The sequence below is a fragment of the Klebsiella sp. 10-1 genome (assembly GCF_009758445.1).
Taxonomy (GTDB): Bacteria; Pseudomonadota; Gammaproteobacteria; order Enterobacterales; family Enterobacteriaceae; genus Klebsiella; species Klebsiella scottii.
The window spans coordinates 515,486-746,171 of the sequence record NZ_WQRE01000003.1; the positions used below are offsets into that span (position 1 = coordinate 515,486).

Consider the following 230,686-nt stretch of genomic DNA (forward strand, 5'->3'; position numbering starts at 1 on the left):
CGCTGAGCGAGAGAGTGCAGTTTGTCTATAAAGCGACCAATTACTACACGCCTCAGTCTGAACGCAGTATTCTCTGGAATGACCCAACGATAAACATTCAATGGCCAAACCAGGATGTATTGATTTCCGATAAAGATAAAGTCGGTGCATTGTTCCTTGATGCTGAGGTCTATGAATGAGTTTTGTCGTTAATCAAACCCGGGAGCTATTTAAGTCACTCATTTCTAATCGACGGTTAATTTACACATTAACTCGTCGTGAAGTGATTAGCCGGTACCGCGGTTCAGTATTAGGGTTGCTGTGGTCATTTTTCACACCTGTCCTTATGCTTGTGGTATACACATTTGTATTTAGTGTCGTATTCCAGGCAAAATGGAGTGAGGGGAGCACGTCGCGTACGGCATTTGCATTGGTTCTGTTTTCAGGGTTAATTATATTCAACTTGTTTTCTGAATGTATTAATCGGGCGCCGACTATAATACTTGCAAATGCGAATTATGTGAAAAAGGTAATATTTCCATTGGAGATATTATCTTGGGTGAATTTATTTGCAGCATTATTCCATTTTTCAATTAGTTGTCTGGTATGGCTTATCTTCTATATTGTAGAAGTAGGCATGCCTCATATCACCATCCTTTTGCTACCGGTTATCCTCCTGCCATTAGTTTTGATGATTATGGGGCTGAGCTGGTTTTTAGGTTCTTTAGGTGTATATTTACGTGATGTTAGCCAGATAGTTGGTATAGTCACAATGGTGCTAATGTTCTTATCGCCAATCTTTTTCCCGACATCTGCACTTCCCGAATCAGTAAGGCCACTGTTATTACTTAATCCACTGGCTCAATTTATTGAACAAGCCAGAGATGTAATGTATTGGGGGCGGGTTCCAGAAATTAGACCGTATTTAGTTGGGTTAATTGTTAATGCAGCGATTGCATGGGCTGGATTCCTTTGGTTCCAGAAAACACGGAAAGGGTTTGCAGATGTCATCTGATAATATTATTGAGATAACAGGTTTAAGTAAGTGTTATCAAATTTATGACTCACCAAAAGATCGTTTGATGCAGATGTTCTTTCGATCTCGTAAACAGCTTTACCGTGAATTTTGGGCTTTAAAAAATGTTAGTTTTTCCCTTAAAAAAGGCGAAACGGTTGGCATTATCGGCCGAAATGGCTCGGGCAAATCTACTTTGCTGCAAATGATTTGCGGAACACTAACACCCACAGATGGTACGGTGAAGGTTAATGGCCGTATTGCTGCATTGTTAGAGCTTGGTGCGGGGTTTAACCCTGAGTTTACTGGTCATGAAAATATTTTTATGGCTGCGTCTCTATATGGCTTGACAAATGAACAAATCAGACAAAGGTACGAGAAGATTCTGGCTTTTGCTGACATCGGCGATTATATCGATCAGCCAGTAAAAACCTATTCAAGTGGGATGTATGTCCGTCTGGCTTTCGCGGTTATCGCCCATGTTGATGCTGATATACTGGTTATTGATGAAGCCCTTGCTGTTGGTGATGCGGTTTTCACCCAGAAATGCATGCGATTCATCAGAAAGTTTAAAGAGAATGGCACTTTACTGTTTGTCAGTCATGATACCCAATCAGTAATAAATTTATGCGATAAAGCAATCTGGATCCATAAAGGTGAAATGATTGCTTCGGGCAAAGCTAAGACTATTACAGAAAAGTATCTACAGTATACCTTACAAGAGGTTTACGGTGATGAAACCAAACTTGATGATATTAAAAATAATAAACAAGATGATGTTTCTACTGAACAATCACAACTTGCCATTGCTGAAAATTCGACTGCTAATGATACTTTCGACTATAACTCTCAATACGGTATTGATAACAATCTATCAGATGCTAATGGTTGGAAAACCGGTGCAGGTGAAATTATCGATGTGTCATTCAGTGATGTGGCTACCGGGAGCACCCACCACCTGTACAAAGGTGGTGAAAAAGTCAAACTATGCATTACTGCGATTATAAATGAGCAATTCGACTCACCGATATTAGGTTTTCTGGTTAAAGATCGTTTGGGCCAGGTGTTATTCGGAGAGAACACATTGCCATTCACCAATAAAAATGCATTTTCTGTAGGTGCGGGTGAGAAAATGACCGCTGAATATGTGTTTACATTGCCGATGCTGCCCAATGGGGAATATTCGATGATGGTCTCATTGGCTAATGGTGATATAAACAGCCATGTTCAGCACCACTGGCTACATGATGCTTTGATAATCAATGTCTCTTCAAGTGATGTGCGTTGGGGACTGGTCGGTATTAAGTTTGATGATGTGAAACTGGAAAAAGAATGAAAAATTTAATTGAGCTCTATGATGAGCATAACGGAAAATCATCAGATAAGTGGGATATTTATCTCCATACTTACCACCAGTACCTTTTCAGTTCCAGAATGTCTGTCAAGAATTTTCTAGAAATTGGTGTACAAAATGGTGGCTCACTAGAAATATGGCGCAAGTATTTCCCAGTCGCCGAGAACATTATTGGTTGTGATATTAATCATGATTGTGAAAAATTAAAATATAATGACGATGCGATTAAGATTGTTATTGGGAACTCGTCAACTGAAGATGTAAAAAAACGGATTCAGTATATTGCACAATCATTTGATTTGATTATCGACGATGGTTCGCATGATTCATCCGACATTATTAAATCATTCTTGCTTTACTTCCCTCTGGTTAATGAAGAGGGAATTTATATTGTTGAAGATTTACATTGTAGCTACTGGGAAAGCTTTGAAGGGGGACTCTATGACCCATTTTCTTCAATGGCATTTCTTAAAAAATTAGCCGATGTGCAAAACCATGAGCATTGGGGGATTGAGTTAAGTGCTAACGAATTCTTACAACCTTTCTATGAACACTATGAATGTGAACATTTAGGCCCCATTGACTATAGCGAAATTCATTCAGTTACTTTTATAAACTCCCTATGCATCATTCAAAAGGGTAAAGCAAAGTCAAATCTTCTCGGTGTTCGACATATTGTTGGTGACGAAGAGATAGTTGTCCAAGGTAATAAGGCCCACAATGGTACTTATATGCCTGCAATGCTGCAGACTCATAATTTTTGGAGTTCATTACAGCTCCATCCAGAAATGGAATGGCAGAAATTAGTTGTTGCAGAACAGAATATGACTAAAGAGATTCTTGCTCAACAGAAAAGACTGAAAGAACTTCAAAGCCATATAGGTAAACAAGAACAGCATATTCAAGAAGTTAATACCGCGCTTGAAGAAAAAGAACATCTCATCCAACGCCTGAGTTTTGATAATCAGGCGTTGCGGGAATCGACCAGCTGGCGTATAACCAAACCAGTACGCTTAGCCATGCTTAACCTCCGCCGGGCCAAAAAAGCGGCCAAAACCATAACGCATGTGACGAAAACTCACGGTGTTGCTTATACCTACAAAAAAGGGATGGCGGTATTTAAGCGTGAAGGTATTTCTGGCGCAATACAGCGAATCAGGCATGTCGCGGCATTCCAGGGTATGCAAGCAGTACGCGTTCAGAAGGAATTACCTGCAATTAGTCTCGATGCCACTAAGATATTGAGCCTGCGAGTATTGATCATCGCGGAGCTATCAATACCTCAGTGTCGTAAGTATCGTGTGGACCAGAAAGTTGAATTATTTAAAAATCTCAATATACCTGTAACAGTGCTTAACTGGCATGACTGGCAGGCATGCATTGATGCGCTACAAAGCCATTCCTTAATTATTTTTTATCGCGTACCAGCATTTGATAGCGTTCATAGTATTTTCGATGAGTGCGATAGACTTAATCTCCCGACGTATTGGGAAGTCGATGACCTTATCTTTGATGCTGAAGTGATGAGGAATAGTCGTACCTTAAATGAGCTGGATAAAGATGTCTTCCAGGGTTTACTGGATGGTGCCCATTTATACAAATCGGCATTGTCACGTTGTAAATTTGCTATCGCATCAACGCCTCATCTTGCAGAAGAAATGGTCGCTGCCGGTGTAAAACATGCGTTTGTTGTTGAAAATGCGCTTGATCCAGAAACCGTGGTGACAGCTTCTTCGTTACCAGAAACACGAAAAAGTAGTGAAGACAATATCATCCGAATCGTCTATGGTTCTGGAACCAGCACGCATAACGTTGATTTCCTTGAAGCTTCTGACGCGATCCTGGCGATTCTTAAAAAGCATAAAAATGTTCATTTCCGCTTGATTGGAACTTTAGAGTTACCAAAAGAATACAATGTTGTGCAGGCGCAGATAGAAAGAATAGAATTTTGTCCGTATACGGATTACCTGAAAATTCTTAATGAATGTGATATCAGCATCGCACCGTTGGAAAACTATGTATTTAATGATTCAAAAAGTAATATTAAATATATTGAAGCCTCAATTTTAGGTGTTCCATGTATTTGTTCACCGCGACCTAATTTTTCAAATGTGATTAATCATGGCGAAAATGGGTTCTTGTGTGATAGCACGGAACAATGGGTTTCAGTGATTGAGGAATTAGTGGATTCTGCCGAGTTACGTCATGCTGTTGGTCTGCAGGGTAAGCAGACTGTACTGGCACGCTACTCCCAGGAATTTATCGCCAAAAATCAGGTTATGCCGCTGGTTGATGATTTTAATCATCCTGTGGAAACTGCTAAAAAGCAGATTTTATCCGTAAACTGTTATTACGGGCCACGTTCTTTTGGCGGCGCCACTGTTGTTGCTGAAGCACTAAATAAGCGCTTAAATACAACTGAACAGTTTGATATTCATGTGTTCACGGCGTTAAATCAAGATTATGGTCAGCTAAATAAACTGCGCCGCTATGAGTTTGATGGGCAAGACTGCTACGGTATGGTTATTCCAGACGTACTGCCATCGAAAAAGCAGATCGTGAACAATGACATCGATGCGGAATTTACACATGTTCTCGATCTGGTTAAGCCGGACTTAGTACATTTTCACTCGATTCAGGGACTCGGCGTTACTATGCTTGACATTTGTCATCAGCGTAATATCCCTATTGTTGTTACCGCCCATGATTACTGGTGGCTATATGAACATCAATTCATTCTGAGTTTTGATGAAAAACATAAGTTCAGAGGCTTGAGTAAAAAATTAGACAGCGGTCATCATCTTGATAATAACGATGACTATTATCAAATGAAGAAAAGAAGTTCATTGAAACTTGCCGATGTAATACTTTCTCCAAGTCTTTTCACCTCAGAGGTGTATAAAAGCGAAGGCTATGACAATGTTCGTCTGAATAAGAATGGCGTCGCTGCTCCTTCATCAGAACGAGTTCGTTATCCACATCAACCGTTGAAGTTTGGTTACGTGGGTGGAAACACGAATATTAAAGGTTTCCATCTGATCAGGAAGGTATTTTCTAGCATTCCGGCGAGTCAGGCATGCTTAGTCATAGTTGATAATACTCTCAATCTTGGTTTCCCATCGTTTAGTCAGGACGATCTTGATGGTATCAATTCTGTCGAGGTAGTGCCGGCATTTACTCAAGCTGAAATTGATGATTTTTATGCCGGTATTGATGTTTTACTTTATCCAACACAATCCAAGGAGAGTTTTGGTTTGACCGTTCGCGAGGCCCTTATCCGTGATGTATGGGTCATTACCAGTGATGCTGGTGGGGCGGCAGAGGATATCATTGTTGGCGAGAATGGGTTAGTGATTCCATTCAATAATGAAAGTAAAGATTTATCTAAGGCTGTGTCAGAAACGATTGAGTATTTTGCGAAGAGAGATTCTTCGAGCCCCCTTACTCTCCCTCATTCTCACATTCGAAATTTTGATGAGCAATATGAAGAGTTGTCTTCAATTTATTTGGATGTTTTAAAGTAAAGGGCCTTTGGCCCTTTTATGGATATTACTTGTGAGTAATGAAATTCTTGCAATTACGATAACATTTAATCCTGAAATTGAACGTTTAGAGACACAGATTCGACAATTAGATAGCAGCGGTGTTGATATTTTGATTGTTGATAATGGGTCAGACAATAGCGCTGAGATTTCAGCGCTATTACAGCAAGAAACAGCAACTGTGAACCTCCGTTTAATTGGTAGCAATGTTGGGATTGCGACTGCTCAGAACCATGGGATTGAGTATGCCAGGGCACAAGGCTACAGGTATGTTCTCTTGATGGATCAAGATAGTATACCTTCCGATAATATGGTCGATATACTTTATCAGGCACTTCGGCTGCACGATGATGCTGCTGCTGTTGGTCCTGTATTTATTGATAGCAATGGCGCCAAACACTCTCGCTTTATTCGCGTAGAGGGGCTTCGGGTGAATAAAAACCTTGAGGCCGATAGCTCCGGATGTGTCGATGTTGACCATTTAATTGCTTCCGGGTCATTAATACCAGTCGAAGTTTTTGAAAAAATTGGTGGCATGGATGACTCGCTGTTTATTGACTATGTTGATGTTGAGTGGTCACTACGTGCACGCCATCAGGGGTTACGCTGCTACGGCGTATTAAATGCTGGTATGACGCACTCATTAGGAGAGCGCCGGGTTGCAGTCTTCAATCGCAGTGTGGCTATCCATGCTCCTGTGCGTCATTACTATCAGGTGCGTAATGCAATATTGTTGTATAAAAGAAATTATATCCCGGTTAACTGGAAGTTTCTGGATGCCTATAAGTTAGTTGCTAAGTTAGCTGTTTTTATTCTCTCAGCTGAAAATAAAAGCTTGGAGATAAAAATGATTTCAAAGGGGTTTCTTGATGCTTTCAGGAATATCAGCGGGAAATATAAGTGATAACTGCAGTGGGTATAATGTTGTGGACAAAGAAGTATCTGTTAAAATCTCGATTGTTACTTATTATATCGATGGTGATATATTCTCGTTAGTAGATTCCTTTCTCATCGCAGCACAAAAAACACCCTATTTGAACTATAAATTTGCGATTATTGAAAACGGTTATAAAGAGAAAACAGAAATACATCGACAGGTTGAAAAGCAATATCCATTCTGTACTGTCACTATTACTGGTGAGAATTTAGGGTATGGTCGCGCTCATAATTTAACTATCGATTCAGACTTTGATTACCATCTGGTGTTAAATCCTGATATTGAGTTTGCACCTGATTCTTTACGTGTTGCATTCGAATTTATGGAGCAAAACACACATTGCGGATTGCTATCACCACAGTGTCATTGGAGAAATGGCGACCGTCAGTATCTGTGTAAAAGATATCCTGATGTATCTGTTCTGTTGATTCGCGCTTTTGCACCAAAATTTATTCAGGACATGTTCAGAAAGAAGCTAGAATATTATTGCATGAAGGATGAAATGCAGGCTGAAACCATTCTATGGAATCCGCCAATTGTCACTGGTTGTTTTATGCTTTTTAGAACTTCAGTGCTGACTGCTTTAGGGGGCTTTGATAAAGACTTCTTTTTATATTTTGAAGACACTGATTTAAGTCTAAGAGCCAGTAAAATGACGGATGTGGCCTATGTGCCTGAAGTTAGGATGCTGCATCATGGCGGAAATGTATCGAGAAAAGGAATTAAACACATTCTCTTCTTTACGTCATCAATGGTGAAGTTTTTCAGAAAGCATGGGTGGAAGATTTTATAATTTTATTTTCCATGTATATTGTTAACTTTTTATTAAAGGATGTTGGGGTTGCCCCAACATCCTTTTTTCTTATTTATGCCGACTGCGCAAATTTTCTATCACTGCCGTCAAATCCAGCTCCTGATCCTGCAGCAGCACCAGCAGATGATACATCAGATCCGACGCTTCGTTCTTCAGCTCAAACTGGTCATGCACCGTCGCGGCCAGCGCCGTTTCCACGCCTTCTTCCCCGACCTTCTGCGCAATGCGCTTGGTGCCGCTGGCGTACAGCTTCGCGGTATAGGAGCTCTCCGGGTCGGCGTGCTTCCGCTCGGCCAGCAGCTGCTCCAGCTGATACAGAAACAGCCACTGGTGTCCCGCTTCGCCGAAGCAGCTGGACGTGCCCTTATGGCAGGTTGGGCCAATCGGATTAACCAGCACCAGCAGGGTATCGTTGTCGCAATCCGGTGTGATGCTCACCACGTTGAGGAAATTGCCGGAGGTTTCGCCCTTGGTCCACAGACGCTGTTTGGTGCGCGACCAGAAGGTCACTTTCCCGCTCTCTTCGGTCTTCGCCAGCGCTTCCTGATTCATGTAGCCAAGCATCAGTACCTCGCCGGAAATAGCGTGCTGTACGATGACCGGCATCATGCCGTCGGTTTTTTGCCAGTCCAGCTGTTCAGTTAACATACCCTAATCTCCACGCCCTGTGCTGCCAGGTACGCTTTCAGTTCGCCAATATTAATAATCTGTTTGTGGAACACCGATGCGGCCAATGCGCCGTCGACGTTGGCGTCGCGGAAGGCTTCAAGGAAGTGTTCCATGGTGCCGGCGCCGCCGGAGGCGATCAGCGGCACGTGGCACACGGCGCGGACTTTACTCAGCTGCTCAAGATCGTAGCCGTTACGCACGCCGTCCTGGTTCATCATATTCAGCACGATCTCTCCGGCCCCGCGCTTCTGCACTTCCTCTACCCAGTCGATAGTTTCCCACTGGGTCACCCGGGTGCGGGCTTCGTCGCCGGTGTACTGATTAACATGATACTTGCCGGTATCGGCGTCGAACCAGGTATCGATGCCCACCACGATACACTGCACGCCGAAACGATCGGCGAGGCGGGTAATCAGCGTCGGATCTGCGAGGGCAGGGGAGTTAATCGAAATCTTGTCTGCGCCAAAAGAGAGGATCTGCGCCGCGTCTTCCAGCGATTTAATCCCGCCGGCGACGCAGAACGGAATATCGATAACTTCCGCCACCCGGGAAACCCAGCTTTTATCGACCACCCGCCCGTCGCTGGAGGCGGTGATATCGTAGAATACCAGCTCATCCGCGCCTTCATCGGCGTAGCGCTTCGCCAGCGGGACGATGTCGCCGATGATTTCATGATTACGGAACTGCACGCCTTTCACTACCTGGCCGTCGCGAACGTCGAGGCAGGGGATTATCCGTTTTGCCAGCATTGAATGGCCTCCGTTACGTTGAATTTATCTTCCAGCAGCGCGCGGCCGACAATGACCCCGCGTACCCCGGTTCCGCGCAGCGCGGCGATATCGTTAAGATCGCCGATGCCGCCGGAGGACTGGAACGCGACCTGCGGATAGCGAGCGCACACCTCTTCATATAAAGAGACGTTGGAACCGGCTAAGGTGCCGTCGCGGGAGATGTCGGTGCACAGCACGTGCTGCAGGCCAACCGGCAGATAGCTTTCCACCAGCTCCTCAAGGGTTACCCCGGAGTTTTCCTGCCAGCCGCTGACCGCCACCTGCTTATTACCTTCGGCATCGATGCGCACGTCGAGCGCCAGCACCAGATGCTGCGGGCCGAAACGTTTGAACCAGCCCTTCACCGTCTCCGGCGATTTCACCGCCGTAGAGCCTACCACCACGCGCGCGACGCCGGCATCCAGCAGGGCCGCGACATCCTCTTCCGTACGCACGCCGCCGCCGACCTGCACCGGAACGTCAACGCCGGCAACCAGGGTTTTGAGCAGCGAAATCTGACGCTTTGCGGGATCTTTCGCGCCGGTGAGATCGACCAGATGCAGCACTTCCGCGCCCTGGGCGGCGTAGGACTGCAGGCGCGGCAGCGGATCGTTGCCGTAGTCGCGCTGCTGGCCGTAATCGCCCTGGTGGAGACGGACAACCGTACCGTCAATTAAATCTAAAGCCGGAATTATCATCACATCTCCAGGAAGTTTTTCAGCAGCTGGGCGCCGGCGCTGCCCGAGCGCTCCGGGTGAAACTGTACGCCAAAAAAGTTATCTTGCTGTACCGCAGCGGTGAACGGCTCGCCGTAGTTGCACTGCGCAATGGTGTGCGGATTGACCGGCATCGCGTAGCTGTGGACGAAATAGAAATAAGCCCCGTCCTCGATACCGCTGAACAGGCGATTCCCCGCTTTCGGGTACACGCGGTTCCAGCCCATATGCGGCAGCGGCAGCCCGTGGTCGGTCATCTTCGGCACGTCTTCGGCAATAATGCCCAGCAGATCGACGCCGTTGCTCTCTTTGCTGCGCCGGCCAAGCAGCTGCATGCCGAGGCAGATCCCCAGCACCGGCTGGGTGCAGGCCTTAACCAGCTCAATCAGCTCGCGGTCGCGCAGCTGGTCCATTGCCGCCTGGGCGGTGCCCACGCCGGGTAAAAACAGCTTGTCGGCGCGCAGCACCACGTCCGGATCGCGGCTCACCGCCGGCTGATAGCCGTGGCGGAGAATCGCCGATTTCACCGAATTGAGGTTGGCGCATCCGGTATCGAGGATCACCACGTTCATTACAGCACCCCTTTCGAAGATGGCAGCGTGTCGCCCTGCACGCGGATCGCCTGACGCAGCGTGCGGCCAAAGGCTTTAAACAGGCTCTCGACGCGATGGTGGTCGTTCTTGCCCTTGGTTTTCAGGTGCAGAGTCACCGCCATAGTGTAGGAGAGCGAGCGGAAGAAGTGTTCAACCATCTCGGTGCTCAGGTCGCCGACGCGCTGATAGGCGAAGTCCGCCTTATATTCGAGGTGCGGGCGCCCGGAGATATCCAGCGCGCAGCGGGCCAGACACTCGTCCATCGGCAGCACAAAGCCAAAGCGGCTGATGCCGCGCTTATCGCCCAGCGCCAGCTTCAGCGCTTCGCCCAGCGCCAGGCCGGTATCTTCCACCGTGTGGTGATCGTCAATATAGAGATCGCCGCCGACGTTAATCTCCAGGCGGAAGCCGCCGTGGGTGGCGATCTGATCGAGCATATGATCGAAAAAGCCGACGCCGGTGTGGATTTTGCTGCCGCCTTCGCGATCCAGCCAGACTTTTACATCGACCTGGGTTTCTTTGGTGATGCGCTCAACGTGGGCATAGCGGTCGCGGCGGGTAAGCTGCTCGCAAATGGTCGGCCAGTCGAGGGTCTCGCGGTCGTAGCGCAGGCCGATAATGCCCATATTTTCCGCCAGCTCGATGTCGCTGGCGCGATCGCCGATGACGTAGCTGTTGGCTCTATCCAGCACGCCCTCTTCCAGCCACGGCAGCACCAGCTGAGTTTTCGGCTTGCGGCAGTCGCAGCCTTCCGTCGGCAGGTGCGGACAAATCAGCACCTCTTCAAAGTTCACGCCCTGGGAAGCAAATACCTGCATCATCAGGTTGTGCGGGCCGTCAAACTCATCCTGAGGCAGGCTGTCGGTGCCCAGACCATCCTGATTGGTGATCATCACCAGCCGATAGCCTTCCTGCTGCAGCTTCAGCAGCGCAGGGATCACCTGTGGCTCAAAGGCCAGCTTTTCAAAGCGGTCTACCTGAAAATCAACCGGTGGCTCGGAAATCAGCGTACCGTCACGGTCAATAAAGAGAAACTTCTGGGTCATACATTCTCCGCAGTCAAAGCGTCAATCACGCGCTGGCTCTCTGCACGGGTACCGATAGTGATACGCAAACAGCCGCTTAATGAGGGTTGTTTATTCTGGTCTCGTAAGATAATGCCCTGATCCCACAAAGATTTAAATACCGCGCTGGAGGCTTTAATGCGCGCGAGGATGTAGTTGGTCTCGGAATCGAAAACCTGCTCAATGCAGGCGATGCCGCGCAGCTGGCCAATCAGGTACTCACGCTCGTCTACGATCTGCGCGACGCGGGCGCGCATGGCGGCAATACCCTCGGCGTTGAGAGCCTGGGCGGCGATATCGGCGACCGGCGTGGAGAGCGGGTAGGGGGCGATGACCTTCATCAGCAGGCTAATCACCTCGGCGTTAGCCAGCGTAAAGCCGCAGCGCAGCCCGGCGAGGGCAAAGGCCTTCGACAGCGTGCGCAGCACCACCAGATGCGGGTAGTCGCTCAGCCAGCCGGCCAGCGTCGCCTGCGGGCAGAACTCGATGTAGGCTTCGTCGGCGATGACAATCGCCTTGCCGCGGGTCATCTCCAGCAGCGCGCGCATATCGTCGGGGTTAATCACCTGCCCGGTCGGGTTGTTGGGGCTGCAGACAAAGACCACCTTCACGCCGTCGAGATTGGCGGCGATGCCGGGGAGATCGAGCTGCCAGTCGCTCAGGCTCGGCACCGTCCGGCGATCCACGCCGAAGGTTTCGGTACTGACGCCGTACATGCCGTAGGTTGGCGGGCAGTAGAGCACCGCGTCCTCTCCCGGCTCGCAGAAGGCGCGGATCACCAGCTCAATGCCTTCATCGGCGCCGCGGCTCACCAGAACCTGCTCGGGCTTAACCCCGGCATACTGCGCGTAGTTCGCAATCACCGCTTTCGGCTGGCCTTCCGGGTAGCGGTTCAGCGTTTGCTGAGTTAGCTGGAATTCAACGGCGGTCGGGAATTCGTTGGCGTTGAGCCAGACGTCGCCTTTACCGCCCAGGCGGCGAGCAGACTGGTATGGCGTCAGGTCACGGACGTTAGCGCGGGCTAAATCTTCGATGCTCATGCTTGCTCCTTAAGCGCTGCAACGCGCAGCGTAACGGCATTTTTGTGGGCGGTCAGGCGCTCGGCGGCGGCGAGAATTTCAATCGTTGACGCCAGGGCGGAAAAGCCTTCGCGCGACAGCTCCTGCACCGTCATGCGCTTCTGGAAATCCGCCAGGCCGAGGCTGGAACAGGTGGCGGTATAGCCGTAGGTCGGCAGCACGTGGTTGGTGCCGGAGGCGTAATCGCCCGCCGACTCGGGCGACCAGTCGCCGAGGAACACCGACCCGGCGCTGGTGATGCTGTCGACCAGCTCGCGCGCCCTGCGGGTTTGAATAATCAGGTGCTCCGGGCCGTACTGGTTGGAGATCTCCACGCACTGCGCGAGGTCGCGCGCCACGATGATGCGGCTGGCTGAGAGCGCCTCGCGAGCGGTTTCCGCCCGCGGCAGCTCCGCCAGCTGGCGCTCAACGGCCTGCGCTACGCGGCGGCCCATTTCGGCATCCGGGGTCAGCAGAATAACCTGCGAATCCGGGCCGTGCTCGGCCTGTGACAGCAGGTCTGACGCCACGAAGTCCGGCGTCGCGCCGCTGTCGGCAATCACCAATACTTCGGACGGGCCGGCGGGCATATCGATCGCCGCGCCGTCGAGACGCTGGCTGACCTGACGTTTAGCCTCGGTCACGAAGGCGTTACCCGGGCCAAAGATTTTGTCCACTTTGGCAATCGATTCGCTGCCAAAGGCCAGCGCCGCAATCGCCTGAGCGCCGCCGACGTTAAAGACGTTACGCACGCCGCACAGCTGGGCGGCATAGAGAATTTCATCGGCGATGGGCGGCGGCGAGCACAGAACCACCTGCTGACAGCCGGCGATGCGCGCCGGCGTCGCCAGCATTAATACGGTAGAGAACAGCGGGGCGGAGCCGCCGGGAATATAGAGGCCGACGGAGGCGATGGGGCGGGTGACCTGCTGGCAGCGCACGCCCGGCAGCGTTTCAACGTCCACGCCCGGAAGCTGCTGGGCGTTGTGGAAGGTTTCGATATTGCGTACCGCAACCGCCATAGCCTGCTTGAGCTCGTCGCTCAGGCGCTCGCCGGCGGCGGCAATCTCCTCGTCGCTGACCTTCAGCGCCTTGACGTCGGTCTTATCAAACTTTGCGCTGTACTCGCGCAGCGCCGCGTCGCCGTTTTGTTTGACGTTATCAAGGATCTCAGCAACGGTACGCGTGATGCTGTCGGAAGCGGAAATCGCCGGGCGCATTAATAATTGTTGCTGTTGTTCGGCGCTACAGCTATTCCAGTCGATGATTGTGTTGAAGCTCATGATAGTTTCCCCTGTTTACTCTTTGAGACAGGCCCGGTGGGGCCCGTGCTGGCTGGATTACTCCATCATCTTCTCAATCGGCAGAACCAGGATCGAGCTGGCGCCGAGCGCTTTCAGTTTTTCCATGGTTTCCCAGAACAGGGTTTCGCTGCTGACCATGTGCATCGCTACGCGCTGCTTATCGCCCGCCAGCGGCAGGATCGTCGGACGCTCGGCGCCCGGCAGCAGAGCCACGACTTCTTCCAGGCGCTCGGTCGGCGCGTGCATCATGATGTATTTCGATTCCCGGGCCTGGATCACGCCCTGAATGCGGGTCAGCAGGCGGTCAATCAGCTGCTGTTTGGCATCGGCGATTTCGCCGTCGCGCTGAATCAGGCAGGCTTTGGAGCGGAACATCACTTCCACTTCGCGCAGACCGTTGGCTTCGAGGGTCGCGCCGGTAGACACCAGGTCGCAGATGGCGTCGGCGAGGCCCGCGCGCGGGGCGACTTCAACGGAGCCGTTCAGCAGGCAGGACTTAAACGAAATTCCTTTCTGATCGAGGTAGCGCTTCAGCAGGTGCGGGTAGGAGGTGGCGATGCGTTTGCCATCCAGCGCCGACGGGCCGTCCCAGCGCTCATCCGCCGGCGTGGCCAGCGACAGGCGGCAGCCGCCGAAATCAAGACGGCGCAGGGTGAAGTAGCGCGGGTCTTCGCCCTGAGCGCGGCGGCTCAGCAGCTCTTCTTCCAGCACGTTTTCGCCGATAATCCCCAGATCGACCACGCCGTCCATAATCAGGCCCGGGATATCGTCATCACGCACGCGCAAAATATCGATAGGCATATTTTCTGCCAGCGCAATCAGGCGCTGAGTGTGCAGATTCACTTTGATGCCACAGCGGCTCAATAATTCGCGTGAATCTTCGCTCAGGCGGCCTGATTTTTGAATAGCTATGCGTAAACGGCTGTTGTCTAACATTCTTGTTTTCCTCTTATACCTGTCTGAATCTGTCCGAATTTAATTCAAAAAAAAGCCCCCGGAAGTAAATCTTCCGGGGGCTCTCTTTGCGTTCATGCACCTCTGGAAGATCCAAATGTCTTCCAGCACACATCGCCTGAAAGACTAGTCAGGATGATGGTGATGATGGTGGTTTTTAGATTGAACGCAGTTCATAAAATTCTCTTTGAATGACTATGCATTTGATGCCTTTTAACCTAAACCAGTTCAGCGGCATAAAGCAAGGGCTTTTTACTATCATTAATTCATTTCATATTGACCGAAGAAATTGTCAGCTGCCGCCGGCTGGCGTAGCCTTAAGTCAGCACAGCGAAAGAGTCAGGAGCCAGGATATGAAAAAGGTCGCGATTGTCGGATTAGGATGGTTGGGTATGCCCCTTGCGCTGTCGTTGATGGCGCGTGGGTGGGAGGTGACCGGCAGTAAGACGACGCAGGATGGCGTGGAGGCGGCACGGATGTGCGGAATTGACGGCTATCCGCTGCGTCTTGAGCCCCAGCTGGTTTGCGACACGGAAGATCTGGATGCATTGATGAACGTTGATGCGCTGGTTATCACCTTACCGGCTCGCCGCACCGGGCCGGGGGAGGATTTCTATCTGCAGGCGGTACAGGAAATTGTGGATACCGCTTTAGCCCACCACGTGCCGCGGATAATTTTTACCAGCTCAACCTCGGTGTATGGCAACGCCAGCGGCACCTTAAAAGAGGGGGCCCCCCGAAATCCGCAAACCGCCAGCGGCAGGGTGCTTAAAGAGCTGGAGGACTGGCTGCATAACCTTCCGGGGACCTCGGTCGATATTTTACGCCTCGCCGGGCTGGTGGGGCCCTCGCGCCATCCGGGACGTTTCTTTGCCGGTAAGTCGGCGCCGGACGGCCAGCAAGGGGTCAATCTGGTCCATCTGCAGGATGTTATCGCCGCGATTGAGCTGCTGCTGCAGGCCCCGAAGGGCGGACACATCTATAATATATGTGCGCCAAAGCATCCCGCTCGCGGCGTCTTCTATCCGCAGATGGCCCGCGAACTTGGCATTCCGCCGCCGGTGTTTGCCGATAATCCGGACGGCGGTAGCGGCAAGATTATCGACGGCAACCGTATCTGCTATGAGCTGGGGTTTGAGTATCAGTACCCGGACCCGCTGGTCATGCCGATGGAATAATCAGTCAGCGGGAAATCGCGAACCGTAAGGGGGCGGCGATGAAACCACTGCTGGATGTCCTCGTTATTCTGGATGCGCTGGAAAAAGAGGGGAGCTTTGCCGCAGCGTCGGCAAAGCTTTATAAAACGCCCTCCGCGCTGAGCTACACCATTCACAAGCTGGAAAGCGACCTCAATATTCAGCTTCTTGACCGCAGCGGACACCGCGCGCGCTTTACGCCCACCGGGCAGCTGCTTCTGGAAAAGGGGCGCGAAGTGCTGCACACCGCCCGCGAGCTGGAAAAACAGGCGATTAAGCTGCACCAGGGCTGGGAAAATGCGCTGGTCATTGCCGTGGACGCCACCTTTCCCTTCTCTTTACTGGCGCCGCTGGTGGGCCAGTTTTACCAGCAGCACAATCTGGCGCAGCTGCGCTTTTGCCGCGAGACGCTAACCGACCGCTGGGAGGCGTTGGTTGAAGGGCGGGCGGATATCGTGCTGGGGGCGTTAAGCGACCCGCCGGCTCTTGGCGGCTACGGTTTCAGCCCGCTGGGCGAGCTGGAGCATGTTTTTGTCGTCGCGCCGCAGCATCCGCTGGCGCAGATGCCGGAACCGCTGAGCTGGCGGGTGATGAAGCGCCAGCGGGCCATTATCTGCGGCGGCGGCTGGCCATCAGCCGACGATCGGGAGCATCTGGCCGCGTTTGATTTTCCCGGCCAGCTGGAGCTGGTTTCCGCCGGTCTCGGCTGGGGCTATCTGCCGCGATACCTGGCGCAGCCCCAGCTGGACCGCGGCGAGCTGATAATGAAAGAGGTCGCCGCCCATCAGCCGATTCATCGGGCGTGGATTGGCTGGCAGGAGGACGCTTCCGGCCTCGCCAGCGGATGGTGGCAGAATGCAGTTTTAGCAAATAATGCTATTGGCAGGATATACAATACTAAAATCGTATGAATATTAGGATGTTAAATAATTCCTACAATTATTTGGCTCTTCAACGGCTTGTCATCCGGCCAGTAAATGTTGCAAAATACGCGGCCTGAAAAACAGAAACTAGCCGACGCTTTTTAAAGTGTCGGTTATTTTTTTGCTTTAAAGACACATCATTCAATACCAAGAGGCCGGGCTTCGTACCGGATAGATATTTACTAAAAACCGACAGTTGTTGTCGCTGAGGAATACACAGAAATGGGGCAATTTTTTGCTTACGCGATGGCTTTCGCCGTAAAAGGGGATGACCACAATGTCGCATAACGCTACTCCAAAAACCTCTCGCGTGGAATTACGTAAAACCCTTACGTTGATTCCGGTTGTCATGATGGGCCTGGCCTATATGCAGCCGATGACGCTGTTCGATACGTTTGGTATCGTCTCTGGATTGACTGACGGTCACGTTGCGACGGCCTACGCCTTCGCGCTGATCGCAATTCTTTTCACGGCGCTGAGCTACGGTAAACTGGTTCGTCGTTTTCCGTCGGCAGGCTCCGCCTACACCTACGCTCAGAAATCTATCAGCCCGGCCGTTGGCTTTATGGTTGGCTGGTCATCGCTGCTCGACTATCTGTTTATGCCGATGATCAACATCCTGCTGGCGAAGATTTACTTTGAAGCGCTGATGCCTTCCGTTCCGTCGTGGATCTTCGTGGTTGCGCTGGTCGGTTTTATGACCGTATCCAACCTGCGCAGCATCAAGGCCGTGGCGAACTTCAATACCCTGATTGTGGTTCTGCAGATGGGTATCGTGGCGGTTATCGTCGGCCTGATTATCTACGGCGTCATGCACGGTGAAGGCGCCGGTACGCTGACCAGTACCCGTCCGTTCTGGTCTGAAGGGGCCCACGTGGTGCCGATGATTACCGGTGCGACCATTCTGTGCTTCTCGTTCCTCGGCTTTGACGGTATCTCTTCTCTGTCTGAAGAGACCAAAGACGCAGAGCGCGTGATCCCGAAGGCTATCTTCCTGACCGCGCTGATCGGCGGGATGATCTTCATCGGCGCCTCTTACTTCCTGCAGCTGTACTTCCCGGATATCTCGCGCTTTAAAGATCCGGACGCGTCGCAGCCTGAAATCATGCTGTACGTAGCGGGCAAAACCTTCCAGTGGGGCGTGCTGATCTTCTCCAGCGTGACCGTTCTGGCTTCCGGCATGGCCGCACACGCGGGCGTTTCCCGTCTGATGTACGTGATGGGCCGCGACGGCGTATTCCCGACCAGCTTCTTCGGCTACGTTCACCCGAAATGGCGTACCCCGGCGTTTAACGTCCTGCTGGTGGGCGCGATTGCGCTGCTGGCGATTAAATTCGACCTGGTGACCGCGACGGCGCTGATTAACTTCGGGGCGCTGGTGGCCTTCACCTTCGTTAACCTGTCGGTGATTTCACAGTTCTGGATCCGTGAGAAGCGTAACAAGACCCTGAAAGACCACATCAACTACCTGGTGCTGCCAACCTGTGGCGCGCTGACCGTAGGCGCACTGTGGGTCAACCTGGAACAGAGTTCTATGGTTCTGGGCCTGATTTGGGGCACCATCGGCCTGGTTTATCTGGCCTGCGTGACCCGTCGTTTCCGCAACCCGGTTCCGCAGTACGAAGACATTGCCTGATCGGGCGACAGGATAAAAAAAGCCGGGGGGAGACCTCCGGCTTTTTTGTTTCCGCTACTTCTGCACTTCCTGGCGCATCACTCTGAGTAGCGTATCCAGCAGCCCGGGAAAACGCGCCTCCAGATCCTCCCGGCGCAGCGAAATCATATTCTCCCGCCCCTGCGGGCGCTGCCATATCACGCCGCTATCGCGCAGAACGCGCCAGTGGTGGGTCATGGTGGACTTCGCGACGTCTTCATGGCGCAGGGCGTTGCAGCTCTGCTCGCTGCCGTCGGCGAGGATGCGAATAATCTCCAGCCGCATCGGATTCCCAAGGGCAAAAAGAACATTTTCAAGGCGGATTTGTTCACGTTCGGGGTGATTGGCGATCATAATATTCCTGTGTCGGCGGTTGCTCTGTTCCGCGGAACAGCAGCCCGTATCGGCGGTTGGCCGGTAATATACCCAAACTCAATCGCTAAAGCCACGCGCGCTGCCGCAGCTTCACCAATAGTAACGATAGCAAAAATAGTTCTAATATACTCGTACAGTTGTACTATGATAGATGCCGTTGAACGAACCGCGGCCATTTCGCCGCTCACTGACAGTCAAAATGACTAAGGACGCATCATGCCCCGACCCATCCCCCTCGAACGTTATCGCAACATCGGTATCTCCGCGCATATCGATGCCGGTAAAACCACCACCACTGAGCGCATTCTGTTTTATACCGGAATGAGCCATAAGCTGGGTGAAGTACACGATGGCGCGGCAACAACCGACTGGATGGCGCAGGAGCAAGAGCGCGGGATCACCATAACCTCCGCCGCGGTCAGCTGTTTCTGGCCCGGTATGGACCGCAGCTTTGAGCCGCACCGCATTAATATCATCGACACCCCAGGGCACGTCGATTTTACGATTGAAGTCGAACGCTCCATGCGGGTGCTGGATGGCGCGGTAATGGTCTACGACTCCGTGGGCGGCGTGCAGCCGCAGTCGGAAACCGTATGGCGGCAGGCGAATAAGTACCAGGTCCCGCGGCTGGCCTTCGTCAATAAAATGGACCGCCCCGGCGCCGATTTCTTCCGCGTGGTGCAGATGATGATCGACCGCCTGAAGGCCAACCCGGTACCGGTGGTGATTCCCGTCGGCGCCGAGGAGCATTTCGTTGGGGTCGTGGACCTCATCAAAATGCGCGCCATTTTGTGGGACGATGCGACCCAGGGGATGACCTTCAGCTATGCGCCGGTGCCGGATGAGCTGCTGGCAACCGCCCGCCAGTGGCGGGAGAAAATGGTCTCAGCGGCGGCGGAAGCCAGCGATGAGCTGATGGACAAATATCTGGAAACGGGCGATCTGAGCGAGGCTGAGATCGTAGCCGGGCTGCGTAAGCGCACCGTTGCCGGAGAGATCCAGCCGGTGCTGTGCGGCAGCGCCTTTAAGAATAAAGGCGTCCAGCGGATGCTCGACGCGGTCGTCGAACTGATGCCTTCCCCGCTGGATATCCCGGCGATTCAGGGCGTTGATGAGAAAGGCCGGCCGGCAGAGCGCCATCCTGCTGACGATGAACCGCTCTCAGCGCTGGCGTTCAAGCTGATGACCGACCCCTACGTGGGCCAGCTGACCTTTATCCGCGTCTATTCTGGCACCCTGAAGAAAGGGGATGCGGTGTATAACCCGGTTAAAGGTAAAAAAGAGCGTATCGGCCGCATCGTGCTGATGCACGCCAACGATCGCCACGAGGTGGACGAGCTGCATGCCGGCGATATCGCCGCCTGCGTCGGTCTAAAAGACGTCACCACCGGCGACACGCTGTGCGATCCGAACGCGATCGTTACCCTGGAGCGGATGGAGTTTCCGGAGCCGGTGATTTCGCTGGCTATCGAGCCGAAAACCAAAGCGGATCAGGAGAAAATGGGCATTGCGCTGCAGCGCCTGGCGGCGGAAGATCCGTCGTTCCGCCTGCACACCGACGAGGAGTCAGGCCAGACGATTATTTCCGGGATGGGCGAGCTGCATCTGGAAATTATCGTTGACCGGATGCGACGCGAATTTGGCGTTGAGGCGAATATCGGCCGCCCGCAGGTAACCTACCGCGAGACGATCCGCAAAACGGTGAAAGAGGTGGAAGGCAAATTCGTCCGCCAGTCCGGGGGTAAGGGGCAGTACGGCCACGTGGTGCTGACTCTCGAACCGCTGGAGCCCGGCAGCGGCTTCGTATTTGAAGATGCCACCAAAGGCGGGGTGGTGCCGCGCGAGTACATTCCTTCGGTGGAAAAGGGCCTGCGTGAAGCGATGGGCACCGGCGTACTGGCAGGATATCCGGTGGTGGACGTCAAAGCGACCCTGACTTTTGGTTCGTACCACGACGTCGACTCCTCGGAAATGGCCTTCCGCATGGCGGCCATTTTCGGCTTCAAGGAGGGCGCGCGCAGGGCCGACCCGGTGATCCTCGAACCGGTGATGCATGTGGAAGCGGAAACGCCGGAAGAGTACGCCGGTAATATTATGGGCGATCTCTCCTCCCGCCGCGGCATGGTGCAGGGGATGGAAGAGCGCTTCGGCAGCCAGATTATTCGCGCCGACGTGCCGCTGGCCGAGATGTTCGGCTATTCCACGACGCTACGCTCGATGTCCCAGGGGCGGGCGACCTACAGCATGGAGTTCCATCATTACGCGGAGGCCCCGCGTAACGTGGCGGAGGCGATTATCGCCAGCCGCGCGAAAGGGTAAATAACCGTTCCCGGCCTGCGCCACGCTGAGCCGGGAATTTATTTATATTAAACAATATCCTGCGCGTACTGCCACAGCGCTTTCACTAGCGTCAGCTTTTCATTATCGTCAGCATACTGCTGCTGCAATGTCTGCAGCTCATCGGCATAAGCCTGCAAAAACTCCGGCGTAAACACCTCCCGACGATGCTCTAACCAGCGCTGCTGCTCGGCTTCATCGAGGCTGCCGGGGAAGTTTCGCGCGCGATAGTTAAACAGCAGGTGTTCGATACGCGGATCGGCGAAGGTAATGTCCAGCGCCGGCAGGTTGCGCGGCTCGGTCTCCAGCACAATCTTCATCGCCGCGCGGTCGGCATCGCTGAAGAAGCCGTTATAGAGCTGAGTATCGACGTTGTCGGAAGGAACGAACGGCTCCGCCTCGGCAAAGATCGCCACCACTTTTTCCCGCACCTGCGGCTGGCCGCGCAGCAGCTGCAGGTTATCCAGACAGCGCTGACGGTTGATGCCCAGACGCTCCGCGTCTTCCGGGCGCAGCGTATTGGCCTTGGCCAGCACCGGGCATTTGTTGAGGTGGACCAGCTTGACCGGTACCGCCGGCAGGTCGCCGAGGTCGGCTTTTGCGGTATACAGCCGCTCGCGCAGCGCGTCTGCGTCCAGCTCCAGCAGCGGCGACATATCGCCGGCAAGGTCAACCATAATCACCGCATTGCGATTATCCGGATGCCAGGCCAGCGGAGCCACCCAGCTGGTGTTGCCGCGTGCGGCGCCGAACATTCCGGAAACGTGGACCAGCGGCGTCATCTGCGGCACGTCAATCAGCGTCGCCAGCTTGCGCTTATTGCGGAAGGTGTAAAGGTAGTCGAACAGGCGAGGCTGTCGGGTTTTGACCAGTTTCGCCATGGCGATAGTGGCATACACGTCGGCCATCGCATCGTGGGCGTTACTGTGCTCGATGCCGTTGGCCACGGTCAGATGCTCAAGGCGAAAGCTGGGCAGGCCGTCGTCGTTTTCCGGCCAGTTGATGCCTTCCGGGCGCAGCGCGTAGCAGGCGCGCATCACGTCCAGCAGATCCCAGCGCGAGTTATCGTGCTGCCAGCTCCAGGCGTAGGGATCGTAGAAGTTGCGATAGAAAATATTGCGGCTGACTTCGTCATCGAAACGCACGTTGTTGTAACCCACAATGCAGGTCTTTGGCACCGTGAACAGATCGTGAATGCGGCGGGCAAAAGCGGCTTCATTGTCGCCCTTGGCGATCGCTTCCTGCGGCGTTATCCCGGTAATCATCACCGCCTGGGGCTGCGGCAGATAGTCGTCAGCCGGCTTGCAGTAGAATACCTCGGGCTCGCCGATAACGTTAAGATCCGCATCGGTGCGGATAGCGGCAAACTGCGCCGGCCGGTCAAGGGACGGGCGGGTGCCAAAGGTCTCGTAGTCGTGGAACAAAAATCCGGGCTGGTTGGCGCTATCTTGCATAGTCTGTCTATTTTCCGTGGTGGTTGGCGTCCATACGCTAAATCGTTCGGGGTGAGCCACAAAGCCAGCGCACGTGCAGCTTGAAGTATGACGGGCTATGGTAAACGATTTGTCCGGCCATCAGAAGGGCATCGGCCGCGCAGCGCGTTTATCGTGTCATATTTTCTTGCAATTAAACCATGATATGAAAGGAGAATTTCCGTAAAAAGGACGGCGGATCTGTAAATCTTGAGGATATGCCGTTGAAAGGCCGTTTTTTTATTGCTGTAACTTTGCTCGCTTCGAGCGTTTCTTGCGCCTTTGCCGCGAATGATTTTCCCGTCACCGTGACGCCGCCTTCCATTCAGGCAGGCTCCTGGGTGCTGATGGACTACACCACCGGTCAGATCCTGACCGCCGGTAACGAACATCAGCAGCGTAACCCCGCCAGCCTGACGAAATTAATGACCGGCTATGTGGTCGATCGCGCCATCGACAGCCATCGCATTACCTTTGACGATATGGTCACCGTCGGCAAAGATGCCTGGGCGAAGGGCAACCCGGTATTCGATGGTTCATCGCTGATGTTCCTCAAGCCCGGCGATCGGCTTAGCGTCCGTGATTTAAGCCGCGGGCTTATCGTCGACTCCGGTAACGACGCCTGCGTGGCGCTGGCCGACTACGTTGCCGGCGGCCAGCCGCAGTTCGTTGCCCTGATGAATGAATACGTACAAAAGCTGCACCTGCAGGACACCCATTTTGAAACCGTACACGGGCTGGATGCGCCGGGGCAGCATAGCTCGGCCTACGATCTGGCGGTCCTGTCTCGGGCGATTATTCACGGCGATCCTGACGTGTACCACATGTACAGTCAGAAAAGCCTGACGTGGAACGGTATTACCCAGCAGAACCGCAACGGTCTGCTGTGGGATAAAACCATGAACGTCGATGGCCTGAAAACCGGCCACACCTCCGGCGCCGGTTTTAACCTGATTGCCTCCGCCGTCGACGGCCAGCGTCGCCTGATAGCGGTGGTGATGGGGGCCGAGAGTCCGAAAGGGCGCGAGCAGCAGGCGGCCAAACTGCTGCACTGGGGCCAGCAAAACTTCGATACCGTCCAGGTCCTGCAAAAAGGTAAAAAAGTGGGCAGCGAGCCTATCTGGTATGGCGATAAGGACCAGATCCAGCTCGGCACCGACCAGGACTTCTGGTTAGCGCTGCCGAAGTCGGAGGTTTCGCGTATTAAGGCCAAATATGTGCTGGATCAGAAAGAGCTGGAGGCGCCGATCGCCGCCAATCAGCGGGTCGGGGAGATTTCGCTCTACGACGGCGATAAGGTCGTGGCCCACTGGCCGCTGGTGACGCTGGAAAGCGTTGGCGAAGGCGGCCTTTTCTCGCGTATGAGTGATTATCTGCACCACAAGCTCTGACCTTCGTGCCGCTCTCTCCCGGAGCGGCATCTTTTCCCGCAGCGCGCTGTTGTGGCGCTGGTTGGCGATTCGTTTAGTTTCAGTCAATTACCTTACCTGCTCACCTTTAAGGAAATACGCCGGCGCCCGTGCGCCTGAAATGGAGCTGGGAAGATGAAATTTTTCGCGCGTAGTGCGCTTTCTCTGGGACTTCTTGCCGTTTTTAGTCCCGCAAGCTTAGCCTCTGGCCTGGTTCTGGCCGATAACGACTTCCGCAATGATTTAGCCTGGTTATCCGATCGTGGAGCCCTCTCGTTGAGTTTATCGACCTGGCCCCTGAGCGAGGAGGAGATCGGCCGCGCGCTGGCCAACGCTCATCCGGCAACATCCACAGAGAGGGTGGTGCTGGGCCGGGTGAATCAACGGCTGAGGTCGCTAAAAGCCGACGTGCGCGTCACCGGCTATAGCTCAACCGACAAACCGGGAACGCCGCAGGGCTTTGCCGGGTCTTATCCTGCCGACCAGTCGCTCTCCATCGCGCTCAATAACAGCGGCGAATGGTGGGATCTGCACCTGCAGGGCAACGTTGAAGGAGACAAGCGCATCGGCAATAGCTCCAACGTTAACGCCAACGGCGCTTACGGGGCGCTGAAGCTGTGGAACCAGTGGCTGGCGTTTGGCCAAATTCCGCAGTGGTGGGGGCCCGGCTATGAGGGGAGCCTGATTCGTTCCGACGCCGCGCGGCCGATGACCGGTTTTCTGCTGCAGCGCGCCGAACAACGGGCTCCGGAGAACGCCTGGCTAAGCTGGATTGGCCCCTGGCAGTACCAGCTTTCCGCCAGCCAGATGAGCCAGTACGCGGCGGTACCGCATACTAAAATTTTTGGCGGCCGCCTGACGGTATCCCCCTTTACCTCGCTGGAGCTGGGCGCTTCGCGCATTATGCAGTGGGGCGGCGAGGGGCGGCCTTCCTCCTTTGGCAGCTTCTGGGAGGGGCTCACCGGGCGCGATAACACCGGCGATTCGGCGGACGATCCGGGCAATCAGCTGGCGGGCTTTGATTTTAAACTGAAGCTGGCGCCGACGACGGGCTGGCCGGTGAGCGTCTACGGGCAGATGATCGGCGAGGATGAAGCCGGGTACCTGCCGTCCGCCCACCTTTACCTCGGCGGCGTCGAAGGGCATCACCAGTGGAACAGTAGCGCGATTAACTGGTACCTGGAGGCGCACGATACCCGCTCGAATATGGGGCGCACCAACTACATCTATAACCACTTTATCTATAAAGATGGCTACTACCAGCAGGGTTATCCGTTAGGCGACGCGATGGGCGGCGACGGGCGTCTGTACGCCGGTAAGGTCGAACTGGTGACGGAGGAGAATCAGCGCTGGAGCGCGCGGCTGGTTTACGCCGAGGTGAACCCGAAAAATCAGCGGATTAATAAAGCCTTCCCGCACGCCGATACCTTGAAGGGCGTGCAGTTAGGCTGGAGCGGCGACGTGATGCCCACCGTGCGCCTCAGCACCTCCCTGTGGTATACCGACGCTAACCACAGCGACAGCGACGATCTGGGCGCCAGTGTCGGGATTGAGCTACCTTTTAGCCTGTAACCGCCGGCGGCGTTTTTCGCCGCCACGTCGTGCCTCTTCCCAGCGCAAAGCAGGCCAGCGGCAGAGGCAGGGTGACGATCAGCAGCATCCACAGCAGGGTATAGACCGCGTCAACGCCGTCGTTTTGCAGGTTGGTATAGAGTTTTACCGGGATCCCCTGGGGGAAATAGGCAAAGATCATCACAATGCCGAACTCGCCGACGGCGCGTACCCAGGCCAGCGCCACCGCGGAGGCCAGCCCCGGCAGCGCCATCGGCAGGGCTAGAAAGCGAAAGCGATTCCAGCCCGTTGCCCCCAGCGTTTGTCCGGCTTCAAGGATCGCTTTCGGCACCGTGGCGAAGGCGGAGCGGGCGACCACGATAAAGTAGGGCAGCGCGCCGTAGACCTGCGCCATGACAAAGGCGGCGGGATTGTTCACCAGCGTGACGCCCATTCGCGTCAGCCATTGTCCGGCCAGCCCGTAGGGGCCATAGGCCGAGACCAGTAAAATCCCCATCGCCAGCGGCGGCGTCAGCAGCGGGATCATCAGCAGCAGCTCCGCCAGCAGACGCCGACGACCGCTGGCCTGCGACAGCCACCAGGCGGTCGGCAGGCCTATCGCCACGATCGTCGCCAGCGCCAGGCACCCCAGCCCCATCGACACGAGGATCGCATCGTCGTCCCGCCAGGCCAGCCGCAGATGCTGCCACGGCGTGACGCTGATTAGGGTGAGGAAGGGGACGCTGAGCAGCAGCAGAGCCGGCAGCGCGAGCCAGCCGGCAATGCGCCCGGCGCGTTTTACCTGGCGTATAGGTTTTCCCCTTTTGCCGCGGCGTAGCCGTACTGTTTAAACAGCTGCTGCCCCTGAGCGCTCTCCATGAACCGGATGAATTTTTTCCCTTGTTCCACGCCGTTCGGCGCGTTTTTCAGCACCGCGGCGTAGAAGACCAGCGGCTGAGTGTGCAGCGTCTGGTCTTTACCAGCGCTGTCCTTAATGGTGAAGCTGACGGTGTCATACCACTGTTTCGCCATTGCCGGGTTGCTGAGGTTAATCTCATCGGGCAGCGCGACGTAGGGCAGGTGGGCGGAGAGGACTTCGCTTTCGTAGCCCGCCGCGGCGTCAACCTGGCCGCTCTCCAGACGGCTTAGCAGGCCGCCCTCCTGGTGGGTCTGCGCCGGGTTTTGCAGCTCGCCGAGGATTTTTTCACTGATGCCAGGCTGGCGGTAATACTTCTCGGCCAGCAGCAGGGTAAAGACGATATTCTGGCCCTTAGGATCGACGTACGGGTCGGTGCGGCCAAAGCGGACGTCTTTCTGCGTCAGCAGCTTCAGCCACGAGGCATCCTGGTTTTTATTCGCGGCGGCAAACTGCGCGGCATATTTCCCTTTGGGGCTCCAGGCGACCACCATGCTGGTGCTGGCGACCGGGACAGCATCGTCAATCAAGCCGGCGTCTTTCAGGATTTGCATCGGGCCCGGGGTAATGGAGACGAAAACATCGGCGGTCAGCTTGTGGCTTGCCAGCAGGCGCGCCATGCCGTAAGCGCCCTGGCCTTGGCCCTGATAATCGCCGTTTTGCGCTTTGGCAAACGCCGGGCCTAGCCCCTGATCCATCACTTTACCCATCGAGCCGGCATAGGTGACGCGAATATCCTGAGCCATAGCCGCGGGGGCGAACTGCAGTGCCAGCATTGCTGCCAGCGCAAACTTCATTTTTCCTTGCATCGGTAGTTCCACTCGTTATGTTTTTATTTACATAACGATTATCAATAATCAGCGCGGCGAAAACAATTTATGCGCAGGCGGCATTGAGGTGCGGTTGAAGTATCGGTTCTGCGTGTCGGCTTCCTGAATGATTTTTCAGCACCGGCCAATGGCGACTCTGTGAATCCGCGCACATACTGTTTTTTGGCTGCCTGCTACATTGCATGTATATTTATACAGTATTTCTTATCAATAGCGGAGGCAATATGAACTACAGCGTTAAGTCCCTTGGTGCGCGTAAAATAGCCGGTTTTCATATGGTTGGGCCTTGGGAACAGACCGTTAAGCAGGGTTTTGAACAGCTGATGGCATGGGTCAGCAGTCGCCAGATCCCGGCCCGGGAGTGGGTCGCCGTCTATTACGACAACCCGCAGCAGGTGCCGGCGGAAAAGCTGCGCTGCGACACCGTGGTAACGGTGGACGACGACTTCGTCATTCCAGCCAATAGCGAAGGCGCGATCCTGACCGAGATCGCCGGCGGAGAGTACGCTTTCGCCAGCGCGCGGGTGCTGAACCATGATTTCTCCACGCCCTGGCTGCAGTTCTTTGAAAGCCTGCTGCAAAGCAAAGAGCACCAGCTGGCGCCAAAACCCTGTTTTGAGCTTTATCTTAACGACGGCAATCACGACGGCTACTGGGATATCGAAATGTACGTGGCGGTTGAGCGTATCGGCAGGTAGGCGCTTATCCCCGGAGTGAACAAGGTTTCTTACATTAGCGTGATGCTTGCGGTGAAAAAGCAGTTACAATTGGCCTTTTCTTCTTAGCGGAGAGGGTCGTGCGCGCTGATAAATCACTTAAGCCTTTAGAAATTCGTCTGTATCGCCATTACCGAATCGTGCACGGCATACGCATCGCGCTGGCTTTTGTTCTCACCTTTTTACTGGTACGGCTGCTGAACGTACCGGAAGGCACCTGGCCGCTGATTACTCTGGTGGTGGTGATGGGGCCGATATCGTTCTGGGGCAACGTGGTGCCGCGCGCGTTTGAGCGGATCGGCGGCACCATCCTCGGCTCCGCGCTGGGGCTGGTGGCGCTCAAGCTGGAGCTAATCTCCTTACCCGTTATGGTGCTGTGGTGCGCGGCGGCGATGTTCCTCTGCGGCTGGCTGGCCTTAGGGAAAAAACCGTACCAGGCGCTGCTGATCGGCATTACGCTGGCGGTGGTGGTAGGGGCTCCGCCGGGAGACATGAACACCGCGCTGTGGCGAAGCGGCGATGTTATCTTCGGTTCCCTGCTGGCGATGCTGTTTACCGGCATCTGGCCGCAGCGGGCGTTTCTGCACTGGCGTATCCAGATGGCAAATTACGTCACTGCCCTTAATCGCCTGTATCAGGCCGGGATCTCGCCAAACCTGGTCGAGCGTCCGCGGCTGGAAAAACACCTGCAAAAGGTCCTGAACGACGTGGTGAAAATGCGCGGCCTGATTACGCCGGCAAGCAAAGAAACCCATATCCAGAAGGCCATTTTCGAGGCGATTCAGACCGTCAGCCGTAACCTGGTCTGTATGCTTGAGCTGCAGGTCAACGCTTACTGGGGCTCGCGGCCGGGGCACTTTGTGATGCTAAATTCCCTTACGCTGCGCGAAACTCAGCAGATGACCCAGCAAACGCTGCTGACCATCGCCCACGCCCTGTATGAAGGCAACCCGCAGCCGATCCGCGCCAATACTGAAAAGCTTAATGAAATCGTCGCCGAACTGCGTCAGCTTATCAAAGAGCATCCGGGCGAAAACCTCTCGGAAACGCCGATACACGGCTACGTCTGGCTGACGATAGAGCTGGCGCGCCAGCTTGAGCTGCTGTCGAATTTGATCTGTCGGGCGTTGCGTAAATAAAAGCCAGATGCGCGAGAACGACCACAGGTTGCTTCGATTCAGCAGCATTTAGGGGTATGATAACCCTAAAGGAAAAAACATTGTCATCAGCGGCTGCTAACAGTTATGTTAGCCCTATATTGCAGTCGCTTTAGCGAATCCGAATCTCAAATATTAGGGGTATAAAAATGGAAACAACTAAGCCTTCTTTCCAGGACGTACTGGAGTTTGTTCGTCTGTATCGTCGTAAGAACAAACTGCAGCGTGAAATTCAGGACGTTGAGAAAAAGATCCGTGATAACCAGAAGCGCGTACTGCTGCTGGACAACCTCAGCGACTACATCAAACCGGGCATGAGCGTTGAAGCTATCCAGGGCATCATTGCCAGCATGAAGAGCGATTACGAAGATCGCGTTGATGATTACATCATCAAAAATGCTGAACTCTCTAAAGAACGTCGCGATATCTCCAAAAAGCTGAAAGTGATCGGCGAAGCGAAGGTCGAAGAGTAATCTCCCCCGACCCTGCCCGGCGGCGGTTCTCGCCGTCGGGAGTTCTCCCCGGCATTCCCTCTGAACGACTCCTTTCTTCCGTATGGCGAACCGCCGTATAACGCAGGCTGCTGGCCTGAACGTAGAAAAATATGCGCGCAACGGTCCGCTCCCTTTTAGCGCTACGAGGAACATCATGGACACACTTTCGGCCCTCATTGCCGACATTCCGCAGCCGGATCGGGCGGCGATGGCCCAGGCGCAGCAGCATCTTGACGGTTTATTAAAACCCCCCGGCAGCCTGGGCCGCCTGGAGGCGCTGGCCGTGCAGCTGGCTGGAATGCCGGGGCTGAATGGTCAGCTGCGGCTGGCAGAAAAAGCGATCGTGGTGATGTGCGCCGATCACGGCGTCTGGCATGAGGGCGTGACTATCTCACCCCAGGCGATTACCGCGATTCAGGCGATAAATATGACCCGGCAAAATACCGGCGTTTGCGTCCTGGCGGCGCAGGCGGGGGCAAAAGTCCGGGTTGTCGACGCCGGGATCGATGCGGAGCCGATCCCAGGCCTTGTCGACTTAAAAGTGGCGCGAGGCAGCGGCAATATTGCGCAAACGGCGGCGATGAGTCGCGAACAGGCAACGACGCTGCTGCTGGCGAGCATCAGCTATACCCGCGAGCTGGCGTCTCAGGGCGTGACGCTGTTCGGCGTTGGCGAACTGGGAATGGCGAACACCACGCCGGCGGCGGCGGTGGTGAGCGTGCTCACCGGGCGCGATGCGCAGGATACCGTCGGCATCGGGGCAAACCTGCCGCTGTCGCGGCTGGCGCATAAGGCGGAGGTGGTGCGTCGGGCCATTGCCGTCAACCAACCGCAGGCGGAGGATGGCCTGGAGGTGCTGGCGAAGGTTGGCGGTTTCGATCTGGTTGGCATGACCGGCGTCATGCTGGGGGCCGCATCCTGCGGGCTGCCGGTGGTGCTGGACGGCTTTCTCTCCTGTGCATCGGCGCTGGCGGCCTGCCGTATTGCGCCGGCCGTTCATCCCTATCTGATCCCCTCCCATCTGTCGGCGGAAAAGGGCGCGCGCATTGCGTTTGAGCATCTGCAGCTTGAGCCGTATCTGGATATGGGGATGCGTTTGGGTGAGGGGAGCGGCGCGGCGCTGGCTATGCACCTGGTAGAGGCCGCCTGTACGGTGTTTAACGAGATGGGGACCCTGGCGGAGAGCAATATCGTCCTGCCGGAGAGCCGTTAACCGCCAATCAGGGCGCCGTCAGGCGCCCTGTTGCTATCCGGCCTACAGCGCTTTTTGCCACACGCTCTGCGGCAGCAGATAGACCTTGGCCTCGGCCTTCATGCCATCGGTCACGATATGGTGGATGCCGCTGGTCATCACCGCCAGCGTAACGTCAAACGCGTTCAGGCTATCGCCAAAACCGGCGGTCAGGTTGAGCATCGAACCGTTGGCCATCAGGTAAACGGTTTTACCATTCATTTGATAGGCGTTGATATACGGCATAACCTCTTCATGGCTGAACTGGCGCAGGTAGCCGCAGTCAATCTCTTCCGCAACGTGGCCGACGTTAAGGATAAATACCCCGTCTTTCGCTTTATCCAGCGCGCTGCTGTTAACCACCTTTTTAGCGCCGGTTGCCGTGGCGACGACGTCAGCCGAGGCAATGGCGTCCTGCAGTTCGACGACATGCCAGCCGTCGTAAGCCGCCTGCAGGCGACGGGCAGGGTCGAGTTCGGCGACCATCACCTGGCCTCCAAAGGCTTTTGCGGCGGCGGCAACGCCCTGGCCCACCAGGCCATAGCCGATCACCAGCACCTTTTTCTCATGCAGCGTGAGATGGGTGGTCTGGAAGAAGGTGTGCCATGCTGTCAGGCCGACCATGTGGCGGTTATGCAGGCCCTCTTTAACCGGCAGATCGTCCCAGTTAAAAATCGGATAGCCCGGGCGAATATCGCCCAGCCGGCTGACGCCGGAGCCGGTTGCTTCCAGCCCGGCCACGATATTGCCAAATTCGCCGCGCTGGTGGAGCAGGGTGGTGATATCGGCCCCCATTTCACACAGATGCGTCGGCCCCCAGGCGATGGCCTTTTCCCACGACTGCCGCCAGTCGGCATCGCTCATATCGCGCCAGGCGCTGGCTTCTGCTCCGCGCGCGACCAGCCAGCTGACGACCTCGTCCTGTACGGTGGTCGGGTTACAGGTTGTTAAAAATACCTGCGCGCCCTTTTCCAGAATGCCCTGCACCAGCGGGATCATTTTCATATCCAGATGCATACAGCAGGCTAGTCGAACCTGGCTCAGGTCGGGAAGTGCGGCAACCTGGCGCAGAGTGCGCGGCATGTTCTGGCTGGCCCATGCCACTTCTTTCTCTAAATTAATATTATTATTCAACGTATTATGCCTTCAATCCGTAGAGTGGGTGAAATCCCGAACGAGGATGATTCTAGCGTAGTAAGGTGAAATCACATAGCCGGGGTCAATGGCTGCCGGTCAGAGGACGCGAGGGGGATAGGCATGATAAAAACGTGGTTGTTAAAATATGGTTAAAAAAAGAAAATAAAATATAAGAAATTTATATGACCTGAGCGAGCAGTGAGATGTTAAGCGTTTTACCTTCCGCGGTGTTTTCGCGGATCCGCATTTTTATCGGCCGCCTGAAGCCTCATGTTCTTCCGGTTGCCAGAAAGCATATTCTCCTCGGCTCCATCGGCGCGGGGACGGGGCTGGCGGTCACCAGTATGTTCAGCCACTGGCTGCTGGGCGAAGTCAATCTGTGGTTTATCGCCCCGATGGGCGCCTCGGCGGTGCTGCTGTTTGGCGTACCCAGCAGCCCGCTGGCGCAGCCGTGGTCGATTGTCGGCGGCAACGTGCTGTCGGCGCTGATCGGCGTTACCGTTGGCGTGCTGGTGCCTGACCTTGCGTTGGCCTGCGGTCTGGCGGCCGGACTGGCGATTGCGGGCATGTATTTTCTGCGCTGCCTGCATCCGCCGGGCGGCGCCGTTGCCCTGACGGCCATTCTCGGCGGGGCCGGCGTACACAGCGAGGGCTATTACTTTGTGCTGACGCCGGTGCTGCTGAACTCCGCCATGCTGGCCCTGCTGGCGATCGTTTTCAATAACCTTGTTGGACGCCGCTATCCGCATCCGCTGGCGGCGGAAGAGGTGAAAAGCAAGGTCGTTCCGCTGGGGCTTTCGGTGACCCGGGAGGATATTCACGCCGCGCTGCTGGATGGTCAGTTCCTGGATATTGACGAAGATGACGTTCAGGAGCTGCTGGAAAATATCGAACAAAAAGCGCGCCGGCGCATGGCCGCTGCGCCGAGGGCGTAACGCCGCCGTCTGCGTGGGGCGGCGGTGAGCGGCTAAAGCTCGCCGGTCAGATACTGCGCCACGCCGCGGCCAAAACTCCAGTCGCCTTTTTGATTGCTTAGCACCGAAACCATCAAATCATCGGGACTCAGCCCGCAGTGTCCCTGCAGTTCGGCGAGCAGCGTCGCGTAAAACAGCTGTTTTTGTTCTTCGCTGCGTGGGCTGGTGTACACCCTGACCACCACCATCTTTTGACTTCGCGTCAGGCCTAAACCGGTGTCCTCAATCACCATATGGTGAGGCTTGTTTTCATGAACAATCTGGTAGCGATCGCGTTCCGGCACCTTAAAGGCGTGCAGTACGGCGCGGTGGGCGGCATCGAGCAGCGTTTTTATTTCATCTTCACTGCGACCTTCAATCACATCAAATGTCAGTAGCGGCATGGCAGGCCATCCTTATTATCCTGTGTACGATGAGTGGGCAAAACCGATGCTATCCAATGTGACAACGGGCAAAAACCGCTATATTTGAATTCATTGTTTTTACAGGTGAACAATCGAGATGAGCGATCCGCGCCCCGACGTTTTCTGGACCCATTTGTACTGGCTTACGGTGCTGGAAGAGCAGAAAAGCTATACCCGCGCGGCGGAAAAGCTGGCGGTGAGTAAATCGGCAGTCAGCCAGAAAATCAGCGAGCTGGAGCGGGTAACCGGCAAGACGCTGGTGCACCGGACCACCCGCAGCGTGACGCTGAGCGAAGACGGGCTTAGGCTGGTGGCGGAGCTGAATGCGCCCTTCGGCCAGCTCCGCGATATCTTTAACGGCAGCCGCGATGACGAGGGGCCGCTGCGCGGCACGCTGCGGGTTACGGCCCCGGTCGCCTTTTCCCGCCAGCAGCTGGTCCCGGCGATTACCCCTTTTCTGCACCAGCATCCGCAGCTGCAGCTGCAGCTGGAGGTCACCGACCGGCTGGTATCCCTCGCCAGCGAGGGATTCGATCTGGCGATTCGTCACTGTCGTCGCGAGGCGCTGCCGGATACCCATGTCGCGTGGACGCTGTGTCAGACCGCCACGCTGGTTGTTGCCTCGCCAGAGTATATCCGCCGCTTTGGCGTCCCGGACTCCCCCGATGCGCTACGCCACCACCAGTGCCTGACCTACCCGCGCGGTTCGCAAAGCCCTCAGTGGGCGTTTGAGTCTGAGGACGATCGCGCCGGGCGCGTGAGCGTCCCGGTGCGCGGCCCCTTTGCCACGAACAATAGCGAATCGCTGCGCGATGCGGTGCTGTCGGGGCTGGGGATTGCGCTATTGCCCGATTTTAGCGCCCGGGAGGCGATAGGGCGCGGAGAGGTGCAGGAGCTGCTGCCCGGCTGGCGGCCGGTGGACGTTTTTGCCGGCAGTCTGTACGTGATCCGCCCCTACGCGCCGCGCGTATCGCGGGCGGTAGAGACCTTCAGCCGCTATCTGAAAAGTAGCTTCAGCTGAGATTTTGCAGCTCGGTCGCCAGCGCCTGGCGGAAGCGGGGAAGCAGATCTTTTTCGCCCGGCAGGCGCTGCGCGAGAGTGATGGTTTTATCCGCGCGGTAAATCCGGCCGCTGCCCAGCTGTGACTCAAAATCATTGGCCGCCCGATGTGCGGCGATCGGATCGATATCGATCAGGATCACCGCGTGCGCGAGAACGACATGACCGCGGCCCTCCGCCATCGGCCGCCAGTACTGCGCGGTACCGGCAATTTTACGCGCCTGCTCCCCATGGCCGCAGGCAAGGTTATAGCGTCCGTCGCAAAACGAGCCGCTCACCGCCTGAAAATGGGCATCGACGCCAAAGGTCGCCAGCGCGCGCTGCAGCAGACCGCACAGCAACAGATAGATCGGTTCAGCGGCCTCGCCCAGCGGCTGATAGACCGGCCAGGCAAGGCTGAGATTAACAATCCCCGGCCCCTGCGGCACGAGACCACCGCCGGAGCGACGCAGCCACACCGGCCAGCCGCGCCCGGCAAAGCGTTCGCTAACGGCGGAGAGCTGGCTGAATTTTCGGTAGCTGCCGGGGACGACGAATCCCTGCGGAGCATGCCACAGCTGGGCCAGCGCTTCGCCGCTACGGGCCCGCTCGAACAGCGGCAGCTCGGCAAGCGTCGGGTCGGCGTAGTAGTGCAGCGGCAGCTGTTGATGAATGAAGCGCTGCGGCCAGCAGGCCGCTCTGTTGTCCTGAATCATGGAGTCTCCTTATGGACGACGGTTTCCCGTCGTCCCGGGCGCTGTCAGACGTGCTGAGGCTTTTTCATCAACATGGCCGTGATGGCCGAGAGCAGGCAGCCGGCGGTCAGATAGATAGCAACGCTGTGCCAGGAGCCTCCGGAGAAGGTGACCAGCGCGGCGGCGATGAAGGGCGTAAAGCCGCCTCCGACGACGCTGGCGACCTGGTAACCGACGCCGGCTCCGCTGTAGCGGTAGCTGGCGCCGAACATTTCGGTGAACATCGGCTGCTGTACGCAAACCACCATATCGTGGGCGATATTCGCCAGCATCAGCGCGAAGAACAGGATCCAGAAATAGGACTGGCTTTCGAGGGCCATAAAGAACGGGAAGCCGCTTAGCGTACCGATCAGCGCGCCGGTAATATAGATGCGCCGACGGCCAAAGCGATCCGCCAGCCAGGCGAAGCAGGGAATGGTCAGGCAGCTGATCCCGCCAACAAGCAGGCCGATGTTAAGGAACAGCTCGCGCGGCAGGCCGAGATTTTGCGTGGAGTAATTGAGGGCGAAGGCGGTCACGATATACATCGTCAGCAGCTCGCACAGGCGCAGAGCGATAATCAGCAAAAAGGCGCCGGGATGACGGAATAACGCTTCGACTACCGGCAGACGCTTTTTCGCCGGCAGGGGCAGATTTTTCTGCTGCTGATGTTCAAACTCAGCCGATTCGCTCATGCCGTTGCGGATCCACAGCGCCGCCAGCACCAGCACGACGCTGAACAGGAAGGGAAGACGCCAGCCCCAGCTCAAAAATTGTTCATTGCTGGTATTGGCGCTGATTAGCGAGACCAGGCCGGTTGAGAGCAGCAGGCCGACGCCATAGCCAATCTGGACCCCGCTGCTGTAGAAGGCCTTTTTATTCTTCGGCGCGCTTTCGACGGCAAGCAGCGCCGCTCCGCCCCATTCGCCGCCGACGGCAAAACCCTGGATCGCGCGCAGAATCACCAGCAGCACCGGCGCCCACCAGCCGATTTGATTGAACGAGGGCAGCAGGCCAATGCAGGCGGTGGCGATCCCCATCATCCAGACGGTCATCATCAGCATCCGCTTGCGCCCGAGGCGGTCGCCAAAATGGCCGAAGATAATGCCGCCCAGGGGACGAAAAAGAAAACCGACGCCAAAGGTGGCAAAGGCCGCCAGGGTGCCCATTGCCGGGCCGATCTGCGGGAAAAACTCCTTGTTGAAGACCAGCGCGGCGGTGATGCCGTAAAGTAAAAAGTCGTACCAGTCGACCACCGCGCCGGCGAAGCTGCCCCACGCCGCTCTTCGCGCGCGATGAAGTGAGTGGGCTTCCCCGACGGGGCGAGGGGATATAAGCGTTGAGTCCATACCTGTCCTGTCAATCTGTTCTGATGTTACGTTATCGTTATTGGAATGAGACGCACTCTTAGCGGCGCCATCAAAGAGACTACCGCGCCGCCGGACGAGAGAAAAGATTTTTACCCATCGTCATGCATTAACGGCAAAAAATGTGCATTCTACGGTCAGTGATAAGCCGGCGATCGGAAGGTTCTGAAATTCGGCGTTCTTTTTTAATTGAACAGCTCACAACCTTCCGATGACATCTTTTAAGAATTGCCGTAAATGGTTTACAATTAACATATCTCCAATGTCGGAAATGGTGAGTTAAATGCGTTTACTTTTCGCAGCTTTATTTTGTTTCATGATTTTACCAAATGCATTTGCAGAAAAACTGCCCGCACCTACGGGCAAGCCCGTTTTAACCATTTCCGGTCTTATTGGAAATACAAATGAAGGCGATACCGCCGTGTTTGATCTCGCGGCATTAGAGAAGCTGGGCATGCAGACCGTGGAAACGACCACCCCGTGGTACTCAGGGAAAGTGCGCTTTGACGGAATTTCCCTTAGCAAGCTCATGGACTTAGTCGCAGCAAAGGGTCAGTCGGCGAGGGTCATCGCCCTGAATGACTATACGACGATTGTGCCCATTGATGATTTCCATAAATTCCCCGTTATTTTGGCTTTAAAAATGAACGGTGAATATATGCGGGTCCGCGATAAGGGCCCTCTGTTTATTGTTTATCCCTACGACAGCAGCCCTGATTTACAAAATCAGATCTATTATTCTCGCTCGGCGTGGCAGGTTTCGAAAATTATTATTGAGTAATAGCCTGTCCTGCCAGGCGTAATTGTTGGATAGAGTTTGGACACCGGCAGGGCTTAGGGACCAGGGCGTATACGGCGTACGCGGGGGTTTTGAGCTCTGCCCAGGAGCAAACTGATAAATAAAATAGCCTAATGGGATAGGCTCTAAGGGTTTGATCTTGAATCGAATACTCACTGCCATTATTTTGTCGCTTTTCGTTATCACCGGATACATTACCTATCTGGTGCATGAGCGACAGAGCGAGCTGCAAAAGTTGACCCGTTACACGGATTCGTGGTCAATCGCGCAGATAGTCTCTGAGTATATGCGGCTGGAAGCGCATCTAGGCTCCTATGCCCTGGGCGTCGAAGGCGTCGATCGCGATGATGTCCGGCTGCGTCTGGAGATCATGATGGGCCAGATCAAACCTCTGCAGCAGGGGGAGCCGAGTGAGTTTATTCGTAAGGATGCGGGGCGTCGGGCGACTATTGAGAGCCTGATCGCTATTCTGTATCAGCTTGATGAGCAGCTGGATACCATCACCCCGCAGCGGATAAAGCCGATTTTGCATAAGATGGGCGAACTCGACGGCCCTATGACCGGGCTGGCGTCAATGTCGCTGGCGCAGGATATTAATATCGTTAACCTGACCCACGATAAAATACAGAACCTCTATTTTATCTATTCGATAATTTCCATTCTGCTGATCACCATGTGTATTTCTTTAGGGCTGTTAATGCTGCGGCAAAATAACAACCTGCGCCGCGCCCACGTCCGCATGAAGCTGCTGGCGAACGATCTGCAGGCATCAAAAGAGAAGCTCCAGGTGCAAAACCGGCGTTTGCAATACGATGCGTACCATGACTCCTTGACCGGCATGCCGAACCGGCTCTCCTTCTGGCAAAAATTGCAGGAGATCGTCAATCAGGTTCGGCCGTACAACGGTTCCGCGGTGGTTATGCTGTTCGATCTGGACAATTTTAAGGACGTTAACGATACGCTGGGCCATGATTCCGGGGATAAGCTGCTGCAGGATCTTGCCAGCCGTCTCTCCTTTTTCCGCAAAACCTCCGAAACCCTCTACCGGCTCGGAGGGGACGAGTTTGCGCTGGTCTCCTGTGATTTAAGCGAAGAGCAGGCTCTGGCGCGGGCGATGGTTATCCGTGAAAAGATCAGCCAGCCGTATCAGGTTTATGATTCGTTGATTAATATTGACGCGTGCATCGGGATTGTTATTTCTGACCGGGAAACCCGTACCGATTATTTATACAAATGCGCCGATCTTGCGCTTTATGAAGCGAAAAAAGAGGGGTCGGGTACCGTCCAAATTTTCCGCCCCGGGATGCTGCAGCGTCTGCAGGAGAATAAGTCTTTTGAGGACGATCTGCTGCAGGCGCTCGATAACGGTGAATTCCGCGTTTACTACCAGCCGATTGCCGATACGATGAGCGGCGAGATTTATGGCTATGAAGCGCTGGTGCGCTGGTTCCATCCGGTGCGCGGCATGGTGCCGCCGACAATATTTATTCCCGTCGCCGAAAAAATTGGCATGATTAACCCGCTCGGAGAGTGGGTGCTTAAAACCGCGTGTGAGGAAGCGGCGAGCTGGTCGTCACCGCTTAAAGTTTCGGTGAACGTATCGCCCGTTCAGCTGATCAACAGTTCGTTGACCGATACCGTTATCGCGGTACTGAAGCACACGGGGCTGGACCCGCATCGGCTTGACCTCGAAATTACGGAATCAGATGTGTTTAATGAAAACACGCGCTCTTTAGAAATCCTCAGCCAGCTGCGCGAGCTGGGGATTCAAATTTCTATTGATGATTTCGGTACCGGATATTCCTCATTATCGCGCCTGAGCTATTTCCCGTTTGATAAGATTAAAATCGATCGCTCATTTGTCATTAATATTCCAGCACAGAAAGATGATTTGGATATTGTCCGGCTGATTATCAGTATGGGTAAAAGCTTACATATGCGCATCGTGGCGGAAGGCGTCGAGACGGATGAGCAGTTAAAATCTCTCCAGCAATTAGGTTGCGATTTGGTACAGGGCTACCTGATTGGCAAACCCGGCCCGCTGAACACCGCCGGTAATAAATAGTTGAGATGCTTTATTTATCGCGGATCTGTTAATACAGATCCGCCTTGTCGTATATTCAATAAATATAATCCTTGTTGGGTATAAATAGGGGTAGGGGGAAATTTCTTAAAAAATAATACCCTCAGAGATTAAAAGGGGTATATCATATGCAATATATTTTCCCCGTTCCCGACCGTGCTCAATGGTACGGAAAGAGAGGCCGAATCATGCAGCGTATCGTTATTCCGACCCACTACGTGCATACCCGCACAACCCCGTTATGGACCAAAGAAACGGCACCGGCGTCAATCTGGCAGCGGCATCTTGATGCCGGAACGCGGCAGGGCGTTTACCCTCGCCTGGCGGTCATGCAGGGCGCTATACGCTATTATGGTTATACGGATGAAACCGCGCCTGAACCTGTTGAAACGATGACGATAGAGGCCGGCCAGTTCGGCGTCTTCCCGGCGGAAAAATGGCACCGTATTGAAGCGTTGACGGAAGATACCGTCTTTAACGTGGATTTCTACGTCGATCCTAAAATTCTGATAGAGGGATAAAGCTGAACTTATGAACAGTGAAAATAAAGGTTATTCATTAGCTGTTATTAATGGCAACAATGATGAAAAACAAGCAAAAGTCTATCTTAAACCCATGGCGCTTTATGTTCCCGATATTGCGGTTCAGGCCGTAGCAGAACTTATTGGTTCGCTGTCGGTGGATAACCAGCAGGGTAAAGGCTTTGTTCTGTCGGTGACGAATAATAATAACGGCGTATCGGTAGATAAAGAGTTTGCAACCCTCGTCGAATTACAGGACCCGCTCATTGCCGCCGATGCGGTAAAAGACCTGGTTAATATCGTCCGCGGCTATGAATCGGATGAAGAGACCAACGTCTGCGGCTGGTAGCCTCGGCATCGATAAATCAGGCAGGCCTCCTCGATGTCTGCCTTTCCCCCGGACCGTTATCCCACCTTGCATCATTGCCCTTAGATATTGTCCCGCCAGGCTCTCTTGTTTTGCCGTTCCCTCTTGATTTTAGTAACTAACTGGTTCGTTATGTGATGGCGATCGTATTTACCCAACGTGTTCATTTCTATAATCCTTTGTTGAGCAAACTGATGCTCAATTTAGGTGGGTTTTACGTTTTTCAGACAAAGCAAACAACGAGGTCGCTGAGATGAATCAACCCGACAGTCGCAAACTGTCCCTCAATACCGCTACGGTGCGGCAGAAATGGAAACTTAATCAGATCGTTGAGGGCTGCGCGCGACATGAGATCCGCGGCATCGCGCCGTGGCGCGACCAGGTCCAGACGCTGGGGCTAAAAGAGTCAGCGCGTCTTATCCGCCATCATGAGCTGGCGCTGAGCGGCTATTGCCGCGGGGGGATGTTTCCCGGCAGCACCGCGCAGGAGCGCCGCGATAAGGCGCTGGATAACCGGCGGGCGGTGGACGAAGCGCTGGAGCTTGGCGCGCCTTGCCTGGTGCTGGTGGTTGGGGGGCTACCCGCAGGTTCGAAAGATTTGTCCGCCGCCAGGCAGCAGGTGCGCGATGGTTTGAGCGAACTGCTGGAATACGCGCGCCCGCTTGGCATGCCGCTGGCGATTGAACCCCTGCATCCGATGTATGCCGCCGAACGCGCCTGCGTAAATACCCTCGCGCAGGCAAACGATCTTTGCGATGAGTTAGGGGATGAAGGGCTGGGTATTGCGGTCGATTTATATCACACCTGGTGGGATCCGCAGTTTCAGCCGCAGATTGAGCGGGCCGGCGCGGGCCGGCTGCTGGCTTTTCATATTTGCGACTGGCTGGTACCGACTACGGATATGCTGCTGGATCGGGGCATGATGGGCGATGGGGTTATTGATATCCGCAGCCGTCGCCAGGCGCTGGAGGCGTTAGGCTATACGGGCCTGCATGAAGTGGAGATTTTTTCGCAGAATAACTGGTGGCTGCGGGAGCCGGATGAGGTGCTGGCGATATGTAAACAGCGCCACCGCGAATTCGGCTAAGGGAGTGATTTTCCCAGAGTCGACCGCTCTGGGAAATCGCGCTGCGCCTCAGCGCTCAGAGGCCGTAAATCGTTAGCAGATTTTGCATTCGCCGGGACGCCAGCGGCGGATTTTGCAGCAGGCCGGCCTGGTCGGCGAGGCGGAAAATTTCAGCGTAATGGCTAATCTCCCGCGCTGACTGCATTCCTCCGGCCATCGCGAAATGATGCTGATGACCGTTGAGCCAGGCCAGGAACACGATGCCTGCTTTATAATATTGCGTCGGCGCCTTGAAGATTTCCCGCGACAGGGCCACGGTAGGATCCATCAGGCGGTAGTATTCGCCGCTGTTGCCCAGCGCCAGTTCGTTAAGTGCGGCGGCGGCAACCGGGGCGATGGCATCGAAAATGCCTAACAGCGCATGTGAATAATAGCCATCTTCTCCTGCGATCAGCTCGGGATAGTTGAAATCATCGCCGGTGTACATTTTAACCTGTGGCGGCAGGCGCTTACGGAAGGCGACCTCTTTTTCCTTACTCAGTAGCGAAATCTTGATCCCTTCCACCTTATCGACGTTGTTGCCGATTATCTCAAGCACGGTATCGGCGGCGGCGTTGAAATCTGCCGATCCCCAGTATCCGCTCAGCGCGGGATCAAACATCTCCCCCAGCCAGTGAAGAATAATTTTGCCCTTACTTTGTTCAAGCAGGCGGTTATACACGGCAAGGTAGTCCCGCGGCGATTTTGCCACCGCGGCTAAGGCCCGGCTGGCCATCAGGATAATTTTACCGTCATGCTTCTCGACCAGCTCCATCTGCTCTTCATAGGCGGCGATGACCTGCGCCAGGGTTGTCGCGTCTGCCGCCGCCAGCTGATCGGTACCGACTCCGGCGGCAAGATCGGCGCCCGGTACGGTTTTCGCCTCCTTCAGAGAACGCACGATCAGCTCTTGCGCGATATGCCAGCTTACCCCCATGCCGCGCTGAGCGGTGTCCATCGCTTCGGCAATATTAAATCCCAGCCGCCACAGATGGTGGCGGTAGGCCAGCGTCGAGTCCCAGTCAATGCGCGGATTGTTCAGCCAGTCCGCGCCCTGATGGCGGGGATCGATAACCACGTGTGCTGCGGCGTAGGCAATACGATTAAACGCGGGAGTGATGGCGCAGGAACGTTCTTCCGTCGTCACAAGGCGGTAATTCGCGATGGAGCCTTGCGGCGTGGGCAGGTCGATTTTAAGCATGTTAACTTCTCCATTAAGTATCCATTTGGTTACTTTTAAGGTGTACTTTTTGCCCAGGTAAAAGTCAAGGTATTCGCGGCCAAAGTGATAACCGGAACAGCCTCCTGTGATCGGGTGGCGGCCTTTACCTGCAATATTTGTCGATGAGTTAACAACAATTATTTAACGGTATTGACAGCAACATTTATCCAATGTAGTAACTATCTGGTTATTTAATTATTGCGTTTGGATGTCGCAAAAAACAGGCGGCATGAATAATAGCCGGCAGGAGAATGACCATGTATTTGACTGAAACCCATCAACAGATCCGCGAAATGACCCGTAAGTTTGCCGACGAAGTGATTCGTCCTCAGGCCGAAGAGCTGGACAGAGAAGAGCGCTTTGCCGCCGAGATCTATCAACAGATGGGTGAGCTGGGATTGTTTGGTATCACCGTTCCGGAAGAGTATGGCGGCGTTGGGCTGGATGCTGTCGCCTACGCTGTGGTGATGGAAGAGCTGTCGCGTGGCTATGCCTCGATTGCCGATCAGTGCGGCCTGGTGGAGCTGCTGGGGACGCTGCTGTCAAAATATGGTAACGATCCGCAACGCGCCCAATGGCTGCCTGGGCTGCTGAACGCGTCGCTGAAAGGGGCCTATTGCATCACTGAGGCCGGCGCCGGCTCTGACGTTTCGGGAATTAAAACCACCGCCACGCGCACCGAAGAGGGCTGGGTGCTGAACGGCAGCAAGCTGTGGATCCATAATGCGCCGGTCGCCGATGTGGCCTTCGTCCTGGCGCGCACAGATAAGGAAGCCGGTCACCGCGGTATGAGCATCTTTATTGTCGACTGCTCGCGCGACGGCGTTTCGCGCGGCGCTAAAGAGCACAAGATGGGCCAACGCTCGTCGCAGGTCGGCGAACTGCACTTCAGCCAGGTCAGGCTGCCGGCGGACGCGCTGCTGGGGCCGGAAAACCGCGGCTTCCATATTATGATGAGCGTGCTGAATAAAGGGCGGGTGGGGATTGGCGCGCTGGCGGTAGGCATTGCGCGTGCCGGTCTCGAAGCGGCGATTGAGTATGCGAAACAGCGCGAACAGTTTGGCAAGCCGATTGCTGATTTCCAGGGCGTGCAGTTTATGCTGGCAGATATCGCCAAAGATACCGAAGCCGCTCGCCTGCTGGTGCATAGCGCGGCGTATAAAATTGATACCGACGCCCCGGATACCTCGATTGCCTGTTCAATGGCGAAATGTTTCGCGGGCGACGCTGCGGTACAGCACAGCGGCAACGCGGTACAGATCTTTGGCGGCGGCGGCTATATTCGCGGCGTGGAGGTGGAGCGTCTGTACCGTGATGCCAAGATAACCCAAATCTATGAAGGAACTAACCAGATCCAGCGCATGATTATCGGCCGCAATTTGCTGGCGTAACGCCCGTCGCCCGCCGACACGGCACCTTAACCGGGATAAGGCTGATCACCTCAGGTGACCAGCCTGTTTTTATGGTTTCGTGGGCTGGCATGATGCAGGTAAATGGTGAATCCGACGTTTTTCCCATACCCGCTGCGGGTGAAGGGTACGGAGAAGCGTTTCGCTCGCCCCATGACCCCGGCATATGCGATGGGGGAGGCCGAGCGGAGGCAAAGAAAACCCCGGCGCTGCCGGGGTGGGGAACAGATCACATATTCGGATAGTTGGGGCCGCTGCCTCCTTCGGGCACCGTCCAGAGGATATTCTGCAACGGGTCTTTGATGTCGCAGGTTTTACAGTGCACGCAGTTCTGCGCGTTAATCTGTAATCTGGGATTTCCCTCCGGGGCGATAATTTCATAAACGCCCGCCGGGCAATAACGCTGCGCCGGCTCGGCAAAACGCGGCAGCGTTTCCCGCACCGACAGTTCGGCGTCTTTGAGCTTGAGATGGCAGGGCTGATCTTCATCGTGGGACGTATTTGCCAGATACACGGAAGAGGGCTTATCAAAGCTCAGCTGGTTATCCGGCTTCGGATAGCTAATGGGCGTGCTGCGTTCGGCCGTATTCAGCTGCAGGTGATCCGCCCTGCGGTCGTGCAGCGTGAACGGCAGCTTTCCTTTAAACCAGTTCTGATCGATATAGTTAAGTGCCCCGCCTGCCAGCGTACCAAAACGGTGCAGCAGCGGACCGAAGTTACGCGACTGCCGCAGCTCTTCCCCCAGCCATGATTCGCTAAACGCCTGCGCGAAATCATCCAGCTCCCGTTTCTCATCGGGGGCTTGTACCAGCGCCTGATAGACCGATTCGGCGGCCAGCATGCCGCTTTTCATCGCCGTGTGGCTGCCCTTAATCTTGGCGAAGTTGAGCGTTCCCGCATCGCAGCCAATCAGCAGCCCGCCGGGAAAATGCATTTTGGGTAGCGCATTGATGCCCCCTTTGGTGATGGCGCGCGCGCCGTAGCAGAGACGCTTTCCGCCGCTGAGGGTTTCGCTAAAGGCCGGGTGATGCTTCATGCGCTGAAACTCATCGAACGGACTTAAATAAGGGTTGCGGTAGTTAAGATCGACAATCAGCCCGACGACAACCTGATTATTCCCCGTATGGTACAGAAAGCTTCCTCCCGACGCGCCTTCGCTCAGCGGCCAGCCGGAGGCGTGGATAACCTCTCCGGGCCGGCTTTTTTGCGGGGCGATCTCCCACAGCTCTTTTATCCCCAACGCGTAGTGCTGCGGATCGCGGCCGGCATCAAGCTGATAGCGGGCGATCAGCTGTTTGCCGAGATGGCCGCGGCAGCCTTCGGCAAAAAGGGTATATTTCGCCAGCAGGTTCATGCCTGGCGTAAAGCCCGGCTTCTCTTGTCCTTCTGCATTGACGCCCATATCGCCGGTGGTGATACCGGCGACGGCGCCCGCATCGTCGTACAGGATGCTGGCGGCGGCAAAACCGGGGAAAATATCCACCCCCAGCGACTCTGCCTGGCGGGCCAGCCAGCGGCAAAAATCCCCCAGGCTAATGACGTAATTACCGGCGTTATGCATCGGGGCAGGGATAAAGGCCGCCGGGATCTTCCACGCTTTTTCGCCATCGCGCAGCAGCAAGAGCTCATCTTGCGTTACGGGAGTCGCGAGCGGCGCGCCGAGCGACTGCCAGTCGGGAAAAAGCTCCTTGAGCGCCCGGGGTTCGAAAAGCGCCCCGGAAAGAATATGTGCCCCAATCTCGGCGCCTTTTTCAATGACGCAAACGCTCAGCGGGCGCTGCTCCTGCTGCGCCATCTGCATCAGCCGGCAGGCTGCCGACAGCCCGGCAGGACCGCCACCGACGATGAGGACGTCAAATTCCATCGTTTCACGTTCCACCATAACCTCCATCTTTCGTTGCCTGCCCCTTGCTCATCAGAGTTTCGCCACCAGCTGCGGCACAATCTCGAACAGATCGCCCACCAGGCTGTAGTCGGCGATTTTGAAAATGGGCGCCTCTTCGTCGCTGTTGATGGCCACGATGACCTTGGCATTACTCATTCCCGCCAGGTGCTGAATCGCGCCGGAAATGCCCACCGCGATGTAGAGCTCCGGCGCGACAATTTTGCCTGTCTGCCCGACCTGCAGATCGTTGGCGACCATCCCGGCGTCGACCGCCGCGCGCGATGCGCCGACGGCGCCGTGCAGTTTGTCGGCAAGCTGTGCGATCAGCGCAAAGTTTTCGCGGCTGCCCAGCGCGCGACCGCCGGAGACCACCACGCGGGCGGTGGAAAGCTGAGGGCGGTCCGATTGCGCCAGCTCTTCATGAATGAAGCGAGAAACCGGCGGATTATCGACGCGGCTGATGTGCTCAATCGGCGCGGAGGATTCGCTTTTTTGCGCCGCCGGGAAGCTCGATACGCGCAGAGTCAGCACCGTCAGCGGGTCGAGACTCTCGACGGTGGCGATAGCGCTGCCCGCATAGATGGGGCGTTTGAACACGCTGGCGCTGACCACCGCAATCACGTCGGAGATTTGTGCGACGTCGGCGAGGGCCGCCACGCGCGGCAGGATGTTTTTCCCGTTTGAGGTGGCGGCGGCAAGGATGTGGCTGTAACCCTCGCGCAGGGAGAAGATCAGCGCGGCGACGTTTTCGGCCAGCTGGTTTTTAAAGACGCTATCGTCGGCGAGCAGCACCTTCGTCACGCCTTCAATGCGCGCCGCCTGTTCCGCGACCGTACGGCATTTTTCGCCCGCCACCAGCAGCGTAATCTCGCCGCCCAGCTCCCGGGCGGCGCTCACCGCGTTATAGGTTACCGCGTTGAGCTGGTTATTATCATGTTCAACAAGGAGTAAAGTCGCCATATCAAATCACCTTCGCTTCGTTTTTGAGCTTGTTCAGCAGTTCATCGACGCTTTCGACACGCACGCCGGCCTCGCGCGCTGGCGGGGCCTCGACCCGTAACAGCGCCGTATGCGGGCGTAATTCAAGGCCGAACTCCTCTACCGGCAGGATAGCGAGCGGCTTCTTTTTGGCCTTCATCATGTTGGGCAGGGAGGTATAGCGCGGCTGGTTAAGACGCAGATCGGTGGTGATAATCGCCGGCAGCGTCAGCGAAACAATCTGCAGGCCGCCGTCAATTTCACGGGTGACGATGGCCTGACCATCCTCAATGCGTAGTTCAGCGGCAAAGGTTCCCTGCGGGTAACCGCACAGCGCGGCGAGCATTTGCCCGGTCTGATTGTTGTCGCCGTCAATGGATTGTTTCCCCATCAGGATCAGCGACGGCTGTTCCTGCGCGACGACTTTCGCCAGCAGTTTTGCCAGATTGAGCGGTTCGAGGGACTGGCCGGCGGTGATGAGCAGCCCGCGATCTGCCCCCATTGCCAGGGCGCTGCGCAGCTGCTCCTGGGCCGCGTCATCACCGATGGTTACCACCACAATTTCGCTGGCGATGCCGAGCTCTTTCAGGCGAATGGCTTCTTCAACCGCAATTTCGCAGAACGGGTTGAGCGCCATTTTCGCGTTGGTCAGATCAACCTGGCTGCCATCGCTTTTGACGCGGATTTTAACGTTATGATCGACAACGCGTTTAACGGGGACGAGAACTTTCATCGTGACCTCTCGGAATGTTTTCTCTGTTTATCTCTCTTAAGTAAATAACTATTTAGTTATTTATTCAATCGATTTTTGCCCATGAGCAGAAACATGGGCAGCAATTTGTGATCAGTGCGACGCGATAATCAGATCGCTGGCTTTCTCGGCAATCATAATGGTGGGGGCATTGGTGTTAGAGCTGACCAGGCTTGGCATCACCGACGAGTCCACCACGCGCAGCCCTTCAATGCCGCGAACGCGCAGCTGAGTATCGACGACCGACAGCTCATCGATGCCCATTTTGCAGGTGCCGACCGGGTGATAGCAGGTGCGCGCAAACCGGCGAATGTACTCTTCCAGATCTTTATCACTTTGCGCTTCGTGTCCCGGCATATGCTCGCGGCGAATATACGGCGAGAAGGCGCTTTGCTGCATGATATCGCGCATCAGCTTGCAGCCTTCGATCGTCATTTTCATATCGTAAGGATCGCTGAGATAGTTCGGATCGATAAGCGGGGCGTCGCTGGCGTTCGCCGTGCGTAAAGCGACCCGGCCGCGGCTGCGCGGACGCAGGAAATAGCTATTAATCGTCACGCCGGAGCCGGACGGCACCGGTTCGATACCGGCTTCCACGCCGGCTCCGGCCAGGAAGTGAATTTGGGTATCCGGATTTATCGACTGCTTATCGGCGTACCAGAATGCGCCGCCTTCGACGATATTCGAACATACCGGACCTTTGCGGAACAGCAGATACTCCAGCCCCGCCCACATCATCCAGTGCGTCTTTTTGTACTTGTCATAGCTCAGGGCGTTGCCGAGCTCAAATATCAGATCGATGCCCACGTGGTCCTGCAGGTTTTCGCCCACGCCCGGCAGGTCGGCCGCGACCGTAATCCCTTTTTTGGTCAGTTCATCCGCCGCGCCAATTCCCGAAAGCTGCAGCAGTTTAGGCGAGCCGATCGCCCCGGCGCTGACGATAACTTCGCAGCTGGCATGCAGCCGCTGCTGCTTGCCATCCTGGTAAATCTCCACGCCGACGGCGCGCTGGTTATCGATAATCAGCCGGGAAATATGGCAGCCGGTCTTAATAGTGAGATTGCTGCGCCGGCTCGCGTCCTTCAGATATCCCACCGCCGCGGAGCAGCGGCGGGCATGGCGGGTGGTGGTCTGATACAGGCCGCAGCCGGCCTGAGTGGCGCCGTTGAAATCAGGGTTGTAGGGCAATCCCGCCTGCTGGCAGGCTTTACTGAAGGTTTTACTCATCAGGTTAGCGCTGACCGGGCTGGAGACGCCGAGCGGACCGCCGACGCCGTGCCAGGCGTTTGAAAAGGTATCGTTATCCTCGGATTTAATAAAATAGCGCTGGATATCGGCAAATGACCAGCCGTCGCAGCCCTCATCCGCCGCCCAGCGGTCGTAGTCCGCTGGGGTGCCGCGGGTGAACACCTCTGCGTTGATAGAGCTACCGCCGCCCAGTACCCGCCCTTGGGCAAACAGCAGCTCACGATTGCCCAGCTGGGGCTGGGGCACCGTTTTATAGCCCCAGGTCAGCGGCCCGGAGGTGAGTTTGCTAAAACCGACCGGCAAGTGGATGTAGGGGTTGCTGTCCTTTGGGCCAGCCTCAACCAGCAGCACTTTACAGTGGCTATTTTCACTTAAGCGCGAGGCAAGGACGCTGCCCGCCGAACCGCCGCCGATAATAATGTAGTCGTACATGTCTGATCCTCTGCCAAAAATCATTCAGCGAGCCATTTGGCGCGCTTGCCCAACTGGATATGCACGGATTTAATTTCGGTATATTCATCCAGACCATAGCTGCCGCTTTCGCGTCCGATGCCGGATTGCTTAAATCCGCCTGAAGGCAGTTCAGGACCGCCGGCGATAGTGGTATTCACCCACAGCCTGCCCGCTTTAAGATCGCGGAATCCCTGCACCGCATGATCGAGGTTCGAGGTCCAGATGCTGGCAGCCAGCCCGTAGCAGGTATCGTTGGCAATTCTGATAGCTTCTTCATAACTGTCGAACGGGGTGACGCAGAGTACCGGGCCGAAGATCTCTTCGCGGAAAATCGTCATCTCCGGCGTCACATCATCGAAAATAGTCGGTTCGATAAACAGCCCGCAGCCGGCGTTAACCGCGCTGCCGCCGGTGAGTAGCGTTGCGCCCTCATTTTTGCCCTGTGCAATATAGCTGAGCACGGTCTGGTAGTGCTTTTCGGTGATAATCGCGCCAATCTGGGTACTTTCATCCAGCGGATCGCCGCTGCGCACTCTTCGCGCGCGCTCAACCAGCTTCTGGCAGAAATCCTTATGGATTGAACGCTCAACCAGCAGGCGGCTGCCGCTGACGCAGCACTGGCCGGTATTAAACAGGAAACCAAACAGCGTACCGTCCAGCGCGGCGTCGATATCGGCATCGGCAAATACCACCTGCGGGTTCTTGCCGCCCAGCTCCAGCCCAAGACGCTTAATGTTTTTTGCCGAAGCGTGCAGCGCCATCTGGCCGACGGCGGTAGAGCCGGTGAAGGAAACCATATCAACGTCGGCATGTTCGGTAAGATGTTGACCGACTATCGAGCCGCTGCCGGTGACGACGTTAAATACGCCGTCGGGCAGGCCCGCTTCTTGAAGAATGCCGGCCAGCAGCAGGGTCGTGCCGGAGGTGATCTCAGCGGCTTTCGCCACCAGCGTACAGCCCGCCGCCAGAATGTAGGGGTAGCGTTCCGCGCCGATAAAGAAAGGAAAGTTCCACGGGGTGATGACGCCGACGACGCCGATGGGTTCGCGGGTCACCAGACCGAGCATGCTGTCGCCGAGGTTATTAAAGCTGTCGCCCTTGACGCTGCGCGCCAGACCTGCGGCATATTCCCAGATATCCGCCGCCCCCTGGATTTCTCCCCGGGACTGGGCGATCGGTTTACCGGTTTCAAGCGTTTCCAGCAGCGCCAGCTCGTCCAGCTTCTCGCGGATCAGCTGCGCGGTTTTCAGCAGTACTGCCGCCCGCGCCGCGCCGCTAATACGCGACCACTTCCCGCAGTCAAAGGCTTCTCTGGCCGCCTTTACCGCATCATCAACGTCTTCAGCGGTGCCGGCAGGATAGCTGCTGACGACAATATCGTGAGCCGGGCTTTTACGCACAAAGTTTTCGCTGCCGTGGCCTGCGGTCCATTTGCCATTGATGAACATCTGAAACTCACGTGCTTTTTCGGGCAGCAAAGCGTGGTTAACGTCTACAGGGCGAAATGTATTACTCATAATTCTCTTCCCATCGTTCATAGCATTTCTTACCGCACGGTAAGAGCCGGTGTGTGATCGTTGTCATCCTGCCCTCAACGTGATGAGTGCTGACAGGATGAGTTGGGTTTGTTTGCGTTTAACTTGATGTTTTAAAAGATTTATGTATTATATATATAACTATATGGTTACATATGTTAGCACGCTGTTTTTCGATTGGATAAGGAAACGCCAGCCCTTGTAATGAAATTGTTAAGCGGCTAGCAGAAAGGAGAACAGCCAAAAATTTTTCTTGATTTCCTCCAATGAGTAAGGATTAATCATCAGCCAGATCCGCAACCAAAACGATGTAATGACTAAATCAGCTTCTGAAAAAACAGTGCAGGTCCGTGACCCTATTGCGACACAAAATCGGATCCTCAAAGCCGCGAAACGAGAGTTTGCGCAAAAGGGACTCGGCGGGGCGCGCATTGACGTTGTCGCTGAAAAAGCAAAGTCAAATAAGCGCATGATTTATCACTACTTTGGTAGTAAGGAGCAGCTTTTCCAGAAAGTTGTTGAAGACTCCTACCTCGATATTCGTGCGGCGGAAAAAAAATTAAATCTTGAAAAGCTGGAGCCGCAAGAGGCGGTTGAAGCGCTGGTCCGCTTTACCTGGAACTACTACCTGAAAAATCCGGAATTTCTGACGCTGGTCAACAGTGAAAACCTGCATCGCGCCGTGCATCTGAAAAAGTCGGTGGCGATCAAATCAGCGCAAAAATCGATGGTAGCCCTGATGGAGAATATTCTTCAGCGCGGCGTGGAGCAGGGCGTGTTCAGGGCCGGCGTCGATCCTGAGCAGCTGGTGATTACCATTGCGGCGGTAAACTACTATTACTTTAATAATAAATATACCGGCGCCATTCTGTTCGATCGTAATTTCATGGACGCTGATTCCCTTCAGCAGCGCCTTGATTTCAACGTCGAAACGATAATGCGGATATTACAGCCCTGATACCCGCATTACCCTCACGATTCAAAGAGCAACAATGGCGGGGCGATCGACTTTCGGGCAGAACTGCATGCGCTGCAAAATATCCCGTTCGAGGTCAACCCCGCTGACCACCGCGACCAGCTCGACGCCGTCTTCCGTCAGCCTGAAAATGGCGCGCTCTGTGACGTACAGCACCTCCTGCCCGCGTTTTATGGCTTCCGGCCCGCTGAAGGTGATATGGCGTACCTTTTGCACCAGCTTGGGAATTTGCCCGTGAGACTCGATTTGTAACTGCTCTCCCTGCTGGCACACCTGTAAACCTTTCGCTTCGAAGGTGCCGCAGAAAACCACCTTTTTGGCGCCGCAGGTAATATCAATAAAACCGCCCGGCCCGACGATCGTGTCGCCAAGCTGAGAAACGTTAACGTTGCCTTCCGCGTCCATCTCTCCCATGCCGAGGAAGGTGATATCGAGCCCGCCGCCGCAAAACAGATCGAACTGATCGAGCGAACTGACGATGGCGTGCGGATACTTTGCCGCGCCGAACAGCGCGCCGTCGAGAAGCTGGCCGTTGTGAATGCCCTGTTCCACCATCTGCCAGCAGGAGTCTACCAGCGATTTCTCCGCCATAGCGGAGATCCCGCCGGGGATACCGAAGCCGTAATTGACCCGCATATTCGGCTTCAGCTCCCGTACCGCCAGCCCAGAAATCAGGCGGCGAATGCCCTCTGCCGGCGCGTCGAGCGGGTGCTCATCCGACGGGGTGAGCTGGCCGGAGAGGGCCGGATCGTATTCGGCAAGATAGCTTTGCCACTGTGTCGGACATTCGACGATATGGTCGATCATTACGCCGGGTACGGTCACCTTTCGGGCCGGGACAAAGTGCTCAGGAGTGGTGGATTTCACCTGGGCGATGACCATGCCGCCGTTGTTATGCGCGGCTAAAGCGACGGCATACGTATCCAGATCCGCCGGCTCTTCGCTGGTGGAGATATTCGCCACCGCATCCGCCTGTGAACCGTGAATCACCGCGACATCAACTTTAAAAGGCTTGTAGTGCAGCCAGGTTTTCCCGTCGAGCTCAATGCGCGAAACGATATTTTCGCAGGTGATGTCGTTGCATTTTCCACCGCTAATCAGCGGGTCGACAAAGGTCCCCAGCCCGACGCTGGAAATGACTCCCGGGCGCCCGGCGCCGCTTTCGCGATACAGCGTCATGATGATGCCGGTGGGCAAGCAGTAGGCTTCTATCTCATTGTTGCGGGCCATTTTTTGCAGCTCGGATGACCACGACCAGTGCCCGCCGATGATCCGTTTGATGAGGCCCGGTATTGCCAGCCGCCCAAGACCGGACCCCTTGCCGTCGCCAATACCTAAGGCATGAATCAGGGTCAGATTCCGGGGATGCCCGGTCTCACGATAGCGCGTCGCGATGGCCGCCATGACGTAGTCGGACTCCAGCAGCCCGCCGCCTGAGCCGGTGAAGGCAACGGTGGAGTTGTCTTTAATCAAAGCCACTGCGTCATCGACGCTTTTCAGTTTGCCGTGCATTCTCGTTATCCTCGTTGTATTCGGTGACAAATAAACTAACTAGTTAGTTACAATTGCAGAAAAAAAATGAAGGATCAACGTAATTGATGACGCTTTGTTATCCAGGTAACATTTTCACAACATTCGTTTTGATATAACTATCTTGTTAGTTAATTAAATTATCAATCTGCAGGAGGGCTGGCATGGTTCCATCACAGAAGAATGCGTTTGGTCGTACAAATATCCAGGTCACCGCAATGGGCTACGGCGCAGCGCCGATTGGCAATATTTTTCGCCCCATCAGCGAGCAGGAGTCGGAAAACATGATCCATCAGGCGTGGAACAGCGGCCTGCGCTATTTTGATACGGCGCCGTTGTACGGACATGGCCTGAGCGAAGCGAGGATTGGCCACGGCCTGCGCTGGTATCCGCGCGATGAGTACGTGCTCTCCAGCAAGGTCGGCCGCCTACTGAAGCCGAAAAAGCGCGCTGAAATTGATTCCGGGGCATGGGTCAATCCGCTGCCGTTTGAGGCGATTTTTGATTACTCTTACTCTGCTACCATGCGTTCGATTGAAGACAGCCTGCAGCGCACGGGGCTGGAGCATATTGATATCGCTTTTATTCACGACTGTGATGTTTATACCCACGGCGATAAGCAGCCGCACTATTTTCGCCAGGCGATGGACGGCGCCTGGCGCGCGCTGGCGCAGCTGCGTGATGAAGGGGTGATTAAAGCCGTCGGCATGGGCGTCAATGAATGGGAAGTTTGCCATGCGGCGCTGCAGGAGGCCGACTTCGACTGTTTCCTGCTGGCCGGGCGCTACACGCTGCTGGAACAGGAGGCGTTAAAAGCGTTTCTGCCGCTGTGCGAGGAGCGCAATGCGGCGGTGGTGATCGGCGGGGGATTCAACAGCGGAATTCTGGCGACCGGGGCGGTTGAGAACGCAAAATACAACTACGGCCCGGCCGGCCAGCCGGTTCTGGAAAAGGTCAGCAAAATTGAAAACGTCTGCCGCGATTATCAGGTTAGCCTGCCGGCGGCCGCGCTACAGTTTGTCCTGGCTCACCCGGCGGTGCCCACCATCATTCCCGGCACCCGCACGGTGGCGCAGCTTGAGAACTGCCTGGAGTGGATTGCCGCGCCGATCCCGGATGATTTCTGGCGTACGCTGCAACAACAGGGACTGCTGGATGAAGGCGCGCCCACCCCGGCAGACCGCAAGGCCTGAGTGAGGATTGCAGAATAAAAAAGGTGCTCCTGATGAGCACCTTTTTTGATCCTTGCGGCCTTATCCGCGTCGCTAAGGTCTCATTCCTGCGCGATGCGCAGCTGGACTTTCAAATACTGCGGCTGTGCGAGCAGGGAGGTGAAAACCTGCTGAATATCCTCCAGCGGATGGATGGACTGGCAAAAGGGCGCGGTGATAAAACGTTGATGCTGCAACAGATGTAGCGCCTGGTGCATGTCTTCGCCCATCCCGGCTACGCTGCCCTGAATCCTTTGTTCTTTTAAAATAATCTCCAGCGGCCTGATGGCGATGGCGGTTTCGCCGTCGGTTAAACCAAAGGCCAGCAGCCGTCCGCCGGGGCGCATAAACGTCAGCGCCTGTTTGTACAGCTCGGGATGGCCGACGCTTTCGATGACCACGTCGGCGCCGCGGCCCTGGGTGAGCAGCTTTATTTGCTCCAGCGCGCGTTCGGGGTCGGTGATGACGCTATCCGCTCCGCACTGCCCGGCGAGCTCGGCGCGCTGCGGATTCAGCTCTACGGCAATAATCGGCGCGGCCCCCAGCAGGCGCGCCATCTGAATATGCATATTGCCCACCGGGCCGGCGCCGATGACCACCACCGACTCCGCCACGCTGAGGCCGATTTTTTTACCGGCGCGAACCACGCAGGAGAACGGCTCGGTCAGACAGGCAACGCTATCCGTAACCTCGTCGCTGAGAGGAATCACCAGGCGGGCCGGCACGGCCACGTACTGTGCAAAAGCGCCGTGGGTATGGATGCCGAGCTGGCGGATCTCCGGGCAGTTGAGCAGCTCGTTGCGCCGGCAATAATAGCAGTGGCCGCAGCTGATATTGATATCGGCGACCACCCGCTGGCCCGGCGTCAGGGTCGCGACGCGAGGGCCAACGGCAACAATTTCACCGCTAAACTCGTGGCCGGGAATTAACGGTAGCTTATCCTGGGCATAGTGGCCGTTATAGATATGGATATCCGTGCCGCAGATCGAGCACTGGCTGACGCGAATGAGGACCTCGTCATCCCCGTATTCGGGGACCGGAACCTGGCGTATTTCGAATTTTTTGGCGGCGGTAAGCACCGCCGCTTTCATTAATTTGGGGATCATGGCCGGCTCCGGTTATTTAACGGTAGAAATTTTGGAACGATCGATGGTCATCGCAATAGCCGCGATCATCAGCGCCCCGAAGAAGATCTGCTGCGCCTGCGCTTCAACGTTCAGGTAGGTCATACTGGTACGAATGACGGCGACGATGAGGGTGCCGATAAGCGTGCTCACTACGCCGCCCACGCCGCCGGTCAGCGGCGTGCCGCCTAACAGCACCGCGACAATCGCCGGTAGCAGGAACTGATCGGCCATCGTCGGCGATGCGCCGGACAGACGGACCGCCAGCAGCACCCCGGCGGCGGCGGCGAACGCTCCGGCGATGGCAAAGGTGAGGATCTTCACCTTGACCACCTTCACGCCGCTGGCGAGCGCGGCGGATTCCCCTGCGCCAACCGCCTTCATATGGCGCCCCAGCGCGGTGCGTCTTTCCATCAGCAGCGCCAGCAGCAGCAGTACGGCGGCGATGATGATTTCCGCCGGCAGCGTAAAGACGGTGGCGGTCATCCAGCCAACCGTTTGGCTGCGAATATCCCCAGGAATATAAAACGCCCGCTGTCCGGAAATAACCTGTCCGGTAGCGTAGGCGATACCCCCCACGGCGAGGGTAGTAATGAATGATGATATTTTAAAGCGGGTATGCACCCAGCCGGAAGCCGCGCCGAACAGCGCGCCGATCGCCAGCGTCAGCGGAATAGCCAGCACGCCAATTTGCGATAGCAGAATGACCAGTACGACCGTCGACATGCTGGCAATCGACTGGGCGGATAAATCTATTCCGCCGATATAAATCACAAAGGTCATGCCGATCGCCATAATAAACAGCGTCGAAGCGTCCTGCAGCAGCTGGAATATATTGTCGAGCTTAAGAAAATCCGGGTTATAGAGGCTGACCAAGGCCACTAATACCGCCAGGGTGAGTATCGGTAAATAGCGGGTGATTTTTTCACGCCCGGTTAACGGCGGCCGCGTCGGGCTACCGCTATTATTATTTGTCGGCACTGCTAATGAGTCAGAACGGATGATTTTCATGGAGATGGGCCTTAATAACCTAGACGAAATGCTGCAATAATTCATATTGCTCCGGGCGCTTCTCTTCGCAGCCGGTAAACTGATGCATCAGTCGGCCGTCCTTAAAAATAGCGATGGTGTGGGCGAGGCCGATAGCCTCCTCCAGAGAGTCGGCGATCAAAATCACGCCGCATTGCTCATCGGTGAAGTCGCGTACTAAGTCATAGACATCCTCTTTGGCACCGATATCGAGGCCGCGGGTAGGGTGGTCAAGCAGGATGATTTTCGCCTCAGCGGTCCGCCATTTCGACAGCACCACCTTTTGCTGATTGCCGCCGGAAAGCTTGCCGCATTGCGTATCAATACTGGCGGTTTTAATCGACAGCTTTTTAACCCACTCGTTTGCCAGCCTGCGCTCGTGATGGACCTGCAGCAGTCCGCCGTTGGAATAGTCCTGCAGGTTGGCGAGGGTAATATTTTCCACCACCGACATGCCTTCGACGATGCCCTCGATTTTGCGCTCGCGAGGAATATATCCCACTCCCTCGGCGATGCTGTGGGTGGGGCTAAATTTGCGTACCGCTCTGCCGTTGAGGATCACTTCTCCCCGTTCGGGCTGCATCAATCCGAAGATCGAGCGGATGATTTCTTCGGTACCCGCGCCATCGGTTCCGACCAGCGCCAGCACTTCGCCGGCGTGTAGCGACAGGGAGACGTTTTTATAATGGCCCGGCAGCGAAATATTTTTTAATTCGACTAAGGTCGTCTCTTTGTTAATTCGGTGCTTACGATGCTCGCGATAATAGCGTTCATCGATATCCCGGCCGACCATCTGGCGCTGAATATTCACCACGTCGAAGCGGTCGCGGGTGAGCATATCCATAACCTGCCCATCCTTCATCACGTAGATGCGGTCGGACAGCGCCATCACTTCATCGAGGCGATGCGAAACGAAAATAAAAGAGGCCCGGCTTTTCAGCTCCCTGACCAGCTCAAACAGCAGCTCTATCTCCTGGGCCGGCAGGACCGAAGTCGGCTCGTCGAGCAGGATAATTAAGTGGCCGCTGCTTCTCTCCTCAAGGGTTAAAACCTTCGCCAGCTCCACCAGCTGACGTTGGGTAAAGGAAAGCTCGGCGGTCATTGTTTGCGGATCGATATCCAGTTTGACTTTCGCCAGCTGCTTTCTGGCCGCCGCCGCCATTTTTTTCCAGTTGATAACGCCCAGCTTTTTAAACGGTTGTTCAAAGCCGAGGAATATATTTTCCATCACGCTGAGGTTGGAAATCAGCGACTGCTCCTGAAATACCATCCCGATACCCTGCATCATGGCGTCGCGTGGCGAGCGAAATACCACCGGCTGACCGTTAATCAGCACTTCACCTTTATCATGCTGATAGGCGCCGTAAATTATTTTCATCAGCGTCGATTTCCCGGCGCCGTTTTCGCCGACTAATCCGACAATTTCGCCGGGATTAATTTGCAGATTTATATTCTGTAAGGCCAGAACGCCCGGGAACGATTTACCAACATTTTTGAATTCAAGCATAATCGTCACTTCACTATTTGCAGACGTTTACGATTAGTGACTAATGCCACCGAGATGATAACCAGGGCGCCTAAAACCCCTTGCTGGATATAGGTCGGGAAGCCGACCAGCACCATGCCGTTGTTAATGACGTTGATAATCAGCACGCCGATCAGGCTTTGCCACACGCCGCCGTTGCCGCCCATTAAGGAGGTGCCGCCGACGACCACGGAGGTGATGGCGATAAAGGTATAACCATCGCCGAGGTTGCTGGCGACCGAGCCCAGGCGGGCGACCGCAAAGACGGCGCCCAGGCCGTAAAATACTCCGGCCAGCGCAAAGCCAAGCACGCGAATACGTTTTACCGACAGGCCGGACGCGTAGGCCAGATGCTCGCCGCCGCCGATCGCATAAAAATTACGCCCCAGCGCGGTATAGCGTTGAATAAACCAGGCAACCAGCAGGGCCGCCCCGGCGAGATAGACCATCAGCGGGAAATCAAAAATGCGCTCGGTCAGCAGTAACCGGAATACCGGGTCGGGCAGGGGAATACGCTCGCCGCCGGTCGTCACCATCGTGACGCCAATTAAGCTAAAACCGATGCCCAGGCTGACCAGGAATGAGGGGATTTTAAGCTTTACGTGAATAAGACCGTTGATTAGTCCGCAGGCTGCCGAAATAAGGATTGCGGCGGGAATCGCTAAATATCCGAGTTCGCTAAAACCGCCCAGTTTCACCATGATGATTGCCAGCATGGAGCCGCAGAAAGCCATAATGCCTTCAATGGACAGGTCGATCGAACCCATAATAATGATAAACGTCACGCCAATGGCAATCATTAACGGCGCGGCGCTGGCGGTCAGTAACCGTGAGAAATTACGCACGGATAAAAAACCGGGATAAATAACGCTGATGATGGTGCAGAGCAGCAGCAGCACCATCAGCGGCGCCCATTTGCGCAAAAAATCTTTGTAGCCTGAATGTGATGACATGTTCGACCTTCACTCATTGAATTTATAACGTCTTCATCGAGAATAAATATCTGCAGAAGGAGACAACTATAATTTGCGATACTGAATAGGCCCTTTTGACGCCTGCCAGAAATTATTCCAGTCGTTCACCGGCGTATTGACGATATTTTCCTGGTACCATTTCTGCGCGTCGTCTTTAGTTATCATGATCGTCGGACCATAAAATTCGCGATGCTCATGCGGTTCGGCGGAGGGCTTGAAGCTGCCGAGAGCCGCATGGTGCGCCAGTGAAAGCGCAATGCCTCCGGCCCAGTAGGGATCGGTGCTCACGGTGCAGAGTATTTCACCGCTGATGCACAGCTTAACGGCGTCCGGAGTGCCGTCGTAGGAAACGATCGGGATCTGTCCCGCCAGGCCTTCGGCGCGTAGAGCCTCAATAATGCCGAGTGTCATGCTGTCGTTGGAGGAGAAAATGCCTTTGATATCATCCCCGAAGCGGGTGAGCATCGTGGACATCATGTCGTTGGCTTTCGAAGTGCTCCAGTCCGCATCCTGCCAGTCCAGCAGTTTGATATCCGGGTTCTCTTTCAGCTTGTGCATCAGCCCCGCTTTGCGCTCAATCGCCGGGACGTTGGAGGCGATACCGCCCAGTCCGACAATCCCGCCTTTTTTCCCCATCGCGTCAAACAGCAGCTGCGCGCACTGCTGAGCCGGCTCGAAATCCGACCAGCTGATGTGGGCCACGTAGTTGTCGCCAAAATCCCAGGGATGCAGATCGTCGGTTTTATTCCAGATGGTGGTAATAAACGCGCCGCGCTGCTGGCAGGCGGTCACCACGGCTCGCGCGTTAGGGGCATCGTTAGGATCGCAGCCGATCGCCAGTTTCCCTTCGGTTTTGGAAAGCAGGGCTTTGATATCAGACAGCACCTTCTCGTTATTGCCGCCGTTAATCAGGCTCACCATCGTCGAGTTTTGCGTCTTCGCATAAGATTGCCCGCCGGCGGCAATCGCGTTCCAGTAGGAGTTGTCAGGGTCGCGGTAGCCCCAGGCCAGAGTGAGATTCCCCCCCTCAGCCGCCAAGGCTTTCGAGAGCGGGCTGATAAGCGGAAGCGCAGCCATGCCGCCGATGCCAAGGGCACTTTTCAGCAGGAATTCACGTCGGCTAATCACGCTTTGTTCAACGAATTTTTTAATAAATGACATAGCGATATTTCCTGTCTTTTCGGTTTACGTGGAGGAGTTTATCCCGGTGAAAAATACGCAACATGTAAATAACTAATTACTTACAAGTTGATGATATATCATTCGAGAATGAGATTGGCAATGAAGCGCTTTGGGCCGGGTTTACGTGGCTCGTTTATCGGATAGGGAGTTGCCTAGTATTTTGTTTTTTATTGTTATTTTTAAATATTTCCTTTGTGAATGAGTAAATGCTTCTCCTCGGGGGTTTTGCCTGAGAATATATCTTATCAATATGATTTATATTATCTTTTCCTCATTTTTTCTTCCCGGGCTGTTTTGCTTGCGTTTGAGATATCAGTCACAAAGATTTTGCTGGCGATCTTCACCCGTCACGCGTGGAGTACGCAGATCTCATATTTGCATATAGTAAGTAACTATTTATTTACAAATGATGAAGGGTGTAGCTATGCTTTCGGCGTATTCTCACTCCATAATGGGACAAAAAATGACCGTTAAAACACGACAGGTAGCGTTTATCACCGGTGGGGCGCGCGGCATCGGTTTTGAGATCGCCGCAAAGCTGGCGCAGGCCGGCTTCGATATTGCGCTGAATGATTATCAGGATTCTGCGGCGCTACAGGCATCCGTGGCGCGCCTAAAAGGCTGGGGCGTTAACGCCGTTGCCGTGCCCGGCGACGTGGCGGATATCAGCCTGCACGACAGGATGCTGGCGCGGGCGGAACATGAGCTAGGGCCGCTGACGACCTTCGTGAACAACGCCGGCGTGTCGGTGACCAGCCGCGGCGATCTCCTCGACGTGACGCCGGAAAGCTACGATCGCTGCCAGGCCGTTAACGCCCGCGCCACGTTCTTTCTCTGCCAGGCATTTTCCCGACGCCTGCTTGCCGGTACCCGCTCTCCCGAACTGCACTACAGCCTGATCGTCGTCTCTTCCTCGAACGCCTCGGCGGCCTCCATCAATCGCGGAGAGTACTGTGTCTCAAAAGCCGGGGCTGCGATGGTGGCGAAACTATTCGCTTCCCGTCTCGCCAGGGCGGGAGTGCAGGTGTTTGATATTCAGCCGGGACTGATTGCTACCGAAATGACGCAGCCTTCGCTGGCAATGTACCAACAGCGCGTCGATGAAGGCTTAACCCTGCTGCCGGAGCTGGGGACCCCCGCTCAGATAGGCACGATAGTAACCACTCTGGCCAGCGGCGGGATGCCCTACCTAACCGGCCAGGTGATTAGCGCCGACGGCGGAATGTTGGTTTCCCGTTTCTGATTGATAGCAGGTAAATCGCGATGAAAATAATTATTGCCCCGGACTCCTTTAAAGAGAGTCTGTCCGCCAGCGCCGTTGCCGATGCTATCGAGCGGGGTCTGCGTCGAGCCTTGCCTGGCGTGGAGTGCGTGAAGCTACCGATAGCTGACGGCGGTGAAGGGACGGTGGATGCGCTGATAAACGCGACCTCAGGCCAGCGGATCTCCGTCGCGGTAACCGGGCCGATGGGGACGCCGGTGCAGGGTTTTTTCGGCCTGCTTGGCGATGGTAAAACGGCGGTCATTGAGGTTGCCGCCGCCTGCGGCCTGCAGTGGGTAGCACCGGAAGACCGGGATCCGCTGCTCGCAACCAGCTACGGAGTCGGGGAGCTGATTAAAGCGGCGCTGGATCGCGACGTCGACAAAATCATTATCGGCCTGGGCGGCAGCGCCACCAATGAAGGGGGGATTGGTATGCTGCAGGCATTGGGCTGCCGCTGTATCACCGCCGCGGGGAAGGACGTTCCCTGGGGGGCCGGAGGGCTTGATGAGCTGGCCGATCTCGACCTCAGCGGACTGGACCCGCGATTAGCCCAGGTGGAGCTGCTGTTGGCCTGCGACGTCAACAATACGTTGCTCGGCGAGCAGGGCGCGACCGCGGTTTTTGGTCCGCAAAAAGGGGTAACCGCGCAAACGGCGGCCAGGATTGAAAGCAACCTGGCGCGGATCGCCACTATTCTCACATCCAGAACCGGGGACGATATCGCCAGCCTGAGGGGCGGCGGTGCCGCAGGCGGGATCGGCGCCACGCTGCAGGGGGTGCTGAACGCAGAGATGTCGAGCGGGATCGATATTGTGCTCAACACGCTGCATTTCGATGCGCAGGTGCGCGATGCCGATCTGGTCATTACCGGCGAGGGGCGGCTTGATGCACAGACCAGCGGCGGTAAGGGGCCTGCCGGCGTTATCAGCCGCGCTCATGCCCACGGTTGCCCCAGCATTGCGCTGGCCGGCTCGCTCGGCAGCGGATATGAAGCGCTGTATGAGCTCGGTTTAATCTCGGCGTTTTCGCTGGTCCCCGGCATTATCTCCTACGAGCGCGCCCTGCGGGAAGCCGCCGCCCTGCTGGAGTCGGCGGCGTTTAACATTGCCTCGCTCTGGCAGCAGGCTGCGAGTCAGCCGCTGCGCCGCTAAAACCGTCCTTTGAGGAAAAAGATATGAATATTCTTTATCGGCCCGAGTTTATCCGCGGTTTTGGCACCTATAAACTGCGCGGAGAACGCTTAACCACCGCCTTAGAGCATGCCTTGAGCATCGGCTATCGGGCGATCGATACCGCGCAGATGTATGAAAACGAACAGCAGATTGGGCAGGTATTAAGCCGTCATCCCGTCGCGCGCGGTGAGCTTTGCATCACGACGAAAGTCCTGCCGGCGAATTACCGCAAAGATCTGTTTATGGCTTCGGTGGCGCGCAGCCTGGCGGCGCTTAACGTTGAACAGGTGGATGTGCTGCTGCTGCATAGCCCGCCAAAGCAGGCGTTCAGCGCCACGTTGCGTTTGCTGGAGCAGGCGCAGCGGCAGGGGCTGACAAAATATATTGGCTTAAGTAACTTCTCGCCTGAGCAGATGGGGGCGGCACGCGACGAGATCGCCACGCCGCTCGTCGTCAACCAGGTCGAGTTTCACCCTCTGCTCGATCAACGCGATCTGCTGCAGGCTGCGGTAGAGACGCAGATCCCGCTATCATCGTATTGTTCGATAGCCCGGGGAGAGGTACTTAAATATCCGCTTATTCAGCGGCTGGCGGACTATTATGCCAGGACGCCGGCACAAATTATTCTGCGCTGGATTTTACAGTCGGGCATTCAGTCAAACACCATGTCATCCAACCCCGGGAGAATGGCCGAGAACTTTGCGATCCTTGATTTCACCTTGTCCCATATCGATATGCAGCAAATAGCGGAATTAAGAATCGCCAACTATCGCGTTGTGGCGCTGTAGCTCCTTTAATCAGCGGGCGCTTTGCTGATTTCGCAGACATCTGACGGTGTCTGCCTTTTCCTCCATGCCACCTCCAGGTCTCGCTGTTTTCCAGCGCCAGCTGGCGCTGGACCGCGCGTAAGGTTCGCCGACGGATCCGGCCGTGCAGGTATGTCTGCGAAGTGACGTAGCTCAAAAGAAATCATGATGACCTCCGTTTCGCGCATGGGCGGCTACGATTGTCATCAGACTACATCCTTAGCGGCATGGTTGAGCATAATACGACGGCGCGTGCGACTGCCAGCAAGGAGGAGAAGCCTGCGGGCATGCCGGGTGGCGAGGAGACTGTTCCGCCACTCGTGCCGGGGGACTCAGGAGGCGGTTCATACAGGCGGATATCCGCAATCAACGGCGCAGATACAAAAAAGCCCTGACCATTGCAGCCAGGGCTTTTAAGGAACTACTGATTTAAGGTTTAACATTCATGGACTTAATATGGGTACTACTCATGATACTGCTTTAAATGTACACGTTTATCACAGATAATATTGGGTGCTGATACTAACTAAAACCTCCCGCTATTTTCTTGTTAACCTACCCCACCATTTTCATAACGCTAAAAAATGGCACTTTAAACAAGTACATCCCCTCGCGACATATACTCTTTGATGCGTGGCTTGACTTCCGTTGCGATGATTTAACTTAACTAACGTACACAACTCAATCGCAAACAATAACTCTTAAAACATAGCCTTACATCGTCGCGCTACTTCCCCCAGATTTGCGATTAACGACTCTAACTGCATGACCTTAAAACATTACCGGTGTAAAAAATAATCTTCTTAACACCCGTAATCCCATACAACAAAATACGTAGCCTTTATCGCAAATTATAACAGCGAACTACCATTCCAGCGCTGTTAAAATCCAATCTACCGCTTTTAAAAGTACTGTCAATACTGTTTTTAAAAACATGCTTTTATTTACAGCAAATATATAGACCGAGCATTGAGTTGTGTCTCAAAACTCTCTTATTTATGGCTCAGGAAAGAGCGCCTCTGACGTATTTTCTGATGGCTAAATTAACGCCATAAAAACTTACCGGCGGTGAGCCGCTGACAATAAAAAACAGAATAACAGGGGGATCTTAGCGGCAGACTGACGTTGACAAGGGCGGAGGTCGGCGGGCTTAGTGCTCTTATCCGGCCCTCAAACTCGACAAAAACAAGAAGCCCGCTTAAGTTTCCTTAAGCGGGCTTCTTTAATATGGCTCCTCTGACTGGGATCGCCTTTGCCTGTAATTGGCTAATAAGTAAGCTAAACCTGAATCCCTATCCTGTCAAGACCGCCAAAATGACCACCAATTATCGCTGGTTACATAGAACTGATTTGAGTGGTCACGTCGCATTTGGTGACCATTACTATATCCCCCAACAAGGCCTTAATTCTGCTTCCCGTAGTGGAAAAGTACCTAGGGAAATTTGACAGTCTGTTTTTGCCAGAATGACCCTGACCCGAAATCCTGCTCCATTCAGAAACAGAATTCCGGCATGATAATGACTCCCCATCCGCTGATGTATTTTACATCGTGTTGAAACCGGGCTTCCTCCAGATGTTATGGAAGAAGAACTGGAACTATCCATGCAGCGTATAACCATGATTTTCACATGGGATAAAGCGTTGAAATATTGGACCTTCGGGGATAGAAGCACAGCGAATCAACTTTATCCCACCCAAAATGTAATAACATGAGGCGTACTACGATCTAAGAGTCGGGCATACACATACACGATCACTATCACGTTTTAGTATCATTGGTGTTGAGGTTGTAGGATCAATGTGTATGCTAATACGTAAAGGGTTGTTACTGCATTTAAGCAGGCAAAACCAGATACACGCTTCTATTTGTAGCGATATCTGGTTTTTTTATTTTCAAGGCTCAAAAAAATGAAAATAACTAAAATACTTAATAATAATGTTGTAACAGTCATAGATGAGCATCATAACGAACAGATCGTAATGGGACGTGGATTAGGATACAAAAAAAAAGTCGGAGATGAAATAAATGACATACTGATTGAAAAAGTGTTTGAACTGCGCAGCCATGAATTGATTGCTAGGTTAAGTGAATTGCTGAGTCATATTCCCCTTGAGGTGTTGACAACCGCAGATAAGATCATAAATCTGGCTCGTCAGAAACTGCCAGGCAAACTACAGGACAGCGTCTATATATCACTGACCGACCACTGCCATTTTGCCATTGAGCGTTGCCGTCAGGGAGTGGCGATACATAATGTATTGCTTTGGGATATCAAGCGGTTATATCAGAATGAATTTACCGTGGGACTGGAGGCGCTGGAGGTTATCTACCAGCGTCTGGGCGTCAGGCTGCCAGAGGATGAAGCTGGTTTTGTCGCATTGCATCTGGTGAATGCCCAACTGGACAGCCATATGCCAGAAGTCATTAAAATTACTAAGGTAATGCAGGAAATTCTTCAAATCGTCAAATATCAGTTAAACATTGAATACAATGAGAAAGCGTTGAGCTATCACCGTTTTGTCACACACCTGAAATTTTTTGCCCAGCGACTGCTGGGGCGAGACTGGGTATACAGTAGCGATGAATCTCTGCATGATGTGGTGAAGGAAAAATATTCGCTTTCGTACCGCTGTGCGGAAAAAATACAGACTCACATCGTTAATCAATACCACTACATATTGACAAAAGAGGAATTGATGTTTTTGACCATTCATATTGAACGCGTCAGAATTTAACTTATAGATCAGGAGGCTGAATAACTAAAATTTGCGCCAACTCACAAAATAATGATATGGCGTAGTTTATAAACTTGTTAGTGGATTAAAAAGCAGTATTCTGTCGCAAGATAAAATGGATTGTTACCGTATTGGGCAAAACCAGATGCGGGCAAAACCTGAATCATTTTTCTGCATGGCTGAAGCCGCAGAAAAATGGTTTGGGTTTTTTTTCGTTCCTAAAACAGTATCAGACATCCATATGTCTGGATGTCTCAGAGTAGTGACTGAGCGTGAGTTAAGGATAATTAATGAAATACAAAACATTAGCCAGTGAGATCCTTGAAGGCGTAGGCGGGACAAGCAACGTAAATAGTGTGATTCACTGTGCAACCCGGCTGCGTTTTAAGTTGAGAAATCATAAGAAAGCGGATGTGGCTGCCCTTAAAAACAATGCTGGCGTTATTATGGTGGTGGAAAGTGGTGGGCAGTTTCAGGTAGTGGTAGGGAGTCATGTTAGTGAGGTCTATCAGGATCTGCTTGCTGTATCCGGTATCAGTGAACAGTCCAGCAGTAAGGATGACGACACGGAATACGATGGTAAGGGCAAGGGAAATATCCTGTCACGTTTTATCGATATTATATCTGGTATCTTTACGCCGTTAATGGGGGTAATGGCCGCTTCCGGGTTGTTGAAAGGGTTTTTAGCCCTGTGTATGGCCTGCGGTTGGATGTCCAATAGTAGTGGTACCTATAAGCTGTTATTGGCTGCCAGCGATTCGCTGTTCTATTTCTTCCCGATTGTTCTGGGATATACTGCTGGTAAAAAGTTCGGCGGAAACGCCTTTGTTACTATGTGTATTGGTGGGGCGTTGGTCCATCCGTCGGTGCTTGAGGCTTTCAACGCCATGACGGCGGCTCATTACCAGCCGCTGCACTTCCTCGGCATTCCAATTACGTTTATCAATTATTCCTCCTCAGTTATTCCGATTATTTTCGCCTCTTGGGTATCATGCCAACTGGAAAAACCGCTGAATAAATTTCTGCACATTAATATCCGCAATTTCTTCACGCCAGCATTGTGCCTGTTGATAACTGTGCCACTAACGTTCCTGCTGATCGGGCCGGTGACGACCTGGCTGAGCCAGCAACTGGCGCATGGCTATCAACTGATTTACAGCGCCAGCCCGACTATCGCTGGTGGTTTTGGCGGTGCGATATGGCAAGTACTGGTGATTTTCGGCCTGCACTGGGGCTTTGTGCCGCTGATGATCAACAACTTCAGCGCATTGGGACATGACACTCTGATTGCTGTGCTGACTCCAGCGGTGATGGCACAGTCAGGGGCGGCGCTTGGTGTGTTCCTGCGCACTCGCGACATTAAGCTGAAAGGTATCGCTGGCTCGGCGTTTCCGGCTGGGATCTTTGGTATCACCGAACCGGCTATCTACGGTGTCAACCTGCCGCTGCGACGTCCGTTCATTCTGGGCTGTGTCGGCGGGGCTCTGGGCGGTGGTATCGCTGGCTATTTCGGCACTACCCAGTACTCCTTCGGGTTGCCCAGCATCTTCACCTTCACCCAGATCATTCCCGCCAGCGGCGTAGACATCACTGTGTGGGGCGGCATTATCGGCACAGTGGTGGCGTTCGGCTTCTCCTCGCTGGCAACCTGGCTGTTCGGTGTGAAGCAGGGAGTCGTTCTGACTGAGGCCGCTCCGCAGGCCTCTGCTGCGCCTGCGCATGCCATTCTGCGTAAACAAACCATCAACGCCCCGATTCACGGCGAAATTCTGCCGCTGGAACAGGTTAGCGACCAGACCTTTGCCAGCGGGCTGATGGGCAAAGGTATCGCCATCAAACCGCTGACCGACCGAGTGGTGTCACCAGTCAACGGCAGCGTGGCGTCGCTGTTCAAGACTTACCACGCCATCGGGCTGACCGCTGACGAAGGTGCGGAAATCCTGATTCACGTCGGCATCGACACTGTCAAGCTGGACGGACAGCACTTCACGCCGCGCGTTCAGGTAGGCGATGAGGTCAAGGTCGGTGATGTGCTGGTGGAGTTCGACCAGCAGGCCATAGAGGCCGCGGGTTATGACACCACCACACCTGTCATCATCACTAATACCGAAGATTACATTGACGTCCTGCCCGTAGCCGAAGGCACGGTACAGGAGAATGCACCGCTGCTGAAGCTGGTGCGTTGACAGAAAATAAGGGAGAGAAACAATGAGACATCGTTTTCCAGCAGCGTTTTTGTGGGGCGGCGCGGTTGCCGCCAACCAGGTGGAAGGGGCTTACGCCGACGACGGCAAGGGGCTGTCGACTTCGGACTTGACTCCGCAGGGACTACTTGGCCCGATCGTCGAGCGTACGCCAGGCGATAGCAACGTGAAAGACATCGCGATTGATTTTTATCACCGCTACCCTCAGGACATTACGCTGTTCGCTGACATGGGCTTCACCGTGCTACGCACCTCCATCGCCTGGACGCGTATTTTCCCGCAGGGCGACGAAGAGACTCCGAACGAAGCCGGGCTGGCATTTTACGATCGGCTGTTTGACGAAATGGCGAAGCACAACATTCAGCCGCTGGTGACGCTCTCTCACTACGAAATGCCCGTTGGACTGGTGAAAAAATACGGCGGCTGGGGCAATCGCCAGACTATCGAATGCTTTGAGCGCTATGCACGCGCGGCGTTCCAGCGCTTTGGCGGCAAGGTGAAATACTGGCTGACTTTCAATGAAATCAACATGTCACTGCACGAGCCATTCACTGGCTTGGGGCTGTCGCGCGACAGCTCTCTGCAGCAGATCTATCAGGCGATTCACCACCAGCTGGTAGCCAGCGCCAAGGCGGTGAAAGCCTGCCATGAGATCGTCCCTGACGCCAAAATTGGCAATATGCTGCTGGGCGGCATCCTCTACCCGCTGACCTGCAAGCCGGACGACGTGATGAAGAGCCTGATCCAGAACCGCGAATGGCAGTTCTTCGGCGATGTACAGGCGCGCGGCACTTACCCGACCTATATGACCCGGTTGTTCAAGGAGCAGGGCATTAACCTATACATCATTGATGCAGACCGGGAAGTCTTGAAGGAAACCGTTGATTTCGTGTCGTTCAGCTACTACATGAGCGGCTGCTCAAGCGCCGATGAAGCAGAGTTGGAAAAAGCACGCGGCAACATTCTGAATCTCATTCCTAACCCACACCTGAAAAGTTCGGAATGGGGCTGGCAGGTTGATCCGGTGGGGTTACGCTACCTGCTCAACGTGTTGTATGACCGCTACCAGAAGCCGCTGTTCATCGTGGAAAACGGGCTGGGGGCGAAGGATCAACTGGAAGCGGACGGCAGCATCAATGACGACTACCGCATCCAGTACCTAAATGACCATCTGGTGCAGGTGGCGGAAGCGATCGAAGACGGCGTCGAGGTGCTGGGCTACACCACCTGGGGCCCGATCGATCTGGTTAGCGCCGGAACCGGGCAGATGTCGAAGCGCTACGGCTTTATCTACGTCGATCGTGACGACGCGGGTAACGGCACGCTGGAACGTCGGTGTAAGAAGAGCTTCCACTGGTATGCGGATGTGATTAAGAGCCGGGGGAATGCATTGAAATAAAGCAGCGATTGTGGCTGTTCGTCAGCGGCGAACAGCCACAGGCGTCGTGAGACTCTAACGTTGGACGAGGCTGTTGAAGCAGTACGGGTTGCAGCAACCGACGCGGCAACAGGTGGAAAATTATTGAGGAGGAATCAACAAAACGGGTACCGTCTTTTTATGCGTTGCCGTTGACGGCCCAGAAAATATAATTCAGTTATAAAAATAGCCAGCGCAGTCATTGCGTAGGCGAAGTCGATTAATTGAATACCGGATGCAAGCTTAAAGCATCAGGCGTTCTTATTACCTCTTGTTAAAGCAATGCCCCTCTATGAGGCCATAGAAGATGGATAAAAAATATAAGTTAAAGTCGATGGTATTATTAATTTCTTCAGCTCTTGTATCCAATAGTGCTGTGGCGGCAACACTCTCTATTGAACAAAGGCTTGATTTGTTGGAGAAAGAGCTGGCGAAAAACAATCAGGAATTACAGTCCACAAAAAAAGAATTGCAAAAATATAAATCCTTATTTGAATCGCCGCCCACAGTGGTTGCCAATAATGCTGTTGCACGCAAGGAGAACAAGGTCGAATTAACTGGTCAAACTCGGGTTCCGGTCAAAGTTGCATCTGAAAATAATGCGACTGCTTCCACTTCTTCCCCTGTGAGGGATATGACGCTCGATGATCTGAGTAAATATATAAAGGATGATATTGGCTTCGAATATTCCGGTTATTTTCGCAGTGGTTGGTCCACTGGCACTCGTGGCGCGCCGAAGTCCTACGCCATCGGTTCTCTGGGACGTTTCGGGCAGGAGAACGGTGCCTGGTTTGACCTGCAGCTTTCGCAGAAAGTCTACGATGATCACAACGGTAAGGTAGCGAAAGCGGTAGTGATGCTGGATGGCAACGTTGGCCAGCAGTACAGCAGTGGCTGGTTTGACAAGGATTCGGAAAACCTGTTGCAGTTCTCCGATATCTATCTGACCACCAAAGGATTCCTGCCATTCGCGCCGGAAGCCGATTTCTGGGTGGGCAAACACGCTTTGCAGAAGTATGAAATCCAGATGTTGGACTGGAAGAGCTATCGTACCGACGCCGGTTCCGGTGTGGGAATTGAGAACTGGCAACTCGGCCCCGGCAAGCTGAACGTGTCGCTGATTCGTGAGGATATCAACGCCCACGCGGTGGATTATGCCACTTCCGGTAAGTCCCAGCAGGTGAATACCAACAGTTTTGATATTCGATATAAAGGTATTCCGCTGTGGGATAAGGCTACACTGGAAGTCTCCGGTCGATACATCACGCCTAATGAAACCGACAGCAACCATAAAAATGAAGATGACGGAAATTATTATAGTGTGAAGGATTCCTGGCTCGCCGGACTTATTCTGCGCCAGAATTTCACTGGCGGTGGATTTAATGAATTAACCTTGCAAGGCGCAAATAATTCCATGGCCAGTGGTTTTGCGCGACTTTCTGGCGCTAATCCATCCTATAGCAATAATGGTACTGGTGATTATTATGGAGAACACACTAACGGCAAAGCGTTTCGCATTATTTCTCAGGGGGAAAACTATTTACGTCCGGACGTAATAATGGCCCACGCTCTGGTCTATGCTCACGGTAACGACATTTACAGTTATGATACTGGCGCACATACCGAATTCGATACCGTGCGGGCGGTAGTGCGTCCGGCATATATCTGGAACAATAATAATCAGACCGGTGTGGAGCTGGGATGGTTCGATCAGAAAAATAAAATTGGTGGAGAGGAGTATCATGAGTCTGGTTATAAAATTACGCCTTACCATGCCATTAAGGTGAACACCAGCATTCTTACATCCCGCCCGGAAATCCGTTTCTACGGTACTTACATGAAAGTGAAAGAGAACGGTATAAGTCAGTTTGAATTTGCCGATGCGAAAAGTGATCAGTTTACTGTAGGTGTGCAGGCAGAAGTGTGGTGGAAATAAACAGGATTGCCAACAAGGACGTTGGCAATGAACTGGTCAATTGTTCTGCTTTTGCTGATAGTGTTGGGTTCTGATGACTTTCTTGATTTTAGACAAGGATACACTCTGTCTCATTAATTGCAATAGATGACGCATTACCGGCAGCGAGTGATGCAGATGCAAAGCAAAACTTTCGCAGAAATAATTCTTATTAGGACGTCCGTCACTGGAGATATTGAAACGGTGTTTAGGACAGCCACCGTTACAGACTGAGCGTACGGCGCAATTCATGCAGTCCTTGCTGATGTTTTTCAGTTTGCTCTGACCAAACGTGATGTTTTGGGGCGAATTGACTATTTTTGTGAGGTCGCCATGGTTAATATTTCCCAGCTTATGTTCGGGATAAACGAAATGGTCACAAGAGTAAATATCGCCATTCGCTTCAACGATAAGATTGCCGCCACATGTTTCGTTAATTACACAGGCGCTGGTCTGGCCGACCATTTTGGCCATGGTTTGCTCAAAATTCATCACGAATACTGTGCCTAAATCGTTCATGATCCAATGGTCAAAAATAGTATTAAGAAAATTTCCATAGGCTTTGGCGGGAACTGACCAGTCGGTGACACTGCATTGGCCGGAGAAATCAGGCTGAATGAGAGTGAGGCCATTTTCATCGGCGACTGCGGCGCGTCGTTCCACCAGCGGAATAAACTGCATATAGCGGCTGCCGATGCGCTTGAGAAAATTATAAACATCCATTGGGCGTTTAACATTCTCCGCATTAACTACCGTCAGAGTATTGAACTCGACCTGGTGACGTTTTAATGCTTCTAAACCCTTAATCACCGCATTGTATGTGCTTTTTCCGGCACGGGTCAGACGATATGTATCATTGCTGATACGGTCGCCATCAATCGACAACCCGACCAGAAAATTATTCTCTTTGAGGAAAACCGCCCATTCATCATCAATATTTGTACCATTAGTCTGGAAGGAATTATTAATGATTTTAGTCCCGCGATAATGATTCTGCAAGCGAATCGCTTCGCGGAAAAAATCAATGCCGAGTAGTGTAGGCTCTCCACCTTGCCATATAAAATCAACCACATCCGCTTTTTGCCCTTGAATATTCTTGCGAATATAATTCTCCAGCGTTATACCGTCCATTTTCCAGTGGCTTTTACGTTCGGGGTAAAGAAGCTCTTTTTCCAGATAAAAACAGTAAGAACAATCAATGTTGCATACCGAACCGGACGGTTTAGCCATTAATTGAAAATTTGCGATATGATCAGCCATCACTCACTACCTCTTTATTTTACTAATTATAAAATTCCGTGGTGTTAAATTTACAACGAAAAAAAACCATATAGCAAAAAACTATGAACTTAGTTATATGCTATATGGTTTCGCCCGTATCCGGTTACGATCCTTTTCTCGAAGATACTCATGTGTAGATGACGAGGCAATTGACGATAACCGACTTCGTGATACTTATCACGTTTTCTTTAAGGCATGTTCTCCCTAAAGTGGAATTGATGGATATCGAAGACATCGATTTTTTATGATTTAAATCACAAAATCCCTTATAAAGAGTTGAATAAAAATATGATTTTATCATGCTATTCGCTAGCGGATCGTGACTATATAAAGGCGAAACCCGGCAGTGAAGAGGAAGGTATCTCCCTCTTCACTGCCGGGTTTTTTCTTTTTCTCACCCTGCGAGTTGTTTCTAATGGTTTTTTCAATGGAGAAAATAATGCATAAGCTCACACTCAGCGCTGTGGCGCTATGTTGTGCCCAAGCGTTTGTTCCGATGTCGCATGCAGCAGAGCCTAGCCAGTCAGCTAATAACAACGTGACGGCTCAACGTCCCAACATCGTCTACATCCTGCTCGACGATCAGCGATACGACGCTTTTGGCTTCCTCAACCCGCGCATCAAAACGCCGCATATGGACGACATCGCCCATAACGGCACTTACTTCAAGAATGCATTCGTCACCACTTCGCTTTGTTCGCCCAGCCGGGCCAGCATCCTGACTGGCATGTATGCGCACAATCACGGCGTGTCGGACAATAACCCCAGCGATTTGTCAAAGCTACAGTATTTCCCGGAAGAACTGCATAAAAACGGTTATCAGACAGCCTTCTTCGGCAAATGGCATTTCGGCGGTGCGGATAAAACCGCCACAGCGGGCTTTGCTGGTTTCGACCATTGGGTCGGCTTGTTGGGGCAAGGGGATTACTACCCCATCAACATGTACGGTCAACAGGCGATGCTAAACATTGACGGCAAGCTGACGCCGCAGAAAGGCTACATCACCGATGAACTGACCGATTACACTGTGGATTGGCTGAACCACATCGACAAGAGCAAACCGTTTATGGTCTATCTATCCCACAAGGGGGTGCATGCGGATTTTTATCCATCCATCAAGTACAAAGGCAGTATGGATAAAGTGACATTCCCGTTGCCTGATACCTACGCCGATACACCGGAAAACTACAAAGGCAAGCCAATGTGGGTGAAGAACCAGCGCAACAGCTGGCATGGCGTGGATTATCCGTACAACAAAAAGATGGATATGCAGCAGTTCCAGCGTGACTATTACGAAACGCTGCGTTCGGTGGATGACAGCGTGGGCCGGGTGCAAGACTGGCTGAAACAGAACGGCCTCGACAAAAACACTATCGTAATGGTGATGGGTGACAACGGCTTTATGTTCGGCGAGCATGGACTGATCGACAAACGCACCGCGTATGAGGAGTCTATGCGCGTGCCTCTGATTGCCTCCGGCCCCGGTTTCGGCAAGGGGAAAGTAGTTGAGGACGTGGTGGCTAACATTGATATCGCACCGACGTTCCTCGACGCCGCCGGTGTAAAGAAACCTCAGAATTACGATGGTGCCAGCTTCCTGGGATTAGGCACCGACCGCGCCGACCAGCCCAAACGTAAGGACTACTTCGTCTACGAATATTTCTGGGAGTACAACTTCCCGTACACTCCGACTACCTTTGCCGTCCGTACGCCGCAGTATAAATACATCCAGTATTACGGCGTCTGGGATACTGAAGAACTATATGATATCAAGAAAGATCCGCATGAAAAACATAACCTTATCGATTCCAAAGATAAGAATCTGATCGAAACCAAAATTGCTTTACGCCAGAAACTGTACGAAGGGCTGAAGGATCACGATGGGCGCAACATCATTCCCTACAACCGCCGAACCGAAGCAGGTCAAGTCTTCCGCTATAACCAGGGCGGGCAGAAAATGGCGGACTTCCCCACCGAATGGCTGCGCGGCAACAATCCACGTGATAAATATGCAGGTCTGATCCCTGACGCATTGGATAAAGACCAAACGGTCGAGAATGTATTTGCGTCGTTTGAGAAAACTGAAGCATTGATCAAAGAGATGATGGAGAAACAGAAAAAAACTACTGAAACTTCACATTAACCAACCGCGGGGCGCGCTATATGGCGCGCCTTTGCACTGGGGTGCTTTCAAAAATACAATTTGTTGTTAACTATTACCTTATTGCAGGGGAAATGGATTTACTTAATCAAGAAAATATCAAAAATCTCATAACAGTTCAGTCGATTTATTGAAGCTACGTTTTCTTGATTTAATATAAGCATAGTTACGCAAGTGATTATTTTAATAAACACTTTGGAGCCCCGCGTTTATCACGGACACTATTTTCCAGTTCATCAAGGGTGCGGAACAGAAACATTTTGCGGTTCTTCGCGGCTTTGTTGAATAAATCAGATTCTGGATAAGCCTCCCCGTAACGGGTTGTTGCTGTCAGTCAATACGCACGCTTTCTGGCATACCTGCCTTCGTCATTTTATTCAACGCACGGACCATGGCCAGAGCCTCTGCAACCTGACCATCCCAGTCATGCAGTGTCAGTGAACTTCCGAACAACTGTTTTACCCTGTACATCGCCGTTTCGGCTATCGAACGACGGTTGTAATCGGTTGTACATTTCCACCGGGCATTGCTCCCGCTCAGACGCTGATTCGCAACGGCACGGTTGCAGTCTGCATACTCTTCAGGCCAGTAACCCGCCCCTTTGCGGGGCGGTATCAGCGCCCTGATGTTCTTGCGCTGCAGTTCATCGTGACATAACTGCGTATCGTAAGCGCCATCCGCTGCGGCTGACCTGATTTTGCGGTGGGTCTGCCGGATGAGTTCCGGGAAGGCTTCAGCGTCCGTCACATTGCTCAGCGACAGGTCAGCACAGATGATTTCGTGCGTTTTTGCATCCATAGTAAGGTGCAGTTTTCGCCAGATGCGACGGCGCTCCTTGCCATGTTTTTTGATTTTCCACTCACCATCACCGAAGACTTTGAGTCCGGTGGAATCAATCACCAGATGGGCGATTTCACCCCGGGTGGGCGTTTTAAAACTGATGTTAACTGACTTTGCCCGCTTACTGACACTGCTGTAATCCGGGCTCCGCAGTGGGACATACATCAGTGAAAAAATAGAATCAATGAAGCCCTGAGCAGCTCGCAGGGTCAGCCGGAATACGCGCTTAATCACCAGGACAGTCGTGATGGCGGGGTCAGAATAGCGCTGAGGCCTTCCCCGGGTGAAGGCGTTGCAGACTCATACCATGCCTGAATCGCTTGATCGTCCAGCCAGAAGGTGAGGGAGCCACGGTTGATAAGGGCCTTGTTGTAAGAGCGCAAGTTGGTAATTCTGAACTTCTGCTTTGCCACGGGATTACCGTGTTGTCAGGATGATACGTGATCAGAGCCTGCGATTGAGCAAAAGTTCGATTTATTCAACAAAGCCAAAAAGGACTTCTCGGCATCTCAGCAGGTAAATACCAATCAGTTGGAACTGCGTTACAATAAAATCCCGGTATGGGAAGGCGCCGACCTCGCCTTTACCGGCAAATACATGGCAGGGAATAAGAGTAACTCCCAGAAGGCGGGCGAAAACAGCGGTACTTATTTTGAGCTTAAAGATGCATGGATGGCTAGCGCAATCCTGAATCAGAAACTGAAACCTGGCGGGTTTAATGAATTCACTGTCAGGTAGCCAATAATTCTATTGCTAGCGGATTTGCCTGCTATACCGGTTCTAATCCATTCGCCGGATATAATGACTATTATTATGGTGACCATACAAACGGGACGGCATTCCGGTTAATATCTCAGGGTGAAATGTATCTGGCCGATGATGTGATAATGGCAAATGCTATTGTTTACTCAAATGGTAACGATGCGTACAGCTATGATACCGGGGCTCATACGGATTTCGAAAGCATCAGGACCGTTGTCCGTCCCGCCTATATCTGGGATAAGTTCAATCAAACGGGCGTTGAACTTGGCTATTTTACACAACGTAATAAAGATAGCGGCGGCACGGCTTATAAAGAGTCTGGTGTGAAGACGACCTTGTTCCATACCCTGAAAGTTGATTCCAGCATGCTCACATCCCGTCCTGAAATTCGCCTTTACGGCACCTGGTTGCGGGTGCTTGAAAATGAATTGGATCAGTTTGCTTTCCCGGACAGCAAGAAAAATCAGTTTACTGTCGGTGTTCAGACAGAAGTTTGGTGGTAAATTATCATCTAAATAGCTGCGCGGAATACCGCTACACTTTTGCCTGCCCATGTTTACCTCCGGGGAACGGGCTGGCCGTTTCCATAAAGTGATGAACCTTTCTCAGCAACTGCCACATTGAACGGCACTGATGATTGCGTGTTATCGTGTCGTGCAGCGCCTGCCATAAACGCTCAACGCGATTCACCCACGGCGAGTAAACCGGCTGATAAATCACCCTAACTTTGGGTTCGCTTCCAGCCAGCGCTGTGTCTCCCGGCTTTTGTGGATAATGTAGTTGTCCACGATGAGCGTGATGGTTTTTGACCGCCGGTACGTGGCTTTCAGGTGTTTCAGCAGGGTGATGAACAGTACCGAACTTTTGCTGTTACCGCCAACATAGCTGACCTTTCCCGTGCCGCTGTGTAAGGCCCCGGCAAGATAGTATTTTTCATTCTGGCCCGGCGTGAACACTCGCTTTTGCTGTCCACGAAGTTGCCAGTCTGCGCCGATTTTTGGGTTGAGATGGATATCCACTTCATCCTCATAAAAGACCGGGTGTTCTGCGCTGCATTCGTCGAGTGCTTTTTGGATTGCAGCCATCTTTTCATCCTTATGGGGATCGCGGATACACAACGTTGGTGCGGCCCTGCGCCAGACTACTCCGGCTAACGGTAGCCAGCGACGAACGGTTCCGGCATGCAACTGACATCCGGTTATCTCGTTGATTTTTATTGCCAGTAACTCTGTACTCCAGCGTGAACGCTGGTAGCCAAAATCGCCGGGAGAGTGTTTTATCAGCTCACGTAACAATGTGCAGATATGCTCAAACGGCCAGCGCCGGGAACGCCCTGCGGGTAAAGATTTCAGGCCATCAGCACCCGATAACGTAAACCAGTTAACCCATCGCCCGACGGATGAACGGGCGCAGCAGAGCGTTCTGGCAACATCGCTGACCCGCTCGCCCCGATGAAGCATCAGCATCGCGGTGAGCCTGCGGGCATGATTTTTATCGCGCGTTTTATGAATAGCTTTCTGCATCAGGCGTCGTTCGGTAAGGGGTATTGGTGCTATGATCGGCATCGCTCAGTCCGGTTGGTGGTTTGGGATATTTGGCGATTGATCAGATCGCACAATCCGGGCTGAGTTCCCTTAAAGTGATCTACTATTACGCGCAGCTATTTAGTGTTGAGGGATGTCGATTTTAATCGATATCTCTCATATGTTAAAAGTAAAAAATGGCATTGCCGGCAATTCTTATTCTGATCAGTATATTCATTTCGATCAGATATTGAGATGCCTGTTTTTTACACAAGCAGTATGATGGCCGGTTTAATGTTGGCAGGGAAAACTTATCACCAAAATCATTTTAATATCAGGCTACATGAGTAATTCTCTTTTTTCGATAATCCCAGAATGCATTATTCTGTAGCAAGCCTTTTCCATGGATTCGGGGTTAGCCGCTGTATGAATCACACCTGAAAGGAAAGCTGCAGGTTATCAGCAAGCGGTATACGCAGTGAATTGAGCGGCATAACCTGAATCTGAGGCAGCATCGGCAAGACTGGGCAGGAAGTCGTTGTCGTTCTCAAGATCGGTGTAACTGCATGACAAAGCCATTGGACATTATCTGACGATAAATCATTATCAATAAATTGGAGTCATAACCGGAATTTAGGCTGCCGTACACTCATAGGCGATTCCAGCGATTGTAATCATACCGGATGCAATAAAAAAAATTTCTGGAAAATCTTGAAGCTAAGAACAGTTTTAGTGGGCTCCGACAAAATCACCTTATGCCTAAATTCAATAAACCGCTTTAACCCCCCAAGAAAATAAAACCATTTCACCTCTGCGGAGCAAGGGGCGCTAAGTCCGGTTGTGCAGGGGCAAGTTTTTTCTCCTGTGCGCTTTCCGTTCTCCATATCGGCTTCCGGCTAATCGTTTCCCGACACAACCCATCCCGCAAGGGTAAATGGCACGCATGCTGCACCCTTGCAGGACAGAACGACGCCGGGAAAGCGAACCGTCAGGCGATACGAAGACGAAAATCACACACTGACGGAGAAAAAACCATGACGATTTCCCTGCATACCAAGACTAGCGCCCCTAACACCGCAGCGGCGACCAGCGTATCCCCGCTGGACCCGTCAGGCTCCTCAAAAACGAAATTTTCTAAAACCAGAACGGACATTTATCAGACCGTTACCGACAACATCATTGCAGCACTGGAGGCAGGTGTAAAACCGTGGTCCTGCCCGTGGAAGCGTGTTTCCGGCATGTCTGGACTGCCATCTAATTACGCCACTGGCACGGCTTACAGCGGCATTAATATCTTGCTGTTGTGGTGCAGCGCATCAAAACAGGGGTTCAGCGATTCACGCTGGATGACCTACAAACAGGCACAGGCAGCAGGTGGACAGGTTAGCAAGGGTGAGCATGGCACAACAGCTATTTTCTACACCACGCTGGAGAAGGAAAACGACGCCGGAGAAGTTGAACAAATCCCTATGCTGAAAACTTTCACCGTGTTTAACGTCCAGCAAATCGACGGCTTAAGTCTGACCACAGAAACTGTCAGCCCGGAAGCAACCTTTGACCCGGTGCCGCAGGCTGAGAACCTGTTGCGGAAGAGTGGCGCAAACATCATCGAGAAAGGACAAAATGCTTTTTTCAGCCCATCAACAGATCAAGTCTGGCTACCGGAGCGCCATCTGTTTTCTGATGCGGCGAATTTCTACGCTACCGGCCTGCATGAGCTGGTTCACTGGACTGGTGGCAAAAAACGCCTGGACCGTGAAATGAAAGGGAAGTTTGGCAGTGCTGATTATGCAGAAGAAGAACTGGTGGCGGAGCTGGGAAGTGCCTTTCTGATGGCGGAGCTGGGGATTGAGGGAGAGGTACAACATGAAAGCTATATTGCTTCCTGGCTGAAAGCGCTGAAAAACGACAAGCGTTATATTTTCAAAGCGACCAGCGCAGCCTCTAAAGCACATCGTTACCTGATGGATAAACTCTGAGACCGGAATCAGACAACCGCAAGGGAATGCGGTTACATGGTTTTTAACCAGTAACGCAGCAAGGCGCAGACTGAGGCGGAACGCAGCACAGCGACTACCGAACAGTCTGCGCCTTGCAGTGGAATAAAAAATTTCCGGCCTGGCAGTATCGCCGCCAGGCCGGTGAGGCCATCACGATGGCCTGAGTAAAAGCTTACGTATAGCTACCTAATGACAGTTGTTTCAGTTCATCAACGGTATAAATGCGAAACACCCGACGGTGGCGTTCTTCCAGCGGGACGTGCTGATGGTTAATGATGACATGCCTGATGCTGTCAAACAGTAGTTCAAGCGCACGCTTCTTCTGTAGATCGGGCACAACATAAAATACGTAAATCCACTGCTTGCGGGTACGGGCCAGTAGGTGGCTTGCCATGATCGACTGATAACGGGCCCGGGTTTTCAGGCGGCGCTCGGTTTCAATGGCAATAACGTTACCGTCAGGCAGAGTCAGTAACCCGTCCGGGCGATGTTTTACCTGATACTGGCTGAGAAAGCTGGCACGGTCGCCGTTAATCCATCCCGATGCGCCTTTCTTCTCCAGAATAAGCCTGGCGGCCTGATTATCAAGATGGTGCTCCAGCGTCCAGCCGGTGATTTTTGATGGTTCAAACCGCGCAGGAAAGATTCTATCATTCGGGGTCAACACCACCGCCAGCCCGTCGCTGGTGATCCCCCATAATGAAATCTTCAGTGTCCGTGATTCAAGCACATGCTTCTGTATTAACCCCATTCGCTCTGTTTTTGCCAGCAGCGAATAAAGCGACTTATGATCCCGGAAACTAAATAACTGCATCAGCGTTTTAAAATCGCTGTAGGTTTCTTCTTTCAGGAAGTTCAGCAGTTGTTTTATTTTTTCGTTGTTACGCGTCTGGCGCTCGTGATATGACGAAATCAGCATAACCGCTCCTTAAAAATCCAGCGGGGACAGGTGTTCTTCATCATCATGTTTCGGCTTTACTGGTTTTACTTCGCTTTCACCGAAGAAAAGATCCGGGTGCGATGTCGTCACCTCCGGTGCGGAAGGTTTATCATCGTCGCTAAAATCAAGCATGATCTTCACCGGGACTGCCGTTGCGGCAATATCAGGGGAAACCGAAAAGCTTTTTAGCTGACGCTTTCTGACCTTTATCGGCGAAATCAGTGAGGCAGAAGGTAGCGTTTTTGTCGTAAAGATAAAGCTGACAAAATCGGGCAGGTTCAGGATCATATTGCTGTCAATAAAGAAACGTTCGGCCTGGCGGATTGTGCGCTCACTGTCGATGGTTTCTGTCAGCATATTATCCGTCTTAGCCTTGCGGAGTTCGTCATCCACCAGAATCGTACCTGACATTCTTGCCACCCATTCCGCCGTATCCGGATCCATAACCCGGTAAACCAGTTTGAATTTGGCATTTTCAACGACCGCACCGACAACGGCGTCACCTTTCAAATCTGCCGGGCAGTCTTTTAAATCGGCGATGGACTGGTGGTCCATAATAATGTGTATGCCTTTATCCCGCGCCGCGCCTAGACCTTCCAGCGCTGGCCTGGATAAATGGTATTTCAGTTCGGAAAGATAAACAGCAATGGGGCGGGGTACGTCTGTTACTCGATCGCGTCTTTCTGCCAGCTGGTAAAGGCGAACCAGCAGCATGCGCTGGGCGGTAATAATTTTGCTGTTTCGCATGGAGCCGACTACATAACAGCAGCCGCCCTCATCAAATATGTGTTTAAGCGAAAAGCCTTCTGGTGAGTTAATGGCATTGAGTAATGCCAGTTCCTCAATCTTCCCAAAGAACGCTTTGATTTTTTCGGCAATACCCTGAACGTAATCACCGTTATAAATATCACGGAGAGTTGCCGATGGGTTATCACTGACAAATTGCGCGGCCATACGGGCGGCTTTTCGGTCATCAATACGATAGAAGTCCGATTCCTGCCCTTTTTCTGCCAGGCTGAAACCGGCAACGAACAATTCTTCCAGTTCATCTGGCGTAATATCTTCAATCAGGTTTAGCTGGTATTGCTGTTTTCGTAGGTCAATTAAGGCAAAGGGTTTTCCTGCATCTTCGCAGGCTTTCCGGTATAGGTGTGGTGCCCATTCATCGTCTTTGGGGTCCATAACAAAAACGCCTTCACCGGCAATAATACTTTGATATAGCAATATCCCGGCAGCTACCCCTTTACCGGCTCCGGTGGTGCCAATAATATCCGCGTGCTGTTTCTGCCAGTCTTTTAACGGGAGATACATTGGTTCGTTCTCCCTGTCCATGCCAGTAAAAATGCCTTTATTCAGATCGATATAATCCAGCGGATTATAATGCAGTGTTTCGGGCAGCAGGGACTTTACGGTGCGGACATCGGTGCGCAATTCCCGTTCAAGGGTGGTTTTTTTAACAAGGCGTTTCTTTATTTTGTCCAGTTCCGGCGTGAATAGCCGGCGAAGCATAATATGAAAAATAATCCCGGTTACAGTGAAAGCAATCCGTACTGACCACGCCAGTGCTGAATTATCACTGGTGAGTCTGGTCTTATACAGCCATTGAAAAAAGCCGATAAAGACCGGGGCCAGTGTGCCAGAGAGGAAACACACCATGGAAAAAGCCATAATCAGCTTTTTCCAGAGCGGAGCTTTCTGCCGTTCATCGCTTTTCATTGATGCAAAAAACGGCATCGTCAGCCCCGCTAACAGCGCCAGTATCAGTTGCTGCTGTTGCACAAAAGCGAGCAGCGCCAGCATCCCGTTTACTATCGGTGACAGTGAAGCGGCAAGCTTATTTAAAATCATGATGCCTCCTTCGTCAGCTATTCGCCCCATGACATCGCCCCATCAATTCGCCCCACGGTGTCGGGCGAAAAGACGGGGCGAACGTAAGGGACGAAGAAGGTGACCGCTGTGCGGCCATGTGCCGGAAAGCATGCTTCCCTGCACGAAACGGCGTGCGCCAGTACATGCGGGCTGGACGCCCTTATTGCCTGCCGCATGGGGGTAATGTCGTGGCTGTACGCCGCACCAAAACCCCCAGAGTCAAAGGCGGCACACCGTCGCCCGCTACGCGCGACCACCCCCTTTAAGACGGTCGCTTTCGCCTTTTTCTTCCCTTTGCTCGTTCCTCGCAGCGGGAATAAAAGGGAAGCTGACCTTTAAAGAGGGTGGTCGCGCCACGCTACCGGCTTTTGGCCGGAGACTTAGCTGCGACGGTGTGCGGGGCTGTGCCCCCCGGTAAACCGCTGTCGTGGGCGACAGCTTTTCGCTCGCCGGGGCGGCGAAATTTATCCGGCTCCCCCCGGCCTGCAAAATCCGCGTGGGCGCGGCTGTTTGCAGGTGAGGCGCGGTGCCTGAATTATTTTCGCTCCTTAACCCGCGAAAATATTTCTGTCCGCTGCCTCATTTTTGCGGCCCCCAGTTTCTTCGCTCCTTAATCCGCGAAAAACAGAAGCCGTAAAAACCTGAAAACCGTCACGCTCTGTGCCGGTCTCGCCAGTATTAACCACGAACGCGGCCATATTTACTGATGATCTGACCGATAGCCGCCGGGTCTGCTGAATCACATTCTCTTAAAAATGATTTTCTGGCATCGGCCGTATGGTCAGGCAGAAAACCATGCCTGTTCTTTTTTACGATATTAAAGAATGCCCGTTCAGCGGAATGACATTCACTGCCGCCGCCATTTCCGGTTGCTTTACCGTACATGCATAACACCACTTCGCAGGCATCAGCAGCCAGTACAGTTGTTGAACATGACGCAATAACGCAGAACAATAATACGGAGGATATTGTTTTCTTCATTTCAGTTACCATTATGATTAATGAAAGGTTACGTATCTTGGGTAATGTTATTTACCGGAGTTATTTTCTGAATGCCTCTTTCATGCCATTTAAATGAACTGGCTTAAAGTAAATATCACTCATCCGGCGCACATCGCCGTGTATATCAATGCTGACGATGACATCGATGCTTTTAAGTACTTTTCGTAATAAAACATCAAAAGGAATATTCCGGCAGTCGGGATTTTCATAGCAGCGATCAATAACCCCTTCAATACAGTCTTCCGGGCTGCCCGCGTGCAGGGAGGTGATTAATCCCTCATGCCCGGAGTCGACAATTTTCAGAGCGTCCCATGCCTCCCGCCCGCGAATTTCCGCCAGCAATATCCGGTCAGGGTTCATACGATAATTAGCACGGATCAGCCTGCCAGGCGTGACAATAGCGTTATCCCCGGCATCCGCCGGGTAAAAAAGATGCACATAATTGGCGTGGTGATAAAAACGGATTTCGGGATTATCCTCAATCGTTATCAACCGGAGATGCAGCGGAATATAATGCAGCAACGTTTTCATATAGGTGGTTTTGCCGGAGCCGGTTTCACCCACAATAAAAATCGTTTTGCCGTATTCCACCGCCTTTTCCATAAAGCGGGGAATATCCCCACTATGATATAACCGGGTCAGTGCATTATCCTGACTTCCCGTTTTTTCCTGACCGGTCACGCGCTGATAAAATCCCGCATCAATCCATGACTGATGTGTTTTCTGCTCAAACGAGGGTTTGCGCAGCGTAATGGACACCGTATTACGTTCACAGGCCGGAGGAATAATCGTCTGAATACGCTCGCCGGATTCGAGCGTGGCCGACAGTATCGGTGACGTATCGTCAATATTATCGTCCTGCCAGGACGCCAGTGCTCTGGCAAAGGCGTAACACTGACGCAGCGTGACCGGGGATTCACGCCGCTGCCATGCCCCCTTTATTTTTGTATGCAGTTCCCCTGGACGGTTAATCACGATTTCGGTCAGCCCTTCGACTGGCAGATAATCACCGAACAGCTGATTTTTCATAAAATCCAGTGACAGGTTTTCAGTGCTCATACCATTTCTTTTTCAGTCGCAGTTGATAAACAGAGGAAAAATCAATATCCGTACCGGTCATGATGCCGATCACGTCGCCCTGGTTCAGATACATCGTGGGCGGGATACTGATGCTGTTTTCCAGCGTCGTTTTCGCCATTTCCGCCGTGGCGGCGCGGGTGTTTTCGGTATAATCGGTATTACGGTCTTTCCCCGGCGCGGCATCCGATGCCGCTGCCGCCACGTCCTGCACGGTACTCAGCATCAGGGCGTTGCCGAAACGCTCCCAGAAATGGCTGTCGATCCAGCCCGCGATCCCTACCTCGCCGAGCGGGCCGGTGGCCTGCGTATCGGTGAGCGGGATTTGCAGGCTGCCGGGCTCCGGCGTGCGCAGCTCCGTCCACAGCACAAACATCCGGCTGCGCCCGTGTTGCAGTGCCCCGGTGCGGTAGACGCCACGGGCGACCGTTCCTGCCGGGATCAGCTTCACATGGTTACTGGCGCTCCAGACATTCTCACCGATCAGGCAGGAGATATGACCGCCAACATCGGATACGAAGCGCCGCATCATCGAACACGGAATATAGCGGTCTACCGGAATATAGAGATCGGGATCTAGGCCCAGCCGCCTGACACCGGTGACACGGGCTACGCCCGGATTGTCGTTGTTATTGCTGCCTGCCGGTGTTGTCGTATCCGGGCAGCGCAGGCGTCCATCTTCGCCACTGACCAGTGCAGACTGACAGGATGTGTACACCGTGGAGGCTGACGGGCTACCCGACGTTTCCGCGTTGCTGCGCAATCCGCTTCGGGACGCGCGTGTATTGTCGCCTGACCCTGTGCTGCCGCTGTTCAGCCCGTCTGCCAGTGCTGCCGCCTTGTTCAGGGCGGGCGGCCCGGGCGGCAGAGCTGGAGTGCCCGGGGCGCTCTGACTGGCGGGGTCTGCTCTTTCCTTCCTCCCGGGCCCGAACAGGCCAAACGGGTTACTGTCCAGACCTAGATTCTTACGCTCATGCTGCACCGCACCGGAGGAGGGCGGCGGCGCGGTGTCGGATTCTTTCTCATCACCCCTTTTCAGGGCGCTGAGAAGACGATCGCCACCGGATGCCAGCGCGATGACCAGGACCAGACTCAGCAGGCTGACGATCAGCGTGCGGCGACCGGAAGCCTTACGGAAACGGGTCACTTCCGGCTGACCAGGCGATGTTTTCTGCTCCGGCTCCTGATATGCCATTGCCGCGCGGGCGCGTTCACGGGCTTCCGCTTCCCGTTCTGCGGTGGTTTTTTCCGGTTCGTCCGGGAAAGATTTGTCGGTCATTTTGCCTCCAGCATAACGGAGGGTGAAACAGTGTCACTGTTGGTCAGCGGGATGCGCCCGAATCCGTCGTTTTCGATCCCCACCACCGAGGTACCGTAGCGCAGTACCAGCTGCGGCGATGCCGGAACCACCATCACGGTGTAGTTGCCCTGTTTACCCGTCCGGGGCGTGACCGCCTGCTCCTGACCATTAACCACCCTGAAAACGGAAGGCAGGGTTTTCGAGGGAGAAAAGCCGATATAAGCAAAACGACCGTCATCCCAGGTAAAGTCGGGGGCGATGGCGGCGGAACCGGCTGCCGCCCGTTTTGTATAGCGCCAGTTGCGCGGCGTGGTGGCCTGCCCGAATGCCGCCGCAATCCGCTGCCGGTCCAGTGCTTCCTGCTGATGTTGCTGACGGGCGGCGCTGGCGGCGGCAGACTTTTTTCGCAGTTCGTCGGGATAGCGGTAGCGGATAACAAAGGCCTGGGCGGGCGAGTCTTTATCCAGCACGTTCAGCTCCAGGCTGTAATCGCGCTTTGATGTCACCACGAACAGATTAGTTTTCCAGTCTTTTTCTGTCGGCAGAAACACCTGGCTGACGTTGTTGCCGCTGGCATCCGTGACCGGCTGGGTAATCGGGTTCGGGCTGACGCCTACCCGGTTATCGCTTTTCGTCACGGTCCAGCCTCTGGGAAAACCCGCCTGCGCATCGATAACGGTTTCATCATCGTTAAACACCAGCATGGTGACGTAGCCGGGGCGGGTACTGACGACCGTGGCGTTCTGGTTGTTGTACGTGACGTTCTGCATCCGGCGGTCATACGCGCTGCCGCGCGGTGTCGCCGCGCTCCATGCCACGCATGACACCAGTAAACCCGTGAGGAGCAGAATGTGTTTCAGCATCATTCCCCCCTCAGCTCTTTGTCGCGCTGGTAGCTGGTGACGATAAAGCCCAGCGGGTTCACTTCGCGCTGGCTGTCGGTCAGTTGCCGGTGCGGGAGGTAGCGGTATGTGAGGCGGATATTCCAGACATCCGTTTTCACGGAATTATCAGCAATACGACGAATTGTGCGCTTAATACGCAGTGTTGCCAGATTATCCGGCCCGGTGGCAGGCGCATGCACATTGGAAATAATGGCGATATCAACAACATTTTCCGCCTTGTTAAAAATCACGTCCGGGGCCTGGTCGCCGTTAAACCCGTCCAGATAGTCCCGGTTCACGCTGTCGCTGTTAAATAACTGCACGTCGTCATAATCATGCTGAAGGGAGAAATAATTATATCCCTCGCGGAGTCTGACATAGTGTGCTGCCAGTGAATGCGCCAGCGCCTTTTCAGAAGAAATATCCCGCTCCTTCACGCGGGTCATATATTCATAGCGCCCGGTCTGTTTATCCACTGACCATAATTCAGTGTCGGTGGTTTTCAGCGGCAACAGAATAATAATGGCCGCAATCGCCATTGCGGCCAGAATCAGTCCGGCAGCGGCCACCCGCCAGGCGGTTTTTCGGGAACGCTCTTCCTTTTCCAGCAGGATGGATTCAAAAGAACGGGAAACATTAACAATGTTCTGAATATCAGACATGGTGAGTCAGCTCCTGAATGATGGCGGGGGAATTTACAGGCTCGGGTTCGCCGGATACCGGCGGAAGGTTGCCCTGATGCCGTGCGCAGCCCGTGAGCGCGCACAGCATCAGAAGGAAGATGCTGAATTTCATGGAAGCCCCTTATCGTATGGATGCAGGAATGCCGCACCGGTGGCGCAGGCCACGGCGTGACGGGGAAAGGAAATCAAGAGACGGGAGGATTAACGGTGACGCTGCCGGTTCAGGCGTTTCATACTTTCGATGGCGGCGGCGCGTTTTTGCCAGGCGCTCACGGTTTTACCCGCGCCTGCGCCAGTGAGTCTGCCGGTCGCCGCTGCGACGGCCATGCCGCCTTTCGCAGCCAGGCGGGCACCACCCTTTATCCCCGGCCCGGCAAGGTCGGCGGATTTGTTCGCCAGTCCGCTCAGACCACTCATGGCTGCACCCTGCAGCACCGCCTGTACGGCGGCCCCGCTGAGTGCGCTGGCGAGCTTCGCGGAGAACCAGACCACCACACCCGCCGCTATCCCGGCCAGCAGGCACTGTGCTGCCAGCGTCACCATGTTGCTGACATTGGATGTCCGGGTCGCTGCATCAAGGATTTTATTCAGGTAATTGATGGCGATACGGATTGATAAGGCGGAAAACATGATCGTTAATATTGCCGCGAAAATCGTTTTCAGCCAGTTATCAAACATCGGCTTAAGAAAACCGTACAGCAGGCAGAAAATAAAGAGCGGCGCGGTGGTCGTCATTAACAGGAGGGTGATTTCGGCGAGCAGGTTGACAAAGGTGGCAGCCAGTAACAGAACGATCGCGCCGCCCCATACCAGCACTTCGGCAAAGCCACCATTCAGTTTGACGTAAGTCGAGGTGTCCATACTGAACAGCGTCTGCCCCAGTGTCTGCGCCTTTTCCCAGACGGTATCAAGCAGCGCCCAGACGTTATCATCGCCGCTGACACCGTCTTTGAATCCCTGGACAGCCGCTACCGCCATATCCAGCCAGCCATCCCGGTTTAACGCAAAGGTGGTGATCAGCAACATTCGCCCCACATCCCAGACGACATCTTCAACCGGGGTCCGAAGTTTGCCAGCCAGCGTCTGGTAACCGCGAAACAGTATAAACAGGGTAAAAGAGCTGGTGATGATGACGCTGATCATCGTGCCGTAAGTGGAAGACTGACCTTCCAGTACGGTATTAAGTCCATCCATGATGTTTTTGTCCATACCCACAAAAATACCACCGGACATGGTGCCTCACCTGATATATAAAGAAAGGAAATAAAAAACAGGGAGAATTCCCTGTTTTGCTGAAGGAGATATTACCGGGTGACGGATTTTCTCTTTTCGGCTTCCTGCTGAAAGAGTGTCTCAAATTTTTCTTTTATTCCGGCCTTGCCAATTTGAGCAAACATAATGGCAGCCCGTTGAGCAAATTCACAGTTATCGCTTGCCTCGCCATCCTTCAGGCATTGTGTATAAACCGCATAAGTTTCGTCAGGATGCTGCTTATACCAGGCTTCGGATTTGGTTTCCTTGCAGCCGGACAGTAATATCACGCCTGAGAGTGTGCATAAGGTGAATAAGGATCTGAGCACGGATAACCTCCTTATAAATTATTAAGGTCGGCAACAGGTGCCGTTAACTGCTGCTGTTCAAAGGCTTTCTGTCTTTGCTGCTCCAGCAATGTCGTTCGCTGTTCAGCCTGTCTGACAGACATCTCCCACTGATTCGTCAGCGCATTTAACTGTACGCTTTTCGCCGCGATGGCGTTAGCCAGATCCTGAGACTCTTTCGAGTCCTGCGCATTCGATATACGGTCAGATAAGTCTGATATGTCGCTGAGTGTGCTGTTGATCCTGTTTTCAACCTCAGTGGTATTCTCAATCGCCATTGCCTGATTGAGGATCATCTGTTTACAACTGTCGGCCAGGGCCTGAGATTTTATTCCTTCCTGTTCCTCGCTGCATACGCTGAATGATTTGTATTTATTGTAAAGGTTTTGCAGTTCAGAAGAATATGAACTGTTCTGCGTGGTCAGCAGATCATCCAGTGAAATACCGCTCTTACGGAGATTATCAATATCGGTTTTCAGACTTCGGGCATCACTGAGAAAACCCTGAATATCCCGCACGCCGGTTGCAGTGGCTAACTGTTTTTTATACGCATCAAGTTCACTTTTATAATGGGTAGCCGTATCCTCCCATTGCTGTAGTTTCTGCATCCACTGGTTAATGGATTCGGTATTCTGCACGGCATCGAAAACCGGTATTCCGGCGCTGAACGCCTGCGTCGGGAAAAATAACGATAATGCCAGAAAGGTATATCTGGTACGCATATCAATGACCTCCGTATGAATATCAGATTGCCCGCTCAAGGAAGGTTTCTTTCCATTCATCAGGTCGCATACCGTCCTGATAAATGGCATCGAATATTTTCAGGTTGTCCTCACTGCCGCTGAGAAGCCGGGTGAGTTTACCCAGTCCGGACAGATCCATTTTCGCCATTGCCACAAACGGGCGGGTTTCTCCGGCCTGCAACGGTGTTTTCAGGATGACCATATAATGCTCGCCCGGATCCAGGTTTCTGACCGTCTCGTAAACACTTTCCGGCACTTTCATTTTTTCCACGTAATCCGCATGACTGGCTTTCGGATTGGCGAGGAAAATCTGGGTACCGCACTGCTCAATAATCGCCGGGGCGATGGGGTGTCTGACGATTTCATCCGGTGACTGTGTTGCCGGAACGAAGATACCGTTCAGCTTGCGGATGACTTTCAGCATATTGAGCGAGAAGCGGGAAAATTCGACATCGGCCAGCCAGCGCCAGAACTCATCCATAAACATCACCAGGCGGCGACCGTCCAGAAGACTGATCACACGGTACAGCAGGTAAAAGGTCACGGGACCGCGAATATCGTCATCATCCAGAAACTCGGTGCCGTCGATACCAAAGTTATCGACATCGCTGATGGTGAAAGTATCGGCCTCGTTATCAAACACCCAGCCGAACTCGCCCCCCTGCGCCCACTGTTTCAGGCGAATACGCAGCCCGTTGGTGCGGGCATCTGTGGTCGGCGGCTCTGGCAGCACTTCCAGCAGCCGGGTGATCCCGAACCGGCGGTACTCCGGCGGATAGTCCAGCATGATGGTGTCCACGGCGGCACTGATCCGCTCCTCATCGCGCGGATCGAGCGGCTTACCGTTGCGGCGGCACAGCATGCGCACCAGCCGTTTGATGAAACTGATGTTCCGGCGGGTTGGCTCCAGCGCAAACGGGTTGAAGCCGGTGGGCTCGCCGGTACGGATGCGGAAATAACGCCCGCCCGCCTGGCGGATCGCCATCTCCGCCGCCCGATCCTTATCGAAATACACCGTGGTCAGCCGTTTGATGGTGGCAGAAGGCGCAAACGACGCCGGGTTACGGTACTTCTGCATCAGTTGTTGCATGATGGTCATCAGCAGGGTTTTACCGGAGCCGGTTTTCCCGATAATCGCCGTATTCCCCGGCGTTTTCTCACCAGTGTCATCCCGCCCGGCCTGGCTGTCGTGCAGGTTCAGGTAATACCCGCCACCGCCGGGAGATGTGAGAATGGCGATGGCTTCCCCCCACGGATTACCGCTGCGTTTGTGGGGATGGAAGTTATGCAGGCAGGCCATATCGGCAAAATTCTGGCTGCTGACGGCCACCAGTCGGGGACGCAGCGTATAGACGCCCGGCAGTTGCGCCAGATACGCAGCGGGCAGTGACAGGGTGGAGAGCGTCGTCATAATACCAAGATCTGCGAAGGGCTGGGCCAGAACGTTAGTGTCCTTCACCACCTGTCCGGCACTGTCTGAGGAGATCAGCAGGGAAAAGTGGAATTTACCGCACGACACATGTCCGGACTGGAGCAGGTCGCGCAGGACAATCAGCTCTTCGCGCTGGGAAATCGCGTCGTCGTCCGTGGAGTTAAGCCGTTTTTCCGCCAGCCGGATATGATCCTGCGCCTCATCCCGTGCCATGCAGGTAAATGACTGCGTCAGAACATACTCGCTTTCGGCGTACAGCAGCGCATCCAGCATACCGGTATGGGTTTCCGGGGAATAATCCTTAATCTCCAGGCTGCGGAAGGAGCGGGAACCGCTGACCGTCTGGCATTCACCGGTGTCGGTGGTGAAAAAGACGTCCGGCGTGCTTAATGTTTCATAAAACGGCGAGCGCGTTACGGCCACTTTCTGCCACTGTCCGGTGATCAGGCGGTGGAAGAACGCCAGTTGCGAGGAATACACCCGCCCGTTTTCTTCATATACCCCCAGCGGCGTTGCCATATAGCGGGATAATGAAGATTCCAGAGATTCGCGGTATTCCAGCATGATTTTGAGCGCGTCATCCAGAGCTGCCTGGCGTTTACCGGGCGGTTGCGCTTTCATGGTTTTCTTCTCAATCTGAGAGAACGGCGCGTAGCAGACGGTAAAAAACAGCCGGTGCCGCCAGAACGGTTTTTCTTTTACCGGTTGGTAATACCGCCGGGTCACGTCATCGGAAAAGGGAATACCCGAACAGGCTTCAAAAGCATCATGGTATTTTTCACGAAGCCGGTGAATATAGAATGTTATCGGCAGACCCTCATACGAACGAATAACGTTATTCAGGTGCGTAGCCATCAGGGTCAGGTGATGTTCGTCTTCACATTCAAAGACTGTGCCGCCCAGCTCCCAGGTGGCAACAAAATCACGGTGACGGTTTCTGATGATGTGAGGGTGAATATGGGAGGAATACGGAATATATTTATCCAGCGTAATACGCTCGTTTAATTTCATTTTCTGAATAAACTCCGAGACATCAACGTTATCGTACTGGTTTGCCAGAAGGGCATTCGCGCCAAAATGGGTATTGGTGAAAAGTCGTCCACGGGTTTTAAACGCCAGCCAGAGCAGACTGAAATAATGAATGTCCTTTCGGGTTTTATTTTTCATTTCCGCCCAGGCAGGAATGAGCAGAACCGCCAGGTAATAGCTGACATAGACTGCCAGCAGGACGATGGCCCCGCTGACAAGAACGAACGGCACCAGAGGAATACCCATAATGGCGGCAGGCCGCGTAAGTGCTTTATTCAGCGTAGCCATCGTTGCCTCCCTTATGACGCCCAGTAGGCACCGAAGCCGGATGCACCGACAATCAGGATAGCGCCGATGATGACGTTGCGCATGTCGTGCAGGCTCTTGCCATCGAACAGCACCTTGTAGCCCACCCACATGGTCGCCAGCGTGATGGTGATGGCGGCCAGTCCCAGCAGACCAGCTGAGGTATTGCTCAGTGTTTCACTGGCCTTGTTAAATCCACTGTCCGCCCCCAGCACCGGGGTAGACAGCAGCACGGAAGCAACAATGGCGTAACGGCGTTTACGCATGATCATTTCTCCTCATCAGGGATAACAGGGATAGCGCCGCGAATGACGGCATCGGGATAATGCAGATAAGCCAGGACCGGCGCAGTGGTACCGGCAGGCTCGCCACGCAGCACAACGGCGGGATAACGGACAGACGGCTGTGCGTTCCGGTCAGGGTCACGCTGTCGGTCTTCCCGCGTGGACGGGACGACATAGCCAATGCGCTGCACGTAGCTGGTCTGGTTAAAGGCGGATTCCGGTCGCTGACCGGTTTCAAAATTGCCTGAGTAGTAACAACTGAGCGCTCGTTTCAGGGTGCCGCCGCGTCGGTAACAGTCGGCGAGAATGCGCTCAAATACCGACAGATTGATGCAAGGGTTAAGCAGGTCGCTGGCCGTGACGTCGTAATGGCGGAAATTGGTGCTGGTGATTTGCATCAGGCCGACCGAATAGCGTCGGCCCCGTGCTGCCAGCCGTCCGGTGAGGCGGATCGCCTTCGGCAGGCTCGTGGGGAAATGTGAAATCACGCCCCGGCTGTCTGGCAGAATTTCAGCAATGGCGTAAGGGTGGAAACCGGATTCGACCCGTGCGACATCAAGCGACGTGGACGGGTGAATACTGGCGGCGCACTGCACCGCCAGTGCCAGAAAGGCAGTGGTGGAAAGCATGCTGGCCTCGTAACAGAGAGACCGGCGGCTTATAGAAAAATACGCCGCCGGAGGAGAGGAAGAGAAAATGGATTAAGCGGCAGCGGCATCCTGTGACATGTCACTTTCTTCTCTCGGTTCAAGTAGCACCAGCCTGCCGGAGACGGCAATACCGGGTATCAAAACGATATTCAGGCCGGGCTTGCCGTTATGCGCGAAGGCTACACCAACTTTTGTCCAGTACGTGTTTTTTTCGCCCTGAGAATCGGGCTGACTTTCCTGGGTAACAAAGACGTGATAAACGGGTTTCCTCATGTAATTTCCTCTAATCAAAAACAGTAAATAAAATAAACGAATCACATCCCGGTTCTGCATTCCGGTTTTAACGGGCCAGCGAGAACATTCAGCGGCACCCTGAATTGTGGTTATGTGACAGCCCGATCCATTTTGTTAAAGAGCAATGCCCGGCCCGGACGAATTAATGTCCATCTGGGCAACTATGCTGTAACGTCGTTTTCAGATTCAGATATTTCGACAGGGATATAAATGATAAAATCAAAATAAAAATAAGAGAGATATCCTGATGAGGATTATCAGATGCGGAAAGAGGGCGAAGTATACGGAGCAAGTAATAAAGAAGTGTTTATATTTTCATGGAAACAGAAAGACGTGCAGGGGAATAATATCCCTGCACGTCTTTATCACTATTATCAGCGTCCGCAACGTTCAAGTTTTTCCTGACATTCGGTACAGGTTGATATACCCGGCAGTGTCTGCCGTCGTTTTTCAGGAATGGGGTTGCCGCATACACGACAGTGAAATAATGATGGCGCTGGCCCTGGTTTAAAGCGATTCTGCTCAATCATTTCTTCCAGTCGCTGCTCATTAAATTCCTGATCGCGGTCGATCTCATCCGGCATATGGCGTCCTCCTGTTGGCGATGACGTCCTTTTCGCACAGCGCGATACGCTTCCAGACCGTGGTGAGTGATAGTCCTTCGGGCTTTGGCATCAGGGATTCCGTCACCTGCATCATTGCGATCAGTGCGGCGGGCGATTCAAGGTTTTCCACCCGGCATTGTTGCCATTGCAGCCAGATAGCCGCATCCGTCTTTTCATCCGGTTCAGGTGTCCGGCCATACGGCACGCTGACACCCAGCAACCTACGGCGAAGGCAGACTTCATTTGATGTCAGGCCAAAATAGTGGTTGAGCAACGCGATAGAGCCACCCAGGCGGATAGCCCGGTTAATCTCCTGTTGATGCCGGTATTCCTGGCGGGCCTGCGCCAGTAAATGATGCAGCACATCATGGCGGACAGTGATCGAAAAAAAGGGTGCCGACGCCCGGCTGACAATAAACAGTTCATCAAGGGATAACTGATCGAGAGCATTTATTTCGTCGAAAGTGAATCCGAGGGACTCGCAGTAACGAATATTGCCTTCTTTCAAAGCATGAAGGACGTCGGTTAATACGTCATAATTTAATGATGGGACCATAATTCTTTACCTCCATTAAAAATTTTCAGCGGTTGGTTAATTTAATGGTGATCCAGTCATCAATTTCAGACTCCAGCCACGCTACACTGGCAGGGCCAATTTTAATGGAGCGAGGAAAATCGCCATTTTTCATATACAGGTAAATCTGAGAACGTTTCAGGCCGGTTTTTTCTTCGACCTTTTTCAGACGTAATAACTGATGAGATGTCATCATTTTCTCCTGTGGTGAAATAACCCGGTATGCCCATAGATGACAAAAAAGCACAGCGACAAACACAAGGAAAGCTGATAGGCCCGTATTAAGGGTGGGTAGACTCTTAATACGGGTTATTTATTGAGATGAATAAGGATGTTATTAATCGTGTAAGGATGTTGAGGAAGGAGAACCCCGCTTCAGTGCATTTTTCAGCGTGTCACCACTCAAATGGTCAGTAATGCCGTCATCAGACGCCCACTGCTCAAAAATGGACAGGAGTTTATAGGGTTGTCGGATTAAAGGACTGATGGTTCCATTATGCTTGCAAGCCAGCCATAACATGCGTGATAAAGGCGTGGAGATACGTGTTGAGGGAGATGTTATCGCCATATTTTTTGTATATGAGTTGATAAGTCTTTCGAGTTCAGAATGTCGGATAACGAAGCAGGCATCTGCTGGTAATTCATGAAGAGGGAAGTAATCGTTCCGGCACAACGGATGTATTTTACTGGTTGATAATTCTGAAGCAACGTCGAGAACACGACTTTCCGGAAGTTTCGCCATCTGTTTTTTCATCCTGTCCTGCCATGTGGTTTTCTCAAATAACTGAAACACCCCTTCTGATATAGTGACTGTAAGTCCATAATTAATGGTTTCTGTGTCCGCAACCGGTAATGGGAGATTCAACGTGTTAGCAAGTAAGCGCTGAATCAGCACGTATTCATAACCAAGTAGTGTTGTGTCTATAATCCTTTGTCTCGGGTTAAAATATTTCCTCTCTGTACTTATAATTAGATTTCGATCGTTTAAAAAGCAGTTTTTTTCTAGCAGGCAGAATCGTCGAAATGGTGTATCGGAAACTAGGTGTAGTTTAGGTTTATGTCCAGAGACTCTTACTTTACCTAACAAAACTGAAGACTGAAAATAGATGGATAGGTTAATTTTCCCACAGAGTGCATTGCGATAAATGTCACTTTTGGTTATCTTTATACCTTCCGTTTTGTTTACTATTCTGACGGCTTCTTTTATAGTGAGCCAGTCAGGCATGTTATTTTCATTATTCAGGAGGAGAATATTGGCTGTCATAGTTGGCCTCTTTTTTGTTACGAAATTTTCTGTGTCTCTCATCCCCCCGGGATTGTTTGTTTAACTGAATTGCTGTAAATTAATTTTATGTGTGGTGTTGAGAATCGATATGTCATGATTTTTGATAAAAGATAGCATTAAAAACTTTGTTAATGCTGCTAGGCAATTTTTTTAGTTGAAAGTCGCTTAAATTCAGCGACTTTCTTTATATTATTTATCGCTAAAAGAAATATTTTACCCCTATACGAATCTGATTTTGTTCCCGATGGTAGGGTTCGACATTGCGATCTAGCCAACGTAACTCAAAGTAGGGTAGCCAGTTTTGGTTAACCCGATATTTAAAGGTGTTGGTGATTTCCCAGTGATAGTCTTTGCCATTATTACTGTGAAGTCATTTGTCCGCATAAAGTAATGAGGTTCGAAGGTATAAGAAAATTTATCTGTAATAATGAAATTCCAGTAGTTCCCGATTTCATAAGTATCATTATTATCCTGCGCGCCATTTAAATCGGTTGAGCTGTAGTTGTTATGGTTATATCGGTTACGTACGGTAAGATTAAACCAGGGCGTAAACTTATAATTGACGTCGAGATAAATCGCACCACTGGAACCGACGCTTTTATCGGTAATTAACCCTCCTGGCTGAATCGTTAATTTATCCGTCGGCTTGAATAACGGATACCAACCCTCGATTTCGTTATAGCCATGCTTTAACTCATCCTTACGTTGAAGAGTATAGGTATTAGTGAGCATAAGACCCGCGCCTGTATTAAAGTTATAGCCAACGCGTAGCATGATTTCTTGTTGATCGGATGCCAGATTGTATGCCTCGCGGTTTTCCACATAGGCACCGGCAAAAACAGAGGTAGAGATTACAGAGGATAACAGAAGTATCGCGTTTATTTTTTTTCATGATAAATCCATTTTTTAACGTAGGGGAGTCGCTATCCATAAGAATGGACATGGCGATAATAATTAAAAAAGTCTTTTAGTTATTTACAATGTTGTGTTGTTTTTTTCTCTGGCCAATTTCCTTGATAATAAAAGCGAAGCGGTTTTCATCGAGTTTATGAAAGATGCAGATAGATGGAGGTAGTATGTAAAAACTACCTCCAAGTGAGATTAGCTAATATTTACTATGTTTTATTCGCCTCGTCCGCTGCACGGATAGCGGCGACCTTTTTACCGAACGCCAGGTGCAGAATCACCAGAAGGCCGAACACCGGGAGTAATGCACTTAATGCTGAAATTCCAGTCGCGCCTTTAATCAGCATCGCCCCTGACGCTATCAGCAGTAAAAACACCATGATACGGAACGTTTTCACTGAGATGCGTTTATGCACGAACTGGCCGACGATAGAACCTAAGATCATGGTCGGGATGCAGAAAATGACCAGCTTAAAGGTCGATATCGTCAGAATACCGCTGGTGGCCAGGCCGCCAACAATCGCAATGTTGTTCGCGGTAAAAAACGCGTTCAACGTACCGCGGAATGCTGCCGGTCCTAGGTTACGCAGCATGCCGTACATCACGACCGGCGGACCATTGGTAGAGAAAGCTGCACCGAGTGCCCCTGCTATCGCTCCCATCGGCGCGGCAATCCAGCGTTTGTCATAGACCGGCAGACGCGGGATAAACAGGCTGTAGAATGAGTAGATAATGATAAAACCGCCAAGTCCTATCTTCATTATGTGGTCAGGAAGATAGGACAGTGCATACAGTCCAACCGGAATCCCGGCAAACGAGAACAGAATCAGCACCATTGCCGATTTCCAGTCTGTCTCTTTACGCGACAGCCAGGTGGCATACAGCGCGGTCGCCGTTCCGACCATTACCGACATTGGTGCTGCCATTTTTAACGGCAATACCATTGTTATAAGGGGCATGGAGGTCAGCCCGCCACCAAACCCGGCACAGATCCCCACGAAGGTATACAGAAACATCACGGCGATAACGATAAGCATTGCGCTGGTATCCAGCGTTGCACCGTCCGGAGTAAACAGGGTAAAGAAGTCCATAGCCGCACCTTAGCTGAGCGAAAGCCCTGCATCGACGATGAAATCCTGGCCTGTGCAGCCACTGGATTCATCGGATGCCAGGAACAGAGCGAGTCTTGCGCAGTGCGTACCGTCAAGACGGAATTTGAGCGCTTGCATTTCGATAAACTGGTTTACTGCTGCCGGATCTAGTTTCGCCCACATGGCGTCCTGTTTCGGTGTCCGGATCGCGCCAGGCACCAGGCTGTTCACGCGTATGCCACGAGCCCCTAGTTCCTGCGCCAGAGTACGGGTGAAGCCATGAATTGCCGCTTTGGACAGGGAATAGCAGACGCGACCCGGGCGGCCACGCATCCAGTTAATGGAACCCATATTGATAATGCTGCCGGTGCCTTTACGCGTCATCCCGGGAATAACAGCCTGAATGGCGAATAGATGATGGCGTAAATTCACATTGATGCGGTTGTTAAAATACTCTTCGGTTAAATCGTCAATAGTATGGTGGTCGTCACTGCCTGCATTATTAATAAGAATATCCACATCGCCTAGATTCTGAATAACGGCGGCGAAGCACTCTTTTAATTGTGGAATATTAGTGACATCGCAGGGTAAAAAGAAACACCCCATCTCCTGCGCCAGTTTTTCGCCAGCCTCTCTATTAAAGTCCAGGAAGGCAACGTGAGCACCCTGGTCAACAAAGGCGCGAACATAATCCTCACCAATGCCGCTGGCCCCACCGGAGATGACGACAACTTTATCTTTCAGACTTTTATAAATAACATTATCATACGTGTTCATTATTTACCTTCTGTATTATCTTTTGAATTTGTTTTGACGACTTTATAGGTGGCACTGAAATCTTCTCCACCGAGACCGTCTTCCAGTCCGCAGTCATATACCCCTTTGACGACATCCACGCCGGGCAGATGTAATCCAGACTCAACGAGCATGGCTTTCATGATATTGACGTCTTTCGCCATATTCTGCAGAGAGAACGCGGTGCGGTAATCTTCCTGCTTCAGACTGTTTATTTTGCTGTCCAGATACCAGTTTGTCGCGCCACCATAGGAAATGGCTTTGTGGAAATCGGTTTTGTCGATACCGTAGTGATCGGCAGTGATCAGCATTTCGTTAACGCTATTCTGAATGCCCGCAACCATCAGGTTATGCAGGATTTTCATCACTAAACCGCGTCCATTCTCACCCATATGAATCTGGTTGTTACCCATCATCGCCAGCACAGGCTTCACTGTTTCCCATGCAGATTTGTCACCGCCAATATAAATCCCCAGTTCACCTTTTACTGCTGCGGGTACCGATTTGACGACGGGCGCGTCCAGCATAATGGCACCCGTTTTTTCAACCTGACGGGAAACCTCAATAGAAACGGAAGGATCAATAGTCGACATATCAATGGCGATTTGTCCTTTATGTAATCCGGGGAGTATTGCTTTATAGACTTCCCGCACATGCTCGGAGCGTGGAACCATACTAATAATAACGTCAGCGGTGTCGGCTATTTCCCGAATGGAAGCCGCGGGTTTCGCCCCCGCAGTGACTAACCGGGAAACTGCATCCTGATTAATGTCATAGACCAAAACATCACCGGAAAATTTGCTGATGATATTTTTGGACATAGCTTCGCCCATCAGGCCAAGCCCGATAAATCCAATCTTTTTCATTTATTCGCTCTCTTTGAATTTAGCTTTTTCAACTCCAGAAACAGCAACATCCAGAGTAAATATTGCCCCGGACAGCGGGCGTTCCTGTATTTCTTCCACGGTCATATTTTCCCGCGTGGTGGTGATAAATAATGTTTTCATATTCTCACCGCCAAAACAGACCATGGTAGGACAGCGTACTGGCAGCGAATATTCCTGCAAAACGTCCCCTTGTGGAGAAAACCGCGCGATTCGCCAGCCGTCAAAGAGCGCGCTCCAGTAGCACCCTTCGCTATCCATCGCCGCGCCGTCTGGCCTGCCGTTGCCAGGCGGAAAGGTTTTCCATACCTGACGTGGACCGGATCTACCGTTTTCATCCAGCGGCGCGCGATAAATCACGTGATTTGGCGTGTCGCTGGTGTACATCCATTTTTGGTCAGCTGAAAACGCCAGTCCGTTTGCGCCCAGAATGTCGCACTGCAATACTGTTGTTTTCAGCGTGGCATCAACCCGGCAGAGCAGGGCGCCGTTGTAATCACGCGGCCCCCAGTATGTTCCGGCGTAAAAGCGGCCAAGCCAGTCAGTACCCCCATCATTGAAACGTGCCAGCTGTGGATTATTCGGGTTATCACAGACCTTCTGTTGCAGGTTGCCATGTTCATCGGTCAGCCAGATACCGGTACGCATGGCGACAATAAAGCCGCCACGCTCGCGCAGCGCGAAACATCCCACCTCTTCCGGAAAATGAAAAACGGCCTGCTTACCCGTGCGTAGGGTGTAGCCGTGGATCTGTTTTTTCAGGATATCTGTCCAGTAGAGCGTTTGTGTGTCGGCATCCCAGGTCGGGCATTCCGGTAGCTCGCCCCGATAATCAAAAAGAAGCGTCGGGTTATTCATCGTCAGACATCCTTATGGTCATCTCCAGCGTCAGCGTGCCGCCGGGGAGAACGATATCCATCGCCTGTTCGCTGCTGTCGGGCGGAAAAATATTGATGGCATTGTTGATGTGGCTTACCGGCTCAATTGCGACGACATTGCGCTCAAGGCCGGGAATGAAAAATACGGCGTTTGGTGCGTCGCTGGTGAGCGTGGCGCGAATCCCTCGTGAAGGCCAGCGTACCGCGGCTTCTCCGCTCCAGGCGGTAAAACAGTTGTCCACCGATTCAGGTACCGGTTGACGAAATACCCGGTAGTCCCACAATTCCGGCGTAGCGATTTCACGGCAGGGCAGGCTGTCGTCGCCATTCAGCCATACGCGTTGCGCCGCAAAATAGACTTCGCTGCGGTCCGCATAGGCGAAAAACGGATGAAACCCCAGCCCGGCAGGAACAGGAATGTCAGCCAGATTGCGGTAATTCAGTGTCATTGTCAGGCTGTTTTCTGTGAGCGCAAAAACCTGCTGCGCTTCCCACGGCCAGGGCCAGCCCTCTGATGCCGGACGCTGCAGTGTGAGGACAATAGATTCGCCGCTTTGTTGCGCTCGCCATTCCTGCTGCCAGCCGTTGCCGTGCAGGGCATGAGGATGGTTGCCAAAGTTGCGAGCCACGACCCTATCATGCCCGGCGAAGTGAAAACGACCATTGGCGATACGGTTTGACCACGGAACGAGAGGGTAGCTGCCGCATAAATTTGCACGCTGTTCGCCCTGCGGGTTGAGTGGTCGCAGAATGTCATGCTCGCGCCAGCGCAACCAGGCGAGCCCGCCGCCCAGTGCTGGCGCAACGGCGATGTGAACATCGCCGCAGGTGCTTTCAATGAGCCGGGTCATTAATACACCTCACCGCCACGAATGCTTAACTGCTCACCACGGATAGCTGCCAGCTGCTCTTTCGCGCGTGCCAGCAGGAAGCTCATATCCGATGCCAACGCCACAAAAGTAAAACCCATCTGTTGGTATTTATTGGCTAGGTCTGGATTGCCGCCAACAATGCCGCACGGTTTACCCAGACGCTGGCAGGCCTCAAGCCCACGCTTGATCATCGCCTGCACGTCCGGGTGGGACGGATTGCCCGGATGGCCCATCGCAGAGGAGAGGTCGCCGGGGCCGATAAAGAAGCCGGTAATGCCTTCCACTTCGTTGATGGCATTGATTTTGCTAATGGCTTCCGGCGTTTCGAGTTGCAGGATAAGGCACAGTTCATCGTGCGCCTCCTGCACAAAACGAGGGTTTCCGCTCCAGCCGGATGCACGGTGCATCGCGGCAAAACCGCGTTTGCCATACGGTGGATAATAGGCCGATTCGACGGCTATTTTCGCCTCTTCGACGGTGTTGATAAACGGGATCATTAGCGACATAGCGCCGCCATCCAGTGCCCGTTTGATCAGCACAACATCGTTACCTGCCAGTCGGTAAAGCGGTGTTGTGGTGTGGTTAACGCTACGGATTGCACGATCAATACGGATGGCGTCCAGTGTATCGACAGCTACATGTTCCTGGTCCAGCACTAGGAAATCGAATCCCACCGTGGCCATGGCTTCGGCGACCGTATCACTACCGGTCATCATCCAGGTACCTAACATACGTTCTCCGGACAGGATGGCGTGCTTAAAGTTATTCATGACGGTTCCTTAAAAAATAGGGGGTTCCGGGACATCGCTGCCGGATTGCAGAAAGTCAAAATCGCAACCTTCATTTGCCTGGGTAACATGTTGCTGATAGAGCGCAGCCCAGGAACGACCAAAGACTTTGTGTTGTGGGATAAAGGCGGCGCGGCGGCGTTCGAGTTCTGCGTCATCGACCAGCATATTCAATGTGCCTGCTGCGATATCCAGCGCGACCAGGTCGCCGGTTTTGACCAGCCCGAGTGGTCCGCCAATGGCGGCTTCGGGGGCGACATGCAGAATGCAGGTGCCGTAATGGGTACCTGACATACGGGCATCAGAGATGCGCACCATGTCGGTTATGCCCTGTTGCAGCAGTTTTTTGGGGATCGGCAGGTTGCCCCATTCCGGCATGCCCGGTGCGCCAACAGGACCGGCGTTACGCAGGATGATGACCGTATCTTTGGTGACATCCAGATCCGGGTTATCGAGGGTGTCAGACAAGGCCTGATGCGTATCGAAAACCAGAGCCGGGCCGGTGTGTTTACGCAGATGTGGGCTGGCGGCGGAGGATTTCATTACCGCTCCATCCGGGCAGAGGTTGCCGCGCAGTACGGTGAGCGCGCAGCCCTGCGACAGCGGGATGACTGGGTTATTAAGATCGCGAATGACGTCGTCGTCATAGCATTGCACCTGCGCAACCCACTGACTGATGGGGACGTTCGTCACCCCGATGGTTTCGGTTTGCAGGAAGCCGGTCAGCTTTTTCATCAGCGCTTTCATGCCGCCAGCGAAGAAAAAGTCGTCCATCAGGCAGGTACCGGAAGGAAAAAGATTCGCCAGTACCGGGATTTTGCGTGCGATTGCTTCCATATCTGCCAGATTCAGCGGAATTGACGCACGATTCGCCATAGCAATCAGGTGGATGGCCGCATTTGTTGAGCCGCCCAGGGCCATATAGGCGACGATGCCGTTGAGGAAGTTCTCTTTTTTCAACCAGCGCGACGGCTTATGGTCGTACCACACCATGTCGACAATTGTCTGACCGCACTGCGCCGCCATTTGCGGGTGGCGGCAATCCGCCGCAGGAATGGAACTGGCGCCAGGAAGGGTAAAACCCATAGCATCAGCGATAGAGGTCATGGTGGATGCGGTACCCATGGTGTTACAGGTACCGATCGAACGTGTCATCGCCCCTTCCAGCTCTACCCAGTCGTGTTGGGTGATTGCCCCAAGGCGCAACTGATCCCAGTATTTTTTTGTGTGCGTGCCTGCTCCTGTTGCCTGACCGTGCCATTTCCCGGTGGTCATCGGCCCCGCCGGGCAGAAAATCAATGGGATATCCATCGACAGTGCGCCCATCAGCAGTGCGGGTGTGGATTTATCACAGCCGCCAAGCAGGACGACGCCATCGATGGGGTGCTGGCGCAGCAGTTCTTCGGCTTCCATGGCGAGGAAGTTGCGATATAGCATGGTGGTGGGTTTTACCATCACCTCGCCCATCGAGAGCGCTGGAAGCTCTACCGGAAAGCCGCCAGCCGCCCATACGCCGCGCTTAACGGCTTCCGCCCGCTCACGCAAATGCGAGTGGCAGGCGCTCATGTCGCTCCAGGTATTGATAATGCCGATAACAGGTTTGCCGAGGAACTCTTCCCGAGCGAAGCCCATCTGTTGTGTGCGTTGCCGGTGCGCAAAAGCTCTAATCGTTTCCGGCGCGTACCAGCGTTGGCTGCGCAGTTCCCCGATCTCACGGCGAGTTAAGCGATCCTTATTGAACATAGTCGTCATTGCCTTACGTTTGATGTGTTTTTACATTACTAGCGTAGCGCTACGATTATCAATGCGTATAAAACATAATGTGTGACGAAAGACACAATTTCCGCGATCTATTTATGGTTTTTCTTAATTGGCTTCAAACTTTCGTAAAAAGGCCAGTTACCTGCATTTGTGGCCTGTGTGATAGTACTTCGATATCCAGACTAGGAAGGGCACTTTTATGGAAATGTTATTTTCTGTCGGCATATTTTTGCTTTTTTTAACTTTCGTAGCGCTATATTCATATCGTAAAACGAAAGGGATTTCTGAATCTGGCGTAGAAGGATTTTTTCTGGCGGGGCGTGGATTAACCGGCTACTTCATTGCCGGTTCCCTGCTGCTTTCTAACCTTTCAGCGGAACAGCTGGTGGGGCTGAACGGCAACGCTTACCGCTTTGATATTAGCGGCATGGCCTGGGAGAGCACCGCAGCGGTTGCAACGGTGGTGATGGCGATATTTTTTCTGCCGCGCTTTTTACGTCGCGGTATTGCCACCATGCCGCAGTTTCTGGAAACCCGCTTCGACTGCAATACCCGGCGCATAGTCAGCATCATGCTGCTGGTGGGATACGCGGTGATGGCTAATCCATGCAGCCTGTATCTCGGTGCCATCACCATGAACGAAATGTTTGATTTCCAGCAGATTTTCCATCTTCCCTCTTGGGGCGCGATTGGCGTGCTGGCGTTTGCGATGGGGGCGGTTGGTGGGCTGTACGCCACGCTGGGCGGGCTTAAAGCGGTGGCGATTTCCGATACGATCAGCGGCATCATTTTACTGGTTGCCGCCTTGTTGATTCCGGTGCTCGGTCTGTTCGCTCTGGGGGAAGGTTCATTGCTGACGGGTAGCAAAATTCTGTTAAACCATCCCGATCAGCTTAACGCGATTGGTTCTGAAACGTCGTCGGTGCCGTTCAGTACGATATTCACCGGGATGCTTTGTGCGAACATATTCTACTGGTGTACTAACCAGATGATTATTCAACGCACGCTGGGGGCGAAATCACTGGCGGAAAGCCAGAAAGGGGTACTGCTGGCGGGTTCCATCAAACTGCTGGTTCCGTTAGTCATGGTGCTGCCGGGGCTGATCGCATTTAACATGTTCGGCCCGGTTTTCGCCAATGCCGACTATGCTTATCCCGCACTGGTGAAGGCGGTGCTGCCGTGGTGGTTGATTGGGATGTTTGCGGCGGCCATTTTCGGGACGGTAATCAGCCATTTCAATTCCATCATCAATTCCAGCGCCACGTTGTTTGTGCTTGATCTCTATGAGCCTTTAACCGGTTGTAAAGATGAGGGAAAACTGGTGCGAGTGGGTAAGACGGCATCCGTGATGTTTTCTCTGGTCTCAATCATTATCGCACCGCTGCTGCTTCACAGTCCGAACGGCATTTTTGATTTAATGCGCCGGTTTACCGGTTTTTACAACATCCCCATTATCACTATTGTGCTGATGGGTTTTTTAACCCGCCACGTCCCGGCACTGGCGGCGAAATGCGTACTCATTTTCCATATCATCGCGTATGGCCTGTACACCTTCACACCGTTGAATACACTTATCCCTCTGCACTTTATTCATATCATGGGTATTTTGTTCGTCGTTGAAGTGGCAATCATGCTGCTGATTGGCAAGGTGCGCCCCATTGACTGGATTGAACCGCACGTACCGCCCGCTAAAATCCCCATGAAAAAATGGCGCTACGCGCTGCCTGTGAGTGTTATTATGATGACCGTTTTAGTCAGTATTTTTATTACCTTGTCCCCGCTGGGGCTGGCGGCGAAAACCGGGGTTCCGGACAGTTTCGTCTGGCTGCTGGCAATAGTGTGGACTACAGCATTAATACTGATTCTGGTATTAACACGACGTCATCGTGCCGGCGAACACACGCCAATGCCGCTGGCGTTGCAGGAAAGTGTGGGAGAGGAATGCGCCAGAGATCACGCCAAATAGTGAAACTTGATGATGTTGCTGAAAAGGCGGGCGTTTCGCCTTCCACGGTTTCGCTTTATATCCGCCAGCCTGACCGTGTATCTGATAAAACCGGCAAGAAAATTCAGGCTGCCATTGATAGCCTGGGTTATGTGCATAACAAAATCGCCAGTCAGTTTACCGGAGGGCAGAGCAGCAATATGGCCGTGGTGCTGCCTTCGCTGGCGAACACCTTTTTTAGCCATGTGGTGCAGTGCATTGAATCCACCGTCAGCGCGCAGGGTTTCCAGCTGTCGATTGCTTCCCATGACCACAGTCTGGATAAAGAAGAAGAGCAAATTCGCTCTATTTTGCAATGGTCGCCCGCGGTGATTGCCATTGCCGGGGCCGATCATAAGTCGTCGACGTTGAAAATGCTGCGTAACAGTGGCGTTCCGGTGGTACAGATGTGGCAGGTTAATGGCGGCGCGTTCCCGGCCCAGGTCGGCAACAACCATGAGCAAATTGGCTACGCTGCCGCGCGTTACTTGCTGGAAACCGGGTGCGACAAGCTCGCCTATTTCACCACGCGCTTTGATGATGATATCCGGGCACGCATTCGTTACATCGGTTTTTGCCGCGCGCTGGAAGAGCATGACAAAACGCCGTTGCTGGTTGATATTCCTCGGTCAGAAAACATCTGGCAGGCCAGTCGCGAAATTCTGACGAAAACCCTGGTCAAAGAGCGCGGGCTGGACGGTATTTTTTGTACCAGCGACGCCATTGGCACCGCGTTGCTTATGGAGTCGCAGGCGAGAGGTATAGCGATTCCGGAGAAGCTTAGCATTCTGGGTTACGGTGATTTCCCCTCCAGTGCATGGCTTTCCCCGACGACACTGAGCAGCGTAAATCTTAATGCGGATGCTATGGCTGTATGCACGGCAGAGATGATGTTGAAAATGAGCGCTGACAGGAGTTATGAAGGCGAAATAGTCGATGTGGGGTTTGAGATTATGCCGCGAGGCAGTACGCGACTGCCGTTTTGAAACGGTGCCCGGTTTTCCGGGCACGCGCAATCATGTTGACTCGATCAGGCGTCATCCTCAGCGATGACCAGTTCCACCTTTTCTTCTTCCAGTAGTTGCCGGAATGCCGCAGGCGGCTGTTTATCAGTAAAAAATGCTTTGACCTTGCGTGCATTGCCAATCGAAACGGCCGCAGATGCGTGGAATTTTGTATGATCGGCGACCAACAGCGTGTGGCGGGCATGGGCCATCATGGTTTTGGCGACGATGGCTTCATTCACGTCAAACTCGAGTAACGTGCCATCGTTCTCAATGGCACCAACGCTGGTGATAAGGTAGTCCGCCCGGAAGCCCTCAACGAAACTCACCGTTCCGGGCCCGACGATGCCGCCATTGTGCGAGCGCAACGTGCCACCAGGTACCATGACTTCCAGATCCTGGTTTTTGTACAGAATTTGCGCCACGCGCAGGCTGTTGGTGATGATGCGCAGGTCCTCGCGGCCCAACAGCGCACGGGCGACGGCTTCAACGGTCGTCCCGATAGTCATAAACACGGTACAGCGTTCAGGAATATAATCCGATACCGCATTGGCCATTTCCCGTTTTTCCTGGGTTAATGACAGTTCACGCTCTTCAAACGCGGTGTTCATGACGCTCGAAACGCGCCCGGCCCCGCCGTGGTGTCGGGTGATTAAACCCTGCTCACTCAACTTACGAATATCGCGGCGGATAGTTTGGGTCGAAACATCCAGTAATTGCGCGAGCTCTTCAATATTCATATAGCCACGTTCAGCGATGTAGTGAACAAGCTGATCGTGTCGCGGATTACCGGTCAGTTCGGTGATGCTCATGAACACTCCTGTTAGTTCCCCTGTAAAAACCTGTTATTTTATGCATAAAGTGACAAAAATGACGCGATTTTCTCACGTTCTGGTATACCCGCACGTCCTCCGGGACGCGTACATTTCATTGCGGCCACTGCGCTGGCGAACTGTACGGCGGTTTCTGTCGGCATGTTTTCCGCCAGCGCCAGAGCGAGCGCGCCGTGAAAAACATCGCCGGCACCGGTGGTGTCTACTGTTTTGACGACAAAGGCCGGTAGGTGACAAAAACGATCATACTCTTTCCATAATGCGCCTTCCGCGCCCTGAGTAACATAAACACGTCCATCCGTTTGCACGGCAGCTTTGTTTAGGCCCTCTTCTGTGTCCTCACATCCGGTCATCCGTTTCAGGCCGGGTGCAGAGAAAACGGCATGGTCAGCCAGGGCAACCAGCGGCGTGATGTCCTGCGGTGTGACATCGGCATCCAGCAATGTCGGTACACCCGCAGCCCGTGCCAGTGTAAAGGCTTTTGTGGTACCGTCATGCCAGCGAACATCGGCGAGCACCATATCATATTGCGAAAAATCAATAGCCTCGAGCCAATCTGCGTCGACCGGAAGATCCGGGCTGGGATAGTTGATGATGATCCGCTCGCCGTGCTCATCCACCAGAATGGCCGATTGTGAAGATCGTGCCTGCGGTACCTGAAGGCAATGCTGTGTATTCACGCCAAACTGCTGGAGTTCGGCAATTAATGTCTTACCGCAGCTGTCGTCCCCAACGCGGCCGATAAAATCGACCTCTGCGCCAAGACGCGCAATCGCCACTGCGGCTGTAGCGGCAGGCCCTCCGCCGGTTTCCTGGTACTGGTCCGACTGGTATTTACCGCCGCCTGTTGGTAACGCATTCATATAGTAAATACGATCCTGTACGGCAATCCCTACACACGCAATTCTGATCATCGTTGTCTGTTCCTGTTCTATTTAGTCGTCTAATGCTCATTTTAATGACATAAATGATCAAATTAGTGACGGATGTCTGGTTTTTAGTCATAAATTACAAATATGATTAAAAACAGACGAAAATGACTTGTTGATTGTAGTTTTTTGCTCATTCAGTTACAGGAGAGTGTTCATGTCCATCATCGCATTTTTAGGGCTTGGCCAGATGGGAAGCCCTATGGCCAGCAACCTGTTGCGTAAAGGCCATTCCTTACGTGTTTTCGACCTCAACCCACAGGCAGTCAACGCGCTGGTGGAAAAGGGCGCGGTTGCTGCAACGACACCCGCAAATGCCACCCTGGATGCCGAGTTTATCATCACCATGCTGCCTAATGGCGACATTGTCCGCGATGTACTGTTCGGTGAAGCGGGCGTGTGCGAAACGCTGAGCGCAAGCGCGCTGGTGATCGACATGTCCACCATTCACCCTCTGCAAACCGATGCACTGATTAGCGAAATGGCTGAAAAAGGCCACGCCATGATGGATGCGCCGGTTGGCCGCACCTCTGATAACGCCAAAGACGGCACCTTGCTTATTCTCGCGGGCGGTTCGCCTGAACAGGTTGAACGCGCGCGCCCGATCCTGATGTGCATGGGGTCGGAGCTGGTAGACGCGGGCGGGCCTGGAATGGGGATTCGCGTCAAACTGATTAACAACTATATGAGCATCGCGCTCAATGCGCTTTCCGCCGAAGCCGCGGTGCTGTGTGAATCCTTAGGTCTTGACCTCAATGTCGCTATCAAGGTGATGAGCGGCACGGCGGCAGGTAAAGGCCACTTCACCACCACCTGGCCGGGCAAAGTGCTGAAAGGCGATCTCTCTCCGGCGTTTATGGTCGATCTTGCGCTGAAAGACCTGCGTATTGCCGTTGACGTCGCCCGACAAACCGGTGCGCCGCTGGGTATGGGCGAAGTCGCCGAAACTTATTACCAGTCCGCCAGCCACGACGGTCGGGGCCGCCAGGACTGGAGTGCCTTATTATCCCAGGTTCGCCATCTTGCTGGTCGACCAGACTCTCTTTAATTATCGATTACCACAGGAGTAACTATGTCTTCCCTGAACACCCCTTATACCCTGAAAGATATCTCGCGTCCGGGCGGTGGATTCGCCATGCTGGCCGTCGACCAACGCGAGGCTATGCGTTTGATGTTTGCCGCAGCAGGTCAGCCAAAACCGGTTGCCGACAGCGTACTGACCGATTTTAAAGTGGCAGCGACGCGCATTCTTTCTCCTTATGCTTCCGCTGTGCTGGCTGATAAACAATTTTGTCTCGATCAGATTATTGCGCAGGACGCGGTGGCTGATAGCTGCGGTCTGATTGTCGCCGCCGATCATTTCGTGCCGGGTAACGGCATTCCTGTTGATAGCGTGGAAATTGACCGGGCTATCGATCCGCATCGTGTGCGCGAAATGGGCGGTAAGGCCATGAAGCTGCTGGTGCTGTGGCGTGAAGACGAACCGGCAGACGCGCGTCTTGCGATGGTCGATGAGTTTGTTCAACGCTGCCGCAGTGCCGGTCTGGTGAGCATCATTGAGCCGGTTGTTCGTCCGCCGCGCCGCGGCTGGGAATTTGACCGCGAGAGCGCCATTGTAGCCGCTGCCGCCGAACTCGGTAGCACCGCGGCTGATCTTTACAAAGTGGAAATGCCGCTGGGCGGGAAGGGCAGTGAAGGTGAACTGCTGTCGGCCTGCCAGAAACTGAATGACCAGATGAATATGCCGTGGGTCATCCTTTCATCAGGCGTTGAGGCCGATATCTTTGGCCGTGCTGTGCGTATTGCTATGAAAAGCGGGGCATCCGGTTTCCTGGCGGGCCGTGCGGTCTGGGCATCGGTTATTGGCGCGCAAGATCCGCAAACCATGCTACGCGATGTGTCAGTCCCGCGTCTGCAGCGGCTGGCCGGGATTGTTGATGAAGGTATTTCTCAGCGTTAACACAAAACCATAAGCGCATCAGGAGAACCACCATGGACAAAATTACCCAGGTTTTATTTTCCGATATTGGAAAGGTCACGACGCAGTACGTCGAGCAGCCACACCAGGAACTTAAGCCTCACGAAGTCCGCATTGCCCCGGCATTTTTCGGGATTTGCGGTTCGGATTTGCATGTATTGAAAGGCGGACATCCGTTCGCCAAACCGCCCGTCGTACCAGGGCATGAAATTGCGGCTCGCGTGACCGAAGTGGGCAGCGATGTGGTGAACGTGAAGTCAGGCGATCATGTGGTGGTTGATCCCATCATGGCCTGTATGGAGTGTCGTGCCTGTAAAGCCGGGCGTTTTAACCTGTGCGAGCCGCCGCATGTGGCGGGTTTCCGTGCGCCGGGCTTTGCTCGTTCGCAGCATGTCGTGCCGGCGCGCAACTGCCATATTGCACCTGATTCAATGCCGTTAAAAGTGCTCGCGTTTGCTGAACCTGCCGCCTGTGCGCGTCACTGCGTAACACGTATGCCACAAGCCGCGCTGGAAAGCGTGCTGGTGATTGGCGCGGGTACCATTGGTCTGTCAATTGTGCAGGCGCTGCGTATCATGGGCGCGGGTGAGATTACCGTTATCGAACCTGATGCCGCTAAACGTGCTCTGTCAGTCAAACTGGGTGCCGCACAAGCCTGGGCTCCCGGTGAGCTGGATGCGCAGGCCCGTTTTACTGGTGTTATTGATGTAGTTGCCGCGCAGGCGACGCTCAATGAGGCCTGCACCCGCGTGTATGCCGGTGGCACCGTGGTCTGCATGGGTGTACCGAGCGGCCCGCGTGAAATTCCGCTGCCAATGATGCAGCGTTTCGAACGTGACCTGCTCAACTCCGGCATGTACATCCCCGAGGATTTTGACGTGGTGATCGAATGGCTGGCTGACGGACGCTTTGATACCAGCGAGCTGGTAACAGACATGTTCCCGGTGAGTGAAGCCGCTGCGGCTTTTGAACGCGCACAGCAAAATGACTCCATCAAAGTCATGCTGCAATTTGCCGACGCGTAATGGGCCACAACCTCTGACAGACGCCGCACCAGGGCGGCGTCCCCTACAACAAAAGAAAAGGATATTGTGATGGTACAAATCACCAGTCCTGCACCTTACTCAATCAGTCGTCCACAGGACGTGATTGATATTGTTAATAAAAACTCGGCTGTTAATGCGAGTGCAGGCGTTATCTTCATTGCGCTGGGCGGCATTTTGATTGATGCCTATCAGGCGGCAATGGTGGGTTTTGGTAATAAATATATTGCGGCCCAGTTTGGTATCTCCCCGGGTCTTGCGGCTACGGTAAACGCCTCAGTGCTGATTGCGGCACTTATCGGCGGCCTGCTGGCAAACCGTGTCATCAACCGTTTTGGCCAGCGTCGCGCATTTTTGATTGGTATGGCGCTGTGTACTTTAGGGGCTGCAGCCGTGGCCGTTGCGCCCAGTATCTGGTGGGTACTGGTCTGCCGTGTGGTAATGGGCTTCGGACTGGGTATCGACTTCCCGTTGGCGACCAATGCCGTGGCAGAGCTTCGTGGCTCCACGTCGAAAAAAACCGGCACATCGGTCAACTTATGGCAGATGGCCTGGTATGTGTCTACCACCGTGGTGTATCTGGTTCTGTTGCCGCTATTGTTGTCCGGCATTGCGGAAGACCAGCTCTGGCGCTACGGCATTTTCATTGGCGCCGTGTTCGCCGTTATCATCATGATCCTGCGCTACGTCTTTATTGGTGAATCGGCCATGTGGGCGGCACGCGTCGGTCGCTATGATGAAGCTTGCGATATCTTGCGTAAACGCTATGGGGTACATGCCAGCGTGGCGCAGGAAAAATCCATCACTCAGGCCACGCAGAGTGAAAACAAAATCCACACCGGGTACGGCATTCTGTTCAACGGGCGTTATCGCAAACGCACCATCCTGGGATGCATTGTCGCCACGATGCAGGCATGGCAGTACAACGCGGTGGGCGTCTATTTACCTCTAACGCTCGCGGGTATTCTGAGCGGCGGTCTGACGGGGGCACTCTCCGGTTCGGCGGTGGTTAACGCCCTGTGCGGGATCTCCGGTGGTCTGATTGGTTCTCTGATCCTGCAGCGCTTAGGGACACGTCTGCAGTCAATGTATGGCTTCGCCGTCGTGACTCTGGCGCTGCTGGCACTGGGCGCGCTGGCCACCACCAATCCATGGCTCTCTCTGGGGCTGCTGGGTACCATCATTTTCTTCCACTCAGCTGGACCTGGCGGCCTGGGGATGACGATCGCCACGCTCTCCTATCCACCGAGTATTCGCCCGACAGGTGTCGGTTTTGCCCGCGCGATTATGCGTACCGGTGCGATTGCTGGCCTTATATTCTGGCCTATGCTTTGGGGCGCGTTAAAGACGGATGCCTTCTTCTGGCTGGCGCTGGTGCCTTTCCTCGGTTTCATCACCTGCGCGCTGATTAAATGGGAACCGTTGGGAGCCAACGTGGATGCGGAAGACGCTCAGGTATTAGCTGAACTGGAAAAATAATAACGCGCCCGGCATGTATCGATGCGCGATGACCTGTACCTGCTGTGGGTGAATTTCACCCACAGTTTTCTCACCGCTACGGAGAGGAAACACAATGTCTGAAAGATTAAATGAACCCGCTACCGGACTCTCCGGCAAAGCGATGCGCCGCGTCGTCATGGGAAGTTTCGCTGGCGCATTACTGGAATGGTATGACTTTTTTATTTTTGGCACCGCCGCCGGGCTGGTGTTTGCGCCGTTGTTTTTCCCCGATACCGACCCCTTTATTGGCGTTATCGCGGCTTTTGCCACCTTTGGCGTCGGCTTCCTCACTCGCCCGCTGGGTGGCATTGTTTTCGGCCATTTTGGCGACAGAATTGGCCGTAAAATTACCCTTATCTGGACGCTGGGCATTGTCGGTACCTCCACATTTCTGATCGGGTTTATTCCCACTTATCACGATATTGGTATTTGGGCTCCGCTGCTGCTGATGGCGCTACGCCTAATTCAGGGGTTTGGCCTGGGTGGTGAGTATGGTGGAGCAGCGCTGATGACCATTGAATCTGCGCCGCAGAAGAAACGGGGTTTTCTGGGCTCATTACCGCAAACGGCCGCTTCCGTCGGCATCATGCTGGCGACCGGGATTTTTGCGTTCTGCAACCATCTGTTGACCCAGGAGCAATTTCTTTCCTGGGGCTGGCGTATCCCGTTCTGGCTGTCGGCGCTAATGCTGGCGGTGGGGATGTTCATCCGCCTGCATACCGAAGAGACTCTGGATTTTAAACAACGGCAGGGAAAGGTGCATGAAACGAAAGCACCGCCGCCGCTGATTGAGCTATTCCGTAAACACCCGAAAAATATCTCGCTGGCGCTGGGTGCGCGTCTCGCTGAGAGCGTTTCCTCAAATATTATCAACGCCTTTGGCATCGTCTATATCTCCACGCAGCTGGCGCTTTCCCGAGATATTCCGCTAACCGGCATGTTGATTGCCTCCGCCATCGGGATAGTAAGTTGCCCGTTGGTGGGCTGGATTTCCGACCGCGTGGGGCAACGCAAAATCTATCTTCTGGGCGCAGGTTTTTGTGTGCTGTTTGCGTTTCCCTTCTTCCTGCTTCTGGGCACCAAAAGCGTGGCGATTATCTGGATAAGCATGATTCTGGGCTACAACTTTGGCCCGACGATGATGTTTGCCGTTCAGCCAACGCTTTTTACCCGCATGTTTGGCACTCAGGTGCGTTACACGGGACTCTCTTTTGCCTATCAGGTATCTGCCATTCTCGGTGGTATGAGTCCCCTGATTGCCTCAAGTTTGTTGGCATTAGGGGGCGGCGAGCCCTGGTATGTGGCCACCTTCTTATTCGTTGTTTCTGTGGTGTCGTTTGTATGCGTCTGGTTTATCGAACCGCTACCGCTCAATACACCTCAGGGAAAGGCGCAAAAATTGACACAAGATTATCACTTTCTAAGGAACCAATCTCATGAACAATAAAGGGGAAAATGCACATTTTCAGGCACTGCAACAGGCGTTTGATGCGTCCTGGCCGGGGCCGATGGGTGATGCCATTACATTGAAATGTGGGCATGTTGAGATGACGGTTTATCCTCAGGATGCCGCCCGGATGACGTCGCTACGGGTATTTGGCTATGAATTACTGCGCCAGTGGAACCCACAGCGTCGCGCGTTTCAGTATGGTTCATTTCCTATGGTGCCGTGGGTTGGGCGTCTGGGTAATGGCCAACTGGATGTGAACGGGAAAATCTGGCAATTGCCTGCCAATAAACCTCCTCACGCGCTGCATGGGATGGCGTGTTATTCCTTGTGGGAGGTTGTTGAACAAACTCATGGGAGTCTGACACTCCGTATGACACTGGCAGACCCGTGGCCGTGGAAAGGCTATGTTATACAGCGTATTGCGTTGCAGGGCGATGCACTAATCATGCACCTGGAAATTCACAGTGATGCAGATACGTTTCCGGCCTCTGCAGGGTGGCACCCCTGGTTTTTGAAACATCTGTATTCCGATGGTGACCAGAGTGAACTGGGCGTTCAGTTTTCAGCGGACTGGCAAGAGGAGACTGGCGAGAATGAACTTCCCACCGGTAAGCGGATAACACCACAACCAGGACCCTGGGATGATTGTTTTGGTTTTATCCGAGGGGTACACGCCAGTCTTGTTTGGCCCGGCAGGCTGACGCTGAAGATGACTTCTACTGCTCATAGTCTGGTTATCTTTGATAAGCAACCTGATGCGACTTGTGTCAACCCTCTAACCCAGGCACCTAATGATATTAATCGAATACCACAGTATGTGACTCAGAATCAACCGCTTATTATTTCATCTGAGTGGAAATTTACCAAACATATTAATTAGTAGATTGTCTGACCTGGAGAAAAATCATGTCCAAATTATGTTGGTTACATATCGGAGCCGGTGCATTTCATCGCTCACATCAGGCATGGTATTTTAATCAGCTTATTAAGCTGGAAGACGCTAAATGGGGATTTTCTTTAGGTAATATCAGAAGTGATGCCGATCAAGCTCTGAATGCGCTAATGTTGCAAAAAGGAGAATATGTACTTGATACGGTCACCCCAGAGGGTATCCATAATTTTGAAAAAATCGCCAGCATAACGAAAATAATTACAAGAGAAAATAAAAATGCTGCACTAATAAATCAAGGTGCGCTTAGTTATACACGAGTTATTTCCTTTACGGTTACAGTGGGTGGATATTATTTAAAAAATGACTTTAGGCTTGACCAGTCGCATCCTGATATTGCCAATGACTTAAAATATGGAAATGAGCCTTGTACTATCTATGGTGTTTTAAGGGGCATTCTGGTAGAAAGGAAAGAAAAAGGTAATAATAAAGTCACTTTGCTGTGTTGTGATAACCTCAGACATAATGGTTCACGTTTCTATCAAGGTTTGCTGGAGTTTATTACTCTAACTGGAGATAATGCCCTACTAAACTGGGTAAAAGAGCATACTTCAGCGCCCAACTGTATGGTTGACAGAATCACCCCCAAGTCAGATGTTGAGTTAACAAAAAGAGTAAAAAATTCCCTTGGTTTTAATGATGACTGCCCGGTCATGTCTGAATCTTTTTATTCAGTGGATCATTGAAGATAATTTTGCAGCTGACCGTCCAGCACTGGAAAGAGTCGGTGTCATGTTTGTTAAAAATGTGGAACCTTATGAAGAGGCAAAAGTTCGGATCCTTAATGCCACACATGCATTCTGTGCGTGGGCTGGAACCCTTATTGGGAAAACATATATTCATGAAGATATTGCTACTCACGTTATAAAAAAATGGCATGGGATTACATTACTAACGACGTGATCCCTTGTTTAAACTCTGGCACAATGGATCTTACAAAGTATCGTGATATTGTGTTATCAAGGTTTAGCAATGCATGGTTAAAAGATACCAACGCAAGGGTATCTTGCGAAGGATTTACAAAAATTCCAGGGTTTATCGTCCCTTCCATTGTTGACAATAGAGTTAATGGTAAAAATGCAATATCAACTATCAAAGTAGTCGCTATATTTTTTTTGTTTTTGAAAGCATGGCATGAAAAGAAGATTCCTTATGAATATAAAGATACAATAATGGATGTTGCAGAAGTTCATGGTTTTTTTGATAGTAAAGATCCTTTGTGGGGGTATTGCTCATCAGAGAAACTATTTGAAAATATAACTGATTTAAATCTTTTCTATAAAAATCTCAAAAAGGAGGTTGTTGAATTAGAAAACTGGATGCGAAATGTGCATTCTGAATCGTCACCGGGTTAACAAACCCTGCGGGCTGAAGGACCTTCAAAAAACGAGATTTTACATCAATAAGAAAACGGCAAATTTGCCGCTTTCTTATTAAAGCGTAAAAACAGACGCTCAATTTGAAGACTAGTCAGCCCGAAAGCAGACAAAGAAAAGAATGTATCAGGTTGTGAACCCTGGTTAATATTGAATCGCTACAGATAACCCAGACACTTCCGAGCCGTCGTGGAATGACCCCGAGCCAGTAGACAATGCTACCATGTATGTGGACTGACCCCGCCCCGGTAGACGATCCTGCCCTATAGTTGGACTGACCCCACACCACCATTCGCCCTGAATTTTACATTATTCATCATCCCAACCAGTGATGGATGAGCAGATTTATCATCCCGCCACCAACGACTAACCAGATAAACAAAATTAACCCCAACAAAAACGGACGCAATCCGGCGTTTTTAAGTTGACTGATTCTTGTTGATAATCCCAGCGCAGCCATCGCCATCGCCAGCAATACGTTATCCAGGGCATTGATGCCTGATACCATGGCGGGCGGTAAAAAGTGGAATGAGTTAAACAGTGCGACCAAAATGAATATCAGCGCAAACCACGGAAAGGTGATGCGTTTCTGGCGAGTTCCGACTTCGCCCGCGTACCGGTTCACCATCGCTCCCAGTACCAGCAGAAAGGGTGCCAGCATCATGACCCGCAGCATTTTCGCTATCACTGCGGCGTTTTCGGTGTCCACACTCACTGCATGACCGGCAGCGACCACTTGTGCTACTTCATGCATGGTTGAGCCGGTATAGATGCCAAACTGTGTCAGTGAAATGCCGGGCAGCGCATGGGCAAATTCGCGCCAGATAAAGGGATAAAGAAAAATACCCAGCGTGCCGAAAATTACCACCGTTGCCACAGCCACCGCGACTTTTGACGCTTCTGCTTTTACTACGGGCGCGGCTGCCAGGACTGCTGCAGCACCACAAATGCTGCTGCCAGCGCCGATTAACCAGGCGGTTTTTCTATCGATTCCTAACAAGCGATAGCCCAGAGTGCTGGCAATAATAAAAGTGCTGCACAGCATTATCACATCGATCATGACACCACTGACGCCCACATCCATCACCTGCTGAAAAGTCAGGCGGAATCCGTACAGAATGATGCCAAGACGCAGTAATTTCTGCTTGGCAAACTGCATTCCCTCATCACAATACGGATGAATCGACGGATACACAGTATTGCCCACCACAATGCCGACGATGATGGCCAGTGTCAATGCACCCAAACCGAGGCCAGACATAATAGATTGATTGCCCAGCCACGCGGTAGTAAAAGCGATAATCGCCGTTAGCAATAGACCAGGGATGAAACGCTTGAAGCTTTGTGAATGTTTCGTCAGGGACAATTCGGCCATAACTTTCTCCTCATGTATAGGACTGAGCATGAGAGTAAATCGGCAAAAAGAATAATTTATTATAACGTTATCGCTAATCTGAATATCAGATATAGACTCATCAGGAACAAGGCTTCTGTGTCAATGCCACTCAGGATTAAGTTAATACTGCAATATTATCAGATAATTAATTGAGTTTCCGGCCAGTGTAGCAAGATAAAAATCACTCTTCTCAGAGGAAAAACGTGAGCCGCGCTGAATAGTAACAATAAAAAACCAGCTGAATAGCGTGATTCAACGCGATCAGGATGCTCGGAACTCCTATATATGTCATAGTGTGAATAGTCAGCATTGCCCTATGTCGTTCTTAGTGAGGAAGACATCATGAGTCAGGACACTCCTTTATCGGCTGAAATGAAATCGGCCGTCTTTCAACCGCTTTATCTGCAAATCAGCCAGTTATTGCTGGAAAGAATAGCCTCCGGCGAATGGCCAGCAGGCACTTATATCCCCAGCGAGGCGAGTCTGGCAGATTCCTATAATGTCAGCATTGGTACCTTGCGTAAGGCCTTAAATGAGCTGGTGAGTAACAACGTGGTTATCCGCTACCAGGGTAAAGGCACGGTGGTTGCTGCACATGATTCCGATAGCGCATTATTTCGGTTTTTTAATATCCTGCGTGAAAATGGCGAGCGTTCACTGCCGCTGTCGCGAGTGCTGGCGCGTCATCTGCGCACCGCATCAGAAGAAGAAGCGCTGGCGCTGGATATTGAGCCTGGCAGTAAGGTCATCCATATCTGGCGCGTGCGTGACCTGGATGGTGCTCCCGCCATTCTTGAACACGTCTATATTGATGCAGCACGCTTCCCAGGGATGGATCGTGAACCTGACATCCTGCCGAACACGCTTTACCAACTGTACCAGCAGAAATATGCCTGTACCGTTGCCAATGCGCATGAGCAAATTAAAGCGATAAATGCAGGACCGGATGAAGTCCTGCATCTGGAGGCGGAAGAGGGGGAGGCACTGCTGCGCATTTACCGCATTGCGCGGGATTTCCAGGATAAAGCTGTGGAGTATCGTGTATCCACTGTGATGACGCGGCACCACGCCTACTTTAACCAGCTCTGATTCGCAGCTGCTCCAGCAAAGCAGCCGGCAATGAAATCTGCGTGCTGTTTTGCTGCGCTACTGCCTGACGACGTTCTCCAGGCAAGCGCACGCCTGGTTGCTGCTGCATGGCTGCAAACAACTGCTCGCTGTGTTGCAAATATCCTGCGGAGAAAAATGCGGGGCTCAGCAATAACAGCAACTGTGCAATATGTGGCGGTCCTCCCTCGGTATTGAAAAATGAACTGGCCTGAAAACCATAATTGCTGCCAGTCAGACCAGCGGTGAGCAGTTCAACCATCAGTGCCAGGGCCGCCCCTTTTGTGCCGCCCGCCGGTGCCATGCTGCCCGCTAGTGCGGCGTCAGCATCTTGCGTGGGATGCCCATCTCTGTCCAGCGCCCAGCCCAGCGGAATAGCCTCTTGCTTCTGGCTGGCCAGCATAATTTTACCGCGCGCCACTTCTGAGAGCGAAAGGTCAATGACCAGCGGATGCTGATTCTCACGCGGCGAAGCAAAAGCGATGGGGTTGGTGCCAAACAGCGGGGTGTTGCCTCCCCATGGCGCCATTGCAGCCGGGCCGTTGCTGAATGCGAGACAGACCAATCCCTGACGCGCGGCCTGTTCAGCGTAATATCCGGCCATGCCGAAATGGTGTGAGCGGCTAATAGCCACCGCCACAATTCCACAATGCTGCGCCAGGGCGATCCCGTGATCCAAACCTCGCTGCACGGCAGGAAACGCCAGGCCGGAATCGGCATTAACATTCACCACGCTGCCATACTCTGCCAGCACGGACTGCGCATCTGGCTTCAGTTTACCGCTATCCAGTTGATCGAGATAGAATGGCAGTCTGGCAAAGCCGTGAGAGGCGATGCCAGCTTGCTCGGCTGCCATCAATGCGGCGCAGGTATCCGCCGCTGATACAGAGCTGACGCCGGATTTTCGTAGTGCCTGTTGAGCAATAATGCTGAGTTCTTCTACCGCCAGCGTCATGTGACTCATTGCAATGTACTCCTCTCTTCTCGTGTGGCCGGCATTGGCGTGTCGACATTTTGCTTTTCTGGCAGAGTGATCACCCCCGGCCCCTGTCGTAGTTGTTCATGTAGCTGTGCCAGATCGAGTTTCTTTTCCCAACGGGCGATCACCAGCGTCGCCACCACATTACCGATCATGTTGGTGACGGCGCGCATCTCATTGAGGATGCGATCAATGCCCAGCACCAGCGTGATTCCTGCCAGCGGAATAATGTTATGGGTTGCCAGTGTGGCGGTTAACGCTATCAGCGCCGCCCCCGCTACGCCTGCGCCACCTTTTGACGTGAGCAACAGAATTAATAGCAGACCAATTTGTTGCCACAGTGTCAGGTCAGTATTGGTGGCCTGAGCAATAAATAGCGAAGTCATAGTGAGGTAAATCGCTGCACCATCAAGGTTAAATGAGTATCCCGTCGGCAACACCAGCCCGACAATGGCGCGGTTGCATCCCAACGTCTCCATTTTTACCATTAGGCGCGGCAGTACCGATTCGGTGGTTGACGTGCCCAGCACAATCAATAACTCTTCCCGGAAATAGAGGATGAGCCGCCACAGGTTGACGCCGACCAGTTTACAAATCAGACCCAGTACGCCGCCAATAAAGAGAAAACTGGTGATATAGAGACAGACAATCAACATGCCAAGGTGTTGCAGGGAGGTGAGACCATATTTACCCACGGTGAAGGCGATGGCACCGAAGGCACCCAACGGTGCCAGGCGCATGATGAGCTCGACAATCCGCATCAAGACTTCGCCGCACTGCTCGATCGTTTTGGTGATGAAGGCGCTGCGCTGCGAAACCAGCGAGAGCGCAACCCCAAACAGCACCGAAAACAACAGTACCTGTAGTAAGTTCCCTTGGGCAAAGGCGCCAATCACCGAGTCTGGAATTATCTGCTCCAGGAAGCCTTTACTGTGCTCACTGATGCTAACGTAATGATTTACGGTGCTGCCGTCGAGCTTACTGGCATCAATATTCATGCCCGCGCCAGGTTTGATCACATCGGCCACCACCATGCCGATAATCAGCGCCAGCGTGGTGACCACTTCAAAGTAGATCAGCGTCTTGCCGCCGACTTTGCCGACCTGCTTCAGGCTCTCCATCCTTGCAATACCAATCGCCACGGTACAGAAAATCACTAAGGTCACGATCATCTTTATCAGACGGATAAAGGTATCGCCGAGGGGTTTCATCTGAACGGCAAAATCAGGAAAGGCGTACCCCACAGCAACTCCGGCGACCAGGCCGATCAAAACCTGGACGTAAAGGTGCTTGAGCATTCGCATTGGGTTGTCCTCGCGAAGCCTGGCGGCTGCGAACCGGCGCTCGGGAAGCCGCCGCAGGCGAGTAAAGAGATGACGCCCGCCACTGATGGCGGGCAGGTATGTTACGCACTTTCAAAAATACGGGTCAGGACAAACTCACGATGGCCGAGCGCTTCAGCGGCGGTGAGTCGCCCGTTAGCGGTACGCAACAGTGACTCAAGCAGCGCATCCCCGGCCCCATCCATATTCATTTCGCGGCGCAGCACGGCTGAGACATCCACATCAATATGTTCTGACATGGTGCGCACCGTGCGTGGATTCGCACACACTTTGATGACCGGCAAAATCGGGTTGCCAATGACGTTCCCCTGGCCGGTCGGGAAGAAGTGCGCTACATAACCGGCTGCCGCGCATAGCGTGACCATTTCGGCTGCTGCAGATGAGGAGTCCATGAACCACAACCCGGGTCCGGTGGGGGTTTCTGCTTTATCCAGTACGCCATCGACCCGACATTTCTTACCGATCTTCTGAATATTGCCCAGCGCTTTCTCTTCGATGGTCGTGAGCCCGCCCTCAATGTTGCCTTTGGTGGGCTGCGATTCCGAAAGATCGCTGGTTTTCCAGCGGTCGATCATTGCGCTGTAGCGATCAAACATGAACTGGAACTTCTGGCGCACATCGTCATTGGCGCAGCGTGCAGCCACCAGATGTTCGCCGCCAGTCAGCTCGGAGGTTTCGCCAAAGACAAGGGTGTTACCGTTCTCATACAGGCGGTCAAACAGGTTGCCCACAGAAGGATTAGCACCGCATCCCGAGGTCGTATCAGACTCGCCGCATTTGGTCGATACCCAAAGCTCGCTGATGTCGCAAGTTTCCCGCTGCAGTTCAGATGCATATTGTGAAAACTCTCTCGCTTTGCGTGAGGCGGCACAAATGGTGTTGTGATCTCCGTTCTGCTCGATCCAGAAACCGGCTACCGGTTTACCCGTGGCTTTAATGCCGTCAACCACGCGTTGAGTCCAGCCAGGCTCAATGCCAATCACAATTACTGCCGCCACGTTCGGGTTGCAACCCGTACCAATCAGGGTGCGGAAATGGAGCTCCAGGTCTTCACCGAACTGCAGGCGACCATAAGGATGGGGCAGCGCTATGGTCCCTTTGATATTGTTTGCCACTGCTTCTGCTGCTGCATTTGAGATATCATCTACCGGCAGTACAATCACGTGATTACGAATACCGACACGACCATTTTCACGGCGATAGCCTGAGAACTGACGTCCTTTGATTTCCATCATTACCACCTTTTAGTTTTAACGTTGTGTACGTGTAGATGTTCGCCCTGCTGGATTGCCGCCACGACGCGGCCAATGTCTTCACCGTATTTGATCACGGTGTCATTTATCGCCAGATCGCGAATTGCCAGCTTATGGCCGATTGGAATGGCATCTTTCACTGCAAATTCAATGGTTTTGTTTTGATCCATTATCCAGCCTGTCAGGGTTTGACCTGCCTCGATCCCTTCCACCACCACGACTCCTACCGAGTCGCCATCATCGTGAACCACGAAATCAATACTCATTACAGCCTCCGATTGTCGAACAACAAATGAACTCATATATATGACATATTATAGATGAGTTGAGATGGCAAAATTTATTTCGATTTTGCCGACTTTTTTGCGAGCGGCTTCACGAATGCAGGAATAGATGGAAACAGGAGATGAGAGGACAAATCTCTAACCAGTTAAAACGGTGATTTATAATAGTTTAATTTATAAGGCTTAAAGCTAGGAGGTTAAAATGTGATCGCCTTATGAGTTTTGCGGATTGAAGTCGATCGCGATCACTTTTTGTTCAATTCGATTTTGCACTATTTACGCATGCTCACTATAGATAAATGCAGTCATATATATGACACATGATTTCACCTTTAATTTTGTCTGGAGATGCGTATGTCAGTTACCTGGTTAAAGAAAGCAACTAAATCACCGGAATCCAACACGGCTGAAGCGCGGCAGGTGGTGGAAGAGATGCTCGCCACGATTAAGTCGCAGGGTGAAGATGCAGTGCGGCAATACGCCAGGAAACTTGATAACTGGAAAGGCGACATCATCCTGACACCGGAACAGATTGCGATGCAGGTCCGCGATGTGCCAGCGGAAGTCAGAAAGGATATCGACTACGCCATTGAACAGGTTTACACCTTCGCCTGTGCGCAGCGTGAATCCATCCAGGATTTTGAGGTGACACTGCCATCAGGTCTTGTGGCCGGACAAAAGGTGCTGCCGGTGACCACTGTCGGCTGTTACGCACCGGCTGGTCGCTATGCGCACATAGCTTCCGCTTACATGGGGGTGGCCACTGCGAAAGCTGCTGGTGTAAAGAATATTATAGCCTGTTCAGGCCCCTATCTGAGCCAAAGTATTCATCCTTGCGTGCTCTACGCTTTTCACCGTGCTGGCGCGGATACCATTATGACGCTGGGTGGTGTACAAGCCATTGCCAGTATGGCGTGGGGGTTGTTTAGCGGTAAGGCGGCGGATGTTGTGGTGGGACCGGGCAATAAATTCGTTGCTGAGGCGAAACGTACGCTGTTTGGTCAGGTGGGCATTGATGTCTTTGCCGGACCTTCAGAAGTGGCGGTGATTGCCGATGAAAGCGCTGATGCCGACATCGTTGCCAGCGATCTTGTTGGGCAGGCGGAGCATGGTCATGAATCCCCTGCGTGGCTGTTTACCACATCACGCGAACTGGCTGACGCGGTGATGCTCAAAGTCCCACTGCTGATTGCCGAACTGCCGCCGGTAGCTCGCGATGCAGCGAGCTGCGCCTGGCGCGATTATGGCGAAGTGATTGTTTGCGACAGTCGCGAAGAGGTGGTGGAAGTTTCCGATCGTTACGCTTCCGAACATCTTGAGGTGCATACCCGCGATTTGAACTGGTGGCGCGATGCGCTCAGCTGTTACGGCTCGCTGTTCCTCGGCGAAGAAACCACGGTGGCATTTGGGGATAAGTGCAGCGGACCGAATCATGTCCTGCCTACTAAGGGCGCAGCACGCTACTCCGGTGGACTCTCCGTTCACAAATTCCTCAAAACCCTGACATGGCAGCAGATGCCTCGTGATGCCATACCGCAGATTGCCGAAACCACCGCGCGTATTTCACGCATGGAGGGCATGGAGGCACATGCGCGCACGGCCGAGGTGCGTCTCGCGAAATACTTCGCGGGTCAATCATTCCAGCTCGGTTCACCTGTTACGCGCTAAGGAGGTTGCGATGCAAGCGGCAACATTATTCAACTTAACGGGCAAAACCGCGCTGATAACCGGCGGTGGCAGCGGCATCGGTTTTGCTATCGCGCAAACGCTGGCTGCAGCAGGCGCGCAGATCGTTCTTGCGGCGCGACGCGAGGGGCAGTTGGCTGAAGCCACACAGCACTTGATTCAGCAGGGTGCGCAGGCGCGTTATTGCTGTGCCGATGTGACGCAGATGGCGGCATTACAGGCTCTGGCGCGTGAAAGTGCTGATGCCGATATTCTGGTGAATGCTGCAGGCGTTAATCTGCGCCAGCCATTCGAAGAGGTAACAGAAGCAGATTGGGATCAGCAGCTGTCGCTCCACCTTAAAGCCCCGTTTTTTCTTACTCAGGCGCTGGCGCCCCGTATGGCACAGCGCGGTTGGGGGCGCATCATCAATATCGCGTCACTGCAATCACACCGCGCTTTTGATAACAGCGCACCCTACGGCGCGGGCAAAGGGGGCATTGTTCAGCTTACCCGCGCGATCGCACAGCGATGGGGACGTGACGGTATCACCTGTAATGCTATCGGTCCGGGCTTCTTTCCTACCGCACTGACCGGCCCCGTTTTTGCCGACCCCACCATTCGTGAGCGACATGCCGCGCGAACCTGTCTGGGGCGCAATGGCGAAATGAACGATTTACAGGGCGCGACGCTGCTGCTTGCCAGTGACGCCAGTGCCTATATCACCGGGCAAATATTGATGGTGGATGGCGGTTACAGCGCTATCTGAATCAACACTTATGTGGAGAGAAATACATCATGCAAACACCTGCTGCCGGCAATCTGCGACGCGTCACGTTGTCGAGCCTGTTTGGTTCGACTATAGAATGGTATGACTTTTTCCTTTACGGCACAGTCGCGGGAATGGTGTTCAACAAACTCTATTTTCCGGAAGGCGACCCCTTTATCACCACGCTGCTCTCTTACGGCGTATTTGCCATTGGCTTTTTAACCCGGCCATTAGGTGCCATCATTTTTGGGCATTTCGGCGATACGCTGGGCCGAAAAAAGATGCTGATCCTGACGTTGGTGATCATGGGTGGTGCTACCGTGGTGATCGGGCTTGTTCCTGGCTATCACCAAATTGGTCTGTGGGCACCGTGCTTACTGATTCTGTGTCGATTAATTCAGGGTATCGGATTAGGCGGTGAGTGGGGGGGGGCGGTACTCATGACATTTGAATCTGCACCGGAAAAACATCGCGCTTTCTTTGCCAGTATTCCACAAATTGGAATGTCCCTTGGCCTGCTGCTGGCGTCAGGTGCGATTGGTCTGGCTTCGTATTTGCTGCCCGATGAGGCCTTTATGTCGTGGGGTTGGCGCGTGCCGTTTATACTTAGCGGTGTCTTTGTCATCATCGGCACCTACATCCGTAAAAACGTCGCAGAAACCGAAGATTTTCTCAAAGCGCAGGAGGCGCGTAAGCATGCACCGAAACGCATCCCGCTGGTGGAGCTGTTCCGCAATAACACCAAACTGGTGTTTACCTGTATGGGGATGCGGCTGATTGACGGTGTGTTCTTCAATATTTTTGGCGTTTTTTCCCTGACTTATCTGACGCAAAACCTGAATATTCCGCGCGATCAAGCCATTGTCGCGATCCTCGCCAGCGCCTTTGTCATGAGCTTCTTTATCCCGTTCTGGGGCTACATGGCGGATCTCTGGGGGCGTGCGCGCATCTTTGCCATGGGGGCAACGCTTTCAGCACTGTCGGCGTTTCCTTCGTTCGCACTGATGCATAACCATCCCGACAACATCTGGCTGGTATGGGCCGCCATCGTGATCCCGTTTGGCATTTTCCATGCCGCCGTGTTTGGCACACTGTCATCGGTCTATTCAGAGTGCTTTGATGCCTCGGTGCGCTATACCGGTATCTCATTTGCCTATCAAATTTCCGGAGTATTTGCGGGTGGCCTGACACCTGTGCTGGCTACGATCTTCTCTAACATGCTCGGTGGTCGTCCTTGGCTCATCTGCGCGTATGTATTGGTTATCGGCCTGACCAGCGCTGCATGTGCGCTCTATCTGTGGCGACAAACCCACGGTGCCGGTCGGGTGACGGTGACAAATTCTGTATTGATTAAGTGAGAGCTTATGAAAACGTTGATTTACAGCCGTCCTTATCAGATGGCCATTGAAGAACGCCCTTACCCGCAACTGGCAGCGGGGCAAGAGCAGGTGGTGATCCGCATTGGCGCGGCGGGCATTTGTGGTTCCGACATGCATGCCTTTCATGGCCAGGACCCACGCCGACAGCCAGGGTTGGTTCTCGGCCATGAACTGGCAGGAGAAATTGTGGAGAGTCAGTCGCCGCGTTTTCTACCTGGCGATCGTGTCACCGCCAATCCGCTGATTACCTGTGGGGTGTGTGAATACTGCCGCCAGGGACGCGACAATTTATGCAGCGACCGTCATATGGTGGGAATGGATTGGCCAGGCGCGTTTGCTGAGTTTATGGCCATTCCTGCTCGTTCTGTGGTGCCACTGCCAACTGGTATTTCTATCCAGCATGCGGCGCTGACTGAACCGGCGTCCACGGTAGTTCATGCCATGCGTTTAACCCAGCGGACGTTAACGCAACCGTTGGCGGAAACGCGAACGCTGGTGATTGGTGGCGGTGCGATAGGTTTGTTAACGGTATTAGTGCTGCGGGCATGGGGTTGTCGTCACATCACGCTGGCTGAAACCAATGCGCTGCGTGCTGAGGCGGCTGAGCGCTATACCGGTTGCATCAGTATCAACCCAATGGAAACCAGCATCAGCGAGTCGAGTCATCAGTTGGTGGTTGATGCTGTGGGTGCGGCTGCAACACGTCAGATGGCTATTCAGGCAGTAAAACCAGGAGGGGTGATCATGCATATTGGCTTGCAAGCGTGGGCCAGCGAGATAGATATGCGCAAAATAACGCTTGGCGAGATCACGCTGCTGGGCACCTATACCTACACCATGGACGATTTCTGCCTCGCTCTGTCGATGCTGGAAGAGGGGGCACTTGGGGAGCTTGGCTGGGTGGAATCGCGGCCACTTAGCGAAGGTGAACAAGCCTTTTCCGATCTGGAATCACAGCAGGTTTCAGCTGCGAAGGTTTTACTTATACCTTGAAAAAAAGCGGTGCCAAGCCGCCGCTTTCGCCGACTCATCACATCCATAATGGCTGATTTTTTGATATTCTTATATTCACAACTGGACTAGTGTTCCATTCAATTATGCATTTCCGATCTTAGAATTTCTGAGATGTACAATCTTTTTGAGATATACGATAGAGCACCGAAGAAATGCCACTTTCTTCCTTACAACAGCCATGAAAACCTTTGCCACAATTCTTTTCAGTGCGTTGTGCCTGGACTAAAGCCGGTGGAACGTATCTCCGGCAAACATCGACATAGCTTTACGTCTATACGTCTATTTCCTGGACTGGGTTCTCTGCATAACAATCCATTCCACTTCATGCAAGCCAGTAGTCGCTCCTAGTATGGCTTTGCTATGTTGAGACTGTCGGTTCAATAATCAGGTCGTAGAATTACTCTATTTCCTACCTAAAATATACGGTGGTACATAAGATTTATGGCAAGTATCAAGATAATCCGACCACCATTGCATCATCGCTTTACGGGCATCAAGATACTCTGCTTTATGGATGTAAGCCGCTCGAACGCTATTGCGTTCTTGATGGCTCATCTGCCGTTCAACCGCATCCTGTGCCCACAGTCCAGACTCCATCAGCGCACTACAGGCCATTGCCCGGAATCCGTGACCGCAAATTTCATCTTTCGTGTCATAACCCATCAAGCGCAGCGCTTTGTTGACCGTGTTTTCGCACATGGGTTTATACGGATTATGATCACCGGGAAATATGAGTTCCTGATGCCCAGAGATTTCCCGTATCTGTTTCAGAATAGTGATGGACTGACGGGAGAGGGGAACGATATGCGGCGTGCGCATTTTGGCACCACGCCCGGAATAACGCACACCGGGGATGGCTTCACGGGTAGCCGGAATGGTCCAGATTTTGTTTGTGAAATCGATCTCAGACCAACGGGCGAAACGCAATTCGCTGGAACGGATGAAAAGGTGCAGAGTAAGTGATACTGCCAAACGGGTTAATTCTCGCCCTTGCATGTAGTCTTCAATGCGAGTCAACAGTTCCGGTAGTTTCTCCAGCGGAAGGGCAGGGTAGTGGCGTTTGACGGGCGGCGCGATTATACCGTCCAGATTGGCTGCTGGATTATGCTCTATCAACTCCTGATGCACAGCATGACGCATAATGTTGCACATATGCTGCCGAGTGCGTGCTGCCACTTCCAGCAGACCTTTTTTCTCAATCCCTTTCAGAAGGTCGATGAAATGGCGGGTTTTCAGTTCTGTGACTGGCAGGTGTCCAATTATCGGGAAGATATGATTATTCATGCTGGCAAGCAGACGGGCGGCATGATTCTCTGACCATGCTCTATTGCTTTTATGCCAGCTTAGTGCCACTGATTTGAAGGTTTCCTCTGGTGAGGAAGTGGTTCTTTCAGCAGAGCGCTGTTGAGCCGGATTGATATTCTGCGCCAGCAATTTACGGATGCCGTCACGCTGTTGACGAGCAGCGGCCAGAGACACATCAGGATAGGCGCCTAAGCCGAGGCGGGATTCTTTTCTATTGATACGATATTTGAGATACCAGAGACGTGAACCGCCTGGATTAACCAGCAGATACAGACCATGAGAATCGGAAACTTTGAAGGGTTTTGCGGATGGTTTTAAGCTGCGGATTTTTGAGTCGTTAAGAGACATTTGGGGGTCACTCCGTCATCGAACCAACTTGACCCCAGATTTGACCACCAAATTCTTCCGATGCAGAGGGAAAACTGAAAATGCATCGGGAAGACTTTTCACGCTAACCTGTTGAATCCGAATCATATAAGGATTCGCAGGGCGGCATGAAAACAAGTATTTGGCTCCTCTGACTGGACTCGAACCAGTGACATACGGATTAACAGTCCGCCGTTCTACCGACTGAACTACAGAGGAATCGTGTGGGGTCGTATCTTAGCGGCGAAAAAATTTTTGTCAAACATCTATTCCGCCCCTGTCGGTCAACCGCCGCTTCTATCAACAATTTGTTGTAATTACCGACAATTTAGAAGGAAAAATGCTTTGCAGGATTAGCATTTCTCTATCATCATTTGAAATGTAGTTTCAACTTTTCTCACTAAGGTCTCCCTTGAACGTCACATCCGCAGCACGCAGGGCCGTAGAACGAACATCCTGGTTCAAAAAACGTAAGAGTTATCGCGTACTTTACTGGCGTGAAATCAGCCCGCTGGCGGTCCCCATCTTGCTGGAAAATAGCTGCGTTTTGCTGATGGGCGTAGTCAGTACGTTCCTGGTGAGCTGGTTGGGTAAAGAGGCGATGGCCGGGGTTGGGCTGGCCGACAGCTTTAATATGGTGATCATGTCGTTCTTTGCCGCCATCGATCTCGGGACGACGGTGGTGGTTGCCTTTAGCCTCGGCAAGCGCGATCCGCGACGCGCGCGGGCGGCGGCGAGGCAGTCGCTGGCGATTATGACGCTGTTCTCCATTCTGCTGGCGGCGGTAATACACGCCTTCGGCAAAGAGATTATCAATATTGTCGCCGGAGACGCCTCGGCCCAGGTGAAGGATATGGCCTTAACCTATCTGGAGCTGACGGTGCTGAGCTACCCGGCGGCGGCGATTGCGCTGATCGGCAGCGGCGCGCTGCGCGGGGCAGGCAATACCAAAATTCCGCTCTTGATTAACGGCGGGATGAACATCATCAATATTATTATCAGCAGCATCCTGATTTACGGCGTTTTTTCGTGGCCCGGCCTCGGTTTCGTCGGCGCAGGTTTGGGGCTGACCATCGCCCGATACATCGGAGCGGTGGCGATCGTGTGGGTATTAGCCGTCGGGTTTAATCCCGCGCTGCGCATCTCGCTGAAGAGCTACTTCAAACCGCTTAACTTTGCCATTATCTGGGAAGTGATGGGCATTGGCATCCCGGCGAGCATCGAATCGGTGCTGTTCAACGGCGGCAAGCTGCTGACGCAGATGTTTGTCGCCGGCATGGGAACCAACGTCATTGCCGGCAACTTTATCGCTTTCTCCTTCGCCGCGCTGATTAATCTGCCGGGAAACGCGCTGGGCTCCGCGTCGACCATCATTACCGGCACCCGGCTGGGAAAAGGCCAGATTGGGCAGGCGGAGCGCCAGGCGTGGCACGTATTCTGGCTATCGACCATCATCCTGACGGTAATTGCGTGGGGAACCGCGCCGTTTGCTAACCTGATCGCCTCGTTCTATACCAGCGAAGAGGATGTCAAAGTGGTGGTTAAAGAGCTGCTGTGGCTGAACGCCTTCTTTATGCCGATTTGGGCGATGTCCTGGACCCTGCCGTGCGCGTTTAAAGGCGCTCGCGACGTACGCTACACCATGTGGGTGTCGATGCTGGGGATGTGGGGCTGCCGCGTCGTGGCGGGCTATACGCTGGGCATCGTACTCGGTATGGGCGTGATTGGCGTCTGGCTGGGGATGGTGCTTGACTGGGCGGTACGCGGCGTGCTGTTCTACTGCCGGATGGTCAGCGGGCGCTGGCTGTGGAAATATCCACGAAGCAAAAGCCAGGTGCGCGAAACCTAACCATTTTCTGGGCGAAACGACAAATTTCGCACAAAGTGGAGAATAAATCGGCAAACGGTTTGAAATGTGCGAAACAGCCTTTGACAAGGCCGGGCGTCGCCGTTAATATTCGCCCCGTTCACACGATTCCTCTGTAGTTCAGTCGGTAGAACGGCGGACTGTTAATCCGTATGTCACTGGTTCGAGTCCAGTCAGAGGAGCCAAATTCGAGAAGCCCGCTTAAGGAAACTTAAGCGGGCTTTTTCATGTTTCTTTGAGAATCCCTTCGTGATTTTGATTCAATGAGCAAGCGTGAAAAATCTTCCCGTGCATTTTTAGTTTTCCCTCCATATCGGGCAAATTTGGCGCTCAGCACGTAACACGGCGCGGACATAAAAACAGCCGGATACCCTGAACGGCGCCAGCGTTGCACCAGATGCAAAACTACGTTGTATATTCCCCGGATTATCACCTCTGACATTGTCGTTTAAGTTAACTGCACCCGACACGGGATGTAGTTTCCTAATTAATGCCGTTAATTTCAGGAGATCGATAATGAGCCATTTCACTACCTCAGATAATGTTCGCATTGCGTATAAAGATTGGGGCAAAGGTCAGCCGGTTGTTTTCTCTCACGGATGGCCGCTTTCCGGAGATGCCTGGGACGCACAAATGCTTTTCTTTGGGCAGAACGGTTTCAGGGTTATCGCCCATGACCGCCGCGGGCACGGCGCATCCGGGCAGCCCTGGGAAGGCAACAACATGGACCGTTACGCGGACGATCTGGCAGAGCTGATCGACCATCTTGATCTGCATGATGCGATACTGATTGGCCATTCAACCGGCGGTGGGGAAGTCGCCCGCTATATCGGCCGTCACGGATCTTCCCGCGTGGCAAAAGTGGTGTTAGTCGGCGCGGTTCCACCGCTAATGCTGCAAACGGCTGATAACCCGCAGGGCACGCCTCTGGAGGTTTTCGACAATATCCGCACCGGCACCGCAGCCAATCGTTCGCAGTTCTTCCGCGAGCTGGCGGTACCGTTTTATGGCTTTAATCGCGAAAATATCGCCACCAATGATGGCCTGGTCGAATCGTTCTGGCGGATGGGGATGCAGGGCGGCATCAAAGGGGAGTATGACTGTATCCGCGAGTTTTCCGAAGTCGACTATACGGACGACCTGAAAAAAATCGACAAACCTACCCTGATTATTCATGGCGATGACGATCAAATTGTGCCCATTGCTGCGGCAGGCATTAAGAGCGCGAAGATAATCGCAGACGCTGAGCTGAAAATCTATCCCGGCGCCAGCCACGGTCTGGCTCAGCTAAATGCCGGGCAGTTTAATCAAGATGTGCTTGCGTTTATCCGCCGCTAGTTTAGATAAATAACCAGGCGTGCTGCTTTAGCCTGGCTTCCCGCAGAAAATATCAGTTTCCTCTGCCGCCTGCTGGTTGAGGAACTGATAAATAAAATCGACAAATAATTTCACCATTTTAATGTCGCGGCGGCTTGGATGATAAAGCGCATACACCGCGGATTCATCTTCGTCAGCGGTAACATCAGCGCGTATGTCCGGAAACAGCGCTAACAGGTCGCCGCGCTGAACGTCGTTATTCACCAGCCAGTCCGGAAGCAAAGCAATACCCTGTCCGCCCAAAGCCGCCTGCCTGAGTATCTGAGAATTGTTGCATCTAAGGTTTCCCTCAACGCTGACGCCTTCCGTTTTATCGCGGAAGAAAAACCATTTTGTCTGACCGGAAGAGTAGGAGAAAAGCAGGCAATTATGGCGTCGTAAATCGGCAGGCAGCAATGGCACGCCTTTTTCAGCAAGATAGGCCGGGCTGGCGCAAAGAACGCGCTTTTGCAACAGCAGCTTTTTGGCAATGACGTTTTGCGCAGAAATTTTCCCCAGCCGGATGCTGAGATCCAGTCGGTTCTCAGCCAGATCAACCACATCGTCAGTAAAAGTGAGTTCAAGCCGGATAAGCGGATATTGCTTCATGAATTCAGGCAATAAAGTGGCTAAATATTGCAGTGACCAGGATACCGGCAGGCTGGCTCTGAGGATCCCGCGGGGCATACCGGAGTGGTCGCGGGCTTCGTAGTTAGCGTAGGAGAGATCGGCCATAATCCTGCAGGCATGCTGGTAGTACCGCTCTCCGGCCCCGGTTAACGATACCTTTCGGGTTGAGCGAACCAGCAGCACCGTTCCAAGATATTGCTCAAGCGTGTCAATTTGTCGGGTGACGGAAGAGGTGGCAAGCGACAGGCGCCGCCCGGCGGAAGAGAATCCGCCTTCCTCAACCACCGCTACCAGCGCCTGTAAGGACGAAAACATATCCATAGCTTTAACTTTCTCGTATAGGAAAAACGCCTGGGTGAGTCCTTACATTAGCCTGTTTTGAGTGAGGAATACCAGTCAGCTTTGCGTACTACGCAATAGTGTTTCCGGTTTTACTGGTATTCTCCGCTAGCGCTGAGGCTGTTATGGTTAACGTCAGCAGCCAGACAGTTAATTATTATTTATACCCTTACCTGCGTGGCATAAATAAAATGCGGAGGTGCCTGTGTCAGATATTACCCAACCTAAAAAAGCCATTATTATTGGCGGTTCTCTTGGCGGACTTTTTGCCGGAAATATGATGAAAAAAGCCGGATGGGATGTGGATATTTTCGAACGCTCGGCAAAAAATCTCGATAGCCAGGGCGGTGGCATCGTACTTCAGCCGCAGGTGGTGGAGGTAATTCAGGAAAGCGGCGTTAATAAAAAATGGGATGAGATGGGCGTTCGTTCACAATACCGCATTTTTTATAATCCCGACGGTACGGTTGAATACAAACAATTAGCTCCACAAATGCAAACCTCATGGTCATTAATTTATTCGACATTACTGACCACCACCGGCAAAGAGAATTACCATCAGGGGAAAAAACTGCAGCGTATCGATTCGCAAAAAGAGGGCGTTACCGCGTGGTTTGAGGACGGTAGCCATATAAAAGGCGACATTCTGATTGGCGCCGATGGCAATAACTCCACCGTCCGCCAGCTGCTCTGGCCGGGTGAAACCCCGACTTATTCTGGCTATATCGCCTGGCGAGGGCTGATTCGTGAAGATCGGCTGCCGGAGCGCGCCCGGCTCGATCTTCATGGCAACTTTGCGTTTGCCGATAATAAGGGATCGCAGATTCTGGGCTACCTCGTTCCGGGGATAAATAACGATCTGCGTCCGGGGCACCGGCTTTATAACTGGGTGTGGTATCGCGTTATGGACGATGCGACTCGCGAATCGGTAATGACCGATAAAAATGGCGTAATGCGCGGGCATTCTCTACCTGAAGGCGTCATCGCGCAAAAATGGAAAAACCATATTTATGAAGAGGCCGTGCGGATGCTGCCGCCAGGGTTCAGAGACGTGGTGCTGGCGACAAAAGAGCCTTTCGCGCAATCTATTCGCGATCTGGCCGTTGATAGCATGGTGAAAGATCGGGTGCTATTGCTTGGCGATGCGGCGTCTATTCCACGCCCACACACGGCGGCAAGCACTTCCAAGGCGGCGGCAAATGCCCTGGCATTACGGTGGGTATTTCTGAATTATCCTGACGATATCGATGCCGCTTTAGCGCGCTGGGAGCCGGAGCAGCGGCATCTCGGTAAATACCTGAAGCAGGTGGGAATGAACATGGGCAACCGCCTGATGTCAATTGATATGTCACCATCATCAGGGTATTAAATATCAATACGCCGTAGCGCCCGTAATGTATTTCATCTTTCGCCTAAATAATCTTTTAACGCAATGATGTTCCCGACCTACTCATAGCCAGCAGGAGTCAATATGAATATTACCGTCAAGCTCACCTCTGATTTTATTTGCCCGTGGTGCCTTATTGGCGAACGCCGTCTGCAAAAGGTGATTCGTCGTTTACCCGATGATGTGGAGGTGACTATTCTCTGGCAACCCTATGAGCTTAATCCCACGATGCCGGTAGAAGGCGTCGATCGTAAGAACTACCGTTCCGCCAAATTTGGCAGCTGGGAGTACAGCCAGTCGCTGGACAGAAAAACCATTCTGGCTGCCGCGGAGGATGATATCGCGTTTAATTACGACGCAATGCAGAAGACGCCGAACACCTTCCGCGCGCATCGTCTGATGAATCTGGCCCACCGGCATGGCGCCGCTGATGCCGTCGCCAATGGGATTTTCCATGGCTATTTTGAGCAGGGCCGCGATATCGGGGATGTGGACGTTCTGGCTGATATCGCCGGGGAAAACGGCCTCAACAGAGCGGAAGCGCTGGCCTACCTCACCAGCGATGCTGGCGCAAAAGAGACCAGAGCGGCAATCAGCTTCGCCACCGGGATCCGCGGCGTACCGAATTTTGACATTGAAGGCGAGACGATTTCCGGCGCGCAGCCGTTAAATCTTATCGAGGATGCCATCATGAGGGCGATTGCCCGTAAACCTCAGGAGAAGCCCGCTCTCTGAAAGTCTGATGCTCTTCAATCCTTGCATGGTGAGGTTGCTAAAAATGACCGATAAAGAAACAAACAGCATACGCATTTATGGCCGGGCGGGATCGCCGGAAGGCTATCTGCTTCGGGACTATCTGGCGCGTAGCGCTGTTACCTTTGAATGGATTGAACTAAATAGTGAAGAAGAGTGTTTGTCGGCATTAGGGGTGTCAGGGTTCAATGACCTGCGTCTTCCCGTTGTTGAATTTCCGGGACAGGTTCGCCTGTTCGCCCCGGGAGTGCATGATATCGCCGCTTATTTAGGCCACATCACGTTGCCCAAATATCGCGAATATGACGTCTCCATTTACGGCGCGGGCCCTGCAGGGCTAAGCGCCGCCGTCTATGCCGCATCCGAAGGTCTGCGAACCATATTAATTGAGCGCCAGGCTCCAGGCGGCCAGGCGGGTACCAGTTCATTAATCGAGAATTATCTCGGTTTTCCCGAAGGGATCTCCGGGGCTGCGCTGGCGGACCGGGCCCGCAAGCAGGCGATTAAGTTTGGCGCTGAATTGGTAACCATGAGTGAAGGGGTGAAGGCCCATTTTAAGGATGGCAAAATCCATGTTCGTCTTGCCAATGGCGAGACGCTGACCGCCAGAACCAATATCTGCGCTACCGGCGTTGAGTATCGCCGCCTTAATTTACCCCGGGAAGATAAGTTCCTCGGGCACGGCCTGTTTTATGGCGCCGGAGCAGCAGAGGCGCCTTATTGCGCGAATGACCATGTTTATGTGGTGGGGGGCGGCAACTCGGCAGGCCAGGCGGTGATGCACTTTGCTGAATATGCTGCTCAGGTCACGATGCTGGTACGGGGAAGCAGCCTGTCTCAGACATTGTCGACGTATTTAATCCAGCGTATCGCCTCAAAAGCCAATATAAAGGTCATCTTCAATAGCGAGATAGCTGAGCTGGACGGTGAGGATTCCCTCGCGGCGATTACTCTTCACGACCGGTTATCGGGTGGAAAAAGTCGCCACGCCTGTTCCCGACTTTTTGTCTGCATTGGCGGCCAGCCTAACACCGAATGGGCCAGCGAAACGCATATTTTGCGCGATTCTGAAGGCTATTTGCTAACTGGGTCCGATCTCTCCGGAGGGAGCAGCTGGCCCGAGAACTGGCCATTAGCCCGCCAGCCATTTTATCTGGAAACCAGCGTGCCAGGCTCTTTTGCCGCGGGGGATGTCAGACATGGTTCCGTCAAGCGCGTTGCGTCCGCCGTTGGCGAGGGGGCGATGGCCGTGACATTTGTCCATCGCTACTTACAGGAACAGGGGTGAGCGCATGTCAGCAACCGTATCCTCACCGAAGGCATCTTTCCCGCGCTATGCGGGTAGCCGGCCCTACGTCTCATCACGATCTTCTGTCGGCCTTCCGTTTACTGACCGCTTAATTGCCGTTCTTAGCTTTGCGCACTGCGTTAATAACCGACAGAATAATCGATTGAGAATGCAGAAAATCTGCCGGGAAGATGCAATCAAAAATCCCCAGGCGGCGCTTGTCATACCGATTATCCGACGTTTATCCCCTAAGCCGGCCTTGTTTTTTCCAGATTTGCTCCAGCGCGCGGTTGCATTAGCGACTTTACCGCCGGCAAGGACAGAAAGTAAAAAGTAGAAAAACCAGCGTATATGCTTTTGTTCGGAAGATGCGTTGACTTTCTTCGTTTCATTAGCAATTCTTTTTTGTAAAAGGACTAACGTTGGAATAATACATTCGTTCGCAACGATCGTTTGGTGGTGAGAATAATCATAAAAATTCTTTGGCGGATCGCTGATTAAACAATAAACGGACGGTGTCATTACACAATCATACGAGCCAGGGCCATTTTGACAGGTTACTTGATTATATGTATCAAGCTCCTCGCGGATTTTTTGGGCAGTATTATTGTCGGCATCTCTGTTATAAATAATGTAGATTTCGCGGGTTGTTTTCGGCACCAGCGCGAGAATTAATTTATCATTGTAGGTGGCATATTCTGCCAACTCTTGCCGCATACGATGAGCCCAGGCACACGATGCCAAATTTAGCTTTTCTTGAGCACAATGCCGATCGTACTGGCGAAGCTGATTTGCCAGATAGGTGCTTGCTTGTTGGAACTGTTGAGTGTCATCCTGCAGGTGCCGTTGATTCTCTCCAGCGCCGGTATCTGCAACAAAAAATACCGCTGCGACAATCGCCATTGAGTACCAAATATGATCGTAGAAATGGCGAAATCGGTCCTGTAAGCTAAAGATATCCGTAAGAATGATAAATAAGTTCCAGCCGGTAATTAATCCCATGATGAGCAGGCAGGTCATGCCCACCGCGCTACCTAAATAGCCTGCACCCCAAACGTTATAAATCTCTGGCAAGAATTGAATTTTAGGCCAATACCCTAAGACCGAAAGCGTTCCCGGAACGCACCAAATAAATACCCCAGCCAGCAATCCTTTCCATCGTCCAACGCAGTAGGCGGCGACCATAGAAAAAACAAAAAGCAACATCAAATATATCAACAGAAAGAAAACTAAAAACCCGATACCATATTGGATATCAAAGGCCGTGATCATGGCATAGCCGCTGGAATCGATTGCTGGAGGTGTGACAAGGGATATTCCTGTGGCATCTAACGTTTGCTGGATGTTATAGGCAACACCAATAATAAATATTACGTATGGGATTGTGAAGGTTACCATCATTTCGCTCTCCTGCTCTTTCCTGATATCTTCAGGGCCCCTTTGAAACCGCAGCGGCAGCGGCCTGTAGGCAATCCTGCCCTGGATTGTGAACAAGGGTCAACCAATCGCGAAAAAAATCACATCGCAAAGAATACTTCATCTTTGGCTCTTAATAAGCGATCCATTTAAGGCGAAAAATTTAGTTTTTGGGGGTCAAATGAGAGAGACAAACATTGCATTTAGTCCGCGAAGCTATATTTAAAAAGCCCGCTTAAGTTTTCTTCAGCGGGCTTTTTTGTCGTTTGCCGCTCTCTCAACCCAGAGCATTAAATTTCCCTGCGCGCTGACCCGCCAGGCCCCGGCAGCGCCGTGCCAGCCCTGGGCCGCAGCGCGCCTGTTTTTACGAGCGCGGCTCGTTGCCCGCGTTCTCATCTTTCCCGCGTCGGGCGTCGAACTGCAGCAGCCTCCCGGTATTCAGCAGTACCAGCAGCGTGCTGAGATTGTGCAATATCGCCGCCACCAGGGCTCCCGCCGCGCCGAGCAGCCCCATCGCCGCGGCAATCACGATTAAAATGGTCCAGCCAAGGCCGATAAATACGTTGACCCGCAGGGTGGCGCGGCACTGGCGGCTGAGCCTTACCGCCAGGGGCAGGCGGCGTAAGTCGCTGCCGGTCAGCACCACGTCGGCGGAAGCCAGCGCGATATCGGCGCCGTTGCTGCCCATAGCGATACCGACGGCGCCGGCCTTGAGCGCCAGCGCATCGTTGATCCCGTCGCCAACCACCATCGGGCGCCACCCTTCACTGACGGCCCGCTGCACCTGCTGCAGCTTTTCGGCCGGAAGAACTTCGGCCGCCAGCTCGCCAATTCCCGTCCGTTGGGCCACGCGCTGCGCGACGGCCAGGCGATCGCCGGTCAGCAGCAGGAAGCGGCCGATGCCGAGGTTTTGCAGCATCTCAATGGCCTCCGGGGCCTCGGGGCGGATCGTATCGTCGAGCAGCAGCCAGCCGAGAAAAACGCCGCCTTCAGCGATACCGACCGTCGGGCCATCGTGGTCGGGGAGCGGCGCGACGTCGATCTGATAGCGGTCGAATAGCTCTCTTCGTCCCAGCAGCGCCCGGCCGGCATCGGTGGTGGCGACGACCCCCAAACCCTGAATCTCCTCCACGTCCCGCAGCGGGATCTCTTCATCTGTCGGAAGCGCGCCGACCATCGCCCGGCTCACCGGGTGATTACTTGCGGCGCCCAGCGCTGAGGCCAGCTGCAGCAGAGACTCGCGCGGGCGCGAGGTTGCCGGAACCACGTCGACCAGCCGCAGCCGCCCCTGGGTCAGGGTGCCGGTTTTATCAATAATGACCGCATCAACGTCCGCCAGCTCTTCAAGAAAGGCCGCGTTGCGGATCAGGATGCCGTGCCGGGCGGCCACCGCGATCCCCGCCATCGAGGTGGCCGGGGCGGAGAGCACCAGGGCGCAGGGGCAGGCCGCGACCAGCACCGCCAGCATCGCCTGGCTGTCGTAGGTCAAAAACCAGGTCGTCGCGGCGATCAGCAGCACGAGGATCAGATAATGTCCGGCGTAGCGTTCCAGCATCCGGGTGATGGGCGGTTTTGCCCGCTCGGCGTCCTGCATCAGCGCCAGCACTTTCCCGAGGGTGGAGTGCTCGCCCGTATGGGTAATCTCGACGCGCAGCAGGCCGTTGAGGTTCAGCGTTCCGCCGAAGACCGACATTCCGGGGCAGACCTCCGCCGGGACCGATTCACCGGTAATGGACGCCACATCGAGGCTGGCGTTACCGGAGAGGATCTTCCCGTCGGCGGGAATTTGATCGCCTGGACGAACTTCAACCACGTCGCCGGGGCGCAGCTGCTGGCTGCCGATATTTTCCAGCGCTCCGTCCTGGCGCAGGCGTCTCGCCCGGCTATGCGCCAGCTTGCTCAGCCCGGCGATGGCCTGGCGGGTTCCCATGACGCTGCGCTCTTCCAGAATGTGGCCGAAAATCATGATCACCGGCAGCAGCGCGGCGGTCATCAGATCGCCCAGCGCCCACGCGCCCAGCATCGCCAGCACGATCAGCAGATCGGTCACCCCGTGGAGATCCGGATGCAGCAGGCTGTGCCAGCCCGCCCGGAATACCGGCACGGCAACCAGCAGCCAGGCAACGGCGGCCAGAATATCGCCGATCGCCGGCTGATCCGGCGCGACGGCGCGCCAGAGCAGGCTGAGCAACAGCAGCCCGATGGTTATCATCGCCAGCGTCAGCCGACGCGCCATCCGCCGCTGCTCCGCCGGGGTCTGGAGATGACTGCTGAAGTGGATATGCCCGTGGCTACACGACTGGCTCATGGTGATTTCTCGCTGGCCGGCGGCGTGGCCGGCTGGGGGGGAAGGCCCTGAAGGATCAGGCGGCTGTCGTCTCCGGGGGCGACGGTAATGACCTGTCCGGCCTGCGACAGAATGCGGCTGACCGCGTCGCGCCACAGGCGTAGCAGCAATCCGCCGTCGCTCCCGTCGCGCCGGGTTTGCGCCAGCTGCAGGATGGTTCGGGTATCAACGCTGGCCTTCGCCAGGGTTTCCTGACGGCTGGCTTGCGCCTGCTGAATGGTGCGATCCGCCTGCTGCTGCGCCTGCTGGCTCAGCAGCGTGGCCGCGGTGCGTGCGCTGGCGATCTCCTTATCTGCCTGCTGGCTGGCGGTGAGCACGGCGTTGAAGGCCGCCACCGCGTTCGCCGGCAGCGATGAAACGATATCGACACGCTCAATGACGATGCCCGGATCGTTGCCGCCGGCGGCCATCTGCGCCAGGCTTTGTGCCATGTTGTGCCTGAAGTCGCTGCGCAGGCGGATACGCTCCTCCGCCGAGTGGCGATCGTTCTGCGGGGTTTCCGGTCTGGCAACCAAAATCGCGTCCAGACCGCGCTCCATGCAGACGACCGCGGCGGCGCGTTCGGTCAGGCGATCGATCAGCGGCTCGATATGCGGACGCTGTAGCGCGAAGCGGATCGGGTCGCTGACCCGCCAGAATACGCGGACATCCAGCTGCACCACGCCTTCATCGCCGGTTAAAAGATAGCCCGCTCCGGCGCCGGCATCGCCGTCCCGCTCCCAGTTGTTGATCCGCTCCAGCTGCTGGTCGCGGCGCAGCACCGCCACGTCCCGTTCGAGAATGCGTTCGGCGGCCGGCACCAGTTCGATGCTGTTGACGGGATGCGGCCAGGCGAACAGCAGCCCCGCGTTCGCCACGCGGATCGGCCTGCCAAACTGAAAGACCACCGCCCGGCTGTCGGGGGCGACCGGATGGATACAGGAGAACAGCCACGCGCCGGCGGCAAGAATAGCCGCGCCATACAGCGTAAAGAAGGCGATGCGGTATGACTGTCCCCAGGGCGTTGAGCCAGGCGATGCTGAGGTCATGGCTGCTGCGTCCCGGTCAACGGCGTGGGGCCCTGCACCAGGGTGCGGAACGGCTCCGCATCGGTACGCAGCACCAGGCGGGTGCTGGCGTTAACAATCGTGCTGAGCGTATCCAGCGAACGCAGGAGGTCATACAGCTGCGGGTCGCTGGCCCGCGCCTTGCCGTAGATGCCAGCCGCGTCGCGCTGGGCGTCGGCGCTAATGGCCGCCGCTTTCACCGCGGCGTCGGCCTGCAGAATGCGCGCATCGCGATCCGCCCGGGAATGAATTTCCGCAGCCTGACGTTTGCCTTCGGCGGTGCGTTCGGTGGCGATGGTTTCGCGCTCGGCGCGCATGCGATCCACCGTGGCGTTCAGCGTGACGGCCGGTAGGGTCAGGCGCTCGATCCCGGTCTGGATCAGTTCAATGCCGTAGCTTTTCAGCAGCTGGGCCTGCAGCTGCGACTGCAGCTGGCTCTCCAGCTGGGCTATTTTGACTTTGTTAGCGTCGACGTTAACGATATCCGACAGCGCGTAGTTGCTGGCGGTGGTCTCCAGCGCGGAGCCGATAAAGGTGCGGATTTGGCGGGCGGCCTCATCCGGCTGGTTCTGCACGGCGCGAATAAAGCGCAGCACGTTATCGTTATCGGGTTTGACCTTCCAGATAACCCAGGCCTGCACCAGCACCCGTAATCCGTCGCGGGTGCCCACGTCCTGCAGGCCGCTGGAGGTGGAGCGAATGCGCAGATCGACGTCCAGCGGCGTTTCAAAAGGCGCCGGCAGCCGCCATGACAGGCCGGGGGCGAGCAGGACGCGTACCGGATCGCCAAAGCGGGTCACCACGGTGGCGCTCCCGGCGCGGACTTCCAGCAGGCAGGCGGTTAATACCGCCAGCGTGACCAGAAATGCCGCCACGCCGAGGCGAATGCCGCGCCTGCGGCGCAGCGGGGCAGGCGGAGAGATCTGCCGCTTAACGGCATTCGGGGCTACGTGGGTGGCGGTTATCGCGCGGATCTTCATGGTGTGCTGGCCTTCTGTGGGGCGGTACTGTCGGATAAAGCGGGATACTGACGGAGATCGAGCACCGGTTCGCTGGTCCCCTGAAGATGGTTATCGAGGATCAGCAGCGGAGTATGGGCCAGCGCCTGGCTCAAAATGTGATAGCGTCGCTCGGTAATAAACGCCTCTCCCGCCTGCTGCCACGCCTGCTGTTCCGCAGAGAAGGTCACCGCGGCGGCCCGCGCCCGCGACCGGTTTTCGGCGGCGGAGGCCTCGGCGTTATTCAGGCCGGTCAGGGCGTTACGCTGCGCTTCGCGGCCGACCTTCTCCGCATAGCCCTGTTCGCGCGCGATCAGCGCATTTGCCGCGATTTGCGCGGCCTGCACCCCGTGATAGGCGTTGGCCGCTCCGGCGGGGGGATGAATGGCCTCTATGCGGGTGAACAGCAGCTCCACGCCGGTATTGAGGGTCGTAAGACGCTGCTGGATTTGCTGGCTGAGCGCGGTAGCCAGCGTCGCCCGCTGCTCATCAAGCAGTTCATCGAGCTGCTTGCTGGCAAACTGGGTCACCAGTATCTGACGGGCGATGCTGCGAATCATCACCGCCAGGTCTTCGGTCTGATACTGGCTGTTAAGCGCATCCCGATCGCTGAGGCCAATGCGCCAGATCACGCGGATATCCATATTCACTATCTGGAAATTCTGCTTGTCCATAGCGGCGCTGGCGATGACCTGGGACTGGTCCGTGGCGTGGCTGCTATCCCAGAGCCGCCAGCTGCTCTGCGGTGCCGGGCCTTCTGCGGCGTCGTTGGGCTGGAGATCCACCTGCGCGGCTTCGGCGATATCGCTGAGCTGGAGTTCATGCACCGCGCCGTTCTCGACGGCGACCACCCGGCCAAAGGGCCAGGGCAGCCCGGCGTGCAGGCCGGGAGCCAGAACGGCGATCGGGCGGCCAAAACGCTCATATATCCCGCGCTGATGCAGCTGCACCTCCGTCAGCCCGCTGAGCAGCCAGCCCAGCGCGGCGATCCCCGCGGTCACCGGTAAAAGCCGGCTGCCCATCAGACGAAACGCCTGAATCTGGCGCAGATCGACGCCAAAGCGCTGCTGAAATGAGTCCAGCGCGCGCAGCAGCGGCCGCGGCGGCCACTGATACAGCCCGGCGAGCAGGCTGCGGGTCAGAAAGCGGGGGGCGGCGTTCGGCGGGAGGGGAGAGGCCATCGCGGTCAGGGCGCGCAGCACATACTCCAGCGCCACCAGCAGTATCATCAGGCTCGCCAGCTTAATACCCCACAGCGCGGGCGCGGGGAAAGCCATCGCCGCCAGCAGCGAGAGGGTGAGCAGCAGCAAGAGGCTGAGCATGAGGCGAGCGAAGCTCACGTGCTGCTGCTGATGAGGCCAGTCGCGAAGGAGGCGGAAGCTGAGCATGCGTTCGATCAGCAGCAGCGTAAAACAGAGCAGAATAAAGAAGGCGACGGCGATCAGCCGCGGGGCATCGGCCTGGTCAACGGACCGGTCATCCGCGATATTGGCGATGGCAAAGGCGCCGGCCAGCGCGGCGGCGATCAGGGTGGTCGCCAGATGCTGATGGAAATGGCGGAGCCAGGCCTGCACGTTTTCCGGCAGCGCGCGACGCAGAAGAGTCGGCTCTTCCTCCGCGCTATTGGCGGACGGCGGGTCCTGCATCCCGCCGCCTTCGCAGCGTAACGCGTTTTCCACAAACGCCAGCGCGACCAGCACCGCGGCGAGCATCAGGCGCGTCACGGGCAGCCAGAACCCCGTGACGGAAAACAGCTGCAGGAAGAGATAAATCGCGCCGGAGATAGCGAGAAGGGAGTACAGAATAGCCTGTGCGATAAGCAAACGTCGGCTTCGCGAAGTGACCCGAGGGCGACTCTCGGGTGAGGGGGGCTGCGCCATAGACTCTCCAGTTGATCCGTCCTTGCCCCTCAACCCGGGCAAGCGATCTGCTGAGGTTACCGCTGAGACGAAGAACCGATGGTGTTATATGATAACATCCGCAATATAAACAAAGCGCTCCGTCCTGGATAGCCTGCGACCCGCGTAAAGCTGGATGTTATATTGTAACAATATATTTATTGTGCAATATACCGCTGGCGCCGAATGGGCGCTGTGGTAGGGTTTTCGCATCAATAACTGGCCCGGGACGCGTTTCAGATATGAAAATTTATCGCATAGTACTTTTATCCGTTGCCTTTAGTTCCCCGGCGGCCTATGCCTTCCAGGCTAAAAGCGCGGCTTCTGCGGAGGTAAGCGCCTCCCAGCTGAAAAAGGCGGAAGAGAGCATCGTCAGCAATTTCTATAGCCACAACGACGCCGGTTTTCAGACCTCAATATTGGGGACCTGCAGCGCGACGCCGGTCCCCGGCTGCCACTGCGCCTTCTGCACGATGCTGCGCGGCGGGGCGTAACCAGCCTTTCTCCTCAGGGCCTTAGTGGTTATTGTTGATAGCTGGTTGAGGGGGACTCGCGGACAATAGCGTCGCATTACCCCTTTTAACCCGCAGAGAAAGCTGATGTTTAAACTAATTTATCTGGCCGCCATTATGGCCATGCTGTCAGGATGTTCGGGCTTTATCGATAAGGTCAAAAATACCGAACTGAAAGAGGAATATTTCTCCGCCAGCGTAGAACGCACCCAGGAATGTCTGCAGTATCAGTCACTCCGCCATCAATTTTATCTTGAGCAAGACGATCCGCTGCCCAACGGCGATAAAAGATATAATCTTCTGAGAGACCACGATGCTGTGGCGAATATCGACATGGGTAAATCGGGCAAAAAGACGCTGGTCAATTTCTTCTATGACAAAAGAGACGGGCAGGTACAAGGCGCGCTGTCTGACATCATCCATCAGTGCCACCGCGACCTGGATTAGCTTCTCCGCCCGCGCGGCGGGGGATAAACGCCGCGCGGGCCGGGCCGCGATCTCCTCCTCTCAGGAGGCGTGAAGGGTGAAAGGAGGGATCGTTTTACCATCCACGGTCATGCCGGCGAAAGCGAGCATCGGCGCCAGGGTGGCGTTGTTTTCGGCCGGGAAGTTGAGCTTCGGCTGCGAAACCTCGCTGAGCCTGGCGATCTGCCCGGCCGACAGCCTGACCTCAAGCGAGTCGAGGTTGGTTTTCAGCTGATCGAGCCGCCGGGCGCCAATCAGCGTGGCGCTGACTCCCGCCTGCGACCTGACCCACGCCAGCGCCACCGCCGCCGGGCTGACGTTAAGCGCCGAGGCGATCTCGACCACCGTATCGATAACATCATAGTCCGCCGGCGACGGCATGCCGACCATGCCGCTGCGTCGGGTATCGACGCTGCCTTCGCCGTTGCGCCTGAATTTACCGCTCAGGAAGCCGCTTTTGAGCGGTGACCAGGGCATAATCCCCATGCCCATCTCCTGCGCCAGCGGGAACAGTTCTCCTTCGCCGGTTCGCTCCAGCAGGGAGTATTCGAGCTGCAGCGCAATAACCGGCGCCCAGCCGCGAAAGCGGGCGATAGTCTGCGCTTCGGCGGTTTTCCACGCCGGAATATCTGAGAAGCCGATATAGCGAATTTTGCCGGCGGTGACCAGATCGTCGAGCCCGCGAAGCGTCTCTTCAATCGGCGCGCCCCGGTCCCAGTTATGCAGCCAGTAGATATCGATATAGTCGCTCTGCAGGCGTTTTAGCGAGGCCTCGCACTGCTGAATCAGCGCCTTGCGCCCCGCGCCGCCGCCGTTTGGATCGCCGGGAAAGAGGTTGCAGTAGAATTTTGTGCCCAGCACCAGCTCATCGCGTCGCACCGCGTGGTGCTTTATATAGTCGCCGACAATCTGCTCCGAATGACCGGCGGTGTAGATATTGGCGGTATCGACAAAGTTGCCGCCGCGGCTTCGGTACTCATCGAGCATGGCAAACGATTCCTGCGGGCTGGCGCCCCAGCCAAACTCTTCGCCAAAGGTCATGGTGCCGAGGCAGTACGGGCTGACCCGTAGCCCGGAGCGTCCCAGGGTAATGTAGTGATTAAGCGGCATCGCGTTCTCCTGCGGGGGAAAAAATTATTGTCCGATCATCCTGAGCGAAAGGTCCCACAGGCGCCCGGCCTGCAGGGGGTCTATCGCCCAGCGGCGCACGCCGCTGACGTCGGGGCTATCGTCGGCGACCGGCGACGATATGTCGCAGTCCGCGCAGTACACCCCGCCCATTCCGGCCAGCTGCGGGCTGGTCGCGGCCCACAGGCTCGTCGCCGCGCCCTGAGCCACGGTTTTCAGGGGCGATGGTACAAAGTCCGGCCCAACCTGCGCCGCCTGGGCGACGGCCGCCTTCTCCTCCGCGCTCATAAAGCGGCTCAGCCCGGTAGCGGGGATCCTGCCGGGATGTACCGCAAAAGCGCGAATGCCCAGAGGCTCGCCGAGTCGGTCGAGATGTACGGCAAACAGGGCGTTGGCCGTTTTCGACTGGCCGTAGGCCCGCCAGGGATCGTAGGGCCGCTGGCGGTAGTGGATATCGTCGAAGCAGACCGCGGAATAGCGGTGCCCGAGGGATGACAGCGCCACGACGCGCGCGCTCCCCGAGGCGACGAGCGCGTCCCAAAGCCGCAGCGTCAGCTGAAAATGGCCGAGATGGTTGGTGGAAAACTGCGATTCGAACCCGCGGGCGTCGCGGGAGAGCGGCGGGGCCATAATACCGGCGTTATTCAGCAGAATATCGACGGCGTCGGTTTCGGCGAGCGCGGCGCTGGCGAAGCGGTCAATGGAGTCCGGATCCAGCAGATCCAGCGGCAGCACGATGGCGTCCGGCATACCGGCAAGGGCGGATCGGGCCGCTGCCACATCGCGGGCGGGAACGATGATTCTGGCGCCGGCGGAGCGCAACGCCCTGACGGTTTCCAGACCAATTCCCGCGTGACCGCCCGTGACGATGGCGCATTTTCCGCTGAGGTCGACGTGACGCATGACCTCCTCGGGCGTAGAGGTCGCGCTGAAGCCTGAAACAACAGGAGACTGAGGGGTGAGCATAGCTGTTCTCCGGGACGAAGGGGGTTGTCACATGGTAGAGTGCCGACACCGTACGATGAAGCCGTGAAAGTGCTATTTTTATGCGTAATAGTTCAAATATAAGCGTTGACCCGCTATCGGACCTGCTCGATTTCCTGCAGGTGCGCTGCGATCTCTCCGGCCGCCTGGTGGCCGGCGGCGCCTGGGCGCGGCGTTTCGCCAACCTCGACTCGATTAAGTTTTGTGCGGTAACGCAGGGGCGCTGCTGGTATTTGCTCGATGACATGCCGGCTCCGCTGCTGGCGGAGAGCGGCGACGTGCTGATTACCAACGGCACGCGTACCCTGACGCTGGCCAGCGCGGCCGAATTGCTACCCGACGCCGGGCAGGCGCCGATCGAACGCGACGACGACGATCGGTATCGCCTGGGGCAGGGAGAGGATTTCACCATGCTCGGCGGCAAAGTGCGGCTTGATGCCGATCGCCAGGCGCTGCTGTTGAGCGGGCTGCCGCCGCTGATCCACGTGCGCGGCGGCGCGGCCGAAGCAGAACCGCTCTCCTGGCTGCTCAGGCAACTGGTGGTCGAAATGAAAAGCAGCCGTCCCGGACGCTCAAGCATGGTGGCCGGGCTGACCCAGCTGCTCTTTACCCAGACGCTGCGCGCCTGGCTTGCCGACGCGCCGGCGGACGATAAGGGATGGCTGAAGGGCTTTGCCGACCTGCGGCTCTCCATCGTGCTCAGCTGCATTCACGGCGACCCCTCCCGCAGCTGGACCCTGCAGGCGCTGGCAAAAAGCGCCGGGATGTCGAGAACCTCGCTGGCGGTGCGGTTTCGCGAAAAAATTGGGGTCCCGCCGCTGGCTTATTTAACCCAGTGGCGCATGTACCTGGCGCGGCGCGAGCTGCTGGCGGGGGCGGCGATCGCCGAGGTGGCCGCAAAGGTAGGGTACGCTTCCGAAAGCGCGTTCAGCAGCGCCTTTAAGCGGGTGATGGCCGTGGCTCCCGGCCATTATCGCCGGGATAGGTTGGTGGAGGATGCAGACCCGGCGGCCTCCGGCGATCCGCATGGCGGTGATTTTTAGCCGTCGCCCCGGCAGGAGGCTATTTCGCGACCGGCCCGGTCCGCATCGGCGAGGGGATCGGTAGGATCGACAAGTAGGTCGCCTTCAGCCCGTCAGCGTTGCTGGTGCCGACGGGCCTGGCATCGGGACAGCAGCTGTTGATATTGCTGCGGGGTATCAACGTCCCAATGAATGCCGCTTTCCTGCACGCCGACGGTTTGGCTACCGAACTGATGAACAACCGTTTTGAGGTTATCGTCGGCTCCGGCAGAGGCTATTTTTTCAATAATCGAAAACGGCAGCAGCACCGGGTGGCCCCGACCCTGCTGATACTCCGGGATAAGGCACGTCTCCCGGCGCTGGCGCCACAACGAAGCATAAACGCCGGCGCCTGCTGCCGGCATATCGCCTAAGGCGATAAAAAAATGCCGCGCTTTAATATGCTTCACCCCGGCCTGGATGGATGAAAACATGCCTTCCTGATAGCTGGCGTTATGAACCAGCTCAATATCGGGATGATGCGCATAGCGCTGATGCAGCTCGGCCCCTCTGAAGCCGGTTACCAGGATAACCCGATCGCAGAATGAGAGCGCATCGGCGATGGCGCTGTCCAGGACGGTGCCCTTTCCCCAGGGCAACATCATCTTCCAGGTACCCATCCTGGTTGACATTCCGGCGGCAAGAATCAAACACTCTTTAACAGGCATACGCCCTCCGCGAGTATCGGCGCCCCCGGATATCAACGCGTCCGGGGAGCGCCTCAAACTCAAGCCTTCAGTATTGCTTTTATCGAGGTGATAATTGGCTGATAGCCGGTGCAGCGGCAGAGATTCCCCTCCAGAGCTTCACAAATTTCGCTATCGGTAGGCTGAGGATTTTGATCTAACAAGGCCTTAGTGCTCATCAGTACCCCCGGCGTGCAGAAGCCGCACTGCACTCCGCCGTGGCGCACGAACGCATTCTGCAGCTTTTTCCCGACGGCATCATGCTGCAGCGCCTCAATTGTGGTAATTTCCGCGCCGTGGCACTGCGCGGCCAGCAGAAGGCACGAGCAGACCGACTTTTCATTCATGATTACCGTGCAGGCCCCGCACTCCCCGACGGAACAACCCTCCTTGGTGCCGGTTAGCCGCAGCTCTTCCCGCAGAAAATCCAGCAGGCGGGTGTTATCGTCCACTTCGCGACTGATGCGAATACCATTGACCTTCAGCTCAATTCGGTTCATTTTTTGCCACCTTCTGCTCTGCCAGCGTTTCCTGCATCATTTGTCGGAACATATCTTCAAATACCGGTATTTTGTAAGGGGCAGACCAGCGTCCGCCTATCGCCTGATGCATTATTTTGTTCAGCGCCTGCGTCGCGTCCTCAATTCGCTTCTCATCGAGGACGAACCCCGTCAGGCAGGACTCAACCTCCGTCAGCCGTTGCGGCTTGCTGAGCAGGGCGCCATCAACCAGGCGGCAGAGCGCCAGGGTGCCATCGCCAGAAAATGCGAATACGCCCGTCAGGCTTTGCCGGGTGATATTCAGCGCGTTGCGGCGTCCCAGCTGTAAATACCGCTGCTGTGAGAGCTGCGCGGGCGGGGCAGGTAATATGACCCTGGTGACTATTTCTCCTGGATTCAGCGCCGTGCGGTAGCCGCCGACGATAAAGTCGCTGAGGGCTATCTGGCGCAGGCCGGTACGGCTGCGCAGCTCCAGCCTGGCGTCATAAATAATGAGCGGCGGAACCGAGTCGGCGCAGGGCGCGGCGTTGACGATATTCCCGCCGACGGTGGCCTGGTTGCGAAGCTGGAGAGAACCAATAGTTTTGCAGGCCGTGACCAGCAGCGGGTAGCGCGCCCTAATCAGCGGGTGCCTGACCAAATCGGTAAAACAGACGCCTGAGCCGATAATCAGCTCGTCGTTGACCTCTTCAATCTGCTTCAGCTCCTGAAGCCCCGCAATATTGACCAGCCCGACCTCGTCGGTTTTTAGCCGCGCCTGTACCAGTACGTCGGTCCCCCCGGCGATGGGCCGGCTATTTTCCTGCGCCAGCATCAGCAGCGCTTCGTCCAGATTTTTCGGCGTCGCCATCCGCAGCGTATTGAGGCGCAGAACCTGCTTATGCTCCGCTCCCTCCGCCATGAGTTCGCTCTGGCGCTCGGGTTTTTTCAGGTTATAACCCAAACGGACGCGCTCAAGGGTAAGGGGAAGCTGGCGGTTCCATTTCTCCAGGGCGAAGCAGACCGCGTTATTAAGCGCCGCCGCTCCCAGCTCAAGGACCGGCTCGCCGATGACTTTGGCGCCTAAAGGCCCGGCGTTGTCGTGGTTTTCGACGGCGATAATATCGATATTGGGCATATCCTGGATTGTGGGCAGCAGATAGGTGTCAAAATTCTCTGATTTCACCGCCCCGTTTTCGGTATTGAAATCCTCCAGCATGCCGTATCCCACCATCCCCTGCAGCACGCCGCCGTACACCTGACCGGCAAAGCCGACGGGATTTATCACCTTACCCACATCGTGGGCGGCGACGACGTTATTGATAGCGATCTTGCCGGTGCGGGTATCCAGCGCAATATCGGCGATCTGGCAGCCGTACACCCAGGTGAAATAGGGGCTGCCGCAGCCTTTTTCCTCATCCCAGTGAATAGCCGGCGCCACGTGCCAGCCGTAGGAAGAGAGATTGGCACCCGTCGCCCGGGTCAAATCAACGACTTCCTGAAAAGTCAGGGCGGTTTGCGGTTTGTGACGATTGAAGACCTTCCCTTCCTGCCACACCAGGTCGTCTATACCGGCGGCCTCAAGCCGCTGGCTGATGGCGTTGGCCATCCGTTTTTTGATTTTATTGGCGGCGCTCAGGATGGCCTGTCCGCCCATCAGCGTGCCGCGGGAGGCGACGGTAGAGCCGCCGTCGGCAATCATCGAGGTGGCAGGCTCAGAGAACATCACCCGATCCAGGCCGATACCGAAGGCATCGGCGGTAATCAGCGACATGGTGGTTTGCAAACCCTGGCCGTTTTCAGAGACGGAGGTTGAAATGTTGATGCTGCCATCGGCGTTCACCTGCATCAGCGCCGATGAGGCATCCAGGCCCTCCGCGCCGAGGGAGCATCCGCGGTGGCTGAGCGCCAGGCCGATACCGTAGCGCACCGGCCCGCCCTCGGCGTTGAGCTTGTTATAGTGCTCACGCCTGGCGACGAACTCCGCTTTCGCCATAGCTTTTTCGAGGACTTCCTGCGCGGAGACCGTATGATTATCAAATACCTGTCCGGCCATGCTGGTATCGCCCTGGCGGAGAATATTGCGCAGGCGCAGTTCGACCGGAGAGAGACCCATCGCCTCGGCGACTTCGTCCATCAGCGATTCGTTGGCAAAAATAACCTGGGGAGCGCCGTAGCCGCGATAGGCGGAAGTATAGTTATTGTTGGTATAGACCCCCGTCACATCGACCCGCACGTTGGGAATGTTATACGGCCCGGCGGCCTGCACCGAACTGCGCCAGGTCACGAACATGGTCTGCCCGGAGTAGCTGCCGCCATCGGCGATAATATCGACCTTAATCGCCTGGATGCGGGCCTCATCATCGAGGCCAATCTTGTACTTCATCTTATAGGGATGGCGTTTATAGCTCTCCCGCATCGACTGTTCCCGATTGTAGGAGATCTTGACCGGGCGGCCGGTAAGATGCGCCAGCAGGGCGGCGCGGCAGGCGATATTGTCGATAATATCGTCTTTTCCGCCAAACGAACCGCCCAGTATCGAGCGTTTGATGTTAACGCGCGACTGCGCAAGGCCGAGGTATTTTGCCACGATACCGCGAATCCGGTGGGCGTTCTGAATCGAGCCGGTAATGGTCATCACCTGCTCGTTGCTATCGATCCAGGCGGTAATGGATTCCGGTTCTATATAGCCATGTTCCTGAAAACCCACCTCGTACTCGCGTTCGAAAATATGCGTAGAGGCGGCAAAGCCGCTGTCGATGTCGCCCTTGACGGTGTGGTGGTGATTAATAATGTTGCTGTCGAGCTCGCTATGAATTAAGCGGGCTCCGGGTTTCATGGCCTCTTCTGGCGAAACGATGGGCTGCCAGGGCGTATAGGTAATCGCGATCTTCTCCGCCGCCAGGCACGCCGCTTCATAAGTTTCTGCGGCGACGACCGCAATCACATCCCCGCGATAAGCAATCTCATCGCGAATGATCGGCGGATAGTCGGGAATGATAACGCCGAGGCTCTTCTCGCCGGGAATATCCTCCCACGTGGCAATGCGTACCACGCCAGGAACGTTTCTCGCCTCAGATAAGTCGAGAGAGTCAATGCGTCCTGCAGGAATATCGACAAAACGACAAACGCCGTACAGCATATTTGCCATTTTAATATCATCGCCGTAAATAGCCTTGCCGCTCACCTTGGCCAGGCCATCAACGCGCGCGACTTCATTGCCAACCAGCGTAGTGGTCATATATTTCTCCGTTTCCAGGGTCCTGTCCCTTGTACGAACGACGCCCGACGGATGGTGTCACCGTAGGTCGCACTGCCGCAGCTGCGGGTCGTGTCTGTTTGCGCGGCATAACGGTCGTAAAGACGTTTTTTGCCTATCTGGCGAGAAGTAGCAATAGATATGCCAGCTCAAGGGAAAGGGATTTTCGCGGGTGCCAACTGTGACGCCGATCGAGTTTATTGGCGAAACGACGCTGCCTGCGCGGGAGGCCGTTGCCGCTATCGTCGGGTGATTATCATCTGCGGGGCGATAATTATTATCATAATGATAGATAGCCTTCCGGCATCGGGATTAGGCGCGTGGTGATAACAGGGTGGGGCGGCTCGCGGGGTTTTCAGGCGATCCGTGCCCCCGCGCGCCGGACCGCGCGCGGGGGAGTGCAGGGAGGGAAACTAGCGGAACGGCGGTTCGTTGAAGGTGCGCAGCTTGCGCGAATGCATATGATCGCCTTCGGCCCGCAGGAGATCGATAGCCTTAATGCCAATCTGCAAATGTTCTGAAATCGCCCCTTCGTAAAAACGGTTGGCCTGGCCGGGCAGCTTTATCTCACCGTGCAGCGGTTTATCTGATACGCACAGCAGCGTGCCGTACGGGACGCGGAAGCGGTAGCCCTGGGCGGCGATAGTCGCGCTTTCCATATCGATAGCGACGGCGCGGCTGAGGTTGAAGCGCAGCGCCGAGGCTGAATAACGCAGCTCCCAGTTGCGGTCGTCGGTAGTGACTACCGTACCGGTGCGCAGCCGCTGTTTAACCTCTTCGCCCGGCATGCCGCTGATCTGCTTGGTGGCGTCGTAGAGCGCGCGCTGGACCTCGGCGATGCTGGGGATCGGGATATCCGGCGGCAGCACCGCATCGAGCACGTGGTCATCGCGCAGATAGGCGTGCGCCAGCACGTAGTCGCCAATGGTCTGGCTTTCACGCAGGCCGCCGCAGTGGCCAATCATCAGCCACACGTCAGGGCGCAGTACCGCCAGATGATCGCAGATATTCTTGGCGTTAGAAGGGCCAACGCCGATGTTAATCAAGGTGATACCCTGACCATCTTTGGTGATCAGGTGCCAGGCGGGCATCTGATGCTTTTTCCATGCCAGATCGGAAACGGCCTGCTCCGGGGCTTCGGTGTCCGCGGTGATCCAGATCCCGCCGGCGCAGGAGAGCGCGATATAGGGACTGTCGGGATCGAGGATCTGGCTGCAGCCCCAGCGCACGAACTCATCCACATAGCGGGTGTAGTTGGTGAACAGCACGTACGGCTGGAAATGATCGACCGGCGTTCCGGTGTAGTGGCGCAGGCGGGCCAGGGAGAAATCGACGCGTCGGGCATCGAAGTGAGAAAGCGGGTGGTTTTCGGTCGGGTGGAATATCCCGTCGGCGGTTTCATCACCAATCTGCGACAGTTCGGTAGTCGGGAAATGGCGGGTCAGGCCTGCGCTCATCGAGCGGTCAAGGGTCAGCGCGGAACCGTCAATCACGTAAGGGTAGGGAATTTCATGCTGCGAAAGCCCAACGCTGATGTGCGCGCCATAGTCCTCATACAGCAGGGTTAGCTGTTCGAGAAGATAGGCGCGAAAGAGCTTAGGATTGGTAATGGTGGTGGTGTAGCAACCGGCGTGGGTGAAGCGGCCCCAGGCGCGGGTTTTGAGGGCCTTGTGATCGGCGCCATCCCACGAAACGGACAGCAGCGGATAGACAAATAGCCCCTGGGCGCGGATGGTATTGTCAGGGAGCACGTTATGGTTGATGTACTCGCCAATGGCTTTACGTAGCGCATTGACCGACTGTTCATACTGCGTTTCTAGCTGGCTCAGCGCTTGTTCCGGGGTCAGACTGGCGGCCTTGTGGTTCATCATTCGCTCCTTGTTTCAGGTCTGCTGACGTGTCCGATAGTATGTCACAGACGGAAAAGAGCGAAGGGGAATTTCACCGGCGGAGCGATGAAAATACTGCAAATAGAAACAGTTGATGATTATTTCCGGTGGCTATCTGCTCGCGGAATATGTGCTATCCGCCCAGCGTTCGGGGCTGAAGTGCGTCGCCTTTTTCACCTTCAGGGTCATCGCGGGATTATCGTTGATACCGTACCGCGCGTTTGCCTGCGGCGTGAGCTTATCGCCGACCTTCAGGCGGCAGCGGCAGGCCTCAATCTCGGCAATAATCAGCAGCTGACCGCTTTGTAAAACCACGCGGGTCGTTTCTGCGCAGACCTTTTTTACCCACCACTCCATCTATTTTTCCCTGGCCTGTAATATTCCCGGCGATAATTGTCTTTTGCTCCTCTTCTGACAATAAGAATAGCCCTTCGGTTTAGTCTATGTTTAAAAAGCATCTCGCAGGCTTTAATAACTCAGATATCCATGCACGAACGCGCAGACGGTCGTTATCTACAGCAAAGGAAATGGACAGTGATATGGCAATGATGCGCTTTACCCGACACCTGAATAAAGCTGGTTTGAAAGTCGCCTCGCTGGCGAAAAAAATCGCCGTTGGCCTGCTTATCGTTATTAGCGTTTTTTTTGCCGGACGTATTTACGAAACCCAGCGCGGGCCTGCGCTGCATTCGTGGCACACCTGGTCCGCCGATGAAATGTCGGCGGCTGAGATTGACCGCACGACCTTCGCCGGATACCTGGCGCGGGAAGGGGCTATTTTTCAGGAGATGAAGACCCAGCTAACCGATGCGCTGCATGATGATGAAAAAACGCCGCTCAATCGCTTTTATGCGCAAAGCGAGGTCTACCCGGAAAAGTTTCAGCCTAACTGGAACCGCTCCTTCGTGCTGCTGCCTGAGGGAAAGCCGCGCGGCGCCGCGGTGCTGCTGCACGGGCTGACGGACTCGCCGTACAGCGTGCGCTATCTGGCCAAAGCCTATCAGCAGCAGGGATTCGTGGCGGTGGTACCGAGGCTGCCGGGACACGGCACCGCGCCGGGATCGCTGACCGCCGTTGACTGGCAGGCGTGGATGGCGACGGCGCGGCTGGCGGTTCGCGAAGCGACGCGGCTGGGCGGGCCGAACGCGCCGCTGCACGTTATCGGCTACTCCAACGGCGGCGCGCTGGCGCTGAAATATGCGCTCGACGCGCTGGATGATAACGCCCTGCCCAGGCCGCAGCAGATAGTCCTGCTGTCGCCGATGATCGGGGTGACCGCTTTTGCCCGCTTTGCCGGGCTGACGGGGCTGCCGGCGGTGTTTCCGGCCTTTGCCAGGGCGGCCTGGCTGAACGTGGTGCCCGAGTTCAACCCTTATAAGTACAACTCGTTTCCGGTGAAGGCGGCCCGCCAGTCGTGGCTGTTAACCCAGGCGCTGCAGGATCAAATTGTCCAGGCCTCCCGCAGCCGGCGGCTTGCCGCGCTGCCGCCGGTGCTGACCTTTCAGTCGGTGATGGACTCCACGGTCAGCACCCGGGCGGTGGTGGATTCGCTGTATCGCTACCTGCCGGAAAACGGCAGCGAGCTGGTGATTTTTGATATCAACCAGGCCGCGAACCTGCGGGCGCTGTTTCGACCGGCGCTCTACTCCGCGGTCAGCGCGCTCCTGCCGCCGGCGCCGCGCCGGTATAGCACCACGGTGATTACCAACGCCTCGCCCACGACCTATGAGACGGTGGCCCGTACCACGCCGGCGGGAGAAAAAGAGGAGCGGGTGACGCCGCTGAACCTGGCGTGGCCGCAGGATATGTATTCGCTCTCGCACGTCGCGGTGCCGTTCCCGCTGAACGACTCCCTATACGGCCGCGAGCCGACGGAGAAGAACCGTTACGGTATTAGCATCGGTACCATTTCGCTTCGCGGCGAGACCTCCACCCTGAGCGTCGGGCTGGATACGCTGATGCGCGTGACCTCCAACCCGTTCTTCCCGTTTATGATGGACCGCATTGACCAGCGCATTGGCTGCGGCTTCCAGCCTGACGTGCGGGCCTGCCTGCAGCCGACCGGGGGCTCAAAATAGCGAGACGTGCATCAGGGTGCGAACCGCGATGCCAACCATGGCGCCAGGCGCGACAAAGCGGAACAGGCGGACAAACCGCGAGCTGACGCCAAGAAAAATGCCGATTCCCGGGAGATCGAAGGTTTGAATCAGCAGCCCGGCGGAGGCGTTTATCTGGCTGGCGGTGACCTTGCCCTGCTGCAGTAATTCAGAGATAACGCCAAAGTAGGCCGTTCCGCCGGCCACGCATTTGACCAGCGCCGGCAGGACAAAGTTTTCCGGGATATGCAGCCACAGCAGCAGCGGCATCAGCAGGCGCTGCAGCATTTCAATCAGGCCGGCAGCCTGCACCAGCCCGACGATGGTGAGCGACAGGATCAGCATCGGCACGGCGCCGAGGGCCAGACGAATCGCATCGGAGCCGGCGCTGTTGATAACGGAAATGATCCCCTGGCTATTTTGCTCCGCGTTGGGGAGCGCTTCCGCACGGGCGTTCTCGAGGGTCGATAGCCGGCGGCCGGTGAAATACCACGTTGCCGCGGCCGCGCACAGCCCGCCAACAATCGAAATGATTATCGAGGCCATCCAGTGCAGGCCGAAGGGGGCGAGGGGGTAGAAGACGTTGCCTTGACCCATCGCAAAGACCATCGCCAGGGTTGCGGCCATCTGCCGGTCCGAGACGCCGCGTTTATCCATAATCGACAGGGTTGCCAGCGGGGCGGCAAAGCTGACGAAATTCATCTGAATCAGGGCAAAAGCGCTCATCCCGGTTAAACCAAACGGCTTGAGCAACGGCGCGACCCAGCGGACGATAACATCGAGCACCCCGCGAACTTCCAGATACTTCATGATGATCAGCATCACCACCATAATGGGCAGCAGAGTATAAAGCGCGACGTTAACCGAGGATTTCCCCGCCGACATAATAATGCTTATGACATCCATTTATTTTTTCAGCACCGCATGCAAAACCATTAATTAGCATCATGATAATCCCCGCTGCCGGGAAATGATACGATCTGCCGCTATTGGCAGTCGCCCCTGCCGGTTGTTATATATACTCATCATAAGGGGCGCGTATTACCGGTAAAATGCCGCCACGACATTTGCAAAGCGTGTTTACTGTTCCCAGAATGAATAACCAGCGGAAATTATCTTTAAGGAAAAGCCTATGCAACGTTGTCGGCTGATAGTGTGGGGAACCCTGATTATTTTTGCCTCCGCGGCGCGGGCGGAAGAAGGCGTTTACGGCGAGCAGCGCATCAGCGGCTGGTGGGACTGGCTAAAAAATGATGTCTCGCAAACCTGGAATCAGCCGCAAAACTATGACCTGTATCTGCCGTTTCTCAGCTGGCACAACCGCTTAACCTACGATAAAGAGAAAACGGATAACTACAACGAGATGCCCTGGGGCGGCGGCTTCGGCCTCTCCCGCTATCATGATGACGGCGACTGGAGCTCGCTGTACGCCATGATGTTTAAGGATTCGCATAACAAGTGGCAGCCGATCGTCGGCTACGGCTGGGAGAAGGGCTGGTATCTGGATAGTCGCCGCGATTTCCGCCTTGGCCTCGGCGTGACCGCCGGGATCACCGCTCGCGATGATTTCGCTAATTACGTGCCGCTACCGATTATTCTGCCGCTATTTTCCGCGAGCTATCGGCGGCTTAGCGTGCAGTTCACCTATATTCCCGGCACCTACAATAACGGCAACGTCCTGTTTGCCTGGCTACGCTATGGTTTTTAAACCCGAAGCCAGGCCGGGCCGGGAGGCTTAAAGGGTGATCACTTTTTTGGCGACCGGGTTGGATAACGCCAGCATCGAAATCAGTACCGAGGCGACAAACGTCAGGGCAATCAGCATTAATTTTGTGGTCAGCGAACCGATTGGGATAAGGGCGCTCAGGAGATGAAAAATTGAGTAATGGAGGATATAGACCCCGGTCATCGTTTTGCTGATTGCCGCCAGAATACTCTCTTTAAACTCGCTGTTTTTACGGAAACGGACGCCGTTGGCCGCAATAACCAGCGCGACCACCAGAATATAAATTTGCGAACCGGTGAGGATGAACGCATTTCTGTCGGCCTTGAACAGGGCGAAAAAGAAATGGCGCTCGTAAAACCAGGTGAAAAGATAAATAAATGGTATGGCAAACATCGCGGCTTTGACCACCTTATCGCGGTTCAGCCAGCGCACCACCAGCGGGTCGCTGAACAGCTGGCCGGTTAAATAGAACAACAGCCAGGTCCACAGGCGATACTGCGGCGCCAGGCTCAGCGCATGAACGTTGGGATAGAGGGCCGCCAGCAGGTCGTAGCCATAGGAGAAAAGCAGGAGGACAAACACTACGCCAAAAAAGAGCCTTCTGCGCTGGCTTAGCCACTCGATCAGCGGGTGGAAGGTATAAATCACAATAAAGGCGAAGACGAACCACGGCTGAATAAGATAGCCGCGCTGGTAGGGCTCCCAGAGGTAGTAAATCGTCATCCAGAAAAGAAAGACGATCACCACGCTTTTAATTTTCCCCATCTGCCAGCGCGCGCTGTGCCGGGACTGAGCGTCGAGATAGCCCGCCACCACAAAAAATAGCGGCGTGGCGATGGTCGAGATAAACGTCAGAAAGCCGAGGATCCAGTGATAATCGTAATCATACAGATCCCAGGTGTTATAGATGGTAAAGAACGTTACCGCCGTCATGCATCCCAGCGTTTTAATAATATTTAACCCGGTGGTGTTCATTGTGGTTGCTGCATATCCTTAGGGTGGAAACAGGCGTAAATAACCGGAAGAACCAGTAGCGTCAGAATGGTCGCAAAACCCAGACCAAACATGATGACAACCGCCATACTCTGGAAGAATACGTCCAGCAGCAGCGGCGCCAGGCCGAGCACGGTGGTGAAGGCCGTGAGCAGTATAGGGCGTAAGCGCGAGGTTGCGGCATAGATAATTGCCTGATGCTGCGGCTTTTCCTGCTTCTGCTGTTCAATCTCTTCCACCAGCACGATGCCGTTGCGGATAAGCATGCCGCTCAGGCTGAGTAAACCGATAAGCGCCATAAAGCCGAAGGGGATGCCGGTAATTAAAAAGCCCGGGGTCACGCCGATAAGCGCCAGCGGCACGGTCAGCCAGATGGCGACCGCATTTTTCAGCGAGCTAAACATCAGCACGGTGATGACAAACATCACCAGATAGCCCAATGGCAGGGTGGTGAACAGCCCCTGCTGCGCTTCGCTGGAGTTCTCGGCATCGCCTCCCCACTCAATGCTGTAGCCGTGCGGCAGGCTGAGCGCGTCAATCTGCGGCTGGACCCGCGCCAGAATATCCCCCGAGGTTTGATTGCTCAGAGGGTCGGGATCGGTCATTACCGTGAGTACCCTGCTGCGGTCGCGGCGCAGAATTAACGGATCTTCCCATTCGAGGTTAAAGCCGCTGACCACGTTGCTCAGCGGAATATACTGCTGACGGCTTTGGCTCCACACCAGCACGTTATTGAGATGGTTGGCATCCTGACGTTCGGCGGCCGGCGGGCGGACCACCACCGGCAGCAGATCGGCGCCTTCGCGGTACAGCCCGGCGCGGCTGCCGGTGAAATTCATCTGCAGCGCGCCATCGATATCCTGTTTATCCACCCCCAGCTCGCGCCCCAGGGTGGGCGAATACTGCGGCCGGATGGTTTTGCTGCGGTTTTGCCAGTCGTTGCGCACGCTGCCGATGGCCGGATCCGCCGTGAGGATCGCACTCACCTGGCTGGCTATCAGCCGCAATCTGTCGGGATCGGGGCCTTTAATCCGCACCTCGATCGCGCTGTCGCCGGAAGGACCGAACATCACCCGCTTGCTGCTGGCGTTCACCTGCGGATAGTTACGCGCAATATAGGCGTCAACGTGGCGGGTGAGGGCGTCAATGCTGCGCCGATCGTCCATACGAACCATGATCTGCGCATAGTTGCTGTACTGCCGCTGTCCGCTGTAGGTGAGAATAAAGCGCATGCTGCCCTGGCCGACGGTAGCCACGGTGGTGACGACGCCGGGCTGGCCGTTAATCGCGGTTTCGATATCGCTGGCCATCTGTTCGGTTGCCGCAATATCGGTACCGTAGGGCAGCCACAGGTCAACGAAGAAGATCGGCGTATTGGATGAAGGGAAAAAGTTCTGCCGCACCGAACCGAACCCCCAGATCGCGCCGGCCAGCAGCGCCGCCATCAGCACGAGGGTGACGGCTTTGCGCATCAGCAGGGCGTTAAGGATCTGCTGATAGCCGCGGTAAAAGCGCCCGCGATAAGGATCGGCCTCAGCGGCCGGCGTCGGGGAGGCCGCGCCTTTAAACAGCCACCATTTGATCAGCACCGGGGTAACGGTGAGCGCCGAGAACCAGCTGAGCATCAGGGAGATTAACAGCACCTGGAACAGCGACTTACAGTATTCTCCCGTCGAGTCCTGCGACAGGCCGATCGGTGCGAAGGCGAGGATTGCGATCACGGTTGCCCCCAGCAGGGGCAGAGCGGATCGGCGGATAACGTAGTTGACGGCGGTCAGCAGCGTTGACCCCTGCTGACGGGCAATCAGCACCCCTTCGACGATGACGATGGCGTTATCGACCAGCATGCTGAGGGCGATAATCAGCGCGCCTAGCGAGATCCGCTGCAGCTCAATGCCCCACAGGTACATAATCAGCAGCGTGCCCAGCACGTTGAGGGCCAGCGAGATCGCGATAATAATGCCGCTGCGCACGCCCATAAAGATCAGCAGCACGCCGACAACAATAGCCAGCGCCATCAGGAAATTAGTGATAAAGCCGCTAACCGAGTGGCCGACTTCGGCGGCCTGATCGTAGAACAGGTCGATTTTAATCCCGGCGGGCTTTTCCGCCGACATTTGCTCAAGCCTGGCCTCCAGCGCGTGGCCAACGTCGATGACGTTGACGCCGGGGATGAACGAGACCCCCATCGTCACCGCCTGGCGGCCGTTGGCGTGGTAGATGCTGGACGGCGATTCGCTCAGGCCGCGCGAGATGGTGGCAATATCCCGCAGCCGGGTCGCCGCCCCGGTGCCGTGCGGGTTGATCGGCAGATCGCCCAGCTCGTCGATATTCTCAAATTCCCCGGTCGGATGCAGGCGAATGGACTCGCTGCCGGATTTGATCTCCCCGGCGCTGGAAACGACGTTCAGGCGGCTGAGAATGGCGGAAAGCTGGTTAAGCGTGATGCCGCGGGCCGCCATTTTAGGCAGCGAGATATCAATGTTAATTTGCTGCGGGATCGCCCCGCCGATGGCGACCTTGCCGACGCCGGGCACCAGCACCAGCTCCCGGCGCAGCTGCTCGGCATAGCGGACCAGCTCCGGATTGGTAAAACTGTCGCCGGAAATGGCAAAGAAGAAGCCAAACACGTCGCCGAAATCGTCGTTCACGAAGGGGGAAACCACGCCAGGCGGGAAGAGTCGGGCCGCATCGCCAACCCGGCGCCGCAGCTCGTCCCAAATCTGCGGCAGCTCGTTGGAGTGGTAATTCGAGGCGATGTTAACGGTAATCTGCGACAGCCCGTTGGAGGAGATAGAGCTGACGTTATCCAGGTAGGGCAGCTGCTGCAGGGCACTTTCCAGCGGCAGGGTGACCTCCTCCTCGACCTGCTGAGCCGATGCGCCCGGATAGTGGGTAATGACCACGGCGGTCTTGATAGTAAACGCCGGATCTTCCAGACGGCCGATATTGAGCAGGGCGAAAATACCGCCAACGCCCAGCAGCAGAATGGTGAGCCAGACGCGAACGGGATTATTAATAAACTGGCGGGATATATCCATTAAAGGCCTCGTTCACGCGTCCAGATTCGAACCGGCTGCTGCGCATGCAGTTCGCTTACGCCGGCCGCCACTACGCGCTCGCCGGCGCTGAGCCCATCGGTAATGACCACCCCCTGGGTTGTCACCTGCCCGACGCTCACTTTGCGATCCTCAAGATGCAGCTGCTCGCCATCGCCTTTAATCACCCACACGTGCGGCTCGTTGCGCTGATGATTATCAGGATTGAACACCGCCTCAACCGGCACCACCAGCGCCTCGCGGCCCGCGTTGGCGGGGAGGTTTGCCAGATTCACCGTCACGGTGCCGCTGACGCCGCCGACCGTCGGGAAATCGTCCGGGCGCGGCATGGTCAAAATCACCTGCCAGGTGAGGGTGCTATTGTCGCTGCTGCCGGAATGCTCTTTGTACTGCGCGGTGAACTGGCGGTCCGGCAGGGAGTTGATTCTGACGATCGGCCGATACCGGGCGTTGCGGATATCAAAGGCGGTAAAGAGGTTTTCAGGGATGCTAAAGACCACGTCGAGCAGATCGGTACGCGTCAGGGTAACCACGGTCTGCCCGGCGGCCACCACCTGATGATTGCGGACCGGGACGCTGGCCGCCACCCCGCTAAAGGGCGCGTTTAGCGTCATCTGGTCGAGCTCTTCGCGGGCGATTTTCAGCGCGGCGTTTGCCGAGTCGCGGCTGGCGCGCTGAACGTCCATTTCCGCTTTCGAAATAGCCTGGCGGCCGGCGAGGGTCTGAAAGCGATCGAACTGCCGCTGGGCGAGCGTGGCGGCGGTTTGTCGTTCATTGACGCGCTGCTGGGCTTCGCGCGCGTTGAGGCGGGCGAGGACCTCCCCTTGCGCAACGTTCGCGCCTTGCCGAACCTCGAGCGATTCAATCTGGCCGCCTCGTTTAAAAGAGAGCTCCGTGGAGTCCCCGGATTCGATGCGTGCGGGGAAAACGCGCTGCTGTGAATCACCTACCGCGGTCACCTCAGCGGCTTTCACCATCCGCGGCAGCGGCGTAACCTGCGGCGCTTTCTGGTCGCAAGCTGTTGTTATTAAAATAACAACAGGAATGAGAGAAAAATAACGGTTCACTGTATTCCCCGCAGAGCTAAGAGATTTATTTTACATATTAGTTACAAGCGTCGGACTTATTCAGCCAGGGCAGAGACGACGACGTAGGTGAGTAATCCTGTAGCCGTACAGGCAATTATTGCCAGGGCGATAAACAGGCTCAGGCGAAACAGACTATAGCCAAACATCGTTCCTCCTTTGGTACTGGTTATATTGTAAGTAGATTCTTATCTACCTAATTACTGAGTGGTTTTCAGAAGCGCTGCGGCTCCTGATAATGAGCATAGTCGTAGAAAAGCGGAAATGTTAAAAAGAGTAAAAATTGCCCTTATGTCGACGGTTTAGCGGCGTTTTCAGCCGAATTGTCTGAGGCGGGCTATCTCCGTGATATTTTTCAATATATTAATTGGCGGCTTAATCATGTTAACCGTCGTGTGCTACGTTTAATCATACCGACTTCTGTGCCAGCTTTGTTCCTGAGATTTTTTCCTCAACGCGTCTCGTTGGGAGTTATTCGCCATCTATTCTATTGGTAATAAAAGGATTGTCTGTATGTATAAAAATATTCTGGTCCCGGTTGATGTCTTTGAAATTGGCCTTGCCGACAAGGCGCTGTCCCACGCTCAGTTTCTCGCGCAGAGCTCTTCCGGGATAATTCACCTGCTGCACGTAAATCCTCTATTTTCCCCGGCGCTGACGCGTGGATTTATTTCCGATGCGCGAAAAATGGAAGACTATCTTGTTAAAAATTCTCAGGAAAAACTGACTGAGTTAGCCAAAAAGGCGAGCCTGCCGGAAGGTGATATTCATATTCACGTCCGCAGCGGCAATATTCGTGATGAAGTGACGAAGCTGGCCGACGAGCTGCAGGCGGATGTGGTGATTATTGGCTCACGCAACCCCAATATTCAGACGCATTTGCTGGGTTCCGAGGCGGCCAGTATCGTTCGTTATGCTCACGTTCCGGTATTTGTTGTGCGCTAAGGGCGGCCTGATGCTGTTCTGATTTCCGTTACAGGAGTGAGGAGATAACTATGAGTACAGACAAACCGGGCGGCCCGTTCTACAAGCTCTCCGTCGATGAAACCCTGTCCAGCACCAACAGCTCCCCCGAAGGTATTAGCAGCGCAGAAGCGGCATCGCGACTCCAGCAATACGGCGAGAATGCGTTACCGCAAAAGGCGGGTAAACCCGTGTGGCTGCGCTTCCTGGCCCATTTCAACGATGTTCTGATTTACGTCCTGCTGGCAGCGGCGCTGCTGACTGCGGTCATGGGCCACTGGGTCGATACCCTGGTGATCCTCGGCGTCGCGGTGATCAATGCTCTGATCGGGCATATTCAGGAAAGTAATGCGGAAAAATCGCTGCAGAGCATTCGCAATATGCTTTCCAGCGAAGCGGTGGTGATCCGCCAGGGGAACCATGAAACGATTCCGACCACCGCGCTGGTGCCCGGCGATATCGTGGTGATCCGCGCGGGCGACCGCATTCCTGCCGATCTGCGGGTTATTGAAGCCCACAACCTGCGCGTGGAAGAGGCGATACTCACCGGCGAGTCGACGGTGGTTGAGAAAAGCACCGAGGCGCTGAGCGGCGAACTTCCCCTCGGCGATCGCACAAACCTGCTGTTTTCGGGGACCACGGTCAGCTCCGGCGGCGGTAAAGGCCTGGTGGTGGCGACCGGCGGTGATACCGAGCTGGGCCATATCAACCAGATGATGGCGGATATTGAAAAGCACCGCACGCCGCTGCTGGTGCAGATGGATAAGCTCGGTAAAGCCATCTTTATTATTATCCTGGCGATGATGGCCGCGCTGTTTGTCTTCAGCCTGCTGTTCCGCGATATGCCGGTTTCGGAGCTGATGCTCTCGCTGATTAGCCTTGCGGTGGCGTCGGTGCCGGAAGGGCTGCCGGCGATCATCTCGATCATTCTCTCTTTGGGCGTGCAGACTATGGCGCGGCAGAAGGCGATTATCCGCAAGCTGCCGACCGTTGAGACCCTCGGGGCGATGACGGTGATTTGCTCGGATAAAACCGGGACGCTGACCATGAACGAGATGACGGTCAAAGCCGTCATTACCGCAGATGCCGTCTATCGGGTCGAAGGGGATAGCTATGAGCCGATCGGTAATATTCATCCGATAGATGATTCCGGGCCGCTGGTGGTGGCGCCGGGTACGCTGCTTGAGCGCTATCTGCGGACCATTGATTTATGTAACGACAGCCAGCTCATCAAGGATGAAAGCGGATTATGGAAAATTACCGGCGGCCCGACGGAAGGGGCGCTGAAGGTGCTGGCGGCGAAGGTGGCGCTGCCGGCGGTGGCAACCGAGCTGCGCAGCAAAATTCCTTTCGATTCGCAGTATAAATATATGTCGACGCTCTACCGGATCGGTGATGAGGAGGCGATCTTAATTACCGGCGCCCCTGACGTGCTGTTCCGACTCTGCCAGCAGCAGCAGACCGACGGCGGCCTGCAGCCGCTCGATCAGCCGTACTGGGAGGCAAAAATTGAAGAGTACGCGCGGGAAGGGCTGCGCATGGTGGCGGCGGCGTGGAAACCTGCGGCCAGCGGGCAGACCGAGCTGACCCACCAGGATTTGCAGCAGGGGGTTATCCTCCTCGGCATCGCCGGGATGATGGACCCGCCTCGTCCGGAAGCCATTACGGCGATCGGCGACTGCCTGCAGGCGGGGATTCGCGTGAAGATGATCACCGGCGATCACCCGCAAACGGCGATGAGCATCGGGCAAATGCTGGGCATCGGCAACGCCGGCACCGCCATTACCGGGCGCGAGCTGGAGGTGATGGACGACCAGCAGCTCAGCGAAGCCGCGCAGAAGTTTGATATTTTCGCCCGTACCAGCCCGGAGGATAAATTCCGCCTGGTGCAGGCGCTGCAGAGTAAAAAAGAGGTGGTCGGGATGACCGGCGACGGGGTGAACGATGCCCCGGCGCTGAAGCAGGCTGACGTTGGGATCGCGATGGGCATCAAGGGAACCGAAGTGACCAAAGAGGCGGCCGATATGGTGCTTACCGATGACAACTTCGCCACCATCGCCAGCGCGGTCAGGGAAGGGCGGCGGGTGTACGATAACCTGAAGAAAACCATCCTCTTTATTATGCCGACTAACCTGGCGCAGGGGCTGTTAATTATTATTGCTCTGCTGGCGGGGAATTTAATTCCGCTGACCCCGGTGCTGATCCTGTGGATGAACATGGCGACCTCGGCCACGCTGTCGTTTGGCCTGGCGTTTGAGGCCGGCGAGAAGAACATTATGAAGCGCCCGCCGCGCGATCCTAAGCTGCACGTTATGGACGGATTCGCTATCTGGCGGGTGATTTTTGTTGGCTCGATGATTGCCGTGAGCGCCTTCGTGCTGGAAGCCTGGCTCCAGCCGCGCGGCTACTCTCCGGAGTTTATTCGTACCGTCCTGCTGCAAACGCTGGTGACCGCCCAGTGGTTTTATATGCTCAACTGTCGCGTAGCCGACGGCTTTTCTCTGAGCAAAGGATTACTGGCCAACAGAGGCATCTGGGTCGTCAGCGGCGTCCTGCTGGTGCTGCAGCTGCTGATAATCTACGCGCCGTTTATGCAGATGCTGTTTGGCACCGCGGCGCTGCCGTTCCGCTACTGGGTGATCACCTTCATCATCGGATTTGTGATGTTCCTGATTGTGGAAATCGAAAAACCGTTAACCCGCAGATGGCGTACGGCCTGACGGGCGGCGAGCGGGATCAGGCAAGCGAACCGTGGAGCTTACGGGGGCAGGCCATCCGGGGCCTCCCCTTCCAACGTAGCGTATCGATAAAATACCCGAACCGTCGGAGTGACCCGGCGGCTCGGGTAATTAATTTTTAATCTCCCGCGGGCACGCCGTCGAGCCGTGGAAGAGGCGTTAAGCAGAATGAGAGGCGGTTTGAATGTGGGCGCTCGTGGGTTATTTACCGCCAGGCCAGAAGATGAGTGCGACCGGAGGCGCAAAGATCAGCAGGAAAATCGGCAGTTCTTCAGCAAAGCTATAGCCCGCCCGGATGATACCGAGCGCCATATTGGCTGACGCCAGGCTGAACCACAGTAGGGCAAACAGCAGCGGAAGCAGGCCAGAGGCCGGTGGATGAGCCGGCATGAACAGCCGCGTCAGCAGGCGGAACAGGCCCGCCAGCAGCAGGCCGCTGAGCAGAAATAACAGGGTGCGCATAGGCAATTTTTCCTCAGCTGCCGACCGTAATTTCCGGCCGGCGGCGGATATTACGCCCGGCGATGGGGAGCTAACAAATCCCCTAATCCGATGCGCTGTAAAAACTCTTTGCGGATGCGATCGCATTGACAACGACGGCGCCATCGTCCGACGGATCGACATGCAGCCGGAACGGGCGTTTCTTAAGCGAAGCCGCCGTTAACGCGGATCACCTGAGAGTTGATCCAGCTGCCGTCCGGGCCGGCCAGCGCGGCAACCGCGCCGGCGATCTCTTCCGGCGTGCCGATACGCTCCAGCGGCGCCAGTTTGGCGATGGCGCTGATTTGCTCCTCGCTTTTGCCATTGAAAAACAGATCGGTACCGGTCGGCCCCGGAGCCACCGCGTTAACGGTGATGTTGCGGCCGCGCAGTTCATTCGCCAGCACGTGCACCAGGCCCTCCACGCCCGCCTTGGAGGCGATGTACGGACCGTAGGCCGGGAAGGATTTGGCGATCACGCTGGTAGAGAGCGCAATAATGCGTCCCCCGTCACTCACCGCTTGCGCCGCGTTTGCCAGCATGAGGAAGGCGCCGCGCAGGTTGGTGTGAATGACCTTGTCAAAATCAGCCAGGCCATCCGGGGTGATTTTTGCCATCGGCATGATCCCGGCGCTGTGCACCACCACGTCCAGCTGACCGGTCACGGTCTTCGCTGCGCTGAACAGGCGGCTGACGTCATCTTCGCTGGCGACATCGGCTTGTATGGCAACGGCGCTTCCCCCGTTGGCAATAATGCTCTGCACGGCCTCGTCAGCGGCGCTCGCGTTCCCGGCGTAGTTAATGATGACGGTAAAACCCTCCTGCGCCAGGCGCTCGGCGATGGCGCGACCGATACCGCGGGATGCGCCGGTAACAAGGGCTGTTTTATTGGTTTTGCTCATGGTGTTCTCCGGAGGTTGATTGTTTATCCGTGCTGGCACGGGTTGATAGAGATATTAATGTTTTCTTATGAGAGATAAATGGGGGTATTTTGATATGATAATTCCATTAAAATTAATAATGGGTCGCGTGAGAGGTTTCAAATGGATAAGTTCGACACTTTGCTGCTCTTCACCCGCATCGTCGAGCTGGAAAGCTTCAGCCTGGCGGCGGACAGGCTGGGGATCCCCAGAGCCACCGCCAGCAATGCGATAAAAGCGCTGGAAAAAAAGCTGGAGTGCCGGCTGCTGGAGCGGACAACCCGCCACGTGCGAACGTCGCTGGACGGTAAGGCTTTCTACGAACGCTGCGTGCATATTCTTTCTGAACTCGACGACGCCGAGTCTTCTCTACGCCACTCCGTTGCGCGGCCGCGCGGTATTTTGCGCATTGACCTGCACGGCGCTCACGCAACGCGGATTGTTCTGCCGCGTATTGATGAGTTCCACGCCCGCTATCCGGATATCGAGCTGGTTATCAGCAGCGGCGATCGGCTGGTCGATCTGGTGCGTGAGGGAATTGATTGCGCCGTTCGTGCGGGGAAACTGCATGATTCATCGCTGATTGCGCGCTATTTGGTCACCATGCCGCAGGTTATCTGCGCCAGCCCGGAGTATCTGCTCCGGCACGGCACGCCGCGCTCACCCAACGATTTGCTGTCCCACCAGTGCGTGAATTTTTTCTCTACCAGCCGGGGAACGAACTATCCGCTTGAGCTTATCGTTAATGGCAAAATACAGAGCTATCAGCTCAAAGGCTGGATGACGGTAAACGATGCGGAGAACTACGTCATTTGCGCGCTGCGCGGCGCGGGGCTGGTACAGCTTCCCCGCTATCACGTCGCGGATGCTCTGGAAGACGGGCGGCTGGTGGAGGTGCTTGGCGGATGGCAAAGTCCGGGAATGTCGCTTTCAGCGCTGTATCCGCAGCACCGGCAGCTCTCGCCGCGGGTCAGGGTATTTATCGACTGGCTGAGTTCCCTCTATAAAGCGCATTTTCCCGAGGCGGGATAATTATCCCCGGCTGGGGCTAAACCACGCCCTGGCAGCAATCCAGAAAGCTCGTGTATTGCCGCGTTTTGCTTTCAGCTCTTGAATCTCGGCCTGTTTTTTGGCATTAGGGTACGGCTTCGGGAGGAGGGGGAGGTCCACGAGGGTGAACCTGAAAAAAGGGATAATCAACCGCCAGAATGCCCCCCCAATCGGCGCGGGGTAAATAAAACTGATTTGATCGGCCTGTCAGCAACCTTATTAATGTTTAATTAAAAAATATTGCTAAATAAGATTGGTAAGAATGATTCAGCGTAGCTAAATTCACGGCTTGAACCAAAAGATCAACCACTGTTTTCGCCCTCGGCGGCAGAAGACACGCACCTTATAAATATGATTCGTGGTCAGTATTGAGTTTCAGAATATCCTCTGCGGGCATGGTCAAACGGGGGCGCGGACGGCTCCCGCCCGGGCTGAAACCGCCGGCAGCAGTTTTACAATAAATAGCTTAATCACGGCATTATTAAATAATAAAGGAGTCAGTTCTACTGAATTAATTAGTCATGCATTGCGGGCGCTGGTATTAGCTGCGCAACTGCGTTTCGCCAGCTGTTTTGATTTTTTTTGACTTTAAATAGCCGTAATACGCATAAAGGTCGGGATTGATTTTGTTAACCGTCGGTTATAGTGTTTTTAAAAATTAGCATTCACAAAGTTGTTTCTCCGTTTATTTGCGGAGCTTTTCTGGAACATCTCGTTTCCGTTATTGCCAGGGGTATTATGCGTAATCAATCCGCTTTGTCGTCGCCTGCGGCTGACGGCAGTTCGTCTTTTTTTGATGTTTTCGCTGCTGCTCACGCGCTGAGAGAGGAGCTGGATGCGCTGGCGGTGACATCCGATCTCCGCAGTGACTATCAGCAGGCGCGGGAAAAACTGCGGCAGTCTGGCCTGCTGGCACTGCGGCTGCCCCGCGCCGCCGGAGGGTTCGGCGGCAGTCAGGCGCAGGCGATCGCCGTCAGCCGCATTCTGGCGCAGGTGGACGCCGGCATCGCCCAGCTGCTTCAGCCCCATTACGGTTTTACCGATGCCATTTCCCTGCTCTCCTCGGATGAGGCGCAGAGCGTGCTGTTTCAGGACCTCCTGAACGGGGAGCGTATCGCTAATGCCGCCAGCGAGCGGGGCGGTAAACATTCTGCCGACTTTTCCACCACGCTGCGTCGCGAAGGCGACGATCGCTACCGGATCAGCGGACGTAAATATTACGCCACCGGGTCCATTGGCGCGCGCTGGATCACGGTGATTGGCAAACATCAGAGCGGCGGACAGGCACTGGCCTTTATCCGCACCGATGCGCCGGGCGTCACGCTGATTGACGACTGGAACGGACTGGGACAGCGCGGTAGCTCCAGCGGATCGTTGATTCTCGAGAACGTGGTGGTGTCAGCGGATTATGTAATCCCGGTATGGGACGCGGAGCATCGCGGCGTGGCCTGGCATGAAAGCGGACGCCTGATCCACGCGGCTATTGACCTGGGCATCGCCGAGGGCGTTATCCAGTGGGGGTTACGGACGGTCGCAACGGATAAACGTATTCCGTTTGAATCGCCTTATCCCTCGCTGGCGGAAGATCCGGTGCTGCAATATCAGGTTGGCGTGCTGAGCGCGCGCGTTTTGTCGACGGCCGCGCTGCTGGAGAGCACGGCGCGGCTGCTGGATGAGGTGCAGCAGGGCGATGCCGCAAAATTACCGCAATTGCAGGCGCAGCTGGCAGCAACCAAGGCGCTTGCTGCTGAAGTCGGCCTGGCGGCCAGCAGCGACGTTTTCTCCTGGAGCGGCGCGCGCGCCGCCGACCGCTCGCTACGTCTTGACCGTTACTGGCGCAACGTGCGCACCCATACCCTGCACGACCCGGTTCGCCTGCGCTATCAGGAGCTGGGGCGCAGCCAGATATTCCGCTTTGTTGAATCCTCTGTCGATCGGGAGTCTCGTTCATGAGCGCATCGCGCCCGCTAATTTTTAACGCTTTCGAAATGAACGGCGTGGGCTACTACGCCCAGGGAAGCTGGACTCACCCGGATTCGCAGCGTCATCGCTATAAAGACCTGGATTACTGGGTGGAACGCGCGCGCTTTCTCGATAGCGCCGGTTTTACCGCGCTGTTTTTTGCCGATGTGCTGGGCGTCTATGACGTTTACCGGCAGTCGCCGGTTCCCGCCATTGAAGGGGCGGTAGATTTTCCGCTGAATGATCCCTTTATGGTGATCCCGGCGATGCTGGCGGTAACCCAAAACCTCTCCTTCGCGGTGACGGCATCCACGACCTATGAACACCCGTTTACCTTTGCGCGCCGCTTCGGCACCCTCGATCATTTGGCGAAAGGGCGAATCGGCTGGAACGTGGTGACGTCCTATCTGCCGAATGCGGCGCGCAATTATGGCCTGCCGGATCAACTGCCGCATGAAGTGCGTTACGCGCGGGCCGAAGAGTTCCTGACGGTGTTCTATAAACTGCTGGAAGGGAGCTGGGAAGAGGACGCGGTGCTGTACGACAAGGCCGCGAAACGCTATGCGGATGCCGACAAGGTGCATCGCATCAACCATCAGGGGGACTATTTCTCCGTACAGGGGCCTTCGCTGACGGAACCGAGCGTACAGCGCACGCCGGTGATTTTCCAGGCCGGGGCCTCGGCACGCGGGCTTGCCTTCGCGGCTCGTCACGCTGAGGTGGTGTTCGTCAATGGCATGAACCCGGATGCTCTGCGCAGCAACGTGGATAAGCTGCGCGCCGCCGCCGTCGCGGCCGGCCGGGCGGCGGATTCCATTAAAGTGCTGACGGATCTTTCCGTGGTCATCGGCCGTACCGAGGCGGAAGCAGAGCAAAAAGCGGATCTCATTCGCGCCGCGCAATCGCCGGAAGCCCAGTATGCGGCATTTGGCGGCGCCAGCGGCTTCGATCTCTCCCGCTATGGCGATGACGACACGCTGTCTGCCGAACCGCATAACTTCTCCCGTTCTGAATCGGCACGCTTCACCAGCGAAAAAGCCCGTCCTGACAGCGTGGGCGCCATCAGGCAGCGACTGGTGAATTTGAGCCCCTACGCTCCCACCCTGGTGGGCACGCCGGAAAGCATTGCCGAGAGCATCGAAAAGATTGCTCGTCTCACCGGCGTGGACGGCTTCAACCTGCACGAGTTTGTCAGCCCGCACGATTTTATCGAATTCGCCGAACAGGTGCTGCCGGCGCTGGCGAAGCGCGGGCTGTTCCTGCCGCCGGGAAAAGAGTCATCCTTGCGCAACCGGCTGTTTGGCAAGGGCGATCGGCTGAGCGCCCCCCACCCGGCAGCGGACTTTCGCGGACGTTTTACAGCGCAAAATAACAACAATGATTTGAAGGGGTAATGACATGATAGCACCAGCAAAAGCATCGACCGTTGTCCTGGCGGGAGCCATTCTGGCTGTGGGGGCAGCTAGCGCTGCGCCCATCCCGGCGGTAGAAAACCTGAAAGCGCCGGAGAAAACCATCACCCTCAATTACTTTGGCGGCGCGGTCCCGGCGGAGCGCGCCAACAAAATTATCGCGGCATTTGAGAAACGCTACCCGACGATTAAAATCAGCTACCACGCGGTGCCATTCAACAGCTACAACGAAACGCTCGGCGCGCGATTTGCCCAGGGTAACGTGGATATTTTCGACATCGACCAGCCGCAGAGCGCCAGCTACGCGGTACGCGGCTGGGAAGCCGATTTGACGGATGCGTTCGCCGCGAAACGCCAGCTGATCGACCCGCCTGCGCTGAAAGAGTCCACCATCAACGGTAAGTTACTCAACCTGCCGTACCAGATTGGCACCACCTTCCTGTATTACAACAAAAACGTGCTGAAGCAAATCGGCGTGGCGTACCCGTCCAACAAGGCGGGGGAAGCGCCGACCTGGGAATGGGTGGAAGCGACGGCCCGCAAAGCGGTGGCAGCGAAAGCCTCGTCTTACGGCGTGACCTTCTCCACCCCGGATATGTATTACTACCTCCAGCCGCTGGCGGAATCCCTTGGCGGCGGAACCGGCGTCAAAGGCGAGAAACAGCTCACGCCGGACGTTAACAATCCCGGATGGGTGAAGGCCCTGGGCTGGTATGGCAAATTGTACGCCGATGGCCTGGCGCCGCGTGGCGTGCGAGAGACGGCGCTGGCCTTCGCCAACGGCGACAGCGCGTTCTTTTATGGCGGCATCTGGAATTCGCCAACGATTACCAAAAATGCCGACTTAGATTTTGGGATCGCCACCGCGCCTAAGTTTAAAGATGGCCAGGACGCTACCACCAGCGGCGGCTGGGCGTTAGGCATCAGCGCGCTTTCCAGCCCGGAAAAACAGCAGGCGGCAGCCTTATTCCTCAACTGGTATCTGTTTGGCGAGAACGGCGGTTTTATCTCTGCCGATCCGCAAACTGAAAACGTTCCGACCACCGAAGCCACCCGCGCCGTATTCTGGAAAAATCCGACCTACGCCGATCCGCGGCTGAGCGGTTTGCAGGATATTTTGACCTGGCAGGCCCAGCATTCTGCCCGTATTCGTCCGCAGACCGTGGGCGGCGCGGAGTTCACTCAGCTGATGGGGGCGGCCATTGGCGACATCATCAACGGCGCCGATGCGCAGAAAACGCTGGACGCGACGAATGCCAGACTGAAAGCCGCATGGAGAAAGTATCAGTGACCAGCAGGGCTGCCCGCCATGAAGCGCGCGCCGCGCTGTTATTGCTGACTCCGGCGCTGGCGCTGCTGCTGTTACTGCGCATTATTCCGACCGGGCTGGCGATTGTGGAGTCGTTTTATACCTCGGTGCCGGGTAGCGTGATCCCGCCGAAGTGGGTTGGCTGGCAGAACTATCTCGATCTGTTTGAAGACCCCGGCTTCTGGGATTCCGTGTGGCGTACGCTGCTGTTCGCCGCGCTGGTCAATCCGCTGACTATGGTCTTCGCCCTGTTTCTCGCCTGGCTGCTGACGCGTAACGTGGCGTTGACCGGCGTGTGGCGCACCCTCGCTTTTTTGCCAACGGCTCTTCCGCTGATGGGGACCACGGTGGTGTTTGGCGTGCTGCTGCGCCCGGAAGGGGTGGTGAACAACCTGCTGGCGCTGGCGCACCTGCCCACCAGCGGCTGGTTTACCGACGTCGATGGCGCGATGGCGGCTCTGGTGATCTTATCCACCTGGACGGCGGTAGGTTACTGGATGATCTTCCTGATTGCCGCCATCCGCGACGTGCCGCAGGACTACTACGATGCGGCGATGCTGGATGGCGCCGGAGAATGGCGGCAGTTTGTCAATGTGACGCTGCCGCTGATCCAGCGGCAGCTGCTGTTCGTGCTGACGGCCAGCACGGTATGGAACTTTATCCTTTACGCCCCGATCGGCGCCCTGACGAAAGGCGGCCCTCAGGGCTCCAGTAACTTTCTTATGTACGACATCATTACCCGCTACTACGCCCTGAGTTCGCCGGGATCGGCGCTGGCGGAGATGACCATCTTATTTGTCTTAATGGGGATCACGGTATGGCTGCAATTCAGGCTGTTGAACCGGATGAGAAGCGCGCCGTGAGGCGTCACGTCGTCCTGCGGCGTCGCCAGCTGCGGCGGGTGATTGCCACCTGCATAGCGTTGCTGATTTCGCTGCTGTTTGCCGTGCCCTTTGTCTGGCTGGTGGCTTCGGCCTTCCGCCCGGTGACGGAGACCTTCCAGGCCCACGTGGATTTGTGGACATTCATACCGCGCCGCTGGACTCTGGAAAATTTTACCTCGGCGTTCAGCCGGGGATTCGCCACCAACTTGTTTAACTCGCTGTGGGTGACCGGCGTTTCGGCGCTGGTGGGCACCGCGCTGGCGATTCTCGCGGCTTTTCCCCTGGCGGTGATGCGTTTCCCGGGGCGTGACTGGCTGTTTGTCACCGTGGTGTTCGCCTTCATGATCCCTTTTGAAGTGGTGGCGCTGCCGTTAACCACGGTGTTTACCGGGATGGGACTGGCTAACACCCTGACGGCGCTGATTGTTCCGGGGCTGGTGCACGGTCTGGCGATTTTCAACCTGCGCCAGTTCTTTTTGAGCATCCCGCGCGAACAGCTGGAGGCCGCGCTGCTGGATGGCGCCTCCTGGTGGCGCATTCTTCTGCAAATTTACCTGCCGCTGGTGCGCCCGGCGGTGATTGGTACGGCAATGATTCTGGCGATGGCGCAGTGGAATGCCTGGCTGTGGCCGTCGCTCATTATCACCGACAACAGTAAGCAAACCGGCGCCGTGGCGATGGGGTTGTCGGATTCGGCCTATACCCAGGACTACGGTCTGGCCTTTGCCGAAGTCTTTATCCTTGCGCTGATCCCGGCGCTGCTGATCTTTTTCGGTCAGCGTTCATTTACCCGCTCGCTGAGCCACACCGGCGGCAAATAATATGCTGAATGCAGCAGGAGAATAGCATGACACAACGCGTTGAATTCCTTGATGAGCGGCCGGACCCCAATACCCCCTGGACGCCGCCCGAAAACCGTTTCAAGCGGTATGCCTATAACCGGGTCGGCAACAGTGGTCTGGTGGTTTCGCCCATCGCGCTCGGGACCTGGTACAACTTCGGCGACGACACGCCGTTCCAGAAGCAGCGCGACATCGTCCGTTTTGCCTTCGAGAACGGGATTAACCATATTGATATCGCCAACCAGTACGGCCCGCCGCTGGGCGCCGCCGAAGAGAACATTGGCCGCATCCTGCGTAAAGATTTCCGTTCGTACCGTAATGAGCTGGTGATTGCCACCAAAGCAGGCTGGCCGCAGTGGCTCGGGCCAAACGGCCGTCTCGGCGGTAAAAAGCACCTGCTGGGCAGCATTGATGAATCTCTGGAACGTCTTGGCCTCGATCATGTGGATATTTTCTATTCCCATCGCTATGACCCGGATACGCCGCTGCATGAAACCATTGAAGCGCTCGACGCCCTCGTCCGTCAGGGGAAGGCGCTGTATGTCGGCATCTCGTCCTATTCGGCGCAGCGTTCCCGCGAGGCGCTCAGCATTGCTAAAGAGCTGGGGACGCCGCTGCTGGTCAATCAGTCATCATACTCGCTGCTTAACCGCTGGATTGAAGACGAACTACTGAGCGATCTTGCGCAGTCCGGCGCGGCGGCGATTGCCTTCACGCCTCTGGCGCAGGGGCTGCTGGCCGATCGTTACCTGCAGGGGTTTGAGGTGCAGCGCGCGCAGCACCGGACTTATATCAGCGCCGAGGCGCAGTCTGAAGACAACCTTCGCCGCCTGCGCGGGCTGGCGGCTATCGCGGCGGAACGCGGCCAGACGCTGTCGCAGCTGGCGATCGCATGGACGCTGCGGGACCCGCGCGTGGCTTCGACGCTGGTGGGCGTATCCAGCAAAGAGCAGCTGGCTGAGAATCTGAAAGCGCTGGATAACCTGGTCTTCAGCAGCGATGAGCTGGCTCTGATCGACAACTTTGCGGTACACGATGGCGGCGTCAATCCGTGGAAAATTTCGTCCGAACTGTAAGAGGAATATGACGTGGCTGGTCAGCAATATGATGTGGCGGTGGTAGGGCTGGGCGCGATGGGGGCCGCAGCGCTGTGGCGCCTGGCGGAGCGGGGGGTGAGGGCGATCGGCATCGATCGGTTTACTCCGCCTCACGATCTCGGCGCGACCCACGGTCAAACCCGGCTGTTCCGTACCTTCTGCCTTGAGCATCCTGCGCTGGGGGAGTATGCCCGCTTATCCCGTAGCCTGTTTCAGCAGCTGGAACTCCACGCGGGAGAAAGCCTGCTGTCGGTAACGGGCGGCACCATTATCGGCCGTCGCGATTCGCTGGCGGTCAGCGGCACGCTACGGGCCGCAGAACGGCTCGGCGTCGCGCTGAACGTGTGGACCGCCGCGGAGCTTGCGGCGCGTCAGCCGCAGCATCTCGGGTTACGCGCTGATGATGTGGCCGTGTTTGATGCGGAAGCGGGCGTGGCGAACCCGGAAGGCTTTATTCGCGCGACATTGCAGCGCGCTGAAGCGCTGTCGGCGCAGGTGCTGACGCAGGTGAGCGTCGAGGCGATAGAGGATGACGGCAACGGAGTGCGTATTGCTACCTCGGCAGGGGACGTACGGGCCGATCAGGTCGTGCTGGCGAGCGGGGCGTGGCTGGCGCGCTTTGCTGCCGATCTCCCGCTCGATCCTGTTCGCACGGTGATGACCTGGTTTGATGTCGCGCCTGGTTACGGCCTGGCTGAGTTCCCGGTGTTTGTGCGTGAAATTCATCCGTCGCTCACCCTGTGGGGGCACGGCGCTTTACCCGGCGGGGCGGTGAAGCTTGGTCTGGGAGATATCGGCGTACCTCGTCGCGCGCTCGACCCTGACTATATTGACCGGCATATCACCCGTGAAGATACCGCCGAGCTGCGTCAGGCCGTTAGCCAGTGGCTGGGAGGGATTCATCCGCAACCGGCCAGCGCCCGTCCGTGCATGATCACCCGTACGCCCGATGCGCAGTTTATCGTCGGGCGCTACCGGAAAAACGTGCTGGTGGCCGGCGGTGACAGCGGTCATGCTTTTAAACATGCCCCGGCTATCGGCGAGATCATTGCCGCAGAGGCGCTTGGTAAGACGGTCGAACTCGACACGGCGTTTATTGCCCCACAGCGGTTTTTATAACAACAGAGAGTACTATGGGACAATTAGAATTACGGGGCGTGGGGAAAACTTTCCACGCTCAGGGAGTGGTACAGGATATCGATCTGACCATTGAGGCCGGAGAATTTGTGGTCATTGTCGGCCCGTCCGGCAGCGGCAAATCCACGCTGCTACGGATGATCGCCGGTCTTGAAGATATCAGCACCGGTGAGATGTTCCTGGATGGTCAGCTGATAAACGATACCCTGCCTCAGGAGCGCAGTATCGGCATGGTGTTCCAGTCTTATGCCCTGTACCCGCATATGACGGTCGCGGAGAACATGGCATATAGCCTGACGCTGGCGAAGCGGCCGAAAGCGGAGGTTGCCCGGCGGGTTAGTGAGGCGGCAAGTATTTTACAGCTCACCCCGCTGCTGGAGCGCAAACCTGCGATGCTGTCCGGCGGACAGCGTCAGCGGGTGGCCATTGGCCGCGCGCTGGTGAAAGAGCCGGCCCTGTTTCTGTTTGATGAACCCTTATCCAATCTTGATGCCGCTCTGCGCGTGGAAATGCGCGTTCAGATTGCTCGCCTGCATCAAAAGCTGCGTTCCACCATGATTTACGTCACCCACGATCAGGTGGAAGCGATGACGCTGGCAGATCGCATCGTCATGATGTCATCGGGACGTATTGCCCAGGTAGGGACGCCGTTGGAGCTGTACCATCATCCGGCCACGCTGGAAGTGGCGACCTTTATCGGATCGCCGCGAATGAATATCCTGCCGGTGAAAATAGAGGAGGGCAGCGAGCAGGGCATTAAGGTTCGTCTGCCCGGCGATGTACCGCTGCTCGTGACGGTGGATGGTCGTCATGCCGTGGCGGGTGAGCAGGCATGGCTGGGCGTGCGTCCAGAACATTTACCCTCAGAGGAGATCCCCGGACCGCAGCTGGACGCCTTGCTGGTGTTGATTGAAAATCTGGGCTACGAGACATTGCTCTATTACCAGATTGAAGGGGTAGATGAGCCGCTGATACAAAGAGTGCCTGGAGAATCGCAGCGCAAAGTCGGCATGACGGTACGGCTGGGCATTAGCAGCCGCCATGTTCAGCTGTTTTCGGCCGGCGGTAGGGCCTATTCCAGACTGTAAAGCGGCAAACCAGCCCACTGAGCGTAGTTAGCGACAAGAATAGCTAGATGCCGGGAGAGGAGGTTGGCCCAGCGGGTATCCCCAGAAAATGATGTGCGACGAAAGGGAAGAAAGCGCACGGCTTTACCGGCAAGAGATGATTGGATAAACGCGTCTGGTATTTCTCAAATAAGACTTTTCTTTGCTGGTTTTTGCATTTCAGCATTACTGTATACATTGGTATTCTTTTCTGGTTCCATTTTCATCGCAGACCAAAGGATTCAGCTGAGTGCGGTACTTCGCCTCCTGAAGCCGCTATTTCATGAGCCGGAGCTGTATTACCTATGTTGAATCTGATAATCAAACGTCTGATGCAGGCATGCGTGGTGGTTTGGTTAATGGCGACGCTGGTCTTTTTCGCCCTGCACGTTATTGGTAGCCCGGTCGATATTTTATTGTCTCCCGATGCCACCGAGCGCGATCGGCAGCAGCTGATTGCTGAACTTGGACTTAATCTTTCGCTGTGGCAACAGTACGGGCTTTTTTTACAGGGCCTCCTGCACGGTGATTTGGGACGCAGCTACGTCTTTAATCAGCCCGCTCTGACGCTTATTCTGCAGCGCTTCCCGGCCACGCTTGAGCTGGCGGTCAGTGCGACTTTGCTGGCTATTATTATCGCCTTGCCGCTCGGTCTTTATGCGGGGCTAAAACCGGATAGCTGGCTGTCAAAAACCATTATGGCGGGCAGCATCCTGGGCTTTTCTCTGCCGACGTTCTGGGCGGGTTTGCTGCTGATTATGTTTTTCTCGGTCGGTCTGGGATGGCTGCCCAGCGGCGGACGCGGCGAGATGAAAACCTTTTTGGGCGTTCAGTGGTCTTTCCTGACCGGCGATGGATTACGCCACTTATTACTCCCGGCCATTAATCTGGCCTTATTTAAAACCGCCCTGTTATTGCGTCTTACCCGCGCCGGCGTGCGGGAGGAGATGTCAGCGAATTATATGCGGCTGGCCAAAGCTCGTGGGTTATCTGAGTTCAGAATGACGTTTGTCCACTTATTAAAAAATATTGTGATTCCCCTGATCACCGTGGTGGGAATGGAGTTCGGTTCGGTTATCTCTTTTTCGGTGGTCACTGAGACAATATTTGCCTGGCCCGGCATGGGCAAACTGATTATTGACAGTATTAATATGCTCGACCGGCCGGTTATCGTCGCCTATCTGATGATCATCGTCACCCTTATTGTTGTTATAAATCTCGTCGTGGATATTCTCTCATCGCTGCTTAATCCGCGAATCAGAATAAATGCGGGAGCAAATGCGAATGGCTGAGGCAAATATGGTGATACCGTCGACGCCGCAGCGCAAACAGGGCATACGGCAATTTTTAAGGCGCTACTCGCGTTCAAAAAGCGCGTTATTTGCTGCGTTGTTGATAGGGCTGATTATTATTGCGGCCTTTGCCGCGCCTCTGCTGGCTCCGCAAAACCCTTACGATCTTCAGCAGCTCAGCATTATTGACGGGCAGCTGGCGCCGGGCGCACAGGGCAGTTCCGGCATCCTGTTCTGGCTGGGCAGCGACGATCAGGGGCGGGATATGCTATCGGCGATACTATACGGACTGCGTATTTCGCTGGGCGTCGGTTTTGTTTCTGTTTTTTTCGCGGCCATTATCGGCGGGTCCCTGGGGCTGCTGGCTGCCTATCGCGGCGGTAAAACCGATGCCTTCATTATGCGGCTGGTGGATTTGCAGCTCTCCTTTCCGGCCATTCTGGTGGCCTTAATGCTGCTGGCTTTCTTAGGTAAGGGTATCGGTAATGTGGTGCTGGCGCTGGTTATTGTTGAGTGGGCGACCTACGCCCGGGCCACGCGCAGCACCGCGCTTGTCGAAAGTAAGAAAGGCTATATTGAGGCCGCGGTCTGCCTTGGGCTGCCTTTACATCGCATTCTGTTTCGCCATCTTCTGCCGCAATGTTTGCCACCGCTGATTGTGATTTCCACCGTACAGGTAGCGCGGGCTATTGCGCTGGAAGCGACGCTCTCCTTTCTGGGGTTGGGCGTGCCGGTGACGGAACCGAGTCTCGGCTTGCTTATCGCCAACGGCTATCAATATATGTTATCGGGTGAATACTGGATCTGCTTTTACCCCGGCATTGCGCTGATGGTGACCATCGTCGCGATTAATATAGCAGGGGATCGCCTGCGGGACGTGCTCAATCCATGGGCACAATAAACGACTTACTCCGGCGGGGAGAGGCATGATGAGGCCAGTTCTTGAAGTTGAAAACCTGAGCGTGGATCTTCAATCCGACGGCGAGTGGCGGTCGGTCGTCCGCCATATTTCCTTCACGCTTGACGCCGGTCAGACGCTGGCCTTGGTCGGCGAGTCGGGCTCGGGGAAAAGCGTTACGGCGGCGGCAATCATGCGGATTTTGCCCAAAAAGAGCACGCGCGTTACCGGCAGCGTACTGCTGAACGGGCAGGCGTTATTGCCGCTGAGCGAAAAACAGATGCGCGCGGTGCGCGGCGGCGATATCGGCATCGTTTTTCAGGAGGATTGCCTGAACCCGGTGCTCACGATTGGCTATCAGCTTATGGAACATCTGATTCAGCACCAGCAGCTGAGCCGCCGTCAGGCGCGACAGGAAGCCATCGGCCTGCTGAAGAAGGTCCGACTTTCTGCAGCGGAAACGCGGATGGATGACTATCCGCATCAGCTCTCCGGCGGGATGCGCCAGCGGGTGATGATTGCGCTGGCGCTGGCGGGTCGTCCGAAAGTGCTGATCGCCGACGAGCCCACGACCGCGCTGGATGTGACTATCCAGGCGCAAATTATGGCCCTGCTCAAGCAATTGCAGCGTGAAGAGGGGATGGCTGTCCTGTTTATCACCCACGATATGGGCCTGGTGGCGGAAATGGCCGACAGAACCCTCGTGATGCAGGCGGGAGAAGTAAAAGAAACGAATCTTACCGCTGCTCTGTTTGCGCATCCGCAGGATACCTATACGGCGCGGCTGCTGGCGGCCGCCCGCCATGATGCGCTGCCTCCCACCGCGCCCTCCGCCGCAGAGCCGCTGCTGGAGATTGAGGGACTGACCTGCCGTTTTAACCTCCGCGGCGGCCTGCTGGGACGGGTGAAGCAGCGGGTGCATGCCGTTGAGCAAATATCCTTACAGCTCAGGCGCGGCGAAACGCTGGCGCTGGTGGGCGAGTCGGGCAGCGGCAAATCCACGCTGGGGCGAGCGCTGGTGGGGCTGGTCGCGCCGCAGGCTGGCCGCGTCCTCCTCAATGGCGAACAGATCGTTGCGCCAGGCCTGCCGTTACGAACCGATCGCGCGTGCCGCGTGCAGATGATCTTCCAGGACCCGTGGTCCAGCCTGAATGCTCGCATGACTGTCGGCGAGGCGATTGCAGAACCGTGGATTTACCATCGGCATGGCGACCGGCATCAGGCGCGTGAAAGGGTTAGCGAGCTGCTGAAGCTGGTCGGGCTTACGCCGGGCATGGCGACGCGCTACCCCAATGAATTTTCCGGCGGCCAGCGTCAGCGTATTTGCATCGCGCGGGCGCTGATCATGGAGCCTGAGGTGATCATTGCCGACGAATCGGTATCCGCTCTCGACGCGCTGGTGAAAATGCAGGTCATGCAGCTGCTGAGCGACCTGCAGCACAAGCTCGGTACGGCCTTTCTGTTTATTTCTCATGATATGTCGGTGGTCAGACAGTTCAGCCATCGTGTCGCCGTCATGCAACGCGGCGTCATTGTCGAAACGGGGCGTAACGAGGATATTTTTCAGCGGGCGCAGCACCCCTATACCCGCCGTTTACTCAGCGCGGTCCCCGTTGCCGACCCTTCCCGACGCAGCAGGGCGCCTGAACTGGATAACAGCGAGATAGTGCATGCGGTTATGCCGGCCAATGCCGATGTTCCAACGCTGGTTTATCGTCAGATTGCGGCTGAGCATCAGGTCGTGGTGAACCGCTGATATGACCATGATGCTGACCCGCGAACTGGGGGACATGATTGCTTCCGCCCGCCAGATACCGTTCGGCGACGATGCGCTGCATTACGCCAGACGCGACCTGATCGACACGCTGGCGGTGATGCTGGCGGGCAGAAACGAGGATACCATCAGCAGGCTGGCGCAAACGCAGCGCCTGCTGGCGGAGGATACGCCCTCGGATATTCTCGCCTTCGCGCTGCAGGCGGGCGCGGCGGCGCACGTGCTGGACTATGACAACGTCGCGCTGGGCGGGCACCCCGCTGCCGTACTGATCCCGGCGCTACTGGCGCTGGCGAGGCGCTTTCCGCTGTCCGGGCGCGCGCTACTGGTTGCTTACGCCACAGGCTATGAAGCGTGGGGCGAATTACGGCGGCGGCATCCGGTGCTGGCGCACGCGGCGGGCTGGCATCCCAGCGGGTTAATCGGCCCCATAGCGGCGGCGGCGGCCTGCGCCTCGGCGCTTGAACTTGATGCGGTTAGGGCCCGGCACGCGCTGGCGATTGCGGCTTCGCAAAGCGCGGGACTGATGGCGAATTTCGGCACGCCGGTTAAGGCGTTGCATATTGGCTTCGCCGCCAAAGCCGGTCTGTTTGCCGCGCTGCTCGCGCGTCAGGGCATTACCGGCAATGACGCTATTCTGGAACAGGAGCGCGGCTGGCTGACGACCTGGTCGCCGCACCATCCCGCAGACAGAACGACGGCGCTGGCATTACGGCAGCAGGACTGGCTACTGGCGCGCCAGCCTGCGGCAATTAAATATTATCCGGTGTGCTATGCCGCTCACCGGATCGTGGACGCCGCGCGCCAGCTCTATTTGCAGACGGCCGCGCGCCGTGCGGATATTGCGCGCATCCGCCTGATGACCAGCCAGCGTCACAGCGATATTTTGCGTTTCCGTAAGCCGATGGACCGCACGCAGAGTGCCTTTAGCCTGGAGTTTGTCGCCGCAAGCGCGCTCATCGATGGCGAACTGACGCCAGGTTCCTTACAGGATAAGAAACGTGCGCGTGCGGAGGTCTGGCGGCTGATGGCATGCTGCGAACGTATTGTCATTGCAGAAAGCGATCCCGAGCGCGAAGGCTTCGCGCCACAGGACCGGATCGAGATTGTTTTTCGTCAGGGAGATACGCTCTTCAGCCCGCCGGTGCGCTATGCCACGGGCGATGCGCGATCGCCATTAAGCACTGAACAGCTGCAGGAGAAATTTATTCATTGCCTGCACTGGGGCGGCGTAACAGAAAATAGCCACGCGCTGTGGGCGTCATTACAAAATATAGAGCAGCTATCCTGTGTCGATGAGTTAGATATTTATCGGCTGTTGCCGTGCTGTCAGTGATAATGACTAATAAACATTAAACATATTCATAGCAATATTAATTATTAAAATATTCCAGGCCGGATCGGCGAGAACTGTCAGCGGTGCGGGAAGGGAATGTCTTATCTTTCTGATTAAATGAAATTAATAAATACAATTTGCCTAAATTAAACCACCAGGAGACAGTCATGAATATTAACAGAAGACAATTTCTCTTCCGAACCGGCGCGCTGGCGGCGGCGTCGTTTATTCCCGTGGCTGTCACCTGGCCGGTGACCGGCTGGGCCGCCCGCTCCGTAGATAGCCTGGTATTGGGGTTCAGCAACGAACCGTCGTCGCTCGATCCGCACTGGCATATCGTCAGCGCTAACGCGGCGCTGACCACCTATTTATTCGATCGGCTGGTAAGATCGGATAATAAACAGCGCCCGCAGCCGGGGCTGGCAAAATCATGGCAGGTCATTGATGACACGACCTGGGAGTTCGAATTACAGGCGAACGTGAAGTTTCATAACGGCGCGCCGCTGACTGTCGATGATGTTATTTTTTCTTTCGATCGCGCCAGCCATATTGTTGGTTCGCCTTTTGCGTTACGAACCTATTTACATGATAAAACCGTCATTAAAATCAGCGACACGGTATTAAGAATAAAAACCCTTGCGCCAAATCCGATTGTACCTAATGAGCTGGCTACGGTAGCGATTATTAGCCGGAGCAGCGGGGAGGCGACGACCGCCGACTATAACAGCGGCAAAGCCGTCATCGGCACCGGTCCTTATAAGCTGGTCAATTATATTCCCGGCAACCGTATTGTACTGACCCGCAATGATGATTACTGGGGTGAAAAGCCGCAGTGGAAAGAGATTACCATCCGCCCGATTAGCGCGGATGGCGCGCGCGTGGCGGCGCTACTCTCAGGGGACGTCAGCGTCATTGAAAAAGTCGCGCCCAGCGATATCGCCCGCCTGAAAACCAACGACGCGGTGAATTTGACCCGCAGCGTGACCAATCGAGCCATCTTTCTCAGCTTCGATCACGGGCGTAAACGTTCACCGTTTATTCGCGATAACGCGGGTCAGCCAATTGATAACCCGCTGCTGGACTTACGGGTCCGCCAGGCGTTTCAGCTGGCGATCGATACCCGGCTGCTCGTCAAACATATTCTCACCGACGCCGCGGAAGTGGCCGAACAGCTGGTGCCGGAAGGCATTTTCGGCCACAGCAACGCGATTAAACCCGTCATCGCGGATGCGGAAAAGGCAAGAGCGCTGCTAAAAGCCGCAGGGTATCCGGAGGGCTTTCGCATTACGCTGCATTCGCCGAACGATCGGTTTATTCGCGACAGCGCCGTTGCTCAGGCCGTGGCGCAGATGCTGACGCGCGTCGGCATCAAAACCGAGGTGGAGACCATGCCCAGCAGCGTGTTTTACAAGCGCGTCACCGGCGACGCGCAGGGCAGCGAATTCAGCTTCTTCCTTGTCGGTTACGGCAGCGCCACCGGCGAGTCTTCTTCGCCCCTGCGCTCACTGCTGCACACCATCGATAAAGAAAGGGGCTACGGCTCCAGCAACCGCTCTTTCTACAGCAACAAGAAGGTGGACCAGATTATCGAACAGGGGCTGGTCACCCTTGATGATGGCAAACGCGAGGCGCTTTTCGCCTCGGCTATTGAGCTTGCCATTGCGGATGTGGCTCTGCTGCCGCTTTACCATCCCATCAACGTTTGGGGGTTGCGTAAGCCGCTGGTCTATCCGGGACGCAGCGATGAGCAAACCATTGCGATGGAGATCGGCGTATCCGGCGACGCCGGAGCGCAAAAATGAAACACCGGGATCCGATCCGCGCCGGGCTGCTGGTACCGGCAGGCAATATGGCGCTGGAGTATGAGCTACCGCGCTGGCTGCCGGAGAGCATCGCGCTAAACGTCGCTCGCGTGTGGCGACCGGGCGGTACGACGCTCTCTGCCTCAGCGCTGGCAGCGATGCAGCAAAATATCGCCCCGGCGCTCGATCAGCTGGATCGTCTGCCGTTAAGGGTGGCGCTGTTTGGCTGTACCAGCGGCAGTTTTGTCGGCCAGCCCGATGCGCCGGAAGCGATTGAACGTCAAATCACCGCCGCTCTCGGCGTTCCCGCCGTAACGACCGCCCACGCGGTTATCAGGGCATTGCGGGCGCTGGAGGCGAAGCGAATTTATATGATCACCCCATACCCGGAAGAAATTAATCTCGCCGAGGTGGCGTTTTTACATCGCTACGGGGTGGAGACCACCGGCTATCAGTCGTTCAACTGCTCGTCGGCGTACCCCATTGCGGCCGTGGATAGCGATGAAATTATGGCGCTCGCCATCAGGTATGCCGGAGCGATCGGTCGGGCCGATGCGCTATTTATCAGCTGCACCAATCTGCTGACGCTGGAGATTATTCCGCTGCTGGAAGAGGCGCTGGGCGTACCTGTAGTGACCTCTAATCAGGCATCGCTGTGGGCGCTCCTGCAGGCGCTTAATATAAAGTCGCGTAGACCGGCGGGCCATCTGCTGTCAGTAAACGAATGAGCTAACTATACGGAAACTGGTTATGTTGCAAAGAGGAACCCGAATTGCCGTCGATATCGGCGGCACATTCACCGATATTGTATTGCAGCGCGCCGACGGCACGCTGGTGTCGGCCAAACGTCTGACGACCCACGGCGCGCCGGAAGAGGCCGTATTACAGGGCATTGATAATTTGCTCAATGAGACGGCGACGGCGGCGACGGAAGTGAGCGCTGTCGTGCATGGCACCACGCTTGCCACTAACGCGCTCATTGAGCGCAAGGGCGCGAAAACGGCTTTGATCACGACCCGGGGTTTTCGCGACACGCTGGAAATCGCCCACGAGCATCGTTTTGACGTTTCCGACCTGTATATGAAACGTCCGGAACCGCTGGTGCCGCGCGCGCTGCGCTTTGAGGTCGTCGAGCGGCTGGCCGCCGACGGCAGCGTGCTGACGCCGCTGGACCCGCGCTCGCTGGAAGAGTTGCTGCCGCAGCTGGATGCGCAGGGAATTACGTCGGTGGCGATCGGTTTTCTGCACAGCTATGTCAACGGCGAGCACGAACGGCAGGCCGCGGAACTCCTCCGCCGCGCGCGCCCAGGCCTTTCGATCACCCTGTCGCATGAGGTCTGTCCGGAGATCCGCGAATACGAACGTCTCTCCACCGCCTGCGCTAACGCCTACGTGCAACCGACCATTGCCCGCTATCTGCAGCGGCTGGATCGGGGGCTGCGTCAGCGCGGCATCGCCGGTCAGACTCTGCTGATGATGTCGAATGGCGGCCTGACCTCGCTTGAGCAGGCCTGCCGTTTCCCGGTACTGCTGGTGGAGTCAGGCCCGGCGGGCGGGGCGGTGTTTGCCGCCCATATTGCCCGCGAAGCGGGGATCGCCGAAGCCATCGCCTTCGATATGGGCGGCACCACGGCGAAAGTGGTGTTTATTGATGACGGCGTGCCGCAATACGGCCGCGAGCTTGAGGTGGCGCGGGCGTATCGCTTTCTGAAAGGCAGCGGCATGCCGCTGCGTATTCCGGTAGTGGATATGGTCGAAATCGGGGCAGGCGGCGGTTCGCTGGCAAAGCGCAACGCGCTCGGCCTGATTGACGTTGGTCCGGAAAGCAGCGGATCGGAGCCGGGGCCCGCCTGCTACGCGCGCGGCGGCGAACTGCCGGCGATTACCGATGCCGACCTGCTGCTGGGCAAGATCGACGTCGCGCGATTCGCCGGCGGCAAAATCGCCCTGTCGCGGGACAACGCCGTGCGCGCTTTACAGACGCACCTCAGCGATGATTCCGATCGCGACGGGCTGCAGGCGGCAATGGCGATGGTCGAAGTGGTTGATGAGAATATGACTAACGCCGCGCGGGTTCATGCGACCGACCGGGGCCTGACCATTGAAGGCCGGACGCTGATCGCCTTTGGCGGCGCGGCGCCGATGCATGCGGCGCGCGTCGCGCAAAAGCTGGGTATCGATCGGGTCATTATTCCCAAAGGCGCGGGCGTCGGATCGGCGCACGGCTTTTTGCTGGCGCCGCTGGCCTGCGAGGTGGTGAAAACGCAGCTGCTGGCGCTGGAAGCATTTAGCGCCGATCGTGTGAACGCCATTTTCGGCCAGCTGTACCAGCAGGCGAAAGCTACGCTGGCGGCTGGTTCGCAGGATGAGTCCGCGCTGCATCAGGAACACACCGTTTATATGCGCTACCGGGGGCAGGGGCATGAGATTCCGGTGCGCCTGAGCGGAAAAAAACGCTATGAAGATCGCGACGCCGCATGGCTGACGGCCCGCTTTGAAGAGGAGTACTCCCGCCACTTTCATCGCACCATTCCCGGCATGCAGGTGGAGTGCCTGACGTGGGGCTTGCGGCTGAGTCTTGCGACCGACGTTCCACAGGCCCCCGCTATACCGAATCACGATCCGTATACGCCCTCGCCGCAGGGTGAGCAGACGTTGGTTGATCTCGCCACGCTGTCGGCGCAGCGGGCGGGGATCTATCTGCGCGAGGAGTTACGCATCGGTGCACGACTGCTGGGACCGGCGGTTATCGCAGAGAGCGAAACGAACACCGTTGTGCCGCAGGGATTCAGCGTCACCCTTAGCCGCCAACAACATCTTGTTTTGCAAGCCCACCGGGAGGAAAAATGAGCGCTGCTATTTCCGATATTCAGCTGCAGGTTATCTGGAGCCGCCTCATCGCGGCGGTAGAGGAGCAGGCCAGAAGCCTGATTCGCGCAGGGTTCAGCACCTCAACCCGGGAAGCGGGTGACGTTTCCGCCGGCGTATTCTCCCGGGAGGGGGAGATGCTGGCCCAGGCGGTGACCGGTACGCCCGGACATGTGAACTCAATGGCCCGTTCGGTGAAGCATTTTCTCGCCGCCTATCCGTTGGAGACGCTGGCGCCGGGCGACGTGCTCATTACGAACGACCCCTGGAAAGCAACCGGCCATCTGTCGGATATTTCGGTGGTCACGCCGGTATTTCGTCATGGACGCGCCGTCGCGCTGTTCGCCTGTACCACGCACGTGGTGGATATCGGCGGCAACGGTCCGTCGCCGGAATCGCGCCAGGTCTTCGGCGAAGGGTTGTTTATCCCGATCATGAAGCTGGCCGAGGGCGGCGTCGTTAACGAAAGCCTGCTGCAAATCGTGCGCGCCAACGTCAGGGAGCCGGTGCAGGTCGAGGGCGATATTTTTGCGCTGATGGCCTGCAATGATGTCGGCAATCGCCGCCTGCAAAAAGTGATGGACGAATATGCGCTGGCGGATTTCTCCGACGTCGGCGCGCGCATTCTGGCCTTCAGCCAGCGGGCGATGATGGCCGCGATCGGCGCGCTGCCGCACGGAACATGGCGCAATAGCATGCAGGTTGACGGCTATGAGCAGCCGATCGATCTGGTTGCCGCGGTCACCATCGACGACAGCGGCATCCATATTGATATGGAAGGGACCTCCGGGCCGTCGCGCTACGGCATTAACTGCCCCTTGTGCTATACCGAAGCCTATGCGGCGTTTGGCGTGAAGAGCCTGATTGCCCCCGCGCTGCCTAACAATGCGGCGACGCTGGGATGTATTACGCTGCGGGCGCCGGAAGACTGCATCGCTAATGCCCACTGGCCACGACCCGTCGTGGCGCGTTCCCTGGTTGGGATGTTTCTGCCGGACCTCATTTTCGGCTGCCTGCGCCAGATCCTTGCTGATAAAACCCCGGCGGAAAGTACCGGCAGCCTGTGGAATGTGCGTTTGGCCGCACCCGCCTCTGAATGGGGAAAAGCGTATATGACTACCAGTTTCCACAGCGGCGGCGCGGGCGCGAGGCCGCAGAGCGACGGGCTTTCCGCCACGCCGTTTCCTTCCGGCGTGAAAAATGTGCCGGTGGAAATCACGGAGGCCATGACCAGCGTCGTGGTATGGGAGAAATCTCTGCTCCAGGATTCCGGCGGCGCGGGGCAATACCGCGGCGGGCTGGGGCAGCGCATGGTTATCGGCAACCGTTTTCCCGTACCGCTGGCGCTGTATGCTCGCTTCGACCGGGTTAACCATCCCGCGCGCGGCAGCGAAGGAGGGTTGCCGGGACGCACCGGTCGGCTTTACCTGGCATCGGGTAAGCCGCTGAACGCGAAAGGCATTCAGGAGATCCCTTTCGACGATCGACTGGTGCTGGAAATGCCCGGCGGCGGCGGTTGGGGAAAGCCGCAGCAGCGGACAGAGCAAGATATTCTTGCCGATGTTGAGGCGGGATATATTAGCCAGGAACAGGCCATCGCCGTTTATGGCATAGACGCGCAGCGCCTGAGATAAATTAATCAACGTTGTTAGTACGCTGGCCCATTCACAATAATGGGCCGGGGATTTTATTACCTAAACTCTGGGGAAGTTAATGAAAGAAATAATTCTTATGGCATTATTTGTCAGCGCCTCATCGACCCATGCGGCGGAAATTTTTAATAAGGATCAAAATAAGCTGGATCTGTATGGCAGCATCCGTGCGAGACATTATTTCAGCGATAGCAGCAGCGTTGATGGTGACGCGTCTTATGTCAGGCTGGGATTTAAAGGCCAGACTCAAATTAACGATAGCCTGACCGGATTTGGTCAGTGGGAATATAATTTTCAGGCCAATAACTCCGAAGGCAGCGATGCCCAGGACGGCAATAAAACGCGTCTGGCCTTTGCTGGCCTGAAGTTTAACCGCTTCGGCTCCATCGACTATGGACGCAACTGGGGGGTGACTTATGATGTGGCGTCGATCACCGATAAAGCGCCGATCTTCGACGAGCTGACCTACAGCACTGCGGATAACTTTATGACCGGCCGCTCGACCGGTTTGCTGACCTGGCGTAACAGCGATCTGTTCGGCGCCGTTGACGGACTGAACGTGTCGGCACAGTATCAGGGCCGCAACTCAGAGCGGTCGGCTACGGCTACTAACGGCGATGGCTACGGTTTCTCGCTGAGCTATGAACTGGTCGATAATCTTACCGTTCTTGGTACGTACAGCACGTCAAAAAGAACTTCGGCTCAGCAGCAGCTGAAGTGGGGGGAGGGCAACCGCGCCGAGATTTGGGCTACCGGGATTAAATATGACGACAACCATTTATATCTGGCGGCGCTCTATTCCAACAGCCATAACCTGAATAAAATCAGCTCATCCGGTTATGCCAACGAAGCCAACAGCTTTGAGGCCGTTGCCTCATATCTGTTTTCCTCCGGTGTAAAACCTTTTGTGGGATATTTCCAGTCGCGCGGGGAAGATATTGAAGGGGTAGGTGAAACGAACATCATAAAATATGTTGATGTCGCTATCTCATACTTCATTAATAAAAATATCCTGGCCTATGCCGATTATAAAATTAACCTCCTGGATGATAATAATCCGCTGGGCGTCAATAGCGATGACAAATTTGGCATTGGGCTAACGTACCAGTTCTGATATCAGATGACATAACGCAGGCGTTAATAAAAGGGTGGCGGCATGAACAATGAAAAAATGCATAGCTCGCACTGGGGCGTTTTTCGCGTCTCTGAGGAGAGTCAAGGGCTCAAAGTGAAAGCCTGGGATGACGATCCGGACCCCAGTCCGCTATTAGGTAATTTTACCGGTTCTGCCGACCACCCGACGCGAATTGTTAAGCCGGCCGTCCGACGCGGCTGGCTGGAGAACGGCCCGGGCCCTGACGATCGCCGGGGCGCGGATGAGTATATTGAGATGGAATGGGAGCAGGTCCTCGATCTCGCCGCCGATGAACTGGCGCGGATCAATCGCCAGTACGGGCCAGAAGCGGTTTTTGGCGGATCTTACGGCTGGTCAAGCGCCGGGCGCTTTCACCACGCCCAGAGCCAGGTGCATCGCTTTCTGAATACCACCATCGGCGGCTACGTTCGTTCGGTCAATAGCTACAGTTCTGGGGCGGCGGCGGTGATCCTGCCCCATATTATCGGCGAATTAAATGAGGTGGCCCGTCGCGGCGTCAGCTGGGATGATATCGCCGCGCATACGGATATCATTCTCTCTTTTGGCGGCATGGCGCTGAAAAATTCGCAGGTGGCCAGCGGCGGCATCAGCCGCCATACCGAGCGGGAGTTTATGCGTCAGGCCGCCGCAAGAGGGGCCAGGTTTATCAATTTCAGTCCTCTGCGAACGGATATGCCGCCAGAGGCCCGCGCCGAATGGCGGTCGGTCGTCCCCGGCAGCGATGCGGCGCTGATGCTGGCGCTGATCCACGAAATTGTCGTCACCGGGAGTGCCGACCGGGCGTTTCTCAGTCGTTACTGCGAGGGCTGGCGGCAATTCGAAGCCTACGTGCTGGGCAACACCGACGGCCAGGCGAAAACGCCGCGCTGGGCGGCGGCGATTTGCCGGACCCCGGAAGACAAGATTGCCTCGCTGGCCCGCGAACTTGTCGGTAAGCGGGTGCTGGTAACGGTCTCACACTCATTACAGCGCGCGGAACACGGCGAGCAGCCGGTATGGCTGGGGCTGGCGCTGGCGGCGGTATTAGGCCAGCCCGGATTACCCGGCGGCGGCTACGCCTATGCGCTGGGGGCGATTGGGCATTACGGCAAGCATCATAACGTGGTTGCTTTCCCGGCGTTCCCGCAGGGGGTGAATCAGGTTAATACCTTTATTCCGGTGGCCAGAATTGCCGATATGCTGCTTAATCCCGGCGAACGCTATGATTTTAACGGCCAGCGGCTGACCTATCCGGCGATTAAGCTGGCATGGTGGGCAGGCGGCAACCCGTTCCATCACCATCAGGATCTCGGCAGGCTGCGTCGCGCCTTCAGCCGGCTGGATACGCTTATCGTTCATGAACCGTTCTGGACGGCCACGGCGCGTCATGCCGATATTGTTCTGCCTGCCACGATGACCCTTGAGCGTGATGACATCGGCGGCACGCCGACCGATCCTCTGCTGGTGGCGATGCAGAAAGTGAGAGCGCCGCAGGGCGAGGCGCGGGACGACTATACGATTTTTGCGGCGCTGGCGCGACGGTTTGGCGCGGAACGCGCCTTTACCGAAGGTCGCAGCAGCCAGCAATGGCTGCGCCATCTTTACGGCCAGATGCAGGCAAAACTGGGCGAGCACGCTATCCGCGTCCCCGATTTCGACGCCTTCTGGCAGGCAGGAACGCTGCTGTTGCCGCAGATTCAGGACGGCGATCGGCTGATGCGGGGCTTTCGAGCCGACCCGGACAACGCCCCGCTAGCGACGCCCAGCGGGAAAATAGAACTCTTTTCCCGCACCATCGCGCGTTTCGTCTATGCGGATTGTCCGGGACATCCGGCGTGGCTGCCGCCGACTCAGCAACCCGATCGGCAGCACTCTCTCTGGCTTATCGCGAATCAGCCGGCCACGCGCCTGCACAGCCAGCTTGATTTTGGACAGTGGAGCGCGCGGCACAAGCAAAAAGAGCGGGAAATATGCCAGATTCATCCGCGGGATGCGCTGAAAAGGGCGATACGTACGGGCGATATCGTGAAGATTTTTAATCAGAGAGGAGCGCTGCTGGCCTGCGCGAAGGTGACGGAAGACATCATGCCCGGCGTGATCCAGGTGCCGACCGGCGCATGGTTCGATCCGCTGGAGCCGCTAGCTGACGCGCCTTTTTGCGTCCACGGTAACCCCAACGTCGTCACCCTCGACGCAGGCACTTCATCGCTGGCGCAGGGGTGTACCGGGCAGATAGCCCCGGTAGAGATGGTCAAATATGAGGGCGTTCTGCCGCCGGTAAAGGCGTTTATTCCGCCGCGGCTGACGGCAGCCATCAAGCCGCCGCCGGAGGTATAATGCGCCGCCCGCGAAATTGCGGGCGTGTTTTAATTATCCAGCTGGCTGATGATGGCTAGGCGTGCGCGGTAGCCGTTGCGGATATGCAGGCAGGCGGCCTCCTGCGCCGCGTCGGCGTCGCGGCGGGCGAGGGCGTCCACCATTGCCTGATGCTCGCATTTCGCTTCTTCCGCCCGATCGGACAATGCGTAGGTCGTGCCGCGCAACAGAGAGAGATGGATACGCAGGTTATCAAGCATTTCATTAAGATAAGGATTATGAGTGGATCGATAAATTTGGCGATGAAACAGGCGGTTATGATCGTGCAGCGTTTTACTGTCGGTCATCGTTTTTTCAGCGTCGACCATCCTTTGCAGGAGCGCGATTTCTTCATCGGACGCGGCGGTCACCGCCAGCTGTATCGCGATTTTTTCCAGCCCTTCACGGACGGCAAAAAGCTGACGCAGACGATCGTAGCTGATATTCGCGACAATCAGCCCGCGTTTGGGGCCCGGTTCCGCCAGGCCGAGCGTTTCCAGCCGGTGTAACGCCTCACGTATAGGCGTTCTGCTCAGACCAAACTGCGCTGCCAACCGCGTTTCCTGTAATCGTTCTCCGGGGAGAAGTTCACCGCGTTCAATCGCGGTAATCAGTATCTCAAAAGGTGACAATGTCACATCACGCTCGCCAGGTTTTAAGTTCATAATTTTTAGGGGATATTTTCCAGTTTGCAGGTAAGGCTGCTGGGGTCGAGTGCAATTGATGATAGCGTCATATTGCCACAGTAAATAATGTTTTATCGCTCATTTTGTTATTAGCATAGCTAAAAAACATCTTTTGACCTTCGCTCCGTCGCTGATATGTTTACGCCATGATTTATTGTATACAAATGAATTCAATTAAGCATTGTATTGTTTTATATGATTTATTTTAGTTACCAGCATCAGGGAAACCCATCATGACGATATCAGACGTCGCATCTGTCCCATATCAGCGAGGGGCGCAACTCAGCCATTTTATTCATCACGCACATGAAATTCGCATCCCGGACCCGGTTCTGCATGAAGCGAAACGCGCGCTGATTGATTACCTCGGCGTAGCGCTCGGGGCGGTGAACGATGACGCGGTGCGGGCGGTGCGGCAGGTCGCAAGCGTCTGGAACGCCGCAGGCGAGGCGCGCATTCTGCTTGGCGGAACGACTACGCCGGGGCTGGCGGCGCTGATTAACGCCACTATGGCGCACGCGGCGGATTACGACGATACCCATCCCGCCGGGGCGGGCCATCCGGGCGGCCCGTGCTGGTCGACGGCGCTGGCAATGGCGCAGGCGCATCCGGTCAGCGAGGAACGCGTGCTGAAGGCGTTTATCGCCGGATTTGAAGTGATGGCGAAACTGGGCGGCGGCTGGGTGCCAGGCGTCGGACGCAATCTGCAGCGCCGCGGCTTTCATCCGACCTCGATCGTCGGGCGAGTCGGGGCGACGGCGGTAGCCTCTTCAATTCTCGGGCTTAACGAAGAACAAATACAAAACGCGCTCGGCGCGGCGGCGACCATGATGGGCGGCCTGCAAAAATCCTCCGGTACCCACGGCAAGCCTTTCCATGCGGGTAAGGCGGCAATGGACGGTATTCTTGCCGCGCAGCTGGCGTCCGAAGGTTTTGTCGGCGCGCACCATTTCTATGAAGCCGACGGCTGGGTAAAAAACTTTATTCAGGACGGCAGCGCGGAGATCCCGCCGCTCGATTTCGGCGAAAGTTGGGAACTGCTGACCAATGGCTACAAGCTGTATGCCAGCTGCCGTGGAACGCATGCCTCCATCGAGACCGCCCGCCAGCTTTACCCCCAGCTTAAAGGCCGGAAGATCGCCCGCATTGAGGCAAAGGTGCATCCAATGGGAATGGTGAACGCGGGGATCCTCAATCCGCAAACGCCGCTGGAGAGCAAATTCAGCATTCCGCACTGCATTGCGCTGGCGCTCAGCGGGTACGCGCTTACCGATACGGATTTTACGCCGCAAACGGTGGCCGATCCCGCTGCCCGCGCGCTGCTGCCGCTAATGAACGTTCAGGCCGTTGAGGGGCAGTCCGCCAGTTCGGCGTTTATTGACGTCTGGCTGGAGGACGGCGAGAAACTTCACGCCGCGACCGAGGTGTATCGCGGCCACGCGCAAAACCCGTTAACCGATGAGGAGCTGCGCGCCAAATTCGACTCTCTGGCGATTCCGGCGCTAGGCGCAGAGCGCAGCAGTGCGCTCTACCTGGCCGCCGCGCATTTTGAACGCCCCGGCTCGCTGGCGCAGATTACCGCGCTGCTGGCAGGCGACAACGCCGACTTTAGTAAGGATACCTATTAATGACCATTGCCAGACAAATGGCCGCAAACATGCTGCGTTTCTCGCGCCAGACGTTTTCACCGGCGGCGCAGGAGCAGGCGCGAACCGCCATTATTGATACGCTCGGCGTAACGCTGGCAGGCGGCGTACAGGACGGGGCGGAGAAACTTCGCCATGTGATTGCGCCTTCTGCGGCAACCGGTAAAAGCCGCGTTTTTGGCACCGCTTTGCGCCTTAACGCGCTGGATGCCGCGCTGCTGAACGGCGCGTCGTCCCATTTGCTGGATTTTGATGATTCCAACTCCTGGCTACATGGGCATATTTCTGTCGCCGTGCTGCCCGCCGTGCTGGCACTGGCGGATGAATATGAGCTTAACGGCGAGGCGATCGTGCGCGCTTATCTTTGCGGGTATGAAACCGCCGTGCGGATGGGCAAAGCGGTCAGCCCGTTCCAGTACCGGCACGGCTGGCATCCGACGACGACCGTGGGGATTTTTGCCGGTGTTGCCGCCTGCGCCGTACTGCTGGCGTTAACGGAAGAACAAACCGCGACGGCGCTATCAATTTGCGCGTCATTATCTTCCGGCATTAAATCCAACTTTGGCAGCCAGACCAAGGCGCTGGTGGTGGGGCAGGCGGCGCGCAGCGCGGTCATGGCGGCGCTGCTGGCGCGGGAAGACTTCAGCGCCGGACAGACGGCGTTTGAGCACCATCACGGCTATTTCAACGTCTTCAACGGCAGCGACAATGTTGACCCGTCCGCGCTGACCGAACCCTGGGACGGTACGCCGTACATTCTTGATACCGAGAAGAGCAACAACTTTAAATATTTTTCCTGCTGCTACGCGATCTTGTCGCCGGTTGACGGCGTGCTGGCGCTGCGCGAGCAAACGGGACTCAACCCGGAGCAGGTGGAGCGTATTGAGGTGCAGGTCCATCCGATCCGTTTCCCACATATCAATATTCCGCAGCCGGAAAATCCGCTGGCGGGGAAATTCAGCCTGCATTATTGCGTGGCGCGTGCCTTTGTCGCCGGCACCCTGACGCTGGACGATTTTATTGAAAACACGCGTTTTGCCGATCCGGCAACCCAGGAATTATTGCGCAAGGTGACGCTGAGCTGCCATGACGAGCCGACGACCCACAGCGCGTACGTGACGCTGACCGCCACCGACGGACGACAGTTTCATCAGCATATCGCGGGGGCTCGAGGCTCCAGCCCGGCGAACCCACTGCCGGAAGGCTTGCTGGCGCAAAAATTCCTCGATTGCGCTGGCCGGGTATTGTCTCCTGACGATGCGCGGGGGCTCTATGCGCGCCTGCTGCAAGACGACTATCGCTGAGCGGGACGGCCATGACATTACACTTAATCCCCGCCGATATTTCGCCGCTGTTTGCCGGCGTGATGGTGTTTTGCAGCTTTCTTACCTCGGCGCTGACGGCCGCGATGGGGCTGGGCGGCGGCACGGCCCTGCTGGCCGTGATGGGGCTGGGGATGCCGGTAGCCAGTCTGATGCCGGTCCACGGGATGGTGCAGCTGGGATCGAATCTCAGCCGTACGCTCATTCAGCGTATTTACGTCGTCTGGCCACTGGTGCTGTGGTTTTTGCTGGGCAGTGCCGTCGGCATCGCTCTCGGCGCGCCGCTGGCGGCCGTGATTCCGGACAGCGTGGCGCGCATCGCGTTAGCGGCGTTCATCCTGTGGACGGTTTTTCATAAGCGTGGCGAGGCGAAGCCGCTCAATAAGCTATTTTTCGTCATCGGCGGCGGGATCAGCAGCCTGGGGACGATGATTGTTGGCGCGACCGGCCCGATGGTCGCCGGGCTTATCAGCTCTCAGGGGCTGAAACGGCAGCCGCTTATCGCCACGCATGCGACCTGCATGGTGCTTCAACACGGGCTTAAGATTCTGGCCTTCGGCCTGATGGGGTTTGCCTGGGCCGCATGGCTGCCGGTGCTGACGGCGATGATCGTCAGCGGGGCGCTGGGTACCTGGCTGGGCTCGCGGCTGCTCGATAATCTGCCGGAAAAATTGTTTCGCGTGGTGTTCAGGCTAACGATGCTGCTGTTGAGCGCACAGCTGATATGGCAGGGCGTGCAGGGATGGCTGAGTTAGACCATTTTCTCATTTGTTCCGGCATATTCGTTCTTTGCCAGGGGCTGGGGGATGCGCTGAACATAGTCAGACAAGTTGATAGCAAATATTAGTAAATATAAAAAATTAACCGGGAAAAGGGGCGATTATGCGCAAAAGTATCAAAACGGTGGCGGCAATTCTGCTGATCGCGTCCGGGAGCTTCGTCCTCCCGGCGTATGGCGCAGACGCGTCCGCCAGCAGCGGCGAAACGCTGAAGAAAATTAAAGCCCGCGGAGAGCTGATTTGCGGCGTGCATCCTGCGCGCCACGGTTTCTCATCCATCGACAATAAAGGCAACTGGGTCGGGCTGGACGTCGATTTTTGCCGCGCGCTGGCGGCGGCCGTTTTTGGCGACGCGAAAAAGGTTCGCTTTACGCCGCTCTCCACGGCGCAGCGATTCCCGGCGATTCAGTCCGGCGAAGTGGATGTGCTGTCGCGCAATATCACCGCCTCGCTGACCCGCGACGTGTCGCTGGGGCTGAATTTTGCGCCGCCTAACTTTTACACCGGCACCGGCTTTATGGTGCGCGCCAACAGCGGTGTAAAGAAGATCGAGGACCTTGACGGCGCGACCGTCTGCATCACGCCCGGCAGCAGCACGGAGCAAAACGTGGCGCAGATCTTCACCTCTCGTCATCTGCACTATACGCCGGTCGTTATTGAGAATAACAAAGAGTACGTTGCCGCCTACCTGGCCGGGCGCTGCGACGCGATCGCCCGCGACAAGGTTGCGCTGCCGGGGGTGAAAAACTTCGACGCGGAAAAGCCGGACGACCATACGATCCTGCCGGGTATCTATTCGAAGGAGCCGCTGGCAATGGCGGTGCGCAAAGGCGACGACCAGTGGTTTGATATTGTTAAGTGGGTGGTTTATGCCACTTTCAACGCCGAGGAGCTGAAGACCAGCCAGGCCAACGTGGACGAGCAGCTGAAATCTGCCGATCCGGATGTTCAGGCTCTGTTGGGCGTGAGCGGCGACTTTGGTCAGAAGCTGGGGCTGGATAACAAATGGGCTTATAACGTGGTGAAGCAGGTCGGTAACTACGGCGATATTTATAACCGCCACTTTGGGCCGCAAAGCACGGAACCCCTCGATCGCGATCTGAATAAGTTATGGAACGACGGCGGCCTCCTGTATGGCTTACCGATCCGTTAACCTGAATGTCCCTGTTAGCAGGGACCTTTCTTTTGGTTTGTATGCCCGATCCTGACATGATGAAACAACCAGAACAAGCAAACACCTGCACAAGATCTCCCGCCACGCCGACGCAGGACGCCGCGTTTCGTCCTTCGTCGCTCGTCGGCAGCAAAACCACGCGCGCCTGGTGTTACCAGATCCTGCTGGCCGTGCTGCTGGTGGGTTTTTGCGGATGGCTCTACAACAACGTGGTGGAAAACCTGCAAACGCAGCGCATCACCACCGGCTTCGGCTTTCTGAAGCAAAGCGCCCAGTTCGCCATCGGCGAAACGCTAATCGACTATACCCCGCGCGACAGCTACGCCAGGGCAGTGCTGGTCGGTTTACTCAACACCCTGTATGTCACCGCCTGCGGCATCGTGCTGGCAACCCTGTTGGGATTCATCGTCGGTCTTGGACGCGTCTCGAAAAACTGGCTGCTGGTGAAGCTGGCGGAAGGCTACGTCGAGCTGCTGCGCAACGTGCCGGTTATTTTACAGGTGATTTTCTGGTCGGTGGTGATCCGCAACCTGCCTTCGCCGCGCGCGGCGATCGAACTGGGTGGGGCGGGTTATCTGACCAACCGCGGTCTGACCTTTACCGTTTTGCAGGCGCACCCCGGCTGGCTGTGGACGTTTTGGGCTCTGCTGGCGGCGCTGGCGTTAAATATCGTCCTGTCGACGCTGGCGCGACGGCTACGTGAGCAGCAAGGACGCCTGCTACCTGTCGCCCGCCTGCGCGTGGCGCTTATTATCGGTTTGCCGCTGCTGGCCTGGTGGTTAGGCGGCGCCCCCCATGCTATTGACCGCCCGGAACTGCGGGGCTTTAACTTTCGCGGCGGCTTTACCATCAGTCCGGAATTCACCGCCTTGCTGCTGGGAATTGCGCTTTATTCCTCCGCTTTTATTGCGGAAATCGTCCGCGCCGGGATCCAGTCGGTGCCGAAAGGGCAGCTTGAGGCGGCGCGTTCGCTGTCGCTATCGCCCTGGCATGTGATTCGGCACGTCATTATTCCGCAGGCGATGCGGGTGATGGTGCCGCCGCTGGCCAGCCAGTACGTCAGCCTGGCGAAAAACAGCTCCATTGCCGTGGTGGTGGGCTATCCGGAACTGGCGAATATCAGTAATACCTTAATGAATCAGACCGGACAGGCGCTGGAAGCTATCGCCATTATGATGGTGGTGTATTTGATTATCAGCAGCACAACCTCGCTGCTGATGAATATCTTTAACCGCTACGTCGCCATTAAAGAGCGCTAAGGAGTGGCAATGCAACATTCGGCTATTTACTGGCTACGGCGTAATCTGTTCAGCAACGTCGCTCAGACTGCGCTCACCCTGGCGCTTCTGGCCCTGATTTTCATGGTTGGCGGCAAGCTGCTGCGCTGGGGCGTGACGGATGCGGTATTTACCGGCGGCGTGGAGCAGTGCCGCGCGGCGGCGGGCGCGTGTTGGGCGGTGATCGGCGAAAAATACCGGCCGATTCTGTTCGGGCTGTATCCTTATGAACAGCAGTGGCGTCCGGCGCTGTGCATGCTGATTTGGTTCGTCAGCGTGGGATTGTCGCTGTCGCCCGCGTGCTGGCACTCGCGGTTTCTGTGGCCGCTGTGGGGCGTCGCGCTGGCGGCAATGTCCTGCCTGATGAGCGGCGGCGCGTTTGGCCTGCCGCCCGTTCAGTCTGCCGACTGGGGCGGGCTACCGCTGACGCTGCTGCTGTTTTCCGGCACGGTGGTTATCGGCATGCCCGTCTCGGTAGCGCTGGCTCTGGGACGACGTTCGCCGCTGCCGTTTTTGCGCGGGCTGTCGGTGATCTTTATTGAAGGATTGCGCGGCGTGCCGCTGATCACCATTCTGTTTGTCGCGGTGAACGTGTTTCCGCTGTTTTTGCCTACCAATATGGAGATCAACAAGCTGCTGCGGATTATCGTCGGCATCGCGCTGTTTTTCGCCTGCTATCAGGCGGAAGTCATCCGCGGCGGCCTGCAATCCGTACCGCGTGGGCAGTATGAAGCGGCGACCGTGCTGAACCTCGGCTACTGGCACACTACGACGAAAATTATTCTGCCGCAGGCGCTGCGCATCTGTCTGCCGGCGGTAACCAACCATATTATCGCCGCGATGAAAAATACCTCATTCGTGATTATTATCGGCCTGTTTGACGTCCTTACCGCCACCAGTGCGGTGATGCAGGACCCGTTGTGGCGGCGCTACTACATCGAAACCTACGTCTTTATCTCGGCCATTTATATTTTGTTCGGCTTTATGCTTTCCCGCTACGCCATCTGGGTAGAAAAACGCATTGATGCCAGCTACCACTCAGAAGGAGTCGCCTGATGTCCGTCGCATTACCAAACCCGATTATCGAAATGAACGCCGTCAGCAAATGGTACGGAAAATTTCAGGTGCTGGACAACGTATCCCTGAACGTGGCGAAAGGGGAGCGAGTGGTGATCTGCGGCCCCTCAGGTTCGGGAAAATCCACGTTAATCCGTTGCATTAACCGCCTGGAAGAGCATCAGCAGGGGCAGATCCTGGTGAACGGCATCGAAATGAATGACAACGTGCGCAATATCAACCGCATTCGTTTGAGCATCGGTATGCTGTTTCAGCAGTTCAATTTGTTCCCGCATCTTAGCGTGCTGGACAACCTCACCATCGGCCCACGGCTGGTGCGCAAGATGAACCAGAAGCAGGCGACGGAGCTGGCGATGTACTATCTGGAGAAAGTGCATATTGGCAATCAGGCGCATAAATTCCCGCTGCAGCTGTCTGGCGGCCAGCAGCAGCGCGTAGCGATTGCCCGCGCGCTGTGCATGCAGCCGGAAATTATGCTGTTTGATGAGCCCACCTCGGCGCTCGATCCTGAGATGATTAAAGAGGTGCTGGACGTGATGCTGGATTTGGCGGAGGGCGGAATGACCATGATTGTCGTTACCCATGAGATGGGATTTGCGCGCACGGTGGCGGACAACGTGATCCTGATGGCTGACGGGCAGATTGTTGAATCCGCGCCGCCGGAACGCTTCTTCAGCCAGCCGGAACATCCACGTACCCGGCAATTTCTGGAGCAAATATTGAGCCATTAACGTAACGGTGCGCGTTAACTCATGTTGGCAAGTCTGCCTGCCAACATGAGTGGGACTTTCGGTTTAACCGGTCGGTTGCATAGCGACTGAACCGGTGCAGGAGCGATTCAGGGGGCCTGCATGTGGCTACTTATGGTTGGAATTCGGGGCATGCTGCTGCATCAATTCAATGATCCAATCAATAAAAACTCGCAGTTTGGCGTTGACATGGCGGTTCGGCGGAAACGCCAGGTGCAGGGGCATTGGACTGATACGCCATTGTGTAAATAACGGAATTAAAGCGCCTACAGCCTGATGTGCTGCCGCCATATAGATTGGCAGCGCAATCACTCCTAACCCGGCTAACCCGGCTTCGAGGTAAGCATTGCCATCATCCACGGCAAGTACATAGCGGCCCGTGATTTCAATATGTTCACTCTCACTGCGCAGCACCAGAGGATCAATCTTACCGGTGCGCGAAGACAAAAAACCCACGATGCGATGGTCGGTGTTTTCCAGTTCTCGCGGGTGCGCAGGGGCGCCAAGGCGTTCCACATAGCTCGGCGCGACGTACACGCCGATTGGCAAATCGCCGACATGGCGTGCAATCAGGGACTGGTCGTTGATTTCGCCACCGCGCAGGACGCAATCCACGTTGTCGCCGATCAGATCCACCACCCGGTCGCTCACGCCCATGTCGAACTGGATATCAGGGTAGCGTGCGTGGAAAGCCGGTAGCGCCGGCACCAGGAGGAGGCGGGCCAGCGGACTGGGCACATCCACCCGTAGCCGTCCCCTGGGCGTAATCGCCGCACTGGACAGGCTGTTTTCAGCATCTTCCATGTCCGCCAGCAGGCGGATGACGCGTTCGTAGTAGACCGCTCCATCGGGAGTGACGCCGAGCCTGCGGGTGGTGCGATGGAGCAACCTGACGCGCAGGCGCGCTTCCAGCTGCTGAATGAGCTGCGTCACCGTGGTTTTGCTCATATGCAGCGTTTGGGCGGCCTTTGTGAAGCTACCGGCCTCCACCACGCGAGCAAAGGCGCGCATCGCATCGAAACGATCCATTCCTTATCCTCTCTTTTCAGCGATTGTTTGGATTTTACAAACAATGATGGACAAAGTCGCTTGTTTATCCAGCCGATCCAGCGCGTGTAAAGTGTCTTTATGTTCACCGGGCAGATTTCGCCCCCTTGCAAAGGTACAAACATGACAGCACGCGAAGCAGTTTTTCCCTTCGGTCGGCAGGCGCTCTATGAGCGCAATCGCTATTCACCGGCCATCAAATCCAACGGTTTCCTGTTCGTTTCGGGGCAGGTGGGTAGCCGCGAGGATGGTTCGCCTGAACCGGATCTAAAAGCACAGGTCAGGCTGGCATTCGATAATCTGAATGCTGTTCTCGCGGCTGCGGGCTGCACATTCGGTGACGTGGTTGACGTCACCCTCTTCGTCGTCGATCCCGAGTCGAACCTCGACGCTATCTGGAGCGTCCTGCCAGAATATTGGGGGGAAGCGCCTTACCCCACGTTGACCGGGATCGGCGTGACGTGGCTTTACGGATTCCAGTTTGAGATTAAAGTGATTGCCAGGCTGCCGTAAGCGTTACGGATCTTCGGACAGTCGAAAATTCAGCAGGGCAGCCTGCGCGGACTGTGGCCATTACGGCCTGGCAGCATCGACGAAAACCCACCGCGGGGAATGCGGCAGTGAGTTAATGCAATGCCGCCGAATAGCGGTTGTGGCTGCCTACCGGTCAGAGGTCGAGGAGATTTCTGATGTGCCAGGAGCCGGATCGGTCTGGATTGACTGATGAGACAGAGGAAAATTTATGAAAGCAGCGGTTTATGACGTGCAAGGCGCGCCCGGCGTCCTGAAATATGTCGATATCCCCGATCCGGTCGCGGGACCTGACGACGTCCTGATTTCTGTCGAGGCTATCTCGATTGAAGGGGGGGATCTGATCAACCGCCGTTCAACGCCGCCGCCTCATCCTTCATGGATCGTCGGCTACGCGGCCGCGGGCACGGTTGTTGCTGTCGGAGCGAACGTCCGTAGCCGTACGGTTGGGGACCGGGTCGCTGCTTTTAACATGCAGGGGTCGCATGCGGAGCTTTGGGCCGTGCCCGCGGAGCGAACGTGGCTGATACCCGATGGGGTGGACGCGGCAGAAGCGGCGGTGCTCCCGATCTCTTTCGGCACCGCGCATCACTGCCTTTTCACGCGGGGCATGCTCCGGCACGGAGAAACCGTCCTTATTCAGGCGGCAGCCGGCGGCGTGGGTCTCGCGGCCGTTCAGCTTGCCTCACAGGCAGGCGCGACGGTCATCGCCGTGGCAAGCGGAACGCAGCGCAGGAGCCGGCTGCTTGAACTTGGCGCCGACCACGTCGTGGATCGCGCCGCGAATAACGTGGTGGACAGTGTCCGACAGTTCACCCACGGCGCCGGTGTTGACCTCGTCATCGATCCTGTGGGGACGACGTTGCCTGCTTCACTTTCTGCACTCGCTCCGGAAGGACGTCTCGTCTTCGTCGGTAATGCGGGGGGTGGCAGCCTGACTGTCGACCTGTGGCCGCCAATGCAGTCCAACCAGACGCTCATGGGGGTATTCATGGGACCTCTTTTTGAAAGGCCCGGAGTTCGCTCAAGTGTGGACGACATGCTGCAGGCCGTAGCTGCAGGGCGCATCAGGGTTGTCATCGACCGCATATTCCCCCTGACCAACGCTGCCGAGGCTCACGAATTCGCCGAGACCGCAAAACCGCTGGGCCGCATCGTTATGAAGCCATGATGCGCGTTTGAGCTGCGTGAGTGCGCGGGGCGAATTAGGTGGTTCTGGCCGATCCTGAAATTCGGATCATGCTGGAGCTGCCGTCACGTCGTCCAGGTTTGCGGATACCTTCACGCAGCTGCCTTACTTCAGGCAGGGAGACTGTAAGTATCCCGCTAAAACGAACCATTCACTTTTAGAGATCTTTTGTCATAGTCATCTGTTTTATTGGTGACATAAGGATTTTATTATTAGCATCCGGCATCGGTATTAAATCGGGTAAGGCTATAATAATGATATCTTAGTAAATAACGGTAACGACTTTGTCTTTATCGAGTTGATAATAACCGGTGCGCTGGAATCCAGCTGGAAGCGCGGGAGTCAGGGCGTGTGTCAGCTGTATACTGAAGGTTTGCTTGTGCGTGTTTATATCGGTAATTATGGCGCTTTCAAAACCGAAAATTTGTCTCACCTGGGGATATAGCGCCTTGTAGAGACTTTCTTTTGCCGAAAACGCGATGTGTAATGCAATATTATAATCTATTTCACTTTTCGCCAGGCGTTTTCGCTCACTTTCTTGAGCGATCGTCCCGGCTATTTCGTCCAGCGCTTCGGGGTTAAAATTCTCAATATCAATACCGAGAATGCATCGTTTATTTTGCGGGGCTATAACCGCTATCGCACAGTGATCTGTATGAGAAATAGAACCAAGCCATCCCCCAGGCCATATTGGTGCCCCGTCTGTTGATTGGGTTACCTGTGCGTAAATCTGTTTTTCGTGTAATAGCGTTTGAGCTGCAAGACGCCCGCACAGATATTCGGAACGACGCTTTGCTACCGCGGCGAAGAGCTGTTCTGGAAACTGAATTGAATGCTCTGTGAATAGTGCATCGCGATAGTTGTTTGTTTGAAACGCTATCTCACAAACACCTATTGAGGGTTCGTGAATAAGATGGCCGGTTCTATGTGAACGAATGAATTTGCCATCAGGTAACTTTTTTGTAAACACAAACATGATTAAAATGACACCATGATTGAAGCTGGAGATATATTCTATTGATGCTATACGGCCCCGTCTGTTTTAGCAATTTTATTGTGGCTTAAAATGTCAGGCGTCGGGCGCGGAAAATCAGCATGTTTGCAAAGCAGGGCATTTATCGGGGAACGGGTGAGCGCTTATCCATGTCATTGAACAGGATATCCGGCGCTTGCATCGCTGCGATCGGCCGCCGCCACATTGGCGGATAAAATAAAAAATCGTATCAGCCCTGACCGGGGCGGTTTTGATTTTCAGCACCGGGAATTGATGGAGCAGGCAGGAGCGCGCTTTTCTCTGCCGACAATATAGGCTGGGGCACAGGGTCCACGGCACGAATCCCGATAATCCGACCACTGCATTATCGTCTAACGGCCTTCCATTATTATAATAATTGCCGCCTTTCTGAGTTAAGGGCACAGATTCGATGCTGTTATTTGGCCCTTCGCATAGTCAAATGTCTTAAGGCATAACTTATAACGCATGACGGCGGACAGTGATTAAAACCAACATATCTCCTCATTGGCAAGGAAATAGCCAAAACCTGTTTTCGGCTATTGACAGGAGATATCACCACCATGAGTTCGCCAGAAGCGCTGTTAAAAAGTCTGTTAACCCGGCTGTTAGATGTGCCCTCAGAGCAGTTGCATGACCAAAGTGACTTGATCTGCCACGGCCTGGATTCGATGCGCACCATGCGTGCGGCCAGTGAACTGCGCCGCGCAGGTATCTCCGTCAGGTTTACTGAGCTGATTGGAAAAAGAACGCTGGCGGAATGGATTGCCATTGTGCGGGCGGCCAGTAGCATCACCGTGCCTCCAGCCATGCACGTCAACGCAGGCGAAGCCCCTTTTGAACTGGCGGCGATGCAACATGCCTTCTGGATCGGTCGCCAGGAGCAGCAGCAACTTGGCGGCGTCTCTGCCCATTTTTATGCTGAGCTTGATGGGGCGGAGCTGGAACCTGAGCGTCTTAATCAGGCATTTAAGCAGCTTATCGCCCGCCATCCGATGCTACGGATGCGCATCAATAGCGAAGGGTTACAGCACACCGTCGCGGTTTCAGATTGTCAGTTACAGGTGAATGACTTAATCGATCTCTGCGCAACGGAAGTGACGCTACAGCTGGAAAAATATCGTCAACGCTACACCCACCAGAGGCTGGATATCGAACAGGGCCAGACGATGATGCTGGCACTGACGCGGCTGCCCGGACAGCGCAGCCGGCTGCATCTGGATCTGGATATGATCGCGGGTGACGCCGCCAGTCTGCGCATTCTGCTGCGCGAACTGGCCTCACTCTATGCCCGCCCCGACGCGTCCCTTCCCGAGCTAAATTTCAGCTACCAGAGCTATCTCCGGCAAAAACGTGAAAATCAGCAATCGCAGTGGCAGGAAGATCGCCGCTGGTGGCAGCAGCAATTAGCCGATTTGGCCGGTCCGCCTGCCTTACCGCTGCGCACGGCGAGCGCTGTTCCCCGTACTGAACGCAAACACTTCTGTCTTAATGAAGCTCAAAGTCAGACGCTGTCACAGCTGAGTCAACAGGCCGGGCTGACCGTTCCGGTCGTGTTGGCAACGTTGTTTTCCGAGACAATTGGTTTGTGGAGCGGGGCCGCTCCCTTCGTGCTTAACCTGCCCGTATTTTCCCGCCACTCCGACCACCCTCAGGTCGATCTCCTGGTCGGTGATTTCTCCAGCTCGGTGCTGGTGACGATTGAACCTGCCAGCCAGCCTGACTTTATCGCCCAGGCGAGGGGATTCCAGGGGCAACTGCATCAGGCAATGGCGCATTCGGTCTACGGCGGTGTTGAGGTGCTGCGCGATCTGGCCCGGCAGCAAAGTGGGGAACAGGTGCTGGCTCCGGTGGTTTTCACCAGCGCGCTGGCGCTGGGTGAATTGTATGAACCCGAGGTCAAACAGACGCTGGGCGACCCGGTTTGGTCAATCTCGCAGGGGCCGCAGGTGTGGCTGGATGCCCAGGCCACAGAGTATCAGGGGGGGATCCTGCTGAACTGGGATTTCCGCGCCGACCTGTTCTTACCCCAGGTTATTGATGCGATGTTTGACTGGTTCCGTCAGCGTACGCTTCAGCTGCTGCAAGATCCCGTCAACTGGCGGAAACCGCTTGCCACGCCGGTTCCGCTGGCGTCATTCCCTCAGCCCGAAGCGCCTGTAGCATCGGGTATCCCGCTCCATCAGCGCTTTTTCCACCAGGCTCAACAACGGCCCCAGGCGATTGCGCTGATGTGGGGGGATAAGCAGCAACTGACCTATGGCGAGCTGGCGCATCAGGCGTTATGCGTTGCCGGATATCTGCAGCAGCAGGGCGTGAAGGCAGGCGACTACGTTGCTGTCAGCATGGGGAAGGGCATCGGGCAGGTCATCGCCGCGCTGGGTATTTTGGCCGCCGGCGCAGCCTATGTCCCCTGCGGGATAGATGTGCCGTTACAACGCCGCCAGCAGGTGTATCAGACGGCTGACGTGCGGTGGGTCCTGAGCGACGATCGGCCCGGTTGCCAGCCGTCATGGCCAGAAGGGGTGGCCGTGGTGCCGCTCAGCGCGGCGTTAGCCAGCCCGCCATTGCAATTTTGCCTGCCGGTTTCGCCTCAGCAGGCCATGTACGCGATCTTCACATCCGGATCGACGGGGACGCCAAAAGGCGTGGCCGTTTCACATGGCGCGGTAGCCAATACCATTGATGCCGTCGACGGCTTGTTCCGGTTCACGCCGGCGGATCGCACCATCTCGCTTTCTGAGCTGGATTTTGACCTGTCGGCTTACGATATCTTCGCCAGCCTGAGCCGTGGAGCAGGTCTGGTGGTGGTCGATGAATTCCAGCGCCGGGATGCCCACGCGTGGGTGGCGTTGTTACAGCGCTGGCAGGTCACGATCATCAGCTGCGTTCCGGCGCTATTGGATATGATCCTCACCGCCGCGGCCGACAAACCCCTGCCATCGCTGCGTCTGGTGATGATGGGGGGCGATCGCATCCCGGCGGAGATGGCCTCGCGCTGGTGGTCGCTGACCGGGCAGGCAGCATTTGTCGGGCTGGGCGGGATGACGGAAGCGGCTATCCACTCAACGGTTTTTGTCCTGCAGCCGGATGATACGCGATGGTCAGCGGTGCCTTTCGGGCAGCCGCTGGCAAATATGCATTGCCGTATCGTCGATGATCGCGGTCGCGATTGCCCGGCCTGGGTCGGCGGCGAGCTGTGGGTTAGCGGACCCGGCCTGGCTCTGGGTTATCTGAAAGATCCTGTCCGTACCGCGGAAAAGTTTGTTGAGGATGCTGGCCGCCGCTGGTATCGCAGCGGTGACCGGGTACGCTACTGGCCTGAAGGCATCATTGAGTACATTGGGCGTACCGACCAGCAGATTAAAATACGCGGCCACCGTATTGAATTGGGTGAGATTGAAACCGCGTTACTCAGCCATCCCCAGGTGCTTCAGGCAAGCGTTGGCATCGTATCGCCGGCTGCCAGACAGCTGTGCGCTAGCCTGGTGACGTTGCAACCCCTGAGTCATGCAACGCTGCGCAGCTGGCTACAGGCCCAGCTGCCAGCCTATGCCGTGCCGGAACACTATCAGTTCCTCGCAGAAATGCCGCTGACGGCGAACGGTAAACTGGATCGTCGCGCGTTGAAGCAGCAGGCAGAGCGGCAGCTGGCGAGCGCTGAACGACAATTTCAGCCTCCCGAAGGGGAGATTGAGCAACGGGTCGCCGCCCTATGGCAGCAGCAGCTGCAGGTCGCGCAGGTGGGACGCGAGGACAATTTCTTCGTGCTGGGGGGCGACAGCCTGATCGCCACGCGCCTAATCGCCAGGATGCATGAACAGAGCCTTACCGCCCCCCTGGCCGAACTCTTCGCCACGCCAACGCTGGCGGCATTTTGCGCCCACGTGCGACGCCAGCATCAGGTACCTGACCAGCCGCTTAGCGCCGATGAAGCCAATCGTTATCAACCGTTCCCGCTCAGCGATATCCAGCGTGCTTTCTGGATAGGTCGCTCCGGGGAAATGACGCTGGGGGCGGTAGGGTCGCACTTCTACATTGAGTTCGACGGCCAGGGGCTGGATGTCGTGCGGCTGGAACAGGCCTGGCGTCAGCTGATGCTGCGTCATGACATGTTGCGCGTTCGCGTAACGGAGGAGGGGCAGCAGCAGGTCGCGGAGCAGCTTCCCGCGTGGGAAATTGAGCAGCACTGGTTGAACGAAGATGCACAGGCTGAACTGGCAACCCTGCGCGAAACATTGTCACATCAGGTTTACGATCCGTGTCAGTGGCCGTTGTTCGCCATCCATGTCGCCCATTATGCGCAGCGCCAGCGTTTATTCGTCAGCCTGGACAGTATGATGCTGGATGGCCGCAGCATCATGGTGCTGTTTACTGAATGGGATCGGCTGTATCGCGATCCCCGCTCCAGCCTGCCGGAACTGTCCATCCGCTACCGCGACTATGTCTTGCAAAATCGGCCCGCTGCGGAGCGCGAGCGGCAGGCGCAGGCGTGGTGGCAGCAGCATCTCTCAACGTTGCCGGAACGTCCCGCGCTGCCGCTGGCGGTCGCGCCTGAAACCCTGCAACAGCCGCGTTTTCGTCGCTGGAGTCACGAGTTATCTCCCGGCCGCTGGCAGCAGTTAAAGGCGGTGGCGAAAAGTTACGGCATTACGCCGAGCGTGGTGCTGGCTGCGGCCTATGGCGAAGTGCTGGCTCGCTGGAGCGACCAGACCGCGCTGGCCATCAACCTGACGATGTTTGATCGTCAGCCGCGCCATCCGCAGATTAACCATGTGGTCGGTGATTTCGCCTCAATTCTGCTGCTGGGTTATCAAAGCAGCGCCGGAGGCGATTTCCTTGCCGCGGCCCGTCGCCTGCAGCAGCAGGAAGGGGCGGCCCTGGCGCAACGCGGAGTGTCCGGGATCTGGGTATTGCGCGAACTGGCCCGCCAGAAAGGTCAGACTATGGCCTCAATGCCGGTGGTGTTCACCAGCGTTATCGGGCTGGATAAAGACGCGTCGCTCGATCTTTCGGATGCCTTCCCCCAACAAATCTACGCCATCACGCAAACGCCGCAGGTGTGGCTGGACGCAAAAATCAGCGAGTCGCGCGGGCGTCTGCTGCTGGAGTGGGATGCGCTGGAGGCGTTATTCCCGGCGGGCATGATCGAGGCGATGTTCAGCAGCTACTGTCAGCTGGTGGCGCAGCTAACCCAATCCGACTGGCGCCAGCCGGTGACGCTGCCATTACCGGAGAGCCAGCAGCAGGTACGCCGGCTCACCAATCAGACCGCGTTCTCCTTCCCGGATTCACGGCCGCTGTACCTGCGCTTCTTTGCCGAGGCCCATCAACATCCGGACGCCACCGCGCTGCTCTGGGGCCGGGAAGGGCGGATGGATTACGGCACCCTGGCGCAACAGGCGCTGGCGGTTGCGGGCTATCTGCAGCAACGAGGGATACAACCCGGCGACAGAGTCGCCATTACCCATGCAAAAGGCCCCCGGCAAATTGTCGCGGTGCTGGGCGTGTTAGCTGCGGGGGGCTGCTATGTCCCTTCCGGCATCGGTTTACCGGAAGCGCGCCGCGCGGTGGTCTATCGCGATGCCGGGGTAAAGCGGGTGCTGTGCGATGAAAACAGTTTGCATCAGCTCAGCTGGCCGCAGGGCGTAGCGGTAACCAGCCTTAGTGAGGCATTACAGGCGACCCCACTGGCCGCGCCCCGTGTGCAGCCTGCAGAAGCCGCGAAGTACATTATCTTTACCTCCGGTTCAACCGGCACCCCCAAAGGGGTGGTGGTGAGTCATGGCGCGGTGGCGAACACCGTTGACGCCGTCGCGGCGCGGTTCGGCATCAGCGACAAGGATCGCTCCATCACCCTGTCGGCCCTCGATTTCGATCTCTCCGCCTACGACATTTTCACCTTCCTCGGGCGTGGCGCCTCGCTGGCGGTGGTGGATGAGGCGGAGCGCCGTGATGCCGCCGCCTGGGTGGGGTTAATTAACCACTGGCAGGTCAGCGTCATCAGCGCCGTACCCGCATTGATCGAGATGATTACCGTTGCTGCTCAAGCGCATGGACTCACTCAGGCGCTGCGTCTGGTGATGGTCGGGGGCGATCGCGTGGTGCGCCAGCTGCCGCAGGATTTATGGCAACTGTCGCCGCAGGCGCGTTTTGTCTCCCTCGGCGGGATGACCGAGGCGGCGATTCACTCGACGTGTTATGAGATCCAGCCTGACGATCCCTGGTGGGCATCGGCGCCGTACGGCGTCCCGCTGGCGAATATGCAGTGCCGGGTGGTGGACCAGCAGGGAGGTGATTGCCCGGACTGGGTCAAGGGCGAGCTGTGGGTCAGCGGGGCCGGCGTGGCGACGGGCTACCACGGTGATGAAAAGCGCAGCGCAGAGAAGTTCGTCGCGTGGCAGCAACGTCGCTGGTATCGCACCGGCGACGTCGCCAGCTATCGTCCCAACGGCGTGCTGGAGTTCTTTGGCCGGGCCGATAATCAGGTCAAGATCCGCGGCCACCGCATTGAGTTGGGCGAGGTGGAAGGCGCGCTCAGTCGTCTGCCGCAGGTGGAGAGCGCCGTGGCGGTGGTGTTAACCGGCACAACGCGGCAGCTGGCGGCGGCGCTGGTGGCCTCCCGGCCGATCGACCTGGCCGCGGTAAAACACGCCGCGCAGGCCAGCCTGCCGGATTATGAGGTGCCTGAGCACCTGATTCAAATCAGCCAGATCCCGCTCACCGCCAATGGCAAAGTCGATCGTGAAGCTATCACCCGACAGATTGCGGAGCGGCTGGAACAGGCAGCGCATGCCGGTGAGCAACAGCCCATCAGCGGCGAGGCGGAGACCCTGCTGGCGCAGCTGTGGCGTGAGCTGCTGGCGGTGCCGCACGTTGCCGCGAGCGATAACTTCTTCAGCCTTGGCGGCGACAGCCTGGTGGCAACCCGCCTGATGAGCCGACTACAACAGGCGGGTTTCCGTGGGGCGCTCTCGTCCCTGTTTAGCACCCCTGAGCTACGCCCGTTTGCTGCCAGCCTGAAACGTGAAGCAACGGCGCAGCAGCCGGTGCTAACGCATGACGCGACCTGCCGCTACCAACCCTTCCCGCTGACCGATGTGCAGCAGGCGTACTGGCTGGGCCGCCAGGAAGCGTTCACGCTCGGTGATATCGCGGCGCAGTGCTACAACGAATATGAACTGCCGGGTATGGACATCGCGCGCATGGAGCAGGCATGGCATCAGCTGGTGCTGCGTCATGACATGCTACGTTGTCGCATCACCGCTGACGGCCAGCAGCAGATTATGCAGGAGGTGCCTTTCTACCACTTCCGCCAGCATCACCTGGGCGCCGTTTCTTTGGATGAACTGCGTCAACAGATGGCGCGACAGAAACTGGCCCCCGACAGCGGGCGTCTCTACGACGTCCAGGTCATCCATTACGGCGATCGCCAGCTGCGGCTGGCCGTGCTGCTCGACAACCTGATTGTCGATGGCCTCAGCATGCTGACGCTGTTCACCGAACTGTTCCACTACTACCAGCATCCTGAGCAGCCTTTGCCGCCGCTCGGCGTGGAGTTCCGCGATTACCAATGCCTGCGCCAGCGGCAGGGGACGTCCTCTGAATCCCTCCAGTACTGGCAGCAGCGGCTGGCTTCGTTGCCTGCCGCGCCTGCATTACCGACGCAGGTTGAACCGGAGACGCTGACTCAGCCTGTATTCCGCCGCCTGCAGGCCCGGCTGGCAACGCCGCAGTGGCAAAAGATCCTGCAACGGGCGCGCCAGGCGCAAATTACCCCCTCCGTGCTGCTGTTGACCTGCTTCTCCGAGGTGTTGAGCCGCTGGAGCGGGCAGCGCTCGCTGGTGGTTAATATGACGCTGTTTGACCGCAAGCCGCTCCATCCTGATATCAACCGGGTCATCGGCGACTTTACCTCGCTGATACTGGCGGAATACCACGCCCGGGCGGATGAGAGCTGGCTTAGTCATGCCCAGCGGATGCAGGCGCAAATCTGGCGCGATTTGGATCATCAGGAGGTCTCCGCTGTCAGCGTGATGCGGCAGCTGGCGCAGCATCATGGCGGTGAAACGCGAGGGGTGCCGGTGGTGTTCACCAGCATGCTCGGCGTGGCCGATGCGCTGGCGAAAGCCGCGCCCTGGCCCGATTTTACGCTGTCTCAGACGCCGCAGGTGTGGCTGGATCATCAGGTGATTGACCTCGAAGATGGCCTGCTGCTGAGCTGGGATTATCTGGAGGATCTGTTCCCGCCGCAGATGGTGGAGCAGATGTTTGCCAGCTATTGCGCGGCCCTGCAGCGGCTGGCCGACGACGACTGGCAGCTGCCGCCGCCGCGCCAGCTGCCGCTCGCTCAGCGGAGCGTTCGCGAGCGGATCAATGCCACCGAAGCACCGCAGCAGGGCCCGGCGCTGCTGCATCAGGGCTTCTTTGAGCAGGCGCGTCGTCACCCGCAGCGGATAGCGCTGTGGGACGGGCAGAGCGGCGGCATCAGCTACGGCGAGCTGCGGGAAAGAGCGCTTGCGGTGGCGGCGGGTCTTCAGCAGCAGGGAGTTAACGAAGGCGACTGCGTGGCGATAGGTCTGCCGCGCGGCGTCGATCAGATAGCGGCGGTGCTGGGCGTACTGGCGGCGGGCGCCGCGTATCTGCCCGTCAATGGCAAACATCCGCCCGCCAGGCAGGCATTGTTATGCCGTAAAGCACAGGCGAAGCGGGCGATTGGCTGCGTGGACGGCGCCATATCTCTTCCTCTGCAGCAGCTACTCAACTGCGCGCCGCTGCCTGAGCCGGTGCTGCCCGATGTGGCCAGCCTGGCTTACATCATCTTTACCTCCGGATCGACCGGTGAACCCAAAGGCGTGGAAGTTGAACACCGCAGCGCCAGTAACACCGTCGACGACATTTGCCAGCGTTATGCCATCCGCAGTCAGGATGTGTTTTTGGCAGTGGCCGCGCTCGATTTTGACCTGTCGGTTTTCGATATCTTCGGCGCATTGAGCCTGGGCGCGCAGCTGGTGCTCAGCGCGGAAGAAGAGCATCGCGATGCCGAGGGGTGGCTGGCGCTAATGCAGCAGCACCGGGTCAGCGTCTGGAACAGCGTCCCCACGCTGATGGAGATGACGATCGAAATCGCGCAGCTGCGCGGCGGTGAATTACCGGCGCTGCGTCTGGCATTGCTGTCAGGCGATTGGGTCAGTCCGGACATTGCCGCCCGGCTGGAACCTGTTGCGCCGCAGTGCCGGACCATTGCGCTGGGCGGGGCGACGGAAGCCGCCATCTGGTCCAACGCCTGGGCGGTTCCGGTCCGGCCGCCGCGCGACTGGACATCGGTCCCTTACGGTTTACCGCTGCGCAATCAGCAGTTCAGGGTGGTGGATGAACTGGGCTGCGATCTGCCGGACTGGGTGGCAGGTGAGCTGTGGATTGGCGGGATGGGGGTGGCGCGCGGGTACTGTGGCGATCGGAATCTGACCCAGGCCAGTTTTAGCGGCGACTACCCGCAGCGCTGGTATCGCACGGGCGACATGGGACGTTACCGCCCCGACGGCGTCCTCGAATTCCTCGGGCGACGCGATGGTCAGGTGAAGTTACGCGGCCACCGTATTGAACTGGGCGAAATTGAACAGCAGCTGCAGCGTTGTCCGGGGGTACGCCGCGCGGTGGTGTTACTCAAGGGGAACGGCGTCAGCGCCAGCCTGCACGCCTTCTATGAGGGCGGGACAGCGATCGACGAGGTGCAGCGCGGGCTGCGTAGCGTGTTGCCTGGCTGGGCGATCCCTGCGGCCATCACTTCTCTCAGCAGCTGGCCGCTCACCGCTAACGGCAAAATCGACCGTAAGGCGCTGGCGCAGCTCACCGCTCAGGCTGCGGAAACCGCGCTGTCCCTGGACGACCCTCACCAGCAGGCGCTGGCGGACATCTGGCAGCAGGTGCTGGGCGCGCAGCCGGGCCATGCCAGCGAAAGCTTCTTCAGCGCTGGCGGTAATTCGCTACTGGGCACCCGCCTGGTCGCGCAAATCTGCAAACACTTCGGTATCCGTCTGACACTACGAGACTTTTTTGCTGACGCTACCCTCTCGGGCCTTTGCGCATCCGTCGAAAGGCATTTGACTGACAAAAACAGTATGGAAGAAGGTTTATTGTGAAAATTTCTGACGTTATCGTACGACTGGAAACTCAGGGCATTGAACTGTGGCAGGAGGAGAACAATCTGCGCTTTCGCGCGCCTGCGGGAGTGATGACCGAAGCCATTATGCAGGAATTGCGCGACTATAAACCGGCCATCCTCGACTGGCTCAGGCAGCAGGAGAGCGGGGCAGTGCTGCAAGCCGATCCCGATGCGCGTTTTACGCCTTTCCCCTTAACGGAGGCGCAGCAGGCCTATTTTGTCGGGCGCCATAGCGCGTTCGCGTTCGGCGGCGTCGCCTGTCGGGGATATCTGGAGATTTGTTTTGATCGGCCCGTCACGCCTGCGCAGCTCAGCCGGGCGCTTAATCAGCTGATTGCTCGCCACGACATGTTGCGGGTGGTGATTGAGGAAGAGGGATTCCAGCGCGTTCTGCCGCAGGTGCCGCTATTCCAGCCGCAACAACACGAATGGCCAGACCTGCCAACCACAGAAATCGGGGCGCGTATCGCTGAGTTGCGCGAAGCGATGCTGGCTGCCCCGGCGGATTACCAGCGCTGGCCGCTTTTTGCTGCGACCACTATCTTCGCGGCAGGACAAACCCGCCTGCTGTTGTCGATTGAGCTGATCCTGGTGGATTCCGCCAGCCTTTATCTGCTGGTGGATGAACTGGATCAACTGCTGTTTGCGCCAGGGACGCTGCTGCCCGCGCCCTCGTTGGGTTTCCGTGACTACGTGATTGCCCGGCGCGCAGCGCGCCAGGGCGCGCGCTACCGTAAGGCGCAGCAATACTGGCGGGAGCGCATCCCTGAGCTCCCCAATGCTCCGGCCTTGCCAGCTAGCGCCGCCGCTGAGAAAGCCACATTTGTCCGTCGCCATCTGCGCTTGTCCCATCAACAGCGTCAGCGGCTGAACCAGCTGGCCGCGAAGGCACAGGTAACGCTGAACGCGCTGCTGCTGGGGGCGTTCTCACAGGTGATGGGGTTCTACAGCGACAGTCGCCACTTCACGCTTAACCTGCCCATTTTCCGCCGTGAGGGGCAGCATCGTGACCTTGAACGGGTGGTCGGGGATTTCACCTCTGTCACGCTGCTGGAGGTCGATCTGCGTGGGGATGAGGTGTTTGCCAGGCAGCTGCTGACCCTCAATCAGCGCCTGTTTGCCGATCTCGACCATAGCGCGTTCTCAGGCCTTGAAGCGTTGAGTGAACTGTCACGCCATCACGGTGAGGCGGTGCTGATGCCCGTGGTGTTTACCAGCACGCTCGGCCAGGGGGAACGGCAGGAGGCCCCGGCGCGCTATCGTATCGCGCAGGGTTTAACCCAAACCCCGCAGGTGTTGATTGACTGCCAGGTCACCGCCCAGCCCGATGGCATGATGCTGGCGTGGGACTCGCGCGAGGGGCTATTCCCCGAGCAGTTTATTGAACACGCGTTTAATGCCTTCAGCGGTTTAATCCAGCGGCTGCTGGAGGACGGCGAGTCTTGCCTTAACCAGCGTCAGCTGCTGACGCTGCCTGCGGCACAAGCCGCCGTTCGCCAACGGACTAACGCGGATAGCCAGCCAGATTTCGCCCGGCTGCTACAGCAGGGGTTCCTGGATAAGGCGGAACGGCAGCCGGATGCCATTGCGCTGTGGGACGATGAAGGGAGCCTGACTTACGGCGAACTGGCCGCCCGGGCTTACGGACTGGCGGCGGATTTGCAGCGGGCGGGGCACTGTCCAGGCGAAGCCGTCGCGGTGATGTGCGGGAAAGGGCGCGCCCATGCGCTCGCCCCTCTTGCCATCCTGCTGAATGGCGGGTGCTATGTACCGGTTGATGCGCAACAGCCTGCCCGCCGCCGGGAGGCGATTTTGCGTAACGCCGGGGTGCGCCGGGCAATCTGTGACGATCCGGAACAATTACCTGAGGACGTAGATCCGATCGCCTGGCGTACGGAGACGTCCGCTGGTGATTTCCAGCCGCTCAGAATCGGTCTCCATCAGCCTGCCTATATTATCTATACCTCCGGGTCGACCGGTGAACCGAAAGGCGTGGTCATCAACCATCATGCCGCCTGGAATACGATTGCCGATATCAACCGTCGCTTTGCGGTGAGCGCCCGGGATCGGGTCCTGGCGGTCGCTAACCTGAGTTTCGATCTGTCAGTGTACGATCTGTTTGGCGTGCTGGCGGCGGGAGGCGCTCTGGTCTATCCGCAGGAAGCGAGAAAAGCGGATCCTTCACACTGGGCTGAATGCATCACTCAATATGGCGTCACGCTATGGAACAGCGTGCCGGCCCAGCTGCAGATGCTGGCCGATACGCAACAGCCCCTGCCGACGCTACGCCTGGCGCTGGTATCGGGAGACTGGGTTCCACTCAATCTGCTGGAACAACTGCGGGCCATCTCAGCCGATGGTCAACTGATAGCGCTGGGAGGCGCGACTGAAGCGGCAATCTGGTCGGTATTCCATCCGGTCACGCACGTCGCGCCGTCCTGGCAGAGCATTCCGTATGGTAAGCCGTTGGCCAATCAGCAACTGCATATTGTTGATGAGAGCCTGCACGACCGCCCTGACTGGGTCAGCGGCGAGATCGCCATCAGCGGTGACGGGCTGGCGGATTGTTACTGGATGGACAGAGAGAAGACCGCCGCGCGTTTTGTGACCCGCGATGACGGGCGGCGCCTGTACCTGACCGGAGATCGGGGGCGGTACTGGCCGGATGGCAACATCGAGTTTCTGGGGCGGGTCGATAACCAGGTCAAAATCCGCGGACACCGCGTTGAGCTGGGTGAAATCGCCGCGGCGATGCGCCAACACCCGGCTGTCGCCGATGCTGCCGTATGCCTGACGGAAGGTCATGGCACCGCCAGTAATCTGCTGGGATTCGCGGAACTGGCGGCGGGCGAGCAGCCCGGCAGTCGGCCGGCGATGGAAAGCGCCCGGCAGCGTGCGCGACATATTGAACAGCAGATTGATGGTGAAGCTTTCGAGGCGTTAATGGCGGGAGCGGATCGCGTGGCGATTCTCGCGATGTCCGATCGCCTGCGTCAGGATGGCCTGTTCGCCACGATCGCTTCCCGTCACTCGCTGGAAGAGATCTATCATGCGACCGGGGTGGCGGAGGTTCATCAGCGACTGCTGCGCCGCTGGCTGGCCGGATTGGTCAGCGCCGGTGCGCTCACCCAGGACGCGCAGGGACGCTACGCAGACCTGATCCCCTGCGATGCGGCCACGTTGCAGCAGTGCTGGCACGAGGTGGAACAGCTTGAGCAGCGTGCCGGTTATGGCAGCCAGACGTTGCACTATATCCGCGTTTGCAGCGATTGCCTGAGCGGGCTGCTGCGTGGCGAAACCGATGTCCGCGGTATTCTGTTCCCGGAAGGCGAGCTGTCGACCGCCCACGCGGCCTACCGGGATAACCTGGTCAGTCAGAGCATGAACGCGATCGTGATTGCGGCGATCTCGGCGCTGGCGGCTTCCAGCGCCCGCCCGTTACGGGTGCTGGAAGTGGGGGCCGGCGTGGCGGGGACCGCCAGCGATTTGGTGCCTGCTCTGGCGCCCTGGCAGCCTGAATACTGGTTTACCGATCTGTCAGAGTTCTTCCTCGTTGAAGCGCGTAAGCTTTTCGCCCCTTATCCGTGGATGCACTACGGCATTTTTGACATGAACGAAGATGCCGGGCGGCAGGGGATGGCGGCGAATAGCTTTGATGTGATCCTGTGCGCCAACGTGCTGCATAACGCCCGCAACGCCGGTGACGTGCTGGCGCAATTCTCCTCATTGCTGGCGCCCGGCGGTACGCTGGTGTTTATCGAACCTTTCCGTCGTCATAACTACCCGCTGCTGGTTTCGATGGAGTTCTTCCCGGAGCTGACGGGCTTTACGGACCTGCGCGCCAACACCGATCAAACGTTCTTCACCCGCGAGCAGTGGCTTGACCTGCTGGCGCAGGCGGGGGCGACGATATCCGATTGCGCCCCGCCGGCGGAAAGCGCGCTGTCCAGCTCCGGGCAGGGGGTATTTATCGCCCGGTTCAAAACGGACCGCGCCAGCCTCCGCCGCGATGAGCTGCGGGATTTTCTGCGCGATCGGCTGCCGGGCTATATGGTGCCTGCGCATCTACATCTGCTGGATCGTCTGCCGCGTACGGCTAACGGTAAAACCGATCGTCAGCGGCTGCTGAGCGCCGCGCCGCAGCAGCTGACCAGGGCGGAGCAGGCAGGCAGCGGTAACGCCCCGCGCGATGCGCTGGAACAGCAGATTGCCGCCGTCTGGGCGGAAGTATTGGGAGTGGCGGACGTGCAGCGCGATGCTGACTTCTATGCGCTGGGCGGCGATTCCCTGCTGTTATCACGCATGATCGGACGTCTGCGCGCCCGGGTCGCGGCGGCGGCTCATTTCGAATGGGAAACCCTGCTGCGCCATCTGCTGCGGGAATCCACGGTGATGGCGCTGGCGGATTTGCTACGCAGCAGCGCGACGCAGAGTGAGCAGCAACAGCAGGCTCGCGCCGTGCTGGTTCCACTGTGGGGCCCGCAGGATTATCACCGCCACTGCTGCGTGCTGCTTCACGCCGGTACGGGCAATCTCCAGCCGTATCAGCATCTGCTGGCGAGCCTGGACAAGTCGCTATTTGCCCGCGGCGTAGGTCTCGAACTGCCCAGCCAGCAGGCGTTTATGGCGCTGGCGCCGCATGAGGCGTTGGTTACGCTGGCCGGCCACTATGCCGATGCGTTGTCAGCGCAGGGGGAAAGCTTCACTTTGCTGGGATATTGCCTCGGTGGCTTGCTGGCCGCGGAAATCGCCCGTCAGCTCAGCGAGCGCGGCAAAAACGTGCGCGAGCTGGTGGTCATCAGCGCGTATCAGCCGCCGCAGGTGGATGACGCGCGGCTGGTGGATTACGTGTTTGCCCGCGCGATCGGGGCCGACCTGGAGAAACTGGGGCTGCCGCAGGAGCCGGCGCTGGCCGCCGCCGTGAGCGCTATCCTGCAACGGACCCCGCAGCGTATCGCCGAAGACGCATTTGATTGCCTCGACGACCATTCGCAGGTCGCGCAGGCGCTGACGCGCTGGTTCCAGCAGCCGCAGGCCGTTCGCCTGCAAGCATTGCAGACGGCCGGCATGGCCCAGGGAGCCTACCATCAGGAAGATGAAGCCAGCGCGTTGTTTGCGAGTCGTTACGCCCTGTTCGGACACAGCATGGCGTCAGTGGGGCAATATCGCCCCGATCCCTGGTTTGGTAAAACCATCCTGGTGCGTAACAGCGAAAGCGATCCTCTCTTGCCCGGTACGCCCGGCGACGTCCACGACTACTGGCGCCGGCTGTGCCTGGGTGAACTCATTGTTGAAGATACGCCCGGCGACCATTTTAGCTGCCTGGCTCGTCAGCATGCGCCCGCCCTGGCTGCGCTGATCGCGCGCCACACCGCGCCGGGAGAAGCCTGATGAACGACAACATCATCGCGGTACTCGGCGCCACCGGCGGCGCAGGGCGCTATGTCAGCCGCTGGCTGGCTCAGGCCGGATTTGCATTGCGGCTCGGCGGTCGCCGTCGCGATCCCTTACGGCAGCTGGCGACACGGCTGGATGCGGAAGCTCAGCTGGTGGATCTATGGCAGGAGGCGGCGCTTCGCGAGTTTTGCCGGGGTTGCGTCGCGGTGGTGAACTGCGCCGGTCCCTCCTATCAGGTGCTCGATCGGGTGGCGCGTGCTGCCGCCTCGGCGCATGCGCATTATGTGGATGTCTCAGGCGATGGCCCGGCGTGGCATCTGTTACAGCGGCAACCTGCCGGCGATAAGCGCTGGACTGCGGTGCTCTCCGCCGGGATGTTGCCCGGGCTGGCGAATCTGGTCCCGGGCTGGATGAGCCAGCGTGCTGGCGGCGATCTGACGGTCTACAGCGGCGGTATTGAGCGGGTGAGCGGCGCGGCTGCCGCCGATCTGGTGCTGTCGTTAAATGAACAATGCAATGCGTTGCAGGGCAGCGATTACTGGTACGGAGAGGCCGGTGCCGGCTGGCGGCTCGGCCGTCGCGCACGCCACGTTCTGTCAACGCAGCAGACGGATACGCTGGCGCATTTCACCGGCCACGTTACGTTACTGCCCTGGCTGAGCGCCGACGCCGAGCGGCTGGCGCTGCGCCATCATCTCTCCGCTCTGAGCTGGTACAACGTTTTCAGCGGTCAATGCCTGCGGGAAACCCTGACCGGGCTGCGCGGCAAGGTGGATGGCACATCGCAGAGTCTCGCGCTTGCCCGTGCAGCGGTGGAGAAGGCCAGTGAAATTGATCTGGCGGGCTACGCCCCTTATTACCAGATGGTGTTTGACTGGCAGCAGGAGGGGGAGCGGCGTCGGCGCGTCGTGGTGCGCACGGACAGCAGCCTGGCGCTCACCGCCGCCACCGCCGTCAGTACCGTTCTGAGCCTGATGCGCGGCGAGATTGCGCCGGGCGTGCATTTTGCCGATGGTGTACTGCACCCGGCGACCGTGCTGGCTGATATCACGCGGCTGCATGCGGGCACCCACATCAGCCAGTATCTGCCGGATATGCAGCCAGAGCAGGGGGTGATATGACTCCAGCTTCGACACCCCGCCGCCGCGCGATTGTCTGTGGTACCAGCTTTGGCCGCTTTTATCTGCGCGCGCTGGCCAACAATCCGACGATTGAACTGGTCGGGATTCTTTCCAGCGGCTCTGCCGCGTCCGCGGGCTACGCGCGTGAGCTGAATATCGCTCACTACACCTCGGCGGCAAGTCTGCCGGCCGATATAGACCTTGCCTGCGTGGTGGTGAGGGCGGCCGTCTCCGGCGGCAAGGGCGCGGAAATCGCCGGCCAGCTGTTAACGCGGGGCATTCATGTATTGCAGGAGCATCCGCTTCATCCTGACGAGCTGGCCGATTGCCTGCGCACGGCGCACCAGCATCGCGTCCGTTTTGGCATCAATGCCTTCTACCCCTTTGTTGCCCCCATCCGTCGCTTTCTTGAGGCGGCCGAGATTCTGCGTCAGCGCCAGCCGGTGCAATACATTGAAGGCGTGTGCGGCGCGCAGGTTCTCTACCCGCTGCTGGATGTGATTGCGCGCGCGCTGGGAAAACTGCGCCCGGCGCAGCTGGAGCTGATGCAGCCCCGCCAGGTGGGACCTTATACCTGCCTGCACGGCAGTATCGGCGGCGTACCGCTGACGCTGCGTGTTCAGAACCAAATCCATCCGGCAGACGCCGACAACCACGCGCTGTTGCTGCACCGCCTGACCATCACCGCCGAAAGCGGCGTACTGGCACTCGCGGATACCCACGGCCCGGCGATCTGGAGCCCCAGATTACATACCCACCGTGATGAAACCCATCGCCTGGTGCTGGAGGGCGAGGGGACAGAACGTTTATCGGCAGCCAGCAGCACCCTTTTGCCTGGCAGCGAAGCCGTCAGCTTCAGCGAGATTTTCGAACAGCTGTGGCCGCAGGCCATTAATGGCGCGGTGGCGGATTTTCAGCGCTCCATCGACGCCCCTGCGCTGGCGCAGCAGCAGGTGCAATGGGCGCTGGGCGTGACCGGATTCTGGCATCGGGTGTCATCGGTGCTGGGGCCGCCAGAACTGATTTATCCCGACACGCCGGCCATCCTGCCGCTTATTGATCGGTTAACTGAGGAGACCCCGCGATGAGTCAGCATTTTTTACGCTTTTACCAGCCCGCACCCGCTGCGCCGCTGTTGCTGGTTTGCTTACCCCATGCCGGCGGGGCGGCCAGTACGTTTCGCCCGTGGCCTTACTTGTTCGATGCGTCTGAGGCGGAGCTGGCAGTGGTGCAGTATCCGGGACGCGAGGACCGCTTCGCTGAGCCCTTCATCGACAATATGCCCGAGCTGCTGACCGCCTTGCAGGAGGAGCTGTTGCCGCATCTGGCGGGACGCCGTTTTGCCCTGCTCGGACACAGTATGGGCGGTGCCATCGCCCATGAGCTGGCGCAGTCGCTGGCCGCCCACGGCCGGCATCCAGAACTGCTGATCGTCTCAGGCCGCCAGCCGCCGGATTTTCATCCGCTGGATAGCGGCATTCATCTGGGTAGCGATCGGCAAATTATCGAGGAACTGCTGCGCCTCAGCGACGATAACCAGACGCTGCGCGAACAACCAGAGCTGGCGGAGCTGCTGCTGCCGGCGATCCGCAATGATTACCGACTGATTGAGAATTACCGCCCGCAGCCTGCGCGTTTGCTCACCTGCCCGATAGTGGTGTTGAGCGGCGAAGGCGACGGTGAACTGCCTCTGTCGCAAGCCGAGGCCTGGGCGGCATACACCTCAGCTGAAAGTATTGTGCATCGTTTTCCTGGCGATCACTTTTTCATTGCCAGCCAGCGTGCCGCCGTGGTGGCTTGCGTGCGGCAGGCATTACGGCAGTTCTCACCCTTGTTCAGTGAAGGATAATCTATGGAAGACTTCTACTCGCCGGTCGCTGAGTTTTACGATCTGGTTGGTCGCGCGCACTCCGCGGGTGAAACCGCGCTGCGTGAGCGGCTGTCGGCATTCACCGATATTCACGACCCGGTGCTGGATATCGGCGCTGGCACCGGACGAACGGTGCAGGCGATAGCCGAAACCGTGCCGCTGGTGGATATTCTGGCGGTGGAGCCAGCCCCGGCCATGCGCGCGGTGCTGACCCATTGCGTGGCGCAAAGGCCGGAGCTGCGGCGGCGCGTCACGATTATCCCGGACACGGTGGACAAGCTGCAGCTACCCGAGCGGCTGGGCGCGGTCGTGGCCTTCGGGGTGCTGGGACACCTGACGACGGAGGCGCGTCAGGCGCTGTGGTCAATATTGCTGCCGCGGCTCGCACCCGGCGCGCCGGTGTTCGTGGAGCTGCTGCCGGTCGAAAAACCGATGGTATTGCCGACGATGACGTTGGCCAGTGAAACGATCGGCCAGCGTCACTATCACGCGACCCTCGAGGGTGAGCCTGGACCCAACGACACCATGCTGCTGACTTCATGCTGGACGGTTAGCGGCGGACCCTGCGCCACGCAGGTGATCCGTAACCGGAGCGTCTGGCATACCTTTGGCCTGGACGATCTCGCCCGCGAAACCGGGCTGCATGCTGAACGTCTGACTGCGCAGGCGGGGGTGCTGTATGTCTGAACCGATTGCCTCCCCCGATCGTCGTATCCTGCCGGAGGAGATGCGCTGGCCGGTGGCGTTGGCCGAGCGCTATACGCAACGCGGCTACTGGCAGCCGGAAACGCTCGGTCAGTTGATTCTGCAATGGCGGCAGTATGGTGACCGAACCGCCCTGATCGAACCGGGCCGCAGCTGGAGTTATCACCAGTTAATCAACCAGGCATGTCGTTTCGCCGGTGAACTCAGGCGGCGAGGGATGCAAAGCGGGGAAACGGTCGTTATTCAGTTGCCCAACGGGGCCGATTTCGTGGTGGCCTTGTTCGCGGCGATCCTCAACGGGGCGGTGCCCGTGCTGATGTTGCCGGCTCACCGCCAGCGTGAAATCCTGCGCGTGGTGGAGCTGGCGCAGGCGCGCTGGTTCCTGAGTGACGCCGAACAGGCGGGAATTGAGGCGCAGAGCCTGCGCGCTAAGGCACCCGACTGTCATAGCCTGCTCTCAACGGCGGAGCAGCGTTTTGCCGCCAGCCAGGCTCCGGCGATAGAGGAATTGCCTCCCGGCGATGCGCCCCAGCATATTGCTTTGCTGCTGCTTTCCGGCGGTACAACCGGCTTACCCAAGCTGATCCCCCGCACCCATGCCGATTATCACTACAACTTCCGCGCCAGCGCCGCGCTTTGCCACGTCCAGCCGGATGACCGTTACCTGGCCGTGCTTTCAATGGCGCATAACTTTCCCCTCGCCTGTCCGGGCATCCTCGGGATCTTTTCCCGCGGAGGCTGCGTGGTGGTCCCGGCCACCGTCGCCGCTGAGGACGCGTTTGACGCGATTCATCAGCACCGCGTGACGCTCACGGCGCTGGTCCCTTCGCTGGCAACGTTATGGCTGGAAGCGGCGGAGTGGGAACAACCCGACCTTAGCTCGCTGAGGCTGGTTCAGGTGGGGGGCGCGAGGCTGGGAGCCGATGCCGCCCGCCAGCTGCTGGCCCGGTGGGGATGCCAGCTGCAGCAGGTGTTTGGCATGGCGGAAGGGCTGCTGAACTACACGCGACTGGATGACTCACCTGAGCTGATTACCACCACGCAGGGCCGACCGCTATGCGACGATGATGAGATCCGGGTGGTTGACGAGCAGGGCCTGCCGGTGATTAGCGGACAGGCCGGGGAATTGCTGGTTCGCGGGCCTTACACCATCCGCGGCTACTATCGCGCGCCTGAACACAATCGTCGGGCGTTTGCCGCCGGGGGGTTCTACCGCAGCGGCGACCGGGTACGGCAGTTGCCAGGCGGCGAGCTGCTGGTGGAGGGGCGAACCCGCGACACGATCAACCGCCACGGGGAGTCGGTCGCCGCCGATGAAATCGAGGAGTGCCTGCGGGCGCATCCGCTGGTACGCGACGTGACGGTGCTGGCGGATGCGGTCGGAGAGCAGCAGGAAGCGATCCATGCGGTCGTCATCGCCCATTCCCCTCTCACGCTGGCCGAGATGCGGGCGTTTCTTGAACAGCAGCAGGTCGCGCCATTTAAATGGCCGGATCGGCTGACGCTGGTTGATGCTTTCCCGCTGACGCCGATTGGCAAAATCAATAAACAAGCGCTGGCAGCCCGGCTGGCGGTTTAACTTTCAGGAGTCAACATGACGGATACACGCACCGAACTTCGACTCAACCTGCCTGCAGATCGGACGCTGGCCGCGATTGTCAGCCTTATCCGGCAGAATCCGACGGAGGATTACTATGTCTATGAACGGCCACCATGCTGGTATGTGGGCCTGGGTAAACGGGCGAGTTTAACCCTTTCACCCGATGGCTCGCAGGCCATAACCGAGAGCGAAGAGGGCTGTCAGACAGCGCCCGTCACCTCATCGCTGGCGGATTACGCCCGTCAGTTCCGTGCGCAACATGCCAGCGCAGGGCAACGCGTCTTCGGTATGGCCGGATTTAATTACGCGGCCTACATTCGTGGGATCGCGTTTCCGGCCGGCGAGTGGCCACTGCTGTCTCTCCTGGTGCCGCGTGATGAACTGGTTTTTGACGCGGGGGAAGTGACGATCCTGGCGCAGAGTGCTGACCAAT

The 230,686-nt window shown here is 55.7% G+C and carries 184 protein-coding genes, 2 tRNA genes, 8 pseudogenes and 1 other annotated feature (2 of these 195 cut by a window edge); of the genes and pseudogenes, 102 read left to right on the forward strand and 92 right to left on the reverse strand.

What is annotated here, in order from left to right; translation table 11 throughout:
- The 6 genes in view from rfbC to GO007_RS14305 are tightly spaced (at most 31 nt apart) and all read left to right on the forward strand, a layout consistent with a single transcriptional unit that may run on beyond the window.
- On the forward strand, positions 1 to 179 hold the 3' end of the coding sequence (gene rfbC, locus GO007_RS14280; RefSeq protein WP_095100919.1) for a dTDP-4-dehydrorhamnose 3,5-epimerase. Its footprint begins 367 nt before the window's first position; only the last 179 of its 546 coding nucleotides appear in the window; the start codon falls outside the window, past its left edge; it ends in the stop codon at positions 177 to 179.
- On the forward strand, positions 176 to 994 hold the full coding sequence (locus GO007_RS14285) for an ABC transporter permease (RefSeq protein WP_095100920.1): 819 nt from the start codon (positions 176 to 178) through the stop codon (positions 992 to 994). The genes rfbC and GO007_RS14285 overlap by 4 nt, the downstream gene beginning before the upstream one ends.
- Positions 984 to 2,330 carry an ABC transporter ATP-binding protein gene (locus GO007_RS14290; protein ID WP_095100921.1) on the forward strand — a complete coding sequence of 449 codons (1,347 nt, stop codon included), beginning with the start codon at positions 984 to 986 and terminating at the stop codon, positions 2,328 to 2,330. Before GO007_RS14285 ends, GO007_RS14290 begins: the two co-directional genes overlap by 11 nt.
- The gene (locus GO007_RS14295; RefSeq protein ID WP_095100922.1) at positions 2,327 to 5,872 is read left to right on the forward strand and encodes a glycosyltransferase; all 3,546 of its coding nucleotides are present in this window, start codon (positions 2,327 to 2,329) and stop codon (positions 5,870 to 5,872) included. Before GO007_RS14290 ends, GO007_RS14295 begins: the two co-directional genes overlap by 4 nt.
- 31 nt (positions 5,873 to 5,903) lie before the next feature.
- Positions 5,904 to 6,794 carry a glycosyltransferase family 2 protein gene (locus GO007_RS14300; protein ID WP_189339867.1) on the forward strand — a complete coding sequence of 297 codons (891 nt, stop codon included), beginning with the start codon at positions 5,904 to 5,906 and terminating at the stop codon, positions 6,792 to 6,794.
- Positions 6,760 to 7,620, forward strand: a complete 861-nt coding sequence (locus GO007_RS14305) for a glycosyltransferase (protein ID WP_095100923.1) — start codon at positions 6,760 to 6,762, stop codon at positions 7,618 to 7,620. Before GO007_RS14300 ends, GO007_RS14305 begins: the two co-directional genes overlap by 35 nt.
- Before the next feature lie 69 nt (positions 7,621 to 7,689).
- Here the strand turns inward: GO007_RS14305 and hisIE are convergent, their stop codons facing one another.
- The 9 genes from hisIE to hisL form a co-directional block, all read right to left on the reverse strand.
- Complete coding sequence (gene hisIE, locus GO007_RS14310) at positions 7,690 to 8,289, reverse strand: bifunctional phosphoribosyl-AMP cyclohydrolase/phosphoribosyl-ATP diphosphatase HisIE (RefSeq protein WP_095100924.1); 600 nt, start codon at positions 8,287 to 8,289, stop codon at positions 7,690 to 7,692.
- The gene (gene hisF / locus GO007_RS14315; RefSeq protein ID WP_095100925.1) at positions 8,283 to 9,059 is read right to left on the reverse strand and encodes an imidazole glycerol phosphate synthase subunit HisF; all 777 of its coding nucleotides are present in this window, start codon (positions 9,057 to 9,059) and stop codon (positions 8,283 to 8,285) included. The genes hisIE and hisF overlap by 7 nt, the downstream gene beginning before the upstream one ends.
- On the reverse strand, positions 9,041 to 9,778 hold the full coding sequence (gene hisA, locus GO007_RS14320) for a 1-(5-phosphoribosyl)-5-[(5-phosphoribosylamino)methylideneamino]imidazole-4-carboxamide isomerase (RefSeq protein ID WP_095100926.1): 738 nt from the start codon (positions 9,776 to 9,778) through the stop codon (positions 9,041 to 9,043). The genes hisF and hisA overlap by 19 nt, the downstream gene beginning before the upstream one ends.
- On the reverse strand, positions 9,778 to 10,368 hold the full coding sequence (gene hisH / locus GO007_RS14325; protein ID WP_095100927.1) for an imidazole glycerol phosphate synthase subunit HisH: 591 nt from the start codon (positions 10,366 to 10,368) through the stop codon (positions 9,778 to 9,780). Before hisH ends, hisA begins: the two co-directional genes overlap by 1 nt.
- Positions 10,368 to 11,435, reverse strand: a complete 1,068-nt coding sequence (hisB, locus tag GO007_RS14330; protein ID WP_095100928.1) for a bifunctional histidinol-phosphatase/imidazoleglycerol-phosphate dehydratase HisB — start codon at positions 11,433 to 11,435, stop codon at positions 10,368 to 10,370. The genes hisH and hisB overlap by 1 nt, the downstream gene beginning before the upstream one ends.
- Positions 11,432 to 12,493: a histidinol-phosphate transaminase gene (gene hisC / locus GO007_RS14335; RefSeq protein WP_095100929.1), complete on the reverse strand. Its 1,062-nt coding sequence runs from the start codon at positions 12,491 to 12,493 to the stop codon at positions 11,432 to 11,434. Before hisC ends, hisB begins: the two co-directional genes overlap by 4 nt.
- Complete coding sequence (gene hisD / locus GO007_RS14340) at positions 12,490 to 13,794, reverse strand: histidinol dehydrogenase (protein WP_095100930.1); 1,305 nt, start codon at positions 13,792 to 13,794, stop codon at positions 12,490 to 12,492. Before hisD ends, hisC begins: the two co-directional genes overlap by 4 nt.
- A gap of 57 nt (positions 13,795 to 13,851) precedes the next feature.
- On the reverse strand, positions 13,852 to 14,751 hold the full coding sequence (hisG, locus tag GO007_RS14345; protein WP_095100931.1) for an ATP phosphoribosyltransferase: 900 nt from the start codon (positions 14,749 to 14,751) through the stop codon (positions 13,852 to 13,854).
- Between the two features lie 46 nt (positions 14,752 to 14,797).
- Positions 14,798 to 14,920, reverse strand: a sequence feature (His leader region).
- Entirely contained in the window at positions 14,896 to 14,946 is a 51-nt protein-coding gene (hisL, locus tag GO007_RS14350; protein WP_115193915.1) for a his operon leader peptide, read from the reverse strand. (Overlaps the previous feature by 25 nt.)
- A gap of 176 nt (positions 14,947 to 15,122) precedes the next feature.
- Between hisL and GO007_RS14355 the strand changes: the two genes are divergently transcribed.
- From GO007_RS14355 to GO007_RS14370, 3 genes are all read left to right on the forward strand, one after another.
- Positions 15,123 to 15,947, forward strand: a complete 825-nt coding sequence (locus GO007_RS14355) for an SDR family oxidoreductase (RefSeq protein ID WP_095100932.1) — start codon at positions 15,123 to 15,125, stop codon at positions 15,945 to 15,947.
- Positions 15,948 to 15,985: 38 nt separating this feature from the next.
- Positions 15,986 to 16,876, forward strand: a complete 891-nt coding sequence (locus GO007_RS14360) for a LysR family transcriptional regulator (RefSeq protein ID WP_095100934.1) — start codon at positions 15,986 to 15,988, stop codon at positions 16,874 to 16,876.
- A 289-nt stretch (positions 16,877 to 17,165) separates the two neighbouring features.
- On the forward strand, positions 17,166 to 18,524 hold the full coding sequence (locus GO007_RS14370) for an APC family permease (protein ID WP_095100937.1): 1,359 nt from the start codon (positions 17,166 to 17,168) through the stop codon (positions 18,522 to 18,524).
- A gap of 54 nt (positions 18,525 to 18,578) precedes the next feature.
- Here GO007_RS14370 and GO007_RS14375 read toward each other — a convergent pair whose 3' ends face one another.
- Positions 18,579 to 18,896 carry an ArsR/SmtB family transcription factor gene (locus GO007_RS14375; RefSeq protein WP_095100939.1) on the reverse strand — a complete coding sequence of 106 codons (318 nt, stop codon included), beginning with the start codon at positions 18,894 to 18,896 and terminating at the stop codon, positions 18,579 to 18,581.
- 237 nt (positions 18,897 to 19,133) lie between these two features.
- Between GO007_RS14375 and fusA the strand changes: the two genes are divergently transcribed.
- On the forward strand, positions 19,134 to 21,236 hold the full coding sequence (gene fusA, locus GO007_RS14380) for an elongation factor G (RefSeq protein WP_095100941.1): 2,103 nt from the start codon (positions 19,134 to 19,136) through the stop codon (positions 21,234 to 21,236).
- 47 nt (positions 21,237 to 21,283) lie between these two features.
- Here fusA and sbcB read toward each other — a convergent pair whose 3' ends face one another.
- Positions 21,284 to 22,708 (reverse strand): exodeoxyribonuclease I, encoded by a 1,425-nt coding sequence (sbcB, locus tag GO007_RS14385; RefSeq protein ID WP_095100943.1) that lies wholly within the window; start codon positions 22,706 to 22,708, stop codon positions 21,284 to 21,286.
- Positions 22,709 to 22,950: 242 nt separating this feature from the next.
- Between sbcB and dacD the strand changes: the two genes are divergently transcribed.
- Together dacD and GO007_RS14395 are read left to right on the forward strand one after the other, a co-directional pair.
- Complete coding sequence (dacD, locus tag GO007_RS14390) at positions 22,951 to 24,117, forward strand: serine-type D-Ala-D-Ala carboxypeptidase DacD (RefSeq protein ID WP_189339868.1); 1,167 nt, start codon at positions 22,951 to 22,953, stop codon at positions 24,115 to 24,117.
- Positions 24,118 to 24,270: 153 nt separating this feature from the next.
- Positions 24,271 to 25,707 carry a capsule assembly Wzi family protein gene (locus GO007_RS14395; protein WP_095100947.1) on the forward strand — a complete coding sequence of 479 codons (1,437 nt, stop codon included), beginning with the start codon at positions 24,271 to 24,273 and terminating at the stop codon, positions 25,705 to 25,707.
- Here GO007_RS14395 and GO007_RS14400 read toward each other — a convergent pair.
- Both GO007_RS14400 and GO007_RS14405 read right to left on the reverse strand, forming a co-directional pair.
- Complete coding sequence (locus tag GO007_RS14400) at positions 25,697 to 26,470, reverse strand: molybdate ABC transporter permease subunit (protein ID WP_095100949.1); 774 nt, start codon at positions 26,468 to 26,470, stop codon at positions 25,697 to 25,699. The two genes, GO007_RS14395 and GO007_RS14400, sit on opposite strands and share 11 nt — an antisense overlap.
- A 14-nt stretch (positions 26,471 to 26,484) precedes the next feature.
- Positions 26,485 to 27,399, reverse strand: coding sequence for an extracellular solute-binding protein (locus GO007_RS14405; RefSeq protein ID WP_095100951.1), 915 nt, complete (start codon positions 27,397 to 27,399; stop codon positions 26,485 to 26,487).
- Positions 27,400 to 27,656: 257 nt separating this feature from the next.
- Between GO007_RS14405 and sbmC the strand changes: the two genes are divergently transcribed.
- The 4 genes from sbmC to cobT all read left to right on the forward strand — a co-directional run bounded on the left by sbmC (position 27,657) and on the right by cobT (position 31,012).
- The gene (sbmC, locus tag GO007_RS14410; RefSeq protein WP_095100953.1) at positions 27,657 to 28,130 is read left to right on the forward strand and encodes a DNA gyrase inhibitor SbmC; all 474 of its coding nucleotides are present in this window, start codon (positions 27,657 to 27,659) and stop codon (positions 28,128 to 28,130) included.
- A 98-nt stretch (positions 28,131 to 28,228) separates the two neighbouring features.
- Positions 28,229 to 29,287, forward strand: a complete 1,059-nt coding sequence (locus GO007_RS14415; RefSeq protein WP_095100954.1) for an FUSC family protein — start codon at positions 28,229 to 28,231, stop codon at positions 29,285 to 29,287.
- A 167-nt stretch (positions 29,288 to 29,454) separates the two neighbouring features.
- Complete coding sequence (locus GO007_RS14420) at positions 29,455 to 29,778, forward strand: DUF496 family protein (protein WP_041146350.1); 324 nt, start codon at positions 29,455 to 29,457, stop codon at positions 29,776 to 29,778.
- Positions 29,779 to 29,953: 175 nt separating this feature from the next.
- Positions 29,954 to 31,012 carry a nicotinate-nucleotide--dimethylbenzimidazole phosphoribosyltransferase gene (gene cobT / locus GO007_RS14425; protein ID WP_095101369.1) on the forward strand — a complete coding sequence of 353 codons (1,059 nt, stop codon included), beginning with the start codon at positions 29,954 to 29,956 and terminating at the stop codon, positions 31,010 to 31,012.
- Positions 31,013 to 31,054: 42 nt separating this feature from the next.
- Here cobT and GO007_RS14430 read toward each other — a convergent pair whose 3' ends face one another.
- The gene (locus tag GO007_RS14430; RefSeq protein ID WP_095100956.1) at positions 31,055 to 32,164 is read right to left on the reverse strand and encodes an adenosylhomocysteinase; all 1,110 of its coding nucleotides are present in this window, start codon (positions 32,162 to 32,164) and stop codon (positions 31,055 to 31,057) included.
- A 206-nt stretch (positions 32,165 to 32,370) separates the two neighbouring features.
- Here GO007_RS14430 and GO007_RS14435 point away from each other — a divergent pair, with 206 nt between their 5' ends.
- Complete coding sequence (locus tag GO007_RS14435; RefSeq protein ID WP_095100958.1) at positions 32,371 to 33,102, forward strand: HPP family protein; 732 nt, start codon at positions 32,371 to 32,373, stop codon at positions 33,100 to 33,102.
- Between the two features lie 32 nt (positions 33,103 to 33,134).
- On the opposite strand, the gene GO007_RS14440 is transcribed toward GO007_RS14435, so the two are convergent.
- Positions 33,135 to 33,524, reverse strand: a complete 390-nt coding sequence (locus GO007_RS14440; protein WP_095100960.1) for a tautomerase family protein — start codon at positions 33,522 to 33,524, stop codon at positions 33,135 to 33,137.
- 118 nt (positions 33,525 to 33,642) lie between these two features.
- Here GO007_RS14440 and GO007_RS14445 point away from each other — a divergent pair, with 118 nt between their 5' ends.
- Positions 33,643 to 34,566, forward strand: coding sequence for a LysR family transcriptional regulator (locus GO007_RS14445; protein WP_095100962.1), 924 nt, complete (start codon positions 33,643 to 33,645; stop codon positions 34,564 to 34,566).
- On the opposite strand, the gene GO007_RS14450 is transcribed toward GO007_RS14445, so the two are convergent.
- A complete protein-coding gene (locus GO007_RS14450) occupies positions 34,559 to 35,299 on the reverse strand; it encodes a lipoyl protein ligase domain-containing protein (RefSeq protein WP_095100964.1) in 741 nt (246 codons plus the stop codon). The two genes, GO007_RS14445 and GO007_RS14450, sit on opposite strands and share 8 nt — an antisense overlap.
- A 44-nt stretch (positions 35,300 to 35,343) precedes the next feature.
- Entirely contained in the window at positions 35,344 to 36,666 is a 1,323-nt protein-coding gene (shiA, locus tag GO007_RS14455; protein WP_095100966.1) for a shikimate transporter, read from the reverse strand.
- A gap of 301 nt (positions 36,667 to 36,967) precedes the next feature.
- Between shiA and GO007_RS14460 the strand changes: the two genes are divergently transcribed.
- The 5 genes from GO007_RS14460 (at position 36,968) to GO007_RS14480 (ending at position 41,541) form a co-directional block, all read left to right on the forward strand.
- Positions 36,968 to 37,465, forward strand: coding sequence for a putative pterin-binding protein (locus tag GO007_RS14460; RefSeq protein ID WP_095100968.1), 498 nt, complete (start codon positions 36,968 to 36,970; stop codon positions 37,463 to 37,465).
- Positions 37,466 to 37,622: 157 nt separating this feature from the next.
- Positions 37,623 to 39,548, forward strand: a complete 1,926-nt coding sequence (locus GO007_RS14465) for a putative bifunctional diguanylate cyclase/phosphodiesterase (protein WP_095100970.1) — start codon at positions 37,623 to 37,625, stop codon at positions 39,546 to 39,548.
- A gap of 206 nt (positions 39,549 to 39,754) precedes the next feature.
- Positions 39,755 to 40,087, forward strand: a complete 333-nt coding sequence (locus GO007_RS14470) for a TehB family protein (RefSeq protein ID WP_041146340.1) — start codon at positions 39,755 to 39,757, stop codon at positions 40,085 to 40,087.
- A gap of 10 nt (positions 40,088 to 40,097) precedes the next feature.
- On the forward strand, positions 40,098 to 40,436 hold the full coding sequence (locus GO007_RS14475; protein ID WP_095100972.1) for a DUF1869 domain-containing protein: 339 nt from the start codon (positions 40,098 to 40,100) through the stop codon (positions 40,434 to 40,436).
- 271 nt (positions 40,437 to 40,707) lie between these two features.
- Positions 40,708 to 41,541, forward strand: a complete 834-nt coding sequence (locus GO007_RS14480) for a sugar phosphate isomerase/epimerase family protein (protein ID WP_095100974.1) — start codon at positions 40,708 to 40,710, stop codon at positions 41,539 to 41,541.
- Between the two features lie 55 nt (positions 41,542 to 41,596).
- Here the strand turns inward: GO007_RS14480 and GO007_RS14485 are convergent, their stop codons facing one another.
- Positions 41,597 to 42,760, reverse strand: a complete 1,164-nt coding sequence (locus GO007_RS14485; RefSeq protein WP_095100977.1) for a dihydrodipicolinate synthase family protein — start codon at positions 42,758 to 42,760, stop codon at positions 41,597 to 41,599.
- A 278-nt stretch (positions 42,761 to 43,038) separates the two neighbouring features.
- On the opposite strand from GO007_RS14485, the gene GO007_RS14490 reads away from it, so the two are divergent.
- Positions 43,039 to 44,172, forward strand: coding sequence for an acyl-CoA dehydrogenase family protein (locus tag GO007_RS14490; RefSeq protein WP_095100979.1), 1,134 nt, complete (start codon positions 43,039 to 43,041; stop codon positions 44,170 to 44,172).
- Positions 44,173 to 44,419: 247 nt separating this feature from the next.
- On the opposite strand, the gene GO007_RS14495 is transcribed toward GO007_RS14490, so the two are convergent.
- The 5 genes from GO007_RS14495 to GO007_RS14515 form a co-directional block, all read right to left on the reverse strand.
- On the reverse strand, positions 44,420 to 46,081 hold the full coding sequence (locus tag GO007_RS14495) for an electron transfer flavoprotein-ubiquinone oxidoreductase (protein WP_095100981.1): 1,662 nt from the start codon (positions 46,079 to 46,081) through the stop codon (positions 44,420 to 44,422).
- Between the two features lie 24 nt (positions 46,082 to 46,105).
- On the reverse strand, positions 46,106 to 47,035 hold the full coding sequence (locus GO007_RS14500) for an electron transfer flavoprotein subunit alpha/FixB family protein (RefSeq protein ID WP_095100983.1): 930 nt from the start codon (positions 47,033 to 47,035) through the stop codon (positions 46,106 to 46,108).
- Position 47,036: 1 nt separating this feature from the next.
- Complete coding sequence (locus GO007_RS14505) at positions 47,037 to 47,786, reverse strand: electron transfer flavoprotein subunit beta/FixA family protein (protein WP_095100985.1); 750 nt, start codon at positions 47,784 to 47,786, stop codon at positions 47,037 to 47,039.
- 111 nt (positions 47,787 to 47,897) lie between these two features.
- Positions 47,898 to 49,484, reverse strand: a complete 1,587-nt coding sequence (locus tag GO007_RS14510; protein WP_095100987.1) for a GMC family oxidoreductase — start codon at positions 49,482 to 49,484, stop codon at positions 47,898 to 47,900.
- 20 nt (positions 49,485 to 49,504) lie between these two features.
- On the reverse strand, positions 49,505 to 51,022 hold the full coding sequence (locus GO007_RS14515) for an aldehyde dehydrogenase family protein (RefSeq protein ID WP_095100989.1): 1,518 nt from the start codon (positions 51,020 to 51,022) through the stop codon (positions 49,505 to 49,507).
- Positions 51,023 to 51,353: 331 nt separating this feature from the next.
- On the opposite strand from GO007_RS14515, the gene GO007_RS14520 reads away from it, so the two are divergent.
- Positions 51,354 to 51,998, forward strand: a complete 645-nt coding sequence (locus tag GO007_RS14520; protein WP_076945629.1) for a TetR/AcrR family transcriptional regulator — start codon at positions 51,354 to 51,356, stop codon at positions 51,996 to 51,998.
- Positions 51,999 to 52,019: 21 nt separating this feature from the next.
- On the opposite strand, the gene GO007_RS14525 is transcribed toward GO007_RS14520, so the two are convergent.
- Positions 52,020 to 53,528, reverse strand: coding sequence for an acyl CoA:acetate/3-ketoacid CoA transferase (locus GO007_RS14525; RefSeq protein WP_095100991.1), 1,509 nt, complete (start codon positions 53,526 to 53,528; stop codon positions 52,020 to 52,022).
- A gap of 182 nt (positions 53,529 to 53,710) precedes the next feature.
- On the opposite strand from GO007_RS14525, the gene GO007_RS14530 reads away from it, so the two are divergent.
- On the forward strand, positions 53,711 to 54,739 hold the full coding sequence (locus GO007_RS14530) for an aldo/keto reductase (protein WP_095100993.1): 1,029 nt from the start codon (positions 53,711 to 53,713) through the stop codon (positions 54,737 to 54,739).
- A gap of 80 nt (positions 54,740 to 54,819) precedes the next feature.
- On the opposite strand, the gene GO007_RS14535 is transcribed toward GO007_RS14530, so the two are convergent.
- The 5 genes from GO007_RS14535 to GO007_RS14555 form a co-directional block, all read right to left on the reverse strand.
- Complete coding sequence (locus tag GO007_RS14535) at positions 54,820 to 55,863, reverse strand: zinc-dependent alcohol dehydrogenase (protein WP_095100995.1); 1,044 nt, start codon at positions 55,861 to 55,863, stop codon at positions 54,820 to 54,822.
- A 12-nt stretch (positions 55,864 to 55,875) separates the two neighbouring features.
- Positions 55,876 to 56,892 carry an ABC transporter permease gene (locus GO007_RS14540; protein WP_095100997.1) on the reverse strand — a complete coding sequence of 339 codons (1,017 nt, stop codon included), beginning with the start codon at positions 56,890 to 56,892 and terminating at the stop codon, positions 55,876 to 55,878.
- A 19-nt stretch (positions 56,893 to 56,911) separates the two neighbouring features.
- Positions 56,912 to 58,417: a sugar ABC transporter ATP-binding protein gene (locus GO007_RS14545; RefSeq protein ID WP_095101371.1), complete on the reverse strand. Its 1,506-nt coding sequence runs from the start codon at positions 58,415 to 58,417 to the stop codon at positions 56,912 to 56,914.
- A 5-nt stretch (positions 58,418 to 58,422) separates the two neighbouring features.
- A complete protein-coding gene (locus GO007_RS14550) occupies positions 58,423 to 59,388 on the reverse strand; it encodes an ABC transporter permease (protein ID WP_095100999.1) in 966 nt (321 codons plus the stop codon).
- Between the two features lie 66 nt (positions 59,389 to 59,454).
- Positions 59,455 to 60,570 (reverse strand): sugar ABC transporter substrate-binding protein, encoded by a 1,116-nt coding sequence (locus GO007_RS14555; RefSeq protein WP_095101001.1) that lies wholly within the window; start codon positions 60,568 to 60,570, stop codon positions 59,455 to 59,457.
- Positions 60,571 to 61,054: 484 nt separating this feature from the next.
- Here GO007_RS14555 and GO007_RS14560 point away from each other — a divergent pair, with 484 nt between their 5' ends.
- The 7 genes from GO007_RS14560 to GO007_RS14590 all read left to right on the forward strand — a co-directional run bounded on the left by GO007_RS14560 (position 61,055) and on the right by GO007_RS14590 (position 72,126).
- Positions 61,055 to 61,834, forward strand: a complete 780-nt coding sequence (locus GO007_RS14560) for a 3-ketoacyl-ACP reductase (RefSeq protein ID WP_095101004.1) — start codon at positions 61,055 to 61,057, stop codon at positions 61,832 to 61,834.
- A gap of 20 nt (positions 61,835 to 61,854) precedes the next feature.
- Positions 61,855 to 63,006 carry a glycerate kinase gene (locus tag GO007_RS14565; RefSeq protein WP_095101005.1) on the forward strand — a complete coding sequence of 384 codons (1,152 nt, stop codon included), beginning with the start codon at positions 61,855 to 61,857 and terminating at the stop codon, positions 63,004 to 63,006.
- A 23-nt stretch (positions 63,007 to 63,029) separates the two neighbouring features.
- Positions 63,030 to 63,815 carry an aldo/keto reductase gene (locus GO007_RS14570; protein ID WP_095101007.1) on the forward strand — a complete coding sequence of 262 codons (786 nt, stop codon included), beginning with the start codon at positions 63,030 to 63,032 and terminating at the stop codon, positions 63,813 to 63,815.
- A 1,926-nt stretch (positions 63,816 to 65,741) separates the two neighbouring features.
- The gene (gene licT, locus GO007_RS14575) at positions 65,742 to 66,569 is read left to right on the forward strand and encodes a BglG family transcription antiterminator LicT (protein ID WP_095101011.1); all 828 of its coding nucleotides are present in this window, start codon (positions 65,742 to 65,744) and stop codon (positions 66,567 to 66,569) included.
- A 290-nt stretch (positions 66,570 to 66,859) separates the two neighbouring features.
- Entirely contained in the window at positions 66,860 to 68,755 is a 1,896-nt protein-coding gene (gene bglF, locus GO007_RS14580) for a PTS beta-glucoside transporter subunit IIABC (RefSeq protein WP_095101013.1), read from the forward strand.
- 22 nt (positions 68,756 to 68,777) lie between these two features.
- Positions 68,778 to 70,172, forward strand: a complete 1,395-nt coding sequence (locus GO007_RS14585; protein WP_095101015.1) for a glycoside hydrolase family 1 protein — start codon at positions 68,778 to 68,780, stop codon at positions 70,170 to 70,172.
- Positions 70,173 to 70,497: 325 nt separating this feature from the next.
- Positions 70,498 to 72,126 carry a carbohydrate porin gene (locus tag GO007_RS14590; RefSeq protein WP_095101017.1) on the forward strand — a complete coding sequence of 543 codons (1,629 nt, stop codon included), beginning with the start codon at positions 70,498 to 70,500 and terminating at the stop codon, positions 72,124 to 72,126.
- Positions 72,127 to 72,162: 36 nt separating this feature from the next.
- Here the strand turns inward: GO007_RS14590 and GO007_RS14595 are convergent, their stop codons facing one another.
- Entirely contained in the window at positions 72,163 to 73,404 is a 1,242-nt protein-coding gene (locus GO007_RS14595) for an anaerobic sulfatase maturase (RefSeq protein WP_095101019.1), read from the reverse strand.
- Positions 73,405 to 73,864: 460 nt separating this feature from the next.
- Here GO007_RS14595 and GO007_RS14600 point away from each other — a divergent pair, with 460 nt between their 5' ends.
- Positions 73,865 to 75,568: a sulfatase family protein gene (locus GO007_RS14600; protein WP_095101021.1), complete on the forward strand. Its 1,704-nt coding sequence runs from the start codon at positions 73,865 to 73,867 to the stop codon at positions 75,566 to 75,568.
- A 348-nt stretch (positions 75,569 to 75,916) separates the two neighbouring features.
- Here the strand turns inward: GO007_RS14600 and GO007_RS14605 are convergent.
- A pseudogene (locus GO007_RS14605) lies at positions 75,917 to 76,839 on the reverse strand (IS5 family transposase).
- Between the two features lie 79 nt (positions 76,840 to 76,918).
- Here GO007_RS14605 and GO007_RS14610 point away from each other — a divergent pair.
- Positions 76,919 to 77,691, forward strand: a pseudogene (locus GO007_RS14610) (carbohydrate porin); the annotation flags it as partial.
- Between the two features lie 31 nt (positions 77,692 to 77,722).
- Here GO007_RS14610 and GO007_RS14615 read toward each other — a convergent pair.
- Positions 77,723 to 78,753 (reverse strand): annotated as a pseudogene (locus GO007_RS14615) (IS630 family transposase).
- A gap of 377 nt (positions 78,754 to 79,130) precedes the next feature.
- Here GO007_RS14615 and GO007_RS14620 point away from each other — a divergent pair.
- A pseudogene (locus GO007_RS14620) lies at positions 79,131 to 79,273 on the forward strand (IS1 family transposase); the annotation flags it as partial.
- Between the two features lie 472 nt (positions 79,274 to 79,745).
- Complete coding sequence (locus tag GO007_RS14625; protein ID WP_143350175.1) at positions 79,746 to 80,690, forward strand: ArdC family protein; 945 nt, start codon at positions 79,746 to 79,748, stop codon at positions 80,688 to 80,690.
- Between the two features lie 193 nt (positions 80,691 to 80,883).
- Here the strand turns inward: GO007_RS14625 and mobC are convergent, their stop codons facing one another.
- The 27 genes and pseudogenes from mobC to araD form a co-directional block, all read right to left on the reverse strand.
- Positions 80,884 to 81,630: a MobC family replication-relaxation protein gene (gene mobC / locus GO007_RS14630; protein ID WP_095101027.1), complete on the reverse strand. Its 747-nt coding sequence runs from the start codon at positions 81,628 to 81,630 to the stop codon at positions 80,884 to 80,886.
- 9 nt (positions 81,631 to 81,639) lie between these two features.
- Complete coding sequence (locus tag GO007_RS14635; protein WP_095101029.1) at positions 81,640 to 83,499, reverse strand: type IV secretory system conjugative DNA transfer family protein; 1,860 nt, start codon at positions 83,497 to 83,499, stop codon at positions 81,640 to 81,642.
- Positions 83,500 to 84,198: 699 nt separating this feature from the next.
- Positions 84,199 to 84,501 (reverse strand): TrbM/KikA/MpfK family conjugal transfer protein, encoded by a 303-nt coding sequence (locus tag GO007_RS14640; RefSeq protein ID WP_095101033.1) that lies wholly within the window; start codon positions 84,499 to 84,501, stop codon positions 84,199 to 84,201.
- 60 nt (positions 84,502 to 84,561) lie between these two features.
- A complete protein-coding gene (gene virB11 / locus GO007_RS14645; RefSeq protein ID WP_095101035.1) occupies positions 84,562 to 85,581 on the reverse strand; it encodes a P-type DNA transfer ATPase VirB11 in 1,020 nt (339 codons plus the stop codon).
- Positions 85,571 to 86,878, reverse strand: coding sequence for a VirB10/TraB/TrbI family type IV secretion system protein (gene virB10, locus GO007_RS14650; RefSeq protein WP_095101038.1), 1,308 nt, complete (start codon positions 86,876 to 86,878; stop codon positions 85,571 to 85,573). The genes virB11 and virB10 overlap by 11 nt, the downstream gene beginning before the upstream one ends.
- Positions 86,875 to 87,765, reverse strand: a complete 891-nt coding sequence (virB9, locus tag GO007_RS14655) for a P-type conjugative transfer protein VirB9 (protein ID WP_189339869.1) — start codon at positions 87,763 to 87,765, stop codon at positions 86,875 to 86,877. The genes virB10 and virB9 overlap by 4 nt, the downstream gene beginning before the upstream one ends.
- The gene (locus tag GO007_RS14660; protein WP_095101042.1) at positions 87,762 to 88,445 is read right to left on the reverse strand and encodes a VirB8 family type IV secretion system protein; all 684 of its coding nucleotides are present in this window, start codon (positions 88,443 to 88,445) and stop codon (positions 87,762 to 87,764) included. Before GO007_RS14660 ends, virB9 begins: the two co-directional genes overlap by 4 nt.
- Positions 88,438 to 88,578, reverse strand: a complete 141-nt coding sequence (locus GO007_RS28950) for a hypothetical protein (protein WP_189339870.1) — start codon at positions 88,576 to 88,578, stop codon at positions 88,438 to 88,440. The genes GO007_RS14660 and GO007_RS28950 overlap by 8 nt, the downstream gene beginning before the upstream one ends.
- Positions 88,579 to 88,667: 89 nt before the next feature.
- Complete coding sequence (locus GO007_RS14665; RefSeq protein WP_095101044.1) at positions 88,668 to 89,699, reverse strand: TrbL/VirB6 family protein; 1,032 nt, start codon at positions 89,697 to 89,699, stop codon at positions 88,668 to 88,670.
- Between the two features lie 71 nt (positions 89,700 to 89,770).
- On the reverse strand, positions 89,771 to 90,046 hold the full coding sequence (locus GO007_RS14670) for an EexN family lipoprotein (RefSeq protein WP_095101046.1): 276 nt from the start codon (positions 90,044 to 90,046) through the stop codon (positions 89,771 to 89,773).
- Between the two features lie 11 nt (positions 90,047 to 90,057).
- A complete protein-coding gene (locus GO007_RS14675; protein WP_095101373.1) occupies positions 90,058 to 90,786 on the reverse strand; it encodes a TrbJ/VirB5 family protein in 729 nt (242 codons plus the stop codon).
- Positions 90,787 to 90,808: 22 nt separating this feature from the next.
- Entirely contained in the window at positions 90,809 to 93,556 is a 2,748-nt protein-coding gene (locus GO007_RS14680; protein ID WP_095101048.1) for a VirB4 family type IV secretion/conjugal transfer ATPase, read from the reverse strand.
- A gap of 11 nt (positions 93,557 to 93,567) precedes the next feature.
- Positions 93,568 to 93,846: a TrbC/VirB2 family protein gene (locus GO007_RS14685; RefSeq protein WP_095101050.1), complete on the reverse strand. Its 279-nt coding sequence runs from the start codon at positions 93,844 to 93,846 to the stop codon at positions 93,568 to 93,570.
- Positions 93,843 to 94,487, reverse strand: a complete 645-nt coding sequence (locus GO007_RS14690) for a lytic transglycosylase domain-containing protein (RefSeq protein ID WP_095101052.1) — start codon at positions 94,485 to 94,487, stop codon at positions 93,843 to 93,845. Before GO007_RS14690 ends, GO007_RS14685 begins: the two co-directional genes overlap by 4 nt.
- Before the next feature lie 72 nt (positions 94,488 to 94,559).
- Positions 94,560 to 94,781, reverse strand: coding sequence for a hypothetical protein (locus GO007_RS14695; RefSeq protein ID WP_095101054.1), 222 nt, complete (start codon positions 94,779 to 94,781; stop codon positions 94,560 to 94,562).
- 395 nt (positions 94,782 to 95,176) lie between these two features.
- Positions 95,177 to 95,386 (reverse strand): TraR/DksA family transcriptional regulator, encoded by a 210-nt coding sequence (locus tag GO007_RS14700; protein ID WP_095101068.1) that lies wholly within the window; start codon positions 95,384 to 95,386, stop codon positions 95,177 to 95,179.
- Positions 95,376 to 95,963: a DUF2857 domain-containing protein gene (locus tag GO007_RS14705; RefSeq protein WP_157349205.1), complete on the reverse strand. Its 588-nt coding sequence runs from the start codon at positions 95,961 to 95,963 to the stop codon at positions 95,376 to 95,378. The genes GO007_RS14700 and GO007_RS14705 overlap by 11 nt, the downstream gene beginning before the upstream one ends.
- Positions 95,964 to 95,988: 25 nt before the next feature.
- A complete protein-coding gene (locus tag GO007_RS14710; protein ID WP_095101072.1) occupies positions 95,989 to 96,174 on the reverse strand; it encodes an AlpA family transcriptional regulator in 186 nt (61 codons plus the stop codon).
- A 144-nt stretch (positions 96,175 to 96,318) separates the two neighbouring features.
- Positions 96,319 to 97,245, reverse strand: a complete 927-nt coding sequence (locus tag GO007_RS14715; protein ID WP_095101074.1) for a hypothetical protein — start codon at positions 97,243 to 97,245, stop codon at positions 96,319 to 96,321.
- A 220-nt stretch (positions 97,246 to 97,465) separates the two neighbouring features.
- A pseudogene (ompL, locus tag GO007_RS14720) lies at positions 97,466 to 98,148 on the reverse strand (porin OmpL).
- 233 nt (positions 98,149 to 98,381) lie between these two features.
- On the reverse strand, positions 98,382 to 99,263 hold the full coding sequence (locus tag GO007_RS14725) for a sulfite exporter TauE/SafE family protein (RefSeq protein WP_095101076.1): 882 nt from the start codon (positions 99,261 to 99,263) through the stop codon (positions 98,382 to 98,384).
- A gap of 9 nt (positions 99,264 to 99,272) precedes the next feature.
- On the reverse strand, positions 99,273 to 100,040 hold the full coding sequence (locus GO007_RS14730; RefSeq protein WP_095101078.1) for an SDR family NAD(P)-dependent oxidoreductase: 768 nt from the start codon (positions 100,038 to 100,040) through the stop codon (positions 99,273 to 99,275).
- Positions 100,040 to 100,924 carry an NAD(P)-dependent oxidoreductase gene (locus GO007_RS14735; RefSeq protein WP_095101080.1) on the reverse strand — a complete coding sequence of 295 codons (885 nt, stop codon included), beginning with the start codon at positions 100,922 to 100,924 and terminating at the stop codon, positions 100,040 to 100,042. Before GO007_RS14735 ends, GO007_RS14730 begins: the two co-directional genes overlap by 1 nt.
- Positions 100,925 to 101,800: an SMP-30/gluconolactonase/LRE family protein gene (locus GO007_RS14740; protein WP_095101082.1), complete on the reverse strand. Its 876-nt coding sequence runs from the start codon at positions 101,798 to 101,800 to the stop codon at positions 100,925 to 100,927.
- On the reverse strand, positions 101,793 to 102,671 hold the full coding sequence (locus GO007_RS14745) for an aldose 1-epimerase (RefSeq protein WP_095101084.1): 879 nt from the start codon (positions 102,669 to 102,671) through the stop codon (positions 101,793 to 101,795). The genes GO007_RS14740 and GO007_RS14745 overlap by 8 nt, the downstream gene beginning before the upstream one ends.
- Complete coding sequence (locus tag GO007_RS14750) at positions 102,671 to 103,462, reverse strand: HpcH/HpaI aldolase family protein (RefSeq protein ID WP_095101086.1); 792 nt, start codon at positions 103,460 to 103,462, stop codon at positions 102,671 to 102,673. The genes GO007_RS14745 and GO007_RS14750 overlap by 1 nt, the downstream gene beginning before the upstream one ends.
- 9 nt (positions 103,463 to 103,471) lie before the next feature.
- Complete coding sequence (araD, locus tag GO007_RS14755) at positions 103,472 to 105,223, reverse strand: L-arabinonate dehydratase (protein WP_095101088.1); 1,752 nt, start codon at positions 105,221 to 105,223, stop codon at positions 103,472 to 103,474.
- Positions 105,224 to 105,440: 217 nt separating this feature from the next.
- On the opposite strand from araD, the gene GO007_RS14760 reads away from it, so the two are divergent.
- The gene (locus GO007_RS14760; RefSeq protein ID WP_095101090.1) at positions 105,441 to 107,207 is read left to right on the forward strand and encodes a solute:sodium symporter family transporter; all 1,767 of its coding nucleotides are present in this window, start codon (positions 105,441 to 105,443) and stop codon (positions 107,205 to 107,207) included.
- A complete protein-coding gene (locus tag GO007_RS14765; RefSeq protein WP_095101092.1) occupies positions 107,183 to 108,211 on the forward strand; it encodes a LacI family DNA-binding transcriptional regulator in 1,029 nt (342 codons plus the stop codon). The genes GO007_RS14760 and GO007_RS14765 overlap by 25 nt, the downstream gene beginning before the upstream one ends.
- A gap of 44 nt (positions 108,212 to 108,255) precedes the next feature.
- On the opposite strand, the gene GO007_RS14770 is transcribed toward GO007_RS14765, so the two are convergent.
- A complete protein-coding gene (locus GO007_RS14770; protein WP_095101094.1) occupies positions 108,256 to 109,041 on the reverse strand; it encodes a DeoR/GlpR family DNA-binding transcription regulator in 786 nt (261 codons plus the stop codon).
- A 38-nt stretch (positions 109,042 to 109,079) separates the two neighbouring features.
- Positions 109,080 to 109,976: a sugar kinase gene (locus GO007_RS14775; protein ID WP_095101096.1), complete on the reverse strand. Its 897-nt coding sequence runs from the start codon at positions 109,974 to 109,976 to the stop codon at positions 109,080 to 109,082.
- 172 nt (positions 109,977 to 110,148) lie between these two features.
- Between GO007_RS14775 and yihU the strand changes: the two genes are divergently transcribed.
- From yihU to GO007_RS29410, 8 genes and pseudogenes are all read left to right on the forward strand, one after another.
- Entirely contained in the window at positions 110,149 to 111,039 is an 891-nt protein-coding gene (gene yihU, locus GO007_RS14780; protein ID WP_095101098.1) for a sulfolactaldehyde 3-reductase, read from the forward strand.
- Between the two features lie 24 nt (positions 111,040 to 111,063).
- On the forward strand, positions 111,064 to 111,951 hold the full coding sequence (locus tag GO007_RS14785) for an aldolase (RefSeq protein ID WP_095101100.1): 888 nt from the start codon (positions 111,064 to 111,066) through the stop codon (positions 111,949 to 111,951).
- 32 nt (positions 111,952 to 111,983) lie between these two features.
- Positions 111,984 to 112,994 carry a zinc-dependent alcohol dehydrogenase gene (locus tag GO007_RS14790; RefSeq protein WP_095101102.1) on the forward strand — a complete coding sequence of 337 codons (1,011 nt, stop codon included), beginning with the start codon at positions 111,984 to 111,986 and terminating at the stop codon, positions 112,992 to 112,994.
- A gap of 69 nt (positions 112,995 to 113,063) precedes the next feature.
- Positions 113,064 to 114,491: an MFS transporter gene (locus GO007_RS14795; RefSeq protein ID WP_095101104.1), complete on the forward strand. Its 1,428-nt coding sequence runs from the start codon at positions 113,064 to 113,066 to the stop codon at positions 114,489 to 114,491.
- A 94-nt stretch (positions 114,492 to 114,585) separates the two neighbouring features.
- On the forward strand, positions 114,586 to 115,959 hold the full coding sequence (locus tag GO007_RS14800) for an MFS transporter (protein ID WP_095101106.1): 1,374 nt from the start codon (positions 114,586 to 114,588) through the stop codon (positions 115,957 to 115,959).
- Positions 115,949 to 116,842: an aldose epimerase family protein gene (locus GO007_RS14805; RefSeq protein ID WP_095101108.1), complete on the forward strand. Its 894-nt coding sequence runs from the start codon at positions 115,949 to 115,951 to the stop codon at positions 116,840 to 116,842. The genes GO007_RS14800 and GO007_RS14805 overlap by 11 nt, the downstream gene beginning before the upstream one ends.
- A 26-nt stretch (positions 116,843 to 116,868) precedes the next feature.
- Positions 116,869 to 117,597 carry a mannitol dehydrogenase family protein gene (locus tag GO007_RS29405; RefSeq protein ID WP_255430890.1) on the forward strand — a complete coding sequence of 243 codons (729 nt, stop codon included), beginning with the start codon at positions 116,869 to 116,871 and terminating at the stop codon, positions 117,595 to 117,597.
- Positions 117,598 to 117,643: 46 nt separating this feature from the next.
- A pseudogene (locus tag GO007_RS29410) lies at positions 117,644 to 118,266 on the forward strand (mannitol dehydrogenase family protein).
- A 337-nt stretch (positions 118,267 to 118,603) separates the two neighbouring features.
- Here GO007_RS29410 and GO007_RS14815 read toward each other — a convergent pair.
- Complete coding sequence (locus GO007_RS14815) at positions 118,604 to 119,662, reverse strand: YeiH family putative sulfate export transporter (protein WP_095101110.1); 1,059 nt, start codon at positions 119,660 to 119,662, stop codon at positions 118,604 to 118,606.
- Positions 119,663 to 120,025: 363 nt separating this feature from the next.
- Here GO007_RS14815 and GO007_RS14820 point away from each other — a divergent pair, with 363 nt between their 5' ends.
- Positions 120,026 to 120,772, forward strand: coding sequence for a GntR family transcriptional regulator (locus tag GO007_RS14820; protein ID WP_095101112.1), 747 nt, complete (start codon positions 120,026 to 120,028; stop codon positions 120,770 to 120,772).
- Here the strand turns inward: GO007_RS14820 and GO007_RS14825 are convergent.
- The 4 genes from GO007_RS14825 to GO007_RS14840 all read right to left on the reverse strand — a co-directional run bounded on the left by GO007_RS14825 (position 120,759) and on the right by GO007_RS14840 (position 124,631).
- A complete protein-coding gene (locus GO007_RS14825) occupies positions 120,759 to 121,754 on the reverse strand; it encodes an Ldh family oxidoreductase (RefSeq protein WP_198389046.1) in 996 nt (331 codons plus the stop codon). The two genes, GO007_RS14820 and GO007_RS14825, sit on opposite strands and share 14 nt — an antisense overlap.
- Positions 121,751 to 123,073 carry a C4-dicarboxylate transporter DctA gene (gene dctA, locus GO007_RS14830; RefSeq protein ID WP_095101114.1) on the reverse strand — a complete coding sequence of 441 codons (1,323 nt, stop codon included), beginning with the start codon at positions 123,071 to 123,073 and terminating at the stop codon, positions 121,751 to 121,753. The genes GO007_RS14825 and dctA overlap by 4 nt, the downstream gene beginning before the upstream one ends.
- A gap of 101 nt (positions 123,074 to 123,174) precedes the next feature.
- Positions 123,175 to 124,344: a UxaA family hydrolase gene (locus GO007_RS14835; protein ID WP_095101116.1), complete on the reverse strand. Its 1,170-nt coding sequence runs from the start codon at positions 124,342 to 124,344 to the stop codon at positions 123,175 to 123,177.
- A gap of 2 nt (positions 124,345 to 124,346) precedes the next feature.
- The gene (locus tag GO007_RS14840) at positions 124,347 to 124,631 is read right to left on the reverse strand and encodes a UxaA family hydrolase (RefSeq protein WP_095101118.1); all 285 of its coding nucleotides are present in this window, start codon (positions 124,629 to 124,631) and stop codon (positions 124,347 to 124,349) included.
- Between the two features lie 372 nt (positions 124,632 to 125,003).
- On the opposite strand from GO007_RS14840, the gene hpsN reads away from it, so the two are divergent.
- Genes hpsN through GO007_RS14860 form a run of 4 tightly spaced genes read left to right on the forward strand, consistent with a single transcriptional unit; the run spans position 125,004 to position 129,455 of the window.
- The gene (gene hpsN, locus GO007_RS14845; protein ID WP_095101120.1) at positions 125,004 to 126,317 is read left to right on the forward strand and encodes a sulfopropanediol 3-dehydrogenase; all 1,314 of its coding nucleotides are present in this window, start codon (positions 125,004 to 125,006) and stop codon (positions 126,315 to 126,317) included.
- Between the two features lie 10 nt (positions 126,318 to 126,327).
- A complete protein-coding gene (locus tag GO007_RS14850; RefSeq protein ID WP_095101122.1) occupies positions 126,328 to 127,083 on the forward strand; it encodes an SDR family NAD(P)-dependent oxidoreductase in 756 nt (251 codons plus the stop codon).
- A gap of 29 nt (positions 127,084 to 127,112) precedes the next feature.
- Entirely contained in the window at positions 127,113 to 128,441 is a 1,329-nt protein-coding gene (locus GO007_RS14855; protein ID WP_095101124.1) for an MFS transporter, read from the forward strand.
- Between the two features lie 6 nt (positions 128,442 to 128,447).
- Positions 128,448 to 129,455: an alcohol dehydrogenase catalytic domain-containing protein gene (locus GO007_RS14860; RefSeq protein ID WP_095101127.1), complete on the forward strand. Its 1,008-nt coding sequence runs from the start codon at positions 128,448 to 128,450 to the stop codon at positions 129,453 to 129,455.
- A 423-nt stretch (positions 129,456 to 129,878) separates the two neighbouring features.
- On the opposite strand, the gene GO007_RS14865 is transcribed toward GO007_RS14860, so the two are convergent.
- Positions 129,879 to 131,129 carry a tyrosine-type recombinase/integrase gene (locus tag GO007_RS14865; RefSeq protein ID WP_095101129.1) on the reverse strand — a complete coding sequence of 417 codons (1,251 nt, stop codon included), beginning with the start codon at positions 131,127 to 131,129 and terminating at the stop codon, positions 129,879 to 129,881.
- 161 nt (positions 131,130 to 131,290) lie between these two features.
- Positions 131,291 to 131,366, reverse strand: a tRNA-Asn gene (locus GO007_RS14870).
- Positions 131,367 to 131,371: 5 nt separating this feature from the next.
- Here GO007_RS14870 and GO007_RS29550 point away from each other — a divergent pair.
- The 4 genes from GO007_RS29550 to GO007_RS14885 all read left to right on the forward strand — a co-directional run bounded on the left by GO007_RS29550 (position 131,372) and on the right by GO007_RS14885 (position 134,352).
- Entirely contained in the window at positions 131,372 to 131,464 is a 93-nt protein-coding gene (locus tag GO007_RS29550; protein WP_369125005.1) for a DUF5951 family protein, read from the forward strand.
- 95 nt (positions 131,465 to 131,559) lie between these two features.
- Complete coding sequence (locus GO007_RS14875; RefSeq protein WP_095101131.1) at positions 131,560 to 132,996, forward strand: EmmdR/YeeO family multidrug/toxin efflux MATE transporter; 1,437 nt, start codon at positions 131,560 to 131,562, stop codon at positions 132,994 to 132,996.
- Positions 132,997 to 133,123: 127 nt separating this feature from the next.
- Positions 133,124 to 133,199, forward strand: a tRNA-Asn gene (locus tag GO007_RS14880).
- Between the two features lie 331 nt (positions 133,200 to 133,530).
- Positions 133,531 to 134,352 (forward strand): alpha/beta fold hydrolase, encoded by an 822-nt coding sequence (locus tag GO007_RS14885; protein WP_095101133.1) that lies wholly within the window; start codon positions 133,531 to 133,533, stop codon positions 134,350 to 134,352.
- 27 nt (positions 134,353 to 134,379) lie between these two features.
- On the opposite strand, the gene GO007_RS14890 is transcribed toward GO007_RS14885, so the two are convergent.
- Both GO007_RS14890 and GO007_RS29135 read right to left on the reverse strand, forming a co-directional pair.
- Positions 134,380 to 135,105 carry a substrate binding domain-containing protein gene (locus GO007_RS14890; RefSeq protein ID WP_227839893.1) on the reverse strand — a complete coding sequence of 242 codons (726 nt, stop codon included), beginning with the start codon at positions 135,103 to 135,105 and terminating at the stop codon, positions 134,380 to 134,382.
- 39 nt (positions 135,106 to 135,144) lie between these two features.
- Positions 135,145 to 135,321, reverse strand: a pseudogene (locus GO007_RS29135) (LysR family transcriptional regulator); the annotation flags it as partial.
- Positions 135,322 to 135,544: 223 nt separating this feature from the next.
- On the opposite strand from GO007_RS29135, the gene GO007_RS14895 reads away from it, so the two are divergent.
- The 3 genes from GO007_RS14895 (at position 135,545) to GO007_RS14905 (ending at position 138,767) form a co-directional block, all read left to right on the forward strand.
- Positions 135,545 to 136,708 (forward strand): FAD binding domain-containing protein, encoded by a 1,164-nt coding sequence (locus tag GO007_RS14895; RefSeq protein ID WP_095101137.1) that lies wholly within the window; start codon positions 135,545 to 135,547, stop codon positions 136,706 to 136,708.
- A gap of 102 nt (positions 136,709 to 136,810) precedes the next feature.
- The gene (locus GO007_RS14900; protein WP_095101139.1) at positions 136,811 to 137,461 is read left to right on the forward strand and encodes a DsbA family oxidoreductase; all 651 of its coding nucleotides are present in this window, start codon (positions 136,811 to 136,813) and stop codon (positions 137,459 to 137,461) included.
- A 43-nt stretch (positions 137,462 to 137,504) separates the two neighbouring features.
- Positions 137,505 to 138,767, forward strand: a complete 1,263-nt coding sequence (locus GO007_RS14905; protein WP_095101377.1) for an NAD(P)/FAD-dependent oxidoreductase — start codon at positions 137,505 to 137,507, stop codon at positions 138,765 to 138,767.
- A 63-nt stretch (positions 138,768 to 138,830) separates the two neighbouring features.
- On the opposite strand, the gene GO007_RS14910 is transcribed toward GO007_RS14905, so the two are convergent.
- The 5 genes from GO007_RS14910 to hflK all read right to left on the reverse strand — a co-directional run bounded on the left by GO007_RS14910 (position 138,831) and on the right by hflK (position 146,454).
- Positions 138,831 to 140,168 (reverse strand): ATP synthase subunit B family protein, encoded by a 1,338-nt coding sequence (locus tag GO007_RS14910; RefSeq protein ID WP_095101141.1) that lies wholly within the window; start codon positions 140,166 to 140,168, stop codon positions 138,831 to 138,833.
- Between the two features lie 379 nt (positions 140,169 to 140,547).
- Positions 140,548 to 142,491: a heavy metal translocating P-type ATPase gene (locus GO007_RS14915; RefSeq protein ID WP_095101143.1), complete on the reverse strand. Its 1,944-nt coding sequence runs from the start codon at positions 142,489 to 142,491 to the stop codon at positions 140,548 to 140,550.
- Positions 142,488 to 143,558, reverse strand: coding sequence for an SPFH domain-containing protein (locus GO007_RS14920; RefSeq protein WP_095101145.1), 1,071 nt, complete (start codon positions 143,556 to 143,558; stop codon positions 142,488 to 142,490). The genes GO007_RS14915 and GO007_RS14920 overlap by 4 nt, the downstream gene beginning before the upstream one ends.
- Positions 143,555 to 144,556 carry an SPFH domain-containing protein gene (locus GO007_RS14925; protein ID WP_095101147.1) on the reverse strand — a complete coding sequence of 334 codons (1,002 nt, stop codon included), beginning with the start codon at positions 144,554 to 144,556 and terminating at the stop codon, positions 143,555 to 143,557. Before GO007_RS14925 ends, GO007_RS14920 begins: the two co-directional genes overlap by 4 nt.
- Positions 144,553 to 146,454, reverse strand: coding sequence for a protease modulator HflK (gene hflK / locus GO007_RS14930; RefSeq protein ID WP_095101149.1), 1,902 nt, complete (start codon positions 146,452 to 146,454; stop codon positions 144,553 to 144,555). The genes GO007_RS14925 and hflK overlap by 4 nt, the downstream gene beginning before the upstream one ends.
- 260 nt (positions 146,455 to 146,714) lie before the next feature.
- Between hflK and GO007_RS14935 the strand changes: the two genes are divergently transcribed.
- Together GO007_RS14935 and GO007_RS14940 are read left to right on the forward strand one after the other, a co-directional pair.
- Entirely contained in the window at positions 146,715 to 146,966 is a 252-nt protein-coding gene (locus GO007_RS14935) for a hypothetical protein (protein ID WP_095101151.1), read from the forward strand.
- Between the two features lie 105 nt (positions 146,967 to 147,071).
- Complete coding sequence (locus GO007_RS14940) at positions 147,072 to 147,431, forward strand: hypothetical protein (protein ID WP_095101153.1); 360 nt, start codon at positions 147,072 to 147,074, stop codon at positions 147,429 to 147,431.
- A 60-nt stretch (positions 147,432 to 147,491) separates the two neighbouring features.
- Here GO007_RS14940 and GO007_RS14945 read toward each other — a convergent pair whose 3' ends face one another.
- Both GO007_RS14945 and GO007_RS14950 read right to left on the reverse strand, forming a co-directional pair.
- On the reverse strand, positions 147,492 to 148,559 hold the full coding sequence (locus tag GO007_RS14945) for an aldo/keto reductase (protein WP_095101155.1): 1,068 nt from the start codon (positions 148,557 to 148,559) through the stop codon (positions 147,492 to 147,494).
- Between the two features lie 24 nt (positions 148,560 to 148,583).
- Positions 148,584 to 149,543: an oxidoreductase gene (locus GO007_RS14950; protein WP_095101157.1), complete on the reverse strand. Its 960-nt coding sequence runs from the start codon at positions 149,541 to 149,543 to the stop codon at positions 148,584 to 148,586.
- Between the two features lie 80 nt (positions 149,544 to 149,623).
- On the opposite strand from GO007_RS14950, the gene GO007_RS14955 reads away from it, so the two are divergent.
- Positions 149,624 to 150,604, forward strand: a complete 981-nt coding sequence (locus GO007_RS14955) for an AraC family transcriptional regulator (protein ID WP_157349206.1) — start codon at positions 149,624 to 149,626, stop codon at positions 150,602 to 150,604.
- 92 nt (positions 150,605 to 150,696) lie between these two features.
- On the opposite strand, the gene GO007_RS14960 is transcribed toward GO007_RS14955, so the two are convergent.
- The 5 genes from GO007_RS14960 to GO007_RS14980 all read right to left on the reverse strand — a co-directional run bounded on the left by GO007_RS14960 (position 150,697) and on the right by GO007_RS14980 (position 157,292).
- Complete coding sequence (locus tag GO007_RS14960) at positions 150,697 to 151,290, reverse strand: NTP transferase domain-containing protein (RefSeq protein WP_095101159.1); 594 nt, start codon at positions 151,288 to 151,290, stop codon at positions 150,697 to 150,699.
- 59 nt (positions 151,291 to 151,349) lie between these two features.
- Complete coding sequence (locus tag GO007_RS14965) at positions 151,350 to 151,808, reverse strand: (2Fe-2S)-binding protein (protein ID WP_095101161.1); 459 nt, start codon at positions 151,806 to 151,808, stop codon at positions 151,350 to 151,352.
- A complete protein-coding gene (locus tag GO007_RS14970; protein WP_095101163.1) occupies positions 151,795 to 155,028 on the reverse strand; it encodes a molybdopterin cofactor-binding domain-containing protein in 3,234 nt (1,077 codons plus the stop codon). The genes GO007_RS14965 and GO007_RS14970 overlap by 14 nt, the downstream gene beginning before the upstream one ends.
- Before the next feature lie 431 nt (positions 155,029 to 155,459).
- On the reverse strand, positions 155,460 to 156,914 hold the full coding sequence (locus GO007_RS14975) for an AMP nucleosidase (protein WP_095101165.1): 1,455 nt from the start codon (positions 156,912 to 156,914) through the stop codon (positions 155,460 to 155,462).
- A gap of 132 nt (positions 156,915 to 157,046) precedes the next feature.
- On the reverse strand, positions 157,047 to 157,292 hold the full coding sequence (locus GO007_RS14980; protein ID WP_095101167.1) for a histidine kinase: 246 nt from the start codon (positions 157,290 to 157,292) through the stop codon (positions 157,047 to 157,049).
- 182 nt (positions 157,293 to 157,474) lie between these two features.
- Between GO007_RS14980 and GO007_RS14985 the strand changes: the two genes are divergently transcribed.
- Positions 157,475 to 159,013 (forward strand): alpha/beta hydrolase, encoded by a 1,539-nt coding sequence (locus GO007_RS14985; protein WP_095101381.1) that lies wholly within the window; start codon positions 157,475 to 157,477, stop codon positions 159,011 to 159,013.
- On the opposite strand, the gene GO007_RS14990 is transcribed toward GO007_RS14985, so the two are convergent.
- Positions 159,005 to 159,937, reverse strand: coding sequence for a nucleoside recognition domain-containing protein (locus tag GO007_RS14990; protein ID WP_095101169.1), 933 nt, complete (start codon positions 159,935 to 159,937; stop codon positions 159,005 to 159,007). The genes GO007_RS14985 and GO007_RS14990 overlap by 9 nt on opposite strands.
- Before the next feature lie 226 nt (positions 159,938 to 160,163).
- On the opposite strand from GO007_RS14990, the gene pagP reads away from it, so the two are divergent.
- The gene (gene pagP / locus GO007_RS14995) at positions 160,164 to 160,739 is read left to right on the forward strand and encodes a lipid IV(A) palmitoyltransferase PagP (RefSeq protein WP_095101171.1); all 576 of its coding nucleotides are present in this window, start codon (positions 160,164 to 160,166) and stop codon (positions 160,737 to 160,739) included.
- A gap of 27 nt (positions 160,740 to 160,766) precedes the next feature.
- On the opposite strand, the gene GO007_RS15000 is transcribed toward pagP, so the two are convergent.
- From GO007_RS15000 to GO007_RS15010, 3 genes are read right to left on the reverse strand one after another with little or no spacing between them, the layout of a single operon-like run.
- Positions 160,767 to 161,690 carry an acyltransferase gene (locus GO007_RS15000; RefSeq protein WP_189339878.1) on the reverse strand — a complete coding sequence of 308 codons (924 nt, stop codon included), beginning with the start codon at positions 161,688 to 161,690 and terminating at the stop codon, positions 160,767 to 160,769.
- 38 nt (positions 161,691 to 161,728) lie between these two features.
- A complete protein-coding gene (locus tag GO007_RS15005; protein ID WP_095101174.1) occupies positions 161,729 to 164,791 on the reverse strand; it encodes an efflux RND transporter permease subunit in 3,063 nt (1,020 codons plus the stop codon).
- Positions 164,791 to 165,876 (reverse strand): efflux RND transporter periplasmic adaptor subunit, encoded by a 1,086-nt coding sequence (locus GO007_RS15010; RefSeq protein ID WP_095101176.1) that lies wholly within the window; start codon positions 165,874 to 165,876, stop codon positions 164,791 to 164,793. The genes GO007_RS15005 and GO007_RS15010 overlap by 1 nt, the downstream gene beginning before the upstream one ends.
- 531 nt (positions 165,877 to 166,407) lie before the next feature.
- Between GO007_RS15010 and GO007_RS15015 the strand changes: the two genes are divergently transcribed.
- A complete protein-coding gene (locus GO007_RS15015) occupies positions 166,408 to 166,839 on the forward strand; it encodes a universal stress protein (protein WP_095101178.1) in 432 nt (143 codons plus the stop codon).
- Positions 166,840 to 166,889: 50 nt separating this feature from the next.
- On the forward strand, positions 166,890 to 169,577 hold the full coding sequence (locus tag GO007_RS15020) for a cation-transporting P-type ATPase (RefSeq protein WP_095101180.1): 2,688 nt from the start codon (positions 166,890 to 166,892) through the stop codon (positions 169,575 to 169,577).
- Positions 169,578 to 169,796: 219 nt separating this feature from the next.
- Here the strand turns inward: GO007_RS15020 and GO007_RS15025 are convergent, their stop codons facing one another.
- Entirely contained in the window at positions 169,797 to 170,057 is a 261-nt protein-coding gene (locus GO007_RS15025; protein WP_095101182.1) for a hypothetical protein, read from the reverse strand.
- Between the two features lie 182 nt (positions 170,058 to 170,239).
- The gene (locus GO007_RS15030; RefSeq protein ID WP_095101184.1) at positions 170,240 to 170,977 is read right to left on the reverse strand and encodes an SDR family oxidoreductase; all 738 of its coding nucleotides are present in this window, start codon (positions 170,975 to 170,977) and stop codon (positions 170,240 to 170,242) included.
- A 141-nt stretch (positions 170,978 to 171,118) separates the two neighbouring features.
- On the opposite strand from GO007_RS15030, the gene GO007_RS15035 reads away from it, so the two are divergent.
- Entirely contained in the window at positions 171,119 to 172,027 is a 909-nt protein-coding gene (locus GO007_RS15035) for a LysR family transcriptional regulator (RefSeq protein ID WP_095101185.1), read from the forward strand.
- Between the two features lie 15 nt (positions 172,028 to 172,042).
- Here the strand turns inward: GO007_RS15035 and GO007_RS29140 are convergent.
- Positions 172,043 to 172,135: pseudogene (locus GO007_RS29140) on the reverse strand (tyrosine-type recombinase/integrase); the annotation flags it as partial.
- Positions 172,136 to 172,783: 648 nt separating this feature from the next.
- Between GO007_RS29140 and GO007_RS15040 the strand changes: the two are divergent.
- The 18 genes from GO007_RS15040 to GO007_RS15125 all read left to right on the forward strand — a co-directional run bounded on the left by GO007_RS15040 (position 172,784) and on the right by GO007_RS15125 (position 196,888).
- The gene (locus GO007_RS15040; RefSeq protein ID WP_095101187.1) at positions 172,784 to 173,998 is read left to right on the forward strand and encodes an acyl-CoA dehydrogenase family protein; all 1,215 of its coding nucleotides are present in this window, start codon (positions 172,784 to 172,786) and stop codon (positions 173,996 to 173,998) included.
- Positions 173,995 to 175,401: an NtaA/DmoA family FMN-dependent monooxygenase gene (locus GO007_RS15045; protein ID WP_095101189.1), complete on the forward strand. Its 1,407-nt coding sequence runs from the start codon at positions 173,995 to 173,997 to the stop codon at positions 175,399 to 175,401. Before GO007_RS15040 ends, GO007_RS15045 begins: the two co-directional genes overlap by 4 nt.
- A gap of 4 nt (positions 175,402 to 175,405) precedes the next feature.
- A complete protein-coding gene (locus GO007_RS15050; RefSeq protein ID WP_095101191.1) occupies positions 175,406 to 176,710 on the forward strand; it encodes an ABC transporter substrate-binding protein in 1,305 nt (434 codons plus the stop codon).
- On the forward strand, positions 176,707 to 177,591 hold the full coding sequence (locus tag GO007_RS15055; protein ID WP_157349207.1) for a carbohydrate ABC transporter permease: 885 nt from the start codon (positions 176,707 to 176,709) through the stop codon (positions 177,589 to 177,591). Before GO007_RS15050 ends, GO007_RS15055 begins: the two co-directional genes overlap by 4 nt.
- Positions 177,546 to 178,433 (forward strand): carbohydrate ABC transporter permease, encoded by an 888-nt coding sequence (locus GO007_RS15060; RefSeq protein WP_095101195.1) that lies wholly within the window; start codon positions 177,546 to 177,548, stop codon positions 178,431 to 178,433. Before GO007_RS15055 ends, GO007_RS15060 begins: the two co-directional genes overlap by 46 nt.
- 26 nt (positions 178,434 to 178,459) lie before the next feature.
- A complete protein-coding gene (locus GO007_RS15065) occupies positions 178,460 to 179,530 on the forward strand; it encodes an aldo/keto reductase (protein ID WP_095101197.1) in 1,071 nt (356 codons plus the stop codon).
- Positions 179,531 to 179,542: 12 nt separating this feature from the next.
- Positions 179,543 to 180,670 (forward strand): N-methyl-L-tryptophan oxidase, encoded by a 1,128-nt coding sequence (gene solA / locus GO007_RS15070; RefSeq protein ID WP_095101199.1) that lies wholly within the window; start codon positions 179,543 to 179,545, stop codon positions 180,668 to 180,670.
- A 14-nt stretch (positions 180,671 to 180,684) separates the two neighbouring features.
- Positions 180,685 to 181,776 (forward strand): ABC transporter ATP-binding protein, encoded by a 1,092-nt coding sequence (locus GO007_RS15075; RefSeq protein ID WP_095101201.1) that lies wholly within the window; start codon positions 180,685 to 180,687, stop codon positions 181,774 to 181,776.
- Between the two features lie 323 nt (positions 181,777 to 182,099).
- Positions 182,100 to 183,086: an ABC transporter permease gene (locus GO007_RS15080; protein WP_095101203.1), complete on the forward strand. Its 987-nt coding sequence runs from the start codon at positions 182,100 to 182,102 to the stop codon at positions 183,084 to 183,086.
- Positions 183,073 to 183,987 (forward strand): ABC transporter permease, encoded by a 915-nt coding sequence (locus GO007_RS15085; RefSeq protein ID WP_370525561.1) that lies wholly within the window; start codon positions 183,073 to 183,075, stop codon positions 183,985 to 183,987. The genes GO007_RS15080 and GO007_RS15085 overlap by 14 nt, the downstream gene beginning before the upstream one ends.
- A 25-nt stretch (positions 183,988 to 184,012) precedes the next feature.
- Positions 184,013 to 185,740, forward strand: a complete 1,728-nt coding sequence (locus GO007_RS15090; RefSeq protein ID WP_198389047.1) for an ABC transporter ATP-binding protein — start codon at positions 184,013 to 184,015, stop codon at positions 185,738 to 185,740.
- Between the two features lies 1 nt (position 185,741).
- Positions 185,742 to 187,094 (forward strand): MmgE/PrpD family protein, encoded by a 1,353-nt coding sequence (locus tag GO007_RS15095; protein WP_095101207.1) that lies wholly within the window; start codon positions 185,742 to 185,744, stop codon positions 187,092 to 187,094.
- Positions 187,095 to 187,261: 167 nt separating this feature from the next.
- A complete protein-coding gene (locus GO007_RS15100; RefSeq protein ID WP_095101209.1) occupies positions 187,262 to 188,896 on the forward strand; it encodes an ABC transporter substrate-binding protein in 1,635 nt (544 codons plus the stop codon).
- Positions 188,893 to 189,624, forward strand: coding sequence for a maleate cis-trans isomerase family protein (locus tag GO007_RS15105; RefSeq protein ID WP_095101211.1), 732 nt, complete (start codon positions 188,893 to 188,895; stop codon positions 189,622 to 189,624). The genes GO007_RS15100 and GO007_RS15105 overlap by 4 nt, the downstream gene beginning before the upstream one ends.
- 22 nt (positions 189,625 to 189,646) lie before the next feature.
- Positions 189,647 to 191,746 (forward strand): hydantoinase/oxoprolinase family protein, encoded by a 2,100-nt coding sequence (locus GO007_RS15110; protein WP_095101213.1) that lies wholly within the window; start codon positions 189,647 to 189,649, stop codon positions 191,744 to 191,746.
- Complete coding sequence (locus tag GO007_RS15115) at positions 191,743 to 193,398, forward strand: hydantoinase B/oxoprolinase family protein (RefSeq protein ID WP_095101215.1); 1,656 nt, start codon at positions 191,743 to 191,745, stop codon at positions 193,396 to 193,398. The genes GO007_RS15110 and GO007_RS15115 overlap by 4 nt, the downstream gene beginning before the upstream one ends.
- A 79-nt stretch (positions 193,399 to 193,477) precedes the next feature.
- Positions 193,478 to 194,530, forward strand: a complete 1,053-nt coding sequence (locus GO007_RS15120; protein ID WP_095101217.1) for a porin — start codon at positions 193,478 to 193,480, stop codon at positions 194,528 to 194,530.
- 42 nt (positions 194,531 to 194,572) lie between these two features.
- Positions 194,573 to 196,888 (forward strand): molybdopterin-dependent oxidoreductase, encoded by a 2,316-nt coding sequence (locus GO007_RS15125; protein ID WP_095101219.1) that lies wholly within the window; start codon positions 194,573 to 194,575, stop codon positions 196,886 to 196,888.
- Positions 196,889 to 196,917: 29 nt separating this feature from the next.
- On the opposite strand, the gene GO007_RS15130 is transcribed toward GO007_RS15125, so the two are convergent.
- On the reverse strand, positions 196,918 to 197,571 hold the full coding sequence (locus GO007_RS15130) for a GntR family transcriptional regulator (RefSeq protein WP_095101221.1): 654 nt from the start codon (positions 197,569 to 197,571) through the stop codon (positions 196,918 to 196,920).
- A gap of 254 nt (positions 197,572 to 197,825) precedes the next feature.
- Here GO007_RS15130 and GO007_RS15135 point away from each other — a divergent pair, with 254 nt between their 5' ends.
- The 7 genes from GO007_RS15135 to GO007_RS15165 all read left to right on the forward strand — a co-directional run bounded on the left by GO007_RS15135 (position 197,826) and on the right by GO007_RS15165 (position 205,598).
- Positions 197,826 to 199,220, forward strand: coding sequence for an MmgE/PrpD family protein (locus tag GO007_RS15135; protein WP_095101223.1), 1,395 nt, complete (start codon positions 197,826 to 197,828; stop codon positions 199,218 to 199,220).
- Positions 199,220 to 200,542 (forward strand): MmgE/PrpD family protein, encoded by a 1,323-nt coding sequence (locus GO007_RS15140; RefSeq protein WP_095101225.1) that lies wholly within the window; start codon positions 199,220 to 199,222, stop codon positions 200,540 to 200,542. Before GO007_RS15135 ends, GO007_RS15140 begins: the two co-directional genes overlap by 1 nt.
- Before the next feature lie 11 nt (positions 200,543 to 200,553).
- On the forward strand, positions 200,554 to 201,315 hold the full coding sequence (locus GO007_RS15145) for a sulfite exporter TauE/SafE family protein (protein WP_095101227.1): 762 nt from the start codon (positions 200,554 to 200,556) through the stop codon (positions 201,313 to 201,315).
- A gap of 127 nt (positions 201,316 to 201,442) precedes the next feature.
- Complete coding sequence (locus GO007_RS15150) at positions 201,443 to 202,492, forward strand: amino acid ABC transporter substrate-binding protein (protein ID WP_095101229.1); 1,050 nt, start codon at positions 201,443 to 201,445, stop codon at positions 202,490 to 202,492.
- Between the two features lie 56 nt (positions 202,493 to 202,548).
- Entirely contained in the window at positions 202,549 to 203,772 is a 1,224-nt protein-coding gene (locus GO007_RS15155) for an amino acid ABC transporter permease (protein WP_095101231.1), read from the forward strand.
- Between the two features lie 9 nt (positions 203,773 to 203,781).
- Positions 203,782 to 204,846, forward strand: a complete 1,065-nt coding sequence (locus GO007_RS15160) for an amino acid ABC transporter permease (protein ID WP_095101233.1) — start codon at positions 203,782 to 203,784, stop codon at positions 204,844 to 204,846.
- Positions 204,846 to 205,598: an amino acid ABC transporter ATP-binding protein gene (locus GO007_RS15165; RefSeq protein ID WP_095101235.1), complete on the forward strand. Its 753-nt coding sequence runs from the start codon at positions 204,846 to 204,848 to the stop codon at positions 205,596 to 205,598. The genes GO007_RS15160 and GO007_RS15165 overlap by 1 nt, the downstream gene beginning before the upstream one ends.
- 126 nt (positions 205,599 to 205,724) lie before the next feature.
- Here GO007_RS15165 and GO007_RS15170 read toward each other — a convergent pair whose 3' ends face one another.
- Positions 205,725 to 206,645: a LysR family transcriptional regulator gene (locus GO007_RS15170; RefSeq protein ID WP_095101237.1), complete on the reverse strand. Its 921-nt coding sequence runs from the start codon at positions 206,643 to 206,645 to the stop codon at positions 205,725 to 205,727.
- A 141-nt stretch (positions 206,646 to 206,786) separates the two neighbouring features.
- Between GO007_RS15170 and GO007_RS15175 the strand changes: the two genes are divergently transcribed.
- Together GO007_RS15175 and GO007_RS15180 are read left to right on the forward strand one after the other, a co-directional pair.
- Positions 206,787 to 207,176: a RidA family protein gene (locus tag GO007_RS15175; RefSeq protein WP_095101239.1), complete on the forward strand. Its 390-nt coding sequence runs from the start codon at positions 206,787 to 206,789 to the stop codon at positions 207,174 to 207,176.
- Positions 207,177 to 207,405: 229 nt separating this feature from the next.
- Entirely contained in the window at positions 207,406 to 208,365 is a 960-nt protein-coding gene (locus GO007_RS15180; protein ID WP_095101241.1) for a quinone oxidoreductase family protein, read from the forward strand.
- A gap of 280 nt (positions 208,366 to 208,645) precedes the next feature.
- Here the strand turns inward: GO007_RS15180 and GO007_RS15185 are convergent, their stop codons facing one another.
- Positions 208,646 to 209,359, reverse strand: a complete 714-nt coding sequence (locus tag GO007_RS15185; RefSeq protein WP_095101243.1) for a 4'-phosphopantetheinyl transferase family protein — start codon at positions 209,357 to 209,359, stop codon at positions 208,646 to 208,648.
- A gap of 599 nt (positions 209,360 to 209,958) precedes the next feature.
- On the opposite strand from GO007_RS15185, the gene GO007_RS15190 reads away from it, so the two are divergent.
- The 8 genes in view from GO007_RS15190 to GO007_RS15225 are tightly spaced (at most 15 nt apart) and all read left to right on the forward strand, a layout consistent with a single transcriptional unit that may run on beyond the window.
- Positions 209,959 to 219,537, forward strand: coding sequence for a non-ribosomal peptide synthetase (locus tag GO007_RS15190; protein WP_095101245.1), 9,579 nt, complete (start codon positions 209,959 to 209,961; stop codon positions 219,535 to 219,537).
- Entirely contained in the window at positions 219,534 to 224,951 is a 5,418-nt protein-coding gene (locus GO007_RS15195; protein WP_095101247.1) for a non-ribosomal peptide synthetase, read from the forward strand. Before GO007_RS15190 ends, GO007_RS15195 begins: the two co-directional genes overlap by 4 nt.
- Positions 224,951 to 226,078: a saccharopine dehydrogenase NADP-binding domain-containing protein gene (locus GO007_RS15200; protein WP_095101249.1), complete on the forward strand. Its 1,128-nt coding sequence runs from the start codon at positions 224,951 to 224,953 to the stop codon at positions 226,076 to 226,078. The genes GO007_RS15195 and GO007_RS15200 overlap by 1 nt, the downstream gene beginning before the upstream one ends.
- Positions 226,075 to 227,166, forward strand: a complete 1,092-nt coding sequence (locus GO007_RS15205) for a Gfo/Idh/MocA family oxidoreductase (RefSeq protein ID WP_095101251.1) — start codon at positions 226,075 to 226,077, stop codon at positions 227,164 to 227,166. Before GO007_RS15200 ends, GO007_RS15205 begins: the two co-directional genes overlap by 4 nt.
- The gene (locus GO007_RS15210) at positions 227,163 to 227,927 is read left to right on the forward strand and encodes a thioesterase II family protein (RefSeq protein ID WP_095101253.1); all 765 of its coding nucleotides are present in this window, start codon (positions 227,163 to 227,165) and stop codon (positions 227,925 to 227,927) included. The genes GO007_RS15205 and GO007_RS15210 overlap by 4 nt, the downstream gene beginning before the upstream one ends.
- Before the next feature lie 3 nt (positions 227,928 to 227,930).
- Complete coding sequence (locus GO007_RS15215) at positions 227,931 to 228,635, forward strand: class I SAM-dependent methyltransferase (protein ID WP_076945574.1); 705 nt, start codon at positions 227,931 to 227,933, stop codon at positions 228,633 to 228,635.
- The gene (locus GO007_RS15220) at positions 228,628 to 230,232 is read left to right on the forward strand and encodes a (2,3-dihydroxybenzoyl)adenylate synthase (protein ID WP_095101255.1); all 1,605 of its coding nucleotides are present in this window, start codon (positions 228,628 to 228,630) and stop codon (positions 230,230 to 230,232) included. The genes GO007_RS15215 and GO007_RS15220 overlap by 8 nt, the downstream gene beginning before the upstream one ends.
- Positions 230,233 to 230,247: 15 nt before the next feature.
- Positions 230,248 to 230,686 carry the 5' portion of a salicylate synthase gene (locus GO007_RS15225; protein ID WP_095101257.1) on the forward strand. 887 nt of this gene lie beyond the right edge of the window, so 439 of the gene's 1,326 nt are visible here — the first part of the coding sequence; it begins with the start codon at positions 230,248 to 230,250; its stop codon lies off the right edge, out of view.

Coding starts and splice junctions, on each gene's coding strand:
- GO007_RS15060 (WP_095101195.1), top strand. CDS start 177,546: ATGGCTGCAATTCAGGCTGTTGAACCGGATGAGAAGCGCGCCGTGAGG.
- GO007_RS14805 (WP_095101108.1), top strand. CDS start 115,949: ATGAACAATAAAGGGGAAAATGCACATTTTCAGGCACTGCAACAGGCG.
- GO007_RS14800 (WP_095101106.1), top strand. CDS start 114,586: ATGTCTGAAAGATTAAATGAACCCGCTACCGGACTCTCCGGCAAAGCG.
- GO007_RS14485 (WP_095100977.1), bottom strand. CDS start 42,760: ATGCTTAAAATCGACCTGCCCACGCCGCAAGGCTCCATCGCGAATTAC.
- GO007_RS14770 (WP_095101094.1), bottom strand. CDS start 109,041: ATGAGCATCACCGAACTGACCGGTAATCCGCGACACGATCAGCTTGTT.
- GO007_RS15190 (WP_095101245.1), top strand. CDS start 209,959: ATGAGTTCGCCAGAAGCGCTGTTAAAAAGTCTGTTAACCCGGCTGTTA.
- GO007_RS14850 (WP_095101122.1), top strand. CDS start 126,328: ATGCAAGCGGCAACATTATTCAACTTAACGGGCAAAACCGCGCTGATA.
- GO007_RS14695 (WP_095101054.1), bottom strand. CDS start 94,781: ATGAGGAAACCCGTTTATCACGTCTTTGTTACCCAGGAAAGTCAGCCC.
- sbmC (WP_095100953.1), top strand. CDS start 27,657: ATGAACTACAGCGTTAAGTCCCTTGGTGCGCGTAAAATAGCCGGTTTT.
- GO007_RS14520 (WP_076945629.1), top strand. CDS start 51,354: ATGACTAAATCAGCTTCTGAAAAAACAGTGCAGGTCCGTGACCCTATT.
- GO007_RS14925 (WP_095101147.1), bottom strand. CDS start 144,556: ATGAAGATCCGCGCGATAACCGCCACCCACGTAGCCCCGAATGCCGTT.
- GO007_RS14790 (WP_095101102.1), top strand. CDS start 111,984: ATGGACAAAATTACCCAGGTTTTATTTTCCGATATTGGAAAGGTCACG.
- GO007_RS14680 (WP_095101048.1), bottom strand. CDS start 93,556: ATGGCTACGCTGAATAAAGCACTTACGCGGCCTGCCGCCATTATGGGT.
- GO007_RS15095 (WP_095101207.1), top strand. CDS start 185,742: ATGACCATGATGCTGACCCGCGAACTGGGGGACATGATTGCTTCCGCC.
- GO007_RS14765 (WP_095101092.1), top strand. CDS start 107,183: ATGCGCCAGAGATCACGCCAAATAGTGAAACTTGATGATGTTGCTGAA.
- GO007_RS14710 (WP_095101072.1), bottom strand. CDS start 96,174: ATGACATCTCATCAGTTATTACGTCTGAAAAAGGTCGAAGAAAAAACC.
- GO007_RS14495 (WP_095100981.1), bottom strand. CDS start 46,081: ATGGAGGTTATGGTGGAACGTGAAACGATGGAATTTGACGTCCTCATC.
- GO007_RS15110 (WP_095101213.1), top strand. CDS start 189,647: ATGTTGCAAAGAGGAACCCGAATTGCCGTCGATATCGGCGGCACATTC.
- GO007_RS14860 (WP_095101127.1), top strand. CDS start 128,448: ATGAAAACGTTGATTTACAGCCGTCCTTATCAGATGGCCATTGAAGAA.
- GO007_RS15160 (WP_095101233.1), top strand. CDS start 203,782: ATGCAACATTCGGCTATTTACTGGCTACGGCGTAATCTGTTCAGCAAC.
- GO007_RS14395 (WP_095100947.1), top strand. CDS start 24,271: ATGAAATTTTTCGCGCGTAGTGCGCTTTCTCTGGGACTTCTTGCCGTT.
- hisG (WP_095100931.1), bottom strand. CDS start 14,751: ATGTTAGACAACAGCCGTTTACGCATAGCTATTCAAAAATCAGGCCGC.
- GO007_RS29405 (WP_255430890.1), top strand. CDS start 116,869: ATGTCCAAATTATGTTGGTTACATATCGGAGCCGGTGCATTTCATCGC.
- GO007_RS14480 (WP_095100974.1), top strand. CDS start 40,708: ATGAATCAACCCGACAGTCGCAAACTGTCCCTCAATACCGCTACGGTG.
- GO007_RS15165 (WP_095101235.1), top strand. CDS start 204,846: ATGTCCGTCGCATTACCAAACCCGATTATCGAAATGAACGCCGTCAGC.
- hisC (WP_095100929.1), bottom strand. CDS start 12,493: ATGAGCATCGAAGATTTAGCCCGCGCTAACGTCCGTGACCTGACGCCA.
- GO007_RS14820 (WP_095101112.1), top strand. CDS start 120,026: ATGAGTCAGGACACTCCTTTATCGGCTGAAATGAAATCGGCCGTCTTT.
- GO007_RS14690 (WP_095101052.1), bottom strand. CDS start 94,487: ATGCTTTCCACCACTGCCTTTCTGGCACTGGCGGTGCAGTGCGCCGCC.
- GO007_RS15000 (WP_189339878.1), bottom strand. CDS start 161,690: ATGACGGCGGTAACGTTCTTTACCATCTATAACACCTGGGATCTGTAT.
- GO007_RS15005 (WP_095101174.1), bottom strand. CDS start 164,791: ATGGATATATCCCGCCAGTTTATTAATAATCCCGTTCGCGTCTGGCTC.
- GO007_RS14960 (WP_095101159.1), bottom strand. CDS start 151,290: ATGCCTGTTAAAGAGTGTTTGATTCTTGCCGCCGGAATGTCAACCAGG.
- GO007_RS14865 (WP_095101129.1), bottom strand. CDS start 131,129: ATGTCTCTTAACGACTCAAAAATCCGCAGCTTAAAACCATCCGCAAAA.
- GO007_RS14590 (WP_095101017.1), top strand. CDS start 70,498: ATGGATAAAAAATATAAGTTAAAGTCGATGGTATTATTAATTTCTTCA.
- GO007_RS14375 (WP_095100939.1), bottom strand. CDS start 18,896: ATGATCGCCAATCACCCCGAACGTGAACAAATCCGCCTTGAAAATGTT.
- GO007_RS14420 (WP_041146350.1), top strand. CDS start 29,455: ATGGAAACAACTAAGCCTTCTTTCCAGGACGTACTGGAGTTTGTTCGT.
- GO007_RS14725 (WP_095101076.1), bottom strand. CDS start 99,263: ATGGACTTCTTTACCCTGTTTACTCCGGACGGTGCAACGCTGGATACC.
- GO007_RS14500 (WP_095100983.1), bottom strand. CDS start 47,035: ATGGCGACTTTACTCCTTGTTGAACATGATAATAACCAGCTCAACGCG.
- GO007_RS14980 (WP_095101167.1), bottom strand. CDS start 157,292: ATGGAGTGGTGGGTAAAAAAGGTCTGCGCAGAAACGACCCGCGTGGTT.
- GO007_RS14640 (WP_095101033.1), bottom strand. CDS start 84,501: ATGAAGAAAACAATATCCTCCGTATTATTGTTCTGCGTTATTGCGTCA.
- GO007_RS14560 (WP_095101004.1), top strand. CDS start 61,055: ATGACCGTTAAAACACGACAGGTAGCGTTTATCACCGGTGGGGCGCGC.
- GO007_RS14405 (WP_095100951.1), bottom strand. CDS start 27,399: ATGAAGTTTGCGCTGGCAGCAATGCTGGCACTGCAGTTCGCCCCCGCG.
- GO007_RS14740 (WP_095101082.1), bottom strand. CDS start 101,800: ATGAATAACCCGACGCTTCTTTTTGATTATCGGGGCGAGCTACCGGAA.
- GO007_RS14370 (WP_095100937.1), top strand. CDS start 17,166: ATGTCGCATAACGCTACTCCAAAAACCTCTCGCGTGGAATTACGTAAA.
- GO007_RS14515 (WP_095100989.1), bottom strand. CDS start 51,022: ATGAGTAATACATTTCGCCCTGTAGACGTTAACCACGCTTTGCTGCCC.
- GO007_RS14505 (WP_095100985.1), bottom strand. CDS start 47,786: ATGAAAGTTCTCGTCCCCGTTAAACGCGTTGTCGATCATAACGTTAAA.
- GO007_RS14935 (WP_095101151.1), top strand. CDS start 146,715: ATGAAAATTTATCGCATAGTACTTTTATCCGTTGCCTTTAGTTCCCCG.
- GO007_RS14360 (WP_095100934.1), top strand. CDS start 15,986: ATGAAACCACTGCTGGATGTCCTCGTTATTCTGGATGCGCTGGAAAAA.
- GO007_RS14675 (WP_095101373.1), bottom strand. CDS start 90,786: ATGCGTACCAGATATACCTTTCTGGCATTATCGTTATTTTTCCCGACG.
- GO007_RS14965 (WP_095101161.1), bottom strand. CDS start 151,808: ATGAACCGAATTGAGCTGAAGGTCAATGGTATTCGCATCAGTCGCGAA.
- GO007_RS14735 (WP_095101080.1), bottom strand. CDS start 100,924: ATGAAAAAGATTGGATTTATCGGGCTTGGCCTGATGGGCGAAGCTATG.
- licT (WP_095101011.1), top strand. CDS start 65,742: ATGAAAATAACTAAAATACTTAATAATAATGTTGTAACAGTCATAGAT.
- GO007_RS14975 (WP_095101165.1), bottom strand. CDS start 156,914: ATGAACCACAAGGCCGCCAGTCTGACCCCGGAACAAGCGCTGAGCCAG.
- GO007_RS14990 (WP_095101169.1), bottom strand. CDS start 159,937: ATGGATGTCATAAGCATTATTATGTCGGCGGGGAAATCCTCGGTTAAC.
- GO007_RS15030 (WP_095101184.1), bottom strand. CDS start 170,977: ATGAGCAAAACCAATAAAACAGCCCTTGTTACCGGCGCATCCCGCGGT.
- fusA (WP_095100941.1), top strand. CDS start 19,134: ATGCCCCGACCCATCCCCCTCGAACGTTATCGCAACATCGGTATCTCC.
- GO007_RS14570 (WP_095101007.1), top strand. CDS start 63,030: ATGAATATTCTTTATCGGCCCGAGTTTATCCGCGGTTTTGGCACCTAT.
- GO007_RS14775 (WP_095101096.1), bottom strand. CDS start 109,976: ATGATCAGAATTGCGTGTGTAGGGATTGCCGTACAGGATCGTATTTAC.
- GO007_RS14595 (WP_095101019.1), bottom strand. CDS start 73,404: ATGGCTGATCATATCGCAAATTTTCAATTAATGGCTAAACCGTCCGGT.
- GO007_RS14730 (WP_095101078.1), bottom strand. CDS start 100,040: ATGAACACGTATGATAATGTTATTTATAAAAGTCTGAAAGATAAAGTT.
- GO007_RS14825 (WP_198389046.1), bottom strand. CDS start 121,754: ATGAGTCACATGACGCTGGCGGTAGAAGAACTCAGCATTATTGCTCAA.
- shiA (WP_095100966.1), bottom strand. CDS start 36,666: ATGGACTCAACGCTTATATCCCCTCGCCCCGTCGGGGAAGCCCACTCA.
- GO007_RS14490 (WP_095100979.1), top strand. CDS start 43,039: ATGTATTTGACTGAAACCCATCAACAGATCCGCGAAATGACCCGTAAG.
- GO007_RS14835 (WP_095101116.1), bottom strand. CDS start 124,344: ATGGAAATCAAAGGACGTCAGTTCTCAGGCTATCGCCGTGAAAATGGT.
- GO007_RS14285 (WP_095100920.1), top strand. CDS start 176: ATGAGTTTTGTCGTTAATCAAACCCGGGAGCTATTTAAGTCACTCATT.
- GO007_RS14290 (WP_095100921.1), top strand. CDS start 984: ATGTCATCTGATAATATTATTGAGATAACAGGTTTAAGTAAGTGTTAT.
- GO007_RS14795 (WP_095101104.1), top strand. CDS start 113,064: ATGGTACAAATCACCAGTCCTGCACCTTACTCAATCAGTCGTCCACAG.
- GO007_RS14955 (WP_157349206.1), top strand. CDS start 149,624: ATGCGTAATAGTTCAAATATAAGCGTTGACCCGCTATCGGACCTGCTC.
- GO007_RS14540 (WP_095100997.1), bottom strand. CDS start 56,892: ATGAAAATCATCCGTTCTGACTCATTAGCAGTGCCGACAAATAATAAT.
- cobT (WP_095101369.1), top strand. CDS start 29,954: ATGGACACACTTTCGGCCCTCATTGCCGACATTCCGCAGCCGGATCGG.
- GO007_RS14745 (WP_095101084.1), bottom strand. CDS start 102,671: ATGACCCGGCTCATTGAAAGCACCTGCGGCGATGTTCACATCGCCGTT.
- GO007_RS14305 (WP_095100923.1), top strand. CDS start 6,760: ATGCTTTCAGGAATATCAGCGGGAAATATAAGTGATAACTGCAGTGGG.
- GO007_RS14920 (WP_095101145.1), bottom strand. CDS start 143,558: ATGACCTCAGCATCGCCTGGCTCAACGCCCTGGGGACAGTCATACCGC.
- GO007_RS14475 (WP_095100972.1), top strand. CDS start 40,098: ATGAACAGTGAAAATAAAGGTTATTCATTAGCTGTTATTAATGGCAAC.
- GO007_RS15045 (WP_095101189.1), top strand. CDS start 173,995: ATGAGCGCATCGCGCCCGCTAATTTTTAACGCTTTCGAAATGAACGGC.
- GO007_RS14555 (WP_095101001.1), bottom strand. CDS start 60,570: ATGTCATTTATTAAAAAATTCGTTGAACAAAGCGTGATTAGCCGACGT.
- GO007_RS14950 (WP_095101157.1), bottom strand. CDS start 149,543: ATGCTCACCCCTCAGTCTCCTGTTGTTTCAGGCTTCAGCGCGACCTCT.
- GO007_RS15090 (WP_198389047.1), top strand. CDS start 184,013: ATGATGAGGCCAGTTCTTGAAGTTGAAAACCTGAGCGTGGATCTTCAA.
- GO007_RS14785 (WP_095101100.1), top strand. CDS start 111,064: ATGTCTTCCCTGAACACCCCTTATACCCTGAAAGATATCTCGCGTCCG.
- GO007_RS15100 (WP_095101209.1), top strand. CDS start 187,262: ATGAATATTAACAGAAGACAATTTCTCTTCCGAACCGGCGCGCTGGCG.
- virB9 (WP_189339869.1), bottom strand. CDS start 87,765: ATGATGCTGAAACACATTCTGCTCCTCACGGGTTTACTGGTGTCATGC.
- bglF (WP_095101013.1), top strand. CDS start 66,860: ATGAAATACAAAACATTAGCCAGTGAGATCCTTGAAGGCGTAGGCGGG.
- yihU (WP_095101098.1), top strand. CDS start 110,149: ATGTCCATCATCGCATTTTTAGGGCTTGGCCAGATGGGAAGCCCTATG.
- hisF (WP_095100925.1), bottom strand. CDS start 9,059: ATGCTGGCAAAACGGATAATCCCCTGCCTCGACGTTCGCGACGGCCAG.
- GO007_RS15215 (WP_076945574.1), top strand. CDS start 227,931: ATGGAAGACTTCTACTCGCCGGTCGCTGAGTTTTACGATCTGGTTGGT.
- GO007_RS14445 (WP_095100962.1), top strand. CDS start 33,643: ATGAGCGATCCGCGCCCCGACGTTTTCTGGACCCATTTGTACTGGCTT.
- hisD (WP_095100930.1), bottom strand. CDS start 13,794: ATGAGCTTCAACACAATCATCGACTGGAATAGCTGTAGCGCCGAACAA.
- GO007_RS15080 (WP_095101203.1), top strand. CDS start 182,100: ATGTTGAATCTGATAATCAAACGTCTGATGCAGGCATGCGTGGTGGTT.
- GO007_RS14840 (WP_095101118.1), bottom strand. CDS start 124,631: ATGAGTATTGATTTCGTGGTTCACGATGATGGCGACTCGGTAGGAGTC.
- GO007_RS14815 (WP_095101110.1), bottom strand. CDS start 119,662: ATGGCCGAATTGTCCCTGACGAAACATTCACAAAGCTTCAAGCGTTTC.
- GO007_RS14550 (WP_095100999.1), bottom strand. CDS start 59,388: ATGTCATCACATTCAGGCTACAAAGATTTTTTGCGCAAATGGGCGCCG.
- GO007_RS14535 (WP_095100995.1), bottom strand. CDS start 55,863: ATGATCCCCAAATTAATGAAAGCGGCGGTGCTTACCGCCGCCAAAAAA.
- hpsN (WP_095101120.1), top strand. CDS start 125,004: ATGTCAGTTACCTGGTTAAAGAAAGCAACTAAATCACCGGAATCCAAC.
- pagP (WP_095101171.1), top strand. CDS start 160,164: ATGCAACGTTGTCGGCTGATAGTGTGGGGAACCCTGATTATTTTTGCC.
- GO007_RS15175 (WP_095101239.1), top strand. CDS start 206,787: ATGACAGCACGCGAAGCAGTTTTTCCCTTCGGTCGGCAGGCGCTCTAT.
- GO007_RS14635 (WP_095101029.1), bottom strand. CDS start 83,499: ATGATTTTAAATAAGCTTGCCGCTTCACTGTCACCGATAGTAAACGGG.
- hisA (WP_095100926.1), bottom strand. CDS start 9,778: ATGATAATTCCGGCTTTAGATTTAATTGACGGTACGGTTGTCCGTCTC.
- GO007_RS15050 (WP_095101191.1), top strand. CDS start 175,406: ATGATAGCACCAGCAAAAGCATCGACCGTTGTCCTGGCGGGAGCCATT.
- GO007_RS15135 (WP_095101223.1), top strand. CDS start 197,826: ATGACGATATCAGACGTCGCATCTGTCCCATATCAGCGAGGGGCGCAA.
- GO007_RS14985 (WP_095101381.1), top strand. CDS start 157,475: ATGGCAATGATGCGCTTTACCCGACACCTGAATAAAGCTGGTTTGAAA.
- GO007_RS14545 (WP_095101371.1), bottom strand. CDS start 58,417: ATGCTTGAATTCAAAAATGTTGGTAAATCGTTCCCGGGCGTTCTGGCC.
- GO007_RS14855 (WP_095101124.1), top strand. CDS start 127,113: ATGCAAACACCTGCTGCCGGCAATCTGCGACGCGTCACGTTGTCGAGC.
- GO007_RS15115 (WP_095101215.1), top strand. CDS start 191,743: ATGAGCGCTGCTATTTCCGATATTCAGCTGCAGGTTATCTGGAGCCGC.
- GO007_RS15105 (WP_095101211.1), top strand. CDS start 188,893: ATGAAACACCGGGATCCGATCCGCGCCGGGCTGCTGGTACCGGCAGGC.
- GO007_RS15145 (WP_095101227.1), top strand. CDS start 200,554: ATGACATTACACTTAATCCCCGCCGATATTTCGCCGCTGTTTGCCGGC.
- GO007_RS14295 (WP_095100922.1), top strand. CDS start 2,327: ATGAAAAATTTAATTGAGCTCTATGATGAGCATAACGGAAAATCATCA.
- GO007_RS15150 (WP_095101229.1), top strand. CDS start 201,443: ATGCGCAAAAGTATCAAAACGGTGGCGGCAATTCTGCTGATCGCGTCC.
- GO007_RS15065 (WP_095101197.1), top strand. CDS start 178,460: ATGACACAACGCGTTGAATTCCTTGATGAGCGGCCGGACCCCAATACC.
- GO007_RS14970 (WP_095101163.1), bottom strand. CDS start 155,028: ATGACCACTACGCTGGTTGGCAATGAAGTCGCGCGCGTTGATGGCCTG.
- GO007_RS14435 (WP_095100958.1), top strand. CDS start 32,371: ATGTTAAGCGTTTTACCTTCCGCGGTGTTTTCGCGGATCCGCATTTTT.
- GO007_RS14470 (WP_041146340.1), top strand. CDS start 39,755: ATGCAGCGTATCGTTATTCCGACCCACTACGTGCATACCCGCACAACC.
- GO007_RS15025 (WP_095101182.1), bottom strand. CDS start 170,057: ATGCGCACCCTGTTATTTCTGCTCAGCGGCCTGCTGCTGGCGGGCCTG.
- GO007_RS14700 (WP_095101068.1), bottom strand. CDS start 95,386: ATGCCGGATGAGATCGACCGCGATCAGGAATTTAATGAGCAGCGACTG.
- GO007_RS14910 (WP_095101141.1), bottom strand. CDS start 140,168: ATGATGGTAACCTTCACAATCCCATACGTAATATTTATTATTGGTGTT.
- GO007_RS14600 (WP_095101021.1), top strand. CDS start 73,865: ATGCATAAGCTCACACTCAGCGCTGTGGCGCTATGTTGTGCCCAAGCG.
- GO007_RS14900 (WP_095101139.1), top strand. CDS start 136,811: ATGAATATTACCGTCAAGCTCACCTCTGATTTTATTTGCCCGTGGTGC.
- GO007_RS15205 (WP_095101251.1), top strand. CDS start 226,075: ATGACTCCAGCTTCGACACCCCGCCGCCGCGCGATTGTCTGTGGTACC.
- GO007_RS14660 (WP_095101042.1), bottom strand. CDS start 88,445: ATGTCTGATATTCAGAACATTGTTAATGTTTCCCGTTCTTTTGAATCC.
- GO007_RS14705 (WP_157349205.1), bottom strand. CDS start 95,963: ATGGTCCCATCATTAAATTATGACGTATTAACCGACGTCCTTCATGCT.
- GO007_RS15200 (WP_095101249.1), top strand. CDS start 224,951: ATGAACGACAACATCATCGCGGTACTCGGCGCCACCGGCGGCGCAGGG.
- GO007_RS14525 (WP_095100991.1), bottom strand. CDS start 53,528: ATGCACGGCAAACTGAAAAGCGTCGATGACGCAGTGGCTTTGATTAAA.
- GO007_RS15020 (WP_095101180.1), top strand. CDS start 166,890: ATGAGTACAGACAAACCGGGCGGCCCGTTCTACAAGCTCTCCGTCGAT.
- GO007_RS28950 (WP_189339870.1), bottom strand. CDS start 88,578: ATGAAATTCAGCATCTTCCTTCTGATGCTGTGCGCGCTCACGGGCTGC.
- GO007_RS15155 (WP_095101231.1), top strand. CDS start 202,549: ATGATGAAACAACCAGAACAAGCAAACACCTGCACAAGATCTCCCGCC.
- dctA (WP_095101114.1), bottom strand. CDS start 123,073: ATGCGAATGCTCAAGCACCTTTACGTCCAGGTTTTGATCGGCCTGGTC.
- GO007_RS15185 (WP_095101243.1), bottom strand. CDS start 209,359: ATGTTTGTGTTTACAAAAAAGTTACCTGATGGCAAATTCATTCGTTCA.
- GO007_RS15130 (WP_095101221.1), bottom strand. CDS start 197,571: ATGAACTTAAAACCTGGCGAGCGTGATGTGACATTGTCACCTTTTGAG.
- GO007_RS14355 (WP_095100932.1), top strand. CDS start 15,123: ATGAAAAAGGTCGCGATTGTCGGATTAGGATGGTTGGGTATGCCCCTT.
- GO007_RS14685 (WP_095101050.1), bottom strand. CDS start 93,846: ATGATCATGCGTAAACGCCGTTACGCCATTGTTGCTTCCGTGCTGCTG.
- araD (WP_095101088.1), bottom strand. CDS start 105,223: ATGTTCAATAAGGATCGCTTAACTCGCCGTGAGATCGGGGAACTGCGC.
- mobC (WP_095101027.1), bottom strand. CDS start 81,630: ATGCTGATTTCGTCATATCACGAGCGCCAGACGCGTAACAACGAAAAA.
- hisB (WP_095100928.1), bottom strand. CDS start 11,435: ATGACCCAGAAGTTTCTCTTTATTGACCGTGACGGTACGCTGATTTCC.
- virB10 (WP_095101038.1), bottom strand. CDS start 86,878: ATGACCGACAAATCTTTCCCGGACGAACCGGAAAAAACCACCGCAGAA.
- GO007_RS14530 (WP_095100993.1), top strand. CDS start 53,711: ATGGTTCCATCACAGAAGAATGCGTTTGGTCGTACAAATATCCAGGTC.
- GO007_RS14565 (WP_095101005.1), top strand. CDS start 61,855: ATGAAAATAATTATTGCCCCGGACTCCTTTAAAGAGAGTCTGTCCGCC.
- GO007_RS15140 (WP_095101225.1), top strand. CDS start 199,220: ATGACCATTGCCAGACAAATGGCCGCAAACATGCTGCGTTTCTCGCGC.
- GO007_RS14890 (WP_227839893.1), bottom strand. CDS start 135,105: ATGGCCGATCTCTCCTACGCTAACTACGAAGCCCGCGACCACTCCGGT.
- GO007_RS15035 (WP_095101185.1), top strand. CDS start 171,119: ATGGATAAGTTCGACACTTTGCTGCTCTTCACCCGCATCGTCGAGCTG.
- GO007_RS15120 (WP_095101217.1), top strand. CDS start 193,478: ATGAAAGAAATAATTCTTATGGCATTATTTGTCAGCGCCTCATCGACC.
- GO007_RS14510 (WP_095100987.1), bottom strand. CDS start 49,484: ATGTACGACTACATTATTATCGGCGGCGGTTCGGCGGGCAGCGTCCTT.
- GO007_RS15015 (WP_095101178.1), top strand. CDS start 166,408: ATGTATAAAAATATTCTGGTCCCGGTTGATGTCTTTGAAATTGGCCTT.
- GO007_RS14760 (WP_095101090.1), top strand. CDS start 105,441: ATGGAAATGTTATTTTCTGTCGGCATATTTTTGCTTTTTTTAACTTTC.
- virB11 (WP_095101035.1), bottom strand. CDS start 85,581: ATGAGCACTGAAAACCTGTCACTGGATTTTATGAAAAATCAGCTGTTC.
- GO007_RS14585 (WP_095101015.1), top strand. CDS start 68,778: ATGAGACATCGTTTTCCAGCAGCGTTTTTGTGGGGCGGCGCGGTTGCC.
- GO007_RS14460 (WP_095100968.1), top strand. CDS start 36,968: ATGCGTTTACTTTTCGCAGCTTTATTTTGTTTCATGATTTTACCAAAT.
- GO007_RS14450 (WP_095100964.1), bottom strand. CDS start 35,299: ATGATTCAGGACAACAGAGCGGCCTGCTGGCCGCAGCGCTTCATTCAT.
- GO007_RS14715 (WP_095101074.1), bottom strand. CDS start 97,245: ATGACAGCCAATATTCTCCTCCTGAATAATGAAAATAACATGCCTGAC.
- GO007_RS14905 (WP_095101377.1), top strand. CDS start 137,505: ATGACCGATAAAGAAACAAACAGCATACGCATTTATGGCCGGGCGGGA.
- GO007_RS15220 (WP_095101255.1), top strand. CDS start 228,628: ATGTCTGAACCGATTGCCTCCCCCGATCGTCGTATCCTGCCGGAGGAG.
- GO007_RS15180 (WP_095101241.1), top strand. CDS start 207,406: ATGAAAGCAGCGGTTTATGACGTGCAAGGCGCGCCCGGCGTCCTGAAA.
- GO007_RS14885 (WP_095101133.1), top strand. CDS start 133,531: ATGAGCCATTTCACTACCTCAGATAATGTTCGCATTGCGTATAAAGAT.
- GO007_RS14665 (WP_095101044.1), bottom strand. CDS start 89,699: ATGTCCGGTGGTATTTTTGTGGGTATGGACAAAAACATCATGGATGGA.
- GO007_RS14440 (WP_095100960.1), bottom strand. CDS start 33,524: ATGCCGCTACTGACATTTGATGTGATTGAAGGTCGCAGTGAAGATGAA.
- GO007_RS15125 (WP_095101219.1), top strand. CDS start 194,573: ATGAACAATGAAAAAATGCATAGCTCGCACTGGGGCGTTTTTCGCGTC.
- GO007_RS14750 (WP_095101086.1), bottom strand. CDS start 103,462: ATGAATAACTTTAAGCACGCCATCCTGTCCGGAGAACGTATGTTAGGT.
- GO007_RS14915 (WP_095101143.1), bottom strand. CDS start 142,491: ATGAGCCAGTCGTGTAGCCACGGGCATATCCACTTCAGCAGTCATCTC.
- hisIE (WP_095100924.1), bottom strand. CDS start 8,289: ATGTTAACTGAACAGCTGGACTGGCAAAAAACCGACGGCATGATGCCG.
- hflK (WP_095101149.1), bottom strand. CDS start 146,454: ATGGCGCAGCCCCCCTCACCCGAGAGTCGCCCTCGGGTCACTTCGCGA.
- sbcB (WP_095100943.1), bottom strand. CDS start 22,708: ATGCAAGATAGCGCCAACCAGCCCGGATTTTTGTTCCACGACTACGAG.
- GO007_RS14940 (WP_095101153.1), top strand. CDS start 147,072: ATGTTTAAACTAATTTATCTGGCCGCCATTATGGCCATGCTGTCAGGA.
- GO007_RS15210 (WP_095101253.1), top strand. CDS start 227,163: ATGAGTCAGCATTTTTTACGCTTTTACCAGCCCGCACCCGCTGCGCCG.
- GO007_RS15040 (WP_095101187.1), top strand. CDS start 172,784: ATGCGTAATCAATCCGCTTTGTCGTCGCCTGCGGCTGACGGCAGTTCG.
- GO007_RS15085 (WP_370525561.1), top strand. CDS start 183,073: ATGCGAATGGCTGAGGCAAATATGGTGATACCGTCGACGCCGCAGCGC.
- GO007_RS15075 (WP_095101201.1), top strand. CDS start 180,685: ATGGGACAATTAGAATTACGGGGCGTGGGGAAAACTTTCCACGCTCAG.
- GO007_RS15170 (WP_095101237.1), bottom strand. CDS start 206,645: ATGGATCGTTTCGATGCGATGCGCGCCTTTGCTCGCGTGGTGGAGGCC.
- hisH (WP_095100927.1), bottom strand. CDS start 10,368: ATGAACGTGGTGATCCTCGATACCGGATGCGCCAACCTCAATTCGGTG.
- GO007_RS14945 (WP_095101155.1), bottom strand. CDS start 148,559: ATGCCGCTTAATCACTACATTACCCTGGGACGCTCCGGGCTACGGGTC.
- GO007_RS14625 (WP_143350175.1), top strand. CDS start 79,746: ATGACGATTTCCCTGCATACCAAGACTAGCGCCCCTAACACCGCAGCG.